The organism is Paenibacillus sp. FSL K6-2859 (assembly GCF_038008265.1).
GTDB classification, from domain to species: Bacteria; Bacillota; Bacilli; order Paenibacillales; family Paenibacillaceae; genus Paenibacillus_AQ; species Paenibacillus_AQ nitricinens.
This window is the reverse complement of record NZ_JBBOYU010000001.1, coordinates 3,398,003-3,628,688: the sequence shown is the minus strand read 5'-3', so window position 1 is coordinate 3,628,688 and position 230,686 is coordinate 3,398,003. Positions and strand designations below refer to the sequence as shown.

Annotated in this window: 167 protein-coding genes and 3 pseudogenes (2 of these 170 cut by a window edge); 35 read left to right on the top strand and 135 right to left on the bottom strand. The window is 43.3% G+C overall.

Going from position 1 to position 230,686, the window contains the following annotated elements:
* The 12 genes from MHB64_RS15945 to MHB64_RS15890 form a co-directional block, all read right to left on the bottom strand.
* A protein-coding gene (locus tag MHB64_RS15945) for a golvesin C-terminal-like domain-containing protein (RefSeq protein WP_341134858.1) crosses the window boundary here: on the bottom strand, positions 1–4,346 show its 5' portion. The gene continues 760 nt to the left of window position 1, outside the view; only the first 4,346 of its 5,106 coding nucleotides appear in the window; its start codon is at positions 4,344–4,346; its stop codon lies beyond the left edge, outside the window.
* A gap of 266 nt (positions 4,347–4,612) precedes the next feature.
* Complete coding sequence (locus tag MHB64_RS15940) at positions 4,613–5,821, bottom strand: GDSL-type esterase/lipase family protein (protein WP_341134857.1); 1,209 nt, start codon at positions 5,819–5,821, stop codon at positions 4,613–4,615.
* Between the two features lie 17 nt (positions 5,822–5,838).
* Positions 5,839–8,070, bottom strand: coding sequence for an FAD-dependent oxidoreductase (locus MHB64_RS15935; protein ID WP_341134856.1), 2,232 nt, complete (start codon positions 8,068–8,070; stop codon positions 5,839–5,841).
* Positions 8,071–8,157: 87 nt separating this feature from the next.
* Positions 8,158–9,777 (bottom strand): response regulator transcription factor, encoded by a 1,620-nt coding sequence (locus MHB64_RS15930; RefSeq protein ID WP_341134855.1) that lies wholly within the window; start codon positions 9,775–9,777, stop codon positions 8,158–8,160.
* Positions 9,777–11,516 carry a sensor histidine kinase gene (locus MHB64_RS15925; protein ID WP_341134854.1) on the bottom strand — a complete coding sequence of 580 codons (1,740 nt, stop codon included), beginning with the start codon at positions 11,514–11,516 and terminating at the stop codon, positions 9,777–9,779. Before MHB64_RS15925 ends, MHB64_RS15930 begins: the two co-directional genes overlap by 1 nt.
* Positions 11,517–11,803: 287 nt before the next feature.
* Positions 11,804–13,390: an extracellular solute-binding protein gene (locus MHB64_RS15920; protein ID WP_280786266.1), complete on the bottom strand. Its 1,587-nt coding sequence runs from the start codon at positions 13,388–13,390 to the stop codon at positions 11,804–11,806.
* Between the two features lie 66 nt (positions 13,391–13,456).
* Positions 13,457–14,326, bottom strand: coding sequence for a carbohydrate ABC transporter permease (locus tag MHB64_RS15915; RefSeq protein WP_341134853.1), 870 nt, complete (start codon positions 14,324–14,326; stop codon positions 13,457–13,459).
* Between the two features lie 13 nt (positions 14,327–14,339).
* Entirely contained in the window at positions 14,340–15,287 is a 948-nt protein-coding gene (locus MHB64_RS15910; RefSeq protein WP_094874416.1) for an ABC transporter permease, read from the bottom strand.
* 291 nt (positions 15,288–15,578) lie between these two features.
* Positions 15,579–16,720, bottom strand: a protein-coding gene (locus MHB64_RS15905) for an IS3 family transposase (protein ID WP_341134852.1) whose coding sequence is annotated in 2 segments (ribosomal slippage) — positions 15,579–16,447 and positions 16,447–16,720 — 1,143 coding nt in all. Because the reading frame shifts where the segments join, the coding sequence is not laid out codon by codon here.
* Positions 16,721–16,867: 147 nt separating this feature from the next.
* Entirely contained in the window at positions 16,868–17,071 is a 204-nt protein-coding gene (locus tag MHB64_RS15900) for a hypothetical protein (protein ID WP_341134851.1), read from the bottom strand.
* Between the two features lie 18 nt (positions 17,072–17,089).
* Positions 17,090–17,671, bottom strand: a complete 582-nt coding sequence (locus tag MHB64_RS15895; protein ID WP_341134850.1) for a TetR/AcrR family transcriptional regulator — start codon at positions 17,669–17,671, stop codon at positions 17,090–17,092.
* Positions 17,672–17,763: 92 nt separating this feature from the next.
* A complete protein-coding gene (locus tag MHB64_RS15890; protein WP_341134849.1) occupies positions 17,764–18,774 on the bottom strand; it encodes a fumarylacetoacetate hydrolase family protein in 1,011 nt (336 codons plus the stop codon).
* Positions 18,775–18,933: 159 nt separating this feature from the next.
* On the opposite strand from MHB64_RS15890, the gene MHB64_RS15885 reads away from it, so the two are divergent.
* The gene (locus MHB64_RS15885; RefSeq protein WP_341134848.1) at positions 18,934–19,956 is read left to right on the top strand and encodes an MBL fold metallo-hydrolase; all 1,023 of its coding nucleotides are present in this window, start codon (positions 18,934–18,936) and stop codon (positions 19,954–19,956) included.
* Between the two features lie 306 nt (positions 19,957–20,262).
* Here MHB64_RS15885 and cydC read toward each other — a convergent pair whose 3' ends face one another.
* From cydC to MHB64_RS15855, 6 genes are all read right to left on the bottom strand, one after another.
* Positions 20,263–21,993 carry a thiol reductant ABC exporter subunit CydC gene (gene cydC, locus MHB64_RS15880; protein WP_094868947.1) on the bottom strand — a complete coding sequence of 577 codons (1,731 nt, stop codon included), beginning with the start codon at positions 21,991–21,993 and terminating at the stop codon, positions 20,263–20,265.
* A complete protein-coding gene (gene cydD / locus MHB64_RS15875; protein WP_341134847.1) occupies positions 21,990–23,777 on the bottom strand; it encodes a thiol reductant ABC exporter subunit CydD in 1,788 nt (595 codons plus the stop codon). The genes cydC and cydD overlap by 4 nt, the downstream gene beginning before the upstream one ends.
* Positions 23,778–23,845: 68 nt before the next feature.
* The gene (locus MHB64_RS15870; protein WP_094868949.1) at positions 23,846–24,862 is read right to left on the bottom strand and encodes a cytochrome d ubiquinol oxidase subunit II; all 1,017 of its coding nucleotides are present in this window, start codon (positions 24,860–24,862) and stop codon (positions 23,846–23,848) included.
* Positions 24,859–26,226, bottom strand: coding sequence for a cytochrome ubiquinol oxidase subunit I (locus tag MHB64_RS15865; protein WP_094868950.1), 1,368 nt, complete (start codon positions 26,224–26,226; stop codon positions 24,859–24,861). Before MHB64_RS15865 ends, MHB64_RS15870 begins: the two co-directional genes overlap by 4 nt.
* A 537-nt stretch (positions 26,227–26,763) precedes the next feature.
* Positions 26,764–27,615, bottom strand: coding sequence for a GNAT family N-acetyltransferase (locus MHB64_RS15860; protein WP_341134846.1), 852 nt, complete (start codon positions 27,613–27,615; stop codon positions 26,764–26,766).
* A 39-nt stretch (positions 27,616–27,654) separates the two neighbouring features.
* On the bottom strand, positions 27,655–29,502 hold the full coding sequence (locus MHB64_RS15855) for a hypothetical protein (RefSeq protein ID WP_341134845.1): 1,848 nt from the start codon (positions 29,500–29,502) through the stop codon (positions 27,655–27,657).
* An 80-nt stretch (positions 29,503–29,582) separates the two neighbouring features.
* On the opposite strand from MHB64_RS15855, the gene MHB64_RS15850 reads away from it, so the two are divergent.
* Complete coding sequence (locus MHB64_RS15850) at positions 29,583–30,218, top strand: TetR/AcrR family transcriptional regulator (RefSeq protein WP_341134844.1); 636 nt, start codon at positions 29,583–29,585, stop codon at positions 30,216–30,218.
* Between the two features lie 96 nt (positions 30,219–30,314).
* Here the strand turns inward: MHB64_RS15850 and MHB64_RS15845 are convergent, their stop codons facing one another.
* The 8 genes and pseudogenes from MHB64_RS15845 to MHB64_RS15810 all read right to left on the bottom strand — a co-directional run.
* The gene (locus MHB64_RS15845; RefSeq protein WP_094868954.1) at positions 30,315–31,301 is read right to left on the bottom strand and encodes an alpha/beta fold hydrolase; all 987 of its coding nucleotides are present in this window, start codon (positions 31,299–31,301) and stop codon (positions 30,315–30,317) included.
* A 296-nt stretch (positions 31,302–31,597) separates the two neighbouring features.
* Positions 31,598–34,891, bottom strand: coding sequence for a chitinase N-terminal domain-containing protein (locus tag MHB64_RS15840; protein ID WP_341134843.1), 3,294 nt, complete (start codon positions 34,889–34,891; stop codon positions 31,598–31,600).
* Between the two features lie 379 nt (positions 34,892–35,270).
* The gene (locus MHB64_RS15835) at positions 35,271–36,539 is read right to left on the bottom strand and encodes a cytosine deaminase (protein ID WP_094868955.1); all 1,269 of its coding nucleotides are present in this window, start codon (positions 36,537–36,539) and stop codon (positions 35,271–35,273) included.
* Complete coding sequence (codB, locus tag MHB64_RS15830) at positions 36,508–37,785, bottom strand: cytosine permease (RefSeq protein ID WP_341134842.1); 1,278 nt, start codon at positions 37,783–37,785, stop codon at positions 36,508–36,510. The genes MHB64_RS15835 and codB overlap by 32 nt, the downstream gene beginning before the upstream one ends.
* 639 nt (positions 37,786–38,424) lie before the next feature.
* Complete coding sequence (locus tag MHB64_RS15825) at positions 38,425–39,315, bottom strand: alpha/beta fold hydrolase (protein WP_341134841.1); 891 nt, start codon at positions 39,313–39,315, stop codon at positions 38,425–38,427.
* Positions 39,316–39,333: 18 nt separating this feature from the next.
* Entirely contained in the window at positions 39,334–39,537 is a 204-nt protein-coding gene (locus MHB64_RS15820; protein ID WP_341134840.1) for a hypothetical protein, read from the bottom strand.
* Between the two features lie 299 nt (positions 39,538–39,836).
* Positions 39,837–40,447 (bottom strand): annotated as a pseudogene (locus MHB64_RS15815) (DUF2239 family protein).
* Between the two features lie 294 nt (positions 40,448–40,741).
* A pseudogene (locus tag MHB64_RS15810) lies at positions 40,742–40,939 on the bottom strand (transposase); the annotation flags it as partial.
* 180 nt (positions 40,940–41,119) lie between these two features.
* On the opposite strand from MHB64_RS15810, the gene MHB64_RS15805 reads away from it, so the two are divergent.
* On the top strand, positions 41,120–41,695 hold the full coding sequence (locus MHB64_RS15805; protein ID WP_341134838.1) for a dihydrofolate reductase family protein: 576 nt from the start codon (positions 41,120–41,122) through the stop codon (positions 41,693–41,695).
* A 160-nt stretch (positions 41,696–41,855) separates the two neighbouring features.
* Here the strand turns inward: MHB64_RS15805 and MHB64_RS15800 are convergent, their stop codons facing one another.
* The 7 genes from MHB64_RS15800 to MHB64_RS15770 all read right to left on the bottom strand — a co-directional run bounded on the left by MHB64_RS15800 (position 41,856) and on the right by MHB64_RS15770 (position 49,126).
* Positions 41,856–42,803 carry an ABC transporter substrate-binding protein gene (locus MHB64_RS15800; protein WP_341134837.1) on the bottom strand — a complete coding sequence of 316 codons (948 nt, stop codon included), beginning with the start codon at positions 42,801–42,803 and terminating at the stop codon, positions 41,856–41,858.
* Positions 42,804–42,831: 28 nt separating this feature from the next.
* Entirely contained in the window at positions 42,832–43,878 is a 1,047-nt protein-coding gene (locus tag MHB64_RS15795) for an NAD(P)/FAD-dependent oxidoreductase (protein ID WP_341134836.1), read from the bottom strand.
* Between the two features lie 25 nt (positions 43,879–43,903).
* Positions 43,904–45,208, bottom strand: coding sequence for an NtaA/DmoA family FMN-dependent monooxygenase (locus MHB64_RS15790; protein ID WP_341134835.1), 1,305 nt, complete (start codon positions 45,206–45,208; stop codon positions 43,904–43,906).
* 207 nt (positions 45,209–45,415) lie between these two features.
* Entirely contained in the window at positions 45,416–46,213 is a 798-nt protein-coding gene (locus MHB64_RS15785; protein WP_341134834.1) for a helix-turn-helix domain-containing protein, read from the bottom strand.
* Between the two features lie 301 nt (positions 46,214–46,514).
* Complete coding sequence (locus tag MHB64_RS15780; protein WP_094868964.1) at positions 46,515–47,300, bottom strand: ABC transporter permease subunit; 786 nt, start codon at positions 47,298–47,300, stop codon at positions 46,515–46,517.
* On the bottom strand, positions 47,293–48,195 hold the full coding sequence (locus MHB64_RS15775; RefSeq protein WP_341134833.1) for an ABC transporter ATP-binding protein: 903 nt from the start codon (positions 48,193–48,195) through the stop codon (positions 47,293–47,295). The genes MHB64_RS15780 and MHB64_RS15775 overlap by 8 nt, the downstream gene beginning before the upstream one ends.
* Positions 48,176–49,126 carry an ABC transporter ATP-binding protein gene (locus MHB64_RS15770; protein WP_341134832.1) on the bottom strand — a complete coding sequence of 317 codons (951 nt, stop codon included), beginning with the start codon at positions 49,124–49,126 and terminating at the stop codon, positions 48,176–48,178. Before MHB64_RS15770 ends, MHB64_RS15775 begins: the two co-directional genes overlap by 20 nt.
* A 175-nt stretch (positions 49,127–49,301) precedes the next feature.
* Between MHB64_RS15770 and MHB64_RS15765 the strand changes: the two genes are divergently transcribed.
* Both MHB64_RS15765 and MHB64_RS15760 read left to right on the top strand, forming a co-directional pair.
* The gene (locus MHB64_RS15765) at positions 49,302–49,913 is read left to right on the top strand and encodes a TetR/AcrR family transcriptional regulator (protein WP_341134831.1); all 612 of its coding nucleotides are present in this window, start codon (positions 49,302–49,304) and stop codon (positions 49,911–49,913) included.
* Between the two features lie 135 nt (positions 49,914–50,048).
* Positions 50,049–50,990 carry an NADP-dependent oxidoreductase gene (locus tag MHB64_RS15760; protein ID WP_341134830.1) on the top strand — a complete coding sequence of 314 codons (942 nt, stop codon included), beginning with the start codon at positions 50,049–50,051 and terminating at the stop codon, positions 50,988–50,990.
* Positions 50,991–51,069: 79 nt separating this feature from the next.
* Here the strand turns inward: MHB64_RS15760 and MHB64_RS15755 are convergent, their stop codons facing one another.
* The gene (locus tag MHB64_RS15755) at positions 51,070–51,651 is read right to left on the bottom strand and encodes a TetR/AcrR family transcriptional regulator (protein ID WP_341134829.1); all 582 of its coding nucleotides are present in this window, start codon (positions 51,649–51,651) and stop codon (positions 51,070–51,072) included.
* 200 nt (positions 51,652–51,851) lie between these two features.
* On the opposite strand from MHB64_RS15755, the gene MHB64_RS15750 reads away from it, so the two are divergent.
* The gene (locus MHB64_RS15750; RefSeq protein WP_341134828.1) at positions 51,852–52,508 is read left to right on the top strand and encodes a TetR/AcrR family transcriptional regulator; all 657 of its coding nucleotides are present in this window, start codon (positions 51,852–51,854) and stop codon (positions 52,506–52,508) included.
* Positions 52,509–52,535: 27 nt separating this feature from the next.
* Positions 52,536–53,726 carry a YhgE/Pip domain-containing protein gene (locus MHB64_RS15745; RefSeq protein WP_341134827.1) on the top strand — a complete coding sequence of 397 codons (1,191 nt, stop codon included), beginning with the start codon at positions 52,536–52,538 and terminating at the stop codon, positions 53,724–53,726.
* Between the two features lie 51 nt (positions 53,727–53,777).
* Here MHB64_RS15745 and MHB64_RS15740 read toward each other — a convergent pair whose 3' ends face one another.
* From MHB64_RS15740 to MHB64_RS15695, 10 genes are all read right to left on the bottom strand, one after another.
* Positions 53,778–53,966 carry a hypothetical protein gene (locus MHB64_RS15740; protein WP_042188410.1) on the bottom strand — a complete coding sequence of 63 codons (189 nt, stop codon included), beginning with the start codon at positions 53,964–53,966 and terminating at the stop codon, positions 53,778–53,780.
* Between the two features lie 499 nt (positions 53,967–54,465).
* Positions 54,466–55,185 carry a trehalose operon repressor gene (gene treR / locus MHB64_RS15735; RefSeq protein ID WP_341134826.1) on the bottom strand — a complete coding sequence of 240 codons (720 nt, stop codon included), beginning with the start codon at positions 55,183–55,185 and terminating at the stop codon, positions 54,466–54,468.
* 230 nt (positions 55,186–55,415) lie between these two features.
* Positions 55,416–57,386: a PTS system trehalose-specific EIIBC component gene (treP, locus tag MHB64_RS15730; protein WP_341134825.1), complete on the bottom strand. Its 1,971-nt coding sequence runs from the start codon at positions 57,384–57,386 to the stop codon at positions 55,416–55,418.
* A 50-nt stretch (positions 57,387–57,436) separates the two neighbouring features.
* Positions 57,437–59,137, bottom strand: coding sequence for an alpha,alpha-phosphotrehalase (gene treC / locus MHB64_RS15725; RefSeq protein WP_341134824.1), 1,701 nt, complete (start codon positions 59,135–59,137; stop codon positions 57,437–57,439).
* A gap of 334 nt (positions 59,138–59,471) precedes the next feature.
* The gene (locus tag MHB64_RS15720) at positions 59,472–60,653 is read right to left on the bottom strand and encodes a NupC/NupG family nucleoside CNT transporter (protein WP_042188403.1); all 1,182 of its coding nucleotides are present in this window, start codon (positions 60,651–60,653) and stop codon (positions 59,472–59,474) included.
* A gap of 15 nt (positions 60,654–60,668) precedes the next feature.
* Complete coding sequence (locus MHB64_RS15715) at positions 60,669–62,015, bottom strand: purine/pyrimidine permease (protein ID WP_256989714.1); 1,347 nt, start codon at positions 62,013–62,015, stop codon at positions 60,669–60,671.
* A gap of 3 nt (positions 62,016–62,018) precedes the next feature.
* Positions 62,019–62,726 (bottom strand): purine-nucleoside phosphorylase, encoded by a 708-nt coding sequence (deoD, locus tag MHB64_RS15710; RefSeq protein ID WP_341134823.1) that lies wholly within the window; start codon positions 62,724–62,726, stop codon positions 62,019–62,021.
* A gap of 161 nt (positions 62,727–62,887) precedes the next feature.
* Positions 62,888–64,321 carry a helix-turn-helix domain-containing protein gene (locus MHB64_RS15705; protein WP_341134822.1) on the bottom strand — a complete coding sequence of 478 codons (1,434 nt, stop codon included), beginning with the start codon at positions 64,319–64,321 and terminating at the stop codon, positions 62,888–62,890.
* 131 nt (positions 64,322–64,452) lie between these two features.
* On the bottom strand, positions 64,453–65,622 hold the full coding sequence (locus MHB64_RS15700) for an FAD-dependent oxidoreductase (RefSeq protein ID WP_341134821.1): 1,170 nt from the start codon (positions 65,620–65,622) through the stop codon (positions 64,453–64,455).
* Positions 65,623–65,721: 99 nt separating this feature from the next.
* The gene (locus tag MHB64_RS15695) at positions 65,722–66,273 is read right to left on the bottom strand and encodes a biotin transporter BioY (RefSeq protein WP_094868980.1); all 552 of its coding nucleotides are present in this window, start codon (positions 66,271–66,273) and stop codon (positions 65,722–65,724) included.
* A gap of 247 nt (positions 66,274–66,520) precedes the next feature.
* Between MHB64_RS15695 and MHB64_RS15690 the strand changes: the two genes are divergently transcribed.
* A complete protein-coding gene (locus MHB64_RS15690) occupies positions 66,521–67,498 on the top strand; it encodes a biotin--[acetyl-CoA-carboxylase] ligase (RefSeq protein WP_094868981.1) in 978 nt (325 codons plus the stop codon).
* Between the two features lie 137 nt (positions 67,499–67,635).
* On the opposite strand, the gene MHB64_RS15685 is transcribed toward MHB64_RS15690, so the two are convergent.
* The 7 genes from MHB64_RS15685 to MHB64_RS15655 all read right to left on the bottom strand — a co-directional run bounded on the left by MHB64_RS15685 (position 67,636) and on the right by MHB64_RS15655 (position 76,353).
* Positions 67,636–68,535, bottom strand: a complete 900-nt coding sequence (locus tag MHB64_RS15685) for an NAD-dependent epimerase/dehydratase family protein (RefSeq protein WP_094868982.1) — start codon at positions 68,533–68,535, stop codon at positions 67,636–67,638.
* A 169-nt stretch (positions 68,536–68,704) separates the two neighbouring features.
* Complete coding sequence (locus tag MHB64_RS15680; protein WP_341134820.1) at positions 68,705–69,583, bottom strand: LysR family transcriptional regulator; 879 nt, start codon at positions 69,581–69,583, stop codon at positions 68,705–68,707.
* A gap of 77 nt (positions 69,584–69,660) precedes the next feature.
* On the bottom strand, positions 69,661–71,013 hold the full coding sequence (locus MHB64_RS15675) for an MATE family efflux transporter (protein WP_341134819.1): 1,353 nt from the start codon (positions 71,011–71,013) through the stop codon (positions 69,661–69,663).
* Positions 71,014–71,257: 244 nt separating this feature from the next.
* The gene (locus tag MHB64_RS15670; RefSeq protein ID WP_341134818.1) at positions 71,258–71,941 is read right to left on the bottom strand and encodes a MarR family winged helix-turn-helix transcriptional regulator; all 684 of its coding nucleotides are present in this window, start codon (positions 71,939–71,941) and stop codon (positions 71,258–71,260) included.
* Between the two features lie 196 nt (positions 71,942–72,137).
* Complete coding sequence (locus MHB64_RS15665; RefSeq protein WP_094868986.1) at positions 72,138–72,653, bottom strand: PadR family transcriptional regulator; 516 nt, start codon at positions 72,651–72,653, stop codon at positions 72,138–72,140.
* 38 nt (positions 72,654–72,691) lie between these two features.
* Positions 72,692–73,540, bottom strand: coding sequence for a sialate O-acetylesterase (locus MHB64_RS15660; RefSeq protein WP_341134817.1), 849 nt, complete (start codon positions 73,538–73,540; stop codon positions 72,692–72,694).
* Between the two features lie 149 nt (positions 73,541–73,689).
* Complete coding sequence (locus MHB64_RS15655) at positions 73,690–76,353, bottom strand: glycoside hydrolase family 78 protein (RefSeq protein ID WP_341134816.1); 2,664 nt, start codon at positions 76,351–76,353, stop codon at positions 73,690–73,692.
* Between the two features lie 163 nt (positions 76,354–76,516).
* Here MHB64_RS15655 and MHB64_RS15650 point away from each other — a divergent pair, with 163 nt between their 5' ends.
* Complete coding sequence (locus MHB64_RS15650; RefSeq protein WP_341134815.1) at positions 76,517–77,395, top strand: AraC family transcriptional regulator; 879 nt, start codon at positions 76,517–76,519, stop codon at positions 77,393–77,395.
* An 83-nt stretch (positions 77,396–77,478) separates the two neighbouring features.
* On the opposite strand, the gene MHB64_RS15645 is transcribed toward MHB64_RS15650, so the two are convergent.
* The 12 genes and pseudogenes from MHB64_RS15645 to MHB64_RS15590 all read right to left on the bottom strand — a co-directional run bounded on the left by MHB64_RS15645 (position 77,479) and on the right by MHB64_RS15590 (position 90,106).
* Positions 77,479–78,261 carry an ABC transporter ATP-binding protein gene (locus tag MHB64_RS15645; RefSeq protein ID WP_094868990.1) on the bottom strand — a complete coding sequence of 261 codons (783 nt, stop codon included), beginning with the start codon at positions 78,259–78,261 and terminating at the stop codon, positions 77,479–77,481.
* Between the two features lie 38 nt (positions 78,262–78,299).
* Positions 78,300–78,986 carry a FadR/GntR family transcriptional regulator gene (locus MHB64_RS15640; RefSeq protein WP_094875016.1) on the bottom strand — a complete coding sequence of 229 codons (687 nt, stop codon included), beginning with the start codon at positions 78,984–78,986 and terminating at the stop codon, positions 78,300–78,302.
* Between the two features lie 165 nt (positions 78,987–79,151).
* Positions 79,152–79,529, bottom strand: coding sequence for a VOC family protein (locus MHB64_RS15635; protein WP_094868992.1), 378 nt, complete (start codon positions 79,527–79,529; stop codon positions 79,152–79,154).
* A 226-nt stretch (positions 79,530–79,755) separates the two neighbouring features.
* Positions 79,756–82,368, bottom strand: coding sequence for a phosphoenolpyruvate synthase (ppsA, locus tag MHB64_RS15630; RefSeq protein ID WP_341134814.1), 2,613 nt, complete (start codon positions 82,366–82,368; stop codon positions 79,756–79,758).
* 231 nt (positions 82,369–82,599) lie between these two features.
* The gene (locus MHB64_RS15625; RefSeq protein ID WP_341134813.1) at positions 82,600–85,251 is read right to left on the bottom strand and encodes an endo-beta-N-acetylglucosaminidase; all 2,652 of its coding nucleotides are present in this window, start codon (positions 85,249–85,251) and stop codon (positions 82,600–82,602) included.
* A 293-nt stretch (positions 85,252–85,544) separates the two neighbouring features.
* Positions 85,545–85,853, bottom strand: coding sequence for a hypothetical protein (locus tag MHB64_RS15620; protein WP_341134812.1), 309 nt, complete (start codon positions 85,851–85,853; stop codon positions 85,545–85,547).
* On the bottom strand, positions 85,826–86,023 hold the full coding sequence (locus MHB64_RS15615; RefSeq protein WP_280786233.1) for a hypothetical protein: 198 nt from the start codon (positions 86,021–86,023) through the stop codon (positions 85,826–85,828). The genes MHB64_RS15620 and MHB64_RS15615 overlap by 28 nt, the downstream gene beginning before the upstream one ends.
* A 418-nt stretch (positions 86,024–86,441) precedes the next feature.
* A complete protein-coding gene (locus tag MHB64_RS15610) occupies positions 86,442–86,921 on the bottom strand; it encodes a DUF6530 family protein (protein WP_042188373.1) in 480 nt (159 codons plus the stop codon).
* A gap of 74 nt (positions 86,922–86,995) precedes the next feature.
* Entirely contained in the window at positions 86,996–87,355 is a 360-nt protein-coding gene (locus MHB64_RS15605) for a GIY-YIG nuclease family protein (RefSeq protein WP_094875012.1), read from the bottom strand.
* Between the two features lie 53 nt (positions 87,356–87,408).
* Positions 87,409–88,621, bottom strand: a pseudogene (locus MHB64_RS15600) (MFS transporter).
* Positions 88,622–88,916: 295 nt separating this feature from the next.
* Complete coding sequence (locus MHB64_RS15595) at positions 88,917–89,438, bottom strand: GNAT family N-acetyltransferase (RefSeq protein WP_341134811.1); 522 nt, start codon at positions 89,436–89,438, stop codon at positions 88,917–88,919.
* Entirely contained in the window at positions 89,435–90,106 is a 672-nt protein-coding gene (locus MHB64_RS15590) for an epimerase (RefSeq protein ID WP_094869000.1), read from the bottom strand. Before MHB64_RS15590 ends, MHB64_RS15595 begins: the two co-directional genes overlap by 4 nt.
* Positions 90,107–90,482: 376 nt before the next feature.
* Between MHB64_RS15590 and MHB64_RS15585 the strand changes: the two genes are divergently transcribed.
* Positions 90,483–91,346: a class I SAM-dependent methyltransferase gene (locus MHB64_RS15585; protein ID WP_341134810.1), complete on the top strand. Its 864-nt coding sequence runs from the start codon at positions 90,483–90,485 to the stop codon at positions 91,344–91,346.
* Between the two features lie 67 nt (positions 91,347–91,413).
* Here the strand turns inward: MHB64_RS15585 and MHB64_RS15580 are convergent, their stop codons facing one another.
* The 4 genes from MHB64_RS15580 to MHB64_RS15565 form a co-directional block, all read right to left on the bottom strand.
* Positions 91,414–96,345, bottom strand: a complete 4,932-nt coding sequence (locus MHB64_RS15580; RefSeq protein WP_341134809.1) for an S-layer homology domain-containing protein — start codon at positions 96,343–96,345, stop codon at positions 91,414–91,416.
* Positions 96,346–96,370: 25 nt separating this feature from the next.
* Positions 96,371–97,465, bottom strand: a complete 1,095-nt coding sequence (locus MHB64_RS15575) for a peptidyl-prolyl cis-trans isomerase (RefSeq protein ID WP_341134808.1) — start codon at positions 97,463–97,465, stop codon at positions 96,371–96,373.
* A gap of 193 nt (positions 97,466–97,658) precedes the next feature.
* Positions 97,659–99,830 carry a GH92 family glycosyl hydrolase gene (locus MHB64_RS15570; RefSeq protein WP_341136086.1) on the bottom strand — a complete coding sequence of 724 codons (2,172 nt, stop codon included), beginning with the start codon at positions 99,828–99,830 and terminating at the stop codon, positions 97,659–97,661.
* A 57-nt stretch (positions 99,831–99,887) separates the two neighbouring features.
* Positions 99,888–102,062: a beta-galactosidase gene (locus MHB64_RS15565; RefSeq protein ID WP_341134807.1), complete on the bottom strand. Its 2,175-nt coding sequence runs from the start codon at positions 102,060–102,062 to the stop codon at positions 99,888–99,890.
* Between the two features lie 310 nt (positions 102,063–102,372).
* Here MHB64_RS15565 and MHB64_RS15560 point away from each other — a divergent pair, with 310 nt between their 5' ends.
* The gene (locus tag MHB64_RS15560) at positions 102,373–103,614 is read left to right on the top strand and encodes a response regulator (RefSeq protein ID WP_341134806.1); all 1,242 of its coding nucleotides are present in this window, start codon (positions 102,373–102,375) and stop codon (positions 103,612–103,614) included.
* A complete protein-coding gene (locus MHB64_RS15555) occupies positions 103,595–105,373 on the top strand; it encodes a cache domain-containing sensor histidine kinase (protein WP_341134805.1) in 1,779 nt (592 codons plus the stop codon). The genes MHB64_RS15560 and MHB64_RS15555 overlap by 20 nt, the downstream gene beginning before the upstream one ends.
* A gap of 166 nt (positions 105,374–105,539) precedes the next feature.
* Here the strand turns inward: MHB64_RS15555 and MHB64_RS15550 are convergent, their stop codons facing one another.
* From MHB64_RS15550 to MHB64_RS15490, 13 genes are all read right to left on the bottom strand, one after another.
* Positions 105,540–106,034, bottom strand: a complete 495-nt coding sequence (locus tag MHB64_RS15550) for a GNAT family N-acetyltransferase (protein WP_094869008.1) — start codon at positions 106,032–106,034, stop codon at positions 105,540–105,542.
* Positions 106,035–106,245: 211 nt separating this feature from the next.
* Positions 106,246–106,539, bottom strand: coding sequence for a hypothetical protein (locus MHB64_RS15545; protein WP_341134804.1), 294 nt, complete (start codon positions 106,537–106,539; stop codon positions 106,246–106,248).
* An 89-nt stretch (positions 106,540–106,628) separates the two neighbouring features.
* The gene (locus MHB64_RS15540; protein WP_341134803.1) at positions 106,629–107,657 is read right to left on the bottom strand and encodes a cache domain-containing protein; all 1,029 of its coding nucleotides are present in this window, start codon (positions 107,655–107,657) and stop codon (positions 106,629–106,631) included.
* A gap of 64 nt (positions 107,658–107,721) precedes the next feature.
* Entirely contained in the window at positions 107,722–110,169 is a 2,448-nt protein-coding gene (locus MHB64_RS15535) for an alpha-L-rhamnosidase-related protein (protein ID WP_341134802.1), read from the bottom strand.
* Between the two features lie 100 nt (positions 110,170–110,269).
* Positions 110,270–111,697, bottom strand: coding sequence for an ABC transporter substrate-binding protein (locus MHB64_RS15530; protein ID WP_341134801.1), 1,428 nt, complete (start codon positions 111,695–111,697; stop codon positions 110,270–110,272).
* A gap of 141 nt (positions 111,698–111,838) precedes the next feature.
* Positions 111,839–112,723, bottom strand: coding sequence for a carbohydrate ABC transporter permease (locus MHB64_RS15525; protein ID WP_094869013.1), 885 nt, complete (start codon positions 112,721–112,723; stop codon positions 111,839–111,841).
* 5 nt (positions 112,724–112,728) lie between these two features.
* Complete coding sequence (locus tag MHB64_RS15520) at positions 112,729–113,661, bottom strand: carbohydrate ABC transporter permease (RefSeq protein ID WP_218832573.1); 933 nt, start codon at positions 113,659–113,661, stop codon at positions 112,729–112,731.
* 274 nt (positions 113,662–113,935) lie between these two features.
* Positions 113,936–116,047 (bottom strand): hypothetical protein, encoded by a 2,112-nt coding sequence (locus tag MHB64_RS15515; RefSeq protein ID WP_341134800.1) that lies wholly within the window; start codon positions 116,045–116,047, stop codon positions 113,936–113,938.
* Positions 116,040–118,682: a glycoside hydrolase family 2 protein gene (locus MHB64_RS15510; RefSeq protein ID WP_341134799.1), complete on the bottom strand. Its 2,643-nt coding sequence runs from the start codon at positions 118,680–118,682 to the stop codon at positions 116,040–116,042. Before MHB64_RS15510 ends, MHB64_RS15515 begins: the two co-directional genes overlap by 8 nt.
* A 467-nt stretch (positions 118,683–119,149) precedes the next feature.
* Positions 119,150–121,954, bottom strand: a complete 2,805-nt coding sequence (locus MHB64_RS15505) for a glycoside hydrolase family 2 TIM barrel-domain containing protein (protein WP_341134798.1) — start codon at positions 121,952–121,954, stop codon at positions 119,150–119,152.
* Between the two features lie 370 nt (positions 121,955–122,324).
* Positions 122,325–124,784: a GH39 family glycosyl hydrolase gene (locus MHB64_RS15500; RefSeq protein ID WP_341134797.1), complete on the bottom strand. Its 2,460-nt coding sequence runs from the start codon at positions 124,782–124,784 to the stop codon at positions 122,325–122,327.
* A gap of 237 nt (positions 124,785–125,021) precedes the next feature.
* Positions 125,022–126,125: a Gfo/Idh/MocA family protein gene (locus tag MHB64_RS15495; RefSeq protein ID WP_341134796.1), complete on the bottom strand. Its 1,104-nt coding sequence runs from the start codon at positions 126,123–126,125 to the stop codon at positions 125,022–125,024.
* Between the two features lie 24 nt (positions 126,126–126,149).
* On the bottom strand, positions 126,150–126,809 hold the full coding sequence (locus tag MHB64_RS15490) for a ThuA domain-containing protein (protein WP_094869018.1): 660 nt from the start codon (positions 126,807–126,809) through the stop codon (positions 126,150–126,152).
* 224 nt (positions 126,810–127,033) lie between these two features.
* On the opposite strand from MHB64_RS15490, the gene MHB64_RS15485 reads away from it, so the two are divergent.
* Positions 127,034–127,813 carry an AraC family transcriptional regulator gene (locus MHB64_RS15485; protein ID WP_341134795.1) on the top strand — a complete coding sequence of 260 codons (780 nt, stop codon included), beginning with the start codon at positions 127,034–127,036 and terminating at the stop codon, positions 127,811–127,813.
* Positions 127,814–127,898: 85 nt separating this feature from the next.
* Here the strand turns inward: MHB64_RS15485 and MHB64_RS15480 are convergent, their stop codons facing one another.
* Complete coding sequence (locus tag MHB64_RS15480) at positions 127,899–128,465, bottom strand: NADPH-dependent FMN reductase (RefSeq protein WP_094869020.1); 567 nt, start codon at positions 128,463–128,465, stop codon at positions 127,899–127,901.
* Between the two features lie 19 nt (positions 128,466–128,484).
* The gene (locus MHB64_RS15475; protein ID WP_341134794.1) at positions 128,485–129,540 is read right to left on the bottom strand and encodes an LLM class flavin-dependent oxidoreductase; all 1,056 of its coding nucleotides are present in this window, start codon (positions 129,538–129,540) and stop codon (positions 128,485–128,487) included.
* A gap of 247 nt (positions 129,541–129,787) precedes the next feature.
* Between MHB64_RS15475 and MHB64_RS15470 the strand changes: the two genes are divergently transcribed.
* Positions 129,788–130,834 carry a stalk domain-containing protein gene (locus MHB64_RS15470; protein ID WP_341134793.1) on the top strand — a complete coding sequence of 349 codons (1,047 nt, stop codon included), beginning with the start codon at positions 129,788–129,790 and terminating at the stop codon, positions 130,832–130,834.
* A 47-nt stretch (positions 130,835–130,881) separates the two neighbouring features.
* Here the strand turns inward: MHB64_RS15470 and MHB64_RS15465 are convergent, their stop codons facing one another.
* The 12 genes from MHB64_RS15465 to MHB64_RS15410 form a co-directional block, all read right to left on the bottom strand.
* On the bottom strand, positions 130,882–132,162 hold the full coding sequence (locus tag MHB64_RS15465; RefSeq protein ID WP_341134792.1) for a M20 metallopeptidase family protein: 1,281 nt from the start codon (positions 132,160–132,162) through the stop codon (positions 130,882–130,884).
* Positions 132,159–133,496 carry an LLM class flavin-dependent oxidoreductase gene (locus MHB64_RS15460; protein ID WP_341134791.1) on the bottom strand — a complete coding sequence of 446 codons (1,338 nt, stop codon included), beginning with the start codon at positions 133,494–133,496 and terminating at the stop codon, positions 132,159–132,161. Before MHB64_RS15460 ends, MHB64_RS15465 begins: the two co-directional genes overlap by 4 nt.
* A 75-nt stretch (positions 133,497–133,571) precedes the next feature.
* The gene (locus MHB64_RS15455; RefSeq protein WP_094869024.1) at positions 133,572–134,051 is read right to left on the bottom strand and encodes a DinB family protein; all 480 of its coding nucleotides are present in this window, start codon (positions 134,049–134,051) and stop codon (positions 133,572–133,574) included.
* A complete protein-coding gene (gene solA / locus MHB64_RS15450) occupies positions 134,051–135,226 on the bottom strand; it encodes an N-methyl-L-tryptophan oxidase (protein WP_341136085.1) in 1,176 nt (391 codons plus the stop codon). Before solA ends, MHB64_RS15455 begins: the two co-directional genes overlap by 1 nt.
* Complete coding sequence (locus tag MHB64_RS15445) at positions 135,223–136,404, bottom strand: amidohydrolase (protein ID WP_341134790.1); 1,182 nt, start codon at positions 136,402–136,404, stop codon at positions 135,223–135,225. Before MHB64_RS15445 ends, solA begins: the two co-directional genes overlap by 4 nt.
* Before the next feature lie 51 nt (positions 136,405–136,455).
* Entirely contained in the window at positions 136,456–137,472 is a 1,017-nt protein-coding gene (locus tag MHB64_RS15440; protein WP_341134789.1) for an LLM class flavin-dependent oxidoreductase, read from the bottom strand.
* 11 nt (positions 137,473–137,483) lie between these two features.
* A complete protein-coding gene (locus MHB64_RS15435) occupies positions 137,484–138,236 on the bottom strand; it encodes an amino acid ABC transporter ATP-binding protein (protein WP_076286779.1) in 753 nt (250 codons plus the stop codon).
* A complete protein-coding gene (locus tag MHB64_RS15430; protein WP_094869028.1) occupies positions 138,233–138,943 on the bottom strand; it encodes an amino acid ABC transporter permease in 711 nt (236 codons plus the stop codon). The genes MHB64_RS15435 and MHB64_RS15430 overlap by 4 nt, the downstream gene beginning before the upstream one ends.
* Positions 138,940–139,725, bottom strand: a complete 786-nt coding sequence (locus MHB64_RS15425) for an amino acid ABC transporter permease (RefSeq protein WP_341134788.1) — start codon at positions 139,723–139,725, stop codon at positions 138,940–138,942. Before MHB64_RS15425 ends, MHB64_RS15430 begins: the two co-directional genes overlap by 4 nt.
* A gap of 33 nt (positions 139,726–139,758) precedes the next feature.
* A complete protein-coding gene (locus tag MHB64_RS15420) occupies positions 139,759–140,610 on the bottom strand; it encodes a transporter substrate-binding domain-containing protein (RefSeq protein ID WP_094869030.1) in 852 nt (283 codons plus the stop codon).
* 4 nt (positions 140,611–140,614) lie between these two features.
* Complete coding sequence (locus MHB64_RS15415; protein ID WP_094869031.1) at positions 140,615–141,130, bottom strand: GNAT family N-acetyltransferase; 516 nt, start codon at positions 141,128–141,130, stop codon at positions 140,615–140,617.
* A gap of 118 nt (positions 141,131–141,248) precedes the next feature.
* Entirely contained in the window at positions 141,249–142,142 is an 894-nt protein-coding gene (locus tag MHB64_RS15410; protein WP_094869032.1) for a LysR family transcriptional regulator, read from the bottom strand.
* Positions 142,143–142,436: 294 nt separating this feature from the next.
* Between MHB64_RS15410 and MHB64_RS15405 the strand changes: the two genes are divergently transcribed.
* On the top strand, positions 142,437–142,970 hold the full coding sequence (locus tag MHB64_RS15405; protein ID WP_094869033.1) for a GNAT family N-acetyltransferase: 534 nt from the start codon (positions 142,437–142,439) through the stop codon (positions 142,968–142,970).
* A 135-nt stretch (positions 142,971–143,105) separates the two neighbouring features.
* Here the strand turns inward: MHB64_RS15405 and MHB64_RS15400 are convergent, their stop codons facing one another.
* From MHB64_RS15400 to MHB64_RS15385, 4 genes are all read right to left on the bottom strand, one after another.
* Complete coding sequence (locus MHB64_RS15400; RefSeq protein ID WP_341134787.1) at positions 143,106–145,043, bottom strand: hypothetical protein; 1,938 nt, start codon at positions 145,041–145,043, stop codon at positions 143,106–143,108.
* 148 nt (positions 145,044–145,191) lie between these two features.
* A complete protein-coding gene (locus MHB64_RS15395) occupies positions 145,192–146,085 on the bottom strand; it encodes a sugar phosphate isomerase/epimerase family protein (protein ID WP_341134786.1) in 894 nt (297 codons plus the stop codon).
* A 25-nt stretch (positions 146,086–146,110) separates the two neighbouring features.
* Positions 146,111–146,968, bottom strand: a complete 858-nt coding sequence (locus MHB64_RS15390) for a sugar phosphate isomerase/epimerase family protein (protein ID WP_280786203.1) — start codon at positions 146,966–146,968, stop codon at positions 146,111–146,113.
* The gene (locus MHB64_RS15385; protein WP_094869037.1) at positions 146,965–148,023 is read right to left on the bottom strand and encodes a Gfo/Idh/MocA family protein; all 1,059 of its coding nucleotides are present in this window, start codon (positions 148,021–148,023) and stop codon (positions 146,965–146,967) included. The genes MHB64_RS15390 and MHB64_RS15385 overlap by 4 nt, the downstream gene beginning before the upstream one ends.
* Before the next feature lie 123 nt (positions 148,024–148,146).
* Between MHB64_RS15385 and MHB64_RS15380 the strand changes: the two genes are divergently transcribed.
* Positions 148,147–149,016, top strand: a complete 870-nt coding sequence (locus MHB64_RS15380; protein WP_094869038.1) for an AraC family transcriptional regulator — start codon at positions 148,147–148,149, stop codon at positions 149,014–149,016.
* A 182-nt stretch (positions 149,017–149,198) separates the two neighbouring features.
* The gene (locus MHB64_RS15375) at positions 149,199–149,768 is read left to right on the top strand and encodes a hypothetical protein (RefSeq protein ID WP_094869039.1); all 570 of its coding nucleotides are present in this window, start codon (positions 149,199–149,201) and stop codon (positions 149,766–149,768) included.
* Between the two features lie 35 nt (positions 149,769–149,803).
* Here the strand turns inward: MHB64_RS15375 and MHB64_RS15370 are convergent, their stop codons facing one another.
* The 5 genes from MHB64_RS15370 to MHB64_RS15350 form a co-directional block, all read right to left on the bottom strand.
* Complete coding sequence (locus MHB64_RS15370) at positions 149,804–150,703, bottom strand: glycerophosphodiester phosphodiesterase (protein ID WP_341134785.1); 900 nt, start codon at positions 150,701–150,703, stop codon at positions 149,804–149,806.
* A 284-nt stretch (positions 150,704–150,987) separates the two neighbouring features.
* Positions 150,988–151,977, bottom strand: coding sequence for an ABC transporter substrate-binding protein (locus MHB64_RS15365; RefSeq protein WP_341134784.1), 990 nt, complete (start codon positions 151,975–151,977; stop codon positions 150,988–150,990).
* Positions 151,978–152,105: 128 nt separating this feature from the next.
* Positions 152,106–153,080 carry a helix-turn-helix domain-containing protein gene (locus MHB64_RS15360; protein ID WP_094869042.1) on the bottom strand — a complete coding sequence of 325 codons (975 nt, stop codon included), beginning with the start codon at positions 153,078–153,080 and terminating at the stop codon, positions 152,106–152,108.
* A 255-nt stretch (positions 153,081–153,335) separates the two neighbouring features.
* Entirely contained in the window at positions 153,336–155,096 is a 1,761-nt protein-coding gene (dhaK, locus tag MHB64_RS15355; RefSeq protein WP_341134783.1) for a dihydroxyacetone kinase subunit DhaK, read from the bottom strand.
* A gap of 1 nt (position 155,097) precedes the next feature.
* Positions 155,098–156,234, bottom strand: a complete 1,137-nt coding sequence (locus MHB64_RS15350) for a glycerol dehydrogenase (RefSeq protein ID WP_341134782.1) — start codon at positions 156,232–156,234, stop codon at positions 155,098–155,100.
* 202 nt (positions 156,235–156,436) lie between these two features.
* Here MHB64_RS15350 and MHB64_RS15345 point away from each other — a divergent pair, with 202 nt between their 5' ends.
* On the top strand, positions 156,437–157,471 hold the full coding sequence (locus tag MHB64_RS15345) for a PocR ligand-binding domain-containing protein (RefSeq protein WP_094869045.1): 1,035 nt from the start codon (positions 156,437–156,439) through the stop codon (positions 157,469–157,471).
* A 47-nt stretch (positions 157,472–157,518) separates the two neighbouring features.
* On the opposite strand, the gene MHB64_RS15340 is transcribed toward MHB64_RS15345, so the two are convergent.
* The 8 genes from MHB64_RS15340 to MHB64_RS15305 all read right to left on the bottom strand — a co-directional run bounded on the left by MHB64_RS15340 (position 157,519) and on the right by MHB64_RS15305 (position 174,876).
* Entirely contained in the window at positions 157,519–158,445 is a 927-nt protein-coding gene (locus tag MHB64_RS15340; protein WP_094869046.1) for a VanZ family protein, read from the bottom strand.
* Between the two features lie 191 nt (positions 158,446–158,636).
* Positions 158,637–161,807, bottom strand: a complete 3,171-nt coding sequence (locus MHB64_RS15335; protein ID WP_341134781.1) for an ATP-binding cassette domain-containing protein — start codon at positions 161,805–161,807, stop codon at positions 158,637–158,639.
* Between the two features lie 137 nt (positions 161,808–161,944).
* On the bottom strand, positions 161,945–162,361 hold the full coding sequence (locus MHB64_RS15330; protein ID WP_094869048.1) for an SRPBCC family protein: 417 nt from the start codon (positions 162,359–162,361) through the stop codon (positions 161,945–161,947).
* On the bottom strand, positions 162,358–162,690 hold the full coding sequence (locus tag MHB64_RS15325; RefSeq protein WP_373455873.1) for an ArsR/SmtB family transcription factor: 333 nt from the start codon (positions 162,688–162,690) through the stop codon (positions 162,358–162,360). Before MHB64_RS15325 ends, MHB64_RS15330 begins: the two co-directional genes overlap by 4 nt.
* A gap of 175 nt (positions 162,691–162,865) precedes the next feature.
* Entirely contained in the window at positions 162,866–172,108 is a 9,243-nt protein-coding gene (locus MHB64_RS15320) for a DUF7507 domain-containing protein (protein ID WP_341134780.1), read from the bottom strand.
* A gap of 219 nt (positions 172,109–172,327) precedes the next feature.
* The gene (locus tag MHB64_RS15315) at positions 172,328–173,236 is read right to left on the bottom strand and encodes a hypothetical protein (protein ID WP_341134779.1); all 909 of its coding nucleotides are present in this window, start codon (positions 173,234–173,236) and stop codon (positions 172,328–172,330) included.
* Positions 173,233–173,790, bottom strand: a complete 558-nt coding sequence (locus MHB64_RS15310) for an RNA polymerase sigma factor (protein WP_341134778.1) — start codon at positions 173,788–173,790, stop codon at positions 173,233–173,235. Before MHB64_RS15310 ends, MHB64_RS15315 begins: the two co-directional genes overlap by 4 nt.
* 219 nt (positions 173,791–174,009) lie before the next feature.
* The gene (locus MHB64_RS15305) at positions 174,010–174,876 is read right to left on the bottom strand and encodes an alpha/beta fold hydrolase (protein WP_341134777.1); all 867 of its coding nucleotides are present in this window, start codon (positions 174,874–174,876) and stop codon (positions 174,010–174,012) included.
* A 157-nt stretch (positions 174,877–175,033) separates the two neighbouring features.
* Here MHB64_RS15305 and MHB64_RS15300 point away from each other — a divergent pair, with 157 nt between their 5' ends.
* Positions 175,034–175,732, top strand: a complete 699-nt coding sequence (locus tag MHB64_RS15300; protein WP_341136084.1) for a MerR family DNA-binding transcriptional regulator — start codon at positions 175,034–175,036, stop codon at positions 175,730–175,732.
* 138 nt (positions 175,733–175,870) lie between these two features.
* Here MHB64_RS15300 and MHB64_RS15295 read toward each other — a convergent pair whose 3' ends face one another.
* Complete coding sequence (locus MHB64_RS15295) at positions 175,871–176,224, bottom strand: VOC family protein (RefSeq protein WP_094868787.1); 354 nt, start codon at positions 176,222–176,224, stop codon at positions 175,871–175,873.
* Positions 176,225–176,301: 77 nt separating this feature from the next.
* Entirely contained in the window at positions 176,302–177,102 is an 801-nt protein-coding gene (locus MHB64_RS15290; RefSeq protein WP_341134776.1) for a phosphotransferase, read from the bottom strand.
* A gap of 319 nt (positions 177,103–177,421) precedes the next feature.
* Between MHB64_RS15290 and MHB64_RS15285 the strand changes: the two genes are divergently transcribed.
* Positions 177,422–180,418 carry an ATP-binding protein gene (locus MHB64_RS15285; protein WP_341134775.1) on the top strand — a complete coding sequence of 999 codons (2,997 nt, stop codon included), beginning with the start codon at positions 177,422–177,424 and terminating at the stop codon, positions 180,416–180,418.
* 55 nt (positions 180,419–180,473) lie between these two features.
* Here the strand turns inward: MHB64_RS15285 and MHB64_RS15280 are convergent, their stop codons facing one another.
* From MHB64_RS15280 to MHB64_RS15260, 5 genes are all read right to left on the bottom strand, one after another.
* Positions 180,474–181,268 (bottom strand): SDR family NAD(P)-dependent oxidoreductase, encoded by a 795-nt coding sequence (locus tag MHB64_RS15280; protein WP_341134774.1) that lies wholly within the window; start codon positions 181,266–181,268, stop codon positions 180,474–180,476.
* A gap of 92 nt (positions 181,269–181,360) precedes the next feature.
* Positions 181,361–182,389 carry an AraC family transcriptional regulator gene (locus tag MHB64_RS15275; RefSeq protein ID WP_341134773.1) on the bottom strand — a complete coding sequence of 343 codons (1,029 nt, stop codon included), beginning with the start codon at positions 182,387–182,389 and terminating at the stop codon, positions 181,361–181,363.
* 34 nt (positions 182,390–182,423) lie between these two features.
* Positions 182,424–183,374 carry an LLM class flavin-dependent oxidoreductase gene (locus tag MHB64_RS15270; RefSeq protein WP_341134772.1) on the bottom strand — a complete coding sequence of 317 codons (951 nt, stop codon included), beginning with the start codon at positions 183,372–183,374 and terminating at the stop codon, positions 182,424–182,426.
* Positions 183,355–183,717 carry a hypothetical protein gene (locus MHB64_RS15265; protein ID WP_341134771.1) on the bottom strand — a complete coding sequence of 121 codons (363 nt, stop codon included), beginning with the start codon at positions 183,715–183,717 and terminating at the stop codon, positions 183,355–183,357. The genes MHB64_RS15270 and MHB64_RS15265 overlap by 20 nt, the downstream gene beginning before the upstream one ends.
* A gap of 55 nt (positions 183,718–183,772) precedes the next feature.
* Positions 183,773–184,222: an OsmC family protein gene (locus MHB64_RS15260; protein ID WP_280786191.1), complete on the bottom strand. Its 450-nt coding sequence runs from the start codon at positions 184,220–184,222 to the stop codon at positions 183,773–183,775.
* 333 nt (positions 184,223–184,555) lie between these two features.
* Here MHB64_RS15260 and MHB64_RS15255 point away from each other — a divergent pair, with 333 nt between their 5' ends.
* Complete coding sequence (locus tag MHB64_RS15255; RefSeq protein WP_094868779.1) at positions 184,556–185,530, top strand: glycoside hydrolase family 43 protein; 975 nt, start codon at positions 184,556–184,558, stop codon at positions 185,528–185,530.
* Positions 185,531–185,579: 49 nt separating this feature from the next.
* On the top strand, positions 185,580–186,722 hold the full coding sequence (locus tag MHB64_RS15250) for a glycosyl hydrolase family 8 (protein ID WP_179281496.1): 1,143 nt from the start codon (positions 185,580–185,582) through the stop codon (positions 186,720–186,722).
* 83 nt (positions 186,723–186,805) lie between these two features.
* On the opposite strand, the gene araA is transcribed toward MHB64_RS15250, so the two are convergent.
* From araA to MHB64_RS15235, 3 genes are read right to left on the bottom strand one after another with little or no spacing between them, the layout of a single operon-like run.
* Positions 186,806–188,230, bottom strand: coding sequence for an L-arabinose isomerase (gene araA, locus MHB64_RS15245; protein ID WP_094874954.1), 1,425 nt, complete (start codon positions 188,228–188,230; stop codon positions 186,806–186,808).
* 32 nt (positions 188,231–188,262) lie between these two features.
* Positions 188,263–188,958: an L-ribulose-5-phosphate 4-epimerase gene (locus tag MHB64_RS15240; protein ID WP_094868776.1), complete on the bottom strand. Its 696-nt coding sequence runs from the start codon at positions 188,956–188,958 to the stop codon at positions 188,263–188,265.
* A gap of 16 nt (positions 188,959–188,974) precedes the next feature.
* Positions 188,975–190,582, bottom strand: coding sequence for a xylulokinase (locus MHB64_RS15235; RefSeq protein WP_341134770.1), 1,608 nt, complete (start codon positions 190,580–190,582; stop codon positions 188,975–188,977).
* A 262-nt stretch (positions 190,583–190,844) separates the two neighbouring features.
* Here MHB64_RS15235 and MHB64_RS15230 point away from each other — a divergent pair, with 262 nt between their 5' ends.
* Positions 190,845–191,927 carry a GntR family transcriptional regulator gene (locus MHB64_RS15230; RefSeq protein ID WP_094868774.1) on the top strand — a complete coding sequence of 361 codons (1,083 nt, stop codon included), beginning with the start codon at positions 190,845–190,847 and terminating at the stop codon, positions 191,925–191,927.
* 97 nt (positions 191,928–192,024) lie between these two features.
* Here the strand turns inward: MHB64_RS15230 and MHB64_RS15225 are convergent, their stop codons facing one another.
* From MHB64_RS15225 to MHB64_RS15215, 3 genes are all read right to left on the bottom strand, one after another.
* The gene (locus MHB64_RS15225) at positions 192,025–193,128 is read right to left on the bottom strand and encodes a polysaccharide deacetylase family protein (protein WP_341134769.1); all 1,104 of its coding nucleotides are present in this window, start codon (positions 193,126–193,128) and stop codon (positions 192,025–192,027) included.
* A gap of 379 nt (positions 193,129–193,507) precedes the next feature.
* Positions 193,508–194,341 carry a formylglycine-generating enzyme family protein gene (locus MHB64_RS15220; protein WP_094868772.1) on the bottom strand — a complete coding sequence of 278 codons (834 nt, stop codon included), beginning with the start codon at positions 194,339–194,341 and terminating at the stop codon, positions 193,508–193,510.
* A gap of 151 nt (positions 194,342–194,492) precedes the next feature.
* Complete coding sequence (locus MHB64_RS15215; protein WP_094868771.1) at positions 194,493–195,128, bottom strand: glycoside hydrolase family 11 protein; 636 nt, start codon at positions 195,126–195,128, stop codon at positions 194,493–194,495.
* A 400-nt stretch (positions 195,129–195,528) separates the two neighbouring features.
* On the opposite strand from MHB64_RS15215, the gene MHB64_RS15210 reads away from it, so the two are divergent.
* The 9 genes from MHB64_RS15210 (at position 195,529) to MHB64_RS15170 (ending at position 207,917) form a co-directional block, all read left to right on the top strand.
* Positions 195,529–197,316 carry a cache domain-containing sensor histidine kinase gene (locus tag MHB64_RS15210; protein ID WP_094868770.1) on the top strand — a complete coding sequence of 596 codons (1,788 nt, stop codon included), beginning with the start codon at positions 195,529–195,531 and terminating at the stop codon, positions 197,314–197,316.
* On the top strand, positions 197,309–198,868 hold the full coding sequence (locus tag MHB64_RS15205) for a response regulator transcription factor (protein WP_341134768.1): 1,560 nt from the start codon (positions 197,309–197,311) through the stop codon (positions 198,866–198,868). The genes MHB64_RS15210 and MHB64_RS15205 overlap by 8 nt, the downstream gene beginning before the upstream one ends.
* 124 nt (positions 198,869–198,992) lie before the next feature.
* Complete coding sequence (locus MHB64_RS15200; protein WP_094868768.1) at positions 198,993–199,949, top strand: ABC transporter permease; 957 nt, start codon at positions 198,993–198,995, stop codon at positions 199,947–199,949.
* A 9-nt stretch (positions 199,950–199,958) separates the two neighbouring features.
* Entirely contained in the window at positions 199,959–200,861 is a 903-nt protein-coding gene (locus tag MHB64_RS15195) for a carbohydrate ABC transporter permease (protein WP_094868767.1), read from the top strand.
* 74 nt (positions 200,862–200,935) lie between these two features.
* Complete coding sequence (locus MHB64_RS15190; RefSeq protein WP_341134767.1) at positions 200,936–202,687, top strand: ABC transporter substrate-binding protein; 1,752 nt, start codon at positions 200,936–200,938, stop codon at positions 202,685–202,687.
* A gap of 122 nt (positions 202,688–202,809) precedes the next feature.
* The gene (locus tag MHB64_RS15185) at positions 202,810–203,904 is read left to right on the top strand and encodes a GerAB/ArcD/ProY family transporter (protein ID WP_341134766.1); all 1,095 of its coding nucleotides are present in this window, start codon (positions 202,810–202,812) and stop codon (positions 203,902–203,904) included.
* Positions 203,901–205,358 carry a spore germination protein gene (locus MHB64_RS15180; protein WP_094868764.1) on the top strand — a complete coding sequence of 486 codons (1,458 nt, stop codon included), beginning with the start codon at positions 203,901–203,903 and terminating at the stop codon, positions 205,356–205,358. The genes MHB64_RS15185 and MHB64_RS15180 overlap by 4 nt, the downstream gene beginning before the upstream one ends.
* Complete coding sequence (locus MHB64_RS15175) at positions 205,355–206,521, top strand: Ger(x)C family spore germination protein (protein ID WP_341134765.1); 1,167 nt, start codon at positions 205,355–205,357, stop codon at positions 206,519–206,521. The genes MHB64_RS15180 and MHB64_RS15175 overlap by 4 nt, the downstream gene beginning before the upstream one ends.
* A 142-nt stretch (positions 206,522–206,663) precedes the next feature.
* Entirely contained in the window at positions 206,664–207,917 is a 1,254-nt protein-coding gene (locus tag MHB64_RS15170; protein ID WP_341134764.1) for a HAMP domain-containing sensor histidine kinase, read from the top strand.
* Positions 207,918–207,997: 80 nt separating this feature from the next.
* Here MHB64_RS15170 and MHB64_RS15165 read toward each other — a convergent pair whose 3' ends face one another.
* From MHB64_RS15165 to MHB64_RS15135, 7 genes are all read right to left on the bottom strand, one after another.
* Positions 207,998–215,014: a discoidin domain-containing protein gene (locus MHB64_RS15165; RefSeq protein WP_341134763.1), complete on the bottom strand. Its 7,017-nt coding sequence runs from the start codon at positions 215,012–215,014 to the stop codon at positions 207,998–208,000.
* 210 nt (positions 215,015–215,224) lie between these two features.
* Complete coding sequence (locus MHB64_RS15160; RefSeq protein WP_341134762.1) at positions 215,225–218,293, bottom strand: glycoside hydrolase family 2 TIM barrel-domain containing protein; 3,069 nt, start codon at positions 218,291–218,293, stop codon at positions 215,225–215,227.
* A gap of 38 nt (positions 218,294–218,331) precedes the next feature.
* On the bottom strand, positions 218,332–219,153 hold the full coding sequence (locus tag MHB64_RS15155) for a carbohydrate ABC transporter permease (protein ID WP_094868759.1): 822 nt from the start codon (positions 219,151–219,153) through the stop codon (positions 218,332–218,334).
* Positions 219,153–219,965: a carbohydrate ABC transporter permease gene (locus tag MHB64_RS15150; RefSeq protein WP_256989697.1), complete on the bottom strand. Its 813-nt coding sequence runs from the start codon at positions 219,963–219,965 to the stop codon at positions 219,153–219,155. The genes MHB64_RS15155 and MHB64_RS15150 overlap by 1 nt, the downstream gene beginning before the upstream one ends.
* Before the next feature lie 228 nt (positions 219,966–220,193).
* Positions 220,194–221,504: an ABC transporter substrate-binding protein gene (locus MHB64_RS15145; protein ID WP_094868758.1), complete on the bottom strand. Its 1,311-nt coding sequence runs from the start codon at positions 221,502–221,504 to the stop codon at positions 220,194–220,196.
* A 165-nt stretch (positions 221,505–221,669) separates the two neighbouring features.
* Positions 221,670–223,466, bottom strand: coding sequence for a sensor histidine kinase (locus MHB64_RS15140; protein WP_094868756.1), 1,797 nt, complete (start codon positions 223,464–223,466; stop codon positions 221,670–221,672).
* On the bottom strand, positions 223,459–225,021 hold the full coding sequence (locus MHB64_RS15135; RefSeq protein ID WP_094868755.1) for a response regulator transcription factor: 1,563 nt from the start codon (positions 225,019–225,021) through the stop codon (positions 223,459–223,461). Before MHB64_RS15135 ends, MHB64_RS15140 begins: the two co-directional genes overlap by 8 nt.
* A gap of 349 nt (positions 225,022–225,370) precedes the next feature.
* Between MHB64_RS15135 and MHB64_RS15130 the strand changes: the two genes are divergently transcribed.
* Complete coding sequence (locus tag MHB64_RS15130) at positions 225,371–225,592, top strand: DUF3955 domain-containing protein (RefSeq protein ID WP_341134761.1); 222 nt, start codon at positions 225,371–225,373, stop codon at positions 225,590–225,592.
* Positions 225,593–225,695: 103 nt separating this feature from the next.
* Here the strand turns inward: MHB64_RS15130 and MHB64_RS15125 are convergent, their stop codons facing one another.
* Complete coding sequence (locus tag MHB64_RS15125; RefSeq protein WP_094868753.1) at positions 225,696–226,589, bottom strand: hypothetical protein; 894 nt, start codon at positions 226,587–226,589, stop codon at positions 225,696–225,698.
* 454 nt (positions 226,590–227,043) lie between these two features.
* On the opposite strand from MHB64_RS15125, the gene MHB64_RS15120 reads away from it, so the two are divergent.
* Positions 227,044–227,586 (top strand): RICIN domain-containing protein, encoded by a 543-nt coding sequence (locus tag MHB64_RS15120; protein WP_341134760.1) that lies wholly within the window; start codon positions 227,044–227,046, stop codon positions 227,584–227,586.
* Between the two features lie 83 nt (positions 227,587–227,669).
* Here MHB64_RS15120 and MHB64_RS15115 read toward each other — a convergent pair whose 3' ends face one another.
* Positions 227,670–229,166 carry a glycoside hydrolase family 43 protein gene (locus MHB64_RS15115; RefSeq protein ID WP_341134759.1) on the bottom strand — a complete coding sequence of 499 codons (1,497 nt, stop codon included), beginning with the start codon at positions 229,164–229,166 and terminating at the stop codon, positions 227,670–227,672.
* A gap of 139 nt (positions 229,167–229,305) precedes the next feature.
* On the opposite strand from MHB64_RS15115, the gene MHB64_RS15110 reads away from it, so the two are divergent.
* On the top strand, positions 229,306–230,169 hold the full coding sequence (locus MHB64_RS15110) for a helix-turn-helix domain-containing protein (RefSeq protein WP_341134758.1): 864 nt from the start codon (positions 229,306–229,308) through the stop codon (positions 230,167–230,169).
* Between the two features lie 41 nt (positions 230,170–230,210).
* Here MHB64_RS15110 and MHB64_RS15105 read toward each other — a convergent pair whose 3' ends face one another.
* Together MHB64_RS15105 and MHB64_RS15100 are read right to left on the bottom strand one after the other, a co-directional pair.
* A complete protein-coding gene (locus tag MHB64_RS15105; RefSeq protein WP_094874928.1) occupies positions 230,211–230,558 on the bottom strand; it encodes a MerR family transcriptional regulator in 348 nt (115 codons plus the stop codon).
* Positions 230,559–230,585: 27 nt separating this feature from the next.
* Positions 230,586–230,686, bottom strand: partial view of an aldo/keto reductase gene (locus tag MHB64_RS15100; RefSeq protein ID WP_341134757.1) — the final stretch only. Its footprint extends 880 nt past the window's final position; 101 of the gene's 981 nt are visible here — the last part of the coding sequence; its start codon lies off the right edge, out of view — the gene reads right to left on this strand; its stop codon occupies positions 230,586–230,588.

Genomic DNA, 230,686 nt, shown 5'->3' with positions numbered 1-230,686 from the left:
GCGGTTTGAGTCATCTGCAGTTCGTTCCGATCCGACAGGATCACCGCAGACTCCAATTGCGGCATCTGGTTCGGGTCCACCCACATCATCGCATCGGCAACTACCCTTGACTTATTAGCCTTATTGGTTAATTCCACGTACCCGTTATCGCCTGCTGCAAAAGGAAAAGTACCCAGGTACACCCAAGTCCCATTTGCTGCTGTCTCATCAACGGTAACCGTCTCGGAGCCTCCGCTATAATGAACGGTAAATGTGGCATTCGTTGCCCAATTTTCACTGGCAGCGGTTATTTGCGGAAGCTTGTAATACACACTGTAAGTAACAGTTTCCGGCAGCTCAGGCCGCCATACTATCCTGCTTGTCGCTGTGCCTGCAGTCGATTTGGAATACACATAGTTATCATAGTAATAGTCGTTAGCCGTAGTATCCCGTATCCAGACGCCTTCTGTCTCTGCCTCCGTATTATCCACAATGATAGATGAACCCTCCTGCCAATCCGGTTGAACTGGAGTTTCGGTTACCTGATCAGGCAGATAGAGTGTCCGTTTGCGAGTCTGTTTCCCGTCCGATTCCACATAATAAGTGAAGGTTTGGGATAAGTCGTTCACCCGTATCGACCATTCCATCGGATAGATCGTATCTGGAATCGTCGTATACGTAGCTCCGCCATCCAAGGAATAATGGATCGTCGCCGGTTTCGTCGTTTTTGCCTGCACATAAGCATCGTAGGCCGTTTCGTCGGGCTTGACGATCAGCATGCCTTTAACCGCATCTATTGGACTGTGGATATCGAAGAAATAGCTTGCATCCGATAGATCAGCAGTTCTGATCTGGTGCAGCGGCACCTCAATGTTGAGTCCTTCTACAATGATAGCGGTTATTCCCTTGCTTGAAACCTTGGCTTGAATGATTCCGCCACTCATAACCGCTTGCTCTGGTGAGCCATTGTCGCGGATAATGGTTACGGTATAATCTTGTGCCGGGTTGAACCCAATGATTTGCGAATTCAACTCAATCGGAGTCTGAACTTCAGCTGACGATTCATTGCTTAACCCGATGTAGAATTTATTCCCGCTCTCTCCCGTTATCCAGTTCAATTGAGGATGGTTGGTCTGAATTATCCCCTTGGGCATCCAGAGCCAAACGTCGGAATTACCGTAAAAATGACCTGGTTTATTTCCATAGAGGTGATATTTGAACCATAAAAAATTTGTTTCAAATACAGAAGGAAATGTAATACTACCATTCGATTTCAACGATTGCTCGCTGATCAAATAATCCATCGTTTGCCCGAGCTGTCCCGGTATATGGTGATAATAGATGGATGTAGCGCCGCTTGGACCTTCCAGAGGGAAATTTGGCTCCAATTGACTAATGGCGAAGCCCTTATAGTAATAACCTGGATAGCTGGAATATCGTCCGATGACCGCATTATGAGCAATATCCTGCAGCAGTTTATCACCTGTATAGAGCGACAATCTCAGCATGAATGGAGCTTCCTGCGCATTCATCCGATAATAGCCAGTTGTACTTCCCGCTTCAAACGTCAATCCATTGGGAGAAACAAGCCAACTATCCGCTTGTACGCCTCCGGCTACATCTTCTGGGAGCTTGATCCGAGGATATTGATATTTACCACTTTCCGGCCAATGGAACGACTCCGCGTAATTATACGTCTCAGGCTGCGGAATCGTAACGGCACCTTCTGGAACCGGACGAGCAACGAACATCGTTGCATACCGTTTGGCTTCTTTATAAGCAGCATTCAAGTATTTGGGTTCCTGAGTTTCCTCGTAAAGCTCCAAGATCTCCATCCACAGCTTGCTATAATAATAAATGAACTCATTTTTACTCACATTTACGGATGCAGGCGTATCAATATGCTGCATGATATAGCTGTCGGCTGCAGCCTTGGCAGCCTGTAAATACTGCGCATCTCCCGTCATACGATACATCATCAGGGGCTGAATGACAGGACCCCGGTCTTTCTGGTCAGGATCACGCACGAGGTACTCTTCCTGTGCCAGCGCCCCAATTCCTGCCGAAGTCCCCATCATCTGATGGACAGCGGCTACGCTTGAAAAATCGAACGGCAAGGATGCCATTTTCCATAACGACGGCACACCGTATACTGGCTTCTGCGTCGGTGACCATCCAATTCCATTTCGCGATACACCGTTCTGGATGGACGGCAGCGCTCTCGTATCGTAAAGCTGGTCGTCTCCGGTCAAATAGTAGGCTCCCAGAAGAACTGCATTCGATGTGGTTCGAATGCTATCCTCGTTCTCAATATCAATAAATCCCTTGGCTCGATTCCACCAGCCGCTTGGCGACGGGACATAATTAACAGAGTCGTCCCCTTGCGGCTCTATCTTAAGTAAATCGATCATATTGAACATCGCGTCAGTAAGCGACTGATCGGATACATTTTCCCGGTATGCGGAATAACCATACTCATTGCAAAGAACATCCGCGTAGGACACATACAATTTGCTTTTTTGAGCGATTAGTCCCATATGAAATTGATAAGTGCTTTCTGCGGCCATTTTCGAATAAGTCCCTAATTGAGGAGCATACAAGATTGGCTGCACGCTGCCTTCATTGTTGACAAGGCTCATGCCAAGCCTTTGTTTCGTAACACCTCCCGTCGGTTCAAATTCCACCGGAAGCTCATCCGAAGGTACAAATACCCCATACGTCAATGGATTCCCCGAACCGTCATTCTTTTCCACCAGACTCATCGGAGCGCTCAGCTCCCTTAAGCTTGTTGATTCGACTGAACCTACCATTTTTGCATGTGACCTGAAACCATTTAACACTTCATTGACGCCTGAGATTTGCTCTGTTGTGAAAGACTGATAGCCGATCACATAATTGCCATCCCGGCGGGGTGTAAAGGTGAAGGAAACATCAGGTTTGTCCCCTGACATGGACCAGTTCACTTGTAAATCGTAATCACTTCCATGTGAAGTATCGGTTAATATCGCCGTGTGGCTGTCAGGGAAATCGATCTCGTCGAATGTAATCCAGCGTTTGTTCATCGTATCGTAGTAATTGGTTAGACTCCCGGCATTCCCATCTAATATGACCCATTGCTCTTCAAGTCTTTCCGCCACATTATTGACAGGCACCCAGTTCCCCGTATCCGTATCCTTGTAGAACAAATCACGAACGATGGATTTGCCACCATCCCAAGCTGCTTCATAGAAGGTTACTTTATAGTTGTCATTCTCGATACTGCCTTTTTCCGTGTAACTGAGATTCGCCAATGTACGGCTGCGCAGCGGAGGCAACGGCGGAGCTTGCTGCCGGATGTTCCCTTCAAACTTGACCGCATCGGCCCGCGTAATGATCTTTCCGGTCGTAGGTTGCGTTCGAGTCAGTCTGACAAATTCGCTATCATTACCACTGAAATAATAGGACCCCAAATCCACCCATCCGGCCGATGGGCCCGACGAAGGCCTCAGATCCATAAACATGACATCCGTGATCCCATTGTGAACAATTTCAATTTTAACATTACTGTCTGCTTTATCCGCCCAATCAAGCTTGTTGAATGATATTTTCGCCGTCCCTGCTTCCAATCGCGGATTCCATGTGATGCTTCTTCCTACTGCATCGGTAAATTTGGAACTGGAATTATGATAACCCTTCACTCCTGTACTTGTAGTCCAATAAGGAGCGGAGAACCCGTTATTTGCGTTATCTGCATCAGTGGTGACGACATCATCAATCGTGATGCTTCCATCATCAATGATGATCGTCTTCTGCGGCTCTTTTTGCTGAATATTCCCTTCGAACTTGACCGCATCTGCACGAGTAATTATCGTGCTGGTTGTACTGGTAGACCGAGTTAATCTAACGAATTCTTTACCAACCCCGGAAAAATAGTACTCTCCCAAATCCACCCATCCCGCAGGAGCACCAAATGAAGGTCGCAAATCCACAAAGAAAACATCCGTCGTTCCATTATGAACGATTTCAATTTTTACATTGCTATCGGCCTTATCCTCCCAGTTAAGCTTATATAATGAAATTTTCGCCATTCCCGCTTCCAATCGAGGATTCCAGGATATCGTTCTGCCTGCTGTACTCGTATATTTAGAACTGGAGTTATCATATCCCTTCACCCCTGTACTTGTGGTCCAATTTGGAGCCGAATAGCCGTTGTTCTCGTTATCCACATCAGGTGTCACAACATCATTGATCGTGATGCTCCCGTCATCGATGATAATCGTCTTATACGGTAAGGGCTCTGCGTAAGCGGTCCTTATCCCGACTAGGCTGAAAGGAACTACTATCGTCACAATGAAAACGATTAAGAAAAACAGCTTCCTTTTTATCATACAACTCACAGCCTCCCTTATGTTGATAACGCTTTCAAAATAATGGTGCCCTCCTTTGTTCGAAGATCGTAAAGAAGCAATTAGCCTTATCCTTCTGGCTAATCCTCTCGTTTTTATCATAGCATGTCACATCACTGTGAAATTTCTTTGATTTCAAGAATTTCTTATAAGATTTTAAGCAAAAAAGAAACCTACATCATAACTGACCGCTCAACTGCAGTCAGTTATGATATAGGTTTACCAATTGTAAAATGCCTATTGGTTAATTATAATGGCGGCTGCACCAATAACAACTTCCCAAGCTGAATCACCGTTTGATCGTACCAATCTGGATGCTTTCTAACGTGCTCTCTACTTCGTTCATTGCCGCATGCCTCAAACACGGCCGCTTTGTCTGTTTTCTCGGTATCGATTTCAAAGCGAACTGTATGTTTTCCATTCGGGAGCTCCGGTAAGAATACATACTGATTTCGATTATGATCGTTGTGTAGTGTGAATCGATCAACAAGAAAGGGTTCCCCACCATCCACTGACACCTTCAATCTGCCAGAATCAGGCCCCCCGATATCGAATAACCCGATATGGGTTCCCTCGAACTGCACTGTGATAGCCTCTCCAGGATCGACTGCTCGCCATAGACCGGGGAACAACCAATTGTACTCACGCACCAAAGCAAAATCATCGGGCGTCATGTATGACCATCCTGCGGAAAAAGTAGTATGACTATCCAATGACAGCAGGGTTGCATACTCCCAAGGATTAGCTGGAACCAACGGATTCTGAGGGAAGTGATGTACTAACCTTCCCAAATGATCTTGAAGTTCTCTAATTTTCTCAAATGACCGGGTGATAGTATCCGTATAGATCTGGTGTCCTTCGGGAATAGTCGGATGGATCGAATCATGCGTAAAAACAACGGCTCCGGAAATGGACACGTCTTCCCTTGAGGTGAAAACGAGTTTTCCCTCCGACACCAAGTGACTGACCGCTACACCCAGATGAATTGAAGGAATACCATAATAGTCGGCCACTTCCTCTTGCATCAGAGCCCCCTTCTGGTATTCCCCAGACTGAAATAAGGCCACATCCCGCTCCTTCAGCGTATAAACGAATAAGATATCGGTAAACCGGCTACGTTTGCGGATCTGGCGGACAATCCCTTCGATCCGCGCCTTGGATTCGGGATCTCCGCCATCGTTACCGACAAATTCAACAAATACTAGATCAGGCCGATGACGCAGTACATCTGTCTCCAAACGGGCACAGCCCAAATCCGATCCTGTCCCATTAATGCCTGCATTCACAGAGCGGATCTCCGCCTTAGGATATTTTTCACGAAGCCAATCCGCCGTCATGACCCTGTAGCCTTCAGAACGGGTATTACTACCGCCGAAATAGACGATTGTTACGGTATCCCCATTTTCCAATTTCTGAATTATATTGGGGAGTCCTTTACGAGGGAATAATTCCTTCATCGCGACCTCACCTGACCTCATTTATCAAATTTAGGAGCAAACCATTTTACAGCAAACACTTCAAAATAAGACGAACCATAAGTTGCACAGAAATCGAAGCGGATTCGGGTTACATCTTTCGCTTTCACCTTATGTTTATTCAGCGTGAGATAATTTCCACGAGTTATGATTGTCCTATCGGTTCCGTCTTCTAAGGTCAAGGTCATATCATAGTCTTGAATAAGGGACTCGATCGGGTCGTTGAAATGCTCCAAATCCAACTGTGAATTGAAGACGAGATGGATTTCGTCTACATTTTTGGGGCTTGCAAAACAGAATTCCAACCATTCCTGTTCTTCCGTACGTTCAGAAATCCAGCCGTTCGGCAGACCATAGGGTCTGGAGAAGCCGTTGACGACATTCTCGGGATTATACATATTCTGGGTTGGCAATAGCTCCTTAAAGCAAATGCTCTTATTGAATTTCTTCAGCCTAGAAGGTTCTTCCGGTCTATAATAGAAGCTAACCGCTCCTGTCAATTTCTCTTCATTGACGTAGACGGCAAGGCTTGCCGTACCTTCCAATACGATGTAGATTTTATCGTCAGCCGGTCTCTTGCAGCCCAAGTTAAGCGTAATCCAGTCGTCATGACCGGCTGCAATAACCAAGCGGTAGTCTTTTAACTCGCTGGTCGGAATATAATTTTCTTTCCGTTCCCCGCCAAACAGCTTCACCTGCAAAGTTTCCGAATGCTCGGACCTGTTTTTAATTTTGATGCGTACACTTTCCGCCAAGGATGTCTGTATCGGCAAGACTAAACATAACCCTTTCTCCAAGGAAATCTCTTCGGTTGGATGAACATTGTCATAGCTGCGCTGAGACGAGGCACGAATAGTTAATCCATCAGCAAAATAAGGATTCAATTCCTCTTGAAGCCCTACAATCGTTTGCCCGTCTCGAAGCAACAGCTCTTGCAGTTCTCCCATATGAGCTTCGACTATCGTTGCGGGGTCCACCTCATATTTCAAACATAACGAAGCAGCTGTTCCAACCGCCTGACCCATACAACCACAGGTTGCCATTACCCTCGTAGATCCGAATGCCACATGGGTAGCACTTATATTGCGGCCAGCGAACATTAGATTAGGAATATTTTGTGAATATAAACTGCGGAAAGGGATATTGTACAAGCCAGGCACGAAATTCCAAGCTGTAGCCGGCCCCTCATCATAGATGCCTTTAGCAGCATGTATATCCATATACCATCCCCCGACGGATACGGCATCTTCGAAATGCGGCTTCGCGGCGAGATCGTTCTGAGACAACATGTGATCCCCAATGAACCGCCTCGACTCCCGTTTTCCCGGGATTGGGCATACATAATCCAAGATGAGATTGTCCACATCATCAAATTCGCCGCTATTTTTGATATAATCCCAAATTCCGTAGACCAATTTCCGCAGTTCCAATGCGATGTCTTCATTATTCTTGATAATATCCAAATGTCCGCCGTATTCCAGCCACCACAATCCGCCAAGGCCGTTGATTTTTCTAGGTAAAGACCGATGGTTTAAGCCTTTTCTGATACTATCAAAAAAGGCCAACTTCGTAATATCATATGCAAAGCCTGGTCTTTTGTATGGAACGGAATATTCTACGTCACGGGCTTGAAACAGGATCGTATCGCCCATGGTGAAATGGTCCGCCACTTCAGGAGCCAATTCTTCCTTATATTCATGCTTCGCTTCTCTCCCCCAGCGGAAGAGAGCACCTGCTTGATATCCGACAACTCCATCCCCGGAGCAATCGATGTAGGTTCGGCTTTCGAAACGGAATTTTCTTTCGGAAGCCAATTGAAGGCCCTCCACCCATTTAATTCTGCCGTTCGCCATGCCCGTTTCATGCACGCATGTATTCAGAAATAGAGAAATGTTAGGTTCAGCATAAACCATATCCAACAAGACCGTATCCGAAAGCGAAAGCATCAGCTTCTTGTTGTATAACGGATTATAGTGAAAAATCTTCAACTTGAGTTCTTCCACCAATCCGCCCTCGCGTGCATAATAGGATGGACTGTTTCCAAGATATGCTGACCCGTTGATATGAACTCTGACCTCGCTGCTCGCATTTCCCCCAAGAACCGGCCGATCATTAATAAGTGAAACCTGCAGCCCTTGGCGTGCGGCAGCAATGGCAGCGCATATCCCAGCAATACCTCCGCCTACGACGGTTACATCTGCTTTAATAAGCTCCATTTTGATAACCTCCATGATTAGATCCTTCTATCATGGTAAGCTTTTTGATGCCTTTTTTTTTACATGATTTCACGAGAAATTTATACATTTTTTGCAACCTTATTAGGATTCATACCGTGTCATTTTTATCCGGTATTGCTTAGGCGTATCACCCGTATATTCTTTAAATAATTTGCAAAAATAACCTTCATTCACAATTCCTACTTCCTCGCACAATTCCAATAAAGAATAATCCTGAACATTTAACAGCTCGAGAGCTAAGTGGATTTTTTTTCGGTTGATGTAGCTGATAACGCCCTCGTTCATTGTTTTTTTGAATAAGCTGCTAAAATACGATGGAGCTAAATTCACTTCCTCGGCAATCGCCTCCAGCGTTAATCTCTGTTTCAGGTTTTTCTCTATAAATCGCATAGCACTCATGATTTCTATACGATGTAAAAGTTGGCCAGCGTGTACATATTCGAATGTGAAGTCGCCAATATAGGCAAGCTGCTCCCGAAATGTCATGAATTTTATAGGAAACTCTGATACATCCGTGGTCAACGATTTCCCCGATTTAAATTTCGCAGTAATGTCTCTGTACAAGTCTTGAAGCATAGGTTCCATGATAGACTTATGAATTTTATGATTCGTCACAAATTGATTTAAATCAGAGAGTTCTTTCTCCAGCTCTTCCTTGGAAACTTTCCTTTGTACCCATGTGAGAAAATCAGCCAATTTCAGCTGAAAGGCCTCCTTTTTGTCATTACGGTATTGGAACCGATGCATGGGGGTTTTGACTACTTTCTCTTCATGATAATAGAAATCCTCACTCACGTTATTAGCTTCCATGTAAGCTTGTTTGATGGATTCCCAGCCTCGGTGCGGACCTCCAAAAGCGACGGATACCCTTTGATTCAGATATTGATGTAAATGGGAGACGATCTGACTGCCCAATGAATGGCAAGCATATTCCGTGTCCATATCACTGCGATTATTTTCCCAGGAAAGAAAGCCAATAAAACGATTATCGGATAGATCTACAGCTACACCCCTGCCACCATTCACCACAGTTTCTTCGATTATATTCGTAATCGCATATTTCAAAATGTGTTGATCTGACGCTGAATAATCGTTCCGGAAACTTTCATACAGATTCATTTCAACAATAAAGCAGCAATAGTTGGCTTGAAAGAAATGGAATTGCATGCGATTGGCAAAATCCGATGCCCGATGAGAAGGGATTTCGCCTCTGATAAGCTCGTTAAAAAATTGCTTGCGGACTCTATATTTATTTTCAAGCACGGATACGTTTAACGATTGAATTTCCGCTTCTTTTTTCTTAACCTCATTTAAAATCCCGGCTGCCTTATCTAAAGCGCGAACTAAATCCGCTTCCCTGAGCGGAACCTTAACAATGTACTCCAATACGTTGGCTTGAATAGCTCTCTGGGCGTATTCAAAAGATGAATAAGCTGTCAAAAGTATGTATTGGGTATGGGGAAGCTTTGGTTTTAGCTGCTCAATCATGGAAATTCCATCCATCCGCGGCATAACAATATCAGATATTACGATATCCGGTTTAAGCTTTGCGATCTCCTCTATCCCTTTCAGCCCATTATTCGCTTTTCCCACTAAATGAAATCGCTTATCTCTATGGGAGAGCTCGTTAAAAAACAATTCCAATCTCTGAATGATTAGATCTTCATCGTCAACAATGAAGCAGGTGTAGTCTCTCACCATCATGCATCTCCTTTAAACGAGCCTGCTGGGAATAAGGCTTGAACACGGGTTGTTTCCTTAGGTATGCTTATGATTTGGAGCCCGAACTGTTCACCATAGTGAAGTCTTATTCGGTCATGAATATTATTTAACCCGATTCTTTTCCTTTTCACTTCCACATCACTCGGTTCTGAAATCAAAACATGCTTTATTTTATCAGTTGGAATTCCCTCGCCTTGATCCACTACTTCTATGATGACGTTGCTGCCCTCCCTGTACGCATGAATAGTAATAGGGCCTTCGATCCCCCCTCCGTTATAACCATGGAAGATACTATTCTCCACAAGGGGCTGCAGCAGCATTCGAAAAACTGGGAAATCTATTAAATCTGCTTCGATATTTTCAATCAAGTGAAAGTTCCTGTTATAGCGGATGTTCTGGATCGCGATATAGTCCGATACATTTTGCAATTCCTGACGCAGTGATACCTTCTCCGAAGCATCAGCTATCCCATATTCCAATATTGAAATGAGAGACTCGATTACCACATCTACTTTCTCTATTTGTCCGAGTCGTATGACATTGCTTATAGAACCAAGCGTGTTATACAGAAAATGAGGGTTTATTTGAGACTGAAGCACTTGGATTTCCAGCTTCCGCTCAAGTTCATTATGTAGCTCTGCTCCCCGTATCAGTTCCACAATTTGCTGCAGCATACGATCGAATGCTCGGGAGAGATCTCCAAACTCATCGTTTCGGTTAATCGATATTGTAGTTGTGAGGAGGCCTTGCTCCACCCGCTTCATTTTTGTTTTGAGCGCATAGAGAGGGGTCCTTATATATTTGGCAATAAAAAAGGAAATGAACAGACTTAAGAGAAGACCAGCAGCTAGAAGCCCGATATAATAGGTTTCTAATCTGGACAAAGCAGCTTTCAAGCGGGATTCATCGTTGATCGAGATGAGGGTCCAGTTGAATTTCTCAGTCGGTTTTTTCAGAAGGGAGACCGCAATGCCATCCTTGGTATGCAGTTGAAGGCTTGTTTCTGTAGTCTCCAGAATTTGTTTCGCTGACGTTTCACCGATTGAAAAAGTATGATCTTGAATATTTAAGGGTCCTTTATTTTCCGGAAATCCGGCAATGATTTTTCCTGATGCGGTGATTAGAGCCAAATCCATTTGTTCTTTTTTATTAATCTTGAACAAGGTCTCTTCAATGGCATTTAGATCCAAATCTACCGCAATGGCCATAGGAAACGGAGCACTGTTCAGATATCGAACCATCGTAACGGTCCAGCCGGAATATTTAGATTTGTAAGGATCACTGACAAATGTAGTCCTTTTGTTCTTGTCAGCCGCATCAAACAAAGGTTCTCTTTCAGCTAAAGGTTCATCGAATATTCGGGTAGGTGTACTCCCGCCTAGAATGGATAAATCGCTTTTGATCAAATAAATATTACTGACGTAATTACTGTTGAGTTCATACAGCTCTCTTAATTGCTTTTTAATCACTTCAGTATTCTCAATGTTGGCTTTCACCGATGTTTCGACCGAGAACAGGATCGTCTGGAAGGAGGAAAAATTAACTGTGAAATACTGATCTACCTTGTCAAGGATTTGGTTGGTGTAATAAATGTCAGTGGTTCTTATTTCCTTTTGGACATAGTGATAAGACAATTGGCTTATTAAGATTATGCAGCTTAATACAAATGCAAACACGATAAAAAATAACTTTAAAGGCAAGCTGATTCTTCTTCGCATCGATCATCTTCCTTTTAAATCTGTTTTAAACAAATAATAGCATATGATAAGAAGAAACGCCTTCGGCGTCCTTTTTAAGGACGATAAGCGTTTCTTCGAAAAATAGAAGGATAAAGTATAAAGTAAAACTTATACTTTCTTATATTTCAATAAAGAGAGGGGCTATTTATAGCCACTCTCTTTGTTGAAAAGATAAGAATTTATATGCTTCGCGCAAATTGTTCCTTATCTTTCTCGCTGAAACGGTACCGTCCTTTAAAAGGACGGCGAAGCCGTTTCTACTTGATTTACTTGATTAAGCCCGCTTCTTTAAATTGCTTGATTACTGTGTCCTTATATTTCTGCATATCAAACTTGGTCTCCAACGTATTGAGGAAATTGTCCCAGTTAGAAAGAGGATCTTTGCCGGTCATAAATTTAACCAGACTTTCATTAATGAAACGTTGGCGGTCAGCTGCCAATGTATCGTTCGGGTCTTCGGTCAATAAATTCCCGGGTAAAGTAGGCGCTACGTATTTCTGATTGTTCTTAAAAGCTTCTGCCGTCTTAGGATTCTGGAAGCTGAAGTATTCAGCATCATCACCGCGACGCGGCATTCTATAATGGTCAACCCATAGGTACTTTTCTTTCATTTCCTTTGATAATTCGGAGGTTTTATTCTTAATCTTGCCGTCCACTACATCCCAATGAATACCTTTGATTCCGTATGCAAAATTCGGATATGCTTCTTCGTCTGTAAAGAGATAATTCAGCATGGACAAGATCCGAATAATTTTATCCTTATCCGCTTTCTTGGATATGGCCCATGAATTGCCTTGGAACGATTTTCTCTCTACAATTTGATCACCATAAGGGCCTATCATAGGAGGAATGACGATCCATTCCGGCACCTCTCCACTGATTTCTTTCATTTTCTGCTGATAATCTGGTTCCAGCCTGCGGGCATCTCTTATCATGAAGCCAACTTTACCCTTAAATAACTTTTGGTCCAACAAATCGGGAGTATTCATCGTCACCCAGTCTGGATCTACAACTTTAGCTTCCATCATTTTATTGATATAAGCGAGTGCTTCTTTCATTTTTGGGTCGGTAAACAGGAACACCGGTTTATTGTCTTTCACATCAATGGCTGAGGGAGGATTGACGCCAAACATCCACATCAAACTATCAAAGCCGTAGGTTTGCAGATTGCCTTCTTTATTCATGCCGCCTATGAATCCGTAAGTATCGTTTTTGCCATTACCGTCCGGGTCTTTCTCTGTAAAGGCTTTCATAACTTCGAATAACTCGTCAGGTGTCGTGGGCACTTCCATATTCAGTTTTTTCAGCCAATCATTGCGAATGAAGAAGCTTCGACTGATTCCGTTTACATTATCATAACCTGGAACTCCAATGGTTTTTCCTTGATAGGACATCGCCTCCCAGGAGTCGTTGCTAAAACGTTTCTGCAATTCAGGAAATTGATCCAGATACGGTGTCAAATCCGCAAGAACGCCTTGGTCATAATATTGCGCGAGATCAGCCCGGCTCTTCAAGAAGATCAAATCTGGAATATCTCCTCCAGCTATGAGCGTATTTAATTTAGTCGTTGCTTGCCCGGATTGAGGAATCATCATTTCCAAGTCGATATTCACTGCTTTTTCTAACATTTGGCGTTGGATATCTTCTTCACGAGGAGGAATCGGAGCAGCAGCGTTGAAAGTGCCTTGGTTAAACATCGAGATTTTCAATTTGGTTTCAGACTTATTTGGCTCGCCTTGCGAATTACTCGAAGCTGTCGATTTAACCTCTTTTTTGTCCCCGCATCCTGACAATACCGTTCCCACACCGACCATTGCTGTCAGAATAGCCAATGTAATCGCTTTACGTTGCATAATGACCTCTCCTTTGCTTCTATATTATCACGGTTTCCCCGTAACAACTCAGGTTGGAATAGCTTTTTAACCTTTAACCGATCCCAAGAGTACACCTTTGGTAAAATGCTTTTGCATAAATGGGTAAACGATCAAAATCGGAACTGTAGTCACCACAACTGCTGCCATTTGTATAGCGAACGTACTGACAGCTCCGGTATTGGCAAGCGAATCAGCACTTTGTGTTGCGACGTTAAGCAGGATGTTGCGCAAGATCACTTGAAGCGGCATTAAGTTGGAATCATTGATATAAACAATAGCATCAAAATAACTGTTCCAATGCCCGACTGCGTAAAATAAGGAAATTGTGGAAAGGACGGGCAAGGACAGGGGTAAAATGATCCGCCATAACGACTGAAGCTCACTTGCACCGTCTACCCTCGCTGATTCCTCGATTTCAGCAGGCAATTGCTCAAAAAAGCCTTTAATGATCACCAGATTAAATGCACTAATGAGCTGTGGAATAATCAATACCCACGGACTGTTTAGCAATCCCAGAGAGCGGACTAGTAAATAAGTCGGAATTAATCCTCCCCCAAACATCATGGTAAAGACAATGAATAGTAAAAATGGGCTTCGACCCGGCAAATATTTTTTGGATAACGGATATGCCGCTATTACCGTAAAGAACACATTGAGAGCAGTGCCTACTATCGTTCGAAACAATGTAATTTTATACGCCTGACCGATACCATGAGAAATGAATACTTCTTTGTAGGCTAGAAAGGTAAAGGTTTCTGGTATAATAACAATTCCTCTTCTTAACACTTCCGATTCTGGCGTCACTGAAACAGCAACCACATATAGAAAGGGTAGTAAGCAAAGTAGCGCTAGCATAATAAGAATAAAATAAACGACTGCTTGCCAGACTTTCTCTCCGATTGTCAAATTGATCATATTGATAACCACCTCACCAAATTTGCCCATCGAATTTTTTGGCGAGCTTATTCGCTGCCAACACTAAAACAAATCCGATGACCGCTTTAAACAATCCCACAGCAGTAGCCAAGCCAATCCTAAGTCGCTCGAGCCCTTCACGGTATACCCATGTGTCGATAATGTCGATCTTCTCTTGATTAAAGCTGTTGGCAAACATAAATATTTGGTCAAAACCAGCATCCAGAATATGGCTTAATTTAAGGATCAGCATCAGAATCATCACGCCTCGAATGCCGGGAAGTGTTACATGCCAAAGCTGTCTCCACTTGGAAGCGCCATCAATTCTTGCCGCTTCATATAAGCTTGGATCGATTCCTGCTAATGCTGCAAGGTACAATATAGCTCCCCAACCAATATCCTTCCATATTTCAGATAAGATGATCAGCAGTCTGCCCCAGGCAGGTTCCGTTAGAAATGAGATGGGCTCAACACCAATTTCCTTGAAAATCATATTAAAAAGACCATCCCCTGGGGCTAATAATGCCACCATCATTCCATAAACAATGACCCATGATAGAAAGTGGGGTAAATAAGTGATCGTTTGTACGATTTTCTTAAACCATTGGGTATAAACCTCATTGAGCAGCAAAGCAAGTATGATAGGAGCTGAGAAACCGAACAATAGCTTATAAAGGGATATGATAATCGTATTTCTCATGATGTCCCAGAAATAAACGCCGTTCATAAAATCTGTGAAATTTCTAAATCCCACCCATGGACTATCCCATAGTCCCAATGCTAGGTTATAGTTTTTAAAAGCAATAATGATTCCCGCCATAGGAATGTATTTGAATACGGCAAAGTAAACTAATGCCGGGAACAAGAGAGCGTACATCACTTTATACTTTTTTATCGTTCTTATCCATGAATTCCGCTTTTTGGTGAGGGGAATGGCGTCCGCTGCCAATTTTGCTTGCATATCATCACCTCGTCTTTATTTATATTTGTATAATAGCATCCCACTACCCGGATAAATTTCTGTGATTTCAAGAATTTCTTATAAGATATTAAGTAAGTACAGCCTTGGAAAATCCCCATCCAATAGGCATGATTATCTTGCATTAAAGTTCGTACAATAAAACTGACCCGAAAAGTTTAAGTATAGACCAAACACAATCCTGAGGTCCCAAACAAAAAAAGCCCTAGAAAAAATTGGGCTTAATGGGACTGACCCCCGATTGTGAGACAAGGATCAAAACACCTAGCAAGTTTAAACAGCCAGTCGTCGGAAATCCACCGGCGACTGGTTATTTAGTTTCGCTTGAATCCGAATTGAGTTATAGTAAGTGATATAATCTTGAACGGTCTGTACAACGATTGCCGTCGTTGTACATGTGAGATCTTCGAGATAAAATGTTTCAGACTTTAGCGTGGAATGAAACGATTCAATGGAGGCATTATCAGCGGGCGTTCCTTTACGGGACATGCTCATGGTAATGCCTTTCTCCTTCACCGCTGTCTGGTAGGCTTGAGAAGTATATACACTACCCTGATCGCTATGGAGCAGCATGCTGGTTCGTTTTGGAAGTTGATTCAGCGTATCCATAACCAAAGACGTATCTTGCTTGTCCGCTATACTGTAAGCCACAATCTCCCCGTTGTACAGATCCAGAATGCTGGAGAAGTACAACATCTTACCCCCAAACGGCAAATAAGTAATGTCCGTGACGAGCTTTTGCAGGGGCGTATCCGCATGAAAATTTCGCTTCAACAGATTTTCTGCTAGATGTGCAGGTTGCCCGGTGGTCTTACGTTTCTTTATCCGTACACGGCATTGTAGACTCTCGCGCTGCATAATCCGCTGAACTCGTTTGTGGTTTATAAGTTCTTCTTTCTGAAGCAGAGCAGTGATTTTACGATATCCATACCGAAATTTGTGCTGAATGCATAAACTCCTTATCTTTTCTACCATTGGATCTACACTTTGAGTCTCAACAGCTTTCCAACGGTAGTAGTTAGCTCTCGCGATCCCAAGCCAGGCACAAGCCTCAGACACCGTCACTTCTTCTCGAATGGACTCGATCCAGGCAACGAAGACTTGTTGTTCCACCTCCTCTCCAACTCCTTGTACTTTTTTAGCAGGTCCAATTGCTGCTTTAGAAACCGGTTTTCAGCTTTTACTTTCTCGAGCTCCGAAGAGTATTCTGGACCTTTTCCATAGCTGTATTGTTTCCCAACAGGTTGCTCTAGACGGTTTGCTTCGCCATTTCGATACCACTTCATCCATGTCTTTAGCTGTGATTTATTCCGTATTCCGAGCTGGTCCATAACTTCTTTTACGGGTACACCTGCCATTCTCATTTCTATGGCTTTCATCTTTATTTCTAAGGGGTAGCTCACTCTGGTTGCCAACGCAAAAACACCTCCAAGGTAATCTCTCTATCTTACGATAGGATTGAGTTTTCTTGAAGGTGTTTTGATTTGTCTCACGTTATGGGGTCAGTTCCTAATTGAGTCATGTTTTTTATATAATGCATCCACGTATTTTATTTTCCATTACTAAAAACTACAATATGAGCAAAAAGGCGTCCTCCAGCGTGAGAGGGTTACCTTTTGCTTCTCCAATGTTCCATCTGCAACGATTGTTCCATGCTTAATAATCACCACATCATCAACCGTTGCTGCAAGCTCTTCCATTAGATGAATGGATAGAAATACCGTGTTTCCAGACTCAGCCCGTTGACTTAAGTTTTGACTTCTCATTAAATAATTTAATAATGCTTATGACTGAGCCAAAATTCCTTTAACAAACAATGAGACACTATGCTTGTAGAACTCTTCCTCGGTGACAAATTGGGATTGATATTGCCGGTGAATCAGCTCGCTCATCTGAAATCCGTAGCACATCGAGAGAAAAGACATTGCGACAAGACGCTCATTCTGTCTGGCTATAACTTTTTTCTTCTGCAAGCGTTCAAAATATTCAACCAGCAAGGAGTGAAGCTTCGCCGGCGGATCGGCCAGCACTCTGTCTAATTCGGGAAGCATTCCTTTGTCGCGGATGCCAATTAAAATGATGTCCGCATTTTTATGGAAAAATAAACGGTACTGCTGACTTACATTCAGCAGATCGACTTCCGGGTTATCGGTCGCTTCCTCTTTTAACAGCTTCTCAAACTGCGGGATATCCGAATGTCTTTCAATGATGGCTTCCAATATGCCTTGCTTGCTTCCAAATTGCCGGAAAATCGTAGATTCATTAACTTTAGCTTCCATTGCAATGGCTTTGGTGCTTACTCCCCGATAGCCATTCTTTTTGATGAGACGTGTCGCGGCTTCAATAATTCTGTCTGAAGTTTGCATTGTACTTCTCCTTTAACATATGTTAAACCCATTCTACTACAAGTATTGCACATGCAGCAGGATCGGGGTTCATCATTTTCATAAATGTTTATTTAAAGCAAATCGCTTCTTTTTTCCCAGCGGCTTGGTTCCGTAATCTTGATATGATCGGGCACCAATTGCGTGAGCGTACCTAATTTATCAAATGTAATCTGGATTCGGTCAGAGGGCAACAACCATTGTTCGGTCTCGATTGCACAGCAATCCGGTATCGTCCCCATTCCAATAATCGTGCCCGGGAGCGGCGTGAAAACTTTGAGAACCTCCTCCATCACTTTTGCAGGGTGTGCAGAATACTCAGATGTCCTACCCTTCCAGTGCAGTCTTTCCCCGATGTATACATCCACATCCAGTCCCATCGGATTTTCGATTTCATCCGGCGTAACCAGAAATGGTCCTATTCCTTTGCTGTGATCAAAATCTTTGCAGCGCGTCGGTCCGGTCAGCGCCAGGAAATCCGGCCATTGCACATCGCGGACAGTACTGTCGTTAAAAATAACATAACCTGCAATGCAGTTCTCCATTCCTGTAACAAAGGCCAGCTCTGGCTCGATATCCAGGTAGGAAGAGTAAGAAGGCCAATGAATCGTATCCCCATCGCCAATTAATGCATTATGGTTACATTTGTAATAACTGAAAGTTACTTTATTCGAATCTTGCTGGAATTTTCCAGCAATTTTTTGTTTGAGCTCTTCTCTTTCTGGCCCTGTATATTCTCTTTGCAGCAGATTTACGCCAGCATTTCTCAGATGTCTTGGCGTCAGCCCGAAGTCGATAAGCGCAGCCGGCTTCGGAACTGGCGGCAGCAGTTTTACCGCTACAATCGGGCAGAATTCATTTTCATTGAATTGATGCGACTGTTCGACAGCATATTGCATCAATTCCTTAGCGGCATCAAAACTTGCCGGCAAATAATGAAGATAGCGGTCCATACTTTCAAGACTGTCAACGAATGTTCCCTGCTTTTTCATGATTGCGGCAAAAGACACGACAAATTTCTCGTTAATTACAAGCCCAAACAAAGGTTCCTGGGATGTCTTGGTTCGAAAGGTTACTAGCTTCATGTTGCTCGCCTCCATCTAGTGTGATGTTGTTCTGTTACTATCTTATCGCATGGAATAAATGCATGCAAGTACTTGCTTGCATTTCTGTTTTCCATTCTCTATAATAAAGTCATAGTCAGTATGCCTTACCCCAAAAACATACGAAAAAGGAGAATTTTCATGAAGTATGGACGTATTATCCAAAAACCTCGCGTTAAATTTATTGAAGTCGCAGATAGCGTCTTTGCCGGTATTTCGCCGTATCGCGGGATTAGTTGGGCCAATGCCGGCTTCATCAATAAGGGTGAAGGACTGGTGTATGACACGTTCTTCGATTTGTTCCATGCGCGGGAAATGCGGGAGACTTTTATGGAAGTAAGCAACGGCGGCTCTCCCGCATATGTGGTGAACTCGCACTATAACAGTGACCATGCTTGGGGAAACAAAGCGTTTGAAGATGCTTGTATTATTATGCACAAGGAAGCCTCCAGAGAGCGTCTCACCGAAAATATCGCCTGGATGGACAGCGTCATCAGAAGAGGAAAGGATTCTACGGAATCGACTCCGGGTGAGCGGTTTTTTGCAGCGGAATTTGAAGGATTCGACCTGGAGGGCGTAGAATGGGTACTCCCGAATATTGAGATAAAGGACGATATCAACATCCGTCTTGCCGATACGGAAGTTATGATTTACAATGTAGCTCCAGCCCACTCTGACAGTGACTTGCTGTTGTGGATGCCAAAAGAAAAAGTGCTGTTCGCCGGCGATGTCGTGTTTAACGGTTGTACGGCATACAGCGAAGAGGGAACCCTCAATTGGGTTAAAGTGCTTGATCGCATTATTGATGAAATTAAACCCGAAATCGTTGTTCCAGGACATGGCGCCATTTGCGGCTTGGACTTCGTGAAGGAGCAGAGAGATTACCTCCTGAACCTGATCAGCGAGTTCAACAAGCATTACAATGATGAAATTGATTCCTTGTCCCTGACCAAGCAAATGGATATTTCCCGCTTCCTTCATTGGATTCAGCCAGAACGCTTATATGTTACAGTGGATATCTTATTGAAAAGCAAACGAGGGTTACCCCCCCTTCCAATTTGGAACGAGGTGCCTGCTAAGCTGGAAGACATGAAAGCTTTTTTGGCTGGAAAATATGACAATCAGATCAAGCCATGGGACCCTATGAGTGTTTGGCAAGAATAGCAATTTAAAGCTAACCTACGAAAAACAAAAGAACGGCCCTGTCGCAAACGATGCGAACAGCGGCCGTTCTTTTGAATTGTTCCACGGAATTAAAATCGGTGCTTAGAAACGATTATGATAAAAAATGGAGAAGGACTTATGACTTACTAGTAGCACTCTCCTAAAAGGATATAAGAAAAATTTGTTGTTAAGTGTATTATTGTGCTATCGTGTCGTTTAGCATACTACGTATCATGCCAAAAGGGGAATCCTCCTTTAAGTAATCTAGTTAAAGGAGCTGGAGTTTGGGGAGTTGAGGTCACTAAATCAACATACGTCAACTTCTCCGATCATTTGCTGTTCGATTTTTTTCATTTCATAAAAATAGCCTTTTTGCTCCATCAACTCCGAATAGGAACCCGTTTCGACTACCTTACCTTGATCCATGACCACAATTCGGTCCATCTCTTCCAATCCGGTAAGCCGATGACAAATCAGGAGAAGCGTGTCATTAGCTGCTTGTGCGAAGAGATGCTTCAAAACCTGTTGCTCTGTCACATAATCCAGCGATGAAGTTGGTTCGTCCAGAAGCCATACGCGTCCTTTGCGGAGCATCGCTCGCGCCAGAGCCAGTCGCTGCTTCTCGCCGTCTGAGAGATTCTCCCCTTTTTCATACACACTATCGGTCAACGATGTATTGGGCAGCTGCACTTTAGCCAGCACATCAGACAATTGTTCGTCCGTATGTTCTTCTCCATTCAGCAGCAGATTGTCCCGAATCGTGCCCCTGAAGAAATGGCTTTGCTGCAACACCACATTAGCCGTCTGCCAAATGCTCGACTCATCCAGTTCCTTTACCGAAATGTCGTTTAAACGGATATCGCCAGCCGTTGGTGTTCGCAGCTTGAGCAGTAATTCGATAATCGTTGATTTTCCTGACCCACTCGGCCCGACAATCGCCGTTTTGGAGCCCGGTAAAATGTGCAGAGAGATATCCCTGAGTGCCGGTCTCCACTCCCCTTCATATTGAAACGTAACATCGGATAGTTCCATCGTAACAGCATGATTAACAGACATTGTGCCACTTGGCTGCGAGAACTGCTCATCAAAGGTCTGAACTGTTTCCGTCAGTCGGTTGGCTGCGTGTTCGCTATCCTCTTTATACGCGGGTAATGTGGCCATAGCTGTCGCTTCTTCAAATACGGTTTGTGATGCCATGACCAGCATGGCAAGAAATACGCCTGCAAGCGCACCTTCCATAATTAAATAGGCGCCAAGCGTCAGCACTCCCCAGGAAACGAGAAACGTAACAAAAGTGTGCATCGATTGCCCGCGCAGCAAGTGCCCGGAAGCTCGTTGCTGTTCAGCTGCCAATACAGCGGAAGCATGCTGAAGATGCTCCTCCCGCTGTGCCAATTGACCGTATACTTTCAAATCCCGGAAACCGTACAACACTTCGGTAACTTCCGTGGACAGCTGCGCCCTCTGCTCACGAACGCGTCCATGTATTCTCCGCTGCCCGAGTAACACAATTCCCGGTACAACGAATGCCGTTATCAGCATACCTAGTACAAATAAAACGGCAATCCAGATCGAAAAGGTAGAAGTAAACAGCACCGTAGCCAAAAATACCATGACGACCATGATCGGAGGATAAGCGACTCGCAAAAAATAATTTTGCAAACTTTCCACATCTCCAACGATCCGCGCAAGCAGATCCCCGCTTCGATTTTTGTTCAATATACCAGGCGTTAAAGGAATAAGCTTGGCAAAAAAGGATGTACGTAAACGGCTAAGCATGGAGAATGTCGCTCGGTGAGAATACAAGCGTTCTCCATAACGACTCGCCGCCCGAAGCAGACCGAGCAGTTTGACCATCGAGGTGAGTACAATCAAAGTATAAAGCGGCGGCGCAAACACTGTTTGCGAGATCAGATACCCGCTCGCGGAAAAGAGTGCCACTCCGGCAATTCCGGCGATAAATCCACACAAAATCGAAAGAACGATATCCTTGCGCTCCTGAAACATCGCCTTTGATAGAACAGCTAGCTCATTCATGATGATACCCTCCCTTTCCGCTCTATATTAACCATTTCGGCATACTCGGGCAGGCGCTTCATGAGCTCGTCATGTCGTCCGGAGTCCACCAATACTCCATTGTCCATAAACAAAATCTTGTCGGCTTGTTGAATCGTATATAATCGGTGAGCCACCGTAATCATCGTAGCCGTTTTTGCCAGTTTGGCAATGGAGCGTTGCAGTACCTGCTCGGTATGCAAATCCAGCCCAACTGTGGGTTCGTCAAACAGAATGACAGCAGGTCGCTTCAAAAAAGCGCGTGCCAAGGCAAGCCGTTGCTTCTCCCCGCCAGACAGTCCCCGGCCTCCTTCACCCACAAAGGTATCCAATCCATGCTCCAATTGGCCTGTAAGCGCAGTAAGGCCAGCTTCCTCTCCCGCCCGCTCCATTTCAGCTCTGGAGATGTTTCCGCCAGCACCAATCGCAATATTTTCAGAAAATGTGCCTGCAAAAATATACGGATGCTGCGTAATGTAGCTAACATGTTCGAACCATACGGCCTCATCGTATTGCGAAAGTGGGCTTCCATTTACCAGAAGCGTTCCAGATTCTGGTTTCAGCAAACCGGCAATAAGATGAAGCAAAGTCGTTTTGCCGGAACCGCTTTTGCCAATGATGGCGATGTGTTCTCCTGGACTAAGCTGGATCAGACCCGTCTTAAGCTCGAATGAATCTGGAGCATACTGAAACCGTAGATGGTCAATTTCTATGGATGGCGGCATTGAAAGGTTGTCATTGTCGATCTCGTCGATTTCATTGGATGTTTCTACCTCTTCATTGCCATTCGCCTCCCTGCTCACCCCTGCCGTCTCCACAAGCATCTGTTCCACCTTACGAACCGCTCCCATACTTGTTCGGCCGCTGTGAAAGGCTGTTCCTGTATTTTTTAACAGGTTGTAAAATTCGGGAACGAGCAACAAAACAAGAAAGGCGGTGTGGAAGGTCATAGATTTGAAAACGAGCAACTGGATGGCCAGTTCGAGAGCGACAATACCGATGCTTAACATCACGATCGATTCCAGCATGAAGGTATTCGTAAATGCAATCTTCAAAATTCCCATCGTAGCATCCCGATAACCCAGACTGCTGCGTTCAATCTCCTGCTGCTGACGGTTAGCCCGTCCAAATATTTTCAACGTCACCAGCCCTTGAAGAGAATCCAGAAATGTCCCTGAAAACTCAGCCAGTTGCGCATATTTTTCTTCGGATTTGTTCTTTGTTTTCAGCCCTACCAAAATCATGAACAGCGGGATAAACGGAGCTGTAAACAAGAGAATGAAACCTGTGTTGGCATGTTGAGTAAATGTAACGACCAAAATCAGAATCGGGATGATAGCTGCTTCCATCATACGTGGCATGTACTGACTGAAATAACTGTCAGCCTCATCCACAGCATCCAGAGCAATGCTGACCTTCCCTCCCGTCTGCCCACTAAGAGTTTCGGCCATGGAAGCATGGGTCAAGTTTTGCAATACGGCTGCGCGCATATTTGTTTTGGCAGTGGCAGCCATTTGCAAGCCGACTTTACCGTTTCCATACGACAACAGTGTGCGTACAGCCATAACTGCCAGAAGTATGCCGAGTAACAGGATAACCGATGAGAACGAAGCCCTCTCCACAAAAATCCGCTGGACTGCTTCAGCAAGCAATCCAGCCTGACTCACAATAGCTACGCCAAGCGCGAGTGAAATAACCGCGAGGAGGGCCATATTTTTCCTTTGTAAAGACATTTGTTGAGAAATCAGACTGGATTTCCTCTTCACAGATCACACTTCCTTTATATACAGGCTTGTAGAGAAACCTCAAACACGCCGTAATAGATCAATCAGCTTTATTTTTTCCCTTTTACATAATCCGCATCAAACAGGAAGAGTTTGAAGACCAGAATAAGGGATGGGATCAACAGACATAGACCACCGATAAACACAATAACTAACGCTAAGCCCATTGCTGGCGAAGTTGCACTGCTCTGAATCGTGATGAACGGATCAAGAATATAAGGGTATTGCCCAATTCCATATGCGAAAAAGGCACAGAAAAATTGCAACATGATGCATATAAAAGCTAATCCGTAACGGCGTCCGTTATATAACAGCCACATCGCGATCATGAAGAAAGCAACGGAAAGTCCCAGCAGCCACCATAAATCCATCATATTTTGAAAATGCCGCTCATTGTGTTGACCTAAATAAATAAATGCTGTCAGTGCAAGAATTATTGTCGGTGTACTCCAAAACAGGGCGTAGTTACGCATCAGCTTCAGCGCAGAATGATCCTCTGCCCGAGATGCGTAAAATGTCAGAAAGGAGCCGCTTATGAACAAAACGGACACGATTGCCAGTCCAACGATGCTCCACGATAACGGATTGGTAAACAGCTCCCAGTAATCCAGAGAAACCGTCTCCCCCTGCTTCACGATAAAGCCGCCTTCAGATAAGGTTAGCGCCACTGACAACGAAGCCGGAATAAGTAAACCTGTAGCTCCGTATAAAAAAAGATACACAATGTTTTTCTTTGAGCCGTAATTTTCAAATGCATAGAACGAACCGCGAATCGCAAGAAGAATTACTGCAATGGTTCCCGGAACAAGCAACGCTGAGCCATAATAATAGGCTGTGTCTGGAAAAAATCCGACAATGCCAATGTAGAAAAAGATAAAAAATACATTTGTGATCTCCCAAACGGGTGATAAATAACGGGAAATCAGACGATTAATCAAATGATCTTGCTTCGTCAAACGTGCATAAAAGGCGAAGAAGCCCGCTCCGAAATCAATAGAAGCTATAATTAAATAGCCGTACAAGAACAGCCAGAGCACCGAGATGCCAATCAATTCGTAACTCATCATGCAGTGCCCCCCTTTTCTGTAGTAGATTGATCAGGATGATCCTTCATATATTTCTCCAGCTCAACTTCTGCCGGATTATTGTTGAACAAGCGTCTTAGCACGATTACACACATACTGCCGAGTACGATGTACAGGAGCAATAAGCCGAAGAAAATAATTCTAACATTCGGAGAAGTCGTGGCTGCTTCCTCTACACGCATATATCCACGGATAATCCAAGGCTGTCGCCCAACTTCTGCATAAAACCAGCCCAGCTCAACAGCCAGAAAAGCGAGCGGCGCGATCAGTGCGAGGATGCTTAGCATCCACTTGTTAAGCGCATTACGTTTTTTCCAGAACACAAACAGGAAATACAGGACCGCTATCGCGAGTAAGGCAAATCCAATTCCGGCCATTAAATCAAACAGATAATGAACGAGAAGCGGCGGCCATTCATCTTTGGGGAATTCCTCCAGTCCCGTTACCTCTGCGTTAAAGTCTCCAAAGGCCAGGAAGCTGAGCACCTTCGGCAGATGAAGAGCCCCTAGAACTTCATGCTCTGCATTCAGCCATCCCATTAGAACCAAATCCACACCGCTACCCGTCTCAAAATGCCATTCTGCCGCTGCAAGCTTCTCCGGCTGATGTTCGGCCAAAAACTTGGCGGACACATCTCCAGCTAATGTGTTTAGCAAGCCGAACAGCAAAACAACCGCCATCATGAGATTCAAGGATTTTTTGTGGTATGCGGATACCCCTTTTCTCAGCATTGCAAAGGCTGCAATTCCGGCTAATAGGGCAGCACCTGTTAAATAGGCCGAGCTTAATACATGGAACACCTTGGAGAACGTCGCTGTATTCAGCATCGCTTGCACTGGGTCAATCGCTGTGAATTGGCCTGCTTCCATGACAAAGCCTCCAGGCTGGTTCATGAATCCGTTCACCGTCGTAATAAAAACGGCAGACATCCCTGCACCGGCGACAATCGGAATCGTCAGCAGCCAATGGATATACGGATTTTTGAACCGATCCCACGTATACAAATAAATGCCTAGGAAGATGGCTTCAAAAAAGAAAGCGAACACTTCCATGAATAACGGAAGTGCAATAACATTCCCCGCCAGTTTCATAAAATTCGGCCATACCAGGGCCAGTTGTAGTGAAATCGCTGTACCGGTCACGACACCAACCGCTACAGAAATGACAAATCCTCGAGACCATCTTTTTGCCATAAGGGTATAATGGGGGTCCTTCTTTCGGATTCCTATGAACTCTGCTATAGCGATCATTAGCGGTATACCGACGCCAATCGTCGCAAAAATAACGTGGAACCCAAGAGTCAAGCCTGTAACCAGCCTGCTCCATAGCACCGTATCAATTTCCATTCTTTACTGCTCCCTTCAAACTCTGTTCATTTTTCGTCATTTGATGCTTATGATTAGGCCAGCTAACTGTAGGCTGCATTCAATATCAGATTAAACAAGGCTCAGAGACATCGTTGCCTGTTCGTTTTAGTATGACGTTCCTCGTTCTTTGCTATGTAAAAAGAGAAAAATTTCACAAAGCAAGAGATGGCGAGACCTATTTACCTGATACTGAAGCAATCCGATTAATATAGTGGCCTAATGATTAAAATTATCATATCTTAAATTTTTAGTAATTCAATCACTGAGACCTCTTCATCTCTAAACGTTCAAGAAAGGGACAAATCTTTTTAACAACTCGGTGAATAACACAAAAAGCATCCGAAGGAGCTATTGATTCATTAGCTTATATGTGATGCTACAAGTATTCTCGTATTTCGATGTTAGAGAAACACGATATTTTCTCATTCCAATCCTTTATATATACCCTTTTTTGGCAACAAAAAAACACTGACTCAACTCATCAGTGTTTTTGAATTAAAGCGAATATCATCTTCGTTATGACAAATCTTTTTTCATCTCATATTGCTCTATAAATACGTCAAGACCAACTTCTTTAAGGAAACGTATAGAATTTATATCTCTTTTGTCTACATTATTGACGGTGATGAGTGCATGTCTCTCTCCAATCCAATGAAATAAGGAACGTCCCAATCCCTGATTTCTTTTTTCTCGCAAAACGCCGAACTGTAGAACAGCTCCATTGGCTGATTTTATTACCGCGTATCCACAAATCTTGTTGTCTTCCATTATGGTGACCACATCGTACAGATGCGGGTTTCGTAAAATTGCCTCAGCGGATTGTTCCCAAGAAGGTTCGAAATTCCAATAAGCATGTACCGATGTCCAATCGAATTCTTCCAGTCGAACCATAGAAATGAATGTACGTCTATGATCGGCCGGAAGGTTTACATTAATACGACCCTTGAAGCAAACTAATTCTCTATGGATTTGAAATCCTAAAGCACTATACGCTTTTATAGCTTTAACATTGGTTTGGATGACTTCAAGCAAACATTTTTGAATATTGGCTTCTTTGAGGATGGGAAAAGCATGACGATAAATTTGTGCGACCAGCCGTTTTCCTCTATATAAAGGAACGACTCCGGTACCGGTATTAAAGGCAGTTCTTTCGCCGTTACGCTCACCGATGCCATGCATAACAAATGCAACCTGCTTATCTTGATCAAAAGCACCGAATGACATCTGATAATTAACACCCGCACCTGCAAATTTATCAGCTAAATGCTGCGCAGAAACTTGAAACGGAATGACATAATCGGAGAAGGCTTCGTTAAAGCAAGTTGTAAACTCTTGTAATTCAATATCCTCAACATTTTTGATTAACATATAGTTCTTCCTCCTTTTCTTCTAACACTATTACCACCATCATTTCGTACGACCATAGAAGAAAGAATACCCATCTGACTTCCCTAGCTTAGTCGTCTCCGTTGCGTCCACTAGCTTGACCGCTTTCAGCAACGATACAATTTGCGTATGCATAAGCTTTGCATCAAATTTGTCCATCTCTCTGTTTTCACTATCTACTAGTAGATAGTCTGGCATTGGAATGAAGCCAATCACGGGTATCCCTGCTTCAAATAAGGGCTGACTCTCTCCAAACTCAAACTTGTTATGTCCACGTAATAATACAGTCCGTGTGCCGTCTGTCTTTTCAATAGCCTTCAGCCAAATGGCTGCCATCATTTCATTGCCCGCATAGGTATTTTCTGTACTTATTTGTCCAGTTGGACCATATTTACCTGTATCATCGTCCTTCCACTCCATGCTGCCTAAATGCTCAACCGTAATTCCAGCTACAGCTTTCATATGGCCGTTCGCGCCATCCCAGAGCTCACGATGCCCCTCCATCCAAGTGGAAGTCGCCTGAGAGGATCCTTTGAATTCCGGTAATCTAAAATGCCCTGTTACAAAAGCGAAAATCATCGTACGTTCCGGCTGCTCCTGCTGCAAGTAACGAATCATGGACAGCATGCCCACAGCGCCATTCTCTTCCACCACATTAATCCCATCTGTATGGGTATTTACGATAATTGCTTCGTCTTTATTTTTACCGTCAATTTTCACATAAAAGGATTCTGTTGGGGCATTTTTTTGTATTTCCGCTTCTAAAATAACCGTACCTTCTTTGTGCTCATGAGCTGCGCTGATCACCTTTTGCCCTTCCGTTTCATTGACCCAGATCGCAGGGATTCCAGCATAATCGGTGGTAAAAGGTACATATTGCTTTTCTATCTTATCATCGGATACTCCTTTCCAGACTAAAATAACTGCTTTTACACCCATTTCCTTCGCTTGCTCCAATTTAGCTTCTTTTAAAGCCGTAGTGAGCACTAGATCCCCTTCATTTGGGGCAATTCGGCTTTCGATTGGAGATGAATCCCGCATGTTCATTACGATTCCACTAGGAAAATTTTTAAAATTTTCAATTTCAATGACAGCAATTTTTCCGCTAGCCTGATCATAAGCACCACGCTTCGTATATACCAGTTCCCCTGTTACACCTTTTTCGTCAGTTTCCCCGGAATAGGGAAAAGCTGAAGAGACATGAATGGGCTGCTGATCAATCCTTAACGAACTGCTCTTTTCTTCCCATCGGTCAAAAGAATAGCGATCACGATAGACTTGCAGCCCCATATCCGTTACCTGCTGCTCCAGCCATGCAATAAATTGATTGTGACCCTCAGAACCGGTTGTACGGCTTCCAAAAGAATTCATCACTTCAATATCCTTCAGCATCACTACTGCAGAATCCAATGTACGTTCATCGATCGTCACAGCTGCATCAGTTGCTAATTCCACAGGCGTTGTAATAGGTTTTGCATAGATTCCAATCCCCCAAAATGCAGTAACGGTAAGAACTGCAATGCTGAATAACACTTTTCGAACCACTAGAAACGGAGTGACTCTTCTGCTCACCGTTTGCCCATAGAGTCCTCTCCATGAACCCGCTACGATCAGCAGTAGGATGGAAAGCGCAAGCAGCCAAAATTCTTTTGTTAGTAAGAATAACCCTTCTGCCACCATTGCACTAATAAATACTAACTGTAACTTCTCACGCTTCTTTAATAGTAAAAGGGAGATGCCTAATTCAGCTAACAAAAGGATAATGGTCACTATCGAGATTACCGTTTCTTTACCAATAAATACCGCAGCACAGAGTGCTAGGATCAATAGCAGCACCGCTGACAATCGTCTATATACGCTCTCTAACATGATGCCCTCCCATTTTATCTAACTCCTATTTTGACATTACATTTGTAATGCCTTATGGTTTTAGCATATTGAAAAGACTCATGAAAAACAATAAAACGCACACTAGAATGTACAAACGGAGGGGAAATGTCATCCCAAATCATGAATTATACAGCCCAAATACCTCTCAGCATCAGTCCAATAAAGAAACCAACCGTTTGACAAGAGAAGCCATTTGCACGGCTTTGGTCTTCTTGATCCAGGAACAGCCTTTTAACAAAATTACCATCACCGATATTGTGAAGCGCGCAGGGGTCTCTCGAACGGCTTATTACAACAACTATTCCTCCAAGCAAGAGATTCTGGTGGATTTGGTCGATTCGCTTATTTTCGAGATTAATCAAAAACTTTTGCCTTACACCAATGAATTAACAGGCAAAGCCAAAGAACCTCAAAAATTTATCAAAGTGCTTTTTGAAGTTATTTATCAGCAGCGTAACATCTACAAAGCACTTCAAAGCGCGAAGTTTGATGATGTGATTCTGGATTGCTTGAATGAAATGATGCTCTCTACTGCTCATGACAAAAGCGATGAGAATGTGTACCGAATTTACTTTAAAGCGGAGGCCCTCTATAATGTTCTTCTCAAATGGATACAATCCGACTTTGCAAAATCCATTGATGAAATGACCAAGATTTGTCTTGAAGTGTACCATACTCCAATGTCTCAGGAATAAAGTTGATAACTACATTGGCTGGGCTGAGTGTACAGACGAAGCGAAAAACAAAGAAACCACGGAGCCAATTTCGGCACCGCGGTTTAATTATCAACTCTACAATTGGATTTGCTTCATGTACTCTTTGAATGCCTCGGCGATTTCTTTGTATTTTGTATGATGCAGGTAATGAGAACCTTCCATCGGGATCATTTTTCCCTGTGCGGATTGTTTGACTTGCTCCTCATGTAGCGGAATCCACTGTTTATTGTGCTCATTATTCGATTGAACGAAGAGAAGCAACGGCAACTCATTTGGCATTGTGAGTTTTTCTCCATTTTTGAAATTGGAACCGAGATGGCTCAATTCATTCATCAGCGTTGGATTGCCACCGACTTGATTCGAAAACAAATGCATCTGTTCTTTGGTATGCTCATCAAATGCGAGCGATTTATACGGATCTCCGCTCACTTTTTGGAACAATCTCATCAAACCTGATTTTTGAAGAAACTGCATGGATTTCAAAGGCAATTTGACATCCATGCCGGGTTGATTGGGAACGCTGCTATCGATGCCGACAAAAGCAAGAACCTCATCCGGGTAGGTGTTCACATAGGTTGCTCCGTAAAGTCCTGCGATCGAATGTCCCATTAGAATATAACGGTTAATCTCCAGTTGCTGCAGCGCTTCGTGAACCTCACTTACAATATTCTCCGTTGTTCTTTCTTTCTCGGTTTCATCGCTTAATCCATAACCGAAAGGCTCTACCACCACGACCTTATAATTGGGAGAAATTTCATCGATCAGCAATTTGAAATCAAGTGCAGGTGTTGGGGTTCCTTGTCCCGGAAGCAATACAACAGTTTGATCTCCGCTGCCTTGAATGTACACATTCATCTTTTTGCCATCTACATTGACATACTGACCATACGATTCTATTTTCTTTTTCTCGACCCCGTTGCAGATTACATTAACGATAAAAACAATGCCCATAAACAGTACGAGCGCCCCGACAATACCTCCGAATATTTTTAACCACAATTTTCGTCTCTTGTGGTTTTTAGTTCCAGTGGTTTTTATTTCTACTAATTCTGCCACGTTCATCTCTTCCCTTCCTTGTCCTTGTATCTTAAAGCCGCTGTGGCGACTTATTCAAAGTGTAACTAAGCAAGATGTCCTCTTCGTGACGACAATATGAACGGAATATGAACAAGCCAAAAAAAACGTTACATCTGAAAGATATAAGCACCTTTCTTTTGTCCAAGCTCTAAATATATTGATATCAAAACTAAAACAACCTAAGGTATGAACCCTAGGTTGTTTTGATCGTATGATTCTATAAGTGTTATAACATTGCAGCATATTGGTATATTACGCGTAAAATTTAGAAACTCATCTTATTAATTGCTGACAGTTACCTTAATAGTATCACTTAAGGTCTCTCCCGCTGCATTGACCAGCTCTGCTTGGTATTCATATATGCCGGAAGCTCGGCCAGTGACGTCAGTCGTAGCGATCTGCGCCGAAGGGGTGTTGGCGTTTAGCGCTTGTGTGTCGATCAGCTGCCCGTTCTCATAAAGGCGGTACTCTGTGGCGTTAGTGCCCCACCACAGATTCATTGTTACTTTATAAGAGCCGTCTCCGTCCCAGTTGTCATGGGCCAAGACTGGCTTGCCCGGAGCGGCGTCGCGGATCGTCACCGTGAGCGGCTGGCTCTTCGTTGTTCCGTATTTGTTGGTAAGCTCCACTGTGTATACATAAGTGCCGTTCGGTTTACCATGAAGCGCTGTGCTTGCCGTCTGGGCGGACGGAGATACATCCTTCAGCGACTTGGAATCGATTAGCGTGCCATTCTCATAAAGCTTGTAGCTGGTAGCATTATTGCCCCACCAGAGGTTCATGGTGACTGTAAAGTTGCCGTCACTGAGTCCATAACCGTAGCCGCTGTTCGAGGACAACACTGGTTGTCCAGGTTTGTCAGTTGCGAGTGCGGCTCCACCTGTAATTTGGAATGTGTAGCTCTTTTCTGCAGTGTTGCCAGCGGCGTCGATCACTACATATTTTACAGTATGGGACCCGGCACCCAGCTCCGCAGCATTCAGGGTCTGTTCTTCGGCAATGGGTTGTCCATCGAGCATAAGCTGCTTGGAGGCTACGCCGGACAGGTTATCTTCGGCAACCAATACAAACCTAAGCTGGGCTTCCTCCTCCACATCGCCGACCGCATGACCGGACTCCGTCAGCACTGCTGTCGGTGAAACCGTGTCGATATTAAGGCTCAGTGTCTTGGTTTCTTCGATCTTGCCCTTACCCGAAACTGCATGGTATGTCAGCGTATTTCGTCCGTCTTTACTTACGGACAACGGAGTGCTGTATACAGCTTCCACGCCGCCATTTAGCGAGTAATAAACCTTAGCTGTACCGGAGTTGGCTTTCAGAGTCACTTCGGCGGTCTGGTTCAACCAGCCGGCAGCATTCGGATTCGTCGACAGCGTTGCCGTCGTTACCGGAGCTGCCTCTTCTTCCACAACGCTGAAATCTCCGAGACTTCTAGGCTTGAGTTGGTATACTTCTTTGAAGATCGCGGCTACGCCTGTAATATCGAGCTTCTGTCCTTCCGCATAAGGGAAACTGTCCTTCGTGATGCCCGTCCGGACATCCACCCGGATGTGATTGCTTGTCCCGCCTTCGGCGATAGCGTCAAATTCAAAGGAACCGCTTGGAGTGGCGGTGATAATATTCGTCACTTTCACGTCTTTAAGCTTGAGCAGCTGACCTTGATTGGCATCGTTCACCGCCGGCACGACAACGGGCTCTGGAAGCTCCGCTGTGCCGGTTTTCTCGATCTTCACAACTTCGGTCAATTCTAGCTCCGAATTGTAAAGCGCCGTGGACGCTGTTACCTTAACCGTGTCACCGGCATGGAAGCCACTTTGGCTCTGGAAGATATAAAGACCACCAGTCTTATCTTGCAGGTAAAGGGCTTGCCCACCGAAAATACCCGGCTCAGTCGTTACGATACCCTCAACCGTCACCAAGGATCCAACGATCTTGGTCCGGGCTTCGCCGATGGAGACGGTCGCCGGAATCGGATCTTCCTCGTCTGGTAGCGGCTCTGCTGGGACGTTACCGAGCGTTACTGATTCAGTCTTCAGGTTCGTTCCGTTCAGGCGCAGCCGCAGGTTGGATGCAGCCGTGGTGCCCGGTTTAATCTGCACGGTCAAATCTTTATAGGCATGGCCGTTCAGGTCTGATGTCAAGCTAAAGTTGGCGCTGTAAGCATAGCTACTTGGCCAAGTGCCGTCACTGTTCTGGATCTTGGCGATCTGGGCACCGCTGCTCACCTGGTAAATGCCCAATTGAAAGCCTGATACGCTGGTATTCGCAGGGAGATTATCTGCGCTTACCCGAATCTGGAAATCCTGCGCGTTCGGCAGCACCGTCTGGTGCGTCAAATTGTACACCGCACTTGCAGTAGCTGCCGGTCCGCCGTAGGAGCCCGCTTTGAAGGTAGTGCGGTCAAACCATTTGTAGCCGGCATTCGGCGCGGCCCATGGTTCTGGCTGCGGCTCGGTGGAAAGTGCCGGCTCTTCGAACGGCAGCAGCTGCGTTGGCTGATCCAACGTCAACCCACTTACCTGGGTGAAATTTGTATAACTCTCCTGTTCGGCGAGCCAGTTAACGGTGTTTACCAGAAGCTCAGCATCGTCAGCCTCCTTGAAGCCGTCGTAAGTCGTTTTCTTGGCACCGGTATCCTCGCGCAAATACTTCGGCGTTGCATCTTCGACCGGGGAGGAGTCACCAATAAAGGCGGCTTTGCCCGCGCCTTTTTTCGCTACGGCCACGTAAGGACCTTCCGCTACGCCGCCGCCATTGTAGACGCCTTGGTCCACCGCGTTGCCCCATGCGTTGTTGGTTTTCGGCAGATAGACGATGCCCTTCGCCCGGGTCGGGTCGAGGATTGCCAGCGTGGAGCCGGCATGCATGGCTACACTTGATACTCCTGATGTAATACCGAAGGCCTGTGCGGGAGCCACGATGTTGTTTGCGTTAATATCACCGAGGGCATTGAAGCGGAATCGGACGCCGAATTCTTCTGCCAGCCAATCGGAGCTAACTACGCCTTGCATTGCCGCGGAGTCAGCCTCTTCGGCGCTCATGCCTTTAGCTGGATTATCCCAAGCTCCACGGCGGTAGCCGTTGAATGCCTCGCTTCCGTCCCAGCGGTTCTTATTACGGTCTGCATTGTAATGATCGCCAATGAAGAAGATACTGCCGCCGTTCTCCACGTATTCCGCCATTGCTGCCTGCTCGCTGGATTTATATGGAATATTTGATTCAGCTACGACGTAGACGTCATAGCTGGAAAGATCGCCCAGCGTAATTGGAGTGGTCTTACGAAGCTCCTTGACGTAATAGCCTTCCTGCGCAAGCGCATTGCCAAAGTCGGAAAAAGCACCGTCGATAACCCAGTCAGCCGCTCCGGCCGTCTGTGCGTGGGTATTGTCGAACAGTATTTTCTGGCCTGCATGCTCGTTAACCACTTTGGCTTCAATGAATGGTGCGGGATCGCTTGCCCCCTCAGCGTGTACCGCCGTATCGGCTCCGAATGCGAACAAATGCAGAGGTACGGCAACAGATGCAACCAGCATGCAATTTAGCAGCCTTTTTTTCCAACCTGAATGCTTCTCCATTATTTCCTTCCTCCTCGAGATATAGATCGGCGGATTTCCCCATAGTTGTCCACCGCTTTCGTCTAATATGCTATCTCATAAGGATTAGGAAAAACATAGATTTATGTAAAGTGTTGTAAATTTATACTTTCGGCCTATACTGTGGGTGAAAACAAGGTCGAATCTTGGAAATAAGCTATGAAAAAAGTCTTAGTAATGATAGCGTTTTGTTCCGGAATGTCCTGGAATAGAAAAATGGTCAAACATAAGAATCAAAAAAAATCCCCCCATGGATGCAGGAAGAGTTCACGATCATGTGATCTCTTATATACCTGTCTAACATAAGGGGATTGTTGACTTAAACGCAGGCTCTGCTTGATACAGCGCATGCTTCATCCGATTATTTATTGAAAGTAATTTTCTCCAAACCGTTCTCAAGAATGATCGAAGTGTTCCGCGGCTGTGTTTCCGCGATTTTGCGGCCGCCTCTGAACGAATAAAGCACTCCGGCCTGTTTGCGAATGGTCTCGTACTCGTTCTCTGCTTCAAGAACGATGAAGTTGGCTGGTTTACCTTCTTCAATGCCATACATATCCTCGATATTCAACGTTCTTGCGCTATTTTTCGTAATAAGATCGATTGAATTTACGATTTGATCGTATCCGAGCAACTGGGAAGCATGAATACCCATGTGCAGTACTTGAAGCATATTACCTGTGCCTAGCGGATACCATGGATCAAAGATGTCATCGTGACCGAAGCATACATTAAGTCCGGCTTCCAGCAGTTCTTTGACGCGAGTTAATCCTCTTCTTTTCGGATACGTGTCGAAGCGTCCCTGCAGATGGATGTTAACCAGAGGATTGGAGACGAAATTTAGGTCAGCCATCTTCAGTAATCTAAACAGTTTGTACGTGTATGCATCATTGTATGACCCCATCGCCGTCGTGTGGCTTGCAGTCGTGCGGGAACCAAGCCCGCGCTCGTAGGCTTCTTTGGCTACGACTTCCAAGAAACGGGATTGCTCGTCATCGATTTCGTCGCAATGGATGTCGATCAGGCGGTCGTATTTTTCAGCGAGGTCAAACGCAACTTTCATCGAATCGACGCCATATTCTCTTGTGAATTCGAAGTGTGGAATACCACCCACAACGTCAACACCCATTTTCAACGACTCTTCTAATAATTCCACGCCGTTCGGGAAGGAGTGAATACCTTCCTGCGGAAAAGCGACAAGCTGGATGTCAATGAATGGTGCCATTTCTTCTTTCACTTCAAGCATTGCTTTAACAGCAGTCAAGCTTGGGTCAGTGACGTCTACATGTGTTCGTACATGCTGGATACCCTGCGCGATCTGCCATTTCAGTGCAGTTTTGGAACGTGTTTTAACGTCATCATGTGTCAGGGAGGCTTTGCGCTCTGACCAACGCTGGATGCCTTCGAATAGTGTTCCGCTCAAATTCCATTCCGGCTCACCTGCCGTTAACGTTGTATCCAAGTGAATATGAGGTTCAATGAACGGTGGCAGCACAAGGGAGCCGCCCACATCAATGACTTCCTCATTCGTAGTTGATTCCAGGGACTGCGTGATAAGATCAAACTTCCCATCTTTCACAACAATATTCCATAAACCTTCTTTACCCCGCAATTTTGCGTTTTGTATAATCATTTGTATTCCCCATTTCTTTGGATTTTTTCGTAGATAGGATCAGCATCAATGCGGTGTATACAACCGCTGTTCCGATAAGTGCGTTTAGTGGTGTTATTCCTGGGGCTAGCTGGGCAAAGGCCACACCTATTGCCCAAGCAACCATCGCTATCCAGTTTACATTCTTGAAAGTCATGTCGGCAAATGGTTTATAGTTTCTACGCTTCACAATAAAATAGTCTGCGATGATTATGGCCCCGATGGAAGGTATCGCCGCGCCCAGCACATTCAGGAAACCGACGAAATTGTTGTACATCCACATGGCAAATACGGTACCCACAATGCCGTTAACGATGACGAAAAACTTTTTAGAGATTTTTGTGATATTTGCGAAGCCCAGCCCTGAAGCGTAAAGTGCGTTATCGTTGGTCGTCCAGATGTTCAGCCCCAGAACGACGATTGCAGGAATGAGCAATCCTTGCAAGAACATAACCTCTGAGATATCTGCCAGATTATAAGCCATTGCGCCGACTGCGCCGAATAGGAACATAAGTGAGTTCCCCAGAAAGAACGAAATGACTGTTGCAGTAACCGCCTGCCGGGACGTCTTGGCAAACCGGGCAAAATCGGGCGTCAGCGTTCCGCCGCTAATGAATGACCCTATACAAATGGTCAAAGCTGCTGCTGTGGTGAGCGACTGAGTCGGTGTGTAATCAAGCAACCCTTGCAGACCTCCCAGCGTGTCTACTCCTTCGAACACGGAGTAACCACCAAGAATAGCAATGGCCGGAACCGCTACATAGCCCAGAATGACGAGCGACTTCATGCCGAAGATGGCTGATGCCGTCATTGCGAGACCAAATACGAAGATCAACAGGTACACATTCCAATCCATCGCTCTGGCGACGGGTACTGCGAACATGGCCACGCCGACACCGAACCATCCGACCTGTGTGAAGCCGAGCAGGAAAGAAGGAAGGTAGGACCCTTTTTCACCGAACGCATATTTTGCAAGCAAATGCGTGGAAAGCCCTGTTTTGGCAGCGATATGTGCCAGTGCTCCCGTATAGATGCCTAGTGCAAGATTACCTGCAAGCACGATTCCTATGAACTCCATGAATGTCAAGCTGACACCTAACGTCCCCCCTGCCAGCATGCTTGCCGAAAAGAAAGTGAATGCCAACATGACGGAAAATGTCTTCCCAAAATGATTTCTCTGCGTTTTTGGCACTGCTTGCCACGAAAACTCTTGATCTTGTTTACTCATCAGAATACCCCCAGTATAAAGTGTCCTGATACCAAAAAAGCAGAAACAAAAGAGGCTACTTGTCAAGTTAAACTGACAAGTAGCCTCTTTTGTTCATCATAACCCGCGCCAAGACACAGAGCATCCCTTGACGGAATATGCCCTGCTTCTCGCGTGATTATAAAAATCCGCTGTCCTTGTCAGCCTCTCTGGACTGAATTAAAGGTACCAGTATTCAATTACATTCTATTATTTTAGAAAAACCTATGGATGTCAATGTCATTAATATCCATAGGTTTAAATTCTCTTTTAAATGCTGCACATGGAATTTTTATGGGGCGGATGTTGAACATGGCACTTGCTCCTAGCGCAAAGCCTTATGTGGTAAAGGATAACCTCACTTTTGGAGTGTCTCCTCTTCGAATCAGAAACGCCCTGTTCCATAGTCCAAACGGAGGGGTTATTTAATTAATAAATTCATAATTGTATCTAGCTGAAGCTCTAATGAAAAAGGGTCCTCCATTACGAATTCATCATGATAGTTATCACCATCGCCATTATATACAAAAACATAATCCCATCGGAAGCACTTCAAGTGAAATCGATTCAAACCCCTCCGCCATATTTTTTGCACTTTCTGTTGGTGGCAGCTGCAGCGTGTCAATTGCGACGAGCCGTTCGCTCTATGCCATCAGCGATTACTTTGTAAAGTTGGTGCGGTAAGTCGTGTCCCATGCCGTCAACCAACATTAGCTCAGCGCCCGGAATGGCAGAAGCCGTATCCTCGCCACACGCCGGGACGAATAGGGGATCGTCCACCCCATGAATGACAAGTGTTGGTACTTTTATGGTCGCCAGCCGCGGACGACGATCACCGGAGACAGCGATCGCAGCAATTTGTCGTCCAATACTGCCTGGATCGTAGGCTCGCTGGACTTCCTCCAGAATGAGCGCTCGATAAGCGTCCTCTTCAAACGGATAGCCGGTGCCGGCGATACGTTTAGCAAAAGAGACGCTGTGCGCCAAAAATCCTGCTTCATCCTCAAATGGGTTCGGCGCTGGTTTAGTCATCATCGCCATGACATCCGGGGAAGTTTGCGGAAGTGTTGGATTACCGGAACTGGACATAATGGAGGTGAGTGATAAAACCCGTTCAGGGTACTCACTGGCAGCAATCTGGGCAATCATTCCTCCCATCGACCTGCCAACGAAATGTGCCCGGTCAATTGAAAGGGCATCGAGTAGTCCGATAGCGTCGTTGGACATGTCATTGAGAGTGTAAGGGATGTCCGGTCGCTTTCCCGACATGAGAGCCGTCGCCAGTGCGTCAAAATCCAGCGTCGGATATTGGCTAAAATGCGTCGAGCAACCTACGTCGCGATTGTCAAAACGGATTACGTGAAAGCCCCGCACTGCTAATATCCGACAAAACGAATCCGTCCATCGGATCATCTGGGTTCCAAGCCCGGCGATTAGGATAATAGCTTCGTCATTTTCATTACCAAAACTGTCATAGGCCAATTCGACGCTTTTGACTTTCAGAATGTTCATGATTATGTTCTCCTCCAATTAATTCGGTATTGTAAGTTCTGTCATAGGCAGAAGGCGTGAATCTTCGATCGCTGCAGTCCGATGCCCGATACCGGCCATGTAGTCTTGATGACTTGAAAAAGCAAGAAACGACTGCGCGCTGCTCTGGCGGATCATCATGACAAGATCCCATCTTTCGTCTTCGGGTCCAATAAGAAACTCTCCGCCATCGCCAAGAAACATGATTTCACCTCCGCTTTCACGGAGAAATGGGAGGGTGTGCTCGATATGCGGTTGAAAGCTTCGGCACCGCTGATTGGAACCTCGGGTGTTAGTTCAGGATTGGCTGTGTAATCGGCAACATCACGAAAACGCATGAGGTTCAACATGACGATGCTGCCCTCGATGCCTCGCTTATAAACCTCATGCCAGCACGTTGCGATAGTTCGATGTAACGATTAAATTCAAATTCTGTCATAGTGCGGCTCCTTTCATCGTTCCTTTTTTTATTCTAAATTCCTTACGCATACACATTCTTTCGTTCATTTGTTCCCTTCGGGGAATGCATCAGCGGCTAATTTTTTGATATGGTTTCTGATATCAGGTGCCCAGTTATCGATAAAGTGGTAAAAACAATCCGAATTATCAGCATACAGTGCCCGCAGAGCTTCTTCGTATTGATGGAAGTTCCCGGCCATAGCTGTCATAAAGTAATATGTTGCTTCTTGTGACTCTCGTATCTTGCTCTGTTTTCCTCCAGCACGGCGAGCATCACCAACGAGTTTTCGTAATGTTACCGACGCCCCTCCAGATTGACTTTTCAGCCATTCCCAATCTTTTGGTAATAATGTAACCTCACCAGATACAACCCCCAGCTTGGGTCGACCGACCCGCCGTGTAGGCTGGTTATTCATTTCCATATCGGGCAAATCGCCAAACTGTTCTCCTAATCGTTTGAGCACGTCATCTGTCTTCCCACGGAAATCAACATCTATTTGCTTCCCCGTGGTATCGTCAAATATAAGCAGCTGTGTGAGGTCTCTGTCATCCAGAGTATCCTTCACTGTAGTAACAACGTGCTGTAACGAACCACTGGCGACGACTCCCACACCCAAAATGCTGTGCAGCAAAAGCGCGTTTGATCATCTTTCATTCTATAGATCCTCCTCTGAATACTTCACTAATTTTACCCGGGTAAAATATATTTTGTCGTTGGTTATGGAGGGATTAAATGCAAAAGGCGCGGCCTAAGAGAAACCGCGCTGTTGAGGGTTAGTGTTTGCTTTATGTTGTTCATGCAGTGTTTTGATGTTGCGTTTTAACATTTCGATGAGTATATCCTTATTCGCATCATTTACCTCACGCTTTGTTTGCTTTGGAGTGGGTGCTTGTGATTGTTGACGGCGTAAGGAATTCGATCCTCTCGCAGATGGCTGTACGGTCATAATTAACCATTTCCAGCACTCACCTTTCTTTTTATACGGTCTTGTCTACCGAAAATGTTGTTGCCTTCTTGAAGGTTAGTTAGTATCCCCTGATAACGTAGTAGATTTTTCTCGTTCTTCTCAGCCATATCTTCACGACCATGTTGTTTTGCTGCCACAATAGCTTTTGATGTGGTTTTAATATGCATTTCACTTTTTTTCAAATAACACTTGGATTAGAAACTGATCTCTGATATTTGTTATTGCGTATCAACATGTAACGTTTGTGTTATCCTGTAGGATAACTTCTTGTACTCGCATCGACCTTCCCTTCCAATATTCTGCTAAAATGTAGTTAATGTATAATGCAAATATCCCTCATGAACAAAGGAGAATTGAAAATGAGAAAACTCGTTCTATTTCTTCACGCATCGCTTGACGGTTTTGTAGAAGGGCCGGATGGTGAAATGGACATTGGCTGGGTTTCCTACGATGCTGATTTGGAGAAACATGCGAAAGAAATTCTGAGTACTGCCGACACTGTCATTTGGGGACGTGGGACTTATCAGATGATGCACAGTTACTGGCCATCTGTGCCTTCGAACCCATCAGCTTCGCAGCATGAACGGAATCATGCCGAGTGGATCGAAAAGACAGCCAAAATCGTTTTTTCCACGACGCTGGAGAAAGTCGAATGGAATAATTCGAGACTCATCAAAGAAGATGTCGAGGATGAGATTAATAACCTCAAACAACAGCCAGGCAAGGATATGGTCATCCTCGGCAGTCCTAGATTCGCACACCAGCTTATGCAGCTTGATTTAATTGATGAGTATAAAATCACAGTTTCTCCCGTTCTGATCGGTAAGGGATTGCCGTTATTCCAAGGTCTCAAGGAGAAGATCAATCTCAAGCTAACCGAAAACAAGACCTTTGATTCTGGAGCCATAGGCCTCGTTTACCAGACGGTAAGATGACCTTCTCACTTAAGGTGATTACCTTAACGTGGAACGTTATTGGAACGACAACTGCGGCAGTCTAATACTTTATTTTCACCAAACAACTGGACAAGATATTTATCTAAATAACAACAATCCGATCACCCTACAGGGAGCAATCGGATTGTTGTATAATAAATTATTGTTCAGCCGCCAATTGCAGAAAATGATCTGCAGCCAAACGGACAGCCAGAATACTTGCGCTGTTTAGTGAATTATCAAAGATAAGAACATGATTGTTTTTCACAGCTTCCAGTGAGTTCCATGCCTTTGAAGTTTCCTTCTCCTTGATGGCCGCCTTTGCGATATCCATATCATGCTGAATAATAATATAATCGGGATTCATGCTGTATAGCCCCTCCAGAGAAAGCGCTCCGCCCTCCTCGGGATATCCCTTTGGTGGCAACAACCCAAAGCCCGCTGTTTGATTGTAGTACATCGTGTTTTTAGAGCCTTGAGCATTGAAATTGGCTTTTCCATCGACCCGTAGCAAGGCAAAGGTCTTATTTTCAAGACTATTTAACTGTTTTTTCGTATTGGCAATCATTTCTTGGGTTTCCTTAATGGCTTGTTCCGCTAACGTTTCTTTTCCAACGATCTGAGCACACAGCATCGTCGTTTTTTCCCAGGTATCGGTGTAGTCAATTAAGATGACTGGTGCAATCTTATTTAACTCATCATAATTGCTATCAACAGAACCCTTGAAGGTTACAATCACATCAGGCTTTGCATCCATGATCATTTCCAGATTCGCATTGCTGTTGCCTAAATCAATAATCTCAGCAGTTCCGGCATAAGGCTGTAAAGTAGCGAAATCTTTCATTGCTTCCACTGCGTTAGTTGATGCGATTGGTGGAGTATCTAGAGCGAAAAAGTAATCTAAATACAAAGGATGAAGAACCGCTATCCGCTCAGGCCGTGTTTTGAGCACCACTCCATTGTCGCTGGCATCTGCAATTGTTCTTGGCCATCCCGCTTCCACGATCTTGCCGACTACAGGTGCAGGTGTGACTGAAGTTTCGGAACATCCAGCCAGTAATCCTGCAAGTATAATGAAGGATGCAATCCATCCAAATAATCTATTCATTTGACTCCTCCTTGAGTTGTTATCATTACTATCTGTATAAATGTTTCATTAAATCACGGTTTTTCTGTATGAACAGGTCATTGTGTGAAGACACCATCCCGGTCGAATTTGCCTCCGGCGTGATGTATTGTTTGGCCTGGTTTACCGCATTGGCAGAATCCTGGAACGCTCCCGCTATCAGGTGCAGCTTTCCTTCATGATGCAGAACATCACCTGCCGCATAAATGCCAGGCACGGATGTCCCGCTCATTGCTGATCCTGAAATCCGATGTTCCCACAGATCTAATTTAATTTCACTGTTCAACAGCAGTTCTTTGTCGCGTTCATAACCGTGATTAATGATGACCTCATCAACGGACAGCTCAAATCCTTCTCCGTTGTCATTGCTTTTTAGCAGAACAGTCCCTATTCTTTCGTGATCCGGCGTGGCAATCAATTTTTCGATTGAAGTATTTAACAAGCACACTACGCCATTGTTCGCCAAACGCGAAATATCGGCTTCATGCCCCTTTAAGTTCTCTTTCCGGTACGTTAAATACACTTTCTTGGCAATCGGAGCCAGTTCGTTCGCCCAGTCAACAGCAGAATGTCCGCCACCCGATATTAGAATAGTCTTCTCTTTGAAGCGGGCAAGTGACTTCACCGTATAATGCAAATTTGTGATTTCAAATCTTTCGGCACCCTCGATTTCAAGCTTGATAGGCTTCAGAATACCTCCTCCAATGGCCAATATTACAGTTTTAGTGAAATGCTTCTGGTTTGCGGCCGTGTGCAATACGAAGTAACCTGCTGCATCTTTCGAGATGGATGTGACCTTTTCGCTAAAAGCAACCTCCGGCTGGAACGTCATCCCTTGCGCAACCATTTGTTCAATAAGCTGTGAGCCAAGAATAGGTTGTATGCCTCCCACATCCCAGATCATCTTTTCCGGATAGACATGCACCTTGCCGCCAAGTACAGGCTGAAATTCAATGATTTTGGTCTTCATTTCGCGGAGTCCACTATAAAATGCTGCAAATAATCCGGCCGGACCACCGCCAATAATCGTAACATCAAACATTTCCTCTTCATGCATTGTTCAATCACCTCAACTCTCTTTTTTAAATCCCTAGATGCTCACGAAAAGTGCACCCCGTATATTCACTTCGGAACAAGCCTCTCTCAACCAGCTTCGGTACCAGTTTCTCAAAAAACAATTCCATAGATTGTTCTGAACCGCCCGGCAAGGCAATGAAGCCATCCATAGCCCCCGCATCAAACCGCTCAATAATATCGTTCAGTACGTCCTCGACTGTCCCGACAGATACCCAATGAGCAGATCCGACAACCTCCGGCCTGTCCAGGATCTCTTTCACTGTAGGCTGGTTTTTGATAATATACCGCCGCAATAGTTCGGCATGTGTCCGGCTGCGGACGGCTTGATTGGAATCGGGTAACATATTGGCAGTTACTTGCACACCTAAGGGGTACCCGCTTAAATCAAGACCCAACACAGATTTAAGCGAAGCATGTCTGCGTTCAAGATGTAAATTCGCATGTGCAGCCTTATGTAATTCAAGTGCTTCTTCACGCGTATCGGCCAGGAAAAAATATAATCCCGGCAAAACTCTGATAGCATCCGGATCACGGCCCTGCTCAGCCGCTCTTCTTCTCAGATCACTCCTTAGCTCCACTCCTGATTCAATATCCGGCATTGCTGCAAAAATAGTATCTGCAACGGAAGAAGCGAAATTCCGTCCAATATCCGAAGCGCCGGCTTGAAATAGCGGAGGCGTTCCTGACCTGTGAGCAGGTAAAGTAAGCGGTCCTTTTACACTGAAAAATTCACCAGAATGATTTATAGCAGTCACTTTATCCTTATCCGAGAACATACCTGACTGACGATCGATAACAATTGCTTCATCCGGAAAACTCTCCCACAGCTTGCATACAACATCCGTGAACTCTTTTGCCTTGGCATATCTCTCTTCCGGTGAAGGCATAGGTGAATCGCTGAAATTATCGGCGCCTTCAATAGAAGTGACAATATTCCAGCCGGCACGTCCATTGCTCAGCCAGTGTAAAGACTGAAGCTGTCTTGCTACAACATAAGGTGGATTAAAAGTGGTAGAAATCGTCGTCACCAGTCCGATCCGCTTGGTTTCACGGGCTATCGCTGCAAAAAACAATGCAGGGTCCGGGCTGCCGAAATTAGAGGAATCCCCTAACATCTGCGGGCTAACATACAGATAATCAGCCCTGAATAGAAAATCGAGCTTAGAATTCTCCGCCATTTTTGCCAAATCAATATAATATTCGATAGACCCCATCTTTTCGACTCCGCTATCCGGGTGCCGCCAGCCGTCTCCTTTCATCCAGGTTGCATTTAAGGACAACCCAATACATAATTGTCTGTTTCGTGTCATATCTCCCAGCCTTTCATTTATAAATCAATTTACTGATAATGATTCTCAGTTACAAGGGTGAGTTTATCAAAAATTTAAATGAATTCAAATATACAAATCTCAAATTCTACATGCATCATTATTTAATCTAAATAAAAAAGTCTGCACTTCTGGTTCATCACCAGTAGCTGCAGACTTCATTCAAGTATAAGTAACTCGATATGTATATTATCTATAGGCAGAGGGAGAAACGCCGAATTTCTTTTTAAATAAACGGCTGAAATACAGCGGATTGTCATAACCGACGCGCTCTGCAATCTCGTGGATAGGAAAATTTCCTGCTTTAAGAAAGTCACAGGCTCGTTCCATACGATAATTAACGACATAGTCGATTGGACGCAGCCCCGTATATTTGTGAAAGAAGTAAGAGAAGCGGTTTATACTCATTGCATGCCGTTCCGCTAACTCACCGAGTGTAAGTGAATTCATATAATGGAGTTTAATATATGCAAGGGCTTCGTCAACCATCCTTTGATTCGGTGAACTGTCGTTCTCTCTGTCACTGCAAGCAATCAGAACCTGATGTATTAGGCTTAAGAACAGCTCTTTGATACGCAGCTTTCCAATTTCTCCCGACGGATGGGTATTCTGATGAAGCATGATTAGTAATTCAATAATTTTTAGATTGGCTCCTGGCTCCAGCTTGAAATGAGAGTCGAATTCGGTAGTACTATTCATTTCTTCTGGCATATCCAATTTATAAAAAAGTGAGTAATACTCAAGCTCTGATTGTCCTATAACCTGCGAATCCATCTGCATGCCTGGAGCCGCATGAAATACTGAGCCTTGCCGTAATTCATATACCGTTCCATTCACTCGTATCCTGGCTCCCCCGCGAATGATAAACAGAAATCCATGCTTAACGGTGGTAAATTCACTTAATAAACTTTTGGGCTGGATAACTAACCTGCTTCTGTCTTCTATATCATAGACACCTTTAGTAAATGCCTTTGCTAATTTGTCCAAATTTATCAATGTTCTGCACCTGCCTTCTAGCTTCAAATCGTATAGTCAAGTAGAAACGGCACATAATACCGTACAAAATTAAGGATAGTAAACAATTCCTAGCAAGTCAATTTAACCATGTTGTTAAAAACACAATGTTTTCCGTCATAATGTTGAATACCATGGGCAGTAGGTAAGGGCGCTTGGATTCGAACTATGCTATTAGAATGAAATAAGAAAGGTAAGGTCCTTGGATTTACCAAGAGCCTTACCTTTAATAGTTGCATAAATATTAAATTCAATTTCTTCCTTAATAGCCCAATTATAACGGTAAATCTTTTTCCTTAAAAATACGAATCCCTAGTACATAAAGGACAATGCCTATTACAGCAAGTGAAATAAATTGTATGGAGTAGCTTCCACCATTTAAGATGGCATTCGTGTCGAACAATGCATTCATGGATATATATTTCAACTTCTCCAAACTGCTGTCAACATCCCCCATTAATTTAAGGAGGAAAAATGCCATTGGAATCCCCGCGCCCCATGCTAACGAGTTTTTGGAAAGATTGAACACACAGGAGAAAAAGAAGGATATACCACTTGTTGCAAACATTAGAAGAAATAAACCTAAGTTAAGCGTTAGATAATCGGTTTTATTGAAATCCATATCCCCTTGGAATACTGATATGGCAGTAAGACCAGCCAGGGTAATGATAGCGAGCATAATGATGAGTGACAGAATTAAGTAAACGGCTTGCGTACGAACTACCGTACTTCTCTTCGTCGGAGTAGAAAGTAAATAGGCCATTGAACCTCTATCTACCTGCGAAGCGACGAGACTATTAGCCGTCATAATGATAAACACGATAGGTAATAGTACACCCTGAATACCATAAAAAGTTTTGGAGAGCATGCCAAGGAACGTAGCATCCCCCATAAGGTTGGCAAGTGGAGTGTCTTTAACCATATTCGACATGTCGGTAAGGGTGCTTGGATTAAACACTGCGATAAGAACGACATGAAAAACGGACATGATTACTGTAAAGATGAGCCATAATTTAAAATTCGCTTTGAGTGTTTGTTTGAAAATCGGTTTGCTAAGCATTAGATGTTTCCCCCTCATATAATCCTTTGAAGTAGTCCTCAAGTGTGTACTTTATCTCTGCTATAAACTTGACGGGATACCCTTTTAAAGTCCTAAATAATTGGTTGATCTCTCGGTCATTCATTTTTAGAAAGACTTGGTTCTGACTGTCTCGCTTCTCTGCAAAATCAAAAGGTTCTGACAAAAAGCGTTGATAATCCTCATGGGACAGGAACTCGATTTTATAGACTTTATCTTCACTGTGTTTTACTTCAGCTGTTGCTTTTACAGCAATCAATTTTCCGTCTTTAATTAAAGCGACCTTGTCACAGGTATGCTCAACTTCCTCAAACATGTGACTAGACATGAATATCGTCTTGCCCTTTTTCTTCTCTTCATTCAAAATGTTAACGAACTCAGCCCGCATAAGTGGGTCTAATCCTGTAGTAGGCTCATCCAGAATTAATATCTCGGGATCGGCCATCAATGCTGCTACAATCGCTGTTTTCTGTTTCATCCCTTTCGACATTCGCTTCAAGTTGGCTGTGGGATCAAGCTGTAGCTTTTTAATGATACTCTCCGCATAGGACATATCCTTTAATCCCAACAATTCCGCTTGTCTTCTTAGAAACTCTGTTCCTGTAGGCGCATCTGGAAAGGCAATCTCTCCTGGAATATAACCAATAAGCTTTTTAATTTCGGCAGAATTTGTCCAGCAATTCATACCATTAATGGTCACAGCACCGCTTTTTGGTTTCAGAAAACCCATCATATGGCGAATGGTCGTCGATTTACCGGCTCCATTTGTGCCTACAAATCCAAAAACCTCACCTTTCTCAATAGAAAAATCTAGGTTAAACAGACCTTTTCCATCTCCAAAGTCTTTAGTTAAATATTTAATTTCGATGTATGGCATTAGGTTGGGCACCTCCTGTTGCGTTTGAACTCCGATCATAAAACTTCATGAAATAGTCCTCTAAGGTAAACTTTTTCTCCGAGAAAAACTTAAGATCATAGTCGGAAATAAAGGAAATAAAACGATTGATTTGATTGTCGTTGATACTTACTATAGCTTGATGTTTGTGTGGCGACAAAGATAATACTTCAATCTCCTGCTGAGCACTTACATCATTGTTAAAACCGTTAAAAGCTTCTTCAGATTTGAATTCGAGCTTAAAGGTTTTGATCTCGTTGTGTCGTAAGTCATTGGCTACAAATGAAGAGATTAAGCGGCCATCCTTGATAATGGATATCTTGTCACAGGTTGCATCGATCTCGGAAAAAATATGACTCGATAATAAAATGGTTTTACCTTTTTCCTTCTCTTCCTTAATGAAATCAATAAACAGAGCTTGCATCATCGGATCTAAGCCGCTGGTGGGCTCATCAAGCACTAGTACTGCGGGATCGTACATGAATGCGGTAACAATGGCTAGCTTCCGCTTCATGCCTAGCGACATCCGTTTCAAGCTGCCCGAAGGATCTAATTCAAATTTCTTAATCAGCGCTTGCGTGTGTGTCATATCCGTGATACCTCGCAACTCTGCCATCATTTTGATGAATTGTGTCCCGGTCAGAGCCTCCGGCAACGCGATTTCTCCAGGTAAATACCCCAACTCCCGTTGGATATCGCTTGCTCGCTCCCAGCTATTAAGCCCATTTACTAAGGTGTGTCCTTGCTGTGGACGGGAAAAACCCATGATATGACGGATAGTTGTTGTTTTTCCAGCTCCATTAGGTCCTAAGAAACCATATACTTCTCCCTTATTAATGCTAAAGGAGATATCGAAAATCCCTCGATTATGACCATAATCTTTGGTCAAATGCTCAATCTCGATAACAGGCATTATATTATCCACCCTTTCTGCTCAACACTCAAAAGAACAACGTGTTGTTTATCTTTATATTTTCAATTATAATCACAATGAAGACATTCAACAATAATCAGAACAGTCGAAAGTGCTGGATATCCAACACTAATTGGGATTGTGTACATTATAAAGATCAAGGAGATGACTTTTGATGCGAGAAACGGATAAGGATTTGCGAATTATTAGAACAAAGGAACTCATTCGGGAAGCATTAATTGAATTAATTGAGGAAAAAGGGTTCGAAGGCATTACCGTTAAAGACATTACAACTAAAGCCAGAATTAATCGAGGCACTTTTTATTCACATTATCAGGATAAATATGACTTAATGAACAGATGCCAAGATGAAATTTTGGCCGAAATGAAAAATATTGTTAAACAGAATCTTGGCGACGTTATTACAGAACATCATTCTAATATTCCCCAAGCCGCTCCCATAAATATTCTTGTTGGATTTTTTGGACATCTTGAGCTGAATAGAAAGTTTATGAAAGCACTTTTTAAAGCGGATTTAAATTTTCAAACGAAGATGAAAGCATTCATGTGGAAAACGCTGTTTGTAAACAATGAATTTCCTCTTATTAAGCAAGAAAATTTACTTGTCCCTAGTGAGTACCTAATTGCTTATTTAGCTTCAGCACATATCGGCGTACTTGAACAATGGTTGAATGGTGATGGAAAAGAATCTCCTGAGGAAATGGCCAGAATACTGTCTACAATCACGATCCAAGGTCCATTCACTGCAGCAGGTTTGAAAAACTAAGCCCGGTTAATAATTCACTCAACACCTAACCTGTCATTGTTGATTGATTAGAAAGAATCTATATTTTAAGATATAGTCAGATCAACGATCAACACGTTGTTCATTAACTAATCTAATGAAGAGGTGTTTAATATTATGAAAGCAGTAAGATATCATCAATACGGTGCAGTAGAAGTACTTCGATATGAGGAAGCTCCTACTCCAGATGTAAGTGCAGACGAAGTATTAATTAAAGTTGCGGCAACTGCCTTCAATCCTGCAGATGCGATGCTTAGAATGGGTGTTATGAAGGATATTCTGCCACTAGAATTACCTTTTATTCCAAACGTGGATGTATCAGGGGTTATCGAAAAAATAGGTGAATCCGTGAATGGATTCCAATTTGGAGATAAAGTATTTGCTTTTCTCGACATGACCAAAAATGGTGCGGCCGCGGAATATGTAGTCTGCAAAGCTAATGATGTAGCTTTAGCACCTAAAAATATTGATTTACAAGATGCCGCAGCTCTTCCCGGTGGTGCGATGACAGCTTGGCAAGGTTTATTCGACCACGGTAATCTTCAATCCGGCCAACGGGTATTGATCACAGCAGCAGCTGGTGGTGTAGGCTCCATCGCCGTTCAACTTGCAAAATGGAAAGGTGCTTACGTCATTGGAACGGCTTCAGAAGAAAGTATCTCCGCTCTTCAAGACCTGGGGATTGACGAAATCATCAATTATAAGAATGAATTAATAGAAGAAAAACTAACTGAGAAGGTGGATTTAATTTTCAACCTCTCCCCTCTTAGCTCAGAAGAAGTGACAAAATTACTGCTTTTGCTCAAAGATGGAGGCACCCTCGTCTCAGCTTACAATCCGGCAGACGAAGATGTAGCTAAAAACTTGGGGGTTCATGTGGTGAGAATGGGCGTGCAGCGTAATGCTGAGCAATTGTCCCAAATCGCAGATATCGTGGATCAAGGATATGTAAAGCCTTTTATTACGGAAAGATTAGTACTAAAAGAGCTTGCTGCTGTTCACGAGAAAGTAGGACAAACGCGTGGAAAAATCTTGCTTCTAGTAAATGATGTGGTGTGAGAATAACTACAAACCGGTATAGTTAGTATCTCAAAAAAGAAGCGTTGCTGCTCTCAGCCTCACTTCTTTTTAGTTTGCCTTACAAATTCATCCCGAAAAATTTGATCTTCACATAAATGATTGCCATTTCTTCAGGGGATTGTTTCATGTCACTATATAACCAATCCTCAATAATGCCAAGATAAGCTGAAGTTGCAAATGCTGAGAAATATTGTTTAGGGATCGACTCATCCTGAAAGCTATCGATTAATCCTGCAAAAACACCGTTTTTCAAAAACGACTTCAATTTTTGTGAGAAAGCAGGATCTCCTTTTGCACCTAATAGTCCGCTTAAAATCCTTCCCTTTTGTTTTAAATATTGAAAAACTTGAACCAACGGATCATACGGAGTGTTAGCCTTATGACATTCCAACATCTCTTGATAATTCAATATGTGCATATACTCTTCTAAACCTTCCAGTAATTCAATCTCCATTTGTTCGAGCAAGTCATATTTATCCAGATAATGGAGATAAAATGTGCCACGGTTTATTCCTGCCGTAAGTGTCAAATCTTTAACTGTCACATTACTAAATCCTTTTTCCTCGATTAATTGCATTAATGATTCTTTGATTAATTGGCGCGTTCTTTCAGCTATTTGTTCATGGACTCTCTCTGTCATATTCATCTAACCCTTTCGAAGACCTTTCATTTAGAATAACATCTTATTACATAAAAAGTATTGGCTATAATATTAAAGTGAGTAATTACTCGCTTTTTATTGACAGATAACCACCATGCCGTTAAAATAACAACGAGTAAGTAAGTACTCACTTTTTATCATTAACTTATCATCAAATCCTGAAAGTGGTGAATTGATTATTGAATATTAACAACCTGTTTAACGAGATTTTAATTTCGCAATCCACAAAGTTAACGGCAAAACAACAACGGATTGTAGAGGCAGCCATTCGATTATTTGCTGAAAAGGGTTATTCCAATACTTCTACTGCAGAAATTGCTAAGTTAGCCGAGGTGTCAGAGGCAAGCATCTTTAAACAATATGGAACAAAGGATAATCTGTTATTATCTCTTACTGTCCCCTATATTAAAGAATTCTTCCCTTCCCTCGCGAATGAGGCAGTTGATCAGATAATAGGGAATGCTGATTCGACCTTTGAAGGATTCTTAAGGGCTTTTCTTAAAAATCGGATTGAATTTATCACGGAGAACAAAGAAATTTTCCAGGTTCTCATCAAGGAGATTATTTATAAAGAGGAATTGAAAAATGAATTTCTTCCTTATTTTACAGAAATAGTAAAGCCCCGAATTGCTAATTTTATTGAAATATTCATAGATCGAGGTGAACTGAAGGACATCCCGATTGACAGACTTCTAAAATTAATTTACTCATTCATTGGCGGATTCATTGCTACTCAGTTTGTATTGTTAAATAAGGATTCAATCAGTGACGAGGAAATTGAGGATGCGATCCATTTTGTAATGGATGGAATTCGGAAATCATCTTCGGATCATTAAGATATTATAAAAAGGAGTGGGTTAACCATGAAATTCTTTAAAAACAAGTTCGTACTGATTTCGCCAATTATGGCATTCTTGGTCATCTTTATTTTTTCACTTGCGCTTTTCCCTTCCGTTCAAATCAAACCAAAGAACATGCCAATCGCTATCGTAAATGCAGATCAAGGAATTGACATCCCCAATCAAGGGAAAGTTAATATGGGGCAAACGATTGTTGAGATGATTCAGAAAAACTCGTCTCCAACCTCCGACGAGGAGCCAGCAATCAAATGGTTGGAAGTAAATAATATCGAGGAAGTACAAAACGGTTTAAACAAACAGAATTATTACGCGGCACTTTTCATTCCGGAAGACTTTAGTGCGAAGCAAGCCTCTTTGAGCAGTCCAACACCTAATTCACCTGAAGTTCAGATTTTTATTAATCAAGGTATGAATACTGCGGCTTCCACAATGGCTGGGCAAATCCTGAACGGTGTTGTTGATAACATGAACAACAATGTTCGTACTCAGATTGTAGAAGGGTTGAAAAAGAAAGGTGCAACATTGACGGTGGAGCAAGCTTCCGTTTTAGTAAGTCCTATAACCAAGACGGTCACTAATGTGAATGAAATCGGCACGAAGAGTGCTAATGGAAATTCCCCTATTTCCTTATTTCAACCGCTTTGGATGGCAAGTATGGCGAGCGCTGCGGTTCTCTTTCTTGCTGTTAGCAAGATGAAGACAACGACTCGAAAAGACGCACTTGCTGCGAAGTTAACACAGATTGTTATGGGGGCTGTTATTGCGTTAGTCGTTGGCTTTGGATTAACTTGGCTCGCAGAAAGTATGATAGGTCTTCATATCCCTCAATTTATGGATACAGCACTATTCTTAACCATTACATTCTTTAGCTTTTTCCTTATGATATCTGCCGTAATTTCGTTCGTAGGCATCAAAGGAATCGCTATCTTCGCCTTAATCCTTTTCTTTGGTGCACCATTACTTGCATTAGCCCCAGAAATGATGTCTCCATTCTATCGGGACTGGGTGCACTCTTGGTTGCCAATGCGTTTTATGGTGGATGGTCTTCGAGAGCTGTTCTTCTTTGGTAAAGGATTAAGTTGGAACGATGCCGTATCCACACTCACTTGGATTGGCCTAGGGAGTACGATCGTTATTCTTGCTTCTGTTTTGAAACCTGGAGCAGTAAAAGCTCCACAAAAGCTTGAAGGGTAGTTATAATCATTTTCTAAGCCGATCCAGAAAAGGATCGGCTTTTTTTAAAAGTCAGTCTTGTCTGTTTTCAACAGATTTCATGCGGTTTTGATCGTCAGGTACTCGATCATTACTGAATTCCTGGCCAGCTTCAACTTCACCATGACCGGAAGCACTTCGAGCGAAATTTGTGAACTGCCTTTTTTGCTCGTCTAGCTTATGTTTACTCTTAAGAAGCTCCTGCGGATCCTGATTTGTCATAATACTATCCTCCCAAAATGGAATCATGCTATTTATTTGCACAACAGAAGTTTTCCATAAAAGAATGGTGCTTATGCAAGAAATTCAAATTCCTATTTTCAACGAAAAATTTCTATTACTTTATTCAAAACAAGGTATTCTAAAACAACTAACCCAACGCAAATAATAACAAAAAACTGAAGTCTTGCAGTATTCATTCTATCCTTCCAATACTCTCCTCGGAATAATGAAACGATGTTAGGTGTAAAAGTATGTCTAATCGTTTCGTTATAATCATCATTATCCACAAAGAACACGCGAAACAATACTTTATATATTGGAATATTTATTAATAGTAGAAAAATAATCATCACAAGATCAAGACTCAATTTACACGCCTCCCCATATTTAGTTATCCTAATTTTACCACATAAATAACTGTAGACTTGGGAGGAGGATGAATTTTATATCGCGTAAAAAAGGGGTATCCCACACTGGGATACCCCTTTTTAAGCTTAGCTTATCGTTTCACCCTTCGTGCAAAATCCACGAACTGAAATTTATCCAGCCTATGCCTGGACTCGGTATATTGGAAAAGCACTGTGTTCTCCAAATAAACATAGTTTCGTACTACTACGATATGCGTGTAATTCTTCAAATCGAGCAGTCTATGATCCTCCTCTGTAGAAGGCTCAACGGATATCAGCTTCTTCGCATAACTGATTTTAAGTCCCAACTCTTGCTCCAGATATTCATAGAGTGAGCCTTCAGCGATTTCTTCGCTTAGGAATGGAACAATATCCGCTCGGAAATAATCCTTATCCAAAATGATCCGATCGCCTTCAATCTCTCTGGCACGAATAACTTTCCAGACCAGGGTTTCAGGCGGAATCTGCAGATGTCTGGCGAGCGCGGAGCCTGCCGGTTCACATATCGTCCGCTCTACCAGTGTCCGTGAGGCAGTACCCAGTGTATCGGCCATCTCTTTAAATGAAATCAGACCGGTAACGGGGAAATCCATTCTCGTCATATCAAGCACAAAGGAGCCTCTGCCCTTAATTTTGTGAATGTATCCTTCACGGAACAGCAGGTTCAGCGCTTTGCGAACAGTCTCTCGTGAAGTGCTATATGCTTCAGCAAGTTCACTTTCAGAAGGCAGCTTGGTTCCCGGCAGCAGTTGTCCAGAAAGAATTTGGTTGCTGTACTCATTATAAATTTGCAAATATTTATTTTCTCTCAATTTTGATCACCGCCCTTTATTGTATCACGTCATGCCTTTGGAAGCATCGATTCAATTAGAATACGGCAACAAGGAGAAACGATTTTGTTATCCTTTAAAGACGATAACCATTTCTCGTGGAAATATAAGAAAAATTTATAGCGTGAAACATACAAATTCTTATATTACAGAAAGACAGCCCCTAGGGGCTGTCTTTCTGTAATATAAAGTCTTTGCCAATAGAGTCTATATCAACCCTTGAGATGAATAGTCAAGATGCTAGATTGTCTAGCTGCAGCTGGTCCCGTCTTCTCCTCAATCTTCTCCACCATATCCTGACCTGCAGGAATGATGATTGGAGTAATCAAAGGGTAACCTGCTGCGCGGATGGCCTCCATATCAAATTCCAGCAGAAGCTCGCCCGCCTGCACCTTGTCGCCAATATTCTTATGGGTGGTAAAACCATTTCCTTTAAGCGACACCGTATTAATTCCAACGTGAATAAGTACTTGTACACCACTTGCATGCTCCAATATAAGCGCATGTTTGCTCTTGATTACATGAGCTACTGTAGCATCAAAAGGTGCATATACTTTACCCTCAGAAGGTTCGATTGCAATTCCCTCGCCCATCTGTTTCTCAGCAAAGGCAGGATCAGGCACCTGATCTAGAGATACTGCAGTTCCACTGAGTGGAGAGATAAGCTCCAGAATATTCACGGATTCCTGTGTCTCTTGTACTGTAGGGCGGTTATTCAAATCGTTTGTTTCGCTCACAGTACTAGCAGACTTTGTAGCTGGGTTCTTTTCAGAACGCCCCACTACAGAACGACCGTAGAGTACAGTGGCGACAAATGGGACAATGAGAACAATAAGCATGCCAATGAAGAACACGCCCCACTGGTTAGGGAATATCGAAAGGAAGCCGGGAATCCCGCCTACGCCAATGGAAGAAGCGCGAACCTGATTAACGGTAAGAATCATACCGGCAATCCCTGAGCCGATCATCCCGAAGATGAAAGGATAACGGTAGCGGATATTCACTCCGAAGATCGCCGGCTCCGTCACGCCGAGGAATGCAGAGACGGAAGATGTAGCCGCCAAGCCTTTTGCCTTCTGTTCTTTGACTACGAACATCATTGCCAGTGCCGCGGCACCTTGTGCAATATTTGATAGCGCTAACATCGGCCAGAGGAAAGTGCCGCCCTCGCTGCCGATGAGCTGCACATCAACCGCCAAGAAGGTATGATGCATACCAGTGATGACCAGAAGCGAATAGAATCCGCCGTAAATCAAGCCACCAAGAAGCGCAAAATGATCAAATACAAAGATCAGGCCGGAGGTGATGGCATTGGCAATGCCAAACGTAACCGGTCCGATAATGGTGAAGGCCAGAAAACCTGTAATCAACAGAGTCACTGGCGCAACAACCAGCAGTTTAATGGAATCATGCACCCGGCGGTTGAGGAATTTCTCCAGCCTTGCCAGAATATAGGCCGAAACCAGCACTGGTAATACCTGTCCCTGATAACCGATCTTCTCCAAATGCCAGCCAAACAAATTCCAAGTTGGAACAGTTCCCTCAGTGGAAGCACTTGCATAGTTATAGGCACTTAATAGATCTGGGTGCACGAGAATGAGACCCAAAACGATCCCGAGCAGAGGACTGCCGCCGAAACGTGTAACAGCTGCCCAACCGATAAGTGCTGGTAAAAAGGTAAAAGCTGTGCTAGCAATCGTATTAATAATCGCAGCAATGTCTTTCCATGCGGGATAGACATCCACCAGCGACTGATTATCAAAGAAGATACCAGGTCCGGTCAAAATATTATTGATCCCAAGCAGCAAACCTGCGGTTACGATAGCCGGAAGAATAGGAATAAATATATCAGCCAGCGTCTTGATCGCACGCTGCAGAGGATTCTGTTTTCGGACAGCAGCGGATTTCACTTCATCTTTGGAAGAACGAGAACCGCCAGTGATTTGAATCATTTCATCGTATACTTTATCTACTGTTCCCGGTCCGATAACAATCTGAAACTGCCCCTGGCTAGAAAATTGTCCTTTTACTAATTCGTTGCGGTCCAAGGCTTCCGAATCCACCTTGCTTTCATCATACAGCGAGAATCTCAGCCGGGTTACACAATGTGTCGCAACCTCTATATTCTCCTTGCCCCCAACTGCGCGTACAATATCCTCAACATTTTTGCGGTCTATAGCCATATTTTCACTCCTTACATATTTGATTTGTGCTCCTACTCAAGTACACTTCGTTAGCGGGTTAACCACATATAGGAAGCATAAGGACTAAGCTGAAGCTCTTGTGTTAATGCAGGTGTTTCTGTTGTATTTTCAATCAGAAGCTTGTCTTTACCAGATGATAACTCTGCCCAGTGACTTTCTTCAAAACGGAAGGTAATCTCTTTGCTGCTGAAGTTCGAGACCACTACAAGCGACTCTCCATCTCCTGTTCTGGCGTAAGCGAACACTTCAGGATGACCATTATCGAGTCTCTTGAAAACACCTTCAAGGAATATCTCATACTCCTTGCGTAGTGCAATCAGCTTGCGGTAATGATGAAAGATGGAATCGGGATTTGCTAGCTCCTTCTGCACATTAATGTCCGAATACCGCTCATCAACTTTCAGCCATGGAGTACCTGTGGTGAATCCGGCATTTCGGCTTTCATCCCATTGCATCGGCGTACGGGAATTGTCCCGTGAACGTTCCTGAAGAATACTCAGAGCAGTCTCAGGGCTTTTCCCCTGTTCGCACAAAATACGGTACATATTCAGTGACTCAATATCACGGAACTCATCGATGCTCTTCCATACCGGATTTGGCATCCCGATTTCTTCCCCTTGATACACATAAGGTGTTCCCTGAAGTCCATGCAGAGTTGTTGCAAGCAGCTTGGCACTCTCTACACGGTAGACCTTATCATCAGTGAATCTGGAGAGGGCACGCGGTTGATCGTGATTATTAAAAAATAATGCGTTCCAACCCCGGCCTTTCTGCATTTCCGTCTGCCACTCTGTGAACAAGCTTTTCAGCGCCTCAAAATCAAAGGGCATTAGCTCCCATTTCTGTCCGTTCGGATAATCGACTTTTAAGTGATGAAAATTAAAAGTCATGGAAAATTCCCGCTCTTTAGGACTCGAGTACCGGATGCAATGCTCCAGTGTAGTTGAGGACATCTCTCCGACCGTCACCATCTCATACGGACCGAATACCTCTTCATACATCGCTTTGATGTATTCATGGACCCGTGGACCGTCAGTATAGAATTTACGTCCATCCCCCGGTGAAACACTTCCGTCATCATCAGGGAAGCGCTGATCCTTGGAGATTAAATTAATTACATCCATTCGGAAGCCGTCTACACCTTTTTTAGCCCAGAATAGCATCATATCATTCACTGCTCTACGTACCTTCTCGTTCTCCCAATTCAGATCCGCCTGGGTTTTATCGAAGAGAGTAAGATAATATTGTCCCGAAGCTTCATCAAACTGCCAGGCTGGGCCCCCGAACTTTGACTGCCAGTTGTTGGGTAAGCCGCCGTCCGGAGCCGGGTCCTTCCAAATATAATAATCACGGTAGGGATTGTTCCTGCTAGAAATGGATTGTTTGAACCACTCATGTTCTGTTGAAGTATGGTTAACCACGATATCGATCATGAGCTTCATTCCAAGTCTGTGTAGTTCCTGTACTAACTCGTCGAAATCCTCCATCGTACCAAAATCCGGGTTGATATTTTCATAATCCGCAACATCGTAACCGTTATCATGTTGTGGCGAGACATAGACCGGCTGCAACCAGACGATATCAATTCCAAGCTTCTGTAAATAATCTAATTTTTCAATAAGTCCTTTAATATCTCCTGTTCCGTTGCCTGTAGTGTCCTTAAAGCTCTTTGGGTATACCTGATACACCGTAGATCGGCGCCACCATTCCGAATACTGGGACTGACTCAAGTTGAACACCTCCAAAAAAATACTTTATGTCAAATATTAAACCTGTATATACAAGTTCAAACACTTCACACAGTTTAAACTTGTATATACAGGTTGTCAATACTTTTGCTATCAAACCTTCTGGCGGTTCTTCTTTTATTAACCCATTTGATATCGATGATTTCTTCAGGCGTTAAATTCATTAGACTAGACAGACAAAAAGCCGCTTTTGAGCGGCTACCTGAAATTGTACAAAAAAACAGGATACCTATTTCTTAATACAAGTAAGGTATCCTGTTCCTATTTTTTATTTAGTTTTTTTAAGCTTTAGCTTCATTTTGACCTACAGGTTCAATTAAAAAATGATACCGATGATCAGAGCAGATAAAACGCTTACAAGTGTGGCACCAAATAACAGTTTTAAACCAAATCGTGCCACAATATTCCCTTGTTTTTCATTCAATCCTTTCACAGCGCCTACAATCGTACCGATTGATCCAAAGTTAGCAAATGAGATTAGAAACACGGAGACAATGGCGGTAGTACGCCCACTTAAACCATCTTGGATCTTAACAAAGTCAAGCATAGCAACGAATTCATTCGCAACAAGCTTTGTGGCCATGATACTGCCTGCATCAACAGCTTCATGCCATGGGACACCGATAAGAAAGGCAATGGGTGCAAAGACATACCCTAAAATTCCTTGAAACGAGATACCGAATACTCCGCTGAAGACCCCGTTAATTAAAGCAATGATCCCAACGAAACCAACCAACATTACACCGACTACTATGGCTACTTTAAAGCCATCCATAATATACTCGCCTAGCATTTCAAAAAACGTTTGTTTTTCCTCTACCTGAACCTCAACAATATCTTCTTCAGGTGTAACTTCATACGGATTAATGATGGATGAAATGATGAATCCGCCGAATAGGTTTAATATTAACGCAGCCACGACATACCGAGGTTCTAGCATCGTCATATATGAACCAACGATTGACATGGATACCGTCGACATTGCAGATGCACATAATGTATACAATCGATGTTTTGGTAATAATCCAAGCTGGTTTTTCACTGAAATAAACACTTCATTTTGTCCTACAATTGCGGCTGCAACTGCATTATAAGATTCCAATTTGCCCATGCCATTTATTTTACTTAGTACCAAACCAATATATTTGATAATGAACGGGAGTATTTTGTAATGCTGCAATATCCCAATTAATGCCGACATAAAAACAATTGGCATCAAAACATAAAGGAAAAATGTATGGGCCCCTTCATTTGCAATCCCACCAAAAACAAAGTCAGTCCCTTCATTGGCGTATCCAAGCAATTTTGCAAAACTATCGGCAAACCCTTTAATTAAGAATTCACCTATACTTGTTTTTAGTATAATTAATCCCAAACCGATCTGAATAGCAATCATTACAATGATTGGTCGATATTTAATCTTTTTCTTATTGTTACTTCCGAGCCATGCTAGTAATAGAACAATAACCAAACCAGCAATAGAAATTAGATAATGCATTTTTAGCCCTCCAAATTATCGGTTAATTTTTTCGGAATCCTCATATCGGAATGAATCTTTCCACATTAACCCTTGTTCCAAAATAATCGCCAACAGGCTTCCGCATATTAATCCATTATTTAAAATGGCTATCACGATCGGAGATAAATGGGCCGTAGCTGATGAAGGAATAAACATTAAACCCACACCCACTAAAAGGGAAATTCCACTAACGATAAATGTTCGTTCTTCATGAATGACCTTCTTCAATTCCTTTAGTGCTAGTCCGACCATCTTCACAAAAATGACGAAGGTAACGGAATAGCCTATGGGAGCTGGAATCGCTGATATAACATTCATCATTGGCGGAAATAAGGATATTAAGATCACAAAGCAACATCCAATTAAAAATGATCTGCGCTCCTTCATCCCTGTTTGTTCAACATATCCCGCCGCTCCCGAGATAGGGACAGAACCGACCGCTCCTAAACCGCCACTAATAAGATGCGTAATTCCAGAAGTAAACCCGGCGCGCAAATAACGACGATGATCCACTTGCTTTTGTTTCATAACGGTCTCCATCAAACGGATGGACGCAACTGCATTGGTTATTAATAACAGAGTTAATAAAAATGCAGTAGTGATCGTCCCGGCATCGAATCGTGGTCTGCCAAATGGGAATATTTTCGGTAGCTTAAATAGAGTATCCGCATGAGAAAACACAGGTATATTACCGCAGATAATAAATAATAGGCAGCCTATCAATATACTGAAAATTATTGAAAACTGGCTGAGTACTACAAAGCGACTTTTTCCTAACCAAAAGGTAATGCATACCACAATCACACTAAGGATGAATACTTTAACATCTAACATGGAGTGGGCTATGGTAATCCCCATCATCCCTTTCATAAAAGATCCACTTAATTGAAAGATCAATAAAAGTAAATAAATAAAAGTGATGGTTGGAGTAAATAGACGAGCGATTTTATCCATTAGCTTAAATGCTGAAATTAGGATAAATAACACACCGCTAATGATCATTGCCCCACTTAAAGCTTGTAAAGCACCATTGTTAGAAGAATAAAGTCCCCCCACTAAACTTGCGTAAATCGTAAAAATGCTCCACCATAGCCCTGCCGGACCTTCATGGATAGGGAATTTATGACCCATCACGCCTTGTAAAAATCCAGCTATCCCTAAAGTAATCATTGTGCTCTGGATAAGCCCGGAAGTCTCTATGGGTGTTAAGTTATATAAATCTGCGATAGCAATGGGGGCAGCAATTGCACCAGCGATCATAAAAATCATCCACTGCAATCCTGACAGTATTACCTTCATTTCTTTCTCACTCTCTTCTCTAACAACACTGCTCTTATCCATAAATCAGCCATCAATGACTGTGTTAAGAGCTACTTCGACCATTTCATAAAAGGATTGTTCACTTTCTTTATGAGTCAGGTGTTCCTGTCTTAACAATTGACTGCCGACTGTCAAAATCGATAACGCTTTTACACCATATTTAGCGGCTAAAGTGTATAGGGCTGTGCTTTCCATTTCCACTGCTAATACACCAAAATCCATAAACTTGTGAAGCCGATCTAAATTTTCACGATAGAATTCATCAGAATTATAGATGTTGCCAACAAAAACATTTGCATTTTTAGCTTGTGCTTGTTGATACGCTTTCATTAACAATGAGAAATCTGCTGTAGGTGCAAAATTACAACCATGAAAGATCTTCTCTGTCATATTACTGTCTGAAGACACCGCTTGGGCTATTATAATATCACGGATATTAATTTCACTCTGCATCGCACCACAAGTACCAATGCGAATCAATTTTTTAACTTCATAATCGACGATCAATTCTGTAGCGTAGATACTCATCGATGGATTTCCCATCCCTGTCCCCTGCACCGACACCGGCACACCCTTGTATAATCCAGTGTATCCATACATCCCTCTTACTTCGTTATAACAATTAGCCTCCTCTAAAAAGTGTTCTGCTACAAATTTTGCACGTAAAGGATCTCCTGGGAGCAAAACGCGCGCTGCTATTTCTCCCTTATTTGCACCTAGATGCCTACTCATAGTTCTTCCTCCAACTTTTAATAGTAAACTGAGGTTTACCGAAATCGCTTTCCACTTGCCCTCAAGTAAAATCAGTTTCGAAACTAGATTGAGCATAAGGTTTTTTGACATTACAAACTAGACCAAAAACTTACGTAGCTAACGGAAAATAATTGGTCAAATTATAAAAGCAATTCTTTACGAATATTGTCCAAATCTCTTTTAGAGGGGATCGTAGAAATAATAACAACAGGCACGGTCTTTAGTGCAACCGGGATATTACTAATGACAAGATCAATATTATTTTGCTGCATGATCTCGTCGGTTAGCCCTTTCATAATGGAAGTATTAAGGATCAACTGATCTCCTATTTCCTTCTTTATCAAATCTGCTATGTAATGACGAATTGAAAATTCCTCCCCGATCACTAAGAAAGCCCTCTTACTTGTATAACGTAAACTCGAACGAACAATTAAGGTTAGTTTTGTTAAATGGAAATTATTGAAGAGAACGGATGGGTAATTTTTATTCCACGTTTGCATACAGGTTTGCATTTCTTGATATATCTGCTGGCACTCCTGTTCGACATACGTTGTTAAATGACTTTTAGAAATCATCATCCATTCCGGAATGGCATTTTCGATTAACAGCTTGTCAAAGAACCCGTAAATCTCCAAGATAAATCGTTCATGCATATCCAAGTTCGGGTATACCTTTGCCAACAACAGGAGAAGCAGATTCCCCATTTGATATTCTTCTTTATCCTTATGTAATTCGACTTCTTTAATCGGAGTGATCTCTGACCCCTCATAATAATGATATTGGCTGAGACTAACCATGGATTGCATAAAGAATATTTCACTCTTTGGAAATTTGATGGACAGCTTTTCTTCAAGACGCTCTGCTATGGCTTTCACTGGTATATAAAACATCCCCTGTTTCCATGGGTAAGCATTTTCTTCGATTGTTACACAAGTTCCTTTAGCAGCTCTTTCTATTACAATTGCCAACAAAAAGGACAATTTCCTTTTGGAATTGATAAAATATACTATGTTATTCTCATTTTCTATATTTGTGATCAACTGATTTATATAGGCAAAATCGAGATTCACAAAGGGCCATCCTGTAAACTCATACGCATCACAATATAAATTCCAATAAAAATATCGAATATTCATTTCATTCCCTTTGATCGCAGGTGTAGAGTAACTAATGCGTAGCTTATACGCTTTTAGATCATTATTATTTAATTCCACAATCAGCTTCTTCAAAGATGAGGTACTCATAAACATGGCTTCAGAAAGCTCCTCCACAGACATTCGACCAGCATTCGTAAACAATAAATTCATCAGCCGATAAAAAATGGTTTGTCTGAACATAGAAGAAATCACTTCACTAATCGTACTTCGCCCATCACGTCGAAGAATAATTCCCTTTCCTCTAGACACTTCAATGGTTACAGTAGAGGGTAGTTGCATGCTGATTTCCTCCACCATCTTCCGTATTGTCTTATCTGAGATCCCTAAACTTTTTTCCACTTCGGCTAAGGTATACCATCTTTGTTCCGTATCAAGCAGCGTTAATAGTTGGCTGGCTAAATTAAATCCCTTATCCATGGTTATCCACCCTATTTCAATTTCATTTTAATTTTTATAGTATAAACAAATTCACATCTATAACCCTAATATTTTTCAATAAAAAAACTCGGGTTTCATTTACCCGAGTTTTAAAAATATGATTAATGAAATTATTCTTGTTGAGCAAACTGTGCAAACAGCTCATCAAACGTAGCTTTAAGCTTCATTGCGGCATTGTCTGAGAACATCAGCTTCAGGTTATCATCTGAAACCTTCGCAGACGACGAAGAATACTCATACATTTTCTCTTCGTAAGCTTGAATAGCCTTATCGAAATCATCATGATGGATGATAGCAAGTGCAAGTTCAGCTGCATCGTGCATTGCCAGGTTAACACCTTCACCTGCAAACGGTGACATTAGATGTGCAGCGTCACCAATGAGCGTAATCCCCGGCTTATGATCCCACTTAAGCCCGACCGGCAGCGTATAGATCCGTCTTAGCAGAATATTATCCTCTGACTTTCGGATATAGTTCTGAAGCGGCTCCGCCCAATCTTCGAAATACGCGAGCAGCTGTTCTTTCGCTTCCTTTGGTTGATCAAAAGGGATACCGCATGTATCCATCCAGTTTTGCTCGGCCGTGAAGGTTAAGGCGACTTTGATCTTACCGTCCCCGTTTAGCTGTGCAAGTATACCTCTATGATCGCCCAGCCCAAACACCTTGCCCCTCGCGTTAAAGGATGCCTGATCAGGATATACCTTGGAATCCACTTGCAGCTCTATCATTGTTAACCCGGAATAAGAAACCTTGGCATCCGTTAACAGCGGGCGCAGTTTAGAGAAAGCTCCATCAGCACCAATTACTAGATCCACTGTCTCCTTCACGCAGTTGTCAAAATGAAGCTCATGCTGGCCGCCTTCCAGAGCCACTGCCTCCGTCAGCTTGTAACCGTAGCGAATCGTATCAGGCTGCAACGCATTCAGCAGTAGGTCGCTTAACGTTCCACGATCGATCTCCGGACGGCCACCTTGTTCTCCCTCCTCTGCTCTTTCGTCCATATAGATCTTGCCGCTTTTATCAAACAAGCGAAAATCTTCTCCTTCGTAGCGCGCAATCGCCTGGAATTGCTCAAGCAATCCTGCTTCCTTCAGAGCTATCTGGCCGGAATCCTCATGAATGTCGAGTGATCCTCCGCGCTGGGCGTTGACATCCTGTAATTCTCGTTCATAAATCGTTACTGCAATGCCATGTCTTTGCAAAATTAAAGCTAAAGTAAGTCCACCTGGACCTCCACCGATAATAGCAATTCGTTTTTTGGTTTTATTTGCTGTCACCATAACCATCTCCTATATCCATGTATGTTGTCTGTTCCTTACACAGATATAGTAGTGCGGCTAATTAAACTGAATTTAAACGAGAATGGCGCAAAGGTTTCATCACATCTGCGCTTTTTCTTCAATAGGGCTAATTGCTCTCAGCTGCATCGTTATAACGGCTGCAATAACGGCTTTGATGATGTCTCCCGGAAGAAAGGCCAATGCTCCGACAAGACCGGCCCATATCGACGTATTTGTTATCAATGCCATGATAGGGGCGCCAATCAGACTCACTAGTAATACACCAAAGATCAGGTTGATTACTATCAGCTTCCAAGTTCGAACCTTCGGCCAGATTTTTTCAGAATACCAGCCGATAAGACCGGCCGCGATCGGGAAGCTAAATATGTATCCAGCAGAAGGACCAATGAGCACCGCGATTCCGCCGCGGCCACCAGTCAGTACAGGTAGTCCAATGGCTACCAGAATGATGAAAATGACTAGACTGAGGGCGCCCATCCGTTTTCCCAGAAAGCATCCAGCTAACATGACGCCAAGCGTCTGGGCAGTGATCGGAACGGGAATGAAACCGAGGGGAATGGGTGGAATCATGCCCAGCACCGCGATAAGTGCTGCGAATAATGCAGCATAAATAAGTTCTTTTGTCTTCAAAAAATTGACCTCCATTGGATATAAATAATTGTATTCTGGTTAGTAAATACGTCCAGTAAGCTGAATTATAATGGAGATATTCATGATTGTAAACCTAAATTTAATTTATAGTTCACAATAGAATTAAATACCAAGCTTGAGTTTTTCCAATTGTTATATAGAATTAGAGTATTCAGTCGCAATCGTTGGATGTTAATATATTCAATGGGTTTTGGTCGGAGAGTTATACTTTTGGAGGTTTAAGTTCATGACAGTAAAAGAACATATTCTTGCCTTGCTCGACAGTAATAAGGGTGAATACTTTTCCGGCGAGGAAATAGCCGTTCAGTTATCCGTGACGCGCAGTGCTGTCTGGAAAGCCATAAAATCGTTACAGACAGACGGATATTCCATACAAGCTGTAACTAATAAAGGATATTCCATGTCACCTCAAACAGACATCCTATCTGCCAGTGCAATTTCAAAATATCTGGATACCCAGGGGCAAAAGTTACGTGTAGAAGTCTTTAAGACACTATCTTCAACGAATGAAGCCGTGAAAAGCCTTGCCTCAAATGGAGAAGCTGAGGGTAAGGTGATCCTTTCCGAAGAACAGACCGCTGGGCGAGGGAGAATGGGCCGAAAATTCTTTTCTCCACCGGGAACGGGGATCTATATGAGTATCCTGCTGCGTCCCAAGCTGTCAGCAACAGATTCCGCTCTGCTAACCACTTGCGCCGCTGTTGCTGTTGCCCTTTCTATCGAGAGTGTATCCGGTAAAGAAACACAGATTAAATGGGTGAATGATGTCTTCATGGAAGGTAAAAAGGTGTGCGGGATTCTTACTGAAGCATCCGTGTCACTGGAAAACAGCTGGCTTGATTATGCCGTTCTTGGCATTGGTATCAATGTAGCGCTACCGTCCGACGGCTTTCCTAACGACCTTACCGAGATTGCAACAACTGTAATTTCTGAAAACAATTCTTATGGTGATCTCCGCAACCGACTGGTAGCAGAAGTACTGAACAATTTTATGGGATATTATGAGCAATTAACGGACAGATTGTTTCTTTCCGAATATAGAAAAAGGTTAATTTCACTTGGCAAACCCGTAACAGTGATAAAGAATAATGAACAGCTTAAGGCAACAGCTATTGATATCGATAACGATTGCCATCTGAAAGTCAGATATGAAAATGGTGACGAGGAATATCTTTCAAATGGAGAAGTCAGCGTTAAAATTTAGCTGTCGTTCTTTTTAAGATAGGCTAGCTTATGACGTTTTCGCAAAAGAAGCCACCTACAAGATGGCTTCTTTTGCGTATATGTTACTCGTGGTAATCGTCAAATTCAAACATGGAGGAATCATTTTTCAGTGGTTTCTTATTGCAAATTATTTTTTATCCAGCTAAGCAGCGACTCTTCCTTCGGAGCCCAACCGAGTAGATTTCTTGCATGGGTAGCACGTACACGGCTGTTCGAAGCGATAGCAAAACGCGCCCAGTCTCCAAGTTCTGCTATCGCTTTGTCTGCGGGCCAGCTTATGGTCTTGCCTCCAAAGCCTAACGCTTCGCTGACAGATTTGGCGATATCCCCATAAGATACCTCCCCATTTTCGGCAAAGAAATACGATGCAGACGGTGCTTTTTCAAGTGCCAATACATACAGTTGTACCAAATCTTTGATGTGGACATTAGACCAGCGATTTACGCCTTTACCTACGTGAACGCCTGCCTGCAGCTCTCTCGACTTGCGAATAATTTGCGGCAATTGATCGCTTTCCACAGGCAAAGCTAGTGCATCACCATAAATCATAGAGGGGACTATCACGATGCTTCTCACCCAATCCTCAATTCCAGCCTTGCGTACGAGGTTGTTTATCGCTACGCGGTTTTCTCTAATATCCATAGGCACAAATGGTGTTTCCTCGTCAAAAATATGTTCGCTCGCCGTTTCGCCACGGGCATCATCTCCAACCACACTTGAACCCGATGTATGCAAAAATGGTTTTCCACTTCCACGTAGAGCAGCTATAAAAGTTTCAACTGCTAGCAAATGATCTGAATCGGCTGTGTGAATTACTGCATCGCTGAGCTTAGCATATTTCGTTAGCGTATCCGTATCTTCCAACGTGCCGAGTATAGACTCTATACCAATATCCCTTAATGCTTCCACCTTATCGGGATTGCGAACCAGACCAAAGACAGTATGTCCGGCATCAAGTAAACCTTTTGCCACCGACCCGCCGATATAGCCTGAAGCTCCTGTGATAAATACTTTCATAATATTCCCTCCACATCTATGATGTTAATTCTTGTCCATTCGACAAAGTGTGGTGCCAGTCTCAATTATTTAATAATTTTGCTGCTTCTTTATTGTAAACTCCAAAACATAGATAAAACAAATTATGAAATTTCCACTTATTAATAAAAAAATTTATAAATAATACTAGCTAATCCATTTTCTTTTCCCTAAGGACAGATATGATCTCATGAATCAGAGGCAAATGCTTATTCTTTAACTGATAAGCGATATATAACTCGTTTACTACTTTTAAATGCTTAAAAATAACTTTTGATTTGCCTTCTTCTAATGAATTTTGCAAGAGGTATGTAGGTATGATGCTCATGCCCACCCCGAGCTCAACTGCCTTCAGGATCATGTGTAAATTAGGAATGATATGAATAGGTCTAATTTCAGGACGTTTCTTAAAATGTTCTCTCCAAATTCTTCTTATTATCGGCAATTCCAAGCCATAGCTGATCCATTTCTGTTGAGAGAGCCATTGCTCTTCAAGCTTTAGATTATCAAATTCAAGGATTTCACAATCACTTGGAGCTACTATAACAAACTCTTCATCCATCAATTTCAAATACTCGACACCGGGAGTTTGGAACTTTTTTGACATAATGAGAATGTCTAGCTTGTCTTCCTTCAGGAGCTCTAGCAATTGCTCGGCGGTTCCAAAATGCGAAATGGTACAAGGATTAAATTCAGGCAGCCGTGGCAGTATTTTTTCACTAAAAAACTCATGCGCCGCTCCCAGCTTGATTACACTCAGCGTTGGCAAAGAAGCCGATTTAAAGCTCATTGTCGTATTCTCTAATGATTCTATAAGTGGAGCGAGCTGGGAATATAACTCCTTTCCCCGCTCTGTTGCTGTGATTTTTCTAGTCGACCGAATAAATAAAGTTTCACCCACCTCCGCCTCCAAGGCGGCTAAGTGCTGACTCATGGCTGGCTGCGTCATCATGCGGGTTTTTGCGGCTTCAGAAATCGATTGATACTTATATATTGTGCAAAAGCTTCTATACCATTCAAAATCAACCATACTCTAGGCTCCACCTTTATACTGTAAAATTTTATATTAGAAGATGAACTTAATATATCAACATAAGACTCTGTATTCTACTGTGCTAAAGCATCTAAATCTGGCTGCATCTTGTTCCGAAGAACATACAGCATGATGGCACCAACAAGGAAGGCAACGGCATCCGAAATGACGAGCGACCAGATCACACCATGGAAACCATTCATTCGATTGGCTATATACAACACAGGGATCAGAGTAACCCCTTGAATAATTGACATTATAAACGCAGCAGTTCCTTGCGCTGTAGCTTGGAAGATCCCGGTAAACAACGAAGTCATTCCTGTAATGAACAACGATAAGAATGTCACATGCAGAATATAGCTGCCCATTTCAATTAATTGCAGGTCATTCGTAAATAAGCCAATTAAGTGGTCGGAAATCAGATAGACGATAACGCCGAACACGACAGCTAAAGCAATTATCGCTTTGATCGTGAATCCGATGGTATGCTTCATGCGTAATTTATTCGCTGTAAAAGAGAAGGCAATGAGCGGTACGACACCCTCGCATAAACCCATCAGAATGCACTCAGGTAATTGCAATAAACGTGATGAAATTCCGAAGCCGGCTATGGCTTGATCTCCATATTCGACAAGGAAATGGTTCAATACGAGTGACATTGCACCCAAGAAGATACTCATAATAAAGACGGGAACTCCGATTTTGAATACATTGCTCAGTATTTCCTTGGTAGCTTTGAACCATTTTAAAGAGATAGTTAAGAATGGGCTTTTATAACCCAAATGGTAGGCGTAGAATGCGCTAGCAACCAAGTTAGAGATGACCGTAGCCGTCGCAACACCAATCACGTCCCAATGGAAGACGAAGATAACTAGCGCATCAAGAATAATATTCACGACGACACTTAGAATCATCCCGATCATCGATATGATTGCTGAACCTTCCGAGCGCACGATATTCTCAAGTGTGAAGCATAATACAACGAATGGTGAGCCGATAAGCATAATCGTTACATAGTCCTTTGTAAATCCGAAGGAGTCGGGCGTCGCTCCCAGGCCATGAACTATTGGATCAATCAACGGGAGGCCAACAGCCATCACGATAAGACCGATTACTAAACTGCTGTAAAAAGCGAATGAAGATACATGCTTTACATCATCATATTTTTTCTCCCCTAGCAAGCGGGAGATGAATGTACCACTGCCCATGCCAATCAAGTTTCCTAGCGCCATAATGATCGCGAATAACGGCAAGGTTAGTGCAAGTGCGGTTAACATAGCCGTATTGCCCAGTGTGCCAAGGAAATAGGCATTCAATATGGAATATATGACACTCATTGACATGCCTAACATCATCGGTATACCGAAGTGAGCAACGGCTTTTGCGATAGGTGCTTTTTCAAAGTAATGGAGGTTTTCTGCGTCCATGTGGGTCACCACTTTCTTCATATATTGGGTATTTAAATTACTTAGAATTCTAACTATTAATTAAATATGAACCATGACGCAGCAACAACCAACCCCATACCGTAACAACAACTTTACAGGGTTGGTGTGCGAAATTGGACTGTTATTAAGTATCCAAGAAAGTACGTCATTATGCTGCCTTTGCCGTTCATCTTTCTCTTGTGAAAGGCTAAGCCCCTGCTACTGTTTGTGAAAAAGACTCTGCTTACTTATCGTCCGGATCAGGTGACTTGTCTGGTGATGAATTTCTGCCATCTCTGGAAGGCCAGCCGAATCCGCGCATGTCTCGATGCCCTTCCCCGCCAAAGCCAGGGAACCTTCCGCTAAAGCGTTCGTCCCTAGAATTCCCCCACATTCTTTGCATTTGTCCACGCATGGCCATTAATTTTTCGAATTCCTCTGTACCCATACGCTCCTTTGCGGCCTCCATCCACATTGCCATTACATCACGTTCTCCGTCCGTTCCAAGCTCTTCTTCTAAAGCCATAATTACGCGGGTTAAGTAATCCCCGAAAGCAACCTGCTCTTCTGAAGATAGGCTAGAAAATATGTTGACACTGTCTATCTCTTGCCCCTCTTCCTCTTGTCCTTTTTGGGTTAGGTAAATCAACATGATGCGTTTGTCTGTTTCTGATGGCTTACGGGTGATATATTCAGCTTTCTCCAATTTTGCAAGCAATTCATTGAGGGATGATACACGGATGTCCAGCATATAGGATAAATCTTTGGTGCTGATACCATCTTTCATCCGGAGAAATGCCAGTATCCTGCCTTGCCCGCGGGATGTGTCGGCCATAGGGCCCACAGCAGCGTGTGTTTTTAAGTGTTGTCGTTGCAGCAGCCATTGCAGTTTCGCGAGTTTTTCATATAATTCAGTATTCATGTCCATATTGGGTCCTCCATAAAGTTTTTATGGTACCTGTTAATCTTTGTGACGGTACCTGTTAGATATGTCAAAATGTTTTTTACAGGTACCGTTAGTATGTTGCTGATTGTTACCGGAGCCTTGTCTAAAAAACTTGCAAACAAAATAAAGAACCCACACGGAGCGCGGGTTTCTTATAGGACTATTTAGTGATCAGTTTTCACTTTTTTATATCTTCAAGCAATCCTTCAAACCATTGAACATTTACTATATGGTGGGAAAGTGAATTTTCTAACATTTTTTTAAAATAAGCAGTGATATTTTCATCGTTCTCAAGAGATAGCTGTATTAAAGATATCTTATTCTTAGTTTGTTCAATTTGTATTTCTATTAATTTAGTTAGCTCTTCTTTTTTATATTCATCTGAAAATAACATGGCTACATAAAAAGATAGGTTTATATAGTCTGTCTTAGACCCATATTTGAACATCAACTTTTCAAACTCTTTTTCCCCTAATTCAGTGATGTTATAATTATGCGTCTCTCTGGTGTTGTCTCTTTGGTCAACTTTTACAATATACTTTTTCTCTACTAATTGCCCAAGATTATAATAAAAAGACCCTTTGGTGAAATTCACTATATATTTATAGTGTTTTTCTTCCATTAAGGATAACAATTCATAACCGTGAGCCCCTGGATTTTGTTTTAATAATCCTAAAATTAGCAATATTATCAACTCAGCGCCTCCGTCAAAATGCTACTAGGTATTGTATTTTACTCATTGTTGATTTGTACAAACTGGGCTTGAAATTCATCAAATGATATTTTTCCTAATGCAAAATCCATGCTCAATATATACATTTTTTCCGCTTTAGTGTGTATTCTTGCATTATGGCGACTTAACAACTCATGTTCATTAATTAGTGGCTCAAGTACATGTTGCTTATTAATAAAGGCTTCAAAATATCGCAATCCAAATTTTCTTTGAGATATTGCATCGATATGAATACCATCCGGATTAGAAGTTAAACCTGAAGCTGTAACAAAGTAACAATCATCTTGTTCAAAAGCATATTTTTGTAACTCTTGATTCATCAACTCATATTCAGTACAATGTTTCCCGAACCCTTCTTTGCCTAAAAAATCCCCTAGGCCACCCATTATAAATGGAAAATTTGGAGCATCTAACTCTTTTCTAAGCGCCGTAAATATTAAAAGTAATTTCTGATAATAGACTTTGTAGTTGCCATTACTACTATCACTTTCTCCTTGATGCCATAAAACCCCTGATAATTCACTATTTTGCATAGCAAATTTAGTTTCTTGTAATGCATGTTTAAAAAGCGCCCCATCTACAGCCCATTCATCAATGCTGCTCCCACCCTCAGCACAAGGAATTAAGCCAATGATGTCTTCTTCATTTTCACGACACCATGCATCCGCAAATGATCCAGCCAGACTTATTCCTGAAACAGGACGGTCATAATTAATAGGTTCAGCCATCATTTGCCATCTACCATTACGTAGCATTTGGATTCTCTCGTTATAAATTGGGGGTACTTCATGTATAAATCCTCGTCCAGCCATATTTGACTGTCCAATCATTAGAAATGATTTGATCATTATTCTCATCCTCTCTTCAATAGTCTAATTAGACTGTTTATATTATTAGTCTAATTAGACTAAATGTCAACTAACCCCCAATGATATAGAAATCTTCAGTATCAGCTAATGAAGAAGAATCAAGACTAATCCTCTTCCATATACAAACTTTAACTAATAGAAAACGTAAAGTGATAATCCCCGGATCCAACCATTAGTTTTTGCCCTTCTGAAATTTGTTCCACTCTGGATAGACTTATGACTTGTTCTATTGGTGTCCCAGACTCCAAAATACTGTCCTGCTTCATCGTTGGAATAATAATCTCAGCTGTTGTATTGGATGGAATCAGCACATGCATTTCTACTGAATCTTCGTTCTGTTTTTTCCAAGTTACCTTGATCGTTCCATAGACAGATTCAAGCGAAGCATCAACCCATGTCAAATGTTCCCCGATCTGCGGCTGGATCCGTATTTTTTTATAGCCTGGTTCTAATAGTTCGATGCCACCGGCAGTGCGATAGAGCCAATCTCCAATAGCGCCGTAAGCATAATGGTTATAGGAGTTCATATCATCGCTCCAGAACGAACCGTCCTGTTTTATTCCATCCCAATGTTCCCAAATGGTTGTCGCCCCTTGGATTACAGAATATAACCAGGAAGGATACTCTTTCTGCAGTACCAATTGGTAGGCTACATCCGTATAACCGAATCTAGAGAGGACTAGACACAAATAGGGAGTGCCCACAAAGCCGGTCGTTAGGTGCACTCCATTTTCTTCGATGTGGTCGGCTAGCATCTTGGCCGTTCGATGACGATCCTTTTCCTCTAATAAGTCAAACATAAGGGCAATTGTATACGCAGTTTGTGTCGGTGAGGCTACCCGACCATTTGGTGTTACGAACTCTTGACGAAATGCCAGAACAATCTTCTCATGCAATGCTTCATATTTTAAGGCATCTTGGGGTTTTCCAATGACAGCCGCTGTCTTAGCTAGCAATTCCGTTGAATAAGCATAGAACGCGGTAGCGATCAACTCTTTGGGTGTTGCTCCGACGTAGCTGTTTTCTTTTGCATCCAGACCTAACCAATCTCCGAAGTGAAAACCTGTATTCCATAGATTTTCGTCTTCACCTTGCACCCGAATATACTCGACCCATGCTTTCATACTGGGATATTGCGTTTTCAACACACGGCTGTCTCCATAACATTGATAAAGCGTCCAAGGACAAATTACTGCGGCGTCTCCCCAAGCAGCAGAGCCATATCCTGCCGCTGGCACATCGGGAATAACATGAGGAACTCTTCCGTTCTCTTCCTGATCCGCGGCCAAATCCTTTAGCCACTTTTCAAAGAACGGGACGACATTCATGTTGAAGGCAGATGTGCGAATAAAGACTTGAGCATCCCCCGTCCATCCCAATCTTTCGTCCCGTTGAGGGCAATCTGTCGGGATATCTAGAAAATTCCCCTTTTGTCCCCATAAGATGTTGTGTTGAAGCTGATTCAAGAGTTCATCTGAACAGTTGAAATTCCCCGTTTGCTCCAAGTCCGTATGGATGACGCAGCCGATGAATTGTTCCAATAATTGATCTAGCGGTATGCTGCCTGTCACTTTTACATAACGGAATCCTTGGAAGGATAAATACGGTTCAAACGTTTCTACCTCCCCGCCATGGCATATATAAGTAACAGTCTGCTTTGCAGATCGTAAATTTCCGGTGTAGAAGTTCCCTTCGAGGTCCAACACCTCAGCATGTTCTAAAGTGATTATCGTTCCAGCCTCTGCATGAACCGTAAATCTTACCCATCCAACCATATTTTGTCCCATATCCAGCACGTGTTCGCCTTTAGGTGTAGTAATGACTGCGATAGGCTTGATGGTTTCTATAATCCTGGTCGGTTCGTTTTCCTGAGCAATTAATGAAGTGTCTGGACGGTCCTTGAGAATAGTCCTTTCCCACTTTACATCTTCATAACCGGGAGAAGACCAACCTTCTACCTCGAGCCTCGCATCATACGTTTCGCCATGATACAACTCCGACATCAAAAGTGGACCTGTAGAAGTACGCCAGTTGTCATCCGATATAATGATTTGTTCAGAACCATCGGATAAGGTGATGTGTAGCTGGATAAGCACAGCACGATCTTCACCAAAGATGTCTTTCTTCCCTTCCCAAGCTAAATATCCTTTATACCACCCGTTTCCCACTATGCAACCAAGAGCGTTATTACCAGCAGCAACCAAAGAAGTCACGTCATAGGTCTGATACTGAAGCCGTTTATTATAACTGGTCCAACCAGGGTTAAATAACGTATTATCTGCTGGTATACCATTTATATATAGGCGGTACATCCCAAGAGACGTTGCATACACACGCGCTGATACAACATTATCAGGGATTGAAAATTCCGTACGAATATAGTCGCAAGGATCTGCCCCATTCTCTTGTTGACTCGGAGGTGCTGCTATCCATTTTGCCTGCCACTCATCTACCGATAACAATGCCGTTTCCCAATACGCAGGTTTGCTCCATTCCGAAACCATCCCTTGATTGTCCCAAGCTCGAACCCTAAAGTAATACCGTGTGCGTGACTGTAAGGCGGGACCTTCGTATTCAATATGCACATTGCTATCCGACTCTGCCTTTTCAGAATCCCATATGATTTCTGAAAAGAATTTGTGATCATTTGCGACTTGAACTTGAAAGGCAGATTGGATAAATCCCCTTATTTCTGTAATGATCCACCAACTAAGCCGCGGGTATAAATCATCAATTCCCAACGGATTCTTTCTATAGTTCACTTTTAGATTTGAAACTTCAAAATTGGACATTTGTATTTACCTCCCATATTCATACGGCAGCTATTTCTATTGTATGAGTTGAGAGAGAATAGAATTGGGGGTAGTTCAGACATTTTTATAGGTGGATCTAGACATTCATTCATTAGTTTCGTACGATATGTCTAGCCTTAGCAATTTGAAAGGGGCCACGATTATGAGTATCAGACGCAGCACTTTTGTCATGTCTGGAGATAGCTTTTTCGAGCCTGGTGTGCCAATTTATGTGAACAGGGCTTATGAAACGTTCGAATTGAATGCGCATTCCCATGAGTTTATCGAAATTACTTATATCAGTGAAGGAGCAGGGGTTCACTATATTGACGATGAGGTTGTTCCTGTCGAGCACGGTACGTTATTTTATATACCTGTTGGGCGCAGTCATGTATTTCGACCTAAGACCTCGATGAAAACCCGCCCGCTCATCGTTTATAACTGTTTATTTCCAGTAAAGTATTTATCAGAACTTCAGGCTACCTTTCCTCACACCACAGATATTTGTGAATTTTTCACAGACATGCAATTGCAATGGTTCTCTATGAAAGATGTCAATGGCGCATACCATATTATGTTCCGTGAACTGTTTCGTGAATTCTCAGCGAAACCGCCAGGATATCTAGCTGTCCTCGATGCTCTAGTCGTACAAATATTAACAGGCTTGTTTAGACATCGGTTGCAGAATGTTGCGCCAGCAGGGGCTAAGCCGCAATGGATGGCAGTAGATGAAGCGATTGCATTTATAACTTATAACTATGCCAATGGGCTTAAACTTGGCGATCTTGCTAATAAAGCGAACCTTAGTGAACGGCAATTCAGCCGCCTTTTTCAGCATCAGACTGGAATGAACTTTACAGATTATATGCAAAGTATTCGAATGGATGCTGCGTGTCGTATGCTTTCGGGAGGTCATAGAAGTGTAAGTGAAATTGCCTCTGCAGTTGGATATGCTGACCTTAAATTTTTTCACCAAATATTTAAGAAAAAGATAGGAATGAGTCCCAAACAATATAGTAATTCTATACGAAGTGAGAAGTAGCTTCTAACATCCAAGGTAACAAAAGCTGCCTAGCATTTGCTAGGCAGCTTTTGTTACCGTATAAGATGATCAGGCAGTGTATCCTACTTATCACCGGCAAGTGTAAGCCACTTGCGATTGTGATGCTCCTGAACTTCAACGGGGGTATCAAAGAAATCGCTCAACACATCTGACTGCAAGCAATTGTCTGTCTCATCCCCTTTGTAGATTTCTCCGTTCTTCACCAATAAAGTATGCGTAAAGCATGGTGTTATCTCCTCGATATGATGCGTTACATACAGCAAAGTTGGTCCGCTGGGTTGCTTCGTAATCTTCTCAATCATTTGCAACAGCTGTTCCCGGGCAAAAATATCGAGTCCTGTGCAAGGCTCATCAAGAATTAATAGATCTGGATTGGCCATAAGTGCGCGTGCAATGAGGACTTTCTGACGCTGACCTTGCGACAAGGTATCGTATGTACGAGCAGCTAAGGAAAAGCAGTCTAGAAATTCCATCAACTCCTCGGCTTGCTTTTGATCCTCTTCATTCGTCTTGTCGTATAAACCGATAGTTGCGAATTTTCCGCTGAGGACGATAGTCAGTGCAGTCTGGTGGCCGTATAGCTTCTGTTGCAGCGAGGTGCTGACCCAACCGATTCGTTTCCGTAACTCTCTAAGATCCACATCGCCAAAGCGGTGGTCTAGCACTTCGACTTGCCCAGTCGTCGGCCATATATAGCCGTTCACTACGTTCAGCATCGTCGTCTTGCCAGAACCGTTTAGTCCGACGATACACCAGTGTTGACCTTGTTTCACTTCCCAATTCATATCGCGTAAGATCATTGTTTTATCACGTTGCCATGATACATTTTTGAGTGATATAATCATGCCCAAATTCCTCCTCTACATGAATGTCTATATTGAACTTAAAGCTCAGAAAGAGTTCCATTTAAAATTTTGAGGGTCGATTGTACTGCTTGATCTGGATCGCCATTTTTAATAGATTCATACACTTGTTCATGGTAATCGGATTGAGGATCATGAGAACTATAATTACGGTTTAATTTGCTCATTGCATCTGACAAAATATGAGTAAACGTTCTATATAAGTCAATGATTACAGCGTTTTTACATGCCATTGCTACAGCCATGTGGAATTCTATATCCGATTTGGCATACAGTTCACGATCATTCTGCTTTAGAGCCATATCTCTTGTATCTAAATGTTTTCGCATGTTGAATAAGTCAGTGTCATCATGACGTAGAGCTGCTAATCTTGCGATTTCTAATTCAATCATTTTTCGAGCTTCGAAGACCTCAATCAATTCTGCACGATGTAAACGATGGGTAAGTGGTTCTTGAATAATAGGACTGGATTTTAAGTAGGTTCCAAAACCCTGTTTTTTCTCTAAGAGACCAGCATGAACTAACACACGCACTGCTTCTCTTATCGTTGATCGCCCTACATTAAATAATTTCATTAATTCAGGTTCTGGAGGTAATTTGTCTCCTGGCAGGATTGTTCCTGTTGAAATTTTTTGTTGTATTTGATTAACAACATCGTCCACTAACTTAGTGGATTGAACAGGTTGGAATGCCCCCTTTTCAAACATCTGATCATCTCCTCTTTTTGCAGAATAACATGATATTCTTTACTTAACAAGTAAGATTTTGAAGTTTATAACGATTATTAGGGTAATGAAAAAGCAGCTAATCATTTTGATTAGCTGCTTAAGTAGCTTATTTAGCTACAGCCTTATTGCATGTTTCACTCTATTTTATTGTCCTTTTTCCATTACAGCAAAGTAGTTATTTTCACCATCTGCGAAATTGAATACTCTTCCACCGGGAATTTCTACAATATCTCCAACCGTAACATTCTTGTCCTTCAACTCTCGATTCAATTGATCAAAATTATCCGAAAAGAACATTAAAGAAGGTGTTCCGAGATTCATTTCAGGATTCATTTGGGCAACCAACTCTTTATTATGAAGAACAATGCTAGTCGCTGCACCTTTCGGAGCAAGTTCGATAAATCTCATAGGGCCATTTGTTTCGTCCAAAATCACCTCAAACCCTAGCTTTTCTGTCCAGAATTCTTTGGATTCCTCTTGGTTATTTACATATAACATAATTTGTCCGATTTTATTAATCATAATTTATACTCTCCTTAGTCGGGATAATTTATTGCTTGTTAAATATACCTCATTACGAATATTCCCGTCAAGGAATATAAATTGAACTCCCCTTTTCAAATACAAGTTGACTTAGTTTCTGGAGATTGTCCATATCCTCATATTATTTACTTTCTTTTCCTACATTAAACCGAATTTCAGATCAGCGAAAGAGAACATCGATAATTATTTTTATTTTTAAATACCTCTACAATATTTCGATATACCCTTCTGTTCCATTCACACGAATTTGTTGCCCGTCTTTTATCAACTTGGTGGCATTTTCCACTCCGACAACTGCTGGCAAGCCATATTCACGAGCGATAACGGCTCCATGGGTCATCAGTCCGCCAACTTCGGTGACTAGGCCTTTAATAGATACAAACAATGAAGTCCAGCCTGGGTCAGTAAAGGCGGTAACTAATATATCGCCATCTTCCAGATCTGCCTCTTCCATGTTTAAGATGACACGTGCTCGTCCCTCTATAACTCCGGTAGAAACAGGGAGACCTATTATTGCTTTGTCTGGCAGATTTTCTTGTTTGTATTTACCTGTAATAATCTCACCATCAGATGTGATTACACGTGGCGGAGTAAGTTTTTCAAAAAAATTGTAATCGTCTTTTCGTCTACTGATGATCTGATCATCCAGTTTATTTGTACGTACGACTTCGTGAAGTTCTTCAAAAGTGAGATAGAATATATCTTCTTTTTCATGAATAACGCTAGTTTGTACGAGTTGTTCGGCTTCTTTCAGTAAAGCTTGCTTATAAATGAAGTAGCGGTTAATCATGCCGTATTTTGGATATTCACGGTAACCGATATAATTCCTGATTAAACTGATAACTCGTTTTGTCTCTTCAGCTTTTAGTTCACCATCCGGTAATTGCTTTAATCGATCTAATAACTCTTGTTCTTTTTCTAAAGCTTCTCGTCGGCCTTGCTCAAATTTCCGTTTGCCAGCATTAGGCCCAAAGTTTTTGATATTACTGAGAATCATAGGTACAAGTGTAATCGGTTTTTCACTCCAACGCGTTCTCGAAATATCGATTTCACCGGCACATCGCATTCCGAATTTGTTGAGATAAGCATAAATTGCGTCTTGAGTTGCCTGTCCACCATCAAACTTAATCAGTTCATCCAAAAAATTATCATCTTTTACATGTTGTAAATAATTAATTATTTCCGGGTAAGGACGAATTACATCTGCAACATCCAAAAGCGCCAGACCCATTTCCGAGGTAATGTTGTTTGGTACAGACTGAGAAAGCGTGTCTGCTGCGTTTTTTTCACCTAACCACTCGTACATTTTTTCATTGATCCATGACGAAGCGTTCATAGCAGTCATAAAAACCTTTGTACTTTGTGGGTCAGATAAGAACTTCTTTAATTCCTGGAGATCTTCAAGAATAAAATCAAATAGATCTGCCCCTGATTTCGTTCGGATGTTTTGTCTTAATTCTTCTATCGATGTTTGACTGTTCTTAATCAAATCAGAAACGATTGCCGGATCATTTTCGATTAGTGCTTGAAAACCTTCTGATGAACTATCTTTACTGCTATTACCGGGATTCCGTTCTTTTCTATCATCTGGTAACGATTTTATATATTCTCGTTCTATTAGGGTCATAAATGCGTCTTTTATAAGCGGATCGGATTTCCCAAGGGTATTTATGAAATTTTCTCTGCTGACAGGCGAAGCCAGCATATGTGTAACATCAACAAACAACCTTCCACCGGCTTTTCGCATGGGTGCAGGAGTGATTAACAGGTAAAAAGACAATCCTAGTGGTTTCATGGGATCCGTCATCATTTGTTGATGACCGACAGATACGTAAACGTGATTTTCTTGATCATTCACTTCAGGGATCGGAAATAAAGTAGTGATTGGCCGACTCTGAACAATATAAAAAGTATCACGCTCCAAACACCATTCGATATCTTGTGGACAACCAAAATAAGCTTCGATTTCTCTACCTATGCGTGCCAGTTGTAAAATTTGTTGTTCGGTAAGGGTTTGAGCCTTTTGCTGATCGAGATCGATTTTCAGGGTCTCTGTTCCACCTTCTTTTAATCCATAGATAGCCAAATTTTTGGTTGCTATCATCATATCGACGATTTCCTCTTCTTGTACTTTATAGCAATCGGCAGATACCAAGCCAGAGACCAGAGCTTCGCCGAGCCCAAAACTGGCATTAATAGATAGCACCTTTCGATTAGAAGTCATCGGATCCGCTGTGAATAAAATCCCTGAAGCCTGAGGGTAAACCATCTTTTGCACGATAACAGATAAATATACCTGTCTGTGGTTAAATCCATTTTGCATACGGTAGATTACCGCGCGATCCGTAAATAGAGATGCCCAACATTTGCTTATGTGCTGCATGATTGCTTCTCTTCCGATGATATTTAAATAGGTGTCCTGTTGACCAGCAAAAGAGGCATGTGGTAAATCTTCAGCAGTTGCACTAGAACGTACTGCATAAGCCTGTTCTTCACCAAGTTGGGAGAGATAGTGAGTAACTGCTGTCACAACATCGGAAGGAATTTCTACTTCCATAAGGAGTTGTCGAATCTTCCTACTGATTTCACCAATTTGCTCTCGATCGTTTACGTTTAACATGGATAGTTGATCTAATAAAGTATGATACTTTTCGTTCTTTTCGATGGCTTTTTGGTAGCCCACTGTTGTAACACAAAATCCTTCAGGTACTTTTATTCCTTCGATAGTTGATAATCGCCCTAAATTCAACCCTTTTCCGCCCACGAGCAAAAGCTGTGTTGTATCTATTTCCCGAAAACCAAGAATCATTGAACGCATACAATATCTCTCCTAACCATTAAAATGAGAAAAAATTTGACAAGAGTTTAGCTGCATGGTATATTATGAATATAAGATGCGTTATTTATGTCTTTATATTTTTTATAGTTGTGATCCGATTATATCATCGTGTCTTTTTATATGCAATATAAAAGAACCTGAATACTATTCAGGTTCTTTTTTGTGTCTCCCGCTATTATTTGTTATTCAAAAGCCATGGTTCGAATCCAACTACAACCCGTAGACTTCAAACTCATAAATTCGTGCTGCTGTATCGGCTCCTTGGGTGGGCTTAAGAGTTATTAATTTTACATAGCGAGCTTTCACCAAAGCAATCGCGTCTGTCGACTCAGCTGCCGAGTTTCCTTGCACGTTTACAACATCCGTCCAGTTCGTTCCGTCGTTACTCACCTGAATGGTATAGTCGCTTGTATTAAACCCGGACCATTCTCCACCACTCTCAGCATGCTTGACGATAAAAGTGCTGATTTGATGCTCGGCTCCTAGATCGACTTGTAGCCAATGAGGCAGATTCCCAAGTGCACACCATTTGCTATTATCCGTCACTTTACCGTCAACTGCGTTTGGTGCGCCTTCCTTGTCTCCGCATGCATGATCGGCTGTTGCAGGTTTTCCAAGTGCTAAATTCTTCACCGCACCAGCTTCCTTACTCACTGTAATGAGCGCCTTTTTCATAATTGTGTCTTGGCCCGAGCTGTTGGTTGCTGTTAGTGATACGTTATATACACCCTCCTGATTGAACGTTACAACCGGGTTCTTCGATGTGCTGACAGCTGGGCTACCGCTTTCGAAGCTCCATGACCATTCTTCTGTCACTTCGGTCGACAGGTCGGTGAAGTTTACGCTCTCACCTGGAGCTACCAAGGTTCGATCAGCTTTGAACTCTGCAATCGGCTTCGGATAAGCTGGCCAGCTGATCTTCACGCTGGAGGCCTGACCTTGCTCGTATCTTCCATTGATTGCAACGACCTTCAATGCTGTAAGTGTTTCTTTGTCTATTCTTCTCATCTCAGGAACGTAAAACACATGATTTGATGTCGCACCCAATAATACCTCACTGCCATCTGGCAGTACTCTATAGATTTCGTATTGCTTCACCTGCTGATCAAGTGGCTTCCACTCCAATCTAGCATCTCCATAAATTCCATCGCGAAAATCGGATTGAGTAACCTTCAGATCGTGAACCGCCGGTAGCGTTTTAACCGGGTCGTTGGCATTTTGGATGGAGAGCTGGCCAATTTGAATGCTATAATTATTAATCGTATCCTTGGTATCAAAATATAGTGACAATGCTACGATTCGTTTCCCTTTGTATGGGGTCAAATTCAAAGTTTCAGTAGTCCAGCCTGGCGCTGTCTTATCCTTCACGTTTAGAAAGATAAATTGGTCTGGTTGGTCTGCAAAAGCAAGACCTACCTTCAAGCTGGGCTTGTTCAGCGTTTTATAAGTAACCGATAGCTTAGTGCTTGCTTCGATTTTAAGGTCTGTCTTGTAGAGCTTCAGATGCGTTGCATTGTTATGGCTCAGATCACCTGAAACCTTCAGCGAACTGCCGCCGTAATACGCATCGGACCAATCGAGCTCTGGAGTAAGTGAAGTTCCTTTGCTGTCTGCGATCCAGCGCCATGTTGGCAGGATATCCTGCAGGCTCCGGTTATTCCACCCCTTATCTCGTACCTGCTGCCCTCGGACATAATATTTCTGCCCGCTTCCTGTATTGAAATTGGTGATGAAAGGTAGCTTATTTATAGGGGATGATTCTACCACATTGTCCGCGATTCCTTTCCAGGCCTGATCGCTCACGGTGTTACCTGGATTCCCGTTTGGCCCCACCCAGAATTTGTTCTCGCGTGCGAAGAAATCCTCCATGCTTTCTGCGCTGTTGAAAGTCCAGTCTGGACGGTAGATACCAAGGGAAGTGACGGCAGGCTGACCAACCGGAAATAGCAGATTCCAGTTCACATTCGTATCGTAGCCCTTGGCTTCAACATCTATCCCTGCAAACAGGTCATACGGACTTCTATCTAAACTTTTGGCCTTATCTGCTGAGCTTTTAAGATCTTTCCACCAGAAGTTCAGGAACATATTGTCTGTTATTTTCTTATTATCGTCTTGCAAGAACATTGCATTCTTATCATTTAGCGCATTTTGCCAACTGATACTGCCCTCCTTGGTCATGGAGTCGTACCATACGATTTGCATAGATGCAGATTTATGCGATTCTAGATAACTTAGGAAAGCTTTCATTTTCTGGGCATCAGCTGGTGTTCCACCCTCTGTCTCCTGGTTAATAAACCAACCGTCAAATCCGTAATACTTCGCAACCTGGATCAGCTTATCTGCGGCAGGAAAGGAACCGTCGCTATTCTGCTGAAGCATTTGCTTCACCCATTCAAATTTCCCTCCATAAACAGTTGGCGGGAAGAACACCGTTCCGACGATCGGTACGCCATTCTTATGTGCTGCGTCGATTGTATCGGCGCTTGGCGGTACGATGATTCCTTCACCGGCAGATCCGCCCCAATAGACCAGCTTGTCAACATATTGCCAATAAGTAAACGTATTAGCTCCAAATTTGTCTGATCCCTGTGATGGCACACCACTTGTTCCTGAGTTCAGTGCTGATAAAGCCATAACTTTCGGCGCTTTTGTCGCATGAGCATTGACTCCATCTGTCACAAAGCGGTCTTGCAGCGGAATTGTACTTCGGTTGAATGCCGCATCCGGGTCGGATGCAGGACTCCACTGAAGCAACTGCTCTGGAAACCAGTAGGATGAATAAGGCTGTTTAGCGAACGCAGTAGTGGATATTGCTACACACATCACAAATAAGAATATAAAACCTGCACCAATCTTTTTCATGCCGTACTCCTCCAATCGATAGTTTTATGATTGCGCTTACATTTTATCAAGTTGGACGAAGCTCTAGATAGTGGATTAATGACAAGTTCAGGTGCAAATATTACAGATTGTAAGTCTGAAGCTTTAGTGCATGCATCCGCTTTGGCTCCATAAATAAAAAAAAGCCCCCATTTAAACCAATAGGTGCTCTCAATCTTTTATTATTCTTAGAATCACGATTGGCTTTGTTCAGGGTTTCATGTATGTACTAATAGATTTTTTTCCTAGATACCTACAGTGTTAAGCGTTCAGGTTTAAAAGAAATTGCCGTGTGTTCTGATAAGCTTCGTTCCGTCCACCTCTCTCTCCAAGCAAGAGGTGTGGAAGAGATCATGCCAGTTTTCCCAAAACGTCCCTGTTAGATCCTCCGCATTTACGGCAACGACGAAGTCCTTCCAAAATGCATAGGTCCCGTTGCCGTCAACAGCGATCCACCCATAGCCGTTAGTTGACCCAATATCCGCTGCAGCCATTCTTGTCAAAATGTCGATAATTTCAGGCAACTGAAGGGTTTGTTCCTCTGAAGTGCAATCGGTTAGGTTGCGTCCTTCCATTCGTTCCATGATCGATCACTGAATTTCACAACATAGCCCTTTCCTTCGTGGTTGAAAGAAAACACTTTGCTTATGTTGCCACCAGACAGCGGTGTAATCTCAACCGCACCGGGTCCAAGATGATTTCCTAATACATTTTCAATTTCACTTATGGTTAATTCCGGTTTTTCATACGTCACCTTTGCTTCAACTCCTATAAAATATCTCGTTCCTCATACTCAAAGGGTTTTTCACACGAGTAAATTTCTTAATCTTTGTTTCCAAATACGATCAATTTATGTACATTTTACAAGATAGTATTAATAAACTGGATAGTAAAAATAATTATAATTGAATTATCCGCACAATCCCTTATTGACCAACGCAATTTTTTAGGACTCCGGACAGAATATAAATTACGTACCCTTATACGAACACTTCCTTAATGGCAAAGAGATGTATTAAAAATGCTTTTGGAACTGATGCTGCTCATTTAAGTGTTACAAAATACTTACCCATAGATATACTCCTGGACGGGGGCCGGAATTGTTTATAACTATATAAAAAAAGTGGCAGTCACGAAGGCTTCTTTGCCTCGATTGACTACCACTTTACTAATTAATATCCCATATCCTTTAATATTTTGGATAATGTGCTCAGACGCTCACCGATCATTTCATCATCATCGCTAAGAGCTTGATTAAACAGCTTAATATCTTCATTAATTCGCTCATTATCTGTACATACCGCTACAGTCATAGCATCCCCTTGCAGGCCAACTCTGTCGATGACGGGCTGCTCCGGGTCATATAAATTCTCATATCGATATGCTTCGCGGAAATGTTCCAACGACCGGCAAATTAGAATGGACAAATCTAGCACGCGATGAAGAGGCAGTTCCTCAGATTGTCTGGACCATTTTTCTCCGGTATATCTCCATACCTTAGCCGAAATATCGACCTTTCCTCTATCATTCCACTGCGCCAATCCCAAGGAAAGACCTTTCGCATCTGTGTTTCCAGCCATTCGGCCGTCAACCTTCTCATAATTCTCCGACACGACAACAGGCTTATGTTTTAAAGTTGTAGGTATTTTCATATTTTTTTCTTCCTTCCAGTTACTATTTTACTAATTTACTAAACGACGGTTTCATTTTATCTTGGATCTCATCGTTAGTCAATTCGCGGTTTGTTATACCCTCTGTCTCCGTAAGGCTGTAATTTCTCTAACCATGGCTTTAAGATTTTCTTCCGTTCCCAGCGAATATCAGTTACCTTATCTATGTCCTTCTGTTCTATTACCTCATAGGTGAACGCATCCGCACCGAATTCGTTCCACTCCTTCTGGAGCTGTGCATTTGCAAATCTCCCTGAATCCAACTGCATTTGCAGGGTAAGCCATTTGTTTTTCAAATTAGGATAGCTGTCGATAAATATTTTGCCGTTAATTTGGTTTTTGATTTGAGCAACACCCATATAAATCTTAATTTGTTTATACTCCTCGATCAGCTCTTTGCGTTTATTCATATCCATATTTTTCTCTCCTTATCGTAGATATTTAATTCATGGTAATTGTAGTTGGAATTTCAATTTCCCAGCGATTCCAGCTCCACTTTACTTCGTTTCTTAACCACAATAGGAAGCAGAAAAAGCGCACCGATAATCACAAATACACCACTCGCCATAAATACGCCCATCAAGGAGAACGTATCCTTGAGGTAGCCGGAAATGAACATGCCAACCACCATCATCCCCATAAAAATAGGCATGATTGCTCCTGAAACTCGGCCAATAAAGGCCCCTTCGGTATTTCGCACAAGAAGTGTCTGAATCCCCCCTTGAATGCAAGGGTAAAACAAACCACTGATCACCAAGAAAATAATCGTCAGCCAAACTTGCTTGGAAGCACCCATTCCAACCGTACAGACGGCATTGACAAGTAAGCCTATCAAAAGCAATAGCTGTGGCCTTACTTTTTTGGCTATCCCGATTATTACAGCTCCGCCTACTAACATGGCTGCCCCACTAGCCATCACAAGCCACTGAAGAAATTATTTGTCCTTACCTAAATTCTCAATGACAAGAAAAATCTGAAGCGGCTGAGTTAGTCCTGATGCCAATCCCACCGCCGAGAAAGTTAAACTAAGTGTTCTTAAGGGTTTACTCGACCCGATGTAGCGTAAGCCAGCCGTTAACTCTTTGATGAAGCCGCTGGCTTTACCTGACCTCGATTCTTCTTCATCCCGAGGAAGGGAAGACAATATAAGCGAAGAGCCCAGAAACATAACGGCTGTCAGGATCAGAGATACGTTAATTCCAAACTTAATAAAAATAAATGTACCAATAACGGGTCCCAAAACCGTAAAGACTGCGACAAGGGTTTGGGACATCGCCATGACGCCCTGCAGCTGTTCAGCTGGCACATGTCTTTTGTACAGCTTCATCGCCGAAGGCTGAGAAAATTGAGATAAGCTGGCAGATACAAAAGATCCGACAAGAAGCGCAACCCATCCGCCATTCATGACCGCAATCAGCACCACCCCAACGGACAGGCCAGATAACAAATCGCTCCATACCATGGTTCTCTTCGGCCGCCATCTGTCGGCAAAGGTCCCACCAATCAGGCCAAATATAAAGATCGGTGCAAATTCAGCTACCGATATTAAAGATACATCTACTGGATTATTATTTGTCAATTCAGAAACATAAAGAAAGGACGGCATAATTCCGTATCCATATTCCGAGCTGCAACAACACACGGGAGAGGATAATTGTTCGAACATAACGATTAGAAAACATAGTAATACCCCAAATCCTTTTCTGTTTTTTTTATTTTCTCAAACTCTCCAACATGGCTATAAGGATTATGCTTTAACGTTTTTGATATTTTCATTGCTTCACTCCAATTTACTAATTTTATTATTTACTAATTTACTAAATCACTGCTTCATTTTATACAGGATAGAGTTGTTCGTCAAGCCGTTTTCAGTTCGGCTTTTCCACAATCCTTTTTTTAAAGGTGCTAAATGATTCTGTAAACAAATAAAAAAGTGGAGCAACTGCCGTAGCATTTGCTCCACTTTTTACGTTTAATCTAATTTCCAAAAAACTCTTTAGCGTATTCTACAACACCTTGGACATCTGAGAGACCACCATTCATAAGCTCAATAGCCATAAAATTAGCGTCACTTACTTCGAAGGGTGCTTTTATACCATATTGACTAGCTTTTTTATAACCAAACTTCGGATAATACTTATCATGACCCATAACGACAGCGCCCTTATATCCTAGCTGCCTTGCGATTTTGTGCCCTTCAATAATCAGTAGCTTCCCTATGCCCTTGCTTTGCATTTCTGGCAGAACTGCAACAGGTGCAAGCGCAACCAGAGTTTGATCACCCACTAGTATTTCTGTAAAAAGGATATGACCCACGATCTTATTCTCGTATTCTGCTACAAGTGATAACTCTGGAATAAACTTTGTCGAGCTCCTTAGTCTATTTACTAAATTGTGTTCATCATGATCTGAATGTTCCGCATTTTCAAATGATTTTTGGATTAAATGGTAGACTTCGTTAATATCTTGAACTTTTTCTTGTCTAATGATAATGTTCATTGATTTAACCTCCTGATCGTGGATTTGAGCTCATTGCTTTCTATTCTGGGTCTTGGATAACCGTTAATCGTTACTTGAATCATGGCTCGTCCCAATTGTTCCGATGTAATGACACTGTTTAACTTCTTTAGTAAGGGATAAAGTGGCTTCATCACATCATAAAAAATCTGATACACTTTTGTTTTGGATTGTATGCCATATAGGGGTAGAATCACACCTGGTCTGAACATATATGCGTCCTTAAAAGGTAGATTCAACAAATCGTTCTCTGTCTTCCCTTTCACTCTCGCCCACATAGAGCGTCCTTTTTCTGAACTATCCGTCCCACTTCCAGAAACATATACAAAGGTCATTTGAGGGTTCAATTTTGCTAATGTTGTTCCGGCGGATAGCGCGATATCATATGTTACTTTTTTATAGTCATCTTCCTTCATACCAGCAGAGGAAACCCCAAGGCAGAAAAAGCATGCATCAAAACCTGTGATTTCATCTTGTATACTTGATAATTCAGCTACATTGGATAGTTGAATTTGTCTTAGTTTTGTATGGTGATGCTCCGTCTTTTTACGCCCAATCGTAAGTATTTCTTGAACTCTATCATCTATCAAACATTCACGCAACGCGCTTTGACCAACCATACCTGTTGCTCCAAAAATAATGACCTTCATAACATTGTCACTCCAATCTATGAGACGATTCTAATTCCAATAGTAACAGGCATTTCCGAAGCCAACAATCTTTTGGCGTAATCATGGATTGTAACAATGTGCTTGCTTCTTCATCCTTTACAATCAAGCACAACGACAACGGAAGGATTCCCAATATCCGCGCCACCTAATATTAAATTCCTAGAAAGCTATACTATAAATCTATTGAAGTTTGACCTTGTCTAGGTTTAGTGAGACTAGCATATTCTATCGAGATTGATAATAGAATGAAAGAAATAAAACCCACTCCAAGCACTCCAATTGAACTATGATGCCCTAACCCCAAGCTAGTAGCCTGGGAGGAGTATATGAAACGAATAACGGAGGTGTATTTTATATGCAATGTATTTTGTGTGGTCCTGCCCCAGCTATCACGGTATTCCATGAGTATCATTCGTTTACGTTGATGCGGTGTAGCAACTGCGGTCTTATCTTTAGAGCGAATATTGCAGAGATTGATACAACCGGCTTAATCGCAGATATTTATAATACAGAATGGATTGCAATGCGTGAAAAATATGCTCAAGCTACCTATTCAGATCATGCTCTCTTTAATTTAATGCTGCTGGAAATGTTCAGTCCAGAAAAAGGAGCATTGCTAGAGATTGGCTCTGGAACAGGTGAATTTTTACATGCGGCTGGAAATGGCGGCTGGAGAGCGATGGGCATTGAACCCTCACAAATGTCTCGAGCCTATGCAAAATATAAATATGGTGTGGATCTGGTTAAAGATGAATGGAAAAGAACTCAAGACGATGACTCGGACTCGGCTGAAAATCCTGATCTTCCTCGTTATGATGCGGTAGTGTTCTGGCATGTGCTTGAGCATATTTCCGATCCATTTGCATTTTTGAAAGATATTCGTACTCTTTTGACAACACAAGGGAAAATTTATTTCAGTATTCCCAATAGCCATTCAATAACCAATGAAGTCTACGGACCTGAATCACCGTTATTTATTGAACCCGATCACCTGTATCATTACACGGAGGCTAATGTGCGTGATTTACTCAATCAGGCTGGATTTGAGATCAGTTCGATATTCACGCGGCAGCTGGTTCCCGCTTCCGTTGTATTGATCGATGCGCATCCTTACTATGGGCCGAATACTCCATTTGTAGAACGAATGGCATTATTAGCCAAATGGCAAGGCGAACGTCGCGGACATGAGATATGTTGCGTGGCCAACCTGAAGAAATAATATATTATACTCACAAAAGAAAAAAAGCTTGAGCCAAATACACTTGGCTCAAGCTTTTTTGTGATGATTACAATCCCAAAATTTTATAAATCAAAGCTGCAGCCTCCGCACGGGTGGTCAGATTCAGTGGTCTGAAGGTGCCGTCGGAATAACCATTGATAATTCCTGACTGCTGCAGGTGCTCAACCGCTTCTCTGGCATAAGCTCCGATTTGCTTCTGATCAGCAAATACTACGGTTTTGCTGGAATAATCCGGCTGAAGTGAAACTAAGCTCAGAGCGCGGTATAAGATAACAGCTATTTCTTGGCGAGTAATCGGTTCTTTTGCGCCAAATAAGCTTTCGCTGCGTCCGTTAACCAGCTTTAGTGCCTGAGCTGTTGAGACAGCTTGGGAATACCAAGCATCTGGACTCACATCTTCGAAAGTATTGCTGTTCTCAGCCTGAAGCTCCAGTGCCGATACCAGCAGTTGAACAAACTCCGCTCTGGTGATTTGGCGGGCAGGCTCATATTTGCCATCGCCTGTGCCGTGCACCAGGTCACGGGAAGCCAATGCTTCTAGGATAACAGCGAAGTCCGAATTGATATCAGAGAAGTGTATATCTCCATTCGCCGCAGCGTATAATCCGAAGTTCCGTGTTGTGAACGTGATGCTCCCTGTACCTGAAACGTATTTGGAGTTTTTGACCACTTCCGCCAGCCCTTCGCGGGTAATAGAATAGACGATGGCTTGATTCGGCGCTTCACTAGGATTCAATTTATATCCAAACGAGACCTTCATTGCCGCAGATTGACCTAGTGTTTCTATTTGCTTTCCGTCTACCATCAAGGAGATCCGGTACACGGCATGCGTTTGCCATTTCTCTTTTAATGCAACAGAAAGGGTTGAAGGATCAACAATATGAATGGATAGCTCCAACTGCTTGGAACCTTCCGGAATATTGCCACCCATCTTCTCAATAGGGAGCGTTATGATGGTGGCTCCTGCTTTTATTTTAAGGGAGGTAACCTTCTCTTTTAGTTCGGTAACGGGCACTTGAAAAGTAACACTACGTGCAATGGCCTCCTCCGCAGTAAGCTCAAGTACCAATGCACCATCTTGCACTCCCTTCATCGCTTTGTTAATTTCTCCAGTGGGAAGCTGTACAAGGCGCATTCCTTCAGTATCAGGTGAATCCTGAATCTGAATACGTCCGGCTGAGATTATATTCACTGGATGAACTATTTTCCCTCCACTGTTTCCACTGTTACTATTGTTCCCGTCATTATTGTTGCCGGACGAACTGTCGGGTGTATCTGTTCCCCCGCGGTCTTCACTCCGTACCACATTCAAAATGTAGCTTTTTGTTGTAGTTTCGTTTGCAGCCGTAACTTTGATATCGACTCTATTTTCTCCTACCTTAAGTTCACTTCCGCCTGTTACTGTTAATTTGGCTTTCGGATCTAAAGGTATCCCTGTTACAGTCACGGCTGTTTTAGAAAAGGGCACGTTAATTGTATAGGAAAGTGTGTTACGGTCAAACCCGGGAATTTCTGAACCCTCTATACTCAAAAGGCTTAAATCAGCATTATCACTCGGTTGCGTCTCCTCCTCATCTTCGACATTCATAAACTGGAAGGTACGGAAGAGTGTCGCATCTTTCGCAGCGCCAATGCCTGATCCCCACTCAATATATCCTTTTCGGCCCGCACCATCATTATCGTTGACCAACATCGAGAAGCTCAAGACATTGCCTCCCACTCCTCGAATTGGACTTATTTCGCTCCACGGCAGTGCCAGTGCATATGAGGTAATCTTAGTCGCTTCATTTCGGGTTACACTTAGTGTTCCCTTGGTCAACAATCCGGTAGCGGCTCCCTTCATAGACAGCCAACGGTAAATTTGTGGCCCCTCTGGTGTCTGCGAAATTCCATATTCATACCAGGATTGGCTATCGCCCGGTACACCGGGAGCAAGGCTGAACTGAATACTGTCATTTTGCCAAATATTAATCCCGGAAGCGTTATGGTTGAATACATCATCACGGATGTCGGCGGTCAAATAGATGTTATCCGCGTCCCAGCGTAGTTGTGCTGTTCCGCTAAGATCATCCACACCGTTATACCCGCTCAGCAAAGGGGTTCCGTCTGCAAGATCAATCAGCGCGGGAGTTCCTGTATCTGTCTGATGCTGCATCCGGTTAATATCTATGTTTTGCTTGAGGTGAACTGACTCATAGCCTTCAAGGTCAACAGTCAACTCTAGGGGATATTTAACGCCTTCAGAGAATCCCGGCAAAGGAATTGGATAAGTAAATCGGCTATTAGGAGCGATTTCGGCCAGTTGCAGCTGACTCCCGCTAATCTGGCCACTTCCTTCTCCTATTTTCCAGGAAATTTTGTTAATTCTCAGAGGGTCTACTCCAGAACTGTTTGTAAACTGAAGTTGAAGGGATATGCCTCCGTTTCTACCATCTGTAATATGAGGAGCAATTTTTAAGCCTTGAAAATATAATCGCAGATCATCTACAGGTGCTTCAGGCAGTATGGCAGGATCAAGTCCGGGTCCATTATAGGCTCCGATATTCGGTGGATTTTCTGCTGAAACAGCGTTTCCCCAATAGTCCCGACCGCCGTTACCTGCAATAATAGCACCAGCACCAAGTGCAGGAGAACCTTCTCTCAGCTTGTAACCGTCCACTGTATTCCAGCCAATTCCTCCGTTGCCCTGAGCAACCAAGAGCGGATTCGCTGTGACGGAATTCGTATTTTCCGGCTCGCTTACTGGATGATTTCCATACAACAGGTTGTGGTCGAAGCTGCCATTTACCCCGGGCAGATTATAACCCCCCTGTCCAAGGTTGTAGACCAAATTGTTCCTGAACGTATAGGGAGCGTTGATATTTCCTGCGTCATCCCATTCATGGTCGATTATTTTGGTGTTTTGCCCAGTGCCGATATAGATCGTATTGTTATAGATTTGCGTATCCGGCGTAACCCCGCCTGCAAAATTAAACGTATGCGTCAGATCATTCTGGCTGATGTTGTATCTGACTACATTGTTAGAGGAGCCGGTCAGCACTCCTGGAGTTAAACGGGCATCGACAAAAAGCATGAATCCGCCCTTATTGCCATGGCTGTAATTATATTGAACTACACTGTCCATAGTATCGATATCCAGATTGAAGCCCTGACCATCTCCCTCTGGTTTATTTGTGTTAAAGGACTCATTAAACTGCACGATATTATTCTTGCCCCGGGTCGGCCAGATTGCGGCTGAGCCGTTAAACTCGCCTTCTTCGGAGTAGTTGCCACCTTCTTCTGCTATGTTATGCTCAATTAACGCTCCGTCCGCACCGAAGGTGAGGATGCCGTCGCTGTCTGCTTGTTTGACATAATTTCCGCGGAGCGTAACATTGACCGTAGCATAGTCGGCTCCGTTGAAACGCTGATCCCATACCACAATTCCTGTCCGTCCAATTCGTTCGACCGTGTTACCTTCGATCCATACCCCATCAAATTTGTCCGTGCCCGTCGTTCCGCCCACATATACGGAGATTCCACCGAACGCATGTGGACCACCTTCTGCACCGGAAACTGTCGGATAACGGAAGCTGCTTGATACATCATGTATATAGTTATCCTGGATGCGGATATTTCTTAATGTTCCTCCGTTTGCGTTCTCCACCATTATGCCTTCCCGGTAAACGGTTCCTCTCTCGGAAGCATAGTTAGTGACCTCCAAATCCTGGATGCTCCAGTTTGAGGCGTTGCGCAGGTATACAGCTGCTCCGGCAATGCCTCCACCATTGATAGTCGGTTTACTTCCGCTGCCATAGGCAGTGATTGTTATCGGTTTATCGTCTGTTCCGCTACCCTTAGGATATAATTGTTCGTTCCAGATTCCGCCCTTCTTTAATAAAATTCGGTCTCCAGCCTCAAAGGTAGTCTGGTTAACTACAGAGAAGGACTTCCAGGCGGTCTCTGGTGTTTTTCCATCATTGCTGTCGCTGCCCGCAATTGAATCGACGTAATAATCACCGTCTCCTCCGCTGTTCCCTCCACCTTCAGGCAACTGGTTAGATATGGAGACTGAACCTAGCTGCATAAGCCAAGGGGCGGAATCGCCACTGAGCTCGATTTTTAAATAATGAATACCGGAAGGAACCCCTTGGGCTGGGGTATAATTCGTCCCTGTCCAAGCTGAATCTCCTGTGGCCTGTGGAGCTTCATGTATCGCTGAAATCTCTGTCCACGAGGATGCATCCGCCGACCCATAGAACTTGATGCTTCCGCTAGAGCCGGCAAAGGAATGCAGACGGATGATGAAATGCTGCAAATTATGCAAATGGTACACAAGTGATTCTGCCGAATCTGCTGTTCTCACCGCACGAGAGTGATCTCCGCCAAAAAAAGTAGGGTTGCTCGTATCTAAAGACCAATTTGTACTAAATGCATAGAGCTGTGAAACGTCATCAATCTCATCGTTAATCCTTTGGGGTACAAGTGATATATTGGAGAGCGTAAGATGTCCAAGCTGCATCAACCAGGTGTCGAGGTCGCCGCTGATCTCGATTTTGAGATAATTGATATCATTCGGAAGTGCACCTGTGGGCGTGTATACTGTTCCATACCAACCAGAACCAGTTGCTGTGGGACTGTCATTAATGGCCGGAATCTCCGTCCACGCTGTCGCATCACCCGATCCGTAGAACTTGATTACGGCTGTTGAGCCAGAGAAATAATAGGCCTGAAGCGTAAACGACTGAATCCCTTTTAATGAATAAACAGCATAACCAGTATCCGTGGATGTCCTGACCAACCGCGTAGCATCCCCGCCGAAGAATTGAGGATTGCTACTGTCAATCAGCCAATTCTCCGAACGCAGCTCCGCTGCTGGCAGAGCAGAGAAATCATCGGCATACGTCTCTTCAGCATGGGCAGAAGCACCCATTACAGGGAACACTGCCGTGAAGATCAGCACTATCATTAGCAGTGATTTTGCGAGTTTTTTTAACATTGTTGTAGGATTCCCCCTTGAATATTTATTGATTGGCTTGGTTTGCGAGTCTTTCGGCCATCGGGTAATTCCATTCTGCGATAACTTTGCCTAACTGATCGTCCACCATGGATCTAAATTTTTGCTGCGCCAAATGAAGTGTGATGGCATCCTTCACTTGATTGAAAGGTTCAACTCCTGCATCCTCTACCGATAGACAGTAAAGTAGATGAATGGCCCCATTTTCAGCAAACAAGCCACTAATCTGTCCCGGTGCAAGCTGATCTGCAGCAAGCAATGCCTTAGGATTTTCCAGAGCTGCTGTTCGTCGTGAAGCACTTGTTATTTTGACTTCGCCCAGGTTTATACCAAGCTCTTTTGCCTGCTGATGGATGCCAGTGTCTGATCTTATTTCTGCTGCTATTACTGCTGCCCTGAGCAATTCCATTTTCTCCAAGGCCTCCTGCTGATCCTTGTATTCTGTTTCCGGACCAAAAGGAAGTGACGCCCATTCAAGACGTATAGCTCCCGGCCGAGAATATTTAGCAGCTAGATTTGCTTCATATTCCAGCCTTACCTGTTCATCTGAAATCACGATACCTCCGTTGCTGCGCATTGCCTCAATCGTGGCATCCTCAAGGTCGCTCATGTAATAACTGTAATAGGCCTGCGCTTCCAGATGAAGAGGACCATACACCACTTCTTTATTCGCTACCGCCTGACTCCGCCGTTGATTCTCACGCCCCATTCCTTTTAGAAAACCTTCAAAGCTGATATCCGATACCACTCCTGCTTCTTGAGCAAGCTGCAACTCCATCCGCTTCGTCAGTAGCTGCGTCTGGGATTCTTTTATCCACCTGTGGATTGGTTTTTCGCCGGTATAGTCGGTAGACCAGAATTTCTCTGAGTAGTCGGCATCGTAGGTCTGTTTGAAGTAATCAGCAGTCAGTGCCCGATTCATTTGAAGATGCCAGTTGAACTCCGCTGCAGTGACCTCCTGTCCGTTAAGGGTCAGAAGTGGTTCTTCTACTTGTTGTGGAGCCTGCACATTCATCGCGCCAATCAGCAGCAGGCTTCCTGCAATCATTGCGAACAGAATAGTGATAAGTCGATTTCTTTTGGAATGAAGTCTTAAAGTCATAAGTTGATTCCTCCTCTCCGCACTCATATTAAGCGCTTTCATTCTCTTCGATCTTAGACATGTTACCTTTGAAAAAACAGGCGGGAATGCTGCGAAATGGTTTGCCATTTCACCATTTGCCTAAAAAGAGCAAGATGCTCCATCTATAAATATAAAAACAGCCCGGAATGTTCCGGACTGCTTAGCATTGCTCTTATGTTGGGGCTAACCCCGAAAACATACTGAAGCTCAGGACGCCGCCTTTCATAATATCTTCATGAGGCAAAGAATGGTGATTCCAAAGCGCATTGTTCCAGTGAATCGATTTACTGTATACATTGGTGGAGCTGTTGTTTTCCGCTTCAATGACCCATTGCCGCCCATTTTCAAGCTGAATCGTTACTTTATCAAAGAGGGGACTTCCGAGCACATATTCCGGAATTCCGGGACTTAACGGATACAGGCCGATGGCGCTCCAAATATACCAAGCACCCATACTGCCATTATCCTCGTCGCCGGGCAAGCCATCCATTCTACTGCTGAACAGCCGGGCCATAGTTTTTCGAACCCAATACTGCGTTTTGGACAACGCCCCGAGTGTGGCGAAAATATAAGGAATATGAAAGCTGGGCTGATTGCTGATGGCAAACTGCCCGAGATCGGCCGCGGCCATTTCTGACATTTCATGAATTTCCAAACCATAAGAACCCACTTTGAATATCGGTTCCTCGACCATTAACTGGTCCAGACGCTGAACAAAAGCTTCCTCGCCACCCATTAGCCCGGCTAATCCCGGGAAGTCATGGGGCACTGCCCAGCTCCCTTGCCAAGCCCCGCCTTCACAGAACGGATCACCCCATGTTAGGGGATCAAATTCCTCCTGCCAAGTAGCGTCCTCGTTGCGACCTCTCATAAACCCAACCGTCGGATCAAATAGCAGCTTATAATTCTGGGCCCGGGCCATAAAACGCTCATAGTCATCCATTTTGCCAAGTGCTTTGGCAACCTGAGCAATACAGAAATCTCCGTATACATAATCCAGCGTGTTACTTACGCTTTCATGGAAACGATCATGTGGCAGATAACCGTGCTGCAAATACAATTCAAGCCCTCGTCGGCCCAGCTTCTCGTCCGCTGCCGGACGATCTGCATGTTTCAGCAAACCTTCATATAGTAGCTCTACGTCGAAGCCGCCGATGCCCTTAACTACGGCATCCGCAGCTGACGCATCGATCAGAGTGCCGGGCATGGCACTGCGTTCGCCTGGTGACAGCCACTTTGGCAGCCAGCCGCTTTCACCGTAAGCTAATGTCCAAGCCTGCATGATCTCACCGAGCAAGGATGGAAACAGGATACTGTATAACGGGAAGCTAGTCCGGTATACATCCCACAGTCCGATATCTGAATACATTGGACCCCGGCAAATGCTGCCGTTAAAAGGACTGTAATGAATTTGCTCGTCCTGCTCGTTATATTCATGCCATGTTCTAGGAAACAGGCAGATCCGGTACATACAGCTGTAAAAGGTACGGAGGTTCTCTTCATCCGCGCTTTCGACAACGATACGGCTCAGCCGTTCTTCCCAGCCTGCCTCTGCTTTGCTCAAAATCTCTCCGAAGCTATGCCCACCAACCTCCCGATCGAGATTCAATTGCGCTTGCTCCCCACTAATAAAGGAAGTGCCGCATTTCACTTCTATTACACCGGATTCCGGTATGTTTAATTCTACGTATGCGCCCAGCTTATCGCCGGTTCCTTCATACGTCCCTAAAGGTTGGTACTCCCCGTCAAAGATTCCCGAATCCTCCATGAGAATGTCTGTGTCGAATTGGAAGACGAAATACATCGCGAAATTATCGGGTACCCCGGCGGTATGCCCCCTTGTAAAGCCGATGATCCTGCGTTTCTCCGGTTGAAAGGTGAGTTGAGACTCGCCTTTTAGCGGTGTTATTATGAGCCTGTTCTGCTGTCCCTTAGCGTATGTAATTCTAATCACCGCACAGCGCTCTGTAGGGGTCAGCTCCAGTCGGGTACGATATCGCTGAAGAGTCACTCCGAAGTAGTGTGGGGACACTTGCATCTCTTCCGGTTTAAAGGAAGAAGATCGCGAACCAGGACTGAGCAATAACGGTCCAGTCTGCGGCAACAGTGTCAGATGTCCATAATCTCCGATCCAAGGACTGGGCTGGTGAGTTAGTCGTATACCCTCCAGGTGGCGATGGTGCGGATGGAAGAACCAGGTCCCCCCTGCTTCATGGGTTTGCGGGCTCCAAGCCGCCATGCCAAATGGCATCGCTGTAAGCGGCAGCGTATTGCCGTGTGAGTAGCGGAAATCCGACTTAGTCCCCTGTAATGGATTAACATAATCTAACAAACCCAAATGGATACACTCCTTTGGCTGGCTTACACCAGCTCTATAATCTTCGATCTTAACTGCTGCCGGCTAAGATAATCGAAATACTTGAACATCTCCAGCTTCTACCCGTATAGACAGTTGAGTTGTTGAAGGTTCAGACGGATTTATTGGCTGGATTGTGGCGTTCCCATCATCAAACCATGGCTCTGCTGAAGTATAATTGGCAGGCAGCGTAACTTTGGCTTCTGCCAACATGTTCCCTTCATTATGCACATAGAGGAACGCACCTCTGTCTTCTGCAACTTCCCACTCGGAAAGGTCGGCGCGGACACCGCCGCTTACATGCACATTCGGCTGTAGCTTCAATTCCTGCTGTAAAAGATCGCGCACCAACTGTAGCGTTCCGGTATGTCCATCCTGCCAGTAGGCAGCCGCAAGCAAGGTACCGAACCATACAGCACACCCGTTGCCATAAGCGGCGGCCGTCAACACAGGCATATTGTCCTCGGCAAATTCGGCTAGGACCTTCACATGACTTTGCAGCGCAATATCTGATTTGTAATAGGAGCCGTGTGCCTTATCATCTGCGGCTGCTTCCCCTTCCTTGCTGTGCTCCAATACATTAAGGAGTGGGATCGCCGTCCGTGATTCGAATGCTACCTGATGATAGCTATGATCCAGATTCTCGGCAGAATGAATCCAAGTCTCCCGAACCCCAAAGACTTCATCAAATCCGTAACCGGGAACTGTATAGCTGTGACAGCCATTCTCTGCCTGAAGCGCTCCGAAGGAGCATTCCGAAATCAATATGCCTCCCTTTTCAACCCACTCACGAAGGAGGTTACACAGTTTACGGTTCAGATACAGTGGATAAGGCATCCACAGGCAGCGGTATTGGTCCAATGTCTGTTCCGTAACATCCGACTCATGCAGAAATTCCACTTTATAATTAAGGTCATGTAGCAGTTTATGGACGCCTTGCAGGGAATCGTTATAGGTGTCCAAATGATCATGGGCAGCAAAGTTTGCGATTTGGTTCTGTGGGCTGAATAGAATAGCAATCCCGTCCCCACGCCGTTTTGCCTGTAAAAGCTCTTGCTTATTGTCTTGCACAAGCTTATTTAGTTGGGCCATATCCTTGTACCATGGGGTTGGACTGCCGTCCAAATATACACTGCCCCAAGCTGGAGCCTCCTGTCCCAATACCTCCGGTCTATACTGCCAGAACAGATATCCCGTGATACCCCGGGCGAGCGGGGTCAGAATATGCCGTTTCATTTCTCGCAGCTCCGGCTGGCACGGCTTCATCGCCGTATTGCCCGGCAGTGCATGAATCTCCGAGTTGATGATCGGTTTACCTTTGGCGGCTGAGATCAGCAAATCAGCTGACCAGGCTGAGGACCCCAGACTATTGCCTGTCAGGTCACAGGGTTCAGCCAGCTTGAAGTCGTCTGAACCTGCTGTAATCATATTGAAGATAGGAGCTGGCACAGTATGTGCCATAACAGGATGCAGCAAATCTAGTGACTTCACAGTATCTACCCGGCTCCGCAGCTCATCTGTTAAAGTACCGGACATGAATAGCCGCCAGTCCACCAAATCATTGAATACGCCTTGCCCACGCGGTGCCTCTACTTCCTCCCAGTTTCCGTAAGTCCGCTGCCATGATTCGTTCAGAGCTTCCAGAGTAATATATTTATTTTTCAGCCATTCTTGGAATGCCAGCACGGAGTGCCCGCAATAACATACCTGGTTGTCAAATGACAACTTGCGCTTAATCCCTGTCGTCAGCTCAGGCTCATTCCATAAATCCCACACCCAGAGTGCAGGATGATCTTTGAATGTCTTCACTGTTTCCGACAGAAATTTCGCCTTCTCCGTGGCTGCAGCTGCATGGTGATAACAAGGTCCAGGAGCTCCGCCAATCTGGCGGCAGTTAATTGACCTTGGTTCCAGTACGGAACCGTCTGCTGTGATCATTTTGGAATCAGGATGTTTTTTATAAAACCAGGCTGGCGCCACATCGAAAATCACGTTCAAAATGACCTTTAAGCCGTTCCGTTGAGCAATATCCATCAGCTCCTGAATATCATCGAACTCGTAGATCCCTTCTTTAGACACGCTGGCGCGCCACTGCACCCAATATTTCACACAATTGAAGCCCTGCCCGGCGATATTGCTCAGGTCTTTTTCCCATTGATCCCGGAATGGGGTCGGGGAACGGTAATATTGAAACCCGAATGGAATAAATGAATTTTGCATCAAGGGTACTCCTCCTACAGCGTTCAATTTCGATGTCATGTATTTATAAAAGCGCTTACCGCTCTTTTACGGTTAAAGTCTATCACAGTACATTTTGCAAAAGTTAGGATGGAATCCTATGAAACGGTTTGTTAAGCTGTTGAAATATTTAGAACATCCGCTATGAGGTTATCGTTGTACAAAGCCACCGGGGAACATACTGCGAAATCGTTTGTGATCCTGACAACTAAGAAATTATCGCTCCTCTAAAAGAGGTTTCATGTTTATAATGGCTGTAAGACATATTAGAAACTACTTCGAGGTGAGGCCAATGTTGAAAGCGCTTATAGTAGATGATGAATATCTGGTTCGTATGGGCATCACTCAAACCATAGACTGGGCAGAATACAACGTTGAGATCATAGGAGAAGCCAGCAATGGTGAGGAGGGTTTGGAGCTTGCACTACAACACCGCCCGGATGTGATTATTACCGATATCCGTATGCCCTATATGAATGGTCTTGAACTCATCGAGAAAATACGGGAGCAGGACATGCTCGTAGGTATTGTCGTCCTCAGCGGTTATGACGAATTTCAATATGCACAGGCTGCATTGCGTTATGGCGCCTCCACCTATCTTTTAAAGCCCATTAACATAGAAGAACTCGCAGATACAGTAAGAAGCGTTGGTGATGAAATCCTGGGGAAAAAGCAACTCTCCAAGCGATATTCGCAGCTTAATGAGGAAATTGCCGCGATATCCAAACAATTCTGGCAGGATTTACTGCATGGCCAGCTGCATAGTGAGGAATTCATTACCAGCAAAATAAAGCTGCTGGAGCTGCAATTGGAACCAGGAAAAGCTATGCTGCCGCTGTCCATAGCCTTCCCTGCTGATAATGGTCTTCAAGGAACTGATGTAGGCAAAGCGTTGGAGGATGAAGCAGCGGTTATTCTGGAAGCGTATTCTTTTGAACAGCTCTGTCTATTCCGCGATAGTCATCTGGAGTGGGTTATGATACTCCGAACCGATGAACCTGAGCTTGCCGGTGATTCTGCCCGCAGATTAGGTAAGCAGCTATCGGAATGGAGCCAGCAGCACTTCGGCCAGGCTCTTAGCGTAGGCATCGGCAAACCAACTCAAGAATGGAACGGAATCGTAGATTCATACAAACAGGCTTGGCTTGCTGCGCAGCGTGCATTGTCTGGTATTGAACGCGTGTTGTACGCTGAAGAAGAAGCCGGAGCTCGATGCCGGCGTGAAATCAGAGACGCCCTCGCTTTTATCCGGGAGCATTATGCTGGGAACATTACCGTGGAGATGGTTGCTGCTGCGGTGTTCGTCAGTCCAACCCATTTAATGCATCTATTCCGCAAAGATTTGAACAAGACTTTCTATGAATGTCTGACGGAATATCGGATTGAAGAAGCCAAACGTATGCTGCGCAATCCGATGTACCGGGTCTATGAGGTGGGCAATCAGGTTGGTTTCACTGACTCCAAATACTTTAGCCAGATTTTCAAAAAGATGACGGGCATCCCACCGAGCGAATATGCAAAAACCTATGGTTAAGCTAACAATGGCCAACCGGATTAATTCTTGGATGCGGAGGTTCAAGATCAAAAGTCGGATTGTTGTTGTCCTGTTAGTGGGATTGTCACTGCATCTGGTGCTGATGCTTGTTATTTTCAACTTCTATTCCTATACCTATCTTCAAAAGGATCTGTACCGCCATGTCGTCCAGACTCAGCGCCAAATTGGTCTCAGTGTGGAGTTGATGGTCGATGATATTCAGATGTTGTTTCTGCGCTTTCTAGTGAACAGTGATATTTACCAGATCATTAATAACGATTCCCTGCCGGTAACAGACAAGGAATCACGGATCGGAGCTATCATCGACGGCATGCTGACCCAGAATGCTCTCGTGGGCAATGTGATTATAAGCACAAATGACAATATGCTTTATTCTTATCAGTCCAAGGAGCAGATGCTTGAGGTTCCCGAAGCCTTATTTATTAAACAGATACAGGAGAGCAGCATGCCTGTTGTTGGTGAGATCAAACGGGATGGTGACGGCAATGCCTATATTCCTTTCGGACAGCAATTCCGGAACTTCAATACGGGGCAAAATATCGGGGTTGTCATCATCTATGTCAGAGAATCCGCCTTGGCTGATCTTTATTCCTCCAGTTTCACTGGCATTGGCTACTCCTTCCTGACTTCCAGCGACCGGATTATATCTCACCCCGACAAGCGGCTCTTGGGCAATTTTTTGGAGGAGAACGCCCCCCTTCATCCGGGTCAGAAAGAAGGCTATCGCACCTGGTCAGATAACGGTAACTCCTACATCATTGCTACTTATCCTTTGAATCCTAGGTTGGAGACGCTTGGCGTTAGCTGGGAGTTCACCAGTGTGATTTCTAGCCACAAATTGCTGGAGGGAATTGCCAAGGGTAACCGAAATGCCCTTCTTTTCGCCAGTGTTACCTTCATTGTCCTACTGATTCTTTCCTTTTATCTGGCGGCCAAAATCACCCGTCCACTACTGAATTTGAAGAAGAAGCTGAGTCTGTTTGGCAAAAAAGACTTAGCTGCTGTCTATGAGCAGCGGGCACAGGTCGATGAGATTTTCCAGCTAGAGAACAGCTACTATCAGATGGTAGAACGGATCAGCCAATTAATGCTGGAAAAGGATGAAGAGAAAGAGAAGCAACGCAAAGCCGAGCTGACTGCGCTGCAATCGCAGATCAATCCTCATTTCCTCTACAACACACTGGATGCGATCGCCTGGATTGCCCGGCTAAAGAAGCAGCCCGACATTGAGCGGCTAATTTCTTCTCTGGCGACCTTTTTTCGGATTAGCCTGCATAAAGGCGACAAATTCGTCACTGTCGACGAAGAAATTCGCCTAGTGGAAAGTTTTGTGACTGTCGAGCAAATGCGTTTTCCGAATAAATTCGAGATTGAATACGACATTGAGGAATCGCTGCGCAAGGTCCGCATTCTGAAGCTGATTCTTCAGCCTATCGCAGAAAATGCGATCAAACATGGTATCAGTGAGAAACGTGGCATGGGCCGGATTTGGATTAAGGGTGAGTTGCTGGAGGATGAGATTCGCTTTACAGTGGCAGATGACGGAGTCGGCTTTGCCAACGGCGCGACACTTAGCCAAGCCAAGGAAGATGTGCTGTTCCAGAGCGGATATGGCCTGCGAAATGTGGACGAACGGATTAAGCTGGAATACGGCCCTCAATATGGGCTAAGCATCTCCAGCACTCCGGGTCAAGGCACTACGGTTACGATTAGCTTGAAGAAGGAGCTGCCCAATTAGCTAAGATTGTTAATGAATGCGGACATTACAAAGAAATCGTTCCTTTTTTGAGAGGTAGGTGGTACTTCCACTTTTCTCACAAAGAACGATTTCTTTTTTTACTAATTCCTTGGATACGTTTATCAGTCTCATACAGTCGCCACAACTCACTAAAGATCATAGTGCTTTAAAAGTAATTGGGGATATCAAGTGATATGGAGTCGAAATCATTTTCTTTTGAGTAATACATACAAACACTGTCTTTATATTTTTGACTATCATTAGGTAGTACAATAAAACCTAATCCTATGTAAAATTCTATCCCAATATCACTATAAAGGAAAAAATCGTTACATTTTTCTTCCTTTTCAAGTTTATTTATCGTTTCTTTGACCAATAAAGAAGCGTATCCTTTTTTTCTTAAATATAAAGGGGTAGCGATTGAACCAATCCCTTTTACAATTTGGCCTTCAGAAAGATTTAGATCATATACGATGAGGGAACTTAATAGTTGCTTTGTGTCTGTTGCTTCAAGAACATACCACGTTCCCTTTTTATACTTCTTTGAAGCCTGGCACATCGTTATATATTCTTCATATGGCAGATTATCTCCCCAAACATCATAGCCCATCTTATAAATTTCTATCATTTCCTCTTTTGTTGCTACCCTAATTTTTTTCAAAGTACCTCTCCTTCATTTTACGCGGTTATATTCTTTTCGACATTAAGCCTATCAAGACCTTTATTCTCCTAAAGCTAAACTGCCCGTTAACTGAAACAAATAAAAACGGCAGCCGAAGCAACCGCTAAATTCACTTTAGTATCCCGTTATCTTAGTGCTTCGCGGTACAATCCATAATGTGTTCACATCGTGTTGAATGAGTTATCTTATCTTATTTTATTTTTTTCGGGAACCCATATACAAAAAGTATCATACCGAGGAACGTAAGGATTGGCACAAAGATATTATCGAAGAAGCCTGTAATATGAGTTTCAGGTAAGGTCTCAAACATGTTTGCTTCGTATAACGCAACAGTTTCATGGCTGCGAGCTATCAAAGAGCCCACACGTTCAATAGCATAGATTACTCCAGCGGAAATTAGAAAGGATGCCCCTAGTTTTCTGTATAAGTCGTTTCCCATAAAATATTTATATCCTCCTCTATTTTCGTTAACTATCTCTCCCATTATTCCGCTTTACCACATTATTCCAATTGATAAATATTAGAATCTCATTTATTTCCCATAGATTCTGTCTGCTATTCTGACTGCCAATCTTAGTCTTTCATCGTGGAGTTAATTTTCAAGTATAACTGTTTCAGCGGATTAACAATACTGCCGCTAAGCTTTGAGATCAGCAACCAGAAAACTATGAACACCATGATGTTTAATCCGATCATTAAATACTTAAACGTCCGCAGCTCTGCATTCATTCCGTCTGCAGAGATATAGGTGACAATCCGCTCGTCCGATTCGGGCAGCGGATAGAGCAAAATCAAGCCGTCGGCCGTTTCACGCTCCAACAAATCCATAGCACCGCTACTAGAACTATCTTGTTCTTCCGGCATAGCCGGATTATCCTTCTCTGGTGTGGCCAGCGCTGTTCTAACTTCTTGCAGTCGCTTCATGGGCACATCCGCCGCATTCAGTAGCTTTCCGTTACTTGTCAGCAGATAAACTTCATTCTCACCGTAGATCGTATTCTTGCCTGACAGGTAGAAGCTGTACAGCTTGTCAATCTCAACTTCGAGCGAGAGCAGACCTAAAACTTGCCCCTCCGCATCCTGAATTTTCACCTCAAGTAGCAGGCGGTCGCGCAGATCAGAAGGCGCATTCATCAGATGTTCCCGGTTCAGCACCGTCCAGCGCAAAGCCTGTTCCCGATTATCCAGAAATTGTTCCATCACCGGAACTTTCTTGATCTCTGCAAAGGGGAGAAGCCCGGATACATTGCTCGAGGAGTACGTCCCCCCTGCTTCACCCCAAATATAAATGCCGAGAATGTCACTGCTAGAGGAGCGAATGCCCTCAAGTATCGGAGAAATCGCTCCGTCGTACGCTGGTTTTTTCAACGCATTCTGTACCACCTGATTGTTGGAGATAAGCTTGGAGGTCTCCTCTAGCCAGTTCATGAACAAAAGAGTGTTCTTATGCTGCTGGCCAGTGTATTGAACAGACAACTGCCGCAACATATCCAAACTTCTATGCTCCATAGTACGGTACAAAATGAAACTCGAAGCGGCAATGTAAACGGTAATAAACAGCACCAGGACAAGGCGGATGTTGCGGCCGAATGATCTGAACATATAACTCCCCATCCCCCTCTGGTGTATGAATCAACGAAAACGAAGATCAATTGAAATCAGACTATCAGCTAAAGTGACTAATGTCGATCGCCTTATAAAAAGAACCTGCATCTGTCAGCAGCACTTCATGATTAGGCAAGATAATTGTAATCGCCGAACCGGTTGGCCAGTTAGCTTCAAAATGGAAGCTTTTATGTCCCGCTTCTGAATGGATTTCCCATTTTACATGTATTGGACCCAGACTTGTGCTTACGATTCCACTGGCCTGTTGCAGATCGCCGCAATGTGGCTTTACGGTTATTCCCTCTATCCCTTGCCGGACACCCAATATCCCTCTTGTGAACTCAGTGATCGGGAGAGCGCTCCAGGCGTGACAGTCACTTCTGGTTCCAACAGAGTCCATTTCCGGGAGTGTAGTGAGGTTCAAATCCAGCTGTTTCATCCAACGAGCCCATAGTCCGAAGGAGCGGTCATACAATCCGCAATGTTCCAACGCGCGAAAAAGATAATAGCTCATCGGCAGCGAAAGTTTAGCCAGTGATGTGTCAGCCATTGTAATCTCTAGTAGTGCTGCACCCTCTACAGCGTCCACCGTGTCAGCTAAAATCGCCCAGACCTGCGTATGCTGGCTCAGCTGTGTTTCCGCTGTTGTCGCCGGGCTGTCGCGGAACATCAGGCTGTTCGTTTGGCGACAACAATCCAGCACTGCAGCGTTGACTGCGGCTTTTCGCTGACGTAGTTCACCAGCAATCTGTGTCCAGCTGCTGGCTGCAAGCAATTCAGCCGCTTGCTCCAGCGCGGCTGCATACATCAAACTAAGCATGGTCGCTGGTGTATCATCCGTACAGTCTGGTGCACCAAGTGGCCATTCTTCTACCCAGTCAAAATAATTCCAATATTGGCGAGGCGTTCTGTCCACCAGACCTTGCGGTGTCAGTCGCTGATCGAACCAGTCCAATACGGATAACAGTGGCAGTCGGTACCGATTTACCAGTGCCAGATCTCCAAAGGATCTGTAGTGGTCATGAATCATCCCGATCCAATATAAAGAGAAGGAGGGGATGACCTGTGGCAGCACTGAGGGGTAGCGGCTTTGCAACATGCCATTTGGCAGCTGCGAAGCCCTGTAATCTTCCATTGCCCTCCGTGCCAATCGGTCGTCTCCTGATAACAGGTACGTAAATTCCATCATCAGTTTGGTATCCATGGTATATTGCAACTGTTCATAATACGGCGTATCCTCGTAGGTCTCATGCATGCAGCGTTGAAGTGTTCGGACACTCAGCTCCCAGAGCTGGTTATATCGTTCATCGTTGCAATGAAAGCTTCCTTCCGGCAGCAAAGGATATCCGGTCTCCCGATAACTGAAGCCGGATATCGTCAAAGGTTCGGCTCCAGTATTCACCTCCAGCCGGATATACCGGAAGGTACGAAACCAGAATGGCTCATAGCTTTCCATCTGCACCGAGGTGCCATAACCGGCAGGATGATAGCAGTCATATCCTCCTCTTAACACATTCTCCTGCATATCATCACGGATGGATTTGCGGCGGATCTCGTCATCTCCAGTCTCTTCTTCGTAGCACTCGGCGTACAGCAGGGTGATTCGGCTACCTTTCCCCCCAAGAAGCTTAAGCTGCGGATAAGCTGTGATTAGCTCTCCTGCATCCAGCTCCAGCCAGAGTTGCTGCCACGCTTCCACGTGTATTCCTGCTAATGGCCGCGAAGCTCCACCAGCTTCATTCCGCAGCTCCAGACTATGCCCGTTTTCAAAAAGGGCTTCCCCTTCACCACTGCTGCTGCGCATCAGCTTCAGGAAGAGCTGATCGCGCTCATACAGCAGCGGAATCGGTCGCTCCGCCAATTGCCAGGGGGTTAATTGACCATAATCATCCCGCACCGGCTGTACAATCCCTGCGGGTAGCCAGGCGCTGTCGTCATATTCCGGCAGAATCCAATTCAGCAGCGACATGTCCCCCTCCACCTCTTCCAATCCGCCCATCCAGCGCATAATCGGAAACGGCTGAAGCCGGTAGCTGTGGTCCCTAATGCTTTTCCATGAGTTATCCGTATTAAGTTCCTGTACAATCTGCCCATTGTTCATAACATCCGCTTCTACAAGCAAGCCGCCTTTTTGCGAGCGCCAAATCGATAGAGGACCGTCTTCACCCAATTCAAATGGCGAAGTCCCAGCATAATGAACTACCATAACAGCAATCACATTTATACCTGGTTGCAAAACGTCGTCCAAATTGAACTCCTCATAATAGTGTACATGACCATGACCCTTGCAAGGACCGGCCCATAAACGCTGCCCGTTAACAAAGAGTCTGTAGCGGCTGTCAGCTGTAATGGCCAAATTCAGACTGTAGGCCCTCCCCGCTCCAGCTGGCAGCTCAAACATTTTGCGAAAATACACCCGCTCGTGTTGCTGCTCCCAACTTTCAGTTCCTTCCTCGTCCAAAGGCCAGATCCATCGCGCGTTCCAGTCTCCCCATTCTTTTGCTGCCATATAATGCACCTCTCCTTTATCCCTTAGAGTAGATTTTGGCAATGTACGCAGAAACGGCATCGCCGCCCTTTAGAAGGACGACGCCGCCGTTTGACTGTGTTTATTTCACCTTGTCGAGATAATCACGTTGGAATTCTTCAGCAGCCTTAGTCAAAACCTCCAGTGGATCTGCGTTTTTGTCCGTTAGGACGGTTTGCAGTACAATATCCAACTTCTGGTACAATTCCTGAGCATTGACCGGCTCTTCTGCCCGCATGCCTTTACTGCCGTTGTCCATATAATCACGGAACAAATCCAAGTTTACATTGTTGTATTTGTCGAGAATCTTCTGTTCTTCACCGATCCGCTTCTCATCTGTCCAAATCCGCAGTCCGTATGGGCCTACGATCAGCCCCTGATCACTCAGTGTCTTTTTCTCGATATCCCAACCAGTCAACGCCTCCTCTGAGGATTCCGGAGTGAATCCGTAGGTTTTTAGCCATTTGAATCCAGCATCAATCTGCTCAGGTGTTACATTAGGCGAAAACATATATAGACCACCTCCGAGCAGGGTTACAGGTTTTCCGATCGGCCCAACTGGAAGTGCGGACATTGCCACATTATCTTTAGACATTTTGGTCTGCTGCTGGATGACTGGAGACCAGTCATTCGTGCCGAAGCTCATTGCGACTTGATCGGTACCGATCAAGCGGAACATGTCATTTGTAACATCGACCAGATTATTATCTGGCAGAACATCATATTTCCATTTCAAGTCCTTCACATATTGCAGTGCTGCCGCTGCTTCTGGAGAATTGAACACCGCTTGCCATTTGCCATCTACCTGTTTTTCGAATTCCGCGCCGTATGCCCAGGCAATATTCATGAACATCCAACCGCCCTGGCCACTTTTTGTTGGCAGGAACATTCCCGCCTTACCAGTCTTTTGCTTGATGATCTGCGCGGTTTCTGCCAGCTCATCATATGTCTTAGGGAACTTTGGTATGCCTTTATCGTCCAACAGACCAGCTTCCTTAAAGAGATTCATATTGTAGAGCATGCCGATGACATATCCGTCCTTCGGAATCCCGTAATATTTCCCGTCTTTGGTAACCATCTTAAGCAGATCTGGATTGATCGCCTGATCATAACCATATTTTTTCATAGTATCCGTTATATCAGCTGCGTAATTTGCTTTGATAATTTTGCTTGTTTCTGTAAAAAAGGTTTCGTAAACCGTTGGAAGCTGACCACTGGCCGCTTTAGGCAGGAAAGAGCTGACGTCATACCCCCATTCATCCTTGTCCACAATGATATCCGGAAAATTAGCTTTCATCTTCGCCATAACCTGCTCATACTGGGCAATTTTGGCTTCCTCATTCGGCTTCGGCCAGTTACTGACCTTGATCGTCACTTGTTTGTTGCTCGCTTCTTCCGTATTCCCCCCGGCGTTCTCTTCTTTGGAACCTCCGCAGCCAGCCAGACCGGCCGTAAGAAGTAATGTTAGCGCCAGTGTAGCTGTAATTTTTTTGGTGTGTTCGATTCTCAATGTAATTCCCCCTAAGCTTATTGTTAAAGCATTCTTCACAACATGTAAAGCGCTTTCTTTTGAATCTGAAATCATCTTACCACGCACCTTCTGCAGCACCCTACGGGGCAAAACTGTGAAATGGTTTGTGATCGGGTGATGTTACCCTTTAATACTTCCACCAAAGGATTGCCCGTTCATAATGTACTTTTGGAAAAAAACAAACAGGATAATCGGCGGCAGGATCGCAAACGTCAGCGCAATAAACTGAATGTCCTGCGGCAAAGTCGCTTTCAGATTGTAAATGGCCACAATGACCGACCAGGTCGATTTATCCTTCAGCACCATAAAAGGCCAAAAGAAATCCTGCCAGACACTGTTCATCGTTAGTATCGTAATTGTTGCCATAACCGGTCCGCTGAGCGGAAGTATCACCCGGATAAAGATACCGATCGTGCTCGCTCCGTCAATTTTGGCCGCTTCCAGCAGCGCCAGAGGGATGGTATCAAAAAAATTCTTGAAGATCAGAATTACCACCGGATTCACAGCAGCCATAAACCACATCGGCCAGTAAGTATTGGTCAGGTTCAAGTGTAACAATGGAAAATCAATCAGGTTTTTGAACAGCGGCACCATCCCGACTGTATTCGGAACCATCATGGTCCACACGATCAGAGCAAACAGCAGTGCACTCCCTCGAGGCTTAAGCTTGGAAAAAAAATATCCTGCCAGCCCGTTAAACGTAAGGCAAAATAGTACAGAACCGACAGCTAAGTATGCCGTATTCAGATAATAACTGAGAAAGTTAAATTCCTGCCAGGTCTCCCATAGCTTGCCAACATTGAATGAGCGAGGAATCAGGGTGGGCGGGATCGCATAGAACTCTTTGATGTCTTTAAGACTCGAGACCATAATCCAGACCGGAGGCAGAATACAGACGGCGGCAAGCACAATCATCAGAATGAACATGCACCAATACAGCACGCGCACCCAAGGTGATCTATATTCTATATTGCCGATAATGCCAAATGCTTCTTTTGTTTTCATAGCTTCTACTCCCTGTTCAATTTCTTATCCAGCCGGAAATAAATAATAGTAAGCACCATCAGAACAAGAAAAGTAATAACCCCCAGCGCCATGGAATGCCCTGCTTCAAAACTCCGGAATGCATAATAATAGCTTTGCAGCATCAACGTCATTGAGGCATTATTCGGCCCCCCCTCGGTCATGACCAGAGGCTCGTTGAAGATCTGGAATACACCGCTAATCTGCAAAATCATCATCAATCCGATCATACTGGAGATTTGCGGAATGGTGATGCTTTTAAATCTTCGCCATACATTCGCACCGTCGATGGAAGCCGCTTCGTACAGATCATGATTAATGCTTTGCAGACTGGCTAGATAGAGCAGCACCGTTCCCCCAAAATTCCGCCAGGTAATCGTGAAAATAATCAGCATAATCGTCATGTCCGGGTCCTGAAGCCACTGCTGCACCGGGAATCCCAGAGCGCTCAGCATAATATTCAGCACGCCGCCCTTCCCAGGCTCAAACAGAAACATCCATAACATCGAGGCAGCAATGCCGGGAACCATGCTCGGAAAAAAGACTGAAAAGCGGAAGAACGATTTCCCATGCCTGAGCTCATTGATCACAACTGCGACAATAATGGGTACAGCAAATCCAATCAGCAGCGACCAAAACACATATACAAAAGAGTTGGTCAGTGTCTGCTGAAACGCTGAGTTCTGTATCACATCCTTGTAATTCTGCAGTCCGGCAAAGCTTACGGCATCATAACCCTCTGTATTGAAAAAAGAGAGCACAATGCCCTTGATCAGCGGCTGCCAGGAAAAAAAGAAAAAGGCAAAAAGCGTAGGGACAATTAATATCCAAGAGGACCAATCTCTAAATAGACGCCGCACAGGATAACCTTTCTTTTTCTTAGTCATTAAAGGATTTAGTTCAGTGGTTTTTCCAATCATGCTCCTGTCCTTCCTTCCTCCCGAAGCCAAGATTCACTCCGGTCAGGCGTTGTTAGTTGTTATATTTAAATGATAGCGCTTCCTTCGAATCCTCGAAATCCGGTAACCCTGCGAAAGCGTTTGTAAAGCTACTTATTTTGCTGGCAAGTGTTTATGCGAGAAATATAAGAGGTAGAGTATGGTATGAAACTTATACTTTCTTATATTTCAAAAAAAAGCGATGTACGCACCGAAATGGCCGTACACCGCTTATGTTCATGTTATGACGTTTAGGTTAGGCCTCACTTAGCCCTGAGCTAATACATAGGACGGCTGCTTCCGCCCGGAACGCTTCGCTCGCCGGATTGGGCTGCTCCTCCAATATGCGGAGTATCGCCTGCGGCTCCACGCCGGGCTGTGGCACACGGGATGGAGATACTACGTTCCAGTCCTGTTCACCCTTGAGCCTATAAGACAACTCATAGAGATAATAACCCTCATGCTGCCCGTCAGCGAGTTGGCTTGCCCCATCCTGCCACGAGCAGAGCTCAAGAGGATGCTGTTTATCTGGCAATTCACCGGACGCGAGTGTAATGCGCTCATTCCGGACTATCTGCTGCTTCTGTTCCCAAGCCTGCTGATCTAGGATTCCCAGCTCTAGGCGGTATTCCATTCCCGGCTCTCCATAAAGAGTCCAAGCCACTGGACTACCCACCGCAACGAACTTCGGTGCCTCCAGAAAAACTGGCTGATGAACCGGAACAAAACGTTCCGTCTGCTCCCACTCGCCCGCAGCTGGACTGCGTCTGCGATAATGCACCGTCCCCGTGAATTCAAGCTCCTGTTCCTGTAGTATAGCTTTTAGACACAGAGCAGCCTGCTCGTAAAGGTCCGTGCAGTTGTTATGCCCGAAGCGGTAGCCGATCTCATGGCGAAGTGGAATGCCGCGACTCCGGACTAAGGCCGCGAAGGCAAAGCTGAATCGGCTGAGGGTAAAGGCATCATGCGTGCCGTGGTTGATCAGCAGCTTTGTGCCGCTCGCTTTAAGACCCTCCAGGAAGAAAGTGGATTCCAGTCCGGTCGTTTCTTGTAGCCTTGCGGAGTCAGTAGCTCCCGTCAGCGTCTGTAGCAGCGTCTCGATTCCCGTACTTCCGGTCTGCGGACGCCGCCAATTCTTCTTCCAGATTTCCCGGTAACCGGTGTCTACCTCCGCAACATGCCAAATCAATGGGCAAGCCCCTTCCGCAAACTCACGGGTAAGCCCGTTCAGAATTAGCGGAGGTGCATAACACAATGTATACCGTACCCGGTACGGCAGTCTCAGAGGATTGCCTCCCGCCAGCAACGCAGTCAGCCCACCGCGTGAGCCACCCACGGCCACAACCTGCTCCGCATCACCGCCATAGCTATCTTGGCCTCTGGCAATTGCAGCTGCGATGCCGGCGTAAATGGAGCCTTGCAGGGAGCGGCTGCCGATGTACCCCCCGCCGTTCCAGAGAACACCAACAACACCTTTGCCTGTGCTGGCCAGAGTCTTGCCGATGATTTCCAGAAATGAGGGACCTACAGTGCTGAAATTATTTTCATTAGCATCATAATAACCGTTGAATAACAGCGGATAGCCCTTAACACTTTTCCCACTCCAATTGGGCGGCAAAATATAGGACGCAAGGCTATGCTTACCGTTCTCCGTAACTAACAGACTGCCGCTGATGAGCTGAAACACAGGCACATTGTTTAAAAGAGCCCCATCGTCAGTCGATTCATTACGGAAGACCACCGGATACCCAAAGGTCTTCAGGATACGGTCGCTCAAGGAGATGGCAACTAAATCATCTACTGCATAGAGACTGTAGCGGTCACCAATATAGTGTTCAAATTGCGGGGTTTTAAGTACTTTATCCCCTTCGTTACTGCCGAACAGCTGATAATCTTCGGTATTGTACACATAAGGGCTATCTGAATCGTTATTATAGAGCCGTACATGCTCAGCTACAACCTTCTCTCCAGCTTCGTCCATCCGCAGGGTTCCGATGCCGTCGGTTCCACCATAACGGAAGCCGCCTTTTCCCTCAGCAGCACTGTTATCCCAGTGTGATACTACTGGAAGCGTATTAATCAGCAACGGGCTGACCAATACGAATACTCCTTCTTCTAAATTCTGGCTTCCTTCCGTTTTTACTACCTCCGCCTCAACTGTATCCTCCCGCAGGGTTGACCAAGCTGCATTTTGGTAAGTCACTTCACCGCTGCGTAAGCATGCCAGCCGCAGTTCTGCGTTGTGCAATTTTAAATAATCAGCCACAGCCCTGGTAACTGGTACAGCAATGGGCGCAGTTCCACCATTCAGAATAAACCGACTTAGTGGAACGTATTTTCCCGGTACAAAACACAATGATTTACTCATGATCTCCTTCTCCTTCATCCGATATCGTTTCGCCCTGTGCTGTCAGAAACGAGCAAAATTTAATTTCTGGTAAGCCGTCGGTACTATTGTAATTCTCCCCAGCCAGAAATCCTCCCGACAGTTTCGGTGTGCAAGTAACCGTTACCGTCCTGTTTTCTCCCGGAAAAAGGGTGAGGAACTGTTCTTCTGCTTCCATCCAGTAGCGGTTCCCCTTCTCCTCAGCATGTACATGAAGCAGTACTTCACTACCAGTATTATGGAGGGTGAAGTGAGCTTGGTGACTTAACTCTCCTACACCAGTGGGTAGCCATAAGCTTTCCTGCCGCACGTGAAGGTTTCCACCTGTAAGCTCAAGTGCTGGGGCATAAAGATGTTTTTTGGCTGTGGAGAAGACATATAAATTTTGCTGCAGATCTTCTTCAACATTCCGGAATGACAATCTAACAAAATATAATTGATCCTCATCCTCAGACACGCTGAAATTAAGCTCGCCAGCACAGACAGCACGCTCTTTGTCTCCTTCTGCTTCAAAGAATTGCCGATGTAGGACCCGGCCCGCTGCATCGAGTACTTCCGCTTCAACATTAATCCTACCTCCATCCCCACCATGAACAAATACATTTCCCTGAAATCCGGTGCCAGGTATTAGCAGTAGACTGCGATAATCTAGCGATGCATGCAGCGGACGGAAGGCCTGTTTCACCCAATGGTAGGCCATCTTCGTTTCCCCATAATAATCGACAAGATTGGTGCAAGACACATTCGGCCAAGGCTCGTTGAACTGCCACACAATGCTCCCGCTGTTTCTGAATTTTCGGCGACGGTTGGCCTCCAACACGAAGCGGATACCTTCTGCTTGCATCCATTGGCTGCAAATGGTGAACTGCTTCAAATTGCTCATGCTACCAAACATTTCTTCTTCACGGCTAAGCGTATCCCACCACTCCCCGTGATGTCTCCATACCGCATTGTTCTCCATCGAGACAGGCTGTTGGTTGGTTGTCTTCAGAAATTTCTCTAGGCTTTTAAGAGAACTAAGTCCATCCACTCCGAATTCGCTATGCAGCAGATTATCGTTACTGCCATATAATTCGTAGTGATAGGGGTTGCCCATATACTTCCAGTAGCCATGAACATCATGACCCTGTCCCCTGGCTTCCGTAATATATTCCACCGGACCAGATGCCGAGGTAGGCAGAAAGAGCCGCTGCGGATCATACTGCTCTACCAGCCCCTTTAGCATCGCCAGATTGGAATCGCTGAGGTCTGAAGGCTTGTTTGGCTCACTCATTAATTCATTTCCACCGCTCCATACCGTCAGCGATACATGATTGCGTTTGTCGCAGAGTGTGGTGCAAGCCGTCTTGCGCAGCAGTTCCAGGAACTCAGGCAGCTTGGATGGAATATTATCAATGCCTGAACTCGATTGGATGAACTCCTGCCAGACCATAATGCCGTTTACATCACATAAGTCGTAGAAGGCCTTCTTCTCAATGATTCCGCCGCCCCATACCCGAACGAGATTGATATGTGCCGCTTTCATCAGATGGATCATCTGCTGATACTGTTCGACCGTCACATTTCCGTAGAGATGATCCAAGGGTGTGATATTAACCCCTTTTATATAAATCTTGCACCCGTTGATCACAACCGTATAAGGTAGCGCGTTGTCGGGGCTTCCTTCATTAAGGAGATAATTAAGTTTGCGGATGCCTGTCTGAAACCTTCTTGTATCGAGCTCCATATCGTATTCGTCCATTAGCTTCAACTCAAGGCTGTAGAGCGGTTGTTCTCCGTAGCCGTTTGGATACCATAGCTGAGGTTCAGGTATTTCGAGCTCCGCGTTTAGAACTTCTCCTGCAAGAAAGGAGTACGACTGAACCAGCAGCGGATTCCCCTTCGGATCAGAACAAGTGATGCTCGCTGTCACCCTCCCTGCATGTTCAGGATCAGCCATCTGTTTGATGCTTGCCTGAATAGAAATTCGACCTGACACCTGCCCGCCATTCTCACCAAGCTCCGCATCTGTAGTGATCGACACGTCTTGCCAAGAACAATCCCGGTGAACCCTCAGTACTACATCATCCCAGATTCCGACGTTGACTAACCTGGTGGAGAAATCCCATTTATAATTAAAACGGCTCTTCTGTGTGAAGGTGGCCGAGGTTTTGCCGATTTGCCCCATTTCATCCGGGGCTTGCTTCAGGAGCACTGAGATTTCCAGACTCTCCCGCTCCGAGAGTAGATCTGTAACATCAAATACAGCCGGCTCGAACATTCCCTTATGCTCACCCAACAGGAAATTGTCGGCGTAAACAGCTGCTTCATAGTCTAGACCTTGAAAGACAAGCTCAACTCGCGTTGACTCTAGCTCTGGAGGTTTTAATGTCGTGCGGTAAACCCACCAACGGTTCTCCACCCATTCACAGCTTAAACTGTTCAACTCTTCATAAGGATTGCTAATCCAGGCCTGTCTGTATAGATCATAATGAACTCCACCCGGCACGGTGGCTGACATCCAGTCTGTAACTCCCATCAATTCCTGCCCCAGCTCCATGCTGGTGCCCTTTAACGGCACCCAAGGCCAGTACCCTTTGACTTCCCAATTTAGATCGTTCAATAAAATTTGTTTCATGTCTTCTCCCGTTCCCCCAAATCCTGCATAATTTGGCGCTGTTCATGATTAAGAACGGCTCTGGCGCCATCGGTTAATGCGCTTACAATTCTATTCATCCAGCTTCATTATCAATGATAGCATCGGGTTATCATTTTCGAAGGCCCCTAACCCTGTGAAATCGTTTGTTAATCTGCTCAGTTGCAGCTAAGTACAAACAACCATTCTAGATAAAAACTATTTGTAGAACGCGAAAAAGGCTGAATTTTGGAAATTAGCGTCTTCTGGGTCCGAAACTCTCCAAATCTTAGAAGATGATTATACTGTGAAGTTAAAGTCTGCCCCCTATCTAGCAAAAAGAGCAGCGATTCTCTTGTTACATAGAGAATCACTGCTCTGCTGTTAAACAGCCCATCTTACTTACAGAAGCATAGTCCTTCTGTTATGTTCACCCATGTGAAATACAATGAGGAGCCCTTAGCAATCCCCTACTTGATCAACTCAAGAAGCTCATTCACAGTTGCTTTGTATTGTGGTTTGAACGCTGCGGATTTGATGTAACCCGCAAGGCTTGATAAGAACTGTCTTCCTTCAGGCGAATCGCTTACCTTGTCTGCATCTAAAGCGCACACTAGTAAGTTGCCTCCTCCTACGCTGCATTCCACGAGGAAACTAAGCTTATGATTTCTTTCAAAATTGTCGATGGTCTGCACCACGGGATTCCAACTGCGATCAGCTTCATCCATGATAATGGATTTTGAGTGCTGTACGATATTCCACCATGGATATGTTGAATACTCCTCGCTAGGGAACTCGTGGAATACAGGATGGCAGTTATCGATTAGCAGCCCCATGGTACCCACAGGAACTGGCCGGTTCATGCTCTCTGAGATTGAGCGGAACATTGGATAACACCAGAAATCTGTGCAGTAATAACCTTCAACAGCATTTTGGAGAGTTTCCGGTTTCGGCATCAGCAGCACGCTCTCACCTTGCTCCAGCAGTGCAAGCGCATCACTAGACAGCTTGTCGAATACATGGATGCCTTCCAGCATATTGCCGCTCTTTTCTGGGTAGATCCATAGCTCATAGCTCTTACGAATATCTGTCCCCTGTATCGAGAGAGACAATACGATTGTACTCATCCGGTCAACTACAGGCAGCGTTATCTCCAAATCACAGATATCGATGTAATTCGTTCCTGCAGGAACGTTCACCTCGGTTGTCCCTTCTGCCAAAATACCGTTATCCACAGTCAGTTCCCAACGTAATTCAAGTGTATCTGGCAAACCGCTGCGGAAGCAGCTTAGCTCTATATGAGCATCGAACGGTTCACCGGAGACATAGTTATACTTAGGAAATCTCGCCAGCAGAACGGCATCATTACAGAAGGTCCGCCATTCCTCAGGGCTAATCATTCCTTTGGAATCCATAAAGGCGTCGAGGACACCTACTAATGCTGTTCCCTGACCGCTGAAATCCTGAAGATCCAAGAGCTGGAAGCCGGCAAGTCTCCGGGAGCGGAATGCCGCCTCGAGTTCCTCTTTGTAACAGGCTACGGCCAACTGCCCTGAGCATTCGAAGTATTTAGCGGCTAAATGCCCCAGTCCCTTACTTTCTAAGCGTTCACGGAAAATTTTGAAATTCTCGGCCTTGAGTGGTCCATTATATTTTTCGATCTCTTCAAAATTTGGATAGGTTGCGTATTGTCCAATCTCATGCGAGACAACAGGAATGTGCGGTATCCATTCTCCGAAAGCCTCATCTGCCTTCACGGTCTTGGCTTCGGTACCATACTGAATCTGGATCTCACCGCCAGCTGTATCTTCCATCTTCTCTCCATTCAAGAGATCCAAGGGTACAATTTGATCATCATAATCCTTCATTGTACTCGGCAACGCAGTCTGTACATGTCCTAGTGGTGCATCACACATTGCATAAGAACCTCTGAAGAGTCGTTCTCTGGAGAAGCGCACACCGCTGAAGAAATCGTCATGTTCCAGAATTTCCGGTACCCATTGGTGGTTATTGGAGCCCTGTGTATAGAGAATCCGATTATCGAACGCTTTATATGCCTTCAGGAAAGAATCAATTTTAGCTTTACTGCCCCATAGCTCATTACCAAGGGACATCATCACAAAGGAAGGATGGTTGCCGAAAGCCTGGAGAATGGCATAACCCTCGTTGATCAGATAATCCTGTTCGGCCTGATTATGGCCCTCATCCGTTTCTTCCGTGATTGTACCCCAGAATGGAAGTTCTGGTTGCATATAGATCCCAAGCATATCTGCAGCGGTAAATGCAGCCTCCGGTGGACAGCAGGTGTGGAAGCGATAATGATTGATACCGTAGGACTTGGAAATGCCAAGGATTCTTACCCATTCCTCGACATCAGTTGGGGCATAGCCGGTGAGCGGGAAGATCAGGCCGTCATGTTTGCCGCGGAGAAAGGTTTTCTCTCCGTTGATTGTAAACTTGTCACCCTCCGCTCGAAATTCCTTCAAACCAAAGCTGAGCTCCTGTTGGTCAGTGATATGTCCATCCCTGTCTTTCAAAACAAGGGTTATATTATAAAGATTGGGAGCGCCTTCACTCCAGAGCAACGCGTTTTGGCCTAGCACATAATCGACGGAAATAAGCCCCGGTGAAACAGGAAACTCACGCTCGTCCACCGCGTGTGTCTCTTCACTGTTGAAGCTTTGGGCAGACACCGCAAGCGTAGTTTCACTGTTGCTGTCCAAGGTTGCTGTAATACGAACCGTACGTGCAGCCAGATTCGACTCCAGTCGGATATTAGTAAGCTGCGATTCCCCATAGAACTGAAGCTCCATACGACCGGTAATCCCATTCCAGTTGGTCTGGGTATCCTGCGAAGTCAAATGTCCGCCCTTGGTTGGGTAATCGGTATTGTCCACACGGACGGTGATTGTATGAATTCCAGCTTGTAGCTTCGGCAATTCATATATATGCGGGGTGTTCAGACTGTTACGGCTACCGATCTCCGTATTGTCGAGCCAAAGCGTCGTAAGTCTCGTCCGTTCCAAAAATAGATAGCAGGCCTTACCGGCCAGCTCATCCGGAATGAATACTTCTCTTGCGAACCAGACTTGCCCTTCAAACAGATATTCATCCGTTAGAGCGCTTACTAAAACTTCCTCGTTCTTTGGTCCTTTACGTGCGTATGAAGTTGTTCCCGGCAGTGTGATAACATCTGTAAAAGGCAAGGTTAGTCCATGTTTAGTCTTGTCCAATTGCAACTTCCATTCGCCTTCAAGGTTGATCTTTGTCTGCAAAATATCACTCCTATTATGGTAATCACTGAACTCTAGCAGTATAATGCTCTACTATATAAAGATTAGCATATTAAACCAGATAATTCAGTAGAGGGGTTATTTACACATTCTCCAACACAAGCTTGCACATGTCCTTTACTACCTCGGAGGCTCCTGCTACGAAACCGCCTCCAACATCTTGCGCATTTGAGCTGCACTTTTTTGGATATTTTTCACGCCAGGCTTATCGGTTTCAGAAATAGGTTTAATCAGGATATCCAGTCCTTCTTTTATCATTATTAGCGAAAGCGATTTCAAATCTGATATCGAGAGAAAAATTACAATACAAACAAGGACGACACTAATGTCATCCTTGTTATATTATTTTTATTTAACGAGTTAATCTAATCACCTGTACCTCGTGTGGTTGTACAACAGCATTTACCACAAAATTTGCTGTCACTTGCAGCGAACGCATTTGAAATAACGGCATGGACCGACCTTCAAGATAAGACCATTCTTCTGGACACATGTCCTTAGGTGCCCCCATATTCAACCATTCATCAAAGGCGCTTCCCCCAGCTGGACCTACCGAATACCTTCGCTCTGTATAAACACCCGACGTTAAGCCGTCTAGACGAATGTGATACTGACGGGTATTACGTATATTGAACACATTGTAACGTTCGGATTGAGTCAAGTGAGTAGTATGACGGTAGCGATATAGAGTATCATAATGACAATAATTATATAGAAATATCTGTATTTCACCTTTTGAGGAAGTTATAAAATACCCGTCACCTTCAGCTATCAGACCGCTTCCTGCATAACGTAACAATTGCAGTGCCCGATAACAGCTTTTGGGCAAACCTCCGCGAGTGAATAAACCAAACCCGCCATGAAAAAGATCCGACGAAGGAATAATCTCCTCCATATGGTCACTGAGCGACCAGTATCCCATAGCCTCAAAGTGGTCGTAATTCTCCAGGATATTTTTGAAAAGAAAAGCAGATTTATAGGAAGTATCATTACACAAATCACGCTGCCATATGTTATTACTCCACTCATCAAGAATCACGGGCAGACAAGCGAAACCACGTTGACGCAACAGTTTTTTGACCTTATGTAAGGAGTGTTTCAAAAACTGTTCATCACCACTTACCGCAAGTGGAAAAGCTTCATCCTCTGCCATGAGCTGAAGACCAGTATCTTCCTGACCCGGTAATATGCTGTGATAAGCACGTAGAGCCAGAGAGTCGGGCATACAATTCCCCTTACTGCAAGACACTAGAAATTCACTGATAAAATCAGTTGCATCAATATTGCTTCCTGGACCAACAATATGTAGTTGCGGATCGATTGCGCGGATGGCGAGGCTGGTTTCTCGGTAAAGCACCCAGTATTCTTCCATGGTAAACACACCATATCCAGAAAACTCTGGACTCACGAAGGGAGCAAGCCTCCATTCCCGCACGGACTCAATTCCATACCGATCAATGAAATGCCTAACAAGGGAAGTCACAAGGGCGAGCCATTCGTCTAGATGCTCAGGCATAGATAGGATACTTGGTCTCTTAAATGGAAACACGGCTTCCCTCGCTAATACAGAGGGCATATAACTAAATTCCACATAAGGCTTTAACTCCACTGAAAGCATGAAGTCCAGTACTTCATCTACATAAACAAAGTTATAATCTGCGCTACCAGACATTTTCCTGACAAACAGCATCATGTCATCGTCTAACAGACCTTTGCAACGCATATAGCGAAAGCCAATCTCATTTTGCAGCTTTCGTATTTGTGCCTGTACCGCGCCATTCAACAGATCCTTGGCGTATCCTGCATTAATCAACGTCCGCCAGTTATGACTCAGTGTCCGAATCTTACGGTTAGTGTCCACATGAAGATCATATCCCTCGTTGACCTGGGGTTGGACAATGGAGTGGTCGTTGTGATGCAAATGCTGCATTAGTGAAGTGAAATCAGTCGAAAATTCCGCTGAAATCATATCGTTATCCTTTGGATCTGTCGCATCATGTTCATTTACTATACGGTATTGCCCTGGTGTAACACCAAAGCGCCGTTTGAAGGCGTCGATCAAAGCGTTGGTACTTGGAAACCCAACTTCTGAGGCGATGTCCGTGATCGTTCTTTCACTAGGAAGAAGTGCCACCGCCTGACTCAATCTGACATTCGTAAGGTAGGCAGTAAAGGTAAGGCCAAGTTGTTTCTGAAATAAATGAGACAGGTAGGAGCTACTTAAATAGATAGTAGAAGCCAGACCACTCAGAGTGATATTTTCTCGATAATGCCGGTGGAGAAAGTCGGTTGCTTTGCGCAATCTTTCCTTACTTGAGGATTTGGCGGGATCCTTTTGCTTGCTCTGCTCAAGAAAAGTATGTACTAGACTGTTTAGCAATACACCTACACGACTACGCATTAGTATAGGTAAACGAGATTCGTTTTTGTAATAGGCTTGGAATACACTGGCGAACTCACTTCGGACTACATTAAAGCGATCTTGTTCGTCCTTAGAGTATAGAAAAGACTTACACTCTATAAGTATACTTTCAATCTCAGGACAAAAAGCTGCCAAAAATGCGGGCGAGATAAACAGCGACAGCGCCTTGCCCGAACCTAGCATATTTAAAGCGTGCAGTTGGTAGCTATTCAACACAATAATGTCATCCTGCCGAACTTCATAGGTAAACTGATTGTCATCCAGCTGTAGGACCCCAGTTCCCTGCAATATATACATTACCTCAAGTTCTTGATGCCAGGAAGCGATAGCGTCTTCAGGGAGGTTAATTGAAAACCTAAAATCCGAGGCTATCAATGTATTTTCTTGCATACCTAACCTCCTATTCATAAATCTTAGTAGAGCCCTTGCCTCCTCCAAAATCCTATCATATAAACCCATGAAATCAAGTTTACTGTTAATAATGACTTTTTGCATCAGTACTCGAACGTTGTATTGTTCCACCCGTTACTGATTACCAAAAAGGTAGAAGACTTATAGATCTGTCTTCTACCCTTTTTGAAAGCTGATTATCTGCAGCGTACACTTAGTATTTGCTCTGGGAATTTACTAATCTAAAAACCCTTTGACTAAGCCCAGCGGCAATGGCTTGGGCTGCTCGCAGCTGGTTACCAGCTGAGCATATTGCTTAGAGTCAGAACTTGTATGGAATGCATGCATGATCTCAAGTACGTGATTCGCGAGTTCTCCGTTTGCACGAGGATTTTCCCCCGTGTCTATGCAGTGTGCCATATCTGCTACTCCTATGCCTCTACTATTATCTGTATAATTGTAGATAAGTGGGATCTCTTGGAATTCCGAGCTGTGTGCCGGGCGTAAAAGGATTGGCCCTCCAAAGTTGTTAGGGTCCGGTACGATCAAGGTTCCTTGCGATCCGTAGATTTCGATCCTCGGCAAAGTACTGTGCCAAACATCAAAGCTAGTAATCATGGTTGCCACAGCACCACTCTCAAACTGAATCGTTCCAGCAACATGTGTGGGCACCTCTACATCAATGATTTTGCCAAACTTTTTGTCGCTCGTGATCGTTCTATGAGCAAACGAGGTTTTAGTGATGCCGCAAACTGTTTTAGCTGGGCCTAGCAAAGATACTAACGCGGTTAGATAGTAGGGTCCCATGTCAAACATGGGTCCTCCACCGGATTTATAATAAAATTCCGGATCAGGATGCCAGCTTTCATGTCCGTGACAAAGCATAAAGGCAGTTGCTGCCACCGGCTCCCCGATATAACCATCCGCTATCAGCTTACTGCAGGTTTGCAGACCACCTCCAAGGAAAGTATCTGGTGCGCAGCCAAGGAACAGGTTCTTTTCCTTCGCCAGACGAACTAGCTCGGTACCATTTTCCAGGGAAAGGGATAAGGGCTTCTCCACATACACATGCTTGCCAGCTAGCAAGGCTTGCTTGCATACGTCAAAATGAAAATTAGGCGTTGTTAGATTAACGACGATTTCAATATCTTCCGAATTAAGTAATTGTTCTGTCGTCCATACATGTGGAACGCCATATTTCTCCGCCGCTTGCTCTGCACGACCTTTATCCAGGTCGGAACAAGCATAAACCTCAGTATTAACGAAAGTCCCGTTCAAATTCTCAAAATAAATGCTGCTGATGTTGCCACAGCCGACTATACCTACCTTCACTTTGCGCAAGATCGTTCCCACCTTATCTCAGTTTTAGTTAGCCGCCCACAAAAAGCCTTTTCGCATCAGTTCCTTGGCTTCCGGAATATCGAAAACATCTGCATGATGTCCAAGTGAATTATAGAAAACCTTCCCTTTTCCCCATTTCTTCGTATATACAACGGGCATCGTGATGACACCATTTGCTGAATGTTCGCCCTCAGTCATTACGAAGGTAGTCGTTGCCAAGACATCCACTGCAGGATCTACATGTAAATAATATTGTTCCGATTTTACCTTGAAGTCTTGGATGCCCTCCACAATGGGACTGGAGCCAGAATGTACGATATTAACTTCGTACTCTACCCCGTCGTTAAATGGATGTGCTACCCATTGTGACCCGGTCAAAAATTGCCACTCTGTATTGTTACGGAAAGAGTCGCACATTCCTCCATGACAACCGGCAATTCCTACTCCAGAAGCTACTGCCTTCAGAACCGAGGATACCTGATCATTACTGATTTCTCCCATGGTCCATACCGGTACAATAAGACTTAAATCCGCAAGCTTTTCTGCACTGTTGAAGCTCTCCAACGTGTCAGACACTTCAACTTCAAAGCCCTCAGCCTCTAGAATACCAGCAAAAATTGCAGCTACTTCATTTGGTTCATGCCCATCCCATCCACCTTTTACAATCAATGCTTTCTTCGTCATCCTGCAATCTCCTTTTCCTTTACATATGTAATCAACCTTTTTTCCATCTGATGAAATTGTAATCCAGATCAGAGAGGTGTGCTCGCCATTTCACTTGTAGGAATGGTCATTTTTTGCTAAGTTTTACTGGTGAACCTAAAATTTAAACCGCATGAACAGGAGATCTCATGAAAGCCTTTCACGAAAATAGAACTTACCATTCCACTTTCCCCTTCACTGTAATAATGTCTAATGATATTGATTTTCTAGCCCACTGGCATAACGATCTTGAGATAGTTTATGTATTTGAAGGTTCAATTCGGATGGGAATTAACTCCGAAACGAGGATCTTGAAAGCGGGAGATATGGCTATATGCAGCAGCGGAGACATCCACTACTATGACAGTAAAGACAGCAGCTCCAAGATAATGATGGTGATATTCAATCCTTCGTTAATCGGTTTTCCTGGAGGATGGCCTTTGAATGTGAGACTGACTTCACCATTTATAGAGAAAATAATTGCTACACGAGAAGAAGAAGTGTGTATCAACAACCGTCTTTCTCTGATCCTGCAAGAACTTATGAATGAATATAATCAGAAGCTGGAATATCATGAACAGGTAATCATTGGCCTTTTGCACGAGTGGAGCGGACTCATTTTACGGCATGTTCCTTCGGATAAGATTAATCCACAGAAAGATAAAAGGCGCATCACTAACATGAAGATTATGCAAGGTGTTCTTGAATACCTCGACGTCAACTACATGCATCCCATCACACTTGCTGACGCTGCACGGCAAGCCAATATGAGCCTCTTTTATTTCTCCCGCTTCTTCAAGAGTCTTTCCGGTATGAGCTATATTGCGTACCTTAGCAACATCCGAGTCAACCAGGCAGAACAGCTGCTGCTGACCACAGACAAAACCATTTTGGATATCGCGCTGGAATGCGGTTTCACTAATATCCGCACCTTTAACAGAGTATTTAAACAGATTAAACAACGGACTCCAAGTGAATTACGTTAAATGATACATCGTCCGTTAGCTTACTTATGCAAACAAAAAACCGATGATCTTTTGGTTTAGATCATCGGCTTTATTTTAATCTTCCTTAGAAACCATATTTAGCTTCTTCAGCCTCTCGAATTTTGGCATAAGTCTCAGAGAGCACATAGGTATCTTCCACTAAGCGGTCTATACGGAATAGCACATCATCATTTACTATTTCTTTTCGATAAAAATCCTTCTCTTCTATAAATACATACGTTTGAACAATTTGCGCTTTCATATAGGCCAATATCGGTTTCAATTGCTGCTCAGCTACCAGATAGTGTCGTGCAGATCCTGCCGTGACGAGCATACTTACAACTTTGTGCTGAAATGCTTTTTCAGGCGCTAAATCGAATATATTCTTTAGTGTTGCTGGGATGGAGGCTTGAAATATAGGTGTTCCGATTACAATTACATCTGCATCCATGATCGTTTGAATGACGTACTTGGTATCCCCTTCGTATTCCAGAAAATTGCGACCATCACTGAACTGAACATCATACTCCGCCAGATCTAGAAGTGTAACTTCTGCATCTTGGTATTTTTTATAGAACGAATTTACTGTGTAATTCATGGCGATTCTGGTTTTTGAGCCTATCTTTGACCCCGATAACGCTACGATTTTCATATTTCTGACCTCCTAGAGTTTATTTTTTTGCCGTATATTTTTTAATAGCCGGTAGAATCTCAGAACCAATTAAATCTATGTTTTTCATTAAACTTTCAAAAGGTACGCCACCAAAATCCATTTGTGCGATATATCGTTGATGGCCGAAGAGTTCATGTTGATATAGAATTTTTTCAATGATTTCCTGTGGGCTGCCAATATTCATAACATCGCGCGGATCGGCTCCTTGAGCAAACGCCTGTTTAGGAAAACCACGTCCATTTGTTAATTTCATTCCTTCATTTATATATGGATAATAGGCTCTTTGGGCCTTCTGTGTCGTTTCATCCGCGTAAAAGAATCCAGCAGTCGCTACAGGCAGCTTCGACGGATCGAATCCGTTCTGGCTTGCAGCTTCACGATAAGCATCAATGGATCTTTTAAACAAGACTGCGGGACCCCCTAAATGGGCCAAAAACATAGGAACACCTGCAATACCTGCTTTGATCGCACTGGCAGAAGTTCCCCCTACGGCTCTCCATATCGGTAAGTTTCCCTCAGGACGGGGGAGGATTCTTGCATTTTTGAGAGGTTTACGAAATTCTCCCTTCCAATTCATAACTTCGTTTTCATTTATCTTTAATAACAAGTCGAATTTTTCTTCAAATAATTCCTCATAATCATTAAGATCATAGCCCAATAATTCATATAGCCCTACTCTAGAGGCACGGCCAGCTATAATTTCAGCTCGACCATTTGAGATCAAATCAATTGTAGCGAAATCTTCGTACACTCTAACCGGATCAGAGGTGCTTATAATCGTAGACGAGCTACCTATTTTCATTTTCTTAGTAGCCTGTGCAATAGCTGACAGCACAACGCTATGGGCCTGAGTAGCAAAATACTCTTGATGACTCTCTCCTACACTAAAAAAATCAATTCCTGCTTGCTCCGCTAATTGAGCCAAGTCAATAATTTCACGTATGCGTTGTTTGGCAGATATTCTGCTCCCAGTTTCAGGGTTCGCTAGATGATCACCTAATGTATAAAGTCCAAACTCTAAGCCGTTGTCTGCATTGATCCGATATTGTTCCATAATTATCCTCTTTTCTTTAAGAAGTTAGAATTCATTTATGATTTGCCCATTAAATATATTTAAGTTAGTCACTATAATAATTATAGTTAAGTGCTCTCATAATGTCAAACTAATGATCCTGTTAAGAAAAAAAACTACTCGAATCAAGCCTTTCTGCTAAGAATCCCTTATAATAATCTCCACATGGTATATTTAGGATATTGATTTGATTATTAAAGTGATAAACAAAAAAAGGAGACTTGTAGTCATGCACAGCCGCCGCTTCATGAACGTATTACTTATTCTTTTCTTATTGGCTTCCAATTCGACTCCGATCTTCGCATCGGCATCTGTTGTACCGAAGTTATCCGATGCTGTCCAACGATCTGCTATCCAACCCTCTGTCACAATTAATGGCATAAACTTTTTCTTTCAAGATGAGTTGCCTACGCTAAAAGTGGGAACAACGTTCGTTCCAACCCAACTTTTTGAGCATCCTGACATACAAGCCGATATTTCGAAGTTTATAGATAACCCTTATCCGCATGTTTTTATTTCTCATTTTAACGGAGCACTTTCTATTTATCCGGATATAAGTGATTATATGTTTAGCGATTACAACGAAGATATAGAGGATTCTGACGTCTGGATCGATTGGAAGAGTCCTACACCTTATCTCTCCGGCAGTGATATTATGGTCCCATTGCGCGCCATTGCCGAACGAATCGGGATCTCCGTTGATTGGGATGTAGCAACTAGAACAGCGAACATTACCACGGATGATGACTTTCGTGCTGAACTCGAATCTCCTGAGGCGTGGCAAGATTGGCTAGGCATGAAACCTATAGAGATGGATGACCCCTCAGGAGAGGCAATAACAGAGCAGGAGTTAACTCAATTTGCTATTTTGAGCGGACTTCCAGTTCTGGACTCTCGGATTATTGATAAATATACGGCTGTACTCTTACATATCGAAGAGGAAGATGGCGTAGAATCGCTTACGTTGAAATACGTCGATCGTTTAAAAAACGGGAGTTTGAACTGGAGTATGGATTTAGGCATGGGGGATGATGGAGACGACGTCCAAGTGAAGCGGAGCGGACAGCTCGTTAGTGTCGGTATGTTCGATCAAGGTCTTAAGAAGCAATTCAGTCATTTCGAGGTAAGTTATAAAGTTCATGATAAGAGAGTAACTCACACCTATGATATCGCAGGGAAACAAGGCATGTTTTTTGATATTCCTGAGGAAGTGACAAGCGGAGAGATAACATTCTTTGGGAAAAACGGTTACACATTCGAAACGTATTTCTGGTGAGCTGACAAGCTTAAGCAAAAGTAAAAGGTACCCAAATTGGGTACCTTTTACTTTTGCTTAACGCTGGACGAGCTATTATGCTGTATAGCGAGTCTAACCAGTATACTCGCACCAGGAACTAGCATCGCTTCATCGATATTAAACTGTGGCTGATGGATAGCATGGTAAATCCCCTTCTCCTTATTGCCGCAACCGATAAAGGCGAAGGCACCAGGGACTTTTTCAAGATACCAACCAAAATCCTCACCAGCCAGACTTGGCTGCTCCAGAAGTATTACCTGATCCTCTCCTAGAACTGCACGGGCTGCATGAAGCACCTGCTGCACCGCTTCCGCATTGTTCACTACTGCAATTCCTTCACGCAGCTCCAGCTTGTATTTCCCTCCGTAAGACTCAGCTATAGCTGAAGCATGGCGCTGTAAACCATTTGTAATTTCAGCTACCGTCGTCTTGGTAAATGCTCTGAACGTTCCTGTCAGTTCACTGTGTTCAGCGATCACATTAACAGCAGTACCAGCCTGCAACGTTCCGAAGGCCAACACCGCCGCCTCCTGCGGATCGATTCGATTAGCCATTAAACCGTTAATTTCTCCTATAAATTGTGCCGCCATCTGGATCGCATCTACAGCTCTGTGCGGAGCACTATGATGACCGGATGTCCCCTGAAATTCCACCTTAAAATGGCTGGACGCTGCCATGGCATCATGAGGGTGAATACCAAGCGTTCCGACTGGAAGCTCTGGCATGACATGCAGCGCGTAGGCATAATCGACACCTTCCAGCACGTTATCCTCAATGAGATCGCGGCCGCCCGAGAGTAATCTTCCATCAAGCGGACTCTTGACCGCGCCTTCCTCAGCTGGTTGAAAGACGAAAATAATGGTGCCAATCAATCGTTCCCGGAAGGCTGCCAAGGTTCGGGCAGCCCCCAACAGCATAGCGGTATGGGCATCATGGCCACAGGCGTGCATGATGCCGTCATTGACTGACTTGTAAGGCAACTCATTGCACTCTTGTATCGGCAGAGCATCCATATCTGCCCTTAGAAGAAGCGTGGGGCCACTATTTCCATTGCCTGCTAGGCCTTGCAGGAGGCCGACCACCCCCATTCCGAAATGTTTGCCGACATTTCTCCGTACTGTGATCCCCCACTCCTCCAACAATTCTGCTACTTTATTAGAAGTGCGGACGACATCATACAGTAGCTCCGGATGGGCATGCAAATCACGACGGTATTCAATCATTTCATCCTGCAGCTGACCGGCGTAATGCATCATCTCCGCAATATTTGAGTTTTGGTGGATTGCGAATACTGGATCAACCGTCAAATTTGCCCTGCTGGCTGAGAAGCTTTGGAATAGCGGTTCTCCGGCAACGGAATGCCGAGGTTTCCACGCAGCGTGCCACTTTCGTATTCAGTGCGGAACAAACCCCGCTCCTGCAGAATCGGTACCACCCGATCGATGAATTCCTCCAGTCCGTTAGGGACGGCAGCCGCGATCATAAATCCATCTGCCCCACCACTCTCAAACCAAGTTTGAATCTGATCAGCTACTTGTTCCGGTGTTCCAATGAAGCTGCTGCGTGGAGTAGCTGATTGCAAGGCGACCTGCCGAAGTGTCAAGCCTCTCTCCTTCGCATCCTTTTTGATTTTATCCGTTCCGCTCTGAAAGCTATTACGTCCGAGCTCGCCAAGCTCAGGAAAGGGCTCATCCAGCGGATATTGCGAGAAATCATGATGCTCGAAGAATCTGCCTAAGTAGTTCAGTGCATTCTCAATCGTTACAAGGCCAGCAATCTCCTGGTATTTGCGCTCTGCCTCCTCCGGTGTGTCACCGATGATTGGAGCGATTCCAGGGAAGATCAGCACCTCCTCCGGATTCCGGTCAAACGAAGCTACCCGTGTCTTAACATCGTTGTAGAATGCTTGGGCATCTTCTAGCGTTTCGTGTCCAGTGAAGATAGCATCTGCTTCCTTGGAGGCGTAATTTTTACCGACTTCCGAGGATCCTGCCTGAAATACGACTGGCTGCCCCTGTTTCGAACGAGCAATATTCAGCGGTCCCTTCACAGAGAAGAACTCTCCTTGATGGTCCAGGGTATGCATTTTTTGCGGATCAAAGAATACACCTGACTCCTTGTTGCGTACAAACGCATCATCCTCCCAAGAATCCCATAATCCGCGCGCCACCTGCAAATATTCGGTAGCAATGCGGTAGCGCTTGCCATGGTCAGGATGTTCTTTTTTGCTGTAATTTGACGCAGATCCTTCCAGAGGTGAAGTCACCACATTCCAGCCGGCCCGGCCGCCGCTGATTACATCCAGTGAGCCGAATTGACGCGCTACGGTAAATGGTTCACTGTACGAAGTAGACAGGGTACCAACTAAACCGATGTTAGTGCTGACGGCTGCGAGTGCGCTAAGAATGGTCAGCGGCTCAAACCGGTTAAGGAAATGAGGAATGGACTTTTCATTAATGTACAGACCGTCTGCGATGAAGATCAGATCCAACTTGCCTTCTTCTGCCTTCTGTACCCACTCTTTGTATAATTCAAAGTTTACACTGGCATCTGGTTTGGCATCTGGATGGCGCCACATCGACGTGCTGCCTCCTACCCCATGCAGCAGTGCACCCAGCTTCAGTGGTCTTGGTTTGGTCATGTTCATTCCTCCTAAAAGTTTTGTGAGCATACGCTTCTTAGATTTCAATTCATGAAAAACTGACTTCGGAAGCAATCATTGCACAAACGATGCATTAGCTGCGCCCTGTTTGATTCGTTCGATCTGGCCAAGATGTCTCTCCACATGTGCAGTGAAGCCGCGCACGATATCGGAAATTTTCACAGTCTCCCCCTTGAAATTAATTCCGCTTTTCTCCCAATCTTCTTCGCTAAGCCGTTCAAACAAAAGGCTGTTATAGTAAAGCAGGCTGCGGAACAGCTCCAAATTGTCGGAAGCATTGCCGCTGTTGGCGTACTGACCGCTGACCCAAGCATCCTGATTGAAGACCGGAAGCTGTGCAGTCGTAGCCGCTAAAATATCACGAATGCGGAACGAAACTACGATGCTGTGATCAGCCAGATGAGTCAATACCTCAGTCACACTCCAACTGGCGGGTTCTGCCTTCCATTTCAGCTGTTCCTCTGTTAACCCTGCGGTCGACTTTACCAATTGATGATACGTCTTTAGATAATCACTGATTTGAACTCTGCTCATTAAATCCCCTCCAATATAAGACTTGTTCGCGAATGATCCGGTGGTGCGTAACGAGATAACGAAAAAGGCAGGATGTTATGCGTTGTAGCTCCGCCGATCGCTAAGTCAGCCAGTATTTCACCCACAACACTAGAAAACTTAAAACCATGCCCCGAAAACCCTCCAGCTATCAGCACATTGGAATGAAGCGGATGGCAGTCTTTAATGAAATCTTCATCAGGCGTATGCTCATATTTACATGCAGAACCTTTTAGCAATCGACCAGCTGCACCAGGCATGTAAGACTCCAGTACCTTGCGGAGGTCACCCTCATCGCTGGCTTCACTGCCGAACGGGGCAAGCGGTGAACCCGGCTTCCATTCCAGCCCTGTATCGTGGCGGCCTATCTTTAGCCCAGCTCCATCAATGCTGGGAAATCCGTAATAGCCACCCTCCTCTGCTCCTAACGTAAAGCCAGGGAAATTACCAGCAGTAAAAGCAGGGGAGCTCTCAAACCAGCCCACAACTTTGCGGATTGCTTTAATCGGCAAATGTACAAAAGGTGCAAATTTGCCAAACCAAGCTCCTGCACTAAGAATAGCTGCCGCTCCGTGATAATCGCCATTTGTCGTATGAACCGAAACGCTGCCTTCGCGAGCGGTGACATTCACTACTGGAGAGTTCGTCAACAGTTCCGCACCATGTCCAAGGGCAAGCTGACGGTAGGCGGAAATACAGCGTTCGCTGTACAAATACCCGGCATCTGGTTCATACATTGCCGCGAATGATTCCGGTATGTTCAGTGCCGGCCAGCGCCGCCGGATCTCTTCGGCATCCAAATGCTGTACGTGCACCTTCCGTTTCTTCGCTTCTTCGAGACGACCGTTGAAGGAATACACTGTGCTATCTACGAGATTCAACACGCCTGAGCGGACAAGCAGTTCTGTTCCGCTCAACTGTTCCGCTTCTTTCCATAGTGTATCTGCCCGCAAAGCTAAATCAATGTAGGCGGGATCACCACTGTAGGCATGCCGGATCAGCCGGGATTCCCCGTGATGGCTGCCCTGTGTATGTGGAGGATCGAAGGCATCAACTAGCAGCGTCTTCACTCCACGCCTCGCAAGATTGTAACCAGCACTCAGGCCCATCGAGCCTGCGCCTACGATAATTACATCGTAACTTTTATGTTCAGCTATAATTCTGCACCTCCACCGGAATTGTAGTACTCAAGGGAACGTACAGCTGCATCCGCAAGGAAATGTGCTGCCACAGGAAGTGCCTGTTCATCCAGATTGAAGGCTGGATGATGCCATTCTTGGCTTCCTTCAGTACCTATAAAGACGAACAATCCCGGTACAACGCGCTGATAGAAGGCAAAATCCTCTCCGGCCAATGAAAGCTCTGGTTTGACCGTCCGGTAGCCAAGAGCTTCAGCCGACTCTATTCCTAACGCTGCTAAGGCGGCGTCGTTGATAACCGGAGGCGGCCCTTCGATCCAGCGGACAGTGGCTTTTGCTCCAAGAGCAGCTGCCACACCAGTCGCCACTTCCCGAAAGCGGTCAAGTACTTTGCTGCGCACCGTTTCATCAAAGGTACGGATTGTACCCTCAAGCACGGCTTTTTCGGGGATGATATTCCATGAATTTCCGCTGTGAATCTGCGTCACACTGACCACCGCACTTTGTAGGGGACTGACATTACGACTTACAATGGATTGAAATGCGGTCACGATATGCGAAGCAGCTACAATCGGGTCTATCCCCGCTTCTGGAACGGCAGCATGAGAACTGCCACCCTGCACTTCAATCACAAACCCGTCAGCCGCTGCCATTAGAGGGCCCGCCGTAATACCGATCGTTCCGACTGGCAGTTCCGGTTTGTTATGCAGCCCGATTACTGCCCGGACTTCTTCTAGCGCCCCGCTAGCAATGAGCCGCTGTGCCCCTTGCGCCTTCTCTTCGGCCGGTTGAAACAACAGGCGTACCGTTCCTGGTAACTGATCCTCGCGATGCTTCAATTGATAGGCGGCACCGATCAAGGCAGCTGTATGAAAATCATGTCCGCAGGCATGCATTTTGCCGGGATACAACGAAGCATAAGCTGCTCCGGGTTCCTCCTGGATTGGCAAGGCATCGATATCTGCGCGCAGCGCGATGACCGGACCGGGCTGCTTGCCCCCAATTTCTGCGATCACTCCGGTAGACAGACCGTAATCTATGATCCTGACTCCTGTCCGCTCCAGCAGGGAAATAATATATTTTGTTGTCTCATATTCTTCGTTGGACAGTTCCGGGTGCCGGTGCAGATGACGGCGTATCCCGATTAATTCTTCTCCAAGCGCTTCCGCACTCCGCTCTTTAGCTTTACTAGTCATATACAGTCACCCTCCATTAAACGATTTCCTGTGTGATCCTGATCCGCCGGCTCATGCCTCTGCCGGCACTTCAGCGATTGCTTCGCTCAGTAGCTCAAAGGAGCGATACCTTTTGTCAAAAGGCTGCACATTCGTAGTTATGATGAACTCCTCAATACCGGATGCCTCTGAAAGTGCCAACAGCTGTTCACGTACAGAGTTCTTTGTTCCTTTGGTAATCTCTGGTTCCAGCTCTTCAATCGTGTAGGCTTCATTGCTCTGGCGGGCAAACTCCTCCGCCTGTTCCCGGGTTCCAACGGTTAGCTTCTTCCCGCTTGCCAGCTGAATCCGAATCAACTTATGTGCGCCCGCCAGTTCTTTCGCTTCCTCTTCGGTCTCAGCCACCACTAGTGCTAAAGCGATAATTGCTTGCGGTTGTCTGCCCTGTGAAGAAACAAAACCGCTGCGGTAAGCACGAATAGCATCTAGCGCTACTGTCTTATCGCTATTAATAAATAGGGAGAACACATAAGGTAATCCAAGTTCAGCAGCAATCTCTGCACTGCCTGCACTCGCGCCAAGCACATACAGCTCAGGCGGAATACCAGGAAGGGGACCTGCCTTCAACCCAGCCAGCGGGTGGTTTTCTTCGAGCCGGTTATGCACATATTTCTCCAGCTCGATGATTTTGTCCGTTAGGCTAGGGGATTCGGTTCTTTCCTGCTGAAGCGCTTGTGTGCTGCGCGGGAGACCGCCGGGAGCGCGTCCCACTCCGAGATCCACTCGGGCAGGAGCAAGTGTAGCCAACACATTAAAGTTCTCCGCCACCTTGTACGGGCTGTAATGCTGGAGCATGATGCCACCGGAGCCAATGCGGATGCGCTCTGTTTTGGCCAACAGATGTGCGATGAGTACTTCTGGAGAAGAACCGGCCACCTGCTCGGAGTCATGATGCTCCGAAACCCAGAATCGACGGAATCCAAGCTCCTCGGACAGTTTTGCCAGCTTGATCGTATGCTGGAATGCTTCCTCTGGCGTTTCTCCCGGATAGATCGGACTTTGATCGAGTACGCTGATTGTAATAGCCATTGTTTTTCCTCCTATATGGAATAGTTAAATTCAGGTGTGATTCGCTTCAGGAACTGCTTCGTTCTTTCTTCGCGCGGATGATTAAACAGCTCTGTCGGCGTTCCTTCTTCAACAATGACGCCTCCGTCCATAAAAACTACATGATTCGCCACATCACGAGCAAACCCCATTTCATGGGTGACTACAATCATCGTGATGCCTTCCTTGGCAATTTTCCGGATAACAGCCAGCACCTCACCCACTAGCTCAGGGTCCAGCGCCGATGTGGGTTCGTCGAACAAGATAACCTCTGGCTCAAGCGCCAAGGCTCGGGCAATCCCTACGCGCTGCTGCTGACCCCCGGACAGCTGACTCGGGTAAGCGTCCAGCTTGCTGGCAAGACCTACCTTTTCAAGCAGTGCTATACTCCGCTTTCTCGCTTCGTCCTTCGGTAGCTTTTTGACAATTAACAGCCCTTCCATCACGTTCTCCAGCGCAGTTTTATGACGGAACAAATTGTACTGCTGAAATACCATTGCCGTTTTTTGCCTAAGCTGATGAATCTCCTTTTTTCGGGCGTGTTTGCAGTTCACTTTGAAATCGCCAATGGCGATCTCTCCGCTGCTTGGTCTCTCCAGATAATTCACGCAGCGTAAGAGAGTCGTTTTGCCTGAGCCACTGGGACCGAGAATGACGACAACCTCCCCCTTCGTCACTGTTAAATCTATATTGTTTAACACCTGATTACGACCGAATGACTTCGAAATTTGCGCAAGTTTAATCATGCTACTCCACCTCGATTGTAAAGATTAATCCTTTTCTCAATGACCGACGTCACGCGTTCGATCAGAAACGTTAGTGCCCAGAAGATCAGCGCTGCCGCCAGATATGCCTCAAAAAACTTCCAGTTCGTTGAAGCCACTATCTGTGCCTTAGCATTGATATCCACCACCGAAACCGTAAAAGCAAGGGTAGATCCGTGCAGCATACCGATAACTGAATTCGAAAGATTAGGCAGACTTGCCGCCAGCGCTTGAGGAAAAACAATCCGCTTTAGTGCTTGGGGCGTAGTCATACCGATAGAGTGGGCCGCTTCAAGCTGACCACGATCCACAGCGAGCAGACCGGAACGGACGACCTCGGACATATAAGCTCCAGCAGTAATCGAGAACGAAATATAAGCAAAACCGATCATCGGAATCGAAACCGACCTAAAGCTCCAGCCGAAATGAGCCGCCAGACCATCAATCAGCACAGGAAGCCCAAAATATATAAGCAGCAGATGCGTCAGCATCGGTGTCCCGCGGATGAATGTAACATAACCGACGGCCAGCGGATGCAGCAGTGGAACTCTGTAAAGCCGGATCAAGGCTACAGCCACTCCAATCACAAAACCAATCCATACAGAGACAACCGTAATATATAAGGTCGTAGGAATTGCACTCAGAATTTGTACCAGCGCAGTCCATATAAACGATGGGTCCAATTTCATAATCCGGTGCCTCCTTTGCCCGGTCCCAATTCTGCAATAATGCGTCGGTAGGACCAGCTTTTGTTAATTTTAAACAATTTTTTCTCAGGCGTATTTCGCTTTTCATGCCGTAGCAGATGGTGTTCTGCTACAAGCAGCAGCTTCTCAATCGTAAAGCTGATGACCAGATAGATAAGCGCAAGCGCGATATAGGTTTCAATAAAATGCTGTGTTAAGCTGCCAAGCGTCTGAGCTTTACCTGTCATTTCCATCACGCCGAGAGTAAAAGCTAATGACGTATCTTTCAGTAGTGCAATTACTAGATTGGAGAATACAGGAACTGCTATACCTAGCGCTTGGGGCAGCACGATTCGTGTAAAAGCTTGAAATCCCGTCATCCCCGCAGCATATGCAGCCTCCACTTGCCCCTTATCCACCGCTATCACAGAAGCCCTAATCATTTCGGACATGTAGGCTCCCGTATGCAGACCGTAGGTTAGAATCACAAAGACAAGTACTGGAGTTCGGGTCATATCCACATGGACCAGCTTCATGATTTCAGGCAGACCATAATAAAACAAGAAGAGCTGGATAAGAATCGGAGTTCCCCGAAAAAAAGAAATATAGATTTCGGAGAGGGTCTTTAACACAGGCACTTTATAAAGTCTTGGCAGAGCTACGAGAAAGCCGACAATAATTCCTGTCAGTAGAGAACAGGCGACAATCAGAAGCGTGGTGCTTAAAGTCCCTAGCAGCTTAGGCAAAAACGAAAATACAAAACTGATATCAAACTGTGCGCCCATATATTCCCTCCCTTCCCGTGCTCACCGGCTCAATCATTTAACCGAATCCGCTGTAACATCCGCACCCAGCCATTCCGTGCTCAGCTTACCCAGTGTTCCATCCGTCTTCAGCTCTTTAATCGCACTGTCAATCGCATCTGACAGCTTTTGTGAATCGGCATCATCCTTACGGAAAACATAGAGAATGTCCGCAGAGGACAGCTCGTCGCCCGTTGCTTTTAGCTGACTCTGCGGATCAATGATCGGGAGTACAAAATCTGCAGCCAGCGTAGCGTCCACACGCCCAGTACTAATCTGTGCGACGGTATCATTCGCTGCACCGTTCTGATACACGATATTAATCGCATTGTCATGCTCTTTATTGTAGTTCTCCAGAATTTGCGCTTGTGCGCTTGTCGCACCGACTAACACCTTTTTTCCTTTGAGATCATCCAGTGATTGGATTGAATCATTATCCTTCGCCACTACGATGCGGTTTCTCCAGTGGGCATAGGCTTCTTTGTTAAAAGAATATTTCAACTCCCGCTCCGGATTTTTCTCCATGACATGGGCAACCAGGTCGATTTTTTTAGTTTCCAGACTCAGCAGTAAATTGCTGAAATCCATGGTTTGAAACTCAAATTCATATTCAGGCAGCTGCTTATCGATTTCTTTGAGCAGTTCCACATCAAAGCCGGTAAGCTTGCCGTTCTCATCTATGAAGCAGACCTTCGGAAAAGCAGTACCCGTGCCTACGATGATCTTAGTTACCTTTGTCGAACCATTTGCCGTTGCCGAAGCTTCGGCTGCATTTCCATTCTGGCTGCTGTTCGTGCTGTTATTTCCGCAACCTGCTATCGCCAGTGTCAATAACGATGCAATTACTAATGAAATGGACTTTTTCATTGTTCTATCCCCTTTGAATGAATTGTGGTTTATTTATGAGTGTTTTTTTCATCAGATACATAATGCCGTCACCATTCTGCTGATCCAGTTCCAGAAACCGTTCATACCCCCGGCGTTCATACATTTGAACTAACCATGGGTGCTTCTTAGCCGTTGCCAGCGTGACCGCAGCCGAACCCAATTGTCCAGCAATAATGTGCTCTTCCACCCAATTCATAAGCTTTCCACCATAACCTCTGTTACTGTAATCCGGATGAGCAGCAAACCATTTAATAAAAGGCAGTGGGCTAATCTTCTTCATCTCTTCTTCTTTTGAAAGTGTTATCGTCGCAACTATCGTTCCATCAACTTCCAGCACATAACACTCATTCGTAGCAATATTGTCTTCAATAAGTGCCAAGTCAGCTGTAGCCGCCGGCCAATGCAGCCCGAGCTCGCGAATCAGCTCATACGCACGATATGTAACCTCTAGTAAATTCTCCGCATCTTTCAGTTCTGCCAATCTGTATGTCTCACTCATCGCAAGCCCTCCATCCTTCCAAAATTAAATTTATAATTCCTATAGAAATAGTCAACATTATATGCAATTAACTTTATCACTGCATGTGACCATGCGCTAATAGAGTTTTTTAATACATCTATACAATTAGTCGATCTCCTGTTTTACCAATACCGAGTTCAAGAAGAGTTTCTATGAATTCAGCGTTCTCCCCATTTAATGAAATCAGGCTGGTTCGTAAGGAGATGCCTTCCGTCTCCGCAATATCCACCCGTACTAACGTCCCTGCCGCTACTTCCTCTTGCACACTAAGTGCCGGAAGGAAACAGATGCCTGCTTTTTTCAACACCAGCTTCTTGGCTGTCTCCAGGTTATCCACCTGATATTCAATCTTCGGCGGCTGTTCCATGCTCTCAAATACACGATGCAGCCGCATCCAATCCAAAGACCCGCATTCAAAAAAGACCAACGTCTCCTGACGGATATCCTCCAGCGAAGCGCGTTGTACCTTAGCTAAGCGATGTCCCTCCTGTACATACAGAGAGATGGGATTTTCGCAGAAAGGAAAAGCTTGAATAGCCGGATTTACGACCTTACGGATAAAAGCCAGATCTAGCTCTTTCGATTTCAGCTTATCAATCAATACTTCTGTAGAAGCTGTCGTCAGCTTAATTGTGATATGCGGATACCTGCGCTTCAAATGAAGCATCAGATGCGGCATTAAATAATTGGAAACCGAAACAGTACTGCCGATCCTCAGTTCATTTGGAATATGCCCCTTGGCCTGCACCTGATATTTACCGTTCTGATAGATCTGAAGAATCTGCTGGGCATAGGGAAGAAATTGCTTTCCTTTATCCGTTAGGCTAATCTGCTTACCTAACCGATCAAACACTCTGCAATCCAATTCCCTTTCGAGCGATTGAATCCGTGCCGTAACTGTCGGCTGAGAGATATATAGGACTTCGGCCGCTTTATTGAAGCTTCCATAATGGTTGATGTAGACAAAAGCCTCAATATTTTCAATGTTCATCCCTAATCCCCCTAAACAAATATTAACTTTACTATTCCGATGTAAAAACAATGAAATATGACGATGCTTTCCTATAGATTTTGTTTATATCTTATTCACGTCCCCATTTTTTGTCAACTTAAATTCCGTGTAAATCAATCGGATTTCGAATCAAACGTTATGTTTATTTCATATAGAGCTTTTCTATTCATATATCAAAATTATAAAATACCCCTTATATAACTCGGAATTATCGTTTATAATGACTTCATTCTTATGAACTAATACATTGGACTGAAAGGGGATCCCGAGAATATGTCACAAAAGATTATTATCCGTGAAGCTGAGAATAAGGACCGCGATGCCATCGCTGAAGTGATACTGGACGCTTACCACCAATATTCCGAGATCATGCCCGAGCCGTTGTGGCTAGCTTACCAGAAATCACTTCTTGAATCTGTCCATGGCGATGCCCCGATCGTGCGGATCATCGCTGAAATCGACAAGAAAATCATTGGTAGCGCACTCTTGTTCAGCTCCTCGGAAACGGCATACGGTAAACCTGAGCTAGGCATTCACTCCCCTATCCTGCGCTTACTTGCCGTATCCCCATCCGTTCGCGGTCTCGGTGTTGCAACCCATCTAATTGATGAAGCTGCAAGGAGATCTCGCGAGTTGGGTGCCACCACTTTGAATCTGCATACCTCAGAAATGATGGCTTCAGCAATTAAGCTCTACTATCGCTTAGGCTTCAAACGGGCGTATGAGACCGATCTTATGAACGGCGAAACCCTGGTACAGGGTTTCCGGCTAGACCTACTGACTTCCGCCCGAACTACAGCAGGCTAATTATAAAATTCGGGTACAGATTAACCCGATGAATATAACGTATTCTTAAGCATTGTCTTGAAATTATAAAAAAGAAGCCTCGGGAAGCTTCCCAATGATCTTATGTGATCATTGCAGCGAGCTTCCGAGGCTCAATTAATTTCCTTTTTTATAGGTAATTTCTTTAAAACTCACAGTAATATTCCTTTCATTATCGGCATCGCTCATTTGATGATCTGGCGTAACGGTTGCGCTGGAGGGGATGGACGAAATGCTGGCCCCCCTCTGCTTCTTTTTTACATCATAGAGATAATAAGAAACATTCTTAACCTTCAGCCCTATAGTATCCTTGTACAAAAGTTCTACAGAATAGGACTTCATCACGGCTATATTAGCATCCATCCATCCTACAACTTCAACCGCTGCATCTTCATGGTCGCTTTCAGTCATAATAGTGCAGATGGGAAGCCCATCCTGATTATAAAAATTAATTATTTGTGGAGCTATTTTCAAATAATCGATATCGATGTCATGGATTCGGTTTTGGTTGACCTCTGCTGTATCCATCCAAGCAATCGTGCCCGCCGGGTTCCACTTTATTTTCTCAGAAGGTACATATCGCTCTTGTGGTAACGGTACAGTATGTAGCGAAGCTCCTTTATTATCGTAAAAGGTTAATTGCCCGCTCTCATCATCATGTACAAATCTCTTAAAGGTTGGTGAAAGAAATAGGGATGGCGCCCCAGTCGTCGAATGAGGGATTACGCGATATTTCAGAAGATGGACATCGTCCTGTCCTTTCTTCAGATCAAAGATCCATACATTACCGAGGTAACTCTGCATAAACAATTTTTGCTCATCAGCTTTCCATTGAAATTTATAAATGTAATCATAATCATCAGAAAGCGGCCAAAAGTCTTCCCGAAGACGTTCGATTTTTCCTGTAACAACATTGTATGAGGACAAATGATATTCCCCAGCTTCTTTCGTCAGATCCGATTCCAGAAATAATAGATGATCCCCGTCCAACGGGATTAGCATATTATAGTTGTTCATAAAGGCATTGTTCCAACGATTATTGGAATCGTTCAGCTCATCGCTCCATTTCACCTTCACCTCATCCGTAGCAGGATCATGGGCTAGCAAAGCATTGATTGCATTGTGATCTCCATAGAAAAAATGAATGGTGTGGTATGTGATTCCCTGCAGCTCAACTACTGCTCCACCGTTTAATATATAGTTATTTTCGGATATGCCAATTGGTTTAGCTACCAGATCTCCATTTGAGCTCCGTACTGCATTAAACTCCAGCCCCTTAAATGTTGAATCCATAAACGTAATTTTTTTTAACTTGGCAGTTGATTCCTTAGTAAGCGTGTAGCCTGTGCTCGTCTCATTCACATTCATTAACATGCCCTGCTCGCTTGATTCGTTAATCCATAAATGAAAGGCATATTTATTATTATCTGAAATTAGAACAATATCGTAGTTAGGCGTTGCGGTATTTAAATTCCCAGGTATTTGTACAGCGTTACGGATGGCTCGGACGAAAATTTCTATGGTTTCATGATCTATGTATTCTTCCTTTATGTTAGCATTCACAGAACCATGTGCTAGAGAGTCCGCTATTGTAATTCGCTTAATGTCCTCATCGATCTTTAGATTATCGGTTTCTGCTTGTTGATCATTTGATTGAAATAAGTGAAGCAATACTGCTTTTTCTGTTTCCGGCAACTTGTAATGCCCATTTTGTCCAGATTTGGTGATAAGACCATTATTCTCGCCAGAGATCCAGAATGAGAATTTTGCGTTTTCTTTATTCTTCATTTCAACAATGGCTTCATAATCAGGTGTAGCAATATCAAGCTTAGCGCTGTCATACTCAGCCGTATGTATAGCTTCATTGAATTGTTCTATTAAATTATTGTCCGTTATGGTCATCGATTCACCGCTGTCGTTCTGAATTGTTATGGAATGAACAGCGCTTAGATCGATCATTGTTTGATTCGCTTTATCCTTATTCCCTGTATTGATACATCCAACAATGATTACTGAAATGACTGCTAAAAGGGCTAGTAGATTTATCCTTTTCATATAGGCTCCCCCTTCGTATTCTCTCTTCTTTAACGTCAAATAGAGGATAAAGTTGCAAAAAGCCACCGTACAGGCCTGTTCTCCTGTAAGGCAGCTTCTCTTTTATCCCAAAGGCTGGATGAACTATTTAATCTTTATCACTACGTGTTCAGACCCGAAAGCCCTTTAAAAAATTCACAGCCTGGCGGATATCTTCCTCTGGATTAGTGCCAACTTCCCGTTCTATGGTCAGGAATCCTGTATAACCGATGTCGTTCAGCGCTTGCAGATAGTTGTTCCAGTCAACAGAGCCCGCTCCGAGCGGAACTTCACGAAAAGCTGTGCCGGTGTCGGCCATTTCAGCTATCTTCTCATGGTCTAATGCTGGTGCTTCATAACCATATTGACCGTAAACATCGCGCGGATCGATATCGGCAAGTTTGAGACCATCTTTAGCATGGGTGTGTACAATGTAGTCTTTTAGTGTATGAACACCTTGCACGGGATCATCACCAGTCACCATCACCATGTTGGCCGGATCAAAATTAACAGAAACCCCTTTGGAACCCAAACCGTCGAGGAACGTCTTCAGACGCGCAGCGGGTTCTGGCCCAGTCTCAATCGCAAAGTAAGAATTCATCTCATGCGCGTATCTGCTTAGTTCCTCACAGGCGATGTGCATGGTTTCATAAATTTTACTGTTGTTGTCAGAGGGAACAATACCGATGTGTGTAGTGACTATATCTGTACCTAGCTCCTTGGCCAGCTCCATAATGCGTTTGGACTTTTCGATTTTGGCATGGTTCTGTGCAGGGTCCTGAAAGCCATGTCCGCCTAAATCTCCAACAAGGGCAGAGATTTCGAGACCCAGTGAAGCGATGTATTCCTTCCATTCACGGCGTGCTGACGGAGATAGGTTAGCGGGATCAAATTCACCTTGCACCGCGTAAATCTGAACGCCATCAGCCCCTGCTTCTTTTGCCTTGCGCAAACCCTCTTTTACTCCGACCTGAAAACTGTCTACGATAACGCCGATTTTGTTAGTGATAATTGGTATAACCATTGTAATAATCCTCCTTTAAAATGAATTAGATTTGGTTCCAAACACGCTTAATGTATTCCAACCCAAGTCTCGTCCCCTTACGGCACTCTTCCATTCCCTCAAATTCTACAGAGATATATCCGTCGTAACCGCTTTCCTTAACGGTTCGAATGACACTCGGCATATCAATGTCTCCTTGACCAACGATGGCCCCCCTCAACCAGTTCCCACCAGTAGACTGGAACCAGCCTTCGCCAGGCTGGCGATCCTGCGGACGAATATAGAAATCTTTGAAATGTACCATCGAAGCAAGCTTAATATTGTTAGTCACAGCAATAAGCGGATTCTCATCGGCGCACAGGAAGTTACCAATGTCGAGTGTTGTACGGAAGTTATCTCTTCCTACTGCGTGAACCAACGCCTGTACACGATCGCTGTGCTGAATAAAGTAGCCATGATTCTCCACACTGGTCGTGATGCCCAAACCTGCGGCATAATCAGCAATTTCTCGACAGGCTTCAGCCAAATCTGGAAGCTCTTCCAAAAAGTGCGTAATTGATAGATCATTTGACGAGGCTACATCATGCCGCATCCGCTGAATGCCTAATGCCGCACAGACGTCTACTTCCCGCTTTACCCGCTCGACTTCCCGCTTTCTTTCCACTGCCTCCAGCCCGGAAAAATTCGCCCCGATAGCATAATTAGACAACTCTAGTCCACGACCTGCTGCCGTTCGTACAATCTGATCAATTAGCTCAGGATTCTCAACCAAATTGATGCCCAAGGGTACAATCTCCGCATGCTCCGCACCCAGATCGGCGATCGTCTCAATGACTCCTTCAAGCGTAAGCTCACCCGTTGAAAAAGCTGAATGCAAACTGTAGGTACTGATTCCTAGCTTCATAGTTTCACCTCTTCGCCTTTGGCAGCGGATTCATAGATCGCGCCGAGAATCTTCATGATTGTAACGCCGTCCTGCACAGGACTAATCGGTGTAGAGCCGTTGCTGATGTTGTTCGCAAAATGATTAATCTCATTCTGGAATGCACTGTTGAACTCAAACCCCTTATGATCGGTCTGCGGGTAGGTATTGACGATCGTATCCGACTGTTCTTTGACGATGACTATCTCAGGATCAATTTCAAACCCGCCCTTGTCACCGTACAGGCGCACCGAGCGCTCGTCTTCTTTGGCATGCAGTGTAAAGCTAACATCAACCATCAGCGAAGCTCCATTCTCAAAGCGAATTAGTGCATTTGCTAAATCTTCTACCGTATTGTTCGCTGCGTCGTAATCAGCGGCTTTATAGAAAGAAAGATTCTTGATATTAGAACGATTGCCGAGCTTACGGTAGGTATTGGCACTGACTGATACTGGATTCGGACGGCCCATCAAATACCAGCATAGATCGATCACATGGACGCCGATATCAATCAATGGACCGCCGCCGGAGCGTTCAATATCACTGAACCAGCCTCCGGGATTACCAAGTCTCCGGAACGTTGTTGCCTTCGCATAGTAGATTTCGCCGAATTCTCCTTGCTCCACCAATGTCTGAAGTAGCTGGGCATTAGAGTCATAACGCCGTACAAAGCCTACTTGCAAAATTTTGCCGCTCTTTTCCACTGCCTGCTGAACCAGAAGCGCTTCTTCTACCGTGCGGCAAAGCGGCTTTTCCACAAGTACATGCTTGCCTGCCTCAAGTGCCGCGATGCTGATCTCAGCATGAGAGTTGTTCCATGTGCAGATGCTGACGGCATCTATTTCGGAGTTAGCCAGCAATTCACGATAATCCGTGTATACGTTTTCCACGTTATACTCAGTAGCAACAGCTCGTGCACGCTCTTCATTCAGGTCACAAACCGCATATATGGTTGTCTGCGGATTATTCCGATAAGAACTTAAGTGCATGCCGGAGATAGAGCCGGTTCCTATTACGCCAATTTTGATCATATCCATTAATACTCTCTCCTTTATTTTGCATAGGTTATGATTCGTATTATAATGATTTCAACCCTAAACACCATGCAGAGCCTTGCGGTTTCATTTGTACAATTGTGCTATAGGAGGTGCATTCAATAAATGTTGGACTATGATAAACATCTACAGGAACCCATGGACATGCCAGATCCCGAGTTTCCGATTAAAGTACATACCCAGCGCTTCAACCAAGAGGGAGTTTTGTTGTTCCCGCATCATTGGCATGAGCATCTTGAGTTTCTATTTATTGAAAGCGGTGAGGCTGTTTTTGAATGCGGACGAACACCGATCAACGTACGGGCTGGTGATTTAGTTGCTGTGAACAGCAACGAGCTGCATTATGGGGTCAGTGCATCTTCTGATTTATTGTATTATGCGATTATTGCAGATACTTCTTTGCTGCATAGTGCGGTTAGCGACGCTGCCGAAACCAAGTTCATCGCCCCGATTCAGCAGAACCAGCTGCTGTTACGTAATCATATCCGTGGGGATCAGCACATTACTGACTGTGCGCTGACGATTATTCGGGAGCTAGAACTTCGCGAATTTGGATATGAGCTGGCCGTCAAGTCCGAGCTATACCGCCTGCTAACGCTGTTATTGCGCAGACATATCGTCACCGTGCTCTCACAGGCTGAGCAAGAAAGACGTATTCAAACCGTTGAACGCTTCGCACCTGTTTTACGTTATATCGATACCCATTACCAGGAACCCATTCAAGTTGACGAACTTGCGGCACTAACAGGGCTAAGCCGGTTCCATTTCAGCCGTCTCTTCAAGGAATTAACTGGTCATACGATATCGGAATATATAAATGCTGTCCGTTTAGACCGTGCAGATTATTTATTAAGGCATAGCCAGTTGACGATTTCTGAAATCGCTACCACTACTGGCTTCAGTGATATCTACTATTTCAGCCGGACTTTCAAAAAACATAGAAAAGTACCCCCAAGCAGTGTGAGAGGGTTCTAGTTAGGGTGAACAAAGGAAGCAGTCTTCTACTTGCTATCGCTCCTTAATTTTAACATCAAAAAGGTCAGGAGAGGGTAGTCCCCTCGTCTGACCTTCTCTTTTATTTTATTAATTGCATAAAAGAAACTATCTTCCATCTTATGGGTATAATTAACATAATGAAAATATAGGAGGAGATTTCATTGAGAAAAATAATTAAACTGACTATATTAGCACTTGGCATAATGATTCTACCGGGAACAATGATTTATGCCGCATCGAACCCATCTGAAGTTTCATTATATTTCAATAATGTGGTACAAAAACAGGCAGCAGTAATATCCGAGGGAGACATTCTCTTACCTGTTGAACAGCTCTCTAAAAATTTGTTTGCTTTAATCACTTTAGATGAAACAAGTAAATCGGTTCGAATCTACAAGCCAAATGTGAACATGGTATTGCTTGATAACAATGGAGAGATTTTCGGTAAGGTAAAAAGCCCTGCACGGTTTGCCTTTTCAACCTTATTACAAGTGGATCATTTAAAAACAGAAATTTCAGATATAAAACTTACGATCACTGATCCCGCTGACAAAACAGAAACTATCGATAATCAACAAATTAAGAAGAGTGAAGAAAACTTTTGGTTCAAAACTAACGAATTTACTTATTCGTTTAATACAAAAGGTACCTATACAATTCAAGTGTTTTTTAAAGACGTAAATTCAAAAACATGGTATCCTGTCTCTGAAATCGATGTATTCGGCATATGAATTTCCGATAGTTGAAATCTCGTTTTTTTAACTCCTCATTTCTTATTATTCTTAATCACTTCATTAAAACGGTCAGGAAAGTTGGTATGTACCCCGTCTACACCCCAAACCACGGCTTTGTCCATATTCACTTGATAATTCACTGTGTACGGAAACACCTTTAGACCAGCATTTTTCACCTGTGCGACATAGGATGAATTTATTCTTTGAAAGTTAGGGCTAATACCAACCGCATAAGTTTTCACCCGATTGATGAAAGATTCTGGTACTTTATAAACCGGAATATTATACCAGATAATTTGATAAAGCGGAATCTCCGGGTTAATCGAATGAAGCCTACGTAAACTCGCCTCACTAAATGAATGTACGGAAACATGATCAGACAGATTATATTTTTCAATTTGTTCGTTTAATATAGTTTCAATATTCGGATTCGAAGCGGGATCTTTAATCTCAATCATATAGTCCACTTCTTTTCCAAACCTTTCAAATACCTCTTCTAAAGTCGGAATACGTATTCCAGCATATTGATCCCTGGCAAACATGGGATACTGTTTGTTAAACCAAGAGCCAGCGTCTAATTTCGAAAGCTGCTCTACGGTATAATTCTTAACATAACCCGTTCCATTTGTCGTGCGATTAATAGTTTCATCGTGAATAACAACAGGAACACGATCCTTAGTTAACTGAATATCTAACTCAATATAATCGGTCTCCATATCAATAGCTAGTTCGAATGCAGGTAAAGTATTCTCAGGAGCATATCCCGAAGCGCCACGGTGAGCAATGGTATAGACTTTGTCCGCAGGCTCGAGAATTTCCTTCACTTTAGTACGAATCCATGGAGAATAGGCATACATCGAGGTACACAATAAGATCAACAAAAATATGTGAATAAATATAAAATACATCTTAGAATTTTGAATCCTTTGCATAAAGCTTCCCTCTTCTTTTCAATAATTTATTGTTGTTTACTTGGTGCTATTTTTCATAATCAATTCCATGATAGGCGCACCAATCAGATTAATCAACAATACACCAAAAATCAAATTTACGACAATCAGCATCCAAGTTCTGACTTCCAGCGAATCGTACAGCTTATAAAAACTCTTTGATTTTCATGAAAAAACCTTCATATTTCAGTCATTTTCAAACTAAAAAACACTGATCCAGTTTAGAATCAGTGTCTTGAAGCGACTCATTTTTTTATAGAATTGCTTTACTTGTTGATATGTTCCTTGATTTGCTCAGCGATTTGTTCCAGCAATGCCTCTTTCCCTAATGCAAAGAAAGCTTCATTGTAGTTTTGTCTGCTAGTCATGCGATAGATATTATTCGATTTCACAGCTTTTAGGCTGCTCCAGACCTTACTTTGATCAAGAACATTCTGGTCATTATCAGATAATAAAATGATATGGTCTGGATTAAAGGTAGATAGTGCTTCTAGACTTGTTACTTTTCCTCCCCATGGGTCTGGTTCAGGTGTACCTGGCGCGATGATTAATCCAAGATCATTAAAAATCATATCCGCAATACCTGTGCGTGAATAGATCCGGATTTCTTTCTCTGTAGCTTCGATTACTGCAAACGTCTCTTCTTTAGTAATCTCTGTGATTTGATCATGCAGCTGTTGAGCGCGTTGGTCATAGGCTTTCAGCCACTCATCCATTTCCATTTTCTTATCAAGTACCTCGGCAACAAAAGCAAAGCGCTCTCTAAAAGCATTAAAGCCATAAGGTACCCTTACTGTTGGAGCAATCATATTTAGTTGATCATAGATTTTCTCTTGCGTAGGCCCTGCCAGTATCAAATCGGGAATTGCTGCAATGATCGCTTCCAAGTTCACTTCCGTTTGAAACCATCCAGCGGGAGTTACATCCGGCAGTTCTTTTTTTAGAATAGGTGTGATTTCCAGTGAATTAGCCATATCTGTATTCCCAGTAATCACAGGTCTATATCCAAGCACCAAAAGTTCTTCGGTTGAGCCAGATACATCGGCAATTCTAACCGGGTTTACCGGTATTTCAACATCTCCCTTGGCGTCCTTAATGGTACGTGTTCCGGAAGAATTCGTAGCGACGGGTTCAGATTTCACCGCAGGTGGAGCGTTTTCTCCTTGAGTCTCCTGCCCTGAATTCCCACATCCGTACAACATCACCATCATGAATAAGGCAATTACGACAAAAGAGATACGTTTTAAACTGAACATTTTTCCAACCCTCTCCAATCTATTGATAATCATTCTCACTATTAGCAAGTCCGATCATACACTCTGCTGATAGGCTGTACTACCGGCAGAGGGATTGAATAACGGTTTGGCGGATATTTATTGGTTTTCTAACGTTTTTTTATGATTTCAGAAGGATTTATTCCATACTGCTTCCGAAAGGCCTCCGCAAAATGGCTAAAGTTGTTGTAACCTACCATCGTCGCTGTTTGACTAACACTACTGTCCCCAGAACGCATGATTTCCCATGCTTTTTCTAAACGCTTGTTCCGTAAATAGGCAAATACAGTCGTACCGTACTCTTCCTTAAAACCAACTTTTAATTTGTATTCGTTAATCCCCGCCAGCTTGGACAGTTCAATGAGCGATGGAGGGTATGCCATTTGCTCAAGGATGATTTCCCTGGCTCTCCGAATGCTTTCTCGGTCACTGCGAGATAAATGCAAGCTACGTTTGGAACGATTCTGTTCAAAAAGAAAAGCGCCAAAATAGGCGGAAAGGAGTTCTAATGCCTTACCTTCTACGTACAACCGACGCATCGAGATATGATAGGGGCAATCCCTCAATTGAACCAATAACCGGGAGGTCTCTGGAAGAATCGGCATACGGAACATCCGAAAAGATTGTGTATTTAACAGCCCGGATAAACTGCAAGAATGTGTAGATTCTTGCTCCAGCATCCACGAATCGAACAGTGCTACCGGCACACCAATGGACAGTAAACGGATGGGCTCTGCACTGCGATAGTGGAATTCGGCGTGGAAATCTCGCATGAGCTGCAATGAACAACTGTCGGGCACCAACTCGTGACTGTTGCCTGTTACATGAACTTCTCCACTGCCCTGTAGACAAAAGCTTAGCTCAATCATAGCTGCTTCGGATTGAACACGGACTAAACGATCCTCAGTGAAACGGTAATTACTATCAACAATTTCAATCCCGGAAGGTGTGATAACCCTATCGACGTATCCATGGTCACTAGGTTGTGAGAAATGCATTCGCTCTGTGGTGTCCCTTATAGCCGGAGTCTCAAACAAATCATTGAAGTACCCGTTATAGATATTATGGATTGATTTTCTTGACATTAAGTTATACCCACAGCAGATCCGCGGTACACTGAAACCCCAGTACAGTGTTTTATCATGAGAAGATCACCTTTATTCATTTATTAAATGATAACGATTATCATTTAGATCATTATATTCGAGACATTAGCTAAACTGCAACGGACAATACAAACACCCCCTCATCCTAAAGGATAAGGGGGGTATCAATTTCTATTCCATCGGCTTTTAACTTTCGTTGCATCATCCAGCTTCGGATTCAGCTTCTTTCATCTCTTATTTCATCGCTTTAGCTAGCTCTGTGAAAATAACTCCAAGCGCGTAAGCTCCCGCATCCGGATAACCAATGCTGCGTTCGCCTACTGTACCTGCTCTTCCCATACGGGCGACGATATCGGAAGTCTTCCGGGCACCGAGCACCGCCGCTTCTGCTGCTTTGATTGCTGCCACCTTGATATCTTCACCTTGCTCTGCACTCTGGGTCCAAGCATCCGCGAACGGAACGAGCGCATCAATCAAGGTCTTGTCACCAACGACAGCACCCCTACCGAAAGATCTTTCACCCGTATCCTGAATCCCTTTAACAACAGCCTGCATCATATCCGCAAACTCCTGAATAGACAATTCCCGCTTTTGCTGCGCGGACTTACTTGCTGCACGGAAGCCCGATCCCCAGATTGGTCCAGAGGCTCCACCACAATGCTCCATGATGATCAATGAACACGCATCAAGGAAGTCACCGATATTGTTAAGATGATGAGCTAGAATGTCTTCCCATTCTACTTTTAACTGCTTGAAACCTTTGGCTACGCTCATCCCGAAATCACCATCACCGGCGTGGGCGTCTAGCTCACAGAAAGGCACCTCATTCTCGATAATGAGCTCACTCATTTGATCGATCAAATAGACGATATTTTGCAAGGAGAACTGGTTGTTCTTAATCACCGCTGCTTCAGCATCCGTATTATTCTTAAAGGATACTGTGCTGTCTGCTTTCTCTTCCTTGATGATCTCTGTATAGTTCACAGGCTCAAATGGACCTTTAACCGACAATGCCGGTGTATCGCACGGAGCAGACAACCATTTCTTCAACGTCTCATCCAGCTTCATAATCGACACTGATGCGCCAGCCATATCGATGCTGGTCATATAGTTGCCGACAAATACTTTAAACACTTGCTTATTCTTCGCCGTCAATTCACGGATCACAGAATTATTCAACAAATAAAGCTCTTGCAGTGGTGTTCCACCAAATCCATTGATCAGAACCGCAACTTCTTGCTGCGACTCATCGTTCATTTGCAAGTTGCTTAGCAAGGACGTAACCATTCGCTGCGCCAGTTCATCCGCTGATACGGCTTTTTCCCTGCGTATTCCAGGTTCACCGTGAATTCCGACACCGTATTCCATCTCATCCTCTTCGATATGAAACGTCGGGGTTCCTTTGGCAGGAACGGTGCAAGAAGTGAAGGCGAAGCCGATAGTCCGAACATGATCAATCGCATGCTGTGCTGCTTCTTTCACTTCCGCCAGAGACAATCCAGCTTCTGCGGCAGCCCCAGCTATTTTATGAACAAGAACGGTTCCGGCCACCCCCCTTTTCCCTACCGTATAGAGACTGTCCTCGACGGCAATGTCATCGTCCACCTTTACATATTCCACTTGAATGCCATCTTCGCTTGCGAGATGGGCTGCATTTTTAAAGTTCATGATATCGCCGCTGTAGTTCTTAATAATAAGCAGAGTTCCCTTTTGGCTCGCAGAACGGCGGATCGCTTGATAGACTTGAATCTGAGATGGAGATGCAAACACATCGCCACACACGGCTGCATCCAGCATACCGCTGCCTACGAACCCGGCATGGGCCGGTTCATGTCCACTTCCGCCACCGCTAATTAAAGTAACTTTATTGTTGTTGATTTCTTTTTTAGAAATCACTTTGAATTTATCGTTGAAATCCAGCTCAGGATGCACCAAGACAAGTCCATTGCACATTTCCCGGACTAACGTTTCCGGTTTGTTCATAATTTTCTTCATCTTAAAGCTCCTTACTTAATTTGTATTGACGGCCTAATTGGTCGGCAGCCATAATGGCTGATGCAACCGCCTCCTCCGAAATTGGGAACGGCATGGAATGAATGGATTCCTCAGCAATACAAGCTTTTTTAGCCACCTCAAGAAGTTCTTCGTAAGTGACTTGCTCCACTCCAATATCCGCTAGGCACACGGGAAGACCAATCGACAGACAGAAGTCCAATACTTCTCTTAATTCAGTACGATCCGCATTCTCAAGCACTAACTGAGCAATTGTACTGAAGGCTACCTTCTCACCATGATAATAATGATGTGTTCCTTCTAAAGCTGTTAAACCATTATGAATCGCATGAATCGCAGCCAGACCTCCGCTTTCAAAGCCTAATCCAGATAACAAAATATTGGTTTCAATGATATTCTCCAAAGCTGGTGTTACGATATTCAGATCGCAGGCTTGTTTCGCCTTGAAGCCATTTTCAAGTAAAGTGTCATAGCATAGTCTGGCAAGACCTAGCGCGGTAATTGTCCCCTTAGCTTCCCCACATACTCCTTCACGAACTCCGCAAGGTAAGCCGGCATTTACGTTAGAATAAGAATTTGCTGTAGCTCTTGCTTCAAAATAAGTGGAGAGTGCATCTCCCATCCCTGCAACAAGAAATCTTGTCGGTGCTTTGGCGATCACTGTGGTGTCGATCATGACTACACTCGGACTTTGCTTGAAGTAAGCATAATCATCAAATTCCCCTTCAGGAGTATAGAGGACGGCGGAATGACTGGTTGGTGCATCCGTAGCTGCTATCGTCGGAACGATGATCAATGCTTCTCCTTCTGCTACGCATTTTGCCGTATCAATTGCCTTACCTCCACCCAAACCAATCGTACATGCACATTGATGTTCCTTGGCTAGAGCTTGTAATCTTGCGACTTCTTGTCTTGAGCATTCCCCTTGGAAGCCACTTTCAACAAGCGTTATATTAAATTTCTGTTTAGTTGACTCCAATTTATCTTTCACACGTGTAACATCATCTGGATGGGCAATGAGTAGTGCAGAATCCCCGAATGTTTTTACAAAATAACCTAAATTCAAAAGTTCATTCTCACCTTGTACATATTTCGTCGGACTGATAAACGCTCTTCTCATTTTCATTCCTCCTAGGTTGTATATAGTTATTATTATAGATTGCTCTATTTCGGTATGCATGAAACAATAAGATCAGATTAAAGCGTTTTCTTATCGAGTTTTTTTGTCTTCTCATTAATAAATTGTATTATCTTGTCCTTTTGCACAAAAATTCGCTATAATGTTCATTATGTTTCTATAACTTTCCTAGGAGATTATCGTGATGTCCAAATCTCGATTTAATTTAGAAGAAATAATTGATTTGAAGAAATGGGAGAAACTACAGGACTCTCTGTCGCTCGTGACTAAAATGGCGATTCTTACCGTAGATTATAAAGGGGTTCCCGTGACTAAGCACAGCTTCTGTCAGCCTTTCTGCCAAGGCGTGCGCCAAGATTCTACTCTCTCTCCCTACTGTCAAAAATGTGATGCTCGTGCCGGCATTGAAGCTGTTCGCCAGAACAAGCCTTATATTTATTTATGCCATTTCAATATTATTGATATTGCCATACCCATTATTATTGACGATCAATATCTGGGAGCAATTATGGCCGGACAGCTCAAGCTTCGTGAACCTGACGTGTCACATCTGGAGCAGATTGTATCTAGACCCCCTAATGTTGAGTCGAACCTGAAGTTTCAAGCACTCAAAGAGGATTACGAGGCACTTCCTGTCTTATCCTACGATGAAGTAACGAAGTGCGTGGACCTACTACTTCAGTTAAGTACCTACATCGTGGAAGAAGCGATCCAGAAGCGTACTACCGTCGATTTGTACAAAAGAGTGCTGACCACAGATATGGATACCTCTACTTCCGCAGAAACTGTTGAAGAGACAGACCTGGCCTATCGCAAAATCCAGTCTCTTCAGCAAGAGTTGTCAGGGGCGCTCATTGAGACCAAATTGAAAAATGGAGCTCAAAGGCTCGTCGCTTCAAATACTGTACTTCAGCCTGCGTTTGATTACATCTATGCGCACAAGAATGAAAATTTCAATCTAAAAGAGATGGCCAAGCTTTGTCATATCAGCCCCAGTTATTTCAGCCGCATATTCACCAAAGAAACAGGTGAGAATTTCTCCCTCTTCGTTGCCAGACTCAAGATTGAATGGGCTAAACAGTTGCTGGAGTCCACCGAAGCCCCCATTCATCAAGTGAGCGATGATTTAGGATTCTGTGATACGGGCTATTTTATTAAAATATTCAAAAGGTTCGAGAACCTCACCCCGGCGGTATATCGGAATATGTATAAGGGATAGGCTACAAAATAAACCCTCCGTTAAATAAATTAACGAAGGGTTATTTCTTATTCCCACCAGTGTTTCATTTCACTAAAACCAACATCCCATAACTTCACATTCCCTTTCAGGATAATGGTTAATTCGTTTACGGTAATTAACGAAGTATTTATAAGCTCAATATCCGGACTATATTGTTCAGCCGTTTGAAAGATTACGTTATCATCAGCTACAATAATTAGTTCACTGCTAGAATCATCTTTGACAGGGAAAGCAAAGTTAAGATACAACAATATCTCTTTTTTATCCCCCAAAATGTATTTGTATTGATGAGTTTCCTCACCTTCACTGCTATACAAGTTCATTTTCGGGTTTATGGTCTTACCTGTGATTGTTAAACTGGGAAGATCTTGCGTGATAGGCATATTTCCAGTAAGTTCTTTCACCTCCTGAAGTCCATGGATAACGCCTTCCTTTTTCTCCAAAGTAAAATCAATGATCTCAGAGATCCCCATGATTGCTATCAATAGAACAACAACAGTTAACGCCGATTTAACTAGTGATCTCCAAGTGATTGTTGTAATAAATCCTATCCTATAGGCACAATATCCGATGGTAGCTCCTAAAGTATTGGATATGATATCACTTACATCAAATGTACCTAGAAAAGTTAAAGATTGAAGAGTTTCCAGTACGAAAATACTAAGGATAAACATGAGGATAAACTTTTTAAAAGATGTAGAATACAATAATGGGATTAGTATCCCAAATGGGATAAATGCAACGACATTCCCCAAATTATAAATCCAAGAAAAGGAGAGGTCAGAAAGGTTTGGAAAAAGCAGCGGGACACCTTCCGGAATCCACATAAACGTATACCCATACTCACTGTATTGATGCGCTACTCTGTTGAAAGCAAAAAACAAAAAATATAAAATTAAAAGCGTGTAAAGAATAGTTCCTATACTAAGGATTTTTCGTAATTTCACTCCCATAATGTCTTCACAATTCCCTCCATTTTGTCAATGGATTTAGTATATCTCTCCAAAGTGACTCTTCAGTGACACTATAAGTGACGATATAGTCACTCAAGACTTTTCATTGCTGCATAAAAAAATGCACCCCTAGAATTTCATCGGAATTACCCTGAGGTTGATCCAATGTCTATTCTAAGCGGTGCACTTCTTTAGTTATTTTGTTCAAGATATTGATAAACGGCCATCATTTCTTGTTTATTCAACTCACGAATACGATTGAAGATTGGAATATCTGCTACGGCCGCAATATTTGAGCTTTCTGTCACGACATCACTTACCGTACCTGTTAGCCAGGTCTGCACATCAATGCCTTCAACCGTTTCCTTCCGGCCTTCATCATTAATGCCACTGGCATAACAACGAACACATGGAATGGTTAACTTATAAACGCCATCATGCAGTCCATCTTCTGATATGACTTTCTTTCCTTTGCAAAATGGACAGGGTTGACTGGCCTTTATCTTATTAATCAAAGTGACCAGTTTTTTGTACCCAAACGCTTCATAGACATAGGTCAGTTTCTTGTATTTTCCATTCGTGAAATACTTATCGATGATGTTTTCTCTAGTTTCGTTGATATTGTCAAAATCACAAATTGTAATCCGATTATTAACGCTGATGGATTCAATACTGCCGCTAATATTGCCCCAGAATGGCAAAGCATTTTGTAACACCATTTCATAGTGCGCAAAGCTTGCCAGCTCTAGTTCAAGCATTTTTAGAGCGACTTGTGTTTCTCTTGGCAATAGAGAGACATCCTCTGTCAGAACCATATCACCGCCGACAATGGCTTTCATTTTTTCAAGCACCTGTAATTCGCCAACGGTTCCAATCACTTGATCCAGAGGCATCCCGATAATCTCACGGATATCCGTGTCGCCAAACTTGAGCTTTTTATGATGATTCAGTACGGTTCCTTTACAGATTGGACAGGTAATCATTATTTTCGACTGCTTAATATGCTCTTTAATGATCGCCTTCGAGATCACCATGTAGTTCCCAATGATGTAATTAAAACCTTCCCAAGTTCTTGTTGCCTTGCTGGCTTTATCATAAAATGACTTTTCCCAATACCCATACCAAAACGTATGCTTCTCTGCATCCGTCATCTCATTATAGCTCTTGCTGAGATCTTGTCCGAGTTCATTCTTAATCTCTTCAAAGATGAATTTGATTTTGGGAAATTGATAGAATTTTAGAATATCCATTGCATCTGGATGTAATAAGCCCTCCCAGAATGGTACATTTTTGTCTTGAAGCACCACATCAAAATCAAATTTTTCAATGACTCGTCGTCCCTTACAGCACGGACAATGATTATCTTGATAGTAGAAATCGAAGCTGCTCGTATCTTTATTGGTTGGATGCGCCGTAACAATATGGTTGATCAAACCACCAATTTCATATAGAAAAGTATATTGACTATATAAATGTCTTTCCAGATCAATGGCAATGACCGGTGCAATCGTATCTGATTCATATTCACCATATATCAAACGTGCCATGGAGGATAAGCTTTTTAGGATACCACCTTTATAGATGTTTTCTGCATTTTTGAAATAGGCAATCTGATCTTCTTTTAAATAGTTGACGCCATTTTGTTGCCGCAGTGTGGAAGGAATTTGTAATGGAGCGAGATGATCTTCACGGTTAAGTTGACGATAATACGCTTCATGGCTGACAACATCGAGATGCTCCACCGGTTCGAGCTGTCTTTTGCCAAAATCAACGATAAAGTCAGAGTTTTCTAACATATATGAGTTATGTTCAATCATCATAATAGAGACGGATTCATCCTGAAGAATAACCCTGATGCTGTCAATGAACTGATTTAGAATATTTTGTGATAACCCTTTGGAAGGCTCGTCAAAAATAAAAAGCGTATTCGGGTTTCTAGAACCCGCAAATAGCTCGGAAACTAAATGGACACATTGAAATTCACCGGTTGATAATGACTGTGTTTTTCTCTCCAGCGTTAAATAACCAAGTCCAAGCTTGATCAATAAGCTTAAGCGTCTATGTGCAATATCTTCATTTGGGAGTTCATCAATAATATCTTCTATGGAGCGCTGGAAAAGTTCATCAATCTCTTCACTATATTTGGTGAGCTTTCTTTTAATATCTAGAAACGTCGCAACCGTCGACCGACTAGTTATCGATTGGTTCCGATCTTGCCCTACAATCACCAGTTTATCTTTGGGATAACGCTTCTGGAAATCTTTGGACATACATTCATTAACGAGTGTGGATTTACCGCAACCAGATTCACCTGTGAAAGTTACAACTCTATTGCGGGGGATCTGAATTTCGGCCATTTGAATATTACGGCAATAAAGATCATGAAAATGATAGTATTCTGTTGGTGCAACCTGATTAATGTCTCCATTGATCGGGCTTGGACGTGGCGATTCTTCAACAATTTTCCCACCGTACTTACCACTACCTGGTCCAAAGAACAATTGCTCGTCCGTAATATCTAATACCGTGTCAGAATGATCAATGAGCCAAATTTGATTTTTAAATCCTAGCTGTTTAATCTGTTCTAATATTTTCAAAAGGGTTTGATGATCCAGACCCACAGAGATTTCATCAATAATAATTACTGTATTTTCACTGGTTGCCATGAATTCTGCCAAGTAAAGTCGTGTTAACTCTCCTCCTGACAATGTGCCCATAATGCGATTTAAGGTTAAATAACCAATATTCATATGGATTATGTTCTTTAGAATGTTTTGTTTACCTTCACTAATATTCAGCACTTCTGCCAAAGAAAAAATAGTTTCAATACTCAAGTCATTGATATCGGAAATACTCATGTCTTGATTCAATACCTTTATTTTATATTGTTCAGTTTCGTGATTATAGCGGTTACCCTTACACTTTTTACATTCGATATTTTTAGTGGTGCCGCGACCTTTACAATCCGGACACCAACCTAATTCATTATTAAATGAAAATACCTCAGGAGATAGGTTGAATTGTTCAGCAAGCGTAACGCGAATCTCTGTAAACACACCCGTATGTGTGCCTATGGTTGATCGAGGATTGGAAGAAATCGATGATCTCCCTAGAAAAAGTACAAGTGGCATTTCTTCCATCTGGATCGCACTAAAGTTAGTTTCCATAATGTTAGGGAATAAATACTGATATTCTGCCTTTGGCAATAAAGAAACGAGACGCTTCTTGGATTCTTCGCCGATGGTTTGACAAAAGGTTGTTTTACCAGAACCAGACAAACCTGCAATCCCTAGGGATTGCTCTACTGGTAGTACTGCATCTAATTTATTAATATTGTTTGCAATTAATCGGTTTATTCTCATAGTGATTTCATCTCATCTCCATTCTCTTCAAATAGTATTGCCATGATTTATTCCATTAAAAAGGGCACTTTCCGTATTTCAGAAAAGCGCCCTATTCTTGAACCAAGCCAATGATTTTGAATCATTGGCGATTTATTTTACAATTCTGCTAATACCTTTTCAAGCTGGCTGCCCATATTCGTCCAGGCATATTTAGCCCCTTCGATCGCACCTTGACGTGCTTTGGTTTCTTCACTAAATCCAGATTGACCAAGATGAAGATGAACCTTACCGTCAGACTCTTTGCTCAAAGTCCAAGTAACCGTAGTGCCTTCTCCGGCACTATGCCAAGTATAAGATAATGTATGTGGCTCTTCTACTACGAGAACCTCGCAATTTACAATGCCATCCCACCATTCATTAGGCTCTGCACGAAATTGGAATTTATGTCCTACGACTGGTTTAAAGTCATTGCTCCAAATCCATTTCGCAAGTGTATCTGAATCCGTTAAAGCGTTCCATACCTTCTCGATTGAACTTGTAAATTGAAAATCTAAGGATACATCTGGTTTCATAGTTCTTCCTCCAATAAAAGTTTTAGTTTATCAATTCTTTCTTTCCAGAAACCTTCATAAAAAGATACCCAATCTCGAATTTCTTTCAATGGATTGGCATTCAACCTATATCTCGTTTCTCTACCAACCTTTCGAGCAATTACAAGATCAGCATCTTTAAGAATAGACAAGTGCTTAGAAACTGCAGTACGACCCATTTCAAAATGAACCGTAATTTCATGTAGGGGTAATTCATCAACATCAGCCAATATTTGAAGTAGTTTTCGCCTAGTTGGATCTGCAACAGCGTCATAAACATCCCTCACTTGACTATTATCGTTCAAAACCACCCCCACCTTTTCCGTAATATTACCTGTAGTGTCACCGATTATACTTCATCAGTACCCAATAGGACACCATTTAGTGTCATATTGATTATAGGACACCACTTGGTGTCTTGTCAAGATCCCTTTAAATTCCATCACAAAAAAGCGGGCACCTCCACTTAGGGGTACCCGCTTCAAATTAATTACGTTTCAATTTCAAAGCCTTTCGAGAATGATGTTTTTGTTTCAGTGCTGCTCTTCTGCATTTATCGCATGGATGAGTTTTGGTGCATTTATTGCATTTTTTTATTTGGTGATGTTTACGGATGATATTACATTTATCGCATTTATGAGCTTTGCCGCATTTTTTGCATTCTTTGCATTCCTCACCTTTTTGAATATGAATAATGAACGTCGAAGCATTGTTGCTTAGTTCTGGATCTGGTGTTGAGGCACTAACAGTCGCCGTATTAGAGATCATATCCTCTGCGAAAGAACTTATTTTCCCTCTAATTACTACGGTGGCAGATGATCCAATAGTAAGGTTTCCTAATGGATAAGAACCGGTCCAAGGCGCATAGTTCAATCCACCATTGGTGGAGAACTCTACATTTCTAAGCATACTTGAAACAATGTCTGTTAACGTTACATTTTCAGCATTCGAAGGTCCTGCATTTGACACTACCAACGTATAAGTGATCGACTGACCCGGGCAGGCCTGGTCCGGACATCCAAATTTAAGAATAGATAAATTCGCTGTTCCAATAATATTAACCGTGACCGTTGATGTATTATTGGCTGGATTTAGATCAGTTGTTGTGGTACTTACAATTGCTGTATTTGATAATGATCCACTAGAAAAATAGTTCACCATTCCTCTAATTAAAATCGTAATGGAAGCACCATTAGCCAATGTTCCTATACTTAAGGAACCGCCCCATGAAGCAAAGGTCGTTCCTCCATTAGTAGAAAACTCTACGTTTGAAAACATATTTGATACCGCATCGATTAAAGTTACATTCTCCGCGGTTGACGGACCATTGTTAGACACGATAACCGTATACGTAAGGAGTTGGCCGGGAGACACGGGATTTAGACTGGCTGTTTTTACAACTGAAATATCTGCCGACACGCTGATTGGCGTATTATTTGTTGATGTGTTGTTTGCTGTATTTGGGTCTGACGTAGTTGAACTTACAGTGGCTGTATTCGTAATAGTACCCGTTGCTGCGTTTATTACAGTTCCACGAAGGATTATCGTGAGACCAACGTTGTTTGCTAATGTGCCGATCGTATAGGCTCCCAGCCATGGATTAAAGGTTACTCCGCCATCAATCGAAAAGACTACGTTGGTAAGCTGGCTTGAAACACTATCCGTTACTACTACATTTTCCGCATTAGAAGGCCCTGCGTTCGTTACGAGCAAGTTGTAAGTGAGCCATTGTCCTGGGGTAAATGAATTCGTACTCGATGTTTTGACGATCGAGAGATCCGCTAATGCATTCACTGGAGTAACAATTGAGGATGTGTTGTTATCTGGATTAGGATCTGGCGTCGACGAGCTTACACTTGCTATATTCGTAATCATACCCGACGCTGAGTCTATTACCGTTCCGCGAATGATGATCGTAAGACCAAAGCTGTTTCCCAATGTGCCGATCGTGTAAGAACCCGACCATGGATTAAAGGTTACTCCACCGTCTATTGAATACGCTACGTTGGTAAGTTGACTTGGAACGCTATCCGTTACTACCACATTCTCCGCATCAGAAGGTCCTTCATTCGTTACCAATAAGTTGTAGTTAAACAATTGTCCTGGAACAACGCTGTTATTGCTTGATGTTTTGACGATCGAGAGATCAGAAGATGCATTCACTGGAATAACGAGGGTAGACGTGTTGTTCATTGGATCTGGATCTGGTGTTGTCGAGCTTACAGTTGCTATATTCGTAATCATACCCGACGCTGCGTCTATTACCGTTCCGCGAATGATGATCGTAAGACCAAAGCTGTTTCCCAATGTGCCGATCGTGTAAGAACCCGACCATGGATTAAAGGTTACTCCACCGTCTATTGAATACACTACGTTAGTAAGTTGACTTGGAACGCTATCCGTTACTACCACATTCTCCGCATCAGAAGGTCCTTCATTCGTTACCAGCAAGTCATAGGTAAGCAACTGTCCTGGAATTACGGAAGTAGAGTTTGATGTTTTTACGATCGAGAGATCAGAAGACCCGTTCACTGGGGTAACGATGGTTGACGTATTATTCATTGGATCTGGGTCTGGTGTCGTCGAGCTTACAATTGCCGTATTCGAAATCGCTCCTGTCGCTGAATCAGATACAATTCCTCGTAGAATTAGTGAGACGGTATCACCGTTTGCCAATGTGCCGATCGTATAAGATCCCAACCACAGATTAAAAGTTACTCCACCGTCTATTGAAAACTCAACGTTTGCAAGCTGGCTTGGTACAATATCCGCAACTTCTACATTATCCGCATCAGAAGGTCCTGCATTCGATATGATCAAGTTATATATGAGCAATTGTCCTGGTGCAATGGAATCAAGGATCGCCATTTTGACGATCGAAAGATCGGAAGACGCAGTCACTGGTGTAATGATGGTTGACGTATTGTTCGAAGGATCTGGATCCGGTGTAGTCGAACTTACAGTTGCTGTATTCGTAATTGTATCCGTCTCGGAGTTAAATACCGTTCCTCGAAGGATTAGTGTAATCGCATCACCGTTTGCCAATGTGCCGATTGTATAGGCTCCCAACCAAGGATTAAAAGTTACCCCATCGTCTATTGAAAACTCTACATCTTCAAGTTGGCTTGGAACGGTATCCGTAATCTCCACATCTTCCGCATCAGAAGGTCCTGCATTGGATATGACCAAGTTATACGTGAGCAATTGTCCTGGTGTAACGGGATTAGGCATCGACATTTTGACAATCGAGAGATCAGAAGACGGAATCACTGGGGTAACGATGGTTGACGAGTTATTCGTTGGATCAGGGTCAGGTGTGTTCGAACTTACCACGGCCGTATTCATGATGATTCCTGTAACAGAAAGACCTACGATACCTCTAATTAAGACAATGACGGAATCCCCGCTGCCTATAGTTCCTAAATCGCTGGAACCCAACCATGGATTGAATGTTATCCCCCCATCTTCAGAGAATTCTGGGTTAATGATTTGGCTAGGCACAGCGTCTATTAACGTAACTCCCTCGGCATCCGATGGGCCATCATTGGTGACGGTTAAAGTATACGTCAACACATCACCCGGGTTGACTGGATCCGGGTCAGCTTCTTTGACGATTGATAGATCTGCGGAAGTGTTAACAGATGTATTATCAGTGGATGTGTTGTTCGAAGGGTCAGGATCTGGTGTAGTTGAATCTACAGTTACCGTATTGGCAATGGTTCCTGAGGCAGATGAATTTACCGTTCCTGTTATCAGAACCGTAACTGTATCTCCACTCGCTAAAGCTCCAATGACATAAGAACCGGTCCAAGGGTTAAATGTTACCCCGCCATCTATTGAAAATGCTGCGTTTATTAGATCGCTTGGTACTACATCAGTTACCGTAACCGCTTCGGCATCCGAAGGTCCATCATTTGTCACGACAATCGAATACGTGAGTTCCTCTCCCGCGATGGCCTGATCCGTGGAGGCTATTTTTACGATGGTAACATCTGCACTTACGGTGACAAGAACACTGATTGTTGAAATGTTATTCGTTGGATCAGGATCTGGTGTCGTAGAATCTACAGTTGCCGTATTCATGATCATTCCAGATACTGAAGGCTCGACGATTCCCCTAATAAGAATGTCATCTGATGATCCGTTTACTAGTGTTCCAAGATTAAACGAGCCAGGCCATGGATTAAACGTTACGCCTCCATCCAGTGAAAACTCAACATTTGTAAGCTGGCTAGGCACAGCGTCTGTCAAGATAACAGCTTCTGCATCGGAAGGCCCTGCATTCGATATCACTAAATTGTAAGTTAATACGTCACCAGCATTTACAGGATCTGGGCTTGCCGTCTTGACGATTGAGATATCCGCCGATGGGTTTACAGGCGTAATGATCGTTGAAGTGTTGTTGGTTGGATCAGGGTCAGGAGTTGGTGAGACGACTGTAGCCGTATTCGTAATGGTTCCAGTTACGGATGAATCTACGGTGCCTCTTATGATAATGATAACCGTATCACCACTTGCAACGGTTCCTAAATCGACTGAGTCGCTCCAGGGATTAAACGTTATGCCTCCGTTAAGGGAGAATTCCGGATTCTCAATTTGACTAGAGACAGCATCTATTAACGAGACAGCCTCCGCATCAGATGGTCCCGCATTAGATACAACCACGTTATAAGTGAGTAGCTCACCCGGATTAACCGGATCTGGATTTGCTATTTTCACAACAGAAAGATCGGCAGATGCATTAACTGGCGTGTCTATAGTGGAAGTGTTATTCGTTGGATCAGGATCTGGAGTGGTAGAATCAACGGTTGCCGTATTTGTAATCATTCCCTCGGTCGATGGACTTACGGTTCCCCTGATAATGATCGTTTGGGAAGCTCCGTTTGCCACCATTGCAAATTCGGTCGAACCAGTCCAAGGAGCAAATGTAACTCCCCCATCGACAGAGAATTCTACATCTGAAAGCTCAATGGGAATGTCGTCTGTTATCGTTACGTCTAAAGCATCATTTGGTCCTGCATTGGAAACAAGCAACGTATAGGTGAGTAATTGTCCAGCGGTAACTGGATCTGGGCTTGCCGTTTTTACAATGGCTAAATCTGCAGCAGTGTTAACCGGTGTGTCTATAGTAGACGTATTGTTGGTTGGATCCGGATCTGGTGTCGTAGAATCGACAGTTGCCGTATTCGTAATGAGTCCAGTGGCTAAAGGATTTACTGTTCCACGGATTAAAACCGTTTGAGATGCTCCATTGGCCAAGGTGCCTATAATCAAGAAACTGGTCCACGGATTAAAGGTAACACCTCCATCGACGGAATACTCTGCTCCAGTAATTTCGAGGGGGACTACATCTGTTAACAATACATTATCAGCCGTATTCGGTCCGGCATTGGACACTGTCAACGTGTAAGTTAATACATTTCCTGCAATGACAACGCTTGGGCTTGCTGTTTTTGTAACGGAGATATCAGCGGAAGTATTAATGGGAGTAAGTTCTGTAGACGTGTTGTTGGTTGGATCCGGATCTGGTGTACTGCTGCTAACAACTGCCGTATTTGTAATGAGTCCAGTAGCAGATGGATCTACTGTTCCGCGGATCAAAATCGTCTCCGAAGCTCCATTTGCAAGCGTTCCAATATTCACCGAGCCGGTCCATGGATTAAAAGTTACTCCGCCGTCGGTGGAAAACTCAGCTCCAGCGATTTCAATGGGGATCGTATCCGTTAAAGTTACATTTTCGGAGTCAGAGGGTCCTGCATTAGCTATAGCTATATTGTAAGTTAATACGTTCCCAGCAGGGACTGGACTCGGACTGCCTATTTTCTCTACTGAGATATCAGCCAATGTATTTACAGGAGTAACGAAAGTGGACGTGTTGTTGGTTGGATCAGGGTCTGGTGTCGTAGAGCTTACGGTTGCCGTATTTTCTATCGTTCCAGAAGCAGCTGAATTAACTATTCCCCGAATGAAAACAGTAATGCTTCCACCGTTCACTAAAGTTCCTATATTGTATAAACCTGGCCATGGGTTATAAGTAATGCCGCCATCGATAGAAAACTCTACGTTAGTAAGTTCGCTAGGGACGGTATCCGTTAATGTCACGTTAGCTGCATCTGATGGTCCACTATTAGCTACGACAATTGGATAAGTGAGCAAATCCCCTGCTATAACTGGATCTGGATTACCGATTTTCACGACAGAAACATCTGCTAAAGCGTTAATTGGAGTGATAACTGTAGATGTATTATTCGTTGGATCCGGATCAGGCGTAGATGAGTTCACAGTAGCTGTATTGGTGATCGCCCCTGTAGCAGAATCACTTACTGTTCCTCTAAGGAGTACGGTGATGTTATCTCCTGAAGCGATTGTACCCAGATTGATAGAATCAGGCCATGGATTAAAGGTTACTCCTCCATCTACTGAGTACTCTGCATCGGCAATTACACTAGGGACAGCATCCGTAAGTGTAACATCTTCGGCATCCGATGGCCCTGCATTGGAGATGACCAAACTATAAGTGATCAGTTGTCCTGGATCAATTGGATTTGGACTTGCTGTTTTTACAATCGAAAGATCCGCTGATTCTGCAATTGGAGTGATGATCGTTGACGTGTTGTTCGTTGGATCCGGATCTGGGGTAGTAGAATCCACAGTAGCTGTATTGGTGATCGTACCTATAGCGGAAGTGCTTATAGTTCCTCGGATAAGGACTGAGAACGAACTACCGCTCACCAAGGTTCCAATGCTATACAAACCAGGCCACGGATTAAAAGTTACCCCACCGTCGATAGAGAATTGGGCATTTGTAAGCTCGCCTGGCACTGCATCCGTTAGCGTTACATTCTCCGCATCGGATGGTCCTGCATTGGACGTTAAAAGAGTGTAAGTTAGCAGCTGGCCTGCGGTGACGGGAGATGGGATTGCAGTCTTATCAACGGAAACGTCAGCAGAATTGATGATCGGAATATCCGCTGTAGAAGTGTTATTGGATAGGTCAGGATCGGGTGTCGTAGAATTTATAGTTGCTGTATTGACGATCATTCCAACGGATGAAGAAGCTGCTATCCCCTGAAGTATAACAAGAACGGTATTCCCATTGACTAATGTCCCAATGTTATAAGAACCGGTCCACGGGTTGAAGGTGATACCTCCATCTACTGAAAATTCTACATTAGCAAGCTCAACGGGTACATTATCTGTTAATACTACGTTATCAGCAGTGGACGGTCCTGCATTTGAAGCTGCGATCGTGTAAGTAACAATTTGACCTGCAAGGACTGGACTTGGACTGCCTATCTTCACAACAGAAACATCCGCCGATGGGACGACAGGCGTATCAATCGATGACATGTTGTTGGTTGGGTCTGGATCAGGCGTTGTTGAACTGACTACTGCGGTATTCGTAATCGTGTCAACGGTCGCTGCGTCTACTATTCCTCTTATGATAATGGTTTGAGAAGCACCATTAGGCAAACTTCCTAAACTATAGGAATTTTCCCACGGGTTAAAGGTAATGCCTCCATCTACTGAAAATTCTGGATTCGTTACTTGACTAGGCACGGCATCGATTAACACTACATTCTCTGCTAATGAGGGTCCTGCATTTGACACTATTATCGAATATGTCAACAAATCTCCTGCGACAGCAGGTGTTGGATCTGCTAATTTGACTACGGATATATCGGCTGATTGGTTTACCGGAGCAAAAGAAGTTGAAGTATTATTCGTTGGATCCGGGTCTTCTGTGGTACTGCTTACGACTGCCGTATTGATAATTGTCCCTACAGCAGTATCGCTAACCGTTCCACGGATCAGAACCGGAATGGATTCATTTGCTGGCAATGTTCCTAAACCTATACTTCCAGTCCATGGTAGAAAGGTTGCTCCTCCGTTTAAGCTGTATTGTGGATTAAGCACTTCCGGTGGAATTAAATCGGTCAACAGAACATTTTCAGCGGCATCCGGTCCGTTATTTATGACTTTAATATAGTACTCCAGCTCTTGACCCGGAAAAATGGGAATGGGACTATTGGTTTTATCTACCGTTAAATCTGCTATGTTATTAACTTGAAGAATGTAATCTTCTACCTCTCCGTCTGATGCAGCTCCCAAGCTCCGCGTATCCACTGCTGTTGGAGAAACATTTTGGTTAACTAACGTATCCGATGTAAGTCTGAGTCTGAGAAAGGTCTGATTAGGCGTTAAAATAATCCCTGAAGGTAAAGTGAAGGTTATTGGTACAATTTGAGTTCCGGGCTGGGAAGGTACTACCTGAACTGGTGACGCTTCATTCCCTTGAAAGATGCCGTTCATGTTGAAATCAAGCCATCCATACAAGTTTGCCGGACTTCCTATCGTATTGGTTACTGTCACAAGAAGCGTGTAACTGGCAGCACTTATCGAAAGAGTTGGGAGAGGAACAGTAAGTCCGTCATCCTGAATACCCTTTGAAATATCGTCACCGGTAGCTGTGGGATTCTGATAGGCGTCAAGTTCTGATGTTATTTGTGTACCGAGAACAAGTCCGCTTAGCAGTTGGTGACGCGGGCCGTCTTTGGCAAGCAATGTCGAATAGTTATTGGGTCCATTGCCTGCTGCAGTATCCGGAGCGTCACCAAAGTCCAAATTAATGACAGCTAGAGGGCATAATGTTGCATCATTAAATGAAGTGGTCACCGTGTTAGAGAATTGCCCAGCCGTAGCAGTGTTGCCGACGATGGTGTATCGATAGATGTTGCCCGTGCTGTTAGAAATGGCGTAAATGGTATTGTTAAAATCGATCGCTATTGCACCAAATGGTCCTGTGTTAAGTGGGGTTGTCGTTAAATTAGTTATCGCACCAGTTGCAGGATTTATTCTTTCCATTACACCTGTTGGCGTAATGCCATAAAGACGATTGTCAGCACTATTATAGACCCAGTCACTTGCATTCAGAGCTGAACTCAAGGCCACACCAAAGATGCTAGTCTGCTCAGAAAATCCAGTGGCTGGATTCACCAGCTTCAAAAAAGTAGAAGAGTTTGGCCGCAGATCAATTACATAAAATCGGGATTCATTATTAACAAAAATATAAAAAAATCCATTCAAATCAAAGGTTCCTGTGGTATAGCTATCTGAAGGAAATCCAGGCGGCAGTGGAAATAATGAAGTAACGTTTCCGCTGTTATCCACCCGAACGAGATTATTATTAAGCTGATCATACCCGTAGATATAATTATCTAGTGGATTATAACCGATTGCATTTATATCTACTGGGGGACTAACTGTTCCTTGAATAACGGTTGCACCTGTTACAACATTGATGTAATACCAGACGGAAGGCCTACCCGCAAACTGTATCATTCTTGTATTGCAGCTTAAGGGATTATCTGTAGTATCATGGCTAAAGTTCTGATTGGCTATAGTTGCATTGTTGTTGATATGAGCTGTAGTAACGGTTATCGTCAGTTTTCTTGGCCCATTTGACATTGTAAATCCGCTTGGCTGCGTGAATGTAGTTGGAGGACAGGTCACTTCCGAATCTGTAACCGTCTCATAAATAGTGTAAGTTCCTGCTACCGTAACGGAAAAACTATAAACTCCATTGACATTCGTTAGCGTAGAAATACAAGTTCCACTAGAATTACTATATAGAACAACATTAACGTTAGGAATCCCAGGTTCACCAGGATTAAACTGACCATTGTGATTCAAATCATTAAACACAGTTCCAGTAATGGTTGCAGCCATGTAGTTTAATCTCCTTTCTCAACTGAACATTTTCAATTGCATACTTAAACGTCCTAAATTCACTTCTATATAAAGAAAAATCAGTGTTCATTTTGTTCGTATTAGTAATACGCATATGACTATTAGTGGGTGAGGGCTAACGCACAATCTGGGTAAGTGTAATTCATTTCTTAATGACAAAGGCATCGAATCTATGGATTCGATGCCTTTGTTTTAATCCTAGTAAAGCGGCAGCACTTCTTGTTTAAGACCTGAAAAGAGCTCACCGGATTGATCAAAGAAGGTGTCAGACAATTGATAATAGGCATCTCCCATAGATACGACTTTTAATTCGGGAATGATATACATAGCCATATGGGTTCCATCCTTGAGGTTGAACTGTAGTTGATACGATTTTCCTTGAGACTGCGCCCCTGCTATAGCCTCGTATTCCTTATTGCTTAAATTAGCTGTTGTCGCGGTGTATAGCCCATCAATGATAGATTCCACAGCAACATGATCCGTCATTTTTTTCAACTCTTCATTCCCCACATGATTAAGAACATGGATATCTTTCACCTGCTTTTTCAGGTTAGACATATCCAGATATTCCTTAGCGGTCATCTTAGCATCGTTTACCTTCGCCACAATTTCAGCCAAATAGTACTGTTCTTCATACTTAACCGCAATACGGAACTGGGATGGGTACGTCGGAATTTCATATAGTTTTCCGCCAACAGCGAACGTAGAGGAATAATCCTTTTCTAGATCCTTATCTCCATCGTCCTTCCCGATCTCTTGGTTCATATCATACTCTAAGGTTCCAAGTGATTTCTCAGGCTTCATTCCTGTGAACTTAAACTGAGCACCATCACTTACGAATGCATAACGAAATCCGTTGTAATTTAAAATTTTCCGAACACCGTTGGGAGCTGATACTGGTGTTTGCTGCGATATTTGTGGTGAATTAGTCATTGATGTCTTCAGAGGAGAGCTGTAAATGGCAATTCCTAATATTAGTGCAGCGCAAGCAGCCATAGTTCCCCATTTCGCAAATGTTTTCTTATGAGTGCGTCTAGCTGTGTTAGCCTTTTCTACCAGATTTTCGTCTACATAACCAATCGTCTTAAATAGATCTTTATTATTCATAGGATATAGCCCTCTTTCATAAGGTATATTTGGAGTTTTTTTCGTGTTCTGAAAAGAACTGATTTGGTCTTACTTTCACTTATTGCAAATCGCGCTGAGATTTCAGCCAAAGAATCGGAGTACCAGTAACGTCTCAGAAAAATATTTCGATGATCTTCGTTTATCTTCAGCAGGAAATTGCTTATGGATTCAGCCATTTGTTCTTCCTCGTATTGACTCTCAACATTGTCTGGCGAGAATAAACAATCATTTAATTCATCAAGAATCGTATCGAATTTTTTATTCCGCTTTTTGGCCATATAATAATCGTATTTATTTAAAGCGATGTTTCGTGTGATCCTCCCCAGAAAAGATGATAGCTTTGCAGGTGATTTCGGTGGTATCGCTTCCCACGCCCCTAAAAAAGTATCGTTCACGCATTCTTCCGAATCTTCAATATTAGATAAAATGTTATGAGCGATCTTAATACAATAGTTCCTATATTTTCGGGAGGTTTCTTCTATTGCTGATTCATTGCGCGCAAAGTACAATTGTATGATTTCACTATCTTCCACTCCATCACTTCCGTTCAGTTTATTAAGGCCTTACTTATAAAGTAAGGAAAGTAGGGTTTAGGTTGCAAAAAAGTTTATTTTCTTAAGTAATCAAAGCAAGAAAACATTTTGGGTCTTCATAAGCTTCGACATTCCATGCTAAAAATATGACGCGTGAAAAAAAGCCGGTTTACCCTTTAATAGGCAACACCGGCTAATCTATTAAATCTTCCCTTTTTATTATAGTTGTTTTACAAACCAGGGCTTAATCAATGGTAACACCACGGTTGGCTGCATAGCTTTGGTATGATCCATTTGGGTTCCCCTTAGAATTTCAACATCCCAGCCTAAATCAGTCAATTGTTCTTTATTCTTTTTTAATATCCCGCCGATGTCCACAGTAACATTCCCAAAATTCTCACCATATACGATAGTATCATTTTCTCCTGCAAAAGCTAATTTTGGGAGACTCAGCAAATGGTGAATACTACGATCATCAAAAGCGGTAAGGCTCTCGTATAAGGCAACAAATTGAGCTGTTACACGGGTATCCATTGATACTTTGATGTTGTCCCAGTCTATCTCATCAAGATTCTCTGTTTCGATAGAGCTTTTTTCAGCTGCCTCATTTTGATTATTCAAAGCTTGGGTATGTGTTTTCCGAGTTACAATCAGCATCTCTTGATAGGGACCCATATAAGGCGGAAAACCTCCCATGACCAAGCTTTCCAGACGATTTGTTCTGATACCCAATTGTAGACCAATTAAAGCTAACCATGAATATCCGTAGTAGCTAAAGCTCTTAACGTTCATTTCATCAGCAATGAGGAGCAGATCCTTCACAATATGGTCTACAGTTAAGTTGTCCACTGGATGTTGAAAGAGATGACCTTCATAATCAAAGTAAAGCACTTGAAAGGTATCCGAAAGACCTTCAACAAAATGTTTACCTATTTCAGGATCTACGCCCCAAAGCTTTAGATTTTCTGCTTCCTGATTGTACACGGATTTTTTAGCGATAGGTAACATGATGGTTGGACGATCTGATCCTCCTGTTAATCTTACTTCTATTGCTGAATGGTTGTTTAATCGTATGATTTTTTTCAAACAATCCTCTCCTTAGTGTTTTATAGAAATAGCATATAACATTCATGCAATCTTTCGGTTTATCCCATTCTAAACCTTGATATATGTCGTTAAATTAGATTTAATATTGTTGTAGCACTTGAAGGTTTAACTTTAATGTTTTGGGGCGATGGCCATTATGGGAGATATTTATACACCAACAATGATAGCTAAGAAATTAAATGTAAGTACCACTACTTTAAGAAGATATGAAGATCAAGGCTTAATTCCCGAAGTCCCGAGGACTGCTAGCAATCGTCGATGTTATACAGACATTCATATTCAAGCTTTTATTACGATTCGGACACTTTTACAAGGATATGAGATTCCAGTTGTGTACGATGTGATGAGAAAGATTAAAGCCCGGCAAATGGAGTATGCACTTTGGTCAATCAATCAGGAACAGTATAATACACAAACGGAAAAACATAGGTTAGAGGATGTATTAAGCATGTTCCGAAACGCAGATATATCAAAATACAATGATTTAGAGGAAATAAACGCAATGACAATTGGTGAAGTTGCACAAATAGCAGGCGTTAAGCCATCAGCCATTCGACATTGGGAACAAGAAGGACTAGTTACCTCGAATAGAAACAAAGACAACGGCTATAGAGTTTATACGCTAACGGAATTAAGAAAGATTATCCTGATCAGCAGTTTAAGGAAGACCGTGTATTATATCGAGAATATGAAACAACTCCTGAATGAAATAGAGACACAAAGCTACAAGAAAGTTGAATTGTCTTTCGAGCTTGCGTTACAAAAATTAAATAGTCAATTAATGAAGCAGTTTTTAGGAATTTCTGAGCTTATGAAATATATGAAACACTATTGAGTGAGCATAGATTTTTGGAGGACCTAATCACGCTTCCTTAAAATCATTTATAAGAACGCAAAAAACTCCGTCCCTAAAGGGACGGAATTGATTCCGATAGATTAACAATCTAGATCTCTGCACGATGTGACCGTTTATCTAATGTCCATGAGCAAGGATGTTGATAAGTTTGCCAAATGGGTCGCGTACATAGAATCGCCGGACTCCCCAAGGCTCATCAACAGGTCCATATTCTATCGTGTATCCAGCATTCTTCATACGTTCAAACACCGCATCGACATCATCAACTTCAATTGATAGATCTGGAGTTGGCGTATTGGAGCCGCCCTGTGAGGCGAAGCTTATTTGAATGTTCTCCTTCCCTAGTAAGCCGTATGTTTCGATCCAACCATGATCCATCAATAAATCAAGCTCGAGGACGTCCTGGTAAAAGCTTTTTGCTGCTGAAGCATTCTGTGTTTTAATATTGGTTACAATTCGCTTTACTCTCATTCTCAGACCTCAATTCCAATGGTATACTTTTTTTAATTTTATTCAATTATCCTGTCCGTGAGCGGAATATCCGATTTTTATATCCAATCTTCGAAATGATCAGTTACAAAACGTATCTCACTCTCATAGTGGGCTAAGTGACCCTCGTCAACCATTTTCTGAAAGGCAGGATTCCCTTCAGCGGCACCATTTCGTAGCGTATCACACAGTACTATCAAACGTTGTATAATCCACTGTCGCAGATTATTTGGGACGGGAATTCCATAAGCTTCAAAAAACAAATGAATTCGCCGACGTCGCTCTACGGCATGGATTTCAAATTGATATGCTTCTGTGGTTCCAGAAGTATGGTTAGGTGCGAAACTCGCAAGAGGAACAGAAGTGTAAAGGCTGTACGCAATGTCCCACATCCGCGGACCTGGACCTGCCATGTCAAAATCAATCAACGCCACAGGAGCCTCCTTTTGAAAGACAACATTATACAACGCTGCGTCATTATGACAGATCACTTCGTGTTCGGCATCATCGGCATAGCTAAGCTGCCATCTGTCCTCCATATTGGGCCGGAACACTATAGTCACATCATGGAAACGACGCATAAGATGTGCCAAACCGGCAAGCGTTTCGTCCGTCCACATATACGGTTCAAGGTTTGGATAATTATTCCCTGGAACTTCTCCGGAAATAAATGTCAATATTTCACGGCCAGAATCATCGATTCCGAGAAATTTTGGTGCTCCCTCATAGCCCTGATGTTCCAAATGTTTGAGTAGTTTATGAACATTTGGACTCCAATAACCTATAGGGCGGCGAACAGTGTTCGCCATACGGACTATATGATTTACATTACCGCCTTTTAACACTTCTTCCTTAGGCATTCGGTTCATTCCTTTTCTTTTCAGTGCATTACCTATTGCAGATTTTTGAAAACTCCCTCTCTAATAATAACAATATTTACAAGTTATTGTTTATAAAGAACAATTATAACTATACTGGCCGTTAAGATCATGCTGGTATTTGCTCATCTTAGATTAATAAATCCATTTTAGATTCTAAATTAGAATTATTTGCTATAATGTTCTCATGAAAAATAATACTATCTTAAACAAATTAGCAATCATTCTACTTTTTATCAGCATTCTCTTTGGCCTACGCTGCATTTGGTTCAACATATTTAAGGTTTCCAACAATGTACCTATGATTAGCAACGGTGTACTGGATTTACGTGGCCAGGATCTGGAGAAGGCGAACTTATTCAGGCTAGATGGTGAATGGAGCTTCTATCCTTCGCAATTAGTTTCGTCCAAGACTTCCACTATCCCAAGGCAATCCCAAGCGCTTCAAGTTCCTGGGAATTGGAGCAATGCTATCGGAACTGATCACACAACATCATATGGATATGGGACGTACCGCCTGCGTATTTTGGTAGAACCGCTTCAGCAGCCTATCTCGTTCTGGATCAAACAAATTTATTCCGCCTCCAGTGTGGAAATTAACGGCAGCCCTATTCACAATAATGGGATAATTTCTCTCGATACCAATACATATGCACCAAAAACTACCTCATTTACAGCATCATATTTTTCGGAAAATATGACAGAAATAGATGTACTTATTCAGGTAGTAAACTTTGATCACCCCTATAAAGGCGGTATTAGCGGGCCTATTTTCTTTGGCTCTCAGGAAGTGGTTAACCGGACAAATTTTTATACCGTTGGATTTCAAATGCTTACTGCAATCATCCTGCTACTACATGGGCTGTATGCCTGTATTCTGTATTTATTTAATCCTAAAGAACGTGCTCTGTTCCTTGTAGGGCTAATGACATTATCTGTAGCCGTCATCCTTTTGGCCCGAAATGACAATTTAGTTCTAGTATTACTGCCGATTAATTACACTTGGTCTTTAAAAATCCGTTTAATCGCCTTCTTATGGCAGAACCTTTTTATTCTGCTTGTTTTCAGGAAATTCACCTCAGGTGCCGAAGTCAACAAGTGGTTACGCGCTTACACGTGGTGTCTTTTCCTTTATACCTTATTTATATTTATTGTTCCTGCTTATTTGGTCAGTACATCGATTCACTGGGGTATCATTCAAGTGTTTCAGTATATTCCCTTTATCTGGTTGATCTATAGCTTGGGACGCTTATTGTTCAAAAGGCAAGATGATAAAGATGTTGTTTTTCTACTGATATCAGGTGCGGCCATCATCTCTAATTTGGTATGGAACTTGTGGGATAGTAACGGCCACTATTCAATTGTCTACTATCCTGTAGATATTATTGCCGCCATCGTAGGCTTCTCAGCTTATTGGTTTAAAAAGTATTTTCAGAATGCCAAAGAGAACATGGAGCTAAATGAGCAGCTGAAAAAAGCAGATAAACTTAAGGATCAGTTTCTTGCCAATACCTCTCACGAGCTGCGAACACCAGTTCATGGAATTATGAATATCGCGCAAAATATAATAACGAAGGAAAAGGACAGGCTCAACGAGAGTAGTCGGCAAGATATGGAGTTACTGATTACCATCAGCCGCCGTATGTCCCATATGCTTGGTGATCTACTGGATGTAGTACGTCTTCAAGAGCATCGGGTTATTTTGCATCAGGAGCCTATTTTGGTTCAATCGGTGGTTCCCGGAGTCATCAATATGCTTCAATATATGATTGAAGGTAAACCGGTACGGTTATCCATGAACATACCAGAATCTATACCTCCTATTCTTGCGGATGAGAAACGACTAGTACAAGTATTATTAAATCTAGTGCACAACGCGCTCAAATACACCGAGCAAGGACTTGTTTCTGTTTCAGCTGAGGAAAAAGACGCTCATATCTTTATTTATGTAACAGATACCGGAGTAGGCATGACCGAAGAGACCATGGCGCGGGTATTCCTCCCCTATGAGCAAGGCCCTCACGGAATAAATGACGGGCGTGGAATTGGACTGGGACTAAGCATTAGCAGGCAGCTGGTAGAACTGCATGGTGGCAGCTTGAGCATCCTTTCTGAACTCGGCAAAGGTTCAACTTTCAGTTTTGCACTCCCCCTTGCTGATCCCTATAGCGAACAGATAGTAAGAGAGGCTGCACCTATAACAACGTATACACCAGATGAGATTTATAAGCAGATGGCTAAATGGGGGATTTCCGAACAAACTAATCAACATACTGACAAAATCCCGCCACTCTTTACAGACGCCAAGGTGAATCTCTTGGTGGTAGATGACGACCCTGTTAATTTGAATGTGCTAAAGGGCATTCTTGAAAACGAACCTTATCTCATTACGACGGTGAACTCAGCGCAAGAAGCACTGGATTGGCTAGATAAAAAGCGTTGGGATTTACTGATTAGTGATGTAATGATGCCGCATATGTCAGGATATGAATTAACGCAAAAGGTTCGCGCGCGTTATTCGTTATATGAGCTCCCAGTAATATTGCTGACTGCCCGCAGTCAACCTGAGGATATCTACACAGGATTCTACTCCGGCGCAAATGATTATGTTACCAAACCTGTGGATGCAGTTGAACTCAAATATCGCATTCGAGCCTTAACAGCGATGAAAATTTCTTTTAATGAACGGGTGCGTATTGAAGCGGCTTATCTACAGGCACAGATTCAACCCCATTTCTTGTTCAATACATTGAACTCTATTGCGGCACTCAGTGATATGGATACTAAAAAGATGCAAGAGCTCATTACTGCATTTACTTCCTTTTTGCGAATCAGCTTTGACTTTTTAAATATCGGAGAACTCGTGAACCTTTCTCATGAACTAGAGCTGGTAGAATCTTATTTGTATATTGAACAAACACGATTCGCAGAACGAATTTCCGTTGTTTGGGAGGTGGATCCAGACATTAATATCCTGTTACCCCCTCTATCCATCCAGCCCTTGGTAGAAAATGCTATTAAGCATGGTCTGCTCAAGCGTCAGCAGGGTGGTACCGTTTATATTCGGGCCACACGTCTGAACAATGCTATAAAGATCGAAGTGGAGGATAATGGGTTAGGTATGGATCATAGAACGCTTGCGTTGTTGCTGGAACCGACCATGAAAGCTAAAAGCGGCATCGGACTGGCTAACACCCATCGAAGACTGATGCAATTGTATGGTCAGGGTCTTTTTATTCAAAGTAAACAAGGTGAAGGTACTTTGGTATCCTTTGTTATACCGGAGGACAGTGAATAATATATCAAAAAAAGCCATTCCATAAGGCGTGGCTTTTTTTGTATCGATACTACATTTAGAAAATAGTAGGTACCATGCCCCCATCCATCCGGATCGGAGAGCCTTTAAATGCAGAGGCATAGGGACTGCTCATAAATGCTGCTAGTCTACCTATTTCATTAGGTTTAATAAATCGCTGTATTTCAGATTGCGGTAAGTTTGCAGCCATGAATTTTTTCTCTTTTTCTGAAAAAGTCAACGCTTCATCTGAATACATTCCATCAATGATTTGGTGCACATTTTCAGAGAGTGTTGGTCCTGGCATGATAGTATTGACGGTAACTTCTGTTCCGATTGTTAATTTAGATAAGCTTTTTGCCAACGATAATAGCATTGATTTTGTCATTGCATACTGTGGCATTTGAGCTGACGGCATTATTGCTTCTTCACTAGCGATGAAGATCACGCGTCCAAAATTGTTTTCTAACATTTTTGGCATATAAAATTTCGTTAATCCATTTGCAGCAAGAACATTCGTACGGATGTATTTTTCAAATATTTCATCATTAACGTCGTCATAGCTCATCAGTTCATAAATCCCCATATTATTAACTAAAATATCGATATGGGGGTATTTTTCAAGTAAAGCTTCTCTCTGTCCCATATCTACAATATCGGCAGCAGCATTCTGAGGAGAAGTTTCCGGAAATTTTGCTTTAATTTCATTTACTGTTTGTTCTACCTTTTCATAATTCCGTCCATTTATTAGTACATTAACGCCTTCGTTGGCAAGTTCAAAGGCGATAGCTTTACCAATACCTTTTGTTGATCCTGTAATTAAAGCTATCTTATTGTTTAATCCCATATCCATATTTCATTTCTCCTTTTATCATGGCGAGTTAATTAGCAGTTTCTCAAGCGCTGTACTGTGTACCGACTAGTAATTATACTATCTTACCGGGATTATTCAGTAACTAGCGTCTTGCGCCAAACTTCTTGTTTAACACGCCAATTTGAAGGAGTATCTCCTTCCCAAAGTCGGAAGGCACGGTAGAACGAGTTCTGATCTTCATATCCGATCAAGAAAGCCACCTCTTTAACATCGAGGGAAGGATCTGCTAAATACGCTCGCGCCTGCTCATGTCTAGCTTGTGCCAGCAAATGCTTGAAGCTCGTATTTTCTTCAGTAAGCCTCCGTTGTAAGGTACGAGCACTCATCCTTAGCTCATTTGCAACGGTTTGAATCTCGGGTTTCCCTCCGCTAAGACTGCGTTTCATAATCCATTTGACCCTTTCCGTAATGGAGTGACTGCCCTGTTGTTCAGCAAGTGTCTGATCCAAAACGGGAGTCAGAATCTCTAGCAACTCTTCGTTATACGAGATAAAGGGCAGATCCAAATCACTTCGGCGTAGTGTTAAACGGTTAGTCTCAGCACCGATCTGAATTCGACAGCCGAAATAAGCTTCAAGAACCTGTAAATCCCCTATGGGTTGTGAAAATTCTACAAACTGTGCTGTCATAGGTATACCTGTTCCCCGCCGCCCAAGCTCCAGTAAAAACGCCAGGGTAAGGCCAAGCAGCAGCGGTGGACCGGAATACTCGGGATGCTGCCAATTCAATTCGATTGTACATAGCTCTCCCTCCTCGAGAATATGCAAGCTTTCTGGAGGACACATTCGTTTGTAGCGCACCATTCGGTTTAGAGCGTCACGATAATCTTTAGCATGATAAGTAGCTAAGACGGTCGGCGGATATTGTGTAGTTTCAAAAACGGTTGCTAGCTTGATGATTCCCTCAGCAGTATCTCCAACGAGATCCGAATATGCCTGCCAGATAGCAAAATATTGGGCTGTGCTGACTACTGACTCCGTGATAAGGCTCAGGGGAAGACCTGCTTTACTGGCTATATCTTGAGCGGTTATCCCTAATTGAATTAATCCAGCCCAAAATCCGGGAGGGATTTTAATGGAGTCAGAGGGATTAGTCTGCATCTATGTGGACCTCCTTAATTGCATGAAGAAAGGGCTAGTTAGAATCCAAGCAAGCACGGGCAAGCAACTCAAACGAATGCAGCCGTTTCTCATAGTCTGGAATCATAGTAACGATAATGAATTCTTCAACTCCATACAAGTGAGATAACTGTTCCAGCTTTTTTTTAATGCTTTTGGGTGTGCCTATCAGCAGTTTGCGTTCCAAAAGTTTGGATTTTTCTTCGGCTGAGCCTTCTTGTTGAAATAATGTCATACTGGAAGAGGCTAGCTGCATTGCTTCTTCCTCTGTCTCGGCGCAAATGACGCCAACTGCTACGATGGCCCGAGGCATAGCATTAACTGAAGAAGGCGCAAAGGCTTCTCGATAAGCTTGCAAAATTTCTTCCCCGGCTACATCGCTCATGAATTGACCAAACACATAGCCTGCACCAAACTCGGCAGCATATGCTGCACTCTTCTTGTTAGTGCCCAGCATCCACAACTCTGGCGATTCGGGTGGAGTCGGACGGGCGGTTATCTGACGTCCTTCATATGAATAGTTCCCCTGCAACAATTCGGTAACTCCCTTAAGCAGCTCTGGCATTTTCCAAACATTTTCGAGAAAATTTCCGCTCAGCGCTAAACTTACTTCAGCAGCACCACCAGGAGCCCGGCCTAATCCAAGGTCGATACGTCCAGGATATAAACTTGCCAGCAAATGAAATGATTCTACCACTTTTAACGGCTTATAGTGCGGCAGCAATAAAGCTCCCGACCCGATGCGGATATGCTGTGTTCTCGCTCCAATATGCGATAACAACACCTCTGTGGAGGTACACGCTAAGCCCGGCATATCATGATGTTCGGCAACCCAATAACGAGTATATCCCAGTCTTTCAGCTGTTTGAGCCAGTTCCACCGCTTGTCCTAAAGCAAAGCTTGCATCCACATCATCAAATACAGGCACAAGGTCCAATACACTAAGCTTAATGGCTGTCATGGTCATAGCTACGTCCTACTCGTGGGTTTCGGTAAAATTCAATCATATCAATAAAAGTAACCTTGTAATCGCCAGCAACCGCTGCCAGATTATACATTCGTCCATGGCCGTCTTCATTGGACGCGAACACAACATCGTGCCGCAGCTTATCCATAACCACTTTGCCGATGAACTGGTGCTCGTATTCCGCATATTTCTTTTTAAACGCTTCGTTAAATTCCAGCAGGTCCTGGTAAGAACGCTCAAGCATTGCATTTACCAAGGTCAGTTCATTGTCCTCTTTGTGTACCGCTACGTAATAATTCCCACGTTCATCCTTGATCAAATCCTTATACAACTCAATGTTCAAAGTTTATTTCTCCTCTCTGATTCCTAAGGGATAACTACTGCTTTAGAACCTATCCTTACATACTTGATGTCAGCACTGTTGGCTGTGTAGTAATTTGTACGTTTCCTGCTACAGCTCTGGAGATCATGCAAGAGCCTTCCGCTTTATGGGCAATATGGATAGCTTTATCGATATCGACTTGTGACGCGTCTTTAGAAAGTGTGATTACAGGTGAATGTTTGATGGCTTCATATGTAAAAATGTTATTTGTTACATCCACCGTCGCCTCTGATGTTAAGGTCAGATTTGAAGTTATAAGCTCGGATCGCTCCAGCATGGCTGCAAGTGTAATGAGATAGCAGGTTGCTGCTGCACCCAGAAGCATCTCATCTGGATTCGTTCCAATTCCGGGCCCGCCCATTTCCTTCGGAATGGAAATTTGTGTCTTGAGCTGTCCGGCTTCAATCGTTCCATCACTATTACGTCCGCCGTTCCATACGGCATTTAATATAAATGGGTGTTTCATTTCTAGATGCCCTCCCTATCTTGAAATTGCATGACATATTTTTAATCGAATACTTTACATGCTAACATAGAAGAATGCGGGGAACAAACAGGCTCTGGCCTGCTGTTCGTGAGATTTATCTATTAATTAAATTTCAGGAGGCCTGATATCAAACACCTTCAGCGTTGTATTGAACTTACCCGAATTGTACTTGACGAGGGTAAGGATTCGACAAGATCAAGAAAGCAACATCTAAACTTTGTGGGGTATAAACTATAGTTGCTATATATACAGAGCCTTAAAGTTCTTATACCATTAACATTGTAAGCGATTAACTTTATAGGAGGAAATGACTTGACAAAGCCTGCGCAACCCAATGTGCCTCTCGTAACTCATATTTATACTGCGGATCCTTCCGCTCATGTATTTGAAGGTAAAATTTATATTTATCCCTCTCATGACCTCGATCACGATATGATCTCTAATGACAACGGTGACCAATATAATATGGAGGATTACCATGTTCTATCTATTGATGGAGAGGGCTCCCCTTGTATCGACCACGGTGAAGTGCTTCATGTGAAGGATGTCCCATGGGCCAAGCAGCAAATGTGGGCTCCGGATGCAGCATACAAAAACAATACCTACTATTTGTTTTTCCCAGCCAGAGACCATGACGATATTTTCCGAATCGGGGTTGCTACCTCAGCTTCACCTTCCGGACCGTTTACACCTGAACCAAACTATATTCCCGGCAGTTATAGCATTGATCCTGCTGTTTTCGTTGATGATGATGGCAAATCATATATTTATTTTGGTGGTCTTTGGGGCGGTCAACTTGAAAAATGGCAAACTGGCTCATTTGTTGCGGATGCCGAAGGCCCGGCTGAGACGGCGCCAGCACTTGGACCTATCGTGGCGGAGCTGAGCGAGGACATGATGAGCTTTGAAGGTGAACCTAGAGAAATATCCATCATTGATTCGAACGGAAATCCGATTCTTGCTGGAGATGAAGAGAGAAGATATTTTGAAGGTCCATGGGTACATAAATATAACGGATATTATTATCTTTCTTATTCCACGGGAACTACCCATAATATTGTATACGCTATCAGTAAAGATCCGTTTGGGCCTTATGTATATCAAGGAATAATACTTTCACCAGTCCTGGGCTGGACAACACACCATTCTATTGTTCAGTTTAAAGAGAAATGGTATCTATTTTATCATGACAGTTCTTTGTCTGGTGGAGCTGACAATAAGCGTTCTGTAAAATATACGGAGCTGAAATACAACGATGACGGCACTATTCAAACTATCCATCCTTAGTTTTTTAATGAAATAGGCGGCATGCTGTAGTTCACTGGAGGGGATTCTGATGTCAATAACACAACAAGGTGCTTTTTATACGGGGGAATATCGAAATTTATTTAAGGAGCTTGGCTTCTCTGAAGATGAAATCAACGCTAAAATTGATATAACTTGGAATGATTTATTTTATGGAGATCCGAACGTACGAATCTACTATCCGCAGGACGAGAATAAAAGCTATATTCTGGATACAGGTAATCTAGACGTACGGTCAGAAGGAATGTCGTACGGGATGATGATGGCCGTTCAAATGAATAAAAAAGATGAGTTTGATCGTTTATGGAACTTCTCAAAGACGTTTATGCAGCACAAAGAAGGTCGTTATGCCAATTACTTTGCTTGGCACTGCAAGCCTGACGGTACAAGGATTTCTCAGGGACCTGCACCGGACGGGGAAGAGTTTTTCGCCATGGCCCTGTTTTTTGCCTCAAAACGTTGGGGGAACGGTCTGGAACCTTATAATTATTCTGAGCAGGCCCGAACGATATTGCGTGCTTGTGTACATAAAACTGAAACAGGCACTGGTGACTCAATGTGGGATGCGGAAACGAAATTGATTAAATTTGTACCGGAATCCACCTTTAGTGATCCATCTTACCATCTCCCCCATTTCTATGATTTGTTCGCTTTGTGGGCTGATGAAGGTGACCGCATGTTTTGGCGAGAAGCGGCGGAAGCCAGCCGCACATACCTACACACTGCATGCCATCCTATAACTGGCCTTGCTCCCGAATATGCCAATTTTAACGGAACCCCGGCAGATCCCCAGCCTCATGGTGATTTCAGCTATTTCTTCAGTGATGCTTACAGGGTTGCGGCTAATATCGGATTGGACTGGGCATGGTTCCAAAAGGACAGCTGGCAGGTCGATCAATGTAACCGGATTCAAGCTTTTTTTAGGAATATCGAAGTTTCCGATTACCGGCGGTATACCATTGAGGGACAGCCCTTCGAGGAACCGGCGCTGCATCCGGTAGGTCTTTTGGCGACCAACGCCATGGCTTCCCTTGCTTCTGATGGCCCGGAGGCAGAGCATTTTGTCCGTTTGTTTTGGAATACGCCTTTGCGCACCGGACAACGTCGTTATTATGATAACTGTCTGTACTTCTTTAGTTTACTGGCCCTTAGTGGAAATTATCGCATTTATTGAAGGAAATCGAACAAAACAATAGGACTCCATTCCTCAAAAAGGTCGAGGATTGGAGTCCTATTAATCGTAATAAAGCTTTGCTATTATTTAATAACTACATATTCCAAGTTAACAAGTTTTGCGTAAGCAATAATTTGGTCTGTTGTAAGTGTTAATGATACAACGGTGTGATGACCGCCACCATTTTCGATCCATGCTTTAACCCCGTCTTGGAAGTTTGGTTTAACATTCCAAAGGACACGAGCTACTGGAAGGTTTGGAGCTGGAACAGTTGGTTCAAAAGCAGTAACTTCATTGATCAAAAGTTTGTAATGAGTACCGAAGTCAGCCATGGAAACTACGACACCGTCTCCTGCTTTACCATCAAATACTAAACGTGCTGGATCGTCTTTACCACCAATACCTAGCGGTGATACGATGATTTTTGGTTTGTTGCTTGCCAAAGTAGGGTCTACTTCAAGCATGTGGGATTGAAGGATCGATTCTTGTCCAACCGTCAATTCATATGTGTAATCTTCCATAAAGCCGGTGGATTGATTATGACTCATCACTTTAAGCAAACGATCAAGTGCTGCAGTCTTCCAATCGCCTTCCCCAGCAAAACCATAGCCTTGTGCCATTAGACGTTGAACAGCAAGTCCAGGAAGTTGTTTCATGCCATGCAAATCTTCGAAGTTTGACGTGAAGGCATTATAACCACCTTGGTCTAGGAAACGTTTAATAGCGATTTCATAGCTTGCTTGAACTCTTACGCTAGCTTCCCAAGCTTCTTTGCTGTTAGTACCATAATCAAACTCATACAGCTCCGCATATTCAGCGAACAAAGCATCGATTTCTTCTTCTTTAACATCATTAATAATTTGCACTAGATCGCCAATACCAAAATAGTCCACAGTCCATCCAAATTGAATTTGGGCTTCAACCTTATCTCCTTCGGTTACGCCAACGTTACGCATGTTATCACCAAAGCGAGCGACTTTGATATTGAAGCTTTCATTATAAGCAACCGCTACGTCCATCCATTCTGCAATTTGCTTTTGGACTTCAGGACGTTCCCAGTAACCTACTACCACTTTGTTTTGTTTGTTCAACCGTGCATTTATGAAACCATATTCACGGTCACCATGTGCCGCTTGGTTTAGATTCATGAAGTCCATATCAATTGTTGCCCAAGGAATACTTTCATTATATTGCGTAGCTAGATGAAGCAAAGGCTTTTGCAGCATCTTAGTTCCGCGGATCCACATTTTTGCAGGTGAGAACGTATGCATCCAAGTGATGACACCGGCAACTTCGTCACGGTAGTTAACTTCTTTCATGATGTTGGTGATTTTATCTGCGCTGACAGCCAAATCCTGCAATACTAGTGGGTAAGGCAAAACTCCGCTTTTATTCAAAGCATCTGTCATCGTTTGTGCGTGTGCTTTAACTTCAGCCAATGCTTCTTCCCCATAAAGATGTTGCGAACCTACGACAAACCAAAATTCTTTTGCTACCGCTGTTGACATATTCATCCTCTTTTCGTCATTTTGTAGTTTTATTATTTTTGTCCGTAATAAGCGCCTTTTCCATGTTTGCGCAAGTAATGTTTATCTAGAATACGTTGTGGCAATTCCTCTGCAAAATGGTTCAGTTCTCTTGCATATAAATTCATTTTGGATACTTCATCCAAAACTACGCTGTTCATTACCGCCGATTTCGCATCTTTTCCCCACGTAAAGGGACCGTGGCCTTTTAACAAAACACCAGGAACCGCCATAATATCTATCCCGCGCTGTTCAAAAGTCTCGATGATGACATTACCCGTTTCCGCTTCGTAACCACGATCGACTTCTTCTTGCGTCAAGAAACGCGCACAAGGAATGGAACCATAGAAGGTATCTGCATGCGTCGTTCCCATGACAGGAACATCTAGTCCTGCTTGAGCCCAGATGGTCGCCCAAGTAGAATGCGTGTGCACGATTCCGCCGATTTCAGAGTAATGCTTATAAAGCACTGCGTGAGTAGGAGTATCAGATGAAGGCCTCATATCCCCTTCAACCACATTCCCATCGAGATCAACAACAACCATGTCGCTGGCTTTCATTGTTTCATAGTCTACACCACTAGGTTTGATTACGAAAAATCCACTTTCACGATCAATCGCACTTACATTTCCCCATGTATACTTAATAAGTCCTTGTTTCGGCAATTCCAGATTGGCTTGAAAAACCTCTTCTTTAAGTTGTTCTAACATCTTGCCACCTCCATTTTCACACTAAATTGTCAACAGCGGACTGCTCGATCGCCAGACCCTTTTTATAACGTTCGATAAAGGTTTCAAATCCTTTAATGTCGGTTGCCTCTGGATGAATTTCTTCACCCTTAACATCTTTGAACACTTTTTGATCGAGGAAGTCTTCTAAACTTTCTTCCTGATTGTTATTCATCATGTAAGCGGCAAGAATAGCCATTCCCCATGCACCGCCTTCACCGGCAGTCGACATTACGGATACAGGAACATTCATTGAAGCTGCCATTATTTTTTGACCCACTACCGGAGTCTTAAATAAGCCGCCGTGGCCTAAAATACTATCAATGGCTACATTCTCTTCCTTCGTCAAAATGTCCATTCCAATTTTCAAAGCACCAAAGGCGCTGAATAGATGCGTACGCATAAAGTTGGACAGATTAAATTTGCTCTCCGGCGAGCGGACAAATAGCGGACGACCTTGTTCTAACCCAGTAATATTCTCTCCTGAGAGATAACCATAGCTTAGTAAGCCTCCGGCATCAGGATCTGCATCCAAAGCTTTATTTAAAAGCACGTTGTACAATTTATTTGCATCCACTTTGTGTCCCATGGCTTCATAGAACTCGCGGAATAACCCGAGCCAGGCGTTGAGGTCACTTGAACAGTTATTCGCATGAACCATGCCCACTGGACTTCCGTTCGGAGTAGTAACCATATCGATTTCCGGATAAACTTTGGAAAGTTCTTTTTCTAACACAATCATGGCAAAAACAGAGGTTCCTACAGAGACATTTCCGGTGCGTTTTCTTACGCTATTCGTTGCCACCATCCCGGTTCCGGCATCTCCTTCTGGAGGACTGAGCGGAATGCCTGCCTGTAAATGTAACAATGGATCTAGAATTTTAGCTCCCGCTTCGGTTAATACACCTGCTTGCTCCCCTGCAACATACACCTTAGGAAACAGATCACTGGTCTTCCACGGATAACCTTTGCTTGCAACAAGCTCATCGAACTGCTGTATCATCGATTCATTATAATTTCGTGTGGATTCATCAATAGGGAACATGCCCGAAGCATCCCCAACACCAAGTGCTTTATTTCCAGTCAATAGCCAATGAATATATCCTGATAATGTCGTAACAAAACGGATCTGTGGCACATGTTCTTCTTTATTCAAAATCGCCTGATAAAGATGAGCAATGCTCCAGCGTTCTGGAATATTAAACCCAAACAGATCAGTCAATGCTTTGGCAGCCTTACCTGTTGTTGCATTACGCCAAGTCCGGAATGGAACAAGAAGTTCATTGTGCTCGTCGAAAGCCATGTATCCATGCATCATTGCAGAAAAACCGATTGAGCCAACCGTTTGAAGGGTGATTTCGTAATTTTGTGCAACTTCTTCCTTCATCTCGCGATATGCGTCTTGCAGACCTTTGATAATATCTTCCAAGTTGTACGTCCAAAAACCGTCCTTCAACTGATTTTCCCATTCGTAACTTCCAGAAGCGATCGTTTGAAAGCAATGATCAATAAGTACAACTTTGATGCGCGTGGACCCAAATTCAATACCAAGCGAAGTTTCTCCCTTATTAATCGCTTGTTCGATGCTTAATCGATTCGATATCACGTTTGTCACCTCTCTGAGAGCGCTTTTTTAAACGGTCATGATAAGAATTAACTTTCTTAATTGACAGCTACAGTATAATTTTTTGTACGTACATTTGTCAATTAAATTGTTATATATACATACAAATGTGGAGATGATAATGATTTAACTGTATAAAAAAAGAGCCCCTTTCTATTTTTTTCGCAGTCATGCTATAATTTGTACATACAAATTCACCAAATACACGAATAACTTAGCGAACAAGTATGGAAAGAGGAATTACATGAAACCAAAGTATCAATTGATATTAGATGACATAAAAAGCAAAATCCTTTCGGGAGATTACAATGTTGGTGAACAAATCCCTACTGAGTCTGCTTTACAGTCCATGTATGAAGTTAGCCGGCAGACTGTTCGAAAAGCAATTTTAGAACTTTCCAATGAAGGCTTCCTGCGAAGCGAAAAAGGGTCTGGTACTTATGTTAGCAACCACTATCGTTCGAAGACCGGCGGGAGTTCCCATAAGAAGACAATCGGTGTAATCACGACCTATATTTCCGACTATATCTTTCCTTCCATTATCCGTGGGATCGAAAGTCGGCTAAATGAGGATAATTATTCTTTACTATTAGCTAGCACCAATAACGATGTTGCTCAAGAAAAAAAGGCGCTGGAAATGATGCTCTCCTACGGTGTAGATGGTTTAATTATTGAACCGACGAAAAGCAATCTATATAACCCCAATATTGCTTACTACCTCTCTTTTAAGGAACAGGATATTCCGATAGTAATGATTAATGCCTTTTATGAAGAAATAGAACTGCCGTACCTTTGTCTTGATGACGTGCAGTCCAGCTATTTGGCAACAAAAGAGTTGATAACCAAAGGCCACACCCAAATAGGACTCATTGCAAAAATGGATGATTTACAAGGAAAATATCGGATGAAAGGGTATATTAAAGCGCTCGGAGAATCCAAATTACGATTTTATCCTGAGCAGATTTTTTCATTCAACACGGAGACAAAACAGACGTTATCTACAGACTTGAAGGATTTTCTGAATAAAAATAGAGATACGCTCACTGCTATTGTTTGTTATAACGACGAGGTTGGATTGGAAGTGGTCCATGCCTGCAGACAGCTGGAAATCACTATTCCGGAGGAATTATCGATTATTGGACAAGACAATTCTTATATTGCCAAAAACGCGAACATCAAACTAACCACCTTGACACACCCACAAGAAGCCATGGGACGAGATGCAGCAGATTGGGTCATTAAGAAACTACAAGGAAAAAAAGACCTGCCCAACAACACTTATTATCAGCCTGTGTTAATTGAAGGTGAGACTGTAGTTGAGAGATAGATTACATTTGCAACCCACCAGTCATGGCTGGCGGGTTGCTTTTTTCATTTTGTCTCTACATTAAGCAGTCCGTCTCCAACTTCCATGTGTGGAATATTTACTGGATTTCCAGATAATCAAGGTAAGCATCCCATGTTCCGTTATCAGCTGTTACGACGAGCTGGATCTCTTGATTTCCGGTTCCATGACTGACATTGTTTAGCGTATAAACGGCTGGACTGCTTCCCCCGAAGTAAAAGGTACCCTTGGTTACACCCCCGATTTTCAAATCGACCCTCGCCATAGTGGAGTTATTCGAAGCCCCGCGGAGTGAAAAATTATGGGTACCGCTCGAGAAATTTTGTGTGTATTTCACTAAATCATTGTTGGCGTATAAAGCAACTCCGGAGAACGGTGAGCTTATATTGGCAGTATACTGACCACCTTTGGTCATGTTTTCAGCTTCAATCTTTGTGCTTGTGCCAGGACTTGGTGTAGATGATGGCGTTGGTGTTGGAGTAGGTGTCGTACCTCCGCTATCAGGTGCGACTGCCCGGCCTGTGCTCGTCGAGATCATGCCAGAGCATAGACCGCGGTTCTTGAGATTCTGTGCAATCTGTGGAATCGCTTGAACCGTAGTTTGGTACTGATCGTGCATAAGGATCACGTCGCCATTTTGCATTGTACCTACAGCATTTACAATCTGAGCGGTACTGGCTCCATTCCAGTCCTGGGAGTCAACGTTCCATAAAACTTCAGTGAGACCATTTTGGGCCTCAATGGACTTTAAAGTTGCGTTAGTCTCACCATATGGCGGACGAAACAACTTCGGAGCCGTGCCCGTTATAGACTGTAGTGTCGTTTGCGTGTTTGTAACCTCTGATGACATTTGTGAGGTGGTCAGTTGGGTCAAATGCGGATGAGACCAGGAATGATTCCCAATCCACATGCCTGCTGCCTTCTGCTGGTTTACTAGGGACGGATTATTTTGGGCATTCTGTCCAAGGTTGAAGAACGTTGCACGCAAGCCGTTTTGTTGTAGTGCATTAAGTAGTGTTACAGTGTTGTTAGGGTTCGGACCATCGTCATAGGTTAATGCTACATAGCCGTTCGAACAATCGGCCGCGAGAGCCTTGTCACCAGTCATCGTCAGTGAGCCTGTAAATAAGAATACGACTAGCGACGCAATGGCCGTCCATTTTATTACGTTGGCTCTAATCATCTTTTCATCCCTCCTAGCAACTTTACCTCTTCAAATCTTTCCATTAAATAAACGCATTCTCTTTGGTCTCATTTGCTTTCCTCCTCTTGGTTGTACTGCAACTAGTCTTACTAAGATGCTGTGCAACCCGTTTGATCAACCTCCTTTTTATTCCATATTTATAAATGTAAGCGGAAACAATTAAATTCTAACATTGTCCCAATTTTTTCATATGCATAAACTAAAGCTTATATCGTGAAAAGTTTAGATCTTTTGTAGTTGGAAATAAACGAAATTAAATAAGCTGCTTCCGGTTGAGTACCGGAAACAGCTTATTGGTAAGAACATTTTAATCACTGTCATGGAGTCCAAACTTAAAAGAAAATAACCTTCCCGCCGTTTACTCACCACGACTCACACGAAAACCTTGATCAGGTCCCATGCCATTTGCCTCAAACTTGCCCTGAAAAGATATCTCGTTGTTTGTGATGTTGCCGATCCAACCACCACCCTTTACAACCCGGAAAGAACCGATATCACTTCCCATGTCCCCGTACCAGTTCCAACACCATTCCCTGACATTTCCAGACATATCATAAAGTCCTAACTCATTGGGCTTTTTGACACCGACGGATTTTGTTTTATTATTGTTGTTTTCAATGATAGGCCAGTTCCATTCACCCGTTAAGTATTTATCTCCAGCATTTTTCCAATACCAAGCTACTTCATCTGCATTATTGCTTCCACTGTATGTGTAACTCTTGCTTAATTGACCTCCACCTGCAGCATACTCCCACTCTGCTTCTGTCGGTAAGCGATAACCATTAGCTCCCACATTGATCGTTACGGTCCATTTTATAATATCATTATCGCTCTTATTATTTGTGTCTTTCTTATTCTTATCTATATTGTAATAGGGTTTTAAACCCTCTTTTATACTCCGCTTATTACAGTACTCAACAACGTCATACCAGCTAACCATTTCAACCGGCAAATTGTCGCCCTTGAATTCTGAAGGATTGCTTCCCATCACCTCGATCCATTCTTTTTGAGTTACCTCATATTTACCAATATAAAAGTTGGATAAGGTTTCACCATTGTAGTTGGATTTTGAGTTTATAAAAGTCCCTCCCTCTACAAATACATTGTCATTACTCGTTTCAGGCTTTTCTTGTGAGCAAGCGCTGATAACAACTACTGTTGCTATGAATAGGAAACTCAATAGTTTTCTCATTGATTTATCTCCTTTGAACGGATAGGAAAATAATAAGTCGTGACGATGATCTTAGTAGTATGTAAGTAATCTTTTGGAATAAATAAGGCCGCCGGTTGTGAGACCGGCAGTCCTTAGTACTTTCATCGATTAAGAGCCTGATGTTTATTGGTTACCACACGGTTACGTTAGAGCTCCCACTACTTTGATATCCCTCAGTAGCTAACACTTGGTAAGCCCAACTACTACCCAAATTCATTCCATAATTCTTCCATGCATTAACGTGGTTGCTAAAAGTGATAGCGGCATTGCTTCCAGTTGCTCTCTTCGACTGTCTTACACTCCAGAACTGTGTGAATGTAGCAGTGCCGTCAATGGAAGGTGCGTTGGTTCGCGTAGTGGTATAAATATCATAGGTGCCTCCATCACTGGTCACGGTGCCTTTAAATGTTCCAGTTGGTCTATAAGTGCCCCAGCTATCAACAACGTAATACTCTATGAGTGAGTTTCTCGTCCATCCATAGAGTGTCAAATATCCATTACCGGACGGAGCCCAGACGCCGGCATTGTAGTTTATTGTTCTTGTAGGTGATCCGGTATTCCAGCCCTTACCGACAACAAAATTCCCGGTATTCGACCATGTAACACTGTAATTACCACCTGATCCATTGGTAGCATTTACTGTTCCACCACCATCGGTCCAATTTTGCCAATAATCTGTCGCTGCATTTGTGGTTGCTGCGAACAGGCTAAAGCTCATAGTTGCTGCGAAGAATACAGTCAAGATTTTCTTATTCATCTTAAACATAATCTACCTCCTAAGATTTTTTTGACTACATACTACTTGACTGAACTCTAATATTCCAAGCAATCGTCTGAGGTTTACTTTGTTGTTTGGTGAGAATCCCGGTATCCCACATCCTTCCATTTATATAATTGTAAGCGATTTCAACTAGAAGTTTATCATAGCTTACTTACATTTTATCTGTTCAAATTAAAGGTTTTACCCCAAAAAGTATTGTTCTTTTGTATTTGTAAATGGGGATATAAAGCAGTTGCTTACAAAAAGGGAGGATAGAGCCCCCCCATTTCAAAACTCCATAATAGAAGACAATAAATCCCTAAATGATCACATATAATGGAAGTTCGTTTAACGATATACTTTTATGTGAGCGTTAACATTCTGTTGCTGGAGGTGGCTCTTATTCGTGTATGCTCGTATCATCACCCTAGTGAATAATCTTAAACTCAGAACGAAGTTATTTCTGTCATTTGGCTGTGTTGTGCTTATTCCAGTCTTAATTGTAGGACTGTTCCTCACTATTGAACTACGGAATATGGCAATGGCTAATGCGCTGGAGCAGATTACCGCTAACGTGGATCGGGTGAAGAAACGGACAGGCGAAATGCTTAACGTTCCGATCGACATCGCTTACCGTCTATCAAATGACAGCCGACTTGAAGAGGTAGCTAATCATCATTATGAATCTGTCTATGATGTCGTGGAAGCTTACTGGAATTATCCTGATTTCCGTGATTTTGTCCGACTGTACAACGAAGTTTCCAGCATCCGCTTGTATATTGATAATCCAACGATTCTAGACAACTGGGAGTTTCTACAGACGAGCGAGAATGTTACACAAGAGCAATGGTACCAAACTGCGCTCAATCAAAGAGGACTGGTGTGCTGGAATTATATACGGGATAACCGTAATGGACGTTATTATCTAAGTCTAATCCGAAAGTTGAATTTTTTTAAGGAGAGAACCACAGGGGTCCTAGTTGTGAATGTAAATACGAATAAACTAAATGCTATCCTTAACCAGGAATCATTTGAAACGCTTATTATGGATGAGAACGACAATATTGTCGCCTCCAATCGGGTAGATACACAAGATAAATCACTGACGAACATTGACCTCATAACCCTATCTGATACAAGTCAAGGTCCCCACAATGTAACCATTGACGGTAAACCTTTCAAAATGGTGATCGATCACTGGCAGCCAGGCGGAAGCTTGAACAGCCTGCGTATCATTTCAATTTTTTCTGTTGCAAGCATTGTCGATGAGCCCAACCAAATTATTTTCCTAGCATCAATTGTAGTTCTTTCGGCATTGTTTATGGCTATTCTCTTAATTTATTATGTCTCGCGACTACTCACTGGAAGGATACTGCATCTTAGCAAGCATATTTCGAAGGTCGCTTCGGGTAATTTAGAAGCCACGCTTGTTATTGACGGCAAAGATGAAATCGGTCAGCTCGCCAGACAATTTAATCATATGGTACGGAACATTAATGAACTAATGAGTGAGGTTCAAGAATCCAACCGACAGAAAAATGCGATCCAGCTTAAGCAAAATGAGATTAAGTTCAAGATGATGGCCAGCCAGATCAACCCCCACTTTCTCTTCAATGCCCTGGAATCAATCCGAATGAAAACCCTAGTTAGGGGACAAGCGGATATTTCTCAAGTCGTTCGACTGCTAGGGAAAATGATGCGTAAAAACCTTGAGGTTGGCAATGGGATGATCAGTCTGCAAAGTGAGCTTGAAACCGTAAGCTGTTATCTAGTCATCCAAAAATTCCGTTATGATGACAGACTCACGTATGAGCTTCATGTGGACCCAAGGGCGAACCCTTTACAAATCCCTCCTTTGATTATTCAACCTCTGGTAGAGAATTGTGTCATCCACGGACTTGAGAATCGAATAGATGGCGGCATGATCCGTGTAGAAATCCGCTTAGAAGACCATTATTTAAAGGTTCAGGTATCTGACAATGGAGCCGGTATCTCAAAAGCGCGAATACAAGAAATTATCAAAATGCTAGATCATAATGATGACTATGAAACTAATAGTATTGGGATTCGCAATATTCATTTACGGCTCCAGCTGACCTACGGCCCGCAATTTGGGCTAACTTTAACAAGTCAAATCGGATTTGGAACGCAAATCAGCTTTGCAATCCCATTAAGGAGTGATTCATATGTATAGCGTGTTGATTGTCGATGATGAGCAGGCGATTCGTGAAGGACTTGTTGCTTTGCTAGACTGGGAGAGTCTTGGATATCAGGTCGTTGATTCCGCAGCGAACGCCTTAGAGGCAAAGCATAAATATGACCTTTACTCCCCTGATTTAATGATCGTAGATATCCGTATGCCCGGTAGAGATGGTCTAGAGCTTGTTGAAGAGCTGAGAGCTCTCGATCCTGAAATGCATATCATTATCCTCAGTGGCTATGCTGATTTCAGCTATGCCAAGCGTGCGATGTTTTTTGGAATTGATAACTATTTGCTCAAGCCGGTGGATGAAGCTGAATTGCAGTCATACTTAGAAAATCTGTCCATTGAGCTGCATGCACGTATAACCCATCATAAGAAACAGGCTGCAGTTAAGGAATGGAGCCGGGAAATGCTGGTTCAATCCTTGCTATTGGATCGAAGCATGCAGACTTTACCCATATTGGAGGCAACCGTACGCGAAGCAGGACTCCTTTGGGATTCCTATCAGGTGGTCCTAATTCGGCTGCTACTTCAGGACAATTCAGACCACGGACCTTCAACGGTCATAAAGACAAGACTTACAAATAGTTTTGAAGAACATGGCTGGGGCATAGTATTGTTGCTAGATTCTTATTTGGGAGTTTTGCTGCAGCCCTCATTTCAGAAAGAGCTTGTACGTAAATTAATGGTCCAAAATATACAGGAAGTAGTATTTGAACATGGACTTGAATGTATCATCGCTGCAGGTGATATGGTGAACAACTTGGAGGATATCTCGGTCTCCCACCAATCTGCTCTTACAAGGATGAAGGAGCATTTTTTCTACGATGAACCGGAGATGATTGGACCGGATTCCATAAAAATAAAGAAAGAGCTGATAGTTAGTCCAGAGGAAATAGAGAACAGGCTGGAGTCCGTTGTGGAACGAATATTTTTTTGTATGGATACTGGCAGCAGTGCGTTACTCTTTACCCTGATTCAAGAAGCTGGAGAGCTTATGATTACCGCCGATTATTCCGAGATGGGCGTGAAATCGCGTTATGTGCGTATTGTCTCTCATCTACTAAATAAACTCTCTCTTCAATATAAGGAGCAGAGTCCTCTCCACAACGACATGGATGAGCAAATTGAACAAATATATAAACATACCTCTCTGCCTCAATTGCAACGGTATACCACCACTCTTCTGGAGCATTATGCAAAAGATATTGCCCGTGACGATATGGAGGTCTTCCTAAAGCGAATGCTGGACCTCATCCATCGGCATTATAATGAGAATCTTAAGCTTGATACGCTTGCGGATGTATTCAGTTACAGTAGCGCTTATTTGGGGAAGCTTTTTAAGAACAGCACGGGGTATTCCTTTAACAGTTATCTGGATAAAGTCCGCATGGAAAAGGCCAAGGAGCTATTAATTCAAGGCTACAAAATCCATCAGGCCGCAAACGAAGTTGGCTTCAGCGATGTGGATTATTTCCGTGAAAAATTTAAAAAGCTTGAAGGTATCTCTCCCTCAGACTACCGCAGAAAGAACTTGATTTAATTTTACTTTTTCAGAAAACGCTTACGAAAATGACGGATTCCCCCCTGTTTTTTATATGAAATATTCGGGTGTTTCCTACACTTTCTATAGATTATGATTATGGCATATCGAAGGAGGGACATAAATGAAAGCGATTACCTCAAAAGCTCAATCTGAGCCGAAGAAGTCAACCTCACGCTTTTGGCCAACTTTTTTACAGCAAAAATACCTCTATATGATGGCCTTTCCATTTGTGCTCTGGGCATTTGTATTCAATTATTTGCCTTTATGGGGATGGACAATGGCTTTTCAGAAATACAAGCCCGGGAAATCCTTTTTCGAGCAAAAATGGGTCGGCTTACAGTACTTCAGAGAGCTTATTCAGGATGATCAATTCTTCAATGCACTTCGCAATACGCTCGCAATGAGCATCATGGGCCTATTGGCCGGATTCATCATTCCCATCCTCTTTGCCATCCTTCTGAACGAGTTGCGACTACAGTTTCTAAAACGGTTTGTGCAGACGGTCTCGTATCTCCCCCACTTCGTATCATGGGTGGTGGCTGCCGGGATTATTACCAAAATGCTCTCTACCGATAACGGTGCGGTAAACGACCTACTGCTGGGTCTTCATCTAATCAGTGAGCCTATTCAATTTATGGCTAAAGGTCATTTATTCTGGGGAATCGTCACGGCTTCGGACGTTTGGAAGGAAACCGGATGGAACACCATCATTTATCTTGCAGCCATCTCAGGCATTGGTCCAGAGCTTTATGAAGCAGCGCGGGTAGATGGTGCAAGTCGCTTGCAGCAAGTGCGAAACATTACACTTCCAGGTATCCAGACAACGATCATTATTTTGCTCATCATTTCCATCGGGCATTTAATTAGTATTGGGTTCGAGAAGCAGTTCCTGCTCGGTAACAACCTGGTGCGCGATTATTCTCAGACACTGGATTTGTACGCGCTGAACTATGGTCTGGGCATGGGTCGATTCTCCTTCGGTACGGCCATTAATATCTTTAATTCTGTAGTGAGCGTGATTCTGCTGTTTGTCGCCAACGGGATATTCAAAAAAATAACAAAGGAAAGCATCATATAGGAGGCCCTTATGCTAAGTAAAAAACTGGCCACCGTATCATGGTCGGACCGTATCTTCGATCTGGTAGTCTATATAGCGATCACTGTAGTGACCATAGTTACGCTATATCCTTTTCTGAATGTGTTGGCCATTTCCTTTAATGACTCCACAGATAGCATTAAGGGTGGAATCACGATCTATCCTCGCGTCTTCACTTTTAAGAACTATGAGACGATCTTTGCGTATTCTGGTCTGATGACCGGACTCAAAATCTCGATCTTGCGTACGGTGATTGGCACGATTCTTGGGTTGGTCAGTGCATCCATGTTAGCTTTCACTCTGAGTCGGGTAGACTTTCAAGCCCGAAAGTTCGTCTCTACATTTCTCGCGCTTACAATGTATGTCTCTGGGGGTCTCATCCCTGGTTACATCTTAATCAAGGATCTTCATATGATAGGAACCTTTAGTGTGTATGTCCTCCCCGGTCTTGTCAGTGCATTTAATGTATTTGTTATCCGTTCCTTTATCGATGGCTTGCCCTATGCGTTGCAGGAATCCGCTAAGCTGGATGGGGCTAATGACTTCACAATTTATTGGCGGGTTATTCTTCCGTTGACCAAACCTGCGCTAGCAACCATCGCTCTCTTTTTAGCCGTTGGCCAATGGAATTCATGGCTGGATACTTATCTCTACAATGGTTCCAAGGATGCGTTGACTACCCTGCAATTCGAGCTTATGAAGGTCATACAGAGTACGACAACTAATGCGGACAATTTCCGAGGTCGCAATATGACGGAGGTTATGGCACAAATTTCTCCGGAATCCGTCAAAATGGCAATCACGATCGTAGTCACAGTGCCTATTCTAATCGTCTATCCATTTTTGCAGCGCTACTTTGTTAAAGGAATGACTTTGGGTTCAGTAAAGAGCTAATACGCTTATGGTATCAGCAGGCTCAGCCTGTATACACAATAATTTTTTGACCAGAAAAAGGAGGGTTTCTATTCATGACAAGAAAGACAGTAAAATCGCATGTGATATGGATGGTCATGACTTTACTGATCAGTGTACTGGCAGGTTGTAGCGGATCAAGTAACAAAACAGCAGATAACAACGTAGAAAATAAATCTACGAATGAAGTCAGTGCCACTGCAGAAGCTACCGCGGAAGCAACTGCACAAGCCGAAGATTTAAGCCCGCTGACACTCTCCTTCTTCGCAGAAGATCCAAATCCGAACTGGAACAATATGAAAGACGACATCAGTAAAGTGATTACAGAGAAAACAGGCGTCACACTCGATGCTGAATTTGCGGTAGGTGATCCACAACAAAAAATCGCATTGATCGCTGCTGGTGGTGATTATCCGGATATTATCTCCGCCAAAGCGGATATCGGTAAACTTGTAGACGCTGGAGCAGTCATCGATCTAACCGAATTCATCGACAAGTATGCACCTAATATTAAACGTGTACTCGGCGACAACCTTGCTCGGGCAAAATATACGAATGAAGACCAATCCATTTATGCCATTCCGACCTGGGCGGCAGTTGATGAGAAGAAATTTGTGGCTGGCGGCGGTTTTGAGCTTCAACATCGTGTCTTGAAGGAAGCCGGATACCCTGAAATCAGAACAGTCACCGATTATGAGAATGTAATTAAAGCCTATCTGGAGAAGCATCCAACTGATGAAAACGGCAATAAGAACATTGGAGTCTCCCTGAACGCAGATGATTGGCATATGTATATTTCTGTCACTAACCCTGCTGTTGCTACGACAGGTGGTTCGGATGACGGAGAATATTATGTTGATCAAGAAACCCATGAGGCGATTTACCACTTCCGTCGTCCGGAGGAGAAAGAGTACTTCCGCTGGCTGAATCATATGAATGACATCGGATTGCTCGATAAAGAGAGCTTTGTGCAAAAGTATGACCAATACAAAGCTAAAGTAGCCACTGGACGGGTTCTAGGTTTGATTGACCAGGATTGGGACTATAATGATGCTCAGCAGGCGTTGAAGACGGCAGGCAAGTTCGAACAAACTTACGGTCATTATCCGGTAACTTTAACGAAAGAATACAAGGAAACTAGCTTCTGGCCTACCGGCTTCATGGGTGGCTATGGCATCTCAATCTCCAGCACAAACCCAGACCCGATTCGTACAATTAAGTTCCTTGATTTCCTCGCTTCTGACGAAGGACAAATCTTGAACAATTGGGGAATTGAAGGTAAGCATTATGTGGTGGAGAACGGCAAACGGGTCGTTCCAGCAGATGTACAAGAACGTATCAACAATGACAATACAGCCTTCACTAAGGAAACCGGAATCGGCTTCTACTGGAATATGATGGTTCATTACGGAGACGGCGCTAAGGATGCAAGTGGTAATTATTACACTAAAAACTTCCCCGAACAACTTGTACTTGGGTATAGCGATATCGAGAAAGAAACTTTAGCCGCCTACAAGGCAACAACTTGGAAGGATCTATTTCCGAAAGAAGAAGAATTCATTGAAAAAGCCTATGGTGCAGCATGGAATATCGCGATTCCAGGTGAAGATGAGGTCACCATTCTAGGCAACAAAATGAGAGATATTACATGGAAACGTATTCCGGAAGCCATTCTTGCCAAACCAGCAGATTTCGATAAAATCTGGGATGACTACATGGCAGCTTTAGAGAAAGCCGGCGTAGAAAAAATGGAGAAAGGTTACACCAAATACGTGCAGGATCGTGTTGCCTTATGGAGTAATAAATAAAAATACTCTGAGTCGTGCAGATGTCCGCACGGCTCTTTACGTTTCCCCCTACTCAATTTTCCAGAATAAATCACCTCCAAGAATGGCATTATAAGGTAGACGGTTCCGGTTTATTTAGGAGGATGAGGAAAATCAAAACAAATATTACGTTTATTCAAGCCATTATGATTATTATGCTGAGCACAGGCCTTCTAAATCATGTCATTATCATCCCCATCCTATTGGACGCGGCAAAACGTGACGCATGGATCTCAGTGCTGCTTGCTGGGGCATGTGCGCTAGTTTGGATCTTTATCCTGCACATTAGTACTACCAAAATCAAAAAGCAACATCTTTTCGCTTGGCTGGCAAAAGCTTACCCTCCTATCGTGAGCCATATTCTTTCGGTATTCGCTTGTGTATATTTGTTTCTCTTATGCATGCTTACAACTAGGGACACTGTCTACTGGGTGCATCTAACCTTTTCTCCAGAGACACCTATACTGGTCCTTACTTTCATATTGCTATTAATTTCCGTAATAAATGCATATTTAGGTATTCAATCTCTCGCTAACACCGCTGGTATTTTGTTGCCTTTTGTTGTGATATTAGGTTTTTTTATAATGATTTCTAACACAACGCATAAAGATTATTCCTTGTTAAGGCCGATGCTTGAGCACGGTATGCAGCCCGTTTGGAATGGGACAGTGTACGTAGGCGCAGGTTTTGTTGAGGTCATCATGCTTTTCTTTATGCAACACCACATCAAATCACGATTGTCATATCTATCGTTTATGATCATGATCCTGCTTATCTTAGGCCTAACGATGGGACCGATTATTGGTGCAATTGTTGAATTCGGTCCGGATGAGGCTGATAAACTCAGATTTCCCGCGTATGAAGAATGGAGATTACTAACGATTGGACGATATATTGAGCATCTGGACTTTTTTAGCGTTTATCAATGGTTCAGTGGTGCTTTTCTGAGAATTTCCTTAACCATGTTCCTTATTCTCGATATACTCCAAATTCAAAGTAAAAAAGTGAAAATGTTGGTTCTTGGGAGCATTTCTTTAACTATTGTAGTGTTCACAGCCATACCTTTTAGTGATCAATTTTTTCTGAGCATGTTAGCTCATTATGTACTTCCCTTTTCTTTATGGGGCGTACTCGCTTTTTCTGTAATTATTGCAGGGCTGATTAGCTTGGCTCAACGAAAGGGGAAAGTAACATCATGAAAGAGCCTGAGCAAAAGGAGTTAAATACGTTCGAGAATATGTTCTCACGAATATTTGGTTCAAGCTCAGACATTAAGAGACTGACTCTCTCTTTGTCTGACTCTGACAATGCCGTTCAACTGGTTTATTGCCAGGGGTTGTGCGACGAAATCAAAGTAGAAGAATACATCATACCCGAATTAAAAAAGATTCCGGAATCTATCCTCACATCCCATGAACTCGATCTCATGCAAAAGGTTCCGTTTCACATGACCACCCTTCCATCAAGTGAAATTGAAATTGAAAATTCAATGATTGACACTGTGCTGAGTGGTGATCTTTTCCTTCTATTTACGCCATCAAATCAAAGTTATCTCGTGAAATTAGCTGATCCTCCTAAACGACAACCTGAGGAACCAAATACGGAAGTGTCCACACGGGGGCCTAAGGATGGCTTTACGGAAGAATCATTTACCAATATTGCCCTTATTCGAAAAAGGCTCAAGACCGAATTATTAGCGGTTGAAGAATTCACGATTGGAACCCAAACCTCGACTGAAGTTCATCTTTTATATCTCAAGGAAACGATTAAGCCTCATGTACTTAATGAAATCAAGTCAAAACTAAACAGCATTCAAATCCAAGGATTGGTGAGTAGTACCCAGCTTGAAGAAAGTTTGACTAGATTTTCATTCTTTCCATTATTCTCATATACGGGCAGACCTGACTATGCAGCGAATTCAATTCTTCATGGAAAATTCGTGCTGTTAACGAATGGTTCACCTACTGTAATTATTGCGCCAGTGAGCTTTAGCTTCTTATTGAATACTTCGGAAGATGCACATATGGTAAATATCTTTGTTGCTTTTACTAGGTTATTAAGAGTCCTAGGTGTGATGCTTTCCCTGTTTTTACCGGGCTTTTGGATTGCGCTTACTACGTTTCACCAAGATCAAATTCCCTTTACACTGCTTGCAACATTAGTGAATTCGAGACAAGGCGTACCTCTTCCGGCTCCTCTGGAAGCAATTGTGATGCTCATTTTATTTGAGATTTTTCGAGAAGCCGGGATGAGATTACCTACCGCTTATGGCCAGACCTTATCGGTAGTTGGAGGTTTAATTATCGGTCAGGCAGCCATTAGTGCCGGCATTGCAGGCCCAGGTACGATTGTGGTTATAGCCATTTCAGTATTAGCTACCTTTACATTGGTGAACCAGTCATTAGTTAGCGTCGTTAGCTTGCTTCGAATTATTGTACTCTTTATCAGTGGGTTTCTAGGATTGTTTGGTACAATGACATGTCTGCTTTCGCTGGTGCTCTTTATGGTCAATTTACGTTCTTTCGGCACCTACTATCTTTCCCCTTTATCCCCGCTTCACTTGAAGGATTTTTATAAAGTTATTTTCAGAATGCCGTGGGGAAAAGGGAAATTTACAGACAATACGGGAACTAAAGGACGAGATCGATCATGAAATTGATCCGATGCATACTTATTACCGCTCTGCTCTCCACGCTGCTTACAGGTTGTTGGGGATCAAAAGAAATTGAGCATATGATCTATGTGAATACATTAGGAGTCGATTATGTAGATAACAAAGTCGTTGTTTATATTCAAATGGTTAACTTTAGTGGTATTGCGAAGAAAGAGGCGGGTCAGAGCCAGGAACAAAAAACTTTCATTGGAAAAGCCGATGGTGATTCGTTTGATAATGCGATATTCAATTTATATGCTACTAGTCCACAAAGAATTGTCTGGAGCAATGTGAAAACGATCGTATTTAGTGAAGCAGCGCTAAAGAAAACTAGCGTCATCAATCAAGTATTAGATGTATGGGATCGTTATTATGAATTTCGTTACACCGTTTGGACTATGGCGACCAACGAACCCATGGAAAAGGTGCTGAATACCTCTTCAATCGCTGATCTATCGGTGATTTACTCACAACTTAACAGTCCCATGCGAACCTATGAACAGAGCTCGATTATCGCTCCGCTATATCTGTACAAATTTATATGGAAATGGAGAGAGAAGGCCGAAACGGTGCTATTGCCTTATCTTAAGATTGCGCCAGACTGGACCAATAACCAAGCGCCTTCTCCCAATATTAGCATGACAGGGATCTGTTTTCTGCAAAATGATCAATTCCGTGGATGCTTGAAATCTAAAGATATTTTAGGAGTTCGATGGCTGGAAAAAAAGACACAAAGAACGCCAGTGGTAATCAAAGATGACAAAAAAGTATTAGCTGTGATCGTCATGAACAAAGTTAAATTCTCTATTCGTCCCAAGATGAAGAATGGCAAACCTGTCTTCGATATTAAAGTGTCTATGCAGGGCACACTTCCGGAGTTGAGCGCAAACCTTAATCGAGATGATCTTGAACTGAAAGCAATAAAAGTAATTGACGATCAGATTAGGGAAACTTACTTGAAAGGTTTAGAAATAAATGCCGATGTATATGGACTCTCAGGCATATTCTATCGTAGCCTTCCAAAGGAGTGGAACAAACTGAATGATAAGGGAATCTTACCGCTCGATTCAAGCAGCATCGAAAAGATTGATATCAGAGTGAATCTGACCAGTGGTGGGATATCTAAAATTGAAAATGAATATTCTTATAAGTTTAGGCACTAGAGGCTGACGAACAACTTTTGATTATCAAAGGTTGTTCATTGGCCTCTTTTCTTTCATTAGCTTCCCCCTCAGAAGGAGGAAATCATTGTCACAACGAATTAACAATATATCAAATTCTTTTTAAACTGGTGGGAGGGCTAAGATGCTGTATATAAAGGATTTTTTGTTACAATTACTGTTTGCCCTAACCCCCTTTGTCCTTTATACCATCTACTATCGTGACAAAGCTGAAAATTATTCAAGGCAATTCATTACCATAACCTGTATGATTTGTCTTTTCATGTCGATGTCATTTCCATTTACTGTGGAGGATGGAATTATATTCGACATTCGTTATGTGATCATGTTTTTCGGAATGGTGTATGGTGGTATGAGTACTGGAGTTTTTCTTCTCGTTGAATTTTTAACCTATCGCCTGCTTATAGGTGGGCAGGGACTATTTTCAGCGATCATTATTCTTTCCATCACCTTTAGCTTATCTGCGCTTTTATCCAACGTATACCGTCGCCGTTCCGAATACCGAAAACTTATTACATTCGTTGCAGGTTTTAGCTTTTCCGTCATTCCTATAGCTACGATGTTTGTAACGGAATATCAATATTCGATTCAGCATTTAAAGTTTAACATCCTGGTGATGCCAGTACTAAATTTCCTTGGAATTTGGATATTGATTTCTCTTTTTAATAAAGCAGTATCTGATAAGGAATTGTATTTGAGGTATCTACAAAGTGAAAAATCTGAAACGATTGCTCATGTAGCCGCTTCACTAGCCCATGAAGTCCGTAATCCACTTACAGCCGTTATGGGTTTCTTGAAATTATTAAAGGACGATTCTATCACCAGAGAAAAGAGTCAGAAATATATTGCTATTTGTCTTGAAGAAATTAAGCGGACTGAGGTTATTCTTTCTGAGTATCTTTCGATAGCTAAACCAAATCATGCAGTGGTAGAGAAAATTGAACTTGTGCAGCAGATCAACTCGATTGTAGAGATTATGACCCCGTACGCCATTATGAATAACGTCTCTTTGGAAATGCAACATTTGGAGGATAAACTATATATCTCTGCAAATCCTACTGAAATCAAACAACTGTTCATTAATTTTATAAAAAACGCGATTGAAGCTTGCGCTGTTCTCGCAACAGGTAATGTAAACATTCGTATCGAACGTCAATCCGAATATGCAAAAATAACAATCATTGATGATGGAGTCGGGATGAGCAACGAGCAGATGGAGCGACTTGGAATCATTTATTTTTCAACTAAAAGCAAAGGAACAGGATTAGGACTTACCCTTTCTTATCAATTCATCCGTTCGATGAACGGTGATGTAACTGTACGAAGTAAATCAGGAGAAGGAACTGAATTCATTCTCACTTTACCTTTGACTAATTAATATCGGAAAAATGTTCCAACAAAGCAAAAAAGACGCTCAGCTCAAACTTAGCGTTTGAACAGAGCATCCCGCTGAATCATTTAGTTCATAAACTTCAAGTATTGTAAAATTTGTTTAATCATCACCGCTGCCTCAGCACGTGTTGCTGCATCTTGCGGAGCAAATGTTGTTTCTGTTTTACCTTTGATAATTCCTTTGGCTGCTGCTTCTGTTACTGCTTGGGTAGCGTAACCTGAGATGCTAGCTTGATCGGTAAATGGAGTGCGCAATTGAGCTTCTGCTCTATGCTCTCCTTGCACAAGCTGAACAGCGTTCATGATCATCACGACCATTTGCTCTCTCGTAATTCGTGAATCCGGACTGAATTTCGCTTCACCAACGCCTTGAACCAAACCTAGTTTTGCTGCTGTGTTCACATCCTGTGCATACCACGCAGTTGTATTAACATCTGCAAACACATTCGATAGCGACTCTGTCGATAACCCTAGTCCTCTTACCAGTAGTGCTGCAAATTGAGCACGTGTAACTTTGCCTGCTGGTGCAAACGTCCGGTCTGACATTCCGTTAATGATCAGTTTAGAGGCTAAGGTCTCAACATCCTTTAGTGCCCAATGTCCCATCATATCATCGAATGTTTTCTTGTTCTGAACGATCGCGTATACGCCATTTGCTTGACTGAATATGGAGACTTCAGTCTTACCGTTCTTCACGGTGAACACCGATGGCACGAAGCGCATTTGTCCTGTAATCGGATCAAATATAACAGCGGTCGCAGTCGCTGGATCTTGAGTAACGCCATCCATATTTATGACATGTGTCATAAACGGATTTCCAAAGCGTTGAAGCTCTTCTTCTTTATCATTCGATTTTAGAATGACTTTGTACGCGATGATGTCACTTACCCGCTTCAATCCTTGTTCTAATTTGGATTGTTCAAACTTCTGCTCATGCTGTGAAGTCGCTTGATCCATTCGAATGATCAAAGTTGCACCCGTAACTTTAGCTGCTTTCTCAAGTTCTTCACGATTTAGACTGGCAAGCGGAAGTTCATAACTGCCTAAATGGCCTCTTAGTGTTATGATTGTGTCCTTATTCGCTTTCATACTGTTGTACAAGACATCCAATGGCAGATTGACTGCATTCCATGAAATCATTCCCGGAATCTCGATGTCAAGATTAGGACTTCCTGTTGCTTGGTTAAGTGCTTCTAATTTCTTCGCTAAAGCTTCCTTATCAATGTTAATGGTCAGGCTCGTAGTTCCGTTCTGTGCAGTTTCATTTTGTAGTTCTATACCAGTTGGCACATAACGATGTGGATCTTCTTTTGTAGGAGGGGTCGATGGTGTAGGTGTAGAACTCGTTGATGTCGTTGGGTTGCCTGGATTTGTTCCTGGGCTTAGAGTAGGCTCTGGGCTGTCATTTTGACCGCTTATCATAATCTCTTTTATTCCGTAAACTGTGGTGTTATCAACGGATGTTGCAACGACTTTCACAACGCCGTTCTTCGCAGCCGTCAACAACCCGTTTGTATTGATGATTGCTTTATCCGCTACAGTTTTTCCATCTGCTTCATAGACCGCCCACGTAACGGTTTTGTTCGTAGCATTAGCCGGTTGGACTTCCGCTTGTAACTGCAGCGTTCCTTTCGTCACTTCAATGGACGACGATGCGCTCGTAATCGAGATGGATTGTACTTTTACATGTTGATTCTTTGATGCCTCGAATACTTGATGAGCTGAATTTAAATCCAATGTTGCTTGTTCTAACTCAGTCTGGGTAGCTGAATCATTGTCAAGCACTTGCTGTGCTTCCATGATCGAATCCAATAATTTCTGTTTTGATCCAATCGGATACTGACTGACGTCCATTCCTTCCAAGGCTACATCATGAATGGCTTGAGCATCTGCGATACGCGCTGCAAGTTGTGCTCTATAAACATCCTCACTTATGATTACATTCGCAACAGCTGGAATCACCGTGCCGTCTACCACTCCACGCACGCTAAAGCTACCCGCTTCGGCATACTGTGAAGGATCGATTACGCCCCATACAACTGATTTATCTTGGGTTGTTCCATCGCTGTACACAGCCGTTACGACTGTTGGCAGCACTGGTGGAATTCCGGTCACCGTAGCTACATTGACTGGCATGATATTTGTAATCACTGGTGCGGCTACACGCACCCATTTCCCATAAAGAGTAATATCATTTGTTGGGACCGTATCAATAGTGAAATCCCATACTGTACTTAGTGCTTCGTCTTTATACCAATTTACAAACTTAAATCCTTCCCGAGTCGGTTCTGCAGGTGCAGTAATTTTCGTTCCGACTTCAGCCCCATACAAGGAAGAAATCGAACTTCCTCCATTACTGTTGAAGTTAATAGTCGTACCGGTATTGAGTTGGGAAACTTTCCACTCATCTTGCCAACTTATCGCAACTCTGCGATTCTCATTATCGAGTTCGAGCGGAAGCCAAACATATCTGGAATCACTCAGATTATTCGGGTACCAGCGATCGGCCATAAAGATAAATTTATTCGGCACGAGAGCGCCATTACCATCCCGATAAGGCAGTACAAATGTGCTTTGACTTCTGAAGGTAGTACCATCATAGTCGTTAACCATAGGATCGCCTTTATATTCCCACGGTCCAAACATTCCTTGAGTGGAGACGTGGTATTCGGCCCGATTAGGGTTCCAACCGGTCAAGCCGGACGAAATCATATAATAAGCACCGTCTTGTTTGAAAATAGCTGGCGCTTCTCTCTTGTAGCTAAATGCTCTCACATAGTGAGTTCCTTCTAAGGTTTCACCCTTCTCATTCTGAGCTGGACCTGTGTAATCATCATTCAACATCATGATCACGGTCGTTACATTTTCTTCGGAAGAATAAACCAAGTAGGCTTTATCATGCGTTGCTTCATTGCCATCTTCATCGACATACAAGGTCATATCTCGAAGCATTCCTTCATTGCCATCTTTATCACCTACATTTGGCAATCGGGATGTGCCAAGATATTTGAATGGTCCCGTCGGCGAATCGCTGACAGCAACACCACCTTCTGCTGTCCAATATTCACCAGCAATCGGCCCGTCTTGATGCCACCACATTACATAAGTGTTGTTCTTCTTGTTGTAGACGACTTTAGGACGCTCGACAACCTTATCCCAGTTGAAATCTTTATACATCTTTTGCTTCTCTTCATTCGAATAATTCACATACAGCGCATTTAACTCAGCGATTCGAGCCGGTGAATTGTGCTTACTGAGTGTATTGTTCGGCGCTTTCATGTTACCTGTGTAATCTTCATCTTTATTTTTAATTTCTACTTTCCTATCCGGATCATATGGTACCCCGCTATTCTTGTACGTTTCAGAATTTTCATCCAGATATAATGGAAGATCATTTCCAGCCGTCACTACATCTTCGCCAAGTTGAGGGTTATTGAAGACAGGCAATACGATGCCTTCATTTTGCCATTTGTACAAATCTTTAGACGAATATGCGTGAACTCCAGTAGGAAGATAACCTTCCGTCTTGTCTTCACCGTACCAGTAATATGTCTTGTTCTTTTCGTTATACAGAATACCTCCGCCATGCGCTTGAATCGGCACACCTTCCGTATCCAGCCATACTTCACCGCTCTTAATGGAACTTCTATTATTTACAGTCAAATAGACGTTATATAAATCGTTTATCTGCTTGGTGTAATGCGAAATGCTTTCTTCGGTTAAATCACTAAGATCACCCATCGTTGTGATTTGCTTTTCTATCGCAGCTTCCACCTTTGGACTAATAGATGACAATGTAAGCAAGTGATCGATTGCTGCTTGTAGTTTACTAGTATCAAAAGTCGCTGTTTGTTTTTGACTTACTGCAATTTCTGCTGTACTGAGTGTGTTACCGTCACCGCCAGTAGTTATAGCCTGAATCGCAATATATCGAGCTTCAACTGATTTGATTGTTGCAGATTGAACACTCGAGCTATAGTCATCAAAAGAGCCATTTGCTGCAAATTTAAAATTGTCGTCCAAATAAGCTTGCGTACCGACAGCGTCAGCAGGTAAATTCTTCAGGTTCGCATTGCTGTAATAGATTTTGAACTGTTTGATGCGGCCATTCGCCTTGTCTAGTCTTGGTGTAACAAGCACCTTCCCAACGTCAGGAACGCTCTCTCCCAGATCTATAACGATATAATCGCCCGATTTGTATTTCCGTCCATTCTTATCCCAGTTAGATTCGTAAAAGGTCGAAATATCGTTATCTACCATTAGACTAGCTGGATTCGCATGATAGGCTTCTGGTGTATAGAAAAGGCTCATTCCCTTAATATTTTGATTACTGTTTTGAATATTGGATATTTCAGTGAAGATAAGACTGGCAAATTTCACGATCTCTTCTTGAGTCGCTGATGCGCTCTTCAGCAAAGTATCAGCTTGAATAAGAATCGCGTCCAGATTCTTGAAGTAAGACTCATCTTTCTCAGAATTTGATTTGAACTTCTCTGCAGCTTGAATTGCGCTGTCTAAGCTGGAGAAATCCACTTTATATCCCTGCTTGTTAAAAATATTGATCTCTGCAGCAGATGCATATTGCTTACCTGCATCGCTTCTCGATTCAAGTGCAGTAAATCTAACATATTTAGCACCCTGTGCATTAAAGGTTGCTGTTTTCTCTGTCTTATCGGCATTCCAAGTTCCTTTTGCAACTACTTTGGTGAATTTATCACCATCGTCACTTACAGAAACTTCGAACTTAGTGATTACACCATTCCAGTCCGCATCCTGTCGTGGCAAATATTGAAGTTTATAGATACTGTTATATGCTTTACCGAGATTATAAGTAATGGAATGCGGAAGTGTAGAATATTCGTTGTTATATGCTGTATGCCATTTAGTCAAAATATCGCCATCAATAGTTTTCTCCGGTCCATCCTCAGATGCGGAATTGTCAGACGTTGCCTTCATCTGGCTTTGTGGGATAAGACCTTGGCCTAAAACGCTATATTCAACGTTCAGCTTGTAAACGATTTGTATGATCTCTTCCTGTGTTGCTAAAGTGTTCTTTTGAACAACTTTGGCTTCATCCACCAAATCTTGCAAATGCGATACATTTACATTTACGTTATTAGCTGAGATATAGTCTTCTGCTCTAGAAATTGCATTAGCGAGTAGAGTCGTATCAACTGTGAAATTGGACTTTCTCATAATATTTATCTCTGCAGCCGACGCGTACTTTGCTCCAGACCCATTACTTTCATCTACCTTTAGCCTTACAAACTTCGCTTTTCGCGAAGAAAACGTTGCAGTTTTTTCAGATTTATCATTCTTCCAGGTTCCTATCGCAACCGGTGTGAAGTTATCGCCATCCAAACTAACTTCAATGGTAAACTTCGTTACGATACCGTTCTCATCTTTATCTTGCCGAGGCAAATAGCTCAGCTTGTAGACATCATCATATTGCGCTCCAAGATCATAAGTAATCGAATGCGGTCCCGCATTATAAGGTTCCCATGATGTGTGCCAAATCGTCCAATTATTCCCATCCAATGTTCTTTCAGCTTCTTCACCAGACTGAGCACTACTTGCGGTTACCGTCATATCGTTTTGAGGAATAAGTAAGTTGCTTGTAAAAGAAGCTCCATCAATTACGAAAGTTGTAATGGATTTCGCGCTAACCGTCGCTTGCAGCATTTTATCCAAAACAGGAATTTTTCCCTTTTGTACGACATTCTCAGTCGCGGAAGAAACATAAGGCGTTGCATCCCCAGTGACCGTATCGAACTGTGACAAATCTAAAGAAATATTTTGACTGGTTACATTTGGATTTCTATATACAATATGAACTTTATTAGTTGAAGGATCATATGCAGCTAAGGTGTTATCATCATTGTCCCCAATGAAGTTGGAGCCCTGTGGAATAAATTTGCTGAATTGCTGCATGGCGTAATACTTCTTCGTATACCACCATTCTTGCGTGTCGAAATCCGCGTGAAGGAGACCCCAGTTCATGTTCTCCTTATCCTTCTGCATGTTCTTCTCGCTTTCAAACGCTTGCCAAGTAATCCAAGCCTTAGGCTCTAACCAAGTAATGTCTGTCATAATTCTTTCTGCCAATGCTAGTGCTGGCTCGAAATCATCGTGATCGTGCGCAATCCCAGAAGGACCTAAGTCTACTTCAGACATCCATAACGTCTTGCCTGCTTCTTTGGCGGCATCTCTAATCTCGGCACGCTTTGACCCACCGTAGGAGTGGGTATTCATTTTACCAATATTACTTTTTGTTGTCTCATCATAAGAATTCCAGTTACTAACAAAGGTATCCAGGATGGATTCATCCATGGCAGCAATTTGTACAGATTGTAGATTAGCTGCATCCAATTTAGCGCGTGTTGCATTAATGATCTTTATTTGGGAAGCAACATCCCAATGGGAACCCTCTTGACCTCCTCCAAATCCCCAATAATTCGTACTTGGTTCATTCACTGGTGAAAGATAATTGAAATCGATATTCCATTCTTCTTTAAAATGCTTAACCACTTCTGTCAAATAGTTAGCAAAATTTTCGTACTCATCTGGTTTCAAATTGTCTTTCGACGACTCCCAATGACCAGTCGTACTTCCACTGACCGTCATATAATACGGCGCAGAATTTGAGAATGCTTCCAGAATATTGGCGCCTCGTTCTTTAACCGCCTGCAGCCACCAACGCTGATTAGCATCTTGCGCCCAATCAAATACTCCAGGTGATGGCGAGAATCCGGGCACATCCCCTCCTTGGCGCATCGAATTGTAAGCAGGATTCTCTCCGCCGCCTATATTATATCTGGCAATATTAAAGTTTAATCCGTCTGGAGAATATAGTGCATCAGCCATTGCTTCTTTGACTTTATCGTTCCAACCGCCAGTGATATTACCGAACCAAGCAAGTGAGGTTCCCCATCCTTCCCAAGATTGCTGCAAATGGTTTGGATCTAGTTTAATCGTAGTATTCGCTGCATCTACCTTCTGGCCTGTTAAACCCATAAACATAGGTACAACCAAAGAAATAGAAAGAAAAGAAATAAATAACCTTCGTTTAGCTGTAGTGATCATCCAAATTACCCCCTTCTCATAAAAATAATCATAGAAACCACTTCGTAACTATCTTCCGATCAACCTTGCACACTATTTTTTAGATTCCACACACCTCCTTCATAGAATGTAAACGGTTACAAACATGCATAAATCAACTATTCTATCACTCACAAATAGGATTTGGTTGCCCCAACCTTATCCATTGAGGCAACTGCTATCCGTCTCTAATTATGCTCTACGAATTGTAAATTCAAAATCCAAATCTTTTGATGGATCAATTAGATATTCATCAAGAACTGGCGCTCCCCAGCTGTCATCACCGCCAACGCCCATTTGCCGACCGGCAATCGTAACAACGGTATGATGAATGTTCGGCAGCTCATATTGATGCGTCGCACTCTCCAGCTCCATTGCCGAATATGGCGATATGTTGGCTTCAACAGGGGTTGAGACTGGTGAGGATATTATAATCCCTTGACCAAGGTCGTTGGTTATCGATACTTCGCGTACACCTGTACGGTTGCCCGATTCCTGCGGTACCAAATAGGACGATACATTGTCCACCGCATGATTCTGAAAGCGACACAATCTCGCGCCAAAGGAACGGTCAATATAATTTTCTTCTGGTCCATTCGCATACCAATTCAGCTGGTAATAATCCGCTGGTACCTTAAAGGTTAAAGCAAAGAGGGGAAACTTCGGTAAACCCGGTTCTCCATAGTAGCTTGATTTCACCTTTATGCTCCCATCGGTGAACACCGTGTATGTCACACTTACTCGCACTCCCTCTGACACACTCAGTTTATATACATAGGTCACAGTCGCTTGGTCTTCTTCTTCCATAAGCTCGAAGCTTAAGGTTCTTCGGCTCAAACTTGCTGCATACCAAGCGGAAGAGTCGAAATGCATTCCCGCACCCTTGTCGTTATCTGTCATCGCTCTCCAGAAGAGCGGTGCCGGCGGCGAAGAGATCATTTCTCTTCCTGAATATTTAACGGAGATTAATGTACCAGCCTGCTTCGAGAACATTACGGAGAAGTCACGACCGTGAACGCCAATATTTACATCCCCTTCAACTACGCGAAAATCATTCAGGGCAGGAGTTACCTTAGGATGGATGGAGTTCATATCAGTCAATGTGCTCTCCACTTGGAAAACATGCTGTCCAAAAGCGATTTCATAACCAGCGTTCGCCCATAATGAATCTTCCTTGAGCACAAGAGAAACATCTAAACTATACTCACCAGACTGATTAGTCTCTGGTAAATCAAGTTCTACATAACTTTCTTCTCCGGGTTTCACCTGGACGTATACAATACCATGATGGAATTCCCTGCCCTCATAATTCAGACAATAGTTCAATTTATACGCATCCAAGTTAACAAATAAATTCTCATTTCTGATGGTAACGCCGTGGCAATCCGGGGACAGTTTGACGTTCTGATACAGAAATTTCACTTCTTGCATTTTCGGAGACCATCTCCGATCCGCATACACAATTCCGTTTCCGGAGAAGTTATAATCGGTTGAGCGGTCATCAAAGTCTCCACCATAAGCCATGTAGGGCTTGCCATATCGATCATTTTTTACAATAACCTGATCCATGAAGTCCCAGATAAATCCACCTTGGTACATTGGATACTTCTGCTCTAGCTCTGTGTATTTATGCAATCCTCCGACAGAATTACCCATCGCATGCATGTACTCACAGCTAATATATGGCTTTAATGGATTATCTTTTAAATACATTTCAATATCTGCTGCTTTCGCATACATCCTGCTTTCCATATCACTCGCATCATCATAATCCCGGTTATGGAACACCCCTTCGTAATGAACCAACCGCGTAGTGTCCTTCTCTCGAAAATAATTCGCTACATTCCGGATGACTTCTCCGGCAAAAGACTCGTTACCACAGGACCAAATCAGAATCGATGGATGGTTCTTATCTCTCTCCACCATGGAAATCGCACGATCCATTACGATATCCTGCCATTCAGGCTTACTGCCCGGTATGTTCCAAGACGGTTCTACAATGCCCATTTTTTGCCATGATCCATGCGACTCTAAATTCATCTCGTCAATAACATACACACCGTATTCATCACACAGTTCGTACCAGAGTGTTTCATTTGGATAGTGCGACGTCCGTACAGCGTTGATATTCGCCTGTTTCAAAGTCTTTATATCCCATAACATATCTTCTTTCGTAATGCTGCGACCGAAACGGGAATTAAACTCGTGCCGGTTGACACCTTTGAATACAATACGTTTACCATTTAGATGCATAATCTTATCTATCATCTCGAATTTTCGAAAACCAACCTTTTGCGGCACGACTTCTACAAGATCCCCAGATAAGTTGAAGACAGATACGTAAAGGGTATACAAATGGGGATCTTCTGCACTCCACAGATGAACCTTTGATGCTTCAAGCATCAGCGAAACACTATCACCTGAAACACCTGTCTCACCACGAACTACAAGATTTCCTGCTTTATCCTTAAGCTCTAAAAGAACTTTCGAAGCTGGCCCACCCATCATCTGCAAATCAGCTATCAGCGTTCCCTGCTCAAAATTCTCATCCAGATCAGTTTGAACGTGGAGATCCCGCACATGAACATTCGGCACAGTGTATAGATACACGTCACGAAAAATTCCGGAAAAGCGCCAGAAATCCTGATCCTCCAACCAACTTCCAGTACTGCGCTGATACACCTCAACCGCAAGCTTATTCTCACCTGCCGTCAAGTACGGTGTCAGATCAAATTCACTAGGCGTAAAGCTATCCTCGCTATAGCCAATAAATTCCCCATTTAGCCAGATATAAAAAGCAGATTCAACTCCCTGAAAAGAGATATACACTAGACGTTGCTCCCAGCCCGCAGGCACTTCAAAATATTTCACATAGCTGCCTACTGGATTGTGATCTTCGGATATCATCGGAGGTCTAAGATGCTCATGACCATCCCATGGATACATCGTATTCACGTACTGAGGCTGCCCAAAGCCCTGAAGCTGGATATGCCCAGGAACCTCAATATCATCCCATCCTCTACAGGACACGTTCTCCTTATAAAAATGCGCCTGTCGTTCCATAGCATTGTGAGCATAGCTAAATTTCCAGCTTCCGTTCAGGCTATAGCGCCAATGCATTTCTCCGAGTCCTTCAGCTTCAAGTTCCGTCTCGTAATACCGATGATCGGAGTGCGCGTGTGTTCTGCCTACTGCATAAATGGAAGGGTCTGACAACCATTCCAGACTTGGAGCGACGCCCCGTTCAACCTGCTGCTTCATCTAAATTTTCCTCCTTCTGCTGTAAAATGATCGCTAACTTATTTAACTGAACCCGTCATTCCAGCCACAAATTGTTTTTGCATCATGAAGAATACAAGTGCAGTCGGCAGCGTCGTAATGACAATCGCGGACATAATTAGACCATAGTCAGGCGCATAACCCGATCCAAGATTTGAGATTAAGAGTGGCACGGTCATATTTTCTTGCGATTGCAATACGATCAGCGGCCACAGATAATTGTTCCAGCTGTTTAAGAATGTGATAATCGCAGCGGCAGCGTAAGTTGATTTCATCGTCGGCATATAAATGCGGAAGAATAAACCGAATTCAGATAAGCCATCGATGCGACCGGCCTCCATCATTTCCTTAGGAAACATTTTTGTGTTTTGACGGAAAAAGAAAATTAGGAATGCTGTTGTAAATGTTGGCAGAATAACTGCTGCTGCTGTATCAATGCCAAGAAATGGGACAACGCTTGATACTTTGGCGAACATTTGAAATAGAGGTACCATGATCGCAGCAAATGGAATCATCATTGAAGCTAGCAAAATATTAAATACGATGTCTTTACTCCGGCTGCGGTACATTTCAAAACCATATCCAGCCGCCGATGCAACCAGTAATGAAAGCACAGTAGTCACCACTGAGATTTTTGCGGAGTTCCAAAGGGCTTGCCACATATCCACGGAATTGAACAGATTGTCAATATTTTTAAAGAGATGCGCACCTGGCAGTAATGTCCCTTTAGTTACATCAACCGACTGATTCGTGGCACTAATAACCATCCAGATAAATGGAAAGATAGAGATCAGCGCAGCGATGATTAGAAATAGGTAAGTAAACATGCGTTTAGTTTTCATTATCTCTTGTCTCCTCCTACTTTGTTCTGAATTAGCGTCAGAATGAGTACCATTACAACAATCGAGTAGGAGACGGTTGCAGCGTATCCAAAGTCAGGGGTGTATTCAAAAGAAAGGTTATAAATATATTGGGAAATCGACATGGTTGCATTGCCGGGTCCACCTTTCGTGATGTTAACCACCTCATCAAACAACTGAAGGGTTCCAATGGTCGATGTTATCGTCGTAAACAAAATAATCGGCTTCAATAGAGGAATTGTAATTTTGAAAAACTGAGTAAATGCACTGGCGCCATCAATGTGAGCTGCTTCATAAATAGATTTGTCTACATTTTGCAGGGATGATAAATAGAAAATCATATTATAGCCAGTAAAGCGCCAAGTGATGGCAATGATGATCGTAACTTTGGCCCAGAAGGGGTCTGTAATCCATTGAATCGGTTCGCTGATTAGATGTAAACTCACTAGAGACTTATTGATGATTCCTTCGGCTCCAAACATGTACTTGAAAACAACGGAATATGCTACAAGCGAGGTTACCGTCGGCAGAAATATGGCCGTTCTGAAAAATCCCTTGAATTTCAGTCTTTCATCATTTAGCAGGACGGCGATGAAGAGCGCCAATATCAGCATCACTGGGACCTGAATAATCAAGTAAATAAATGTGTTTTTGACTGCTGTAAGAAACGTGGTATCGCTAAACAGTCGAATATAATTATCAAACCCGGTAAAATGAAGATTGCTACCTCTACCCGTCTTAAAAGATAGAATTAAAGCTTGGATCATTGGATAAAAATAGAAAATACTGATCATAATGACCGGCACAAGGACGAATAACCAGCCAGTCAGATGGATCTGCCGTGACCCTTTTGAACGCTTATGTTTTTGCGGGCTTAACCCTGTCTTTATAGTTTCCACTCCACTCCGCACCCTTCTGTCTTATATATTAGAGATGAAAGCCCCTGCTACCTATCCTTCTGTAGAAATCCAATTTACAGGAGAAGAAGGAGCAAGGGCATCGGTTGTACAGCCTAAGTGCGATTATCGAATTTGAGTGTCCGCTTGCTTCTGCGCATCTTTCAGAACAGTATCTACATCTTTGCCACCTAGATAAGATTGTACTGCTACAACCATAATGTCCTCGATGGCGTAAGTGTTCATGCCATAGTTGACGTTAGGAATTTGCTCGGTCCATGCTGCAAAGTCTGATACGACCTTTTGGCCTTTGAAAAATTCATCCGCAGCTGAGTATGCTTCGCCGCTCGCCGCAGCTTTCAAGGTGCCGATAACACCTACTTTAGTATTTAACGTCTGATACAGCTCAGCATCAGAGGCAAAAGTCTTAGATAGGAACTCTGCTGCTGCTTCTTTGCCATCTACATTCATGACGTACCAGGAACTGCCTCCAAGGTTGGATGCGTGGACAGAGCCTTCAGTTGCACCTAACTTAGGCAGTGGAGCTACTGCCCATTTACCAGATTGGGAAGCTTCTGCTTTAATCGAAGGTGTAATCCAGTTACCTGTAGGTACACTAGCCACTTCCCCGCCATTGAATGCGCCTACAAACTGGCTCCAGTCTGAAATCACTTTTACAATACCGGAATCCATCATTTCTTTGTATATTACCAGTGCCTCTTTCAAAGCAGGGTTGCCTTCTATGGTCGGTGTCTGACCATCATCTCCGGTATACCATGCGCCCGTCGATTGAATCATCACTCGAATAAGTCCAAGATCGTTTGGATCAAGTGTTAGCATGCTTTTGCCGGTTTTCTCTTTTACAGCTTTACCGATCTCGATATATTGCTTCCAGTCGATATCCTGTAATGCATCCAGGCTGTAGCCTGCTTGCTCGAGATAATCTGTCCGTATATACATACCAGTTACGCCGGAGTCAAACGGAACACCGTATTGTTTGCCTTCTACACTGGTAGGGCCAATCTTATAATCCGCAAAGTCAGCTGCCTTTACAACATCCGTCAATTCATAAAAAGAATCCGGATACGCTTGTAAGAAGCTCTGAGCACGATAATCTTCGATCAATACAATGTTAGGCAAACCCTTTGTGGAACCAGAGTTTAATCCTGTATTCAGCTTTTGAACGATATCAGCTTGCGCGTTCTCAACAACGTTAACCGTTACGTCCGGATTAACTTTTGCATAAGCATCTTTGGCAACATTCATAGCAGCAATGTTAAACGCCGGGTCCCAAGCCCAAACTGTAATCTCTTTTGGCTTGCTGCTGCCTTCGGCTCCGGAGTTACCAGAGTTGCTCGTTTCATTTTTTGTTCCACCTGTGGAACATGCCGACAGTAGAACCACACTAGCCAGCATTACGGATAATAATTTCTTCACTACGTAAACCCCCTTATAATCTGTAAAATAATAAAGATGGAAGCGTTTTCCTGAGTACGCTTCCATCTTATCATCTTGTATCCGTTTTCTTTGGCAGTATCTTTATTAGCTTTGGTGTTATTATTGGGTCCTGTTGTGTCACGCTTATCGACTCTGGTATTATTTTTAGGTTCTTGTAAAATCTTTGGCATTCACCAATGGAAGCGTAATCTTGATGTTCGTACCTTCATGCCGTTTACTTGAAATGTTAATCCCGTAGCTCTCTCCGTACAACAATTTGATTCTGTCATCTACATTTCGTATACCGATCCCGGAGAACAATTGACGTTTATGCTTCGATGCTGGTAGCTGCTCCTCCTTCATCAAATCCGGATCAAGATCCATCCCATCGCCATTATCTACAACTTCACATACAAGTTGATCTTCCTGAACGGCAATCATGATGAGAATCCTTCCCTCATCTTTAAGATTGAATGCATGGAAGAATGCATTCTCTATAAAAGGTTGAAGAATTAGCTTCGGCATATGATAATCCAAGCTCTCGGGCTCCACAAAGAAATTCACACGGATCTTCTCACCATACCTTACATGATTGATGTATACATAATGCTCCAGCGACTCTAATTCTTGACGAACAGGTATGGTAGAGTGAACATCACTGACTGTATTCTGCAGAAGTGAGATTAGAGCGTTTATCGTTCCAGCTGCTTTTTCCTTGTCACCCTGCTGCACCAAAAATTTGATTGAAGCCAGCGTATTGTATAAGAAATGGGGATTGATCTGCATTTGAAGAGCGGCGAGCTCTGCATTACGCTGCTGCTTCTGGGTCTCCATCAATCGATCAACATAATCTTGTAGTGAATCAAGCATAAAATTGAAGGCGCTTCCCAGCTCCTTAACTTCATAACTACTATTGGCGACATCTACATGATTATCAAACTCACCTGTAGGGATACTAGACATCTGTTCAACGAGAACACGTAGAGACTTCGTCATTGTTCGGGTAATTAAAAATACAATAATAAGCGATATCGCAACGATAGCCATGATCGTCAAGGTTACTGCTTTGGCATTTACCATCTGTCCGATCACGGCGTTCTTATCGATGAGATTCACCAAATAAAAATCAAATTCAGGTAAGTATTCAGAAAACACAATTCGTTCATTCCCCATAAAATAGGTGGATTCACCATCTTTTCCGCCACCTTGCACTTCTTGCAGCAATTGCTTATCGAGGACCCCAATCATCTCAGTCTTGCTACTGGATACAATTAACCCCTTCTCATTTAGCAGTACAACATCATTACCTTCACTCGTAAAGTTAGCATAAAAGGGCTTGAAATCGCGATCACTAATGGCTACGTACATGGTGCCATAGATTCTACCAGTCGAATGATCAAATAAAGCTTTGGAAGCCACCAACATAGGTTCTTTTCCGTTCGCTTTATTATCCCTTAGATCGAGCTGGTACAAGATTTGCTCAGGATGGGCTTTGGTCTCCTTCGTAATCGGATGATCCTTCAGTTCCTCGGCGGAAATGGACCAATACCAAGGATCAGTTGAATAACTCCTGCCATTCACGCCCACAATCATGATCCCAACATCAAAAGCACTGAGGTTAGAACGTATTGCCCGCATGCCTTCTGTCATTTGATATGTTTTGATGGCGAGGTTTACTGTGTCCGTCTCTCCGCTAGATAAGTAGTTTCGAATGGCTTCATTCTGAGCCATCATAGTGGCACCAGTGGCTACAACATTGTTGTAAGATTCCAGGTTTGTCTTCATCTGGTTCAGAAGTTTACCGTTGGTTATGCTGAAGGTCTGCAGAAATAATTTTTCTGACATGCTGATGGTAATAGACAACGTCAGGAGCGATACTGTAACGATGCTAATAAGTGTAACGAGAAATAACTTGAGGAATAGCCCCTGCTTTCTAATCTTATTCTTGATGTTTTTAATCATGCTCCTCTACATCCCGTCTCCGGTACCGGCTTGGAGAAATGCCCGTCTGCTTTTTAAATACCTTGGTAAAATAACTCTGATCTGAATAACCCACGCTGGCACTGATATCGGAAATAGAATGTTCTGTTGTCTCAAGCAGCTCCATAGCTTTTTCCAATCGAACTTTGTTTAAGTACTCACTAAACCCTTCACCATTATGAGCAGTAAAATAGCTGGATAGATAAGAAGCGTTAAAATGGAACTGCTTCGCTACCTCTGTAAGCGTGATTGGATCTGCATAATGTTCCTGAATATAATCAATTAGCATTGTCATATTTGGATTAACTGATGTATTCGTCTCTCCTATAGTGCGCTCAACTTCTCGAATGAACGCTTCAGCAACAGCTATTGCATCCCCTGCATACAACGCTTCATCTATTCTTCGGAAGTAATCGTATTTAGCTTCCTCCAGCCCACCGATTTCATACTTCATTTTTCCAAGTGTGGTCGCTACGTTGAATATAAAGTTCCCCAATAACGATTTGAATTCGAAAATGTCGATGCGATAATCCATCGAACGCAGATGAACATTTTCAAGAAAAGCTGTGAATGCCTTCTGGTATTGCTTACGTCTAAGCTGTTCCATTAATTCTCCGATGTCTAATTCTTGGTACGCCCCTGGAAGACCCGGTAAATGATCATTTTCTATTAGGTTTCGTTCCGGCAAATAGAAACTGTAACGTGCAAGCTTTAAATAATTGTCACGGTAAATCTCACCAAGTCTTTTAAATTCCATAAAGCTCTGACTAATAATAAAATGCGATTCTCTTGCCCCTTGCACCATTTCGGAGACCAGGTATCTAAGCTCAATTACAAGTTCGTCCCATGGCTCCGGATTAGCATTAAGTAAATAAATAACCGAATCGTTGACAAACTTTAGCCGAATAAACACAACATCGTCCAAAGCTAACTTTTGTATTCCTCTTTCGATTTCATTTGCGAACGTTAACTTATCACTAGAATCTTTAATATGTCTCATATCCGTTCCGAAAAACGCGAACTGTCTGTAAGGAAACATCGATTGAAGCAATGTGGGCTCAACCATAGACTCATAACCTGTCATTAGCTTCTCGATGACTAGCAAAAGCTGTTTTTCCCCAGCATTGGAACCTTGATCAGTCGTCTTCATTCCTGTCATTTTGGCAGTAACTTTATTTAAGATAGACAACAGGTAATCGGCTTCTAGCTTAGGCTTTAGAATGTAGTCCGCAACACCACTCTGAAATGTGGATCGAACGTAATCGTATTCACTGAAACTGCTTAAGACGATGATTTCAATGTGAGGGTACTTCTCCTTTACAATCTTGACCAGTTTCTCACCGCCCATAACAGGCATTACGATATCTGTAAGTATGATATGAGGACTGACCTCGTCGATCATATTTAGTGCTTCAAGACCGTTAGAGGCCTCACCGACGATTCGATACCCTTCTTGTTCCCAATCCCAAAGATGTTTAATTCCCTGTCTAACCAGCATTTCGTCATCCACAATCATAATCTTAAATATTGGTTTCATATCTGCCCCCTTGCAGCTGTTAAAAAGTCATACCAATGATCAGAACGCCGTTCCTTCATTCTATCGAAGCATTGGATGTAACCGTTTTCTATTTATCTGTTACTGTTCAATCCATCCTACTTGGAGCGACCTTCTATACAAAAAAGCCTTGAGACTTACATGAATTTGTTTAAACCAAATAATAGTCCTCGCCAGCAATTATGGTCAAGTCCCCTTTTTCAAATCAAATTCTAAGCACAAGTTAATTCATTTGAATCACAATAATGATATATCGATTATCAATAAATTAATATTGATTTACAAGTTTGATTTGTGTATTATAGGGTTATTAAGAAAAGGAGAATGTCATATGAAAAAGAAATATCTATTAGCAGCTTCACCATTATTATTAAGCATCATCAGTTTAATGATCTCACGTACGGTCGGTTCAAGCGTGGGACCGGATGGAATCTTGCATGAGCCGGTTTTTTTTTTAATTCCGCTTAGTTACCTATTTTTTCTCTGCAGTATTGTAGCATTCCTATTCGTAGGTCTCGGGTCAGTCGTCAATAATAGAAAAAAAAATTCGTAATAGCGTTGTGTCGGGACATTAACGGTTATAGCAAAAAGAAAGAAGCCGCAATATTTCGCGGCTTCTTCTGCGTTAGATGTTCATTTTAAATTTGACATAGACTCTATAAACTCAACTTCTGCTGGAGCAAAACTACCAGCTCTTCAGCTGTATCCCAAACGATAGGACGGATATTTTTCACTTGTACGAAAAGATCATTAGCATCGCTGCTGTTTACAGTCCAAATTACTGGAATGTTCAACCCGAGTGCATATCCTGCAGTAAAATACACTTCAGGGGATTGGCCGGTTAAATCAGCGATAATCAGTTTGCTCTCTTCTATAAGCTCCAAGGAATACGGTTCACGGTTTTGCGTTGACGTATGCCTTAGTAGCCGTGGAATATAACCAAACTGCTCGATTTTAGGAAGCAGCTTATCCACCCACTCCGTGTGCAAATCCTCCGCATCTGACAATAGAACGATACAGGGTTTTAATTTTTTGCCTCCTGCGATTGCGGCAGCTTCATTCCATCCCTCGTCCGTCAGCTTAAAGGTCATGCCCTCCCTGATCATAAACTGCTCGTTTATCAGCTTATCTATGATATATACCAGTTCTTGCAGATTAGGTGAATACGTTAGGTTATAGCTACTGGAGAGTGGCTGAATAACAACGGATTCCCCTGGGGCTTCAGAATGTCTGTATAAGTATTGCAGTAAACGGTTGCCTTTATCTTCAATCGTCACTGGAATTTTCGAGGAATTTACAATGGATTCTAAATCACCGGCCGATAAACTGACCTTCTCTCCACGATCTGTCAGCTCCCGTATATAAGCCGATACTACATGAAACATATCGCGTTTCTTTGAATGCGCAAGAGAATTTATAGGCTCATAGCTGTCTCTCAATAAGCTATAGAACCCGTCAGGAGAACAATTACAGCCTAAATATCTATCGTAATCGCCTTCCGATGTAATGGATACCATCTCATCACAGAACAAGCAGTATTTCTTAATCATTACAACTCATCACCTCTTATTTATTGATATCCCCTTACCTTACCAAGAATATCTTAAAAAGTAGACAAGAAGATATTTCCTATTAGCACTGAACCTAGAAATTTAATATATGAATGCCCACAAAAAGATACGGATTTGGCCGTTTCTTTTTATGATCCGGTGAGTATTTTTTTGTTTTTGATATGCTCATTTAAAGCAGTTGACATTATTATTTTTATATAAATAGTGAAAAAAATCATATTGACTCATTATTTTATATTAAAGTATATTCTTAGCAAATGAACCATTATTTATTTATATTTAATCTATTTACTTTGAAGATAGATTTTTCAGATTCTATTACATGATATGCAGTACATTTACCGATTTAGGAGGTGATTAAATTGAATACATAAAACTTTTTTAAAATTGGACAGGCCGCAATTAAATTAAATTGAAGAAGGAGTGTATTTTCATGAAACGATCTCTCATTCGCTACGGTTTGAAAACGATTTTGGCACTTATGTTAGTTGTATCTGCATCATCACTCGCACTAACTTCAACGACGCACGCTGGAGTGCCAATCCCTCTCAGAATTATCAATGAACACAGCAATAACGTGCTGTCAGTCAGCGGAGCGGATTCACAAGCGGACGGTGCGCTTATCGTACAATACATCGATCAAGGATTAGATTATCAAAAATGGTATCTCGAAACTGCAGAGAACGGATATTATAATTTCAGAAACATAGCTAGCGGAGATTTATTGGATGTCAACGGATCATCATCATCCGATGGGGCCAGTGTTATTCAATGGCCAAGCAATACCGGGTGGAACCAACAGTGGGAACTTATTCCGACTGGTGAAAAAAACTCGTATAAAATTAAAAACCGTGCCAGTGGCAAGTTATTAGATATATCGGGACAAGATAAAACCAGCGGTGCGCAGGCCATTCAATGGAGCGATAACGGCGGTCACAATCAGCACTGGTATATAGAATATATACGGAAAAATTAAGCTATTGCCGAATACAAGAAATGACGGTGCTGGGATAACATCCCGAGCACCGCCATTTCCTAATTTAACATTTTTTTGGATTGTCATTCCTTTTGATAGCGGAACCAATCATAATATGCGATTGTTCGGTTGGTTGAGTAGTTATACATTCCAAAGAACACTCCGGTAAATCCGCCTGCCACTTCTGTAGAGATCAAGTGCGTCTCCGCTTCACCAAGTGGATGCCATAACTGATCTTCACCTCGATAAAAGAACAAATATTTCTCAGGTAATGCTTGAATCCTCAATTCTACGACTGTGCCTTCAAATGGAGAAGAATATTTCACATCACTTATGCTACCCACTTGTCTTCGCAGCGTAATCACATTTTCACCCTCTACCTGGGTTAGCCCGATTGCGTAGTGATACATCCGATCCATAAACACAACAAGACCTGCTTCATCACCATCTAGTGGGTTGAATTCTATTTTAGTAGAGATTTCACAATCCAAGTGGCGCTGTCTACAGCCAATAAATGCAGGCGTTCCCTGTTCGCTTAATCTCACATCCGCTCCATATAATGCTAGCCACCCTGGTCGCTCTTGCAAAGACCAATCGACTTTTTTAGCATTGCGGATAAAGTTCCAGCTCATTCTTAAATCAGATCGATTAAAATCATCGGTCTCAGGCTCCTTTTCCCATAGCACTGGTGGTGGAGTGTCAGCTTCCATTTCTAATCCAACAACACCGTGATCTCCAATCATCGGCCATCCATCTTCACTCCAATGGACCGGAGCAAGGAATGTCTCTCTACCAAGATGATGTCGATATGGATATCCTACTGGTCGTATCCCTAACAATACCGCCCACCAGCTGCCATCCTGTGCTTCTACCAGATCGCCATGTCCCGTAGCTTGAATAGGGTAATCCGAGCTCCGGTGAGTCAAAATGGGATTCCAGGGAGAGGATTCAAAGGGTCCATAGGGTGATTTACTTCTTGCTATGGTCTCCATATGTCCATATTCTGTCCCGCCTTCAGCACACATTAAATAATAGTAGCCATTTATATTATAAAGATGTGGTCCTTCAGGAAATTTACCGCCACTGCCTGTCCATATTAAGCGAGAATCGCTCAGCTTATGGCCCGTTTCAATATCAATCTCACATTGGTAGATTCCCATACCATCTTTGGTGCCAGTGCTTGTAAAATACACTTTTCCACCGTCAAAAAATAAGGAGGGATCAATCCCTTCCTGATCCACGTAAATAGGATCCGACCACTCACCTGCTGGGTCTAACGTCCAAACGTAGAAGTGTCCACCGCTATCCTGATTTGTCGTCACCATGTAGAATCGACCGTTATGATGACGAATGGTTGGTGCCCACACCCCTCCAGACACGACCGATGTATCAAATTGAAGCTGGGAATCACGCGTTAAGCAATATCCGAGCTGCTTCCAATGGACTAAATCTTTACTATGCCAAATGGGGATTCCCGGAGAGTAAGCAAATGAACTGTTTACCAAAAAGTAATCCTCGCCTACTCTGCAAATGCTTGGATCTGGATAAAAACCTGGTAATATCGGATTGTTATATTTCATGAAGCATTCTCCTTTTATTGAACATTTGCATCTATGTCAAGGATTATACTCCACTAGCTAAACGATAAACCTTGATTATCCAGTCGTAAAATAGCATGATATAGACATTCATCTAGACATTCTTTTGGAGGGTTACGGATTGAGCGAATTTTATTTAAATTGGTTTACATCAGATCAGAAATTCCCATTTTTTATTCAATACGGCTTCCACGACAATGATACTGACCTTCATAGACATGTGGACTTTTCAGAGCTCGTAATTGTCTTGAGTGGTACTGCTACTCATATTGTGAATACCGAAGAATCATTCATCAAAAAGGGGAATGTCTTTGTTATTAATGGTTCAACCCCGCATGCTTTTAAAGATCCTCAGGATTTTAAGATCTGTAATATTATGTACAAGCCTGAAATGCTGTCGACAGCTGGATCAGATCTGCGAACTTCGAACGGCTTTCAGGCGCTGTTTGTATTGGAGCCGTTGTATCGTCATAAACACGCCTACACAAGTAAACTAAGCTTGCCAATTCCCATGCTGGAATTTGTCACTACACTCATTGCCGATATGATTGAAGAATATAGCCACAAACTTCAAGGATATCAGACTTTGCTCGTCTCACGATTTATGGAGCTGGTTGTCTATTTATCAAGGCATTATGAAAAACAGGATAAAGGCAGCCTGGATAATCACCTAATACATTTAGCGAAGTCGCTCTCTTTTATGGAAGACCATTATCTTGAAGCGTTGTCGCTGGATCAAATCGCCGCACACTCAGGGGTATCCGTTAGACATTTAAACCGGATCTTTCGCTCTTACTATCAAACGACTCCTATCTCCTATCTCCATCGATTGCGTCTGGAACGGGCTTGCAGCTTGTTGAAGCATTCTGACTTCAGTATTACTCAGATCTCACATGAAAGCGGGTTTAGCGATAGCAATTACTTTACACGACAATTCACCAAAACCTACGGTATGTCTCCCAAAGCTTATCGGAAGAAGCTATAAAAGAACATCCTTAACATAACAATAAGCCCTCAAAAGAGGACTTATTGTTTACTCAATCGTTCAATTTTTGCATCCATCCGTTCCATTACTCTGTTCATCTCTTCCATTCTAGATAAAAGCTGCTTCCGCTGATCAATCAAGAGTTCTACTCTAGCATGATTAGCCTCATCGCCCTGTCTATACAGCTCGACATACTTAATCAAGATTTCAACAGGAAGCCCAATGCCTCGCATACACTTGATATGTTCAATCCACCTGCAGTCTTCTTCCGAATAATCTCTATTTCCACTTTTATTGCGATTCACGTGTGGAATAATACCGATGCGTTCATAATAGCGGAGCGTATCCGGCGTAAGATTAAATTTTCCACTTACTTCTGTAATGGTCATACTTTCATTATCCTCCGATCCTCAATATTAATTAAAACCAATGATTGGATGCGGTGTATAGGGTTCTTCCAAGAACGTAATTTCTTGAGGTGTTAACGTAATGGATAACGCTCCTACAGCATCTTCGA

Coding starts and splice junctions, on each gene's coding strand:
- MHB64_RS15560 (WP_341134806.1), top strand. CDS start 102,373: ATGTTGAAAGCGCTTATAGTAGATGATGAATATCTGGTTCGTATGGGC.
- MHB64_RS15195 (WP_094868767.1), top strand. CDS start 199,959: ATGCTAAGTAAAAAACTGGCCACCGTATCATGGTCGGACCGTATCTTC.
- MHB64_RS15680 (WP_341134820.1), bottom strand. CDS start 69,583: ATGGTTGATTTTGAATGGTATAGAAGCTTTTGCACAATATATAAGTAT.
- araA (WP_094874954.1), bottom strand. CDS start 188,230: ATGTCAACAGCGGTAGCAAAAGAATTTTGGTTTGTCGTAGGTTCGCAA.
- MHB64_RS15200 (WP_094868768.1), top strand. CDS start 198,993: ATGAAAGCGATTACCTCAAAAGCTCAATCTGAGCCGAAGAAGTCAACC.
- MHB64_RS15580 (WP_341134809.1), bottom strand. CDS start 96,345: ATGTTAAAAAAACTCGCAAAATCACTGCTAATGATAGTGCTGATCTTC.
- MHB64_RS15345 (WP_094869045.1), top strand. CDS start 156,437: ATGTCCAAATCTCGATTTAATTTAGAAGAAATAATTGATTTGAAGAAA.
- MHB64_RS15180 (WP_094868764.1), top strand. CDS start 203,901: ATGAAAGAGCCTGAGCAAAAGGAGTTAAATACGTTCGAGAATATGTTC.
- MHB64_RS15890 (WP_341134849.1), bottom strand. CDS start 18,774: ATGAAGCTAGTAACCTTTCGAACCAAGACATCCCAGGAACCTTTGTTT.
- MHB64_RS15745 (WP_341134827.1), top strand. CDS start 52,536: ATGAAATTCTTTAAAAACAAGTTCGTACTGATTTCGCCAATTATGGCA.
- MHB64_RS15700 (WP_341134821.1), bottom strand. CDS start 65,622: ATGGTGACAGCAAATAAAACCAAAAAACGAATTGCTATTATCGGTGGA.
- deoD (WP_341134823.1), bottom strand. CDS start 62,726: ATGAGTAGGCATCTAGGTGCAAATAAGGGAGAAATAGCAGCGCGCGTT.
- MHB64_RS15460 (WP_341134791.1), bottom strand. CDS start 133,496: ATGACCAAACCAAGACCACTGAAGCTGGGTGCACTGCTGCATGGGGTA.
- MHB64_RS15360 (WP_094869042.1), bottom strand. CDS start 153,080: ATGTCAAGAAAATCAATCCATAATATCTATAACGGGTACTTCAATGAT.
- MHB64_RS15675 (WP_341134819.1), bottom strand. CDS start 71,013: ATGGACGCAGAAAACCTCCATTACTTTGAAAAAGCACCTATCGCAAAA.
- MHB64_RS15275 (WP_341134773.1), bottom strand. CDS start 182,389: ATGCAGACTAATCCCTCTGACTCCATTAAAATCCCTCCCGGATTTTGG.
- MHB64_RS15910 (WP_094874416.1), bottom strand. CDS start 15,287: ATGCAAGCAAAATTGGCAGCGGACGCCATTCCCCTCACCAAAAAGCGG.
- MHB64_RS15860 (WP_341134846.1), bottom strand. CDS start 27,615: ATGTTAATCAAAAATGTTGAGGATATTGAATTACAAGAGTTTACAACT.
- MHB64_RS15395 (WP_341134786.1), bottom strand. CDS start 146,085: ATGGTTATACCAATTATCACTAACAAAATCGGCGTTATCGTAGACAGT.
- MHB64_RS15330 (WP_094869048.1), bottom strand. CDS start 162,361: ATGAAACCAGATGTATCCTTAGATTTTCAATTTACAAGTTCAATCGAG.
- MHB64_RS15300 (WP_341136084.1), top strand. CDS start 175,034: ATGGGAGATATTTATACACCAACAATGATAGCTAAGAAATTAAATGTA.
- MHB64_RS15115 (WP_341134759.1), bottom strand. CDS start 229,166: ATGAAATATAACAATCCGATATTACCAGGTTTTTATCCAGATCCAAGC.
- MHB64_RS15510 (WP_341134799.1), bottom strand. CDS start 118,682: ATGAAACAAATTTTATTGAACGATCTAAATTGGGAAGTCAAAGGGTAC.
- MHB64_RS15170 (WP_341134764.1), top strand. CDS start 206,664: ATGCTGTATATAAAGGATTTTTTGTTACAATTACTGTTTGCCCTAACC.
- MHB64_RS15635 (WP_094868992.1), bottom strand. CDS start 79,529: ATGATTAATAAAATCGGACAAATTATGTTATATGTAAATAACCAAGAG.
- ppsA (WP_341134814.1), bottom strand. CDS start 82,368: ATGCGTTCAATGATTCTTGGTTTTCGGGAAATAGATACAACACAGCTT.
- MHB64_RS15780 (WP_094868964.1), bottom strand. CDS start 47,300: ATGCTTAGCAAACCGATTTTCAAACAAACACTCAAAGCGAATTTTAAA.
- MHB64_RS15105 (WP_094874928.1), bottom strand. CDS start 230,558: ATGACCATTACAGAAGTAAGTGGAAAATTTAATCTTACGCCGGATACG.
- MHB64_RS15425 (WP_341134788.1), bottom strand. CDS start 139,725: ATGGGCGCACAGTTTGATATCAGTTTTGTATTTTCGTTTTTGCCTAAG.
- MHB64_RS15885 (WP_341134848.1), top strand. CDS start 18,934: ATGAAGTATGGACGTATTATCCAAAAACCTCGCGTTAAATTTATTGAA.
- MHB64_RS15640 (WP_094875016.1), bottom strand. CDS start 78,986: ATGTTTGAAAAGGGGGCATTCCAACCTGTTCAATCCACTAAGTTAGTG.
- MHB64_RS15915 (WP_341134853.1), bottom strand. CDS start 14,326: ATGATCAATTTGACAATCGGAGAGAAAGTCTGGCAAGCAGTCGTTTAT.
- MHB64_RS15840 (WP_341134843.1), bottom strand. CDS start 34,891: ATGGAGAAGCATTCAGGTTGGAAAAAAAGGCTGCTAAATTGCATGCTG.
- MHB64_RS15135 (WP_094868755.1), bottom strand. CDS start 225,021: ATGAAACCAATATTTAAGATTATGATTGTGGATGACGAAATGCTGGTT.
- MHB64_RS15715 (WP_256989714.1), bottom strand. CDS start 62,015: ATGGATAAGAGCAGTGTTGTTAGAGAAGAGAGTGAGAAAGAAATGAAG.
- MHB64_RS15755 (WP_341134829.1), bottom strand. CDS start 51,651: ATGACAGAGAGAGTCCATGAACAAATAGCTGAAAGAACGCGCCAATTA.
- MHB64_RS15590 (WP_094869000.1), bottom strand. CDS start 90,106: ATGAAGGTCATTATTTTTGGAGCAACAGGTATGGTTGGTCAAAGCGCG.
- MHB64_RS15250 (WP_179281496.1), top strand. CDS start 185,580: ATGTCAATAACACAACAAGGTGCTTTTTATACGGGGGAATATCGAAAT.
- MHB64_RS15765 (WP_341134831.1), top strand. CDS start 49,302: ATGCGAGAAACGGATAAGGATTTGCGAATTATTAGAACAAAGGAACTC.
- MHB64_RS15575 (WP_341134808.1), bottom strand. CDS start 97,465: ATGACTTTAAGACTTCATTCCAAAAGAAATCGACTTATCACTATTCTG.
- MHB64_RS15595 (WP_341134811.1), bottom strand. CDS start 89,438: ATGAACATTATCATTAGACAAGAAAAAGTTCAAGATATTAACGAAGTC.
- MHB64_RS15290 (WP_341134776.1), bottom strand. CDS start 177,102: ATGCCTAAGGAAGAAGTGTTAAAAGGCGGTAATGTAAATCATATAGTC.
- MHB64_RS15620 (WP_341134812.1), bottom strand. CDS start 85,853: ATGGAACGAATGGAAGGACGCAACCTAACCGATTGCACTTCAGAGGAA.
- MHB64_RS15515 (WP_341134800.1), bottom strand. CDS start 116,047: ATGAGTAAATCATTGTGTTTTGTACCGGGAAAATACGTTCCACTAAGT.
- MHB64_RS15655 (WP_341134816.1), bottom strand. CDS start 76,353: ATGTCCAATTTTGAAGTTTCAAATCTAAAAGTGAACTATAGAAAGAAT.
- MHB64_RS15475 (WP_341134794.1), bottom strand. CDS start 129,540: ATGGAACAATATCGGATCAATGCAGACAACGGCTTAGAGTTTGGACTT.
- MHB64_RS15760 (WP_341134830.1), top strand. CDS start 50,049: ATGAAAGCAGTAAGATATCATCAATACGGTGCAGTAGAAGTACTTCGA.
- MHB64_RS15775 (WP_341134833.1), bottom strand. CDS start 48,195: ATGCCATACATCGAAATTAAATATTTAACTAAAGACTTTGGAGATGGA.
- MHB64_RS15365 (WP_341134784.1), bottom strand. CDS start 151,977: ATGTTCAGTTTAAAACGTATCTCTTTTGTCGTAATTGCCTTATTCATG.
- MHB64_RS15410 (WP_094869032.1), bottom strand. CDS start 142,142: ATGAACATTGAAAATATTGAGGCTTTTGTCTACATCAACCATTATGGA.
- MHB64_RS15930 (WP_341134855.1), bottom strand. CDS start 9,777: ATGGTGAGAGACTACACCTGCTTCATTGTTGACGATGAAGATCTAATC.
- MHB64_RS15605 (WP_094875012.1), bottom strand. CDS start 87,355: ATGGATATGAATAAACGCAAAGAGCTGATCGAGGAGTATAAACAAATT.
- MHB64_RS15370 (WP_341134785.1), bottom strand. CDS start 150,703: ATGCAAAGGATTCAAAATTCTAAGATGTATTTTATATTTATTCACATA.
- MHB64_RS15800 (WP_341134837.1), bottom strand. CDS start 42,803: ATGAATAGATTATTTGGATGGATTGCATCCTTCATTATACTTGCAGGA.
- MHB64_RS15925 (WP_341134854.1), bottom strand. CDS start 11,516: ATGCGAAGAAGAATCAGCTTGCCTTTAAAGTTATTTTTTATCGTGTTT.
- MHB64_RS15545 (WP_341134804.1), bottom strand. CDS start 106,539: ATGGGAGAGATAGTTAACGAAAATAGAGGAGGATATAAATATTTTATG.
- MHB64_RS15205 (WP_341134768.1), top strand. CDS start 197,309: ATGTATAGCGTGTTGATTGTCGATGATGAGCAGGCGATTCGTGAAGGA.
- MHB64_RS15485 (WP_341134795.1), top strand. CDS start 127,034: ATGTCTAATGATATTGATTTTCTAGCCCACTGGCATAACGATCTTGAG.
- MHB64_RS15320 (WP_341134780.1), bottom strand. CDS start 172,108: ATGGCTGCAACCATTACTGGAACTGTGTTTAATGATTTGAATCACAAT.
- MHB64_RS15215 (WP_094868771.1), bottom strand. CDS start 195,128: ATGTTTAAGATGAATAAGAAAATCTTGACTGTATTCTTCGCAGCAACT.
- MHB64_RS15335 (WP_341134781.1), bottom strand. CDS start 161,807: ATGAGAATAAACCGATTAATTGCAAACAATATTAATAAATTAGATGCA.
- MHB64_RS15670 (WP_341134818.1), bottom strand. CDS start 71,941: ATGGACATGAATACTGAATTATATGAAAAACTCGCGAAACTGCAATGG.
- MHB64_RS15385 (WP_094869037.1), bottom strand. CDS start 148,023: ATGGATATGATCAAAATTGGCGTAATAGGAACCGGCTCTATCTCCGGC.
- MHB64_RS15645 (WP_094868990.1), bottom strand. CDS start 78,261: ATGATTATATCACTCAAAAATGTATCATGGCAACGTGATAAAACAATG.
- MHB64_RS15295 (WP_094868787.1), bottom strand. CDS start 176,224: ATGAGAGTAAAGCGAATTGTAACCAATATTAAAACACAGAATGCTTCA.
- MHB64_RS15585 (WP_341134810.1), top strand. CDS start 90,483: ATGCAATGTATTTTGTGTGGTCCTGCCCCAGCTATCACGGTATTCCAT.
- MHB64_RS15490 (WP_094869018.1), bottom strand. CDS start 126,809: ATGACGAAGAAAGCATTGATTGTAAAAGGTGGATGGGATGGGCATGAA.
- MHB64_RS15430 (WP_094869028.1), bottom strand. CDS start 138,943: ATGAAATTGGACCCATCGTTTATATGGACTGCGCTGGTACAAATTCTG.
- MHB64_RS15380 (WP_094869038.1), top strand. CDS start 148,147: ATGTTGGACTATGATAAACATCTACAGGAACCCATGGACATGCCAGAT.
- MHB64_RS15405 (WP_094869033.1), top strand. CDS start 142,437: ATGTCACAAAAGATTATTATCCGTGAAGCTGAGAATAAGGACCGCGAT.
- MHB64_RS15125 (WP_094868753.1), bottom strand. CDS start 226,589: ATGATTAAGAAATACTGCTTGTTCTGTGATGAGATGGTATCCATTACA.
- cydC (WP_094868947.1), bottom strand. CDS start 21,993: ATGAATGAGCTAGCTGTTCTATCAAAGGCGATGTTTCAGGAGCGCAAG.
- MHB64_RS15400 (WP_341134787.1), bottom strand. CDS start 145,043: ATGAAAAGGATAAATCTACTAGCCCTTTTAGCAGTCATTTCAGTAATC.
- dhaK (WP_341134783.1), bottom strand. CDS start 155,096: ATGAAGAAAATTATGAACAAACCGGAAACGTTAGTCCGGGAAATGTGC.
- MHB64_RS15685 (WP_094868982.1), bottom strand. CDS start 68,535: ATGAAAGTATTTATCACAGGAGCTTCAGGCTATATCGGCGGGTCGGTG.
- MHB64_RS15805 (WP_341134838.1), top strand. CDS start 41,120: ATGAGAAAACTCGTTCTATTTCTTCACGCATCGCTTGACGGTTTTGTA.
- MHB64_RS15270 (WP_341134772.1), bottom strand. CDS start 183,374: ATGACCATGACAGCCATTAAGCTTAGTGTATTGGACCTTGTGCCTGTA.
- MHB64_RS15835 (WP_094868955.1), bottom strand. CDS start 36,539: ATGATTATACAAAACGCAAAATTGCGGGGTAAAGAAGGTTTATGGAAT.
- MHB64_RS15130 (WP_341134761.1), top strand. CDS start 225,371: ATGAAAAAGAAATATCTATTAGCAGCTTCACCATTATTATTAAGCATC.
- MHB64_RS15555 (WP_341134805.1), top strand. CDS start 103,595: ATGCAAAAACCTATGGTTAAGCTAACAATGGCCAACCGGATTAATTCT.
- MHB64_RS15350 (WP_341134782.1), bottom strand. CDS start 156,234: ATGAGAAGAGCGTTTATCAGTCCGACGAAATATGTACAAGGTGAGAAT.
- MHB64_RS15225 (WP_341134769.1), bottom strand. CDS start 193,128: ATGATTAGAGCCAACGTAATAAAATGGACGGCCATTGCGTCGCTAGTC.
- MHB64_RS15160 (WP_341134762.1), bottom strand. CDS start 218,293: ATGAAGCAGCAGGTTGAACGGGGCGTCGCTCCAAGTCTGGAATGGTTG.
- MHB64_RS15280 (WP_341134774.1), bottom strand. CDS start 181,268: ATGGATATGGGATTAAACAATAAGATAGCTTTAATTACAGGATCAACA.
- MHB64_RS15415 (WP_094869031.1), bottom strand. CDS start 141,130: ATGAGTGAGACATACAGATTGGCAGAACTGAAAGATGCGGAGAATTTA.
- MHB64_RS15175 (WP_341134765.1), top strand. CDS start 205,355: ATGAAATTGATCCGATGCATACTTATTACCGCTCTGCTCTCCACGCTG.
- MHB64_RS15420 (WP_094869030.1), bottom strand. CDS start 140,610: ATGAAAAAGTCCATTTCATTAGTAATTGCATCGTTATTGACACTGGCG.
- MHB64_RS15240 (WP_094868776.1), bottom strand. CDS start 188,958: ATGTTAGAACAACTTAAAGAAGAGGTTTTTCAAGCCAATCTGGAATTG.
- MHB64_RS15285 (WP_341134775.1), top strand. CDS start 177,422: ATGATTAGCAACGGTGTACTGGATTTACGTGGCCAGGATCTGGAGAAG.
- MHB64_RS15540 (WP_341134803.1), bottom strand. CDS start 107,657: ATGTTCAGATCATTCGGCCGCAACATCCGCCTTGTCCTGGTGCTGTTT.
- MHB64_RS15520 (WP_218832573.1), bottom strand. CDS start 113,661: ATGATTGGAAAAACCACTGAACTAAATCCTTTAATGACTAAGAAAAAG.
- MHB64_RS15855 (WP_341134845.1), bottom strand. CDS start 29,502: ATGTTAGAGAGCGTATATAGACGATTGTCAGCGGTGCTGCTATTGATC.
- MHB64_RS15120 (WP_341134760.1), top strand. CDS start 227,044: ATGAAACGATCTCTCATTCGCTACGGTTTGAAAACGATTTTGGCACTT.
- MHB64_RS15820 (WP_341134840.1), bottom strand. CDS start 39,537: ATGTTTCTTGGCGATGGCGGAGAGTTTCTTATTGGACCCGAAGACGAA.
- MHB64_RS15940 (WP_341134857.1), bottom strand. CDS start 5,821: ATGAAGGAATTATTCCCTCGTAAAGGACTCCCCAATATAATTCAGAAA.
- MHB64_RS15720 (WP_042188403.1), bottom strand. CDS start 60,653: ATGCATTATCTAATTTCTATTGCTGGTTTGGTTATTGTTCTATTACTA.
- MHB64_RS15480 (WP_094869020.1), bottom strand. CDS start 128,465: ATGAAAATCGTAGCGTTATCGGGGTCAAAGATAGGCTCAAAAACCAGA.
- MHB64_RS15230 (WP_094868774.1), top strand. CDS start 190,845: ATGAAACCAAAGTATCAATTGATATTAGATGACATAAAAAGCAAAATC.
- MHB64_RS15435 (WP_076286779.1), bottom strand. CDS start 138,236: ATGATTAAACTTGCGCAAATTTCGAAGTCATTCGGTCGTAATCAGGTG.
- MHB64_RS15660 (WP_341134817.1), bottom strand. CDS start 73,540: ATGATCAAATCATTTCTAATGATTGGACAGTCAAATATGGCTGGACGA.
- MHB64_RS15870 (WP_094868949.1), bottom strand. CDS start 24,862: ATGATGAGTTACGAATTGATTGGCATCTCGGTGCTCTGGCTGTTCTTG.
- MHB64_RS15525 (WP_094869013.1), bottom strand. CDS start 112,723: ATGAAAACAAAAGAAGCATTTGGCATTATCGGCAATATAGAATATAGA.
- MHB64_RS15150 (WP_256989697.1), bottom strand. CDS start 219,965: ATGATCAGTATTTTCTATTTTTATCCAATGATCCAAGCTTTAATTCTA.
- MHB64_RS15935 (WP_341134856.1), bottom strand. CDS start 8,070: ATGGAGGTTATCAAAATGGAGCTTATTAAAGCAGATGTAACCGTCGTA.
- MHB64_RS15190 (WP_341134767.1), top strand. CDS start 200,936: ATGACAAGAAAGACAGTAAAATCGCATGTGATATGGATGGTCATGACT.
- MHB64_RS15790 (WP_341134835.1), bottom strand. CDS start 45,208: ATGACACGAAACAGACAATTATGTATTGGGTTGTCCTTAAATGCAACC.
- MHB64_RS15315 (WP_341134779.1), bottom strand. CDS start 173,236: ATGAATAATAAAGATCTATTTAAGACGATTGGTTATGTAGACGAAAAT.
- MHB64_RS15140 (WP_094868756.1), bottom strand. CDS start 223,466: ATGATTAAAAACATCAAGAATAAGATTAGAAAGCAGGGGCTATTCCTC.
- MHB64_RS15535 (WP_341134802.1), bottom strand. CDS start 110,169: ATGGCAGCAAAAGAATGGGGAGACTGGAACGCGCGATGGATCTGGCCT.
- codB (WP_341134842.1), bottom strand. CDS start 37,785: ATGAGTAAACAAGATCAAGAGTTTTCGTGGCAAGCAGTGCCAAAAACG.
- MHB64_RS15850 (WP_341134844.1), top strand. CDS start 29,583: ATGAAAAACAATAAAACGCACACTAGAATGTACAAACGGAGGGGAAAT.
- MHB64_RS15795 (WP_341134836.1), bottom strand. CDS start 43,878: ATGCATGAAGAGGAAATGTTTGATGTTACGATTATTGGCGGTGGTCCG.
- MHB64_RS15825 (WP_341134841.1), bottom strand. CDS start 39,315: ATGAACATTCTGAAAGTCAAAAGCGTCGAATTGGCCTATGACAGTTTT.
- MHB64_RS15690 (WP_094868981.1), top strand. CDS start 66,521: ATGACAGTAAAAGAACATATTCTTGCCTTGCTCGACAGTAATAAGGGT.
- MHB64_RS15650 (WP_341134815.1), top strand. CDS start 76,517: ATGAGTATCAGACGCAGCACTTTTGTCATGTCTGGAGATAGCTTTTTC.
- MHB64_RS15470 (WP_341134793.1), top strand. CDS start 129,788: ATGCACAGCCGCCGCTTCATGAACGTATTACTTATTCTTTTCTTATTG.
- MHB64_RS15500 (WP_341134797.1), bottom strand. CDS start 124,784: ATGCAAGAAAATACATTGATAGCCTCGGATTTTAGGTTTTCAATTAAC.
- treP (WP_341134825.1), bottom strand. CDS start 57,386: ATGGCTATAGACCGCAAAAATGTTGAGGATATTGTACGCGCAGTTGGG.
- MHB64_RS15390 (WP_280786203.1), bottom strand. CDS start 146,968: ATGAAGCTAGGAATCAGTACCTACAGTTTGCATTCAGCTTTTTCAACG.
- MHB64_RS15260 (WP_280786191.1), bottom strand. CDS start 184,222: ATGAAACACCCATTTATATTAAATGCCGTATGGAACGGCGGACGTAAT.
- MHB64_RS15920 (WP_280786266.1), bottom strand. CDS start 13,390: ATGCAACGTAAAGCGATTACATTGGCTATTCTGACAGCAATGGTCGGT.
- MHB64_RS15845 (WP_094868954.1), bottom strand. CDS start 31,301: ATGAACGTGGCAGAATTAGTAGAAATAAAAACCACTGGAACTAAAAAC.
- MHB64_RS15155 (WP_094868759.1), bottom strand. CDS start 219,153: ATGAAAACTAAACGCATGTTTACTTACCTATTTCTAATCATCGCTGCG.
- MHB64_RS15705 (WP_341134822.1), bottom strand. CDS start 64,321: ATGGATAAGGGATTTAATTTAGCCAGCCAACTATTAACGCTGCTTGAT.
- MHB64_RS15565 (WP_341134807.1), bottom strand. CDS start 102,062: ATGCAAAATTCATTTATTCCATTCGGGTTTCAATATTACCGTTCCCCG.
- MHB64_RS15440 (WP_341134789.1), bottom strand. CDS start 137,472: ATGGCTATTACAATCAGCGTACTCGATCAAAGTCCGATCTATCCGGGA.
- MHB64_RS15770 (WP_341134832.1), bottom strand. CDS start 49,126: ATGCCTGTTATCGAGATTGAGCATTTGACCAAAGATTATGGTCATAAT.
- MHB64_RS15625 (WP_341134813.1), bottom strand. CDS start 85,251: ATGAAAAAGATTGGTGCAGGTTTTATATTCTTATTTGTGATGTGTGTA.
- MHB64_RS15900 (WP_341134851.1), bottom strand. CDS start 17,071: ATGAGAAGTCAAAACTTAAGTCAACGGGCTGAGTCTGGAAACACGGTA.
- MHB64_RS15455 (WP_094869024.1), bottom strand. CDS start 134,051: ATGAGCAGAGTTCAAATCAGTGATTATCTAAAGACGTATCATCAATTG.
- MHB64_RS15220 (WP_094868772.1), bottom strand. CDS start 194,341: ATGAGAAAACTATTGAGTTTCCTATTCATAGCAACAGTAGTTGTTATC.
- MHB64_RS15610 (WP_042188373.1), bottom strand. CDS start 86,921: ATGAAAATACCTACAACTTTAAAACATAAGCCTGTTGTCGTGTCGGAG.
- MHB64_RS15895 (WP_341134850.1), bottom strand. CDS start 17,671: ATGCAAACTTCAGACAGAATTATTGAAGCCGCGACACGTCTCATCAAA.
- MHB64_RS15340 (WP_094869046.1), bottom strand. CDS start 158,445: ATGGGAGTGAAATTACGAAAAATCCTTAGTATAGGAACTATTCTTTAC.
- MHB64_RS15185 (WP_341134766.1), top strand. CDS start 202,810: ATGAGGAAAATCAAAACAAATATTACGTTTATTCAAGCCATTATGATT.
- MHB64_RS15445 (WP_341134790.1), bottom strand. CDS start 136,404: ATGACTAGTAAAGCTAAAGAGCGGAGTGCGGAAGCGCTTGGAGAAGAA.
- MHB64_RS15165 (WP_341134763.1), bottom strand. CDS start 215,014: ATGATCACTACAGCTAAACGAAGGTTATTTATTTCTTTTCTTTCTATT.
- MHB64_RS15740 (WP_042188410.1), bottom strand. CDS start 53,966: ATGACAAATCAGGATCCGCAGGAGCTTCTTAAGAGTAAACATAAGCTA.
- MHB64_RS15865 (WP_094868950.1), bottom strand. CDS start 26,226: ATGGAAATTGATACGGTGCTATGGAGCAGGCTGGTTACAGGCTTGACT.